This is a genomic window from Actinomadura sp. 6N118 (assembly GCF_044326415.1).
Classification (GTDB): Bacteria; Actinomycetota; Actinomycetes; order Streptosporangiales; family Streptosporangiaceae; genus Spirillospora.
Map to the genome: position 1 here is coordinate 398,818 of NZ_JBIRAZ010000005.1, position 180,949 is coordinate 579,766.

The window sequence follows — 180,949 nt, forward strand, 5'->3', positions numbered from 1 at the left end:
GCGCGACTACGCGAACCGTGGCCGGATTCGGCGACCGGAATTTTGCACGAATAACCGGTAATGATCAGCTCTGGGGTGCCTGCCTGACGAAGTCGGCGATGGCTCCGGCTACTGCGGCCGGGTCGTTCTCCATCGGAATATGCCCGGCGCCTGGGATGCGGATCAGGCTGGTGTTGGGCGTCTGGTCTGCGAATCGTTCGGCGTAGGAGATCGGCTGGAAGGTGTCTTCGGTTCCCCATACCAGCAGCTTTGGTGCCGGGGAAGTGGCCAGCGCGGGGACCGCGTCGAGGGTGTAGCGGCCGTCGGCCGCAGCCGCCAGGCACAGCCAGGAGCGTGCCACGCGGGGGTCGGTCCAGGGAGCGAGATACTCGGTGATCTCGTCCTCGCTCGCCGGGCGGCCGATCGCGGCAGTGAGCGCCTTGCGGCGGGCAGCGAGCAGTTCCTCCTGGGTGACCGCGGCGCGGACGGCGGGATCGCGGAAGCGGGCGACCGCCGGTACTGGCCAGGAGTCATAGGTCACCGAGTTCACCAAGCCGAGCCGGGCCACCTCCACCTGGTCTCCGGTCAGCAGGTGCTGGGCGACGGCACCGCCGATGTCGTGCCCCACGACGTTCAGCGGATCGGCCAGGCCGAGCACCGAGGCGAACCGGGCCACCCAAGAGGCCAGTGCGGGGACCGCCGCGGTCTCCGGCGTCAGTTCGCCTGCGGAACGGCCCAGCCCGGGCAGGTCGACGGCGATCGGGCGGAGTCCGGCGGCGGCCAGGTCGTCCAGGATCGGCAGCCAGACCCGGCTCCAGTAGGTGCCGTGCAGCAGGAGTACGGCGGTCGCCTTCGGATCACCTGCGGTCAGGTAGCTGGCGTGAAGTCCGTCGACCTCGATGCCGGCGCGGCGAGCGGAGGATTGCGAAGAAGGACGAGCAGAAGAAGTCATGGCATAACTCTTCGATCCGTGGAATCGGAGAGTCAAATGCCCGTTCTGGTATGCCAACATGGGCACGCGTGCATGCATGCCGGTGGGCGCCGGCGTGCAGAGGGAGGTGTGTGATGCGGCTCTCACAGCTGAGGGTTCTGCTGGCTGTGGCCGACAACGCGGGTTTCACGGCTGCGGCGCAGCAGATGGGGATCTCCCAGCCCACGGTCAGCCGTGCGGTCGCCGCGTTGGAGAGCGAGCTGGGCGCGGCGCTGGTCACCCGGCGCCGCGACGGCGTCGTCCTGACCGAGGCCGGACGCCTCGCGGTCATGCACGCACGCGCCGCCGTACACCACTTCGACCTGATCAAGGCAGAGGTCGCGGCGGTGACAGGTGAGGTCGCCGGGGACCTGAGGCTGGCCAGCCTTCCCACCGCCACCGGCACCCTGGTGGCCGCTCGCCTGCGCACGTTCACCGACCGCTATCCGCACGTACGGGTGCGCCTGATGGAGGGCTTTGACCGGGACGTGCGCGCCTGGCTGGAGAACGGCGCCGTCGAACTCGGCGTCGTCACCCTGCCCGCGCCCGGCTTCACCACCATGGAGCTGGGGTCGGACGAGATGGTGGCGCTGCTGCCGCCCGGCCACCCGCTCACCCACCAGACAGCGATCGAGATCGCGGCACTGTCCAAGGAGCCGTTCATCCTGTCCACCGGAGGCTGCCGCCCTCTGATTCTGCATGCCGCACAGCAGGCCGGGGTCGAACTGGAGGCGGCCTACGAGGCCGGAGGGGAGTCGGCGATCGAGGCCATGGTGGCCAGCGGCCTGGGCGTCAGCATCGTGCCGACGCTGGGACGCAAGGACGACCAGACCATCGTCACCCGCCCCTTGAATCCCCGGGTGACGCGCACGCTGGCCCTGGCGCATAGCGGTGAGACCCCCGCGTCGCCAGCTGCCCAAGCGTTCCTGGACATGCTGGCAGGCGATCCTGCACGTCAAGGAGCGTGAGGCGGGCTGTCGGTGGCAGCGAGTCGCGTGGCCCGCTGGCTACCGGTCCGACCTGGTCCAGAACTGGCGCGGTGCGAAACCCTCGCGCCGCAGCCAGTGCTCGGTATAGACGATCCGCTCGGCCTCGATCACGACAACGGGACCGGAGGGCGGTTCGTCGAGTGAACGTGAACGCTCGACATGATCGGACTGCCAGCGGATGGCCGGCCAGTAGTGCCCGAAGTCCGGATCGTCCTCCGACAACACACGAGCCTGGCCGAAGACCTGTGCGCCTCGGCTGCTGGCCTGCCCTACAAGCGGAGCGAACAGACCCACCGATACCCGGGGGTCAGCGGCAAGGTTGCGCATCTTCGGCGAACCCGACGCCGCGGTGAACATCAGCGCGAAGTCGAGATGGAAGTACCGCACCGGAGTCGCCAGCGGACCCTCAGGACCTGCCGTCGCGAGCACACACATGTTCTGCGACGACAGAAGGTTGAGTATGCGTTCTTCCAGACGTTCTCGATCGAGCCGCTTCTTCGGGGCCGGGCCGGCAAGCCACGGGTTGGTCACAGGCATGAGCGACTATCCCATGCCTCGCCCCTGAGCTCTCATCGAGCCCCTCTTCTTTCCCACTCAGCCTCGCCGAGGTGGTGATTAGGGTGTTCACTCAGAAGCGCGACGGCGGTGGCATTGCCCCCTGCCGCTACAGCAGCCGCTTCCCGCTCCTAGCGCCAGCAGCGCCAGCGCAGTGGCGTACGAATGTTCTTTCTGCAATATGCCTCTACAGCAACCCTGGCGGCGCCGATCGTGGCTATCGGGGCGGGGGCCAGCGCGGCGCACTAGTCAACTGCGGCGGCAAGTGCCGGGGGTTGTCGGTCGCTCTACGGCAGGTCACCGCAGTGATCGGCGGTCGGGGATGGCCAGATCCAGCCACCACTGAATTGCCTGATGCCGCCCTTGGATCCCGTTCGGCCGCCCGCGAACTCGCATCCGGTGCATGACGCGGCTCGCTGGCCCTGACCTCATCCGGGAGCGTTCTTCCTGGTCAGGGCGTAGGTCAGTGCCCTGGTCGGCGCAGGGAGATCAACAGACGTTCGTGGCCACCGCCCAGATCACAGCGTGGCCGGTGACGGCCTTTTGCGAGGTGAATGTAAACCAAAAAGCAGCGGGCTTTCTCGCACTGCGGCCCGCAATATGGAGTTGTTAGTGGCAACGGCCACCACCCAAGGAGTGAGATGTCAAAGAAGAGGAGCCTTGATGCCGGCGTCCGCCGTGCGGCCGGCATCGGTGCGTTAGGGGCGTCTATCGCTTTCGTCGGGCAGATGGCGCTGGCCGACGGCGCCCGAGCGGCCGAAGAGCCGAACTGGTGCCGTACTGAATACCTCAGCGCGAGCGTCCAGTTGCGAGGAGTGGTGGCCGGAACGCAATACGCCGACCTTTATCTCCGCAACAGCTCGGACAATGACTGCGAGCTCAACTGGAACGTCGGGCTGAAATTGCTCGACGCAGAAGGGAATCCCCTCCCGACCCGAGTCGTCCGCCCGTCCGGGAAGCCCAAGCTTGTGCCGGTGGAGTACCTCAGCTCCGCCAGGCTGAGGATCAGCTGGACCACTGTTCCCAAGGCCGGCGAACCCGCCCCGTGCCAGCCCGCTCCCGCAACGCTGGACGTCGACCCTCCCACCAACGAGCCCGAACCCATGGACATCCGGACCCCGTGGGACTTCGGCCCGGTCTGCAACAACGGGCAGATCCGGATCCTGTCGATCAGCTGACGATCATCGGCCCTGCCTCGGGCGGCCGGGGCTGAAAGCGCATTCAAGGAGGACGCTGCATGAATCTGCGTGGTGTGAGAAGACGGTCACGGCAATTGATTGCCCTCTCACTTATGGTGGCCATTTCGTGCATGGGTCTCAGCGCGCCGGCGGCCGCTGAAGCCCTGTCTCAGATGGACGCACAGATCTCCTACGATCCGCCCGTGCTACGGGCGCCCTCACCCGGTCGGCCAAAGCCCGTGGTCACCTACGAGGCGTCCTTCCACTATCGCGGCTGGGAAACGACGCCCGAGGCCTTTAACACGGTCGCCAAGCTGACGCTCCCGCGAGGCGTCACGGTCGAGTCGGTGTCACCGAGCCAATGCGGATTGCGCGGCCGTGTCGTCAGATGTGCGTTCGGCACGGTGCCCACCGACGAGGTCAAGACCATAAAGGTCCGCACCAGGGTCGTCCGGGCCAAGGTCGGGGATCGCCTGGGTGCCACCCTGGTCGCGTGGGCTGACAACGTCGACCGCAATCCCGGCGGTGGCTACTCCGAGAACAGGGGGCCGATCATCGTCGACAACACCGCCGATCTCGAGGTCGGCCTCGACTCCTACAGGGAGTCGGTCGCTCCCGGAGCGGAGATGAGCTACGGCGTGAGAGCGATCAACAACGGACCGTTGATCACCGCGCCGGCGGCCTTCATCATCAAGCCGGGTCCGCAGCTGGAGAACCCTTCTGTCTCCGGTACCTCGGCCGAGTCGTGCACCCGGACCAGCGAGGGTTTCCGGTGCCCCTTCGTCCAGCACTTCCAGGTGGACGTGTCCGGCACCGTGAGTGAGGGCGCCGCGGGCTCGACGCTCTCGACGTCCTTCACCGCCGAGTTCACCGGTGACGATCCACCGTCGGACCCCAACCCCGCCAACAACACCGTGACCCAGAAGACCGAGGTCGAGCATCGTGCCGACCTGGGCCTGGCCATGTCGGTCACTCCGGATTCGGTGCCGGCCTCCGACCTTCCGAATGAGCCCGTTCTGACGTACCGCGCCGTCGTCACCAACGCCGGCCCGGGCAAAGCCCGCCAGACGAAGCTGAACGTCTACAGCCTGAACAGGGACAACGGCATCGAGTCCGTCTCCGTGCCGGACGGCTGCACGTATGACCGCATCGTCGAATGTGACGCAGGTGACCTGCCCGTGGGCGGCTCCCGCGAATTCACCATCCAGGCCAAGGCGACCCCGAAGATCAGCGGTGAGGTCCTCGACGTCTGGGCCGAGGTCACCGCCGCCAACAACGACTTCGAGAGGCCCAACGACAACCAGAAGACGGTCTCTGTAAAGGTGCCGGGCAACCACGCGGATCTGGGAGTGCAGCTCGGCGCCGAGCCCAATCCGATCGTCGCGGGCAAGCCGGTGACCCTCGTGGCGAAGGCGGTCAACCACGGCCCCCTGCCGAAGGCCGACTCGCGCGTACGGATCAGGACGAGCGTGCCGCTCAGCGACGCGCGGGTCGAGGTCGAGGGCGGGACCTGCAGGGCCATCACCATCCCGAGCGACTTGTTCGAATGCACGATCCCTCAGCTGTCCGGCGAGGCCAAGGACGTCAAGGTCACAGGCGTCACGGCGCTCCAGTCAGGTGAGCGGCTGACCGTGGACGCCGACATCGACGCTGCGGAGAACACGCCAGTGGACAACAACCACGCCAACGACCGAGCCACGCTCAACGTCCCGGTCGCGGCATCGCCCGCACGGGCCGGTCGCAAGTAGCCATCAGCAACGATGCCCGCAACTTGACCACGCGGCATCGAACGGGGGCCCGCCACTGCAAGCGGCGGGCCCCAACCCCTTCGCGGTCGCACGAGGTGCCCCCGGCACGGCTGGTAGATCACCGCGGCAGATATTGGTGTCAGTCCCAGGTCCGGCCGGCGGGTTCCCGGGTTGTGGCGTTGAGCCGGTTGAACAAGTTGGTCATTGCGATGGTGAGGATGATGGCCGACAGCTGCTTCTCGTCGAAGTGGTCGGCGACCCTGTCCCACAGCTCGTCCGGTACCGCGTCACCGCTGCGGTCGGCCAGCCGCGTCATCGCCTCGGCCAGGGCCAGTGCGGCCCGTTCGGAGTCGCTGTAGAACGGTGCCTCCCGCCAGGCCGCCACGTTGCCCACTCGCTCATCGCTCTCTCCGGCCTTTTTGAGGTTCTGCACATGGCCGTACACGCACGCGCTGCATCCGTTGATCTGGCTGGCCCGTAGAGCCGTCAGCTCCAGCAGTTCCTTCGGTGCGCCACCTGAGTAGATCGCCTTGACCATCGTCTGGATCCCCGAGACGCTCTCCGACAGCACGTGCGCCGGGTTCGTCATGCGAGCTTCCATCACCGTTCTCCTTCGAAAGACGCCGGGGCACCGCACCCCGGTCACCTGACTGACCCGCCTCCCGCCCCGGATGTGACAGGCGGATCTGTCACATCGGCTCGGTTGGGCGGGTCAGTGAGATGACACGGTGCGAGGGGAGAATGGTGAACGAAGAGGAGCTTCTGGCGGCGCGGTTCGAGGAGCATCGGCCCCGTCTGCGCGCGGTGGCCTTGCGGGTGCTGGGCTCGGCGAGCGAGGCCGACGATGCCGTGCAGGAGGCGTGGCTCCGGCTCAGCCGTACTGACACCACCGACGTGGACAACCTCGCCGGCTGGCTCACCACGGTGGTGGCGCGCGTGTCGCTGAACCTTTTGCGCGCTCGGACCACGCGCCGCGAGGAACCCTGGGACAGCTACGACCAATCGGCCGATCAGGCCGACCCCGAGCACCAGGCGGAGCTGGCCGACTCGGTCGGCCTGGCGCTGCTGGTGGTTCTGGACACGTTGAACCCCGCTGAACGGCTGGCGTTCGTGCTGCACGACATGTTCGCGATGCCGTTCGAGGAGATCGCCCCGATCGTGGAGCGCACCCCGGCCGCCACCCGCCAACTCGCCAGCCGCGCCCGCCGCCGAGTGCAGGGAGCCACAGCATCCGGCGAACCCGACGCCGCTCGCCACCGCCAGATCGTCGCGGCCTTCCTGGCCGCCTCACGCTCCGGCCACTTCGACTCGCTGGTGGCGCTACTGGCACCCGACGCCGTGCTGCGCGTCGACCCCGCGGCCGCGCAATGGGGCGCCATCCCAGCCCACGGCGCACAGGCCGTTGCCCGCAGCTTCGCCGGACGCGCCAAGGCCGCCCGCCCCGTCCTCATCGACGGCGCACCCGGACTCGCCTGGGGCCCGGCCGGACGCCCCCACGTCGTTTTCGACTTCACCATCACCGACGGGAAGGTCACCGCGATCGACCTCGTAGCCGACCCCGACCACCTCAACCGGCTCGACCTCCAGCTCCTGGACGCCTAACAGACACGCGCACTCAGCGTCAGAACGGCCGGCTCGTTGGTCAAGTCCCACCCAACAGCGCCTCGCGCGCAGCCCCGCGCCGGTCGGTCTCCGGCATGGGTCGCGGCGCTAGGCAGCGCATGACCACCCGCTCTAGTCCCGAGAAGCCCCGTCTGGCCAGATCACACGTACCGGGACGCTGGCCTCCTTCGCGGCTTGAACGACGTCAGCCGTTCCCCCGTAGCCCCGCGCGAGTTTGCCGTCCCAGACTGCCCATAGTTCATCGGCAAGGGTCAGCATGAGCTCGCTTGCCGCCATGTGCGCTTCGCTGGTCGATTCTGTGAAGGGCAGGCGATGAACGTGCTGGGCGGCGGCGAACAACCGGTCATAGATGGCGTGGTGTCCTTCCGGCAGACCCTCCCGGTACTCAGAGGCAGGCACCACAGCAACGAGTTCGCCGCCTTGCTCCAACACGGCTCGAGCGAACAGCGCGTCAGCTCCGTCCGCGAGGCAGGAGACGCCGGTGGGAAGCTCTGGCAGCTCCTCGAGGGCCAGTGCCAACTCTCGCGAAACAAGAGCCTCCGTCTGAGTCGGCAGGAGGCGGTGTCCGGTGATCGCGATGCGCATGGTTCTCCTACCCCTGGTTCTACGGACGGGAAGGAAGTGGCTCCATCTCCAGCGAGTTCCGGCCCCACGTGTTGCTCTTCAGCTCCCATGGTCACCAATGCGACCTGGCCCCACCTCGTTGCTGAGGACGGCCACCGCTCACCGTCCGTCATCGTCGTGTGTCCTCTTCTGGCTCCGGGCGCTCCAGGCTGGCCTGCGACTCGACGACGGCAGGTTGGTACCGGCGAGGAAAGGCCGGGATGCCCGGTCTCACCATCCCCCCGGCCAGTCTCGGCGAGAAGCTCTGGCGGTATCGAAGATCGGCTTCCAGTGCGGGCCCCGTCGCTTCTCCCAGATCTCACGCAGCACGCGGACCTCCTTCTCGATGTCGGTCTCGCTGGCGTCCAGGTGCGGTAGGTCGATCTCCCGGCCCTGACAGTCGTAGATGACAACCCACGAGCGCCTGTTTCCACGCCTGATCTCGATGCCCTGGATTGCCTGCCATGGTGTCGCGATGGTCCGGAACAGTCCGCGCTTCACGATGCGGTCTCGCGATACGTAGGTTCGCGTCCACATGCTGGTCCCCAGGTAAAGGACGAGGATCCCGACCAGCAGTCCGGACATGAGGACCATGACCGCGGAAGTGTTCTCACCCCGCCACACGACGATGGCCACGACCAGAAAGAAGAAACCCATCAAGAAGGCCATGGCGAACGTTCCGAGGTCTGCCCGGTACTCGCGCCTGAAAGGGTCAGCAGCCATGCTCACCTCTGAGGCCATACGCACACCCCCCGAAGACCGCGGGGCAGATGATGATCCACGATCAAATCTAGCGATCGTTCGGGGGCAAGACCAGACAAAGCAAGCAAGGGATTCCGCGCCCCTCCGCGCCGGCGAGATCCCCGATGGCGAGCGCGGTCAGTGCCCAGCCGCACCGCCCCGTTCACCAGCTCCGCCGGACTCCAGCGGGTGGGGCCGGGTCTCCTATGCCGTGGCCGCGCGTCAGCCGCCACCGCCGCCGTCGCCGGGTGAAGCCCCGGTGATGGCCTGCGTCTGCTGTCCGAGGATCTCCTGCAGCGGTATGTCGTCGTAGTTGCTGAGGACGACGCCGACCCACCCGGTGTCCGGGTAGACGCTCCAGTAGGTGAAACTGCCGGGGTGGGGGCCGCCGCGCCCGAGCTCCCACTGGCCTTTGACGATGTGGGCTGTCGGCCCGTAGGTGGCGAACCCCGGGGAGCCTCGGAAGTTGGGGGCCTTGACCGAGGTGTACACGTCGGCCCAGGGCGGGTCGAGCACGGTGCCGTTGTACAACGCTTCCGCGAACCGGACCATGTCCGGTGCGGTGACGAACCCGCCGTCCGGGACGAAGTTGCGGGCATTGTTCTGGCCCGCCATGCCCGGGCTCGGGCTGTCCTTGTCCAGGTTGCGGACGGCGTCCACCCGGCTGCCGTCGGCCTGTTTCATGTACGAGTGCGCGATGTGTTTGTCGGCCAGCCACTGCGGCCTGGTGTAATACCCCGAGCCGGTCATGCCGCAGCGCTCGAAGATGTGCTTGTGCACGTAGTCCCAGAACGTCATGCCGGTCACCGCCTCGACGATCTGCACGACGACTTCCGAACCCCAGCCGGGTTTCTTCGAACCCGCACCGGGGGCCGCGTCCAGCTTCGCCTGCCGGGTGTACTGCTGGAGGTATTCGAGCTGCTCCTCCTTGCTGTGGAAGATGCGTTGGTAGTCGTGCTCCGGGAAGGACAACCCGGAGGTGCCCATGAGCAGGTGGTGGATGCGCACCTGCTCAGCGATCTCCGCGGCGAAACCGGTCAGGTAGGTGCCCACCGTGTCCCACAGCTTCACCTTGCCCTGCTGCGCCAGCTGCACGATGGACAGGCTGACGAAAGGCCCGCCGTACTGGTTGAACGCGACACCTTCGTGGTTGCCGATCCCCTTCTCCTTGTCGGCCATGCCGTAGCTGCGTGACAGCACCGTCCGGCCCCGGTGCGATAGCAGCACCACTCCGGAGAACTTGTCCTCGGCGGCCAGCTTCGCGATGTACCGGTCGTAGGCGCCGCCGGGACGGGCGTCCGGCGGGATCGGGCCGAGCTGTGCACCTCTGCCGGTTCGTGCCGTGGCCGCCTCGCCCAGCAGCGGCGTGGCCGCGGCGGCACCGGCCACCACGGCAGCGCCCCGCAACATCGAACGCCGATCCCATTCCCCGTCACTGGCACTAGCCATGGCCTTTTCCTTCTCCCACTTCGTGATCACCTTCCACCCGCGACTTTCTAGCCAACGGACGGTCACAGCACGGTGCCAACAGCTGTGACCCGGCCGTGACCCGGGCCTGCGGCCAGAATCGGGTGGTGCCGACTCCGCCATGGACTCCGAAGCCGGGGCACGAGGCCCTCGGCACGGACCGCTGTGGTCCGTGCCTCCGTGGAAGACGGGAGAGTATTGCGGTGGCGTATGCGATTTTCGATACGCCCGCGATACACCCACCCCCGGCGTCCCCGGCCTCAAGGAACTGGCGCAAGCCGTGAGAGATACCGCCGCTGGTGACCGCGGCAGCGCGGCTATTGCGGGTGCTGGACGACTCGTCGGTGACCATCGCACTGCCGAGCCTCCAGTACGAGCTCGCCGTCACGCCCGTACGCCTGTCCTGGACCGTGAACGCAGGCTGCCGCGATGACGGTGAACTCCAAGCCTTCCGGCGAGAAGTACGAGGCTGCAGTGGTCCGGATGCTTACGCCTCAACTCTGAAGTAGGCGGTGGCGGTCATCCTCCTCAGCGACGCAGATGATGTCGCTCGGCTGGTGGCCTTGCACCCAATGATCAGACGCCGATGAGTGCGGTGAGGATGTGGTCATCGAGATCAGCGACGAACGCCTCACGGCGCCACGGCCGCAGCTCAAGGCGAGCCTGCTGGAGTCGCTGCGCAGGCACGCGGGCCCGGGTGCCGGCCGTGAGGTCGACGCACTCGTGAAGCTGATGAGCTGCGGCCTCGGCCGATCCCGCACCTCCAGCTCGAATCCGGGCGAGAGCATGGTCGGTGAGAACGATCGCGCGCTGCACAGCATCGCGGGGCCTGGTCAAAGTCTTGACCGACTGGTCGAGCTGCTGCGCGGCTGCGTCAGCGTTGCCGAGGAAGATGCCGCACACGCCTTCAAAACCGCGGAGACGGCCCTTGGAGAAAACGCCGTCCATGGGGTCGTCGCTGGTATCGCTGTCGAGGTCATGCCAAGCCGAATGCAGGGCAGCGTGGGCGTGGCGGTGCTGCGATGGTTCGCCGCGGGCAGCCATCTCAGCCTGGAGGGCGTGCGCGCGGGCTCGCATGAGCATGCTCGGGCCGCGGCGGGCGTCCGTTACGGCTAGGTCTGCGATCTGCCGGGCCTGACCCAGGTCGCCGGTCGAGTAGTACACGACCATCGTCTGGCTTGACCGGATCAGTGCCCGCTGCGAAGGCGCGGCGGGGCCGGCGGCGATGACGGCATCCTCGTAGAGGCGGCGCGCGGCCTCGTCGTCGTGCGTCTCGAACGAGATCCGCGCAGCCAGGGCGTAGGCCCGGCTCGCCGCCCGCTGGAGCCCAGTGCGTACCTCGTTCCGGTGCTCGCCGCGGAGCAGGTGACGGCATGCGTCGACGATGGCGGCCTGGGCGAGATGAAGGCGGACGAACGGGACAGAGCCGATCTGAACGTTGACCGCATCACTTGCTGCACGGAGCCCGTCAACCACCGCGAGATCGAGGGACTCAGGCTTGGCGAGGGCCGCCGCAAGCCCGGTACGCAAGGGAGCGCCAAGGTACGCCAACAGCGACATGCCAGCGTCGGTGACGGCCGAGACGACCGTAGTTTCGACCTCGTCGATCCGTGCCTGATCGACCCCCATCTCCGCGAGCGCATACAGGTACTCACGGAAGTCCGAGCCGGGGCCCAGGGCGACGGCGTCGAGCGCGGTCCGGGCGTAGACATGGCCAAGCAAGAGTTGGTACTGCTCGTCCGGTGTGTTCGTCCCCGCCTCCCAGCGCGCGATCGTCCGCTTAACGCTGGAGACCTTGGCTGACGCGATCCGCGTGACCCGCAGAGCCTGAGCTTGGCCGCGGAGCCGTGTGGCGAGCTCGTCCCAGGACCAGCCACGACGAGTACGCAAACGGTGAAGCGCCTGCGCGCCGCGATGCCGCTCACCGCCCATGCAAGCAGTACACCACCGACTGTGGTTAAACGGGTACCACTAGGTGAGGCTTCCCTTGATCGGCGCCGTACCCGAGGGTGTAGAGGGTGCCACTCTGCTCAGTCCCGGCGCGTGGGAAGCCGATGACGAACTCGCTGCGGTCGACCATCCAACGGTTTCGGGCGTGGTAGCCGGGGGTGCGAGTCTCTCCGCCCAACTCGACGACCGCGTCAAGTCGGCCCAGCTCGCTGGCCGACGCCACGGCATGCCGAGCATCTCCGGGTTGATCCACGAGCATCGCCGGGACCACCACGGTCAAGCCGACCTCGGTCTCGTGGGCCAGCCAGAGAAGGCTGAGCGAGTCGATCCCGCTCGCACCACCGATGTAGAACCGGACGCCCGACAAGGCGAAAGGGCCGAGGTACTCCTCGAACAACGTCCCGTAGTCACCCAGAGGCCGATGGTCAGTTGAACGGGTGCCCGTGATCGTCACTGACTGCGGCATCAGACCCTCGTGTCATCAGATGTCATCTGTCGGCGTGGCGCCTGCGTCGGTCTACTGGGCCGCATGAGCGCCACACCCGGACTCGATCAGCTTGCCACCTGTCTCCGCGACAAGGGCCTGCGCGTGACGGTTCGTTCGTACTCGGCATCAGCAGACGTGACCAACCCCCTCACACCGAAGGTGTACGAAGAGGCGCGTTGCTTCGAGGGCCGCTACTGGACCGCTTGGGGCTATGACGTCGGCGAGATCGGCGACGAACCGAGTGCGGCTGGACGCCTCGCTTTCCTCCTCGGAGTCGTGGAATGCCGGTGAAGGAGGTCTGCCGTCATTGCCGCAAGCCCATCACCTACGGTCCCGGCTGGTGGGAACACGTCGGCGCAACGGTGGCCTGCAATCCGCACCAGGCGACGTATCCGCCCCGAGGGACCAACGCCGCTCCGCTCGTGGAGGCCATCACTCACCAGGCGCCGCAAGCACCGGCCCATGATCCCCAGCCGGCCACGCCCAACCAATGGCGCGGTCGGCCGGTTCCCCATCCCCCGACGGCCTAGGGAGGTCTTGTGTTCATCAAGTCCAGCCAGTGCGACGGACAGCAGGAGACGTGTGGCTGTGTGAACGTCGCCATCGTCCGTGACGCGGTCATCGTCACCGATGAGGCGGGCAACGTGTCCAAGTTCGATCACTTCGAGTGGCGCGACTTCATCGCCGGAGCCAAGGCGGGCGAGTTCGACCTGCCGCAAGACTCCCCGGCCCTGGCCCCCGCCCCGGTCTAGCCACTCCAATCCATGAGCAGGTCCCGCCCGGCGAGGCGGGGCCTGCCTCTTCGAAGGATGCCGTTCGATGGCCTTTCACTGCTATTCCTGGCACGGGGACACCGCCACAGCCCAAGGTCCCAAGCGCGACTCGCTGTGCGGGGACCTCAGCATGGCCACACCCCCGGTGATGACGCGCGACTGGCTGCGCAAGCCACAAAGCATGCTGCAGCGCAAGGCCAGCACACCCCAGGAGGCCGTGAACTGGCTGGAACAGGTCTATGACCAGCACGCACCGAAGATGGCTCACTCGCAGGCCACCGGCATCAGCCGACCAGACCGGTTCGGCTCCGCGCTGGCCGACCTACAGGGCGGCAACGACCTGTCGTGGGGCTTCCCCTTGGTGGGCAGCAAATACCTTGCCCTGGCCGTCATCGTCATTCACTGAATACCCCGGCTCAGGCCCTGTCGTGCGAACGGCGGGGTCCTTCGTCGGGCTTGAATCATGGCCCAACCCCCGGGGCCGGTCCCCGAGACCAACAGCCGGCACCGTGGCCCTGATCCATACCTCCGCAGACGCCAACCTTGCCACGCTAGAAGAAGCACCGGGCGGTTCCTGCGTGAGCGGTGTTGTTGGGGAGGGGGTGAGCCACTGAAGGGGTGGGGGTCTGGGGCGGAGCCCCAGCTTGGGGCTTCGGGGCGGGAGCCCCGATAGGGCTGTCCGAGCGAAGCGAGGGCGATGTCTACATTGGGCCTATGCCGCGCAGAACTCGTTGCCTTCGGGGTCCTGCATTACCCACCAGTGTCCGGCGGGGCCTTGGTCGACCTCGTTAACTCGGGTCGCGCCTAGGCCTTCGAGCCGGGCCACGAGCTTGTCGAGGCCGCCGGGCTCGCTGTGGATGTCGATGTGCAGGCGGTTCTTGCCGGACTTGCCCTCGGGCACGTCCTGGAAGAGCAGTCGCCGGCCGCGGCCGATACCGCTGGTCTGGTCGAACGGGTCCTCGGGATGGCGGATCGCGGCGTACCCGCGGAAGATCTTGCGGCCGCGATGCTCGACGACCGTCTCCTGGTCGATATGGCCGGCGGCCAGCAGCTGCTCGATGAGCGCGCTGGGGTCTTCCACCTCGTACTCCAGGGCCGCAGCCCAGAAGTCCGCGAGGGTCGCCGCGTTCGCGCTGTCGATGACGAGCTTCCAACTCAATGCCATGTAACCAGTTATATTAGTTACTCGGCCTGCTCCGCAACCAGGGCGCTGGGTGTGTCATCTGCTCTGATCGTTGGGGCGGCGAGGACGACGTCGCCCGGGCCGGTCCAAGGGACTCATGGCGAGCCGATAGGTACCGAGAGGTACCTATCGGCTCGTTAGCGTCGAGGGCGTATTCCGTCGTAAGCGACTGAGGAGACACCCACCATGCGCATCCTTGCGGCCCACCGGCCCGGCGGTCCCGACCAGCTCCAGGCGCGAGAGGTGCCAGACCCCACCCTGAACGCAGGGCAGGTCCGCGTGACCGTCGCTGCCGTGGGGATGAACTTCGCCGAGTTCGTTCAGCTCTCTGGTGACTTCCAGATACCCGTCCCTGATCTTTTCGTGCCCGGCTTCGAGCTGGCCGGCACCGTTGCCGAGGTCGCCCCTGACGTGACCATGCTTGCGGTAGGCCAACGGGTCATCGCCCTGGTCAGCTGGGGTGCGTACACCGACCAGCTCGTGGTGGACGCCGCCCACGTGCTGCCCATTCCCGACGAGATGGATGACTTGACCGCCGCCGCGTTCCCCGTCTCGTACGCCACCGCGCACGTCTCGCTGCTGCATCGAGGCAAACTCAAGCGAGGGGAGACGGTCGTGGTCACCGGAGCCACCGGCAATGTGGGGGAGGCGGCACTCCAGGTCGCCCGCGCCAGTGGTGCCCAGGTCATCGCGGTCGACCGTTCTGGCACCCTGCCGCCGACCGCAGCCGACCACATCCTGCCACCCAAAAACCTCGCCCAGGGGATTCGAGATCTGACCGACGGACGAGGCGCCGATCTCGCCCTGGACCTCGTGGGTGGCGATCTCACCGTCGAGCTCCTCGACAGCCTGGCCTGGGAGGGACGGCTCGTCACCACCGGCTTTGCGAGCGGCACCATCCCCACCGTCAGCCTTCTCGACGTTCTCGTACGAAACGTCACGATCCTCGGTGAGGACATCGCCGGATACGCGAGCCGTGACATCGCGACCGCCATGCTGGCTTTGCAGCAGTGCTTGGAGTGGTACGCCAAGGGGCTTCTCGCGCCGCGCACCCCGATCGCGCGGCCCTTCGCCGATGCCGCCGCGGCCCTCGGGACCATCGCCGATGGCACCGCCCGGCACAAGCTCGCGCTAGATCTCAGAGCCTGAAGGCCTTCCGGACGGTGCCGGCTGCGGAACCGGATGGCGGACGCTGCAGTCTGACGAAGGTGCTACGGAAACCTCCCGGCCCGATCCTGATCGCGGTTGTGGCCGTGGTCTGTCCGCTGGAACTCGTCCAAGCTTGGAGTCTGGGCGGCACTCAACGGCTGGAATTCCCTCTCTTGATATTGGTTTCCGTGGTCCTGCTGCTGATCTGCATGGTGCGGAGTGCCTTAGCACTCGACCACCCTCGAGAGGCTCGGCTGTACTGGCTGCGGATGATCGGCTGTCCGGCTCTCCTGCTCAGCAGCATGGTGTTGGCGGTGAACGAGCACCCTTTGCAGGCGAGGTTCGAATTGTCGAAGTCGAGCCTCGACGCCTACGTACGGACCCTCTCCGACCTCCGGGTCGGCGCATCCTCCTGCGCCCAGACCGGGTCCACAAGACGGCGAGTCGGGCTGTTCACCATCGGGTGCGCGCAGCGACCCGTGGCCGACGTTGTGACGATCGAGGTCGGGTCGGACGCCATGACTCCGTCCGCCCAGGTCTGGTACCTGGTCTGGGAGAGCACACCGAATTCGGGGACCCAGGGGCGTCTGAGCTCGCACTGGTCGCTCGCGCTGCACGACTGAACCACGGTGTCGAGGCTCACTGAGCTGAGGGGTCGGGCCGCGTCGCTCGGACGCGGAAGCTCACGCCGACGGTCCTGCGTTGGACGGTGTCGATATGGAAGCCCGCCTGCTCAAGCAGCGGCCTGGGGTCGCGGGTCAGGTGGTCGGCGCCGAAGCGGACGCTCAGGGGATCGAGCGCACGCATGCCTGCGCGAAGGACCACGTTGGACGAGGGCCCGTGTTCGGCCAGCAGGATCTGCCCGCCTGGCCGCAGGATCCGGAAGGCCTCTCGGACGGCGGCTGCCGGGTCGGGGATCGTGCACAGGGTGAACGTGGACAGCACCGTGTCGGCGCAGCCATCGGGCAGGTCCAGCACCTGCGCATCGCCTTGGCGCAGCTCGACCCGGTCGGCGAGCCCGGCCGACGCGGCTCGCCGGCGTGCCAACTCCAGCATCGGCTCCGACAGTTCGATGCCGATCACGGTGGCCTCGGCCGGGTACAACGGCAGGTTCAGACCGGTGCCGATCGCGATCTCGACCACCCGGCCCTGTGCCTGGCTCGCCGCCCACTGGCGGTTGCCGCGGAACAGCCAACGTTCCCAGAACGCCATCTGCCGGTCGTAGTGGTCAGCGGCCTTGTCGAACACCCGCCGCACATCCGCGTTGGTCGAGTCCACACCAGCCACGTCCCTTCACGTTCTCCTAGACACGATCAGTCATCGCCAACGACACGATCTCCTTCCTCATATTCCAGATGCCGAAGCGGTAGCGCTCAAGAGCAGCAACCACAGGCAGTGCCGCATGAACCACATCCGCTCGGCTCACCAGAGGAAACGGTGGCGCGGCGGGCAGGGCGCAGCAGGCATCACCGCGCCAGGCCTCGCGGCCTTCCTTGACCGCGACGACGGCGATGATCAGTGCGGCGATCGGATCGGCCCACGCCCATCCGAACAGCGCGTTGACCGCCAGGCCGACCAGCAGGACCGCTGAGAGGTAGGTGCACAGCAGCGTCTGCTCGGAGTCGGACACCGCGCTCGCCGAGCGCCACCGCCGGCGCCAGCCCGTCCAACGAAGTCATCCACAATCAGAATCAATCGCTACATCATGATGTTATGTGCAGATTGTGATGAACCAATTCCTTCGGTGACGGCCACCCCGGGATGGTGGCCACGCCGGGATGGCCGCCACCCCTCCGACCCCGCCACCCAAACCCCTGTCCGCGCCTTGACCGTCGACGGGGGCCCGCCTGGATGGGGAGTGGTGGCGCCGCAGCGACATCGGTGCTGGCAGTTCGTTGTTTCGTCGTGCCTGCAGTGAACGACAGTGCACACAGACTAAAGAGGTGTGCACTCACCCGTAACGACAGGCTGGGCCTGGGGCTGCACCCTCTATAGAGGAAAGTCAACCGAAGCCGTCAGCGTCGGATACTCCTTGGGTCAGCATCAACGTGAAGTCACGATTACTTGCCCTCCGGGCCGTCGTCAAAAGGGACAGCTTCCCCAGGATTCGCGACGCGTCCCGACCGCCGCCTTGTCCCTGTGGTGGACGGCGGGGAGCCTCGATCACGGATGCCGCTGACGGCATCGTCCGACGACCTGATACGAGGAAGAGAAGAACATGCGACAAGCGCATGCAAGGTCTGGCTCTCGTGACACACCATTGCCCATTTGCAAGATCAGTTCAGGCGTCTATCCCCTTTGCGCCGAGCGGCAGCGCATTCCCTTTTTCGTCCGGCGGATGGACGTCGGCGGGCGTGTCGATGGGCTGAGGGTGGGCGCGTGAACGACAGAGGACTCACCGTTGCACTGCTGGGGCCGCTGGAGGTGCAGCGGGACGGGGTTTCGATTTGCCTTTCCAGCGGCCGTGTGCGGACGCTGCTGGCTGTACTGGCGATGTCTGCGGGAGACACCGTTCCGGTGCAACGGCTGGCACCGGCCTTGTGGGGCGAGGACATGCCGGTCAATGTGAGGCGCAGCGTCCAGACCCTGGTCACCCGGCTTCGCCGGGCGCTGGGCTCGCAGGTGGTCCGGTCCCTGCCTGGAGGCCATCTCCTGGATGTCGATCCCGATCGGGTCGATGTGCTGCGGTTTCGCCGGGTGCTGGCCGAGGCGGCCCGCGCGCAGAGCGAGGCGCAGGAACGTGTGCTTCTCGGGGAGGCGTTGGCGCTGTGGAGGGGCTCGCCGTACGAAAGCATCGATTCGGATTTGCTACGCACAGCGGAGTCGTCGTACCTGATCGAGGCCTATCTCGGTGCGGTCGAGCGGCGGATCGACCTGGACCTGTCCGAGGGATGTCACCAGGAGCTGGTCCCGGAGTTGATACGGCTCACCGAACTGCATCCGCTGCGCGAATCGTTGTGGGCACGCCTGCTCGTCACGCTCGGCCGCTGTCGCCGGCCGGCGGAGGGACTGGCCAGCTATGAACGGCTGCGCCGCCTCCTCGCCATGAGCTGGGCACTGAGCCCTCGGTTGAGCTGCGCCGCCTCCACTCCCTGCTGCTCCGCCCGCAGACGCTGTGACCAAGAAGGCCTCGGCATCCAGAACCACCACGGGACGCTGGTTGCGATCATTCGCCACGTCTTCGCCCGCGGAACGGCTCGTTCCGGCTGGGGTGGACCCGCCGCTGACCTGCTAAGGGACGTCGCCTAGCATGTCCAGTTCCGAAAAAGTGTTATCGCCGGACTGCTCCATCGGTCTCCTAAACGTCCCATCCCCGTTCGGCACAGGAGCCCCTCATGTCACAGATCAGTCGCCGCCGTCTGCTCGGGATCGGCGGGGCGCTCGCCGTCGGAGGAGCGGCCGGCACGCCGCTGCTCCTCCGTGGTTCCGAGCCGGCCCGCACGGCTTCCAAGGCTGCCGGCACCGGTTTCGTGCACCCCGGGGGGCTCAATGCGTACGGGGAGCTCAACCGCGCCAGGGTCCGGGTGAGAGCCGGCTCGCAGCCATGGTTGTCTGCCTGGGAACGGCTGACCGCGAACCCCCACTCGGCGTCCACCTGGAAAGCGCGCCCACAGGCCACGGTCGTCCGCGGCGGCGTGGGACAGAACTACACGGTCCTCTACAACGACATCCACGCCGCGTACCAGAACGCGATTCGGTGGAAGGTGGGCGGTCGCACCGCCCACGCCGACTGCGCCCGCGACATCCTGAACGCGTGGTCGTCCAAGCTGACCCAGGTCACCGGGAACGCCGACCGGTTCCTTGCGGGGGGCATCTACGGATGGCAGTTCGCTGCTGCAGGGGAACTGATGCGCGGCTACCCCGGCTTCAACCTCGACGCCTTCCGCGACATGATGGTCAACGTCTTCTACCCGCTGAACAACCACTTCCTGACCATCCACAACGGCGCCTGCATCACCAACTACTGGGCCAACTGGGACCTGTGCAACATGGCGTCGATCATGGCCATCGGGATCCTCTGCGACGACACCGCCAAGTACGAGCAGGCGATCGACTACTTCAAGAACGGCAAGGGCAACGGCTCGATCACCAACGCCATCCCGTTCGTGTACAAGGGCCAGGGCCTGGCGCAGTGGCAGGAATCAGGCCGGGACCAGGGACATACCTTGATGGGCATGGGGCAGATGGGCGCGATCTGCGAAATGGCCTGGAGCCAAGGCGACGACCTGTACGGCTACGACAACAACCGCTTCATGAAGGCGGCCCAGTACGTCGCCAAGTACAACCTCGGCTATGACGTACCGTTCACCAACTACGAATGGGGGACCGGTACGAAGTGCAACTATCGCCAGCACACTGTGATCTCCGATTTCGGGCGTGGCCAGAACCGCCCGGTGTGGGACATGCTCCACTACCACTACGCACGGCGTCGCCGTCTATCCGTCCCCTACATCACGGCCATGGCTGAGAAGGGGCGGCCGGAAGGCGGCGGTGGGAACTACGGACCGAACAGCGGAGGCTACGACCAGCTCGGCTTCGGAACGCTTCTTTACGCGAAGTGAGCCATGGTTCCCGTTTACACGAAGTGAGCCATGGTTCCCGATGCTGATGTGGACTGAGCCTTGATAGATCAGCGAACGGTCGAGGCGGCCCGGGCCGGCGACCGGCAGGCGCTCGACGAGCTGGTCGAGCGCAGTCTCCCGCTGGTCTACAACATCGTCGGACGGGCGCTGAACGGCCACGGGGACACCGACGACGTCGTCCAGGAAACGATGATCCGCGTCATCGACGGCCTCGGCGGGTTGCGGGATCCGGCCCGGTTCCGGCCATGGCTGGTCGCGATCGCGGTACGGCAGGTCCGCGATCGGATGCACCGCCGGCGGCGCAATGGCGAGGAGATCGCCATGGAGCAGGCCGGCCCGGATTTCGCTGAGCTCACCGTCCTGCGGCTTCAGCTGGAGGGGGAGCGGCGCGAGGTCGCCGAGTCGGTCCGCTGGCTTGACGACGCGGACCGGCAGGTGTTCTCGCTGTGGTGCCTGGAGGTGGCGGGCGAGCTGACCCGCCGGGAGCTCGCCGCCGCGATGGGGCTGACCCGGCAGCATGCGGCCGTGCGCGTCCAGCGGATGAAGTCGCGGCTGGAGACCGCGCGCGGCATCGTCCGGGCCCTCGAAGGCGGCTGCCGCGAGCTGGCGGAGATCACCGGCACCTGGGATGGGCGGCCGGACTCGCTGTGGCGCAAACGCCTGGCCCGGCACGTGCGCTCCTGTCCGAACTGCGGCGCCCGGCGTGCGACGGTCTCGGCAGAGCGGCTGCTCACCGGGCTTGCCCTGGTGCCGCTCCCGGTCGGCTTCGGTCTCGGCGCGCTCGTCAAAGCCCCCGCCACGGCCGCTCCCGCCGGGCTCATGGCTCAGGCCGCCGCCCTGCTGGCCAAGCCGGTGACGGCGGTGACGGTGGCGGGCGGGGTGGCCCTGGCCGGGGGTGGCGCGTACGTGCTCGAAGAGCTGGCCGCCCCGCCGCCACCTCCGGCCGCCCTCCCCATCGGCCCCAGCCTTCCCACCGCACCGGCGAGCGCGGTGCCCCGTGCGGCGCCGTCCCCGCCGGTGCCCAGCCCCCGCCGCCTTTCGTTGTACGGCAGCGTGGTCGACGCGGCCGACCGGGCACCCGATCCCCGCCGCCGGCCGGGCGCACTGCCGCGCCGCCGCGAAACGGGTGTGACGCTGTCAACGGGGGACAAGGCCGACTTGAAACACCGTGGGGAGAACGTCACGTTCCGTGGCCGCGGCTATCTGATGGTCCGCTGGCAGGTCGTGAACGGGGGACAGGTGGTCATGCCGACCTGGACCGCCCTGACCGGGAAACTGTTCCACGTCGCGGCCGGCGGCGGGCGGCGGCTGGACGACCGCCAGCCCGGGTCGTCCCGGACCTGGATGGGCCTGAGAACCGGCACCGCGACCCTGCCGCCCGGGGCCCAGCAGATGTGGCAGAACGAGTACTACTACCTCAGCGGATCCGTCACCCTCAACCACACCGAGAGCAGCCATGCCGACTACAACATCTTCATGAAGCCGGTCACCCACCGCGAAATCACCGCCGACATCGGCACAGCTCCCGACGGCAACGGGATCATCCGCTACGGCCTCGTCCGCGACACCGGCGACGACTCCGCCCCCGTACCGCAATACCTGACCCGCGCCCGGAACTCGGCTGAGGTCCCCCAACAGTCCCGTGTCCGCTGACACGCGCCCGAGACCCATCGCCACAGGCTCAAGGGCGTCGAGGGAACCGGCAGCCTCCATGAGTCGTCGAAGCAAACGAAGATCACAACCCGTCCCTGGGGGCTGAGATCTGCGACGATCAATGGAGGAACGATGGCTGCACCAGAGAAGCGCATTCCCGGTCAGTCCAACTCCGAGTACGAACGACGTGACAACCCGAACGCGGACTTCATCGGCACCCAGTCAGTCCACGGGGGCGGAGACCACTCCTTCATGGTCAGGATCTCCCAGGCCTTCTTCACCTGGCGTGACCGCCGCCGAGGCAGCAAGAAGGCGTAGCCCTCGGTAAAGCTGAACGTGTGTCCGCTGTCGCTATGTGGTGGACCTGGTGGGTGCGCGAGGCATCGCTCATTAGGTCTCTGAGCAGGTGAGTGAGCGGATCACGTGGTGGATGTATTCGGTGAGCTCTGTTGAGTCCGGCATCCCAAGGTGGAGGACGAGCCGGTGGTAGATCGGGCCGTAGAAGAGACTCACCGCCACGTCGGGGTTGGCGTCAGGTGGGAGTTCGCCTCGCTGTTGTGCGGTTCGAAATCGCTCGTTGAAGCTGTCGATGCGTGGTCGGACGAAATTCCGGAGCTCGACGGCGACGTCGGGGTACTGCAGGCCGTCGGCGATCAGGGCGGATATCGGTGACCGTTCCGGCGGGGTGAGCAGATCGATGACCGCCGAGATCTGGGTGTGCATGTCCTTGGCCAGGTCGCCGGTATCGGGGTGGGCCAGGGGCGCGCCGATCACCTCGTCCAGAGCTTCCGCGACCACAGCTGCTTTGGACGGCCACCAGCGATAGATCGTCTTCTTGCTCACGCCTGCCCGCGCGGCGATTCCCTCGATCGTGAGATGCCCGTAGCCGATCTCGCCGCAGAGTTCGAGCGCGGCGTCAAGAATCGCCTGGCGGCTTCGCTGGTTTCGCCTGTCTGGGTTCGGTGAGCCTGCCATGCATCCGAGGTTACAGGAAACGGAACGTGTCGTGTTGACAGTGGCGGCTCGGGCATTGCAGACTTTCGATCACGACACGGAACGTGTCGTGTAGTGTCCGGCCTCGGACGCAGGGATCGAGCTTTGGAGCCACAAACACACACTCCGAGAGTCCCGGAGGGCCACCTGAAGAACGCCAACGGCCCCGTCGACATCCACGCCATGACCTCCTACGGCGACATCGTCGTCCGCAGACTCTGCCCCCTGAACACCAGCAAGGAGACCCCCATGAGCGACGCGATCTCGGTCGAAGGACTGGCCATCACCCTCAAGGACCAGCCGGTGCCCCCACAACCCGGCCGCCCTCCAGGGGTCGGCTTGCACGTGCCGGGCATGGCGATCACTGCTGACCACGTCCGGGCCGAGCCGGTGGACGTGCGGATCACCCGCGTCGAACCGGCGGGGGAGGAGCCCAATGGGGCGCGGGTCCGGGCTTGGCACGCGGTGGTCGCCGCGTCCATGGCCCAAGATCTCCCCGGCATGGCACCCTCGACGCCCGACCGGCTCCACGCCTACCTGACCAGCGCAACAACCTTGGTGTGGACCGCCGGCCGCGCGGGTGAGGTTGTGGGGTTGGCGGTGCTGCGCCTGCCCGCCGCCGCCGTCACCGGCCGTGCGCAGGTGCACGTCCACCCGGCCCACCGGCGCTGCGGCATCGGTGACCGGCTTGTGGCCGCGCTGATCAGCGGGGCCCGGTTCCACGGCCTGCACACAGTGACGGTGGCCGTGCCCGTCGGCGGCACCGGCGACGCCTTCTGCCTGCGGCGCGGGCTGGTGCGCCTGCGCACGCTGCACCACCTGCTGCTGTCGCTGCGCGAAATGCATCCGGGCTGGCTGGCGGAGATGGTCGCGGCCGAACATCCCGGCTACCACTTGACCGGAACGACGCAGATCACCCCACCCGGCCGCGACACCGCCGTCCCGGCGGAGGCACTGCTGACCGTCACCGCCGAGCACGGCCGCCAGATCGCAAGCTGCACCGAAGTACTGGTCCCCGGCGGCACCGGACCCCGCGCCACCGGTCCCCGCGCCACCGGTCCCCGCGCCACCCAGCACGACCACCGGCCAGCCGCCGACGGCCACCACGGCCTCGGGCTGGACCTGTGGATCAAGGCCGCGATGCTGCGCACCCTGTACGACCAGCACCCACAGCTCACCCAGGTCGTCACCGACAACCCCGAACACGCCACGACCCTGCTGGCCGTCAACCACCACCTGGGCTTCCGCCTGCACCACCGCACCAACCAATACCGCCTCGACGTCACCGGATCGTCGGCCACGAACTGACCGAGCGTGACCCGACACGAAAAGACGAGTTCGGCTGATGAGCGTTCTACTGGGCAAGGCGGCCTTGGTCACCCGACGCTCTGCGCAACACGACGCCACCGTGACCGACCTTGGGGTTGCGCGGCCAGCGGCCCCCGGTCGATCCCCGTCTCGGCGGGAGTGCCTGGGGCCCGCCAGAGCGAGGGATCATGACCGCCGACAAGCAGCGCAAGAAGGCGGCCCGCGACCTGGCCGCCGTCGTAAGGAGCGCCGCTGTAAGGAGTGCCGCTGTAAAGCGTCACCGTGAGGAGCGCGACCGGGCGTACCGTCGCTGGTCGGCCAACAGCCTCCGCCGATGACCCCACGCAAACCAAGACTCCTTGAGGTCACCGACCGCGCGGCGGGGGAGCCCTACGCACACCGCAACCCAGGAAAGATCCGTTATCGCGGGCTGCGTATCCCGAGAATGTATGCCGCAGTAAGCGCTACGGCACGGTCATCGTCATGTGACAGATCTGCGAGGGCACGTGAAGTGGTGACTCCTGGGATTTCCGCGAGCGCTTGTGTCAGCCGCCGACGTGCAGGCGATTCGACGGTGCTGTCGGCGAGGCGATCAACGAGACCCGTAGCGATCTGATCGGCCAGCGCGGGACGACTCGCCAGCGCGCTCAGTGCATCGGCTGCGTCGACGTCGTTCGCCTCCTCGACGATCATGTTGATGAGGGTCGGGATCGCGTCGGCTACTCCGCGTGTTCCGAGTGCCAGAGCTGCATACCTGCGGATCACGATGTCGGGGTCCGCGAGGGCGTCCTGCAGCAGTGTGGTCGTCTCACCATTCGGAATCTCAGCGATGGCCTGGACGGCACGTTTCCGCACTTCGGCCATTGGTGAGCCGAGGCCCTCTGCCAGCAGCGCCAATCCGCCGTCGCCCAATTGCGCCAAAGCCCATCGAAGGGCTCCGGCGACGTTCGGGTCCGTTTCGCTCAGCACAGCCTCGACCAGTGCTTCTACTGGCACCGGAACCTGTTCAATTGAGGACAAGGCAGCGCGCTGGCGCTTCCCGGCACTCGTTGACCTCAACGCCTGAAGGAGTGCAACGGTCTGGAGGACGTCCTCCCAGGCGGCGGGTTCCGCGGCACTGATCCGACTGAGTCGCGTGAGCAGTTCCGTCTCATCTGCGATGCGTTCTCGTGTCTGGTGGATGAGGTCGTCGACGAGCTCTGAGGGCGCGAAGCCGGGATCGTCGAGCGCGCGCTTGACTTCACGCAGCGACAACCCCAATGACCGCAGGCTCTCGATATGGAAGATCCGGCGGATGTCCTCGCTGGAGTACTCCCGATAGCCGGCGTCGGTACGACCCGTTGGCCGTACCAGCCCGAGCGAGTCGTAATGCCTGAGCATGCGAGCGCTGACCCCGGACCGTCGTGCCACATCACCGATCAACACTGCCTGTCACCCTTACTGGTTGGTTGTGCCGAGGGCCACGACGCGCTTCGCCTCCTCGATCGCGAACTCGAATCCGGCATCCGGGTCGCGCAGCAGCCGTTCCGTGGCGATCGCGTGCGCGCGCACGCGAGGGTCGAGATCCGACATCGCGGCGCTCAGCGTCGGCAAGATCATCTCACCGAGCGCGATCAGCGCCCGGCTGAGGCTCAGCTGCGTCTCATGTTCGCCGCGCCCGAGCTGTGTCGACAACACCGCGGCCAACTCGGGTTCTTCCCCTTCGGGTACGAGCACGACCGCTGCTCGCCAGGCGCTCCGCGCGACCTCATCGTCGGCGTCGGTCAGAAGCGCCCGTGTGATCGCCGGCCATGCTCGCCGATCCCCGATCTTGGACAGCGTGTGCAACGCCTGGCTTCGTGCCTGCGCATGCTCCGAGCGGACCTCATCGAGAAGCTTGAGGACCGTCATCGATGCTGAGTGGCGTGTGAGTGCCCATGTAAGCATGTCGCGCACATAGAAGTCGGGTTCGATCGCGCAGCGTTCAATGAGCTTGTCGATGAACCTCGGGTCCGGGGCCGTGCCGAACGCCAGCGCCGCACGCAGCCGTACCGACGAGCGGCTGTCCTCCAACCCCTCCAGAGCTCGACTCACAGCCATGTCCTGTTTCGGCATGGTCATCGGGACCACCTCCTTGGCCACAGTGAAGGCCTTGTCACTGTGTCAAGGTCAAACGGGCCACGCCGCAGTCGCCCGACCCGCGACGCGGCGGTCAGCCGTCAGGAGATCGCCATCTCGGTACGAGCGTGACCTGGTACGGAGATTTTCCGGAGACACCCCGTTGATTGGCTCGGCTGCCATCGCCTCGAGAACGAACTCCACAGCAGGCAGCGAAGGGAGCATGGCATGGGAAAAAGCTGCTCGCCATCGTCAGCGCTCCGTTCAACGCCTGGTCTCGAGCCGAAGTCAGCTCCCCCACTCAAAGGCGGTATTCAATGCGCAACGTCACAATGCTGGGCGCGGTCGGCGCTCTGGGAACGATGTTCACCGGCGGGCTTGCGGCACTACCGGCCTCGGCCACCGCTGCCACCGACACCGCCCGGCCCGCAGCCGCAAACGCCGATGCCTCCGTGCGCGCCGCCTGGCGATGCTGGGAGGCGACCAAGTCGGTGAAGGGCGCGACGATCAAGGCGAAGGTCTGCTGGAAGCCGACCAAGCGCAAGGGCTGGTACCAAGCATCCGTGGCCGGCAATGTCTGGGACACCGCCGCCGACAGCAAGCGCGCCACGCTCCAGGTCGTCCACCAGTACCGCACCCGTACCGGAGGGTCCGAGTCGTGGGGCAAGTACATCGCCACCGCGAAGAAATTCCGTCAGAAACGCGGTGGCGCTTGGAGCTCCAAGGGGAGCTTCAGCGGGGTCCGCAATGTCAACGTGAAGGCCTGCACCACCGACCGCTTCAACCTCCGCGTGAAGTGCAGTAAGTGACGTCCCTCGCCGTTCCGCGCGCTCACTCGTCCTCAACCCTCGGTGAGCGCGCGGAGCGACGCCCCGTCAGTAGACGGTGGGCTCGGCCTGGGCCGCTCAGATCCAGGTCACTCTGGTGACGACCACGCGGTGTTCATCGATCTCGTGGTGTTCGATGATGACGTAGCTGACAAGCCCGTGTCCTGCCCCGAACGGCTGCGTCCGCACGTTCGCGCCGGCGGGGTTGTCGGGGTTGTACTGAGCGCCGCTCCACGGCGCCAGTTCCAGCGTCGTCCGCAGTTCGAGGTAAGCGGTCAGGGCCTCGGTGGGGAGGACCGAGAATTCGGAGAGAACGTCCTCGGTCTCCTCGACGCGGTAGATCAACGTCCGCCCTGGAGATCGGCGATACGCCGTCTGATCATCTGCGTGGCGTCGACCGTCGGCACCCGCTCACCACCCATGAGGGCCTCGGCGGTGTCACGCGCGGCGCGCTGCTTGTCCGGGTCCATCGAGAACACCGCAATCCGCCACCAGGCTTCGATGAACTCGTGAACAGGCGCCAGATCCAGGTGATCGGCCGCAGTGTTCATCGCCCGCCGCAGCCCGGAGTCGAAATCAGCACGGTCCTCGGGCAGCAACGCAGCCCGGATTGACTTGAGGTCTTTACCCGGCGGTGCAGAAGCGGGCTCCGGCGCGCTGGCGGTCATGACCCACAGTCTATGACCTGCCCAACAGAACGGCGTCCAGTTGTTCGGCGCCGCTCAGCCCGGTCCCGGCCAGCACGGCGACCGCGGCCTCGGTCCAGCCGACCTCTCGTGGGCCACTGATCCGGTCGACGCTGAGCACGGGTTTGGGTCCGCGGCTCGGCGGTTGCCGCAGCCCCCACAGCAACTCAACGGTGCGGTCCACATCGAGCCTCCGAAAACTTCGGTCTTGTCGCCACTCTCAAACTGTGTCTAGCATAAACAGCGTCCGACAGACACTATTTACGAGGCTGTCAACAATGCAACGGAGACCACCATGGCTGAGACCACCACCATCCCCACCACAGACGCGGTCGCGCTGCACTACCGCCGCCCCTGAAAACCGCGCAAGCTGGCTCCACAAGCTGATCGCCGTTGGTGCGACCGAGGGGCCTCGGCGGCGGCCAAGGCCAGCGGTCGCGCCGGTCGGCGTCGGTGAGAGCGCTACCAACCGCAAGCAGACCGCAGGAGGAGACCAATGAACGACACCAAGCCGCAGACCGCGGACGGGAAGGTGCTCTGGCACTTCACGATGTCGCTGGACGGCTTCGTGGCAGGGCCGAACCACGAGATGGACTGGATGACCGGGACGGCCAGGCCGGGCCTGGCGGATGAATACGTTCAGACCACGGGTGCTGTCCTGGGAGGGCGGGATGGATGGGATGCCATGCCTGACGCTCGCCCCTACGGCAGCGACTGGAAAGGGCCGATCTTCGTGCTCACCCACCACCCCGAGGACGCCACGCCCGCCGACGACGTCACGTTCCTGAACTGCGGGCCGGCCGAGGCGGTGCGGATCGGGCTGGAGGCGGCCGGCGGCAAGAACCTCGAAGTGTTCTCGCCCACCATCGGCCGTCAGCTTCTCGAACTGGGACTGATCGACGAGATCGACCTGCACATCGCACCGGTTCTGCTCGGCCAGGGCATCCGGCTGTATGACAACCCCGGCAGCGAGCCGATCCGCCTCCACCGCGTCGGCGAAGACGACCCCACGTCGATCGTGAACGTGCGGTACCGTCCCAGCCTGCCTACCGGAACGGTTTCATGACGGACGAGATCACACTGCCCGACGCCGATGAGTTGTGGGCGGAGGCGGCGGCGTTGGCCGTGCTGCCGGCGCTCATCCCAGGCATGGAACCGATGGGGTTCGGGCTGGTGAGCGGTGGGCTGCGGAGCGGTGACGTCGGTAACGGCTGGTGGGGGATGTCGTGGGTTGAGGGCGGCCGGGCGGTCGTGTACGGCTACGACAACGACGGCAGTCAGACCCGTGCGCAGGTACTGCCCATCGATCTGCTCGCGGGCGGGCCCGGGTGGCTGCCGTGGGAATGGCTCCACAAGACGATCCGTCATGCCGAGATCCTGGCGTTCGTGTACTGGTGGGACGGGGAGTCATGGGCGCGGACCCCGTACCCGGAGGGCATGAACGACGGGGCCGGATGCGGGTCCGGAGGTGCCGATGATCGGTACTGGGAGCTCGCCGAGGAGTACAGCGACGCGGTCGCCGCGTACAACGCGCTGGTGAACGCGTGCCGCGCGCGTACGGTGGACCGGGCCGTGATCGAGGCGTTGATCAGCCCGCTGGACGCTGAGACCGTGGCCGAGGAGCTCGACGTCGACGACGCGGAGGGAATCTTCGACATCGACGGCGCCTTGGCGGTCGCGGAAGAGATCGGGGTGCGGCCGGGCTCCGATCGGCCCGAGCTTCCGGCGGGAAACGGCGAGCCCCCGGGGCGCCGCGTGTTCGTCATCGAGCCGGCGCAGGCCAGGAGCATCGTCGGGGCCGCCATGAGCGCCGCGCGGGAGGCGGAACGGCCGGCACCCGCCGCCGGTGATGCCCTGAACGACGTGGTCGAGTGGATGCGAGCCAACGGGCACGAGGAGATCAGGGCGGCCTTCATCGGGCACCCGCGGCACCCGTTCGCCCTGCGCCACGCCAACGACACGGAGTGGCTCGACGAGAAGTTCTCCGAGCTGCTCAACGCGTGGAGGGAGGAGGAAGGCGACGACCGGTTGGGACGCTGGCTGTACGTGCGGGTCCACGCGCCCCTTGATGCGGTGAACGTTGAGCGCGCCTACGACCATCGCCCCGCGTTCTGGAAGGGCTTCTACGTGCACGAACCGCTGGATCGGCTGCGCGAGGAGATGGCGCGGCGCGACGCGGCCTGGCGGCCCGGGTGGGCCTCCATGCTCGACGTGGACTACTTCAAGGACGGCGCGCCGCCGGACCTGTGCTGGCGGCCCGGCACCGCCAGATAAACCCACTACGCGCCCAGGGCGACGATCCCAAGCGGAGCGAGCCCCACGTTTGCCTGGCCCTGTGGTGCCCGGGGATTGCGGTGCGGCATTTCAGGACGGCCCAGGTGCCCCCAGCGCCGCCCGAACGCGTTGCGGTGGACCGGCGGGCCGTCCTTTGTGTGAGCTGGGGGCGGCCTGCCGGCACCCGGGCGATTGTCGGCCTGCTGGCCGGGTCTAGGGCTCTGTCGGCTTGCGGGTGAGGAGGCGGCCGTGCTGGAACCTCTCGTTCTCACCCGGCTCGCGGCGCAGCCGGCCTATCTCCGTGAGCCCGGCCTTGGACGCCAGGTCCGCGATGTGGTCGATGGAGAGCCGGTAGGCGAGGGAGACCTTGTGGTCGAACGGCTCGGCCGGGTGTGGCGAGTCGTCGCCGGTCGCGAAGAACCCCAGGAGCAGGTGACCGCCCGGCGCCAGCACCCGCGCGAGTTCCGCGAAGATCACCGGCAGGTCCTGCGGAGGTGTGTGGATGATGGAGTACCAGGCCAGAACGCCGCCCAGCGTGCCGTCCGCGATGTCCAGCGCGAGCATCGAACCCTCGTCGAACCGCAGGTCCGGGTACTCCTGGCGGGCCAGCTCGATCATCGCCGGCGACGCGTCGATGCCGAAGGCGGTCACACCCAGGGAGGCCAGGCGTGCGGTGACGCCGCCGGGGCCGCATCCCAGGTCGGCCACCGGCCCGGTGCCCGCGGCTTGGACGAATTCGGCGAACGCGGTGACCAGGGCGCGGTCCAGCGGATGGCCTTCGACGGAGTCACGGAACAGCTCGGCGTAAAGGGTGGCGACGGCGTCGTAGGCCGCCCGGGTGGTGTCCAGGGAGGAAGACTCGATCACGGAAGACGACCCTAGCCCGCGTGGTCCGGCACCCGTACGGCCGCGGCCGGCCTCGGGTTGGCGATACCGCAGCGAGGGCCTGACCGCCTCGGCCCGGGCCCGATCTTGTGAAGGGCCGGCCGGCCGCCATCGGTGATCGCGGCCTTCGAGGAGGCTGGCTTCAGGAGTGCGCGGTAGGGCGTTGCAGCCGCTGGCCGGGGTCGGTATCCAGAGTTCTTGGCGCTGCGGCCACGTGTGGTGAAGGAAGCGAGTGCGGACAGGTGCCAGCGACAAGATCCTTACGACAGGCCGATAAGACCGGCACGGCGTGCGGCGGCGCGCGGCCGGACAATCCGGCCGGCAGCGTGTGCACGAAGAACCGCGTCGCAGGTCAACGGCTGGTTTCGGCGACCGCAGGGGAGAGGCTGGCGGTGGTCGGGAAGAGACGCTACGTCGGGTCGGCAGTTTGGCGGTTCAGAATGGCGCCGGGTTGCGAGGCTGTGGCGATGACGTCGTCCAGGACCTCGCGGGAGGTGATGAGGTCGCCGATCATGCGGTCGATACGGTCACGTTCGGCGGTGAGCTCGGTGACCAGTTTCGCGTCGGCGATCTCGGAGGGGCCGCCGTCGGCGTCGCGCATGCACGGCAACAGCTGCGCGATCTTCTTGCTGTGCAGTCCCGCGGCGAACAACTCCTGGATGCGAATGACCCGATCGACCGCGGCGGCCGGGTAGTCGCGCTGGCCGCCCGGGGTACGGTCGGCGGCCAGCAAGCCCTGCTGCTCGTAGTACCGCAGGGACCGCTCACTCACCCCGGTCCGCCGTGCCAGCTCACCGATGCGCATTCCACTCCTCGCTTGAACCTGACATTAATGTTAGGTCCTACCGTTCCGGCATGGCACAGGACCTGGATCTCTTCGAGTACAACCCGATCACCGAGCGGCCAACGATCACCTGGCCCGGCAACGCCCGGGTCGCCGTGTACGTCGGGCTCAACGTCGAACACTTCCTGCTCGGCCGCCCGTCCACGAGCATCTGGCCCGGTACCGCGGACCTGGTGCCCGACGCGCTCAACCACGGCTGGCGTGACTACGGCGCCCGGGTTGGCATCTGGCGCATCACCGACATCCTGGACCGGCACGGCGTCCGGGCAAGCGTGCTGCTCAACTCCGATGTCGTCCATCACTACCCACAGATCGTCAAAGCCGGCGTCGAGCGGGACTGGGCGTGGCTTGCGCACGGGCAGACCAACTCGATCCTGCACACCGGCATGGACCGCGACGACGAGCGCCGCGTCCTCACCGAGATCACCGACACCATCGCCGAGGGCACCGGCCGCCGGCCGCGCGGCTGGATGGGGCCCGGGCTGACCGAGACGTTCCACACTCCGGAGCTGCTGGCCGATCTCGGCTTCCGCTACCTGTTGGACTGGACCAACGACGACCAGCCGTACCCGCTGCGGGTACCCGGGATGATCAGCGTCCCGTATTCGGTCGAGCTCAACGACCTGATGCTGTTCGGCAACGGCATGACCGGGCCGGAGTTCCTCCAGACCATCACCGACCAATACGAGCAGTTGCACGCCGACTCCGCGCACAGCGGCCGGGTGATGGCGCTGGCCCTGCACCCGTTCTCGACCGGCCAGGCGTTCCGCGCGAAGTACCTCGACCAGGCGCTGGCGTATCTGGCAGCGCAGCCGGATGTCTGGCTGACCACCAGCGACGAGATCGCCGAGCACTACCTGCGGACGGCCGACCCGCGCCGGGGCTGATCAGCGGCCACCGACGCGACGCCCTCAAAGGCCTTCCCGTCGACCGGTGACCGCCGCTCCACCCTTAAATCAACGACCCCGTTGAGCCGGGCCCGGCATAAGGTCGGCTATCTCGGGCCAACGCCGGTGAGCTGGGATGCGTCATGTTAGGTGGGACGGATTCGTGTGGTGTTGCCCCGGGTAACTTGACGCAGATCGCAATAGATGGCCGCGGCCCGGGGCGGTCCGTTTACTGGCCACCGCTCTTGCTCTGTCTCTGTTCGCGTATCCGGACCGCCGCGAACGCGGCAAGTGCCAGGGCGATTACTCCGATGACCATCTTCTGCCCGATGCCCGCGTACTCGTCCACGTCCTGCCAGTCGGCGCCTAGCTGGTAGCCGGCCACGACGAAGACCGCGTTCCAGATCAGGCTGCCGAGCGCGGTCAGCGGCAGGAACTGCCGCATGGGCATCCGTTCGACGCCCGCGGGCAGGGAGATCAGGCTGCGGAACAAGGGCACCATGCGGCCGAAGAACACCGCCTTCGTTCCGTGTTTGAGGAACCAGCGTTCGGTGCGGTCGAAGTCCGACGCCTTCATCAGCGGTGCGCGGACGATCAGGGAGCGGATGCGGTCGCGGCCGAGCCACGCGCCCAGCAAGTAGGTGAGCAGGGCGCCGGCGACGGAGCCGAGGGTGGTCCAGAACAGCGCCATGAACAGGCTCATGGTCCCCTGGCTCGCGGCGAAACCGGCCAGCGGCAGCACCAGCTCGCTCGGCATCGGCGGGAAGATGTTGTCGATGCCGACGAGCAGCGCCACGCCGGGCCCGCCCAGTTTGTCCATGATGTCGGCCGCCAGACCGGCGAGGCCCCCCGGCTGGTCGGCCGCTGCCACGTGCATGTCAGACTCCCTCGGTTGGCTGTGGATGATCGCCACGCCGCGTCTTCGAATGTGGGTGCACACGAAATCGGGTATTCAGCCCGGAATCATGTAGGGAAATTCGCGGTGAAACCTTGCGGATCACCGCACACTCAGCGCATCGCGAGTCGGTGTTTCCTGTGCTCCAGGCGGGAAGTCTCGCCGGAACTCACGGAAGGTCGTCCACACCATCGATACGACCGCGACCGCCATGAGCGCGGCGAGGATCCGGAACTCCAGGGTGGGCGCGAACTGGTTCGCCATCAGGTCCGCAATGGGATCGGGCTCTGAAAGGCCGCCGGGTGGTGGAAACCCATCCATTCCTGACGGGTCTTCCGAAGGCATCGAACCCGCACTCGGGAACAGCACGTTGAGATAGGCGAGGAACGAGGCCACCTGGACGAGGACGGGCACGTGCCAGAGGCGGCGCGGCAGGTAGAACGCGGCGATCACGGTGAGCACTTCGGCCAGGTAGAAGTAGCGCTCGTGCATCGATGGCAGGAGAAACGGCATGAGGACCGCCGAAGTCGCCGCCACCAGCACGATGTTCACCGCCGTCAGCCGCACGCGGCTGAGCCGTACGCCGAGGCACAGCCCGAGAACCACCAGCCCCGTCACCGCGACACCGATCGGACGGATCACTGCCGCGTCGGCGCTCGCCGGGAGGAACTGGTAGATCGACGGCGCCAGCAGGGACAGCTCCGAATACTCGCCCATCTGCTGCCCGTACACCGACAGCAACCGCCCCAGCGGCGCTCCGGCCAGCAACGCCGGCACGTCCAGCAGCAGCACGACCCCGGGGATGGCCAGCAGCGCCCGCCACGGCATCCACTTCGTCAGTACCAGCACCACAAGGAGCGGGAACAGGAAGACCGCCTGCAGCTTGAAGGCCAGCGACAGGCCGAAGAAGACGCCTGCCACCCACGGCCGCCGGCGAAGAACGAAGTACACGCCGCCAACGCCGAACGCGGAATAGAGGGAATCGGCCTGCCCCCACATCCCGCTGTTGGTCGCCACGGTGGGCAGGAACAACACGATGAGGGCGGCCAGTTGCGGCGACCAGCGGCCGGGATGGCGCAGCGCGACGACACGGTAGACGAAATACGCCAATGCCAGGTCGAAAACCACCGAAATGATCTTGATTCCGGCGAGTGCGGGAACCGGCAGATAGGTCAACCCCGCGATCAGGTACAAGTAGGGGACGTTGTAGTTCGCAAAGTCGTACTTGAGGGCGCTGAATCCGCCGTGCGCGGAAATGAAGTCATACCAGCTCTTGACGAAACCTTTGTAGTCGAACGACTCGTGGTCGAACATGACGACCCTGACCGCGACGGCGAGCGCGGTCATTGCGGCCATCAGTCCCACCCGGCGGAATGTTCGCTTCAGCCCCTGATCGATGTCGATGGATGTCGATGAAATTGACACGCCGTGAAACCTAGACCGGGTTTGTGTGAGTTACCTGGGAGCTGCGCGAGAAAAACGTGGGGAACCGGGGTCTGACCTCATAGCCAGGACTCAGCCCACGGAGCGGAATTCACGGACTCACACACTTCTTTAACATTCTGCCCAGGCGGCTCCCGGTTCCGCCTGGGACACCTGACGTCATGACTGGTACCCCTGCCCCAGCGAGACCGCCGGACCTCACCGGTGCGACCAGGACCATCACGGTCGACATCGTGATCCCGGTGCACAACGAGGAACGGGCGCTGCACGGCTGCGTCGATGTCCTGAGGTCCTCCTTGGACGGGCAGTTCCCGTTCGAGTGGACCATCACCATCGTCGACAACGCCAGCACCGATGCCACGTTGGCGATCGCCGATGAGCTGAGCGAAGCGACGGACCAGGTCCGCGTACTGCACCTCGACGAGAAAGGCCGTGGCCGTGCCCTGCGCACCGCATGGCAATGGAGCGACGCCGACGTGGTGGCCTATATGGACGTCGATCTGTCGACCGGGCTGAACGCTCTGCTGCCCCTGGTGGCTCCGTTGGTCAACGGCCACTCCGACGTCTCGATCGGCTCGCGGCTGGCCCCGGGAGCGAGAACCGTACGCGGCCCGAAGCGCGAGGTGATCTCCCGGTGTTACAACGCGCTCATCCGGCTCAGCCATGGCGCGAAGTTCTCCGACGCCCAGTGCGGTTTCAAGGCCGCGCGGACGGACGTGATCCGCCCGCTATTGGACCAGGTCAAGGATGACAACTGGTTCTTCGATACCGAGCTGCTGTTGTTGGCCGAGCACAATGGGCTGCGGGTGCACGAGGTGCCGGTCGACTGGGTCGAGGACATCGACACCCGGGTCAAGATCGGATCGACCGCGCTGGAGGACATTCGGGGCCTGATCCGGGTGGCGAAGTCGAAGGCCGCCGGCACAGCACGGATCGCTGACCTGCCCTCGCGCCCGGAGCCCCGAGCGGCCCACCCGGACGCGGTGTTGTCCCGACGGGACCCAGGGCTGCTCTGGCAGCTGCTGTCCTTCGGCGCGATCGGCGTTCTGTCCACAGCGGTCACCCTGCTGCTGTACGCGCTCCTCCGGTCGGTGATGCACCCGCTGACGGCCAACCTGCTGGCGCTCGTGATGACCACGGTGTTCAACACCGAGGCCAACCGGCGGTTCACCTTCCTCGGCTCCCGCGGCTCGTCCGGCAGGGCGCACCTGCAGGGTCTCATCGTCTTCGGTCTCTACTACGCCTTCACCTCGACCGCGCTGCTGGTCCTGCACTCGGCCGCGGCCAAGCCTTCGCGCGTGCTCGAGCTGGTCGTGCTGCTCGGTGCCTCCGTGCTCGGCACGGCCGGCAGGTTCGTCCTGATGCGTGGCTGGGTTTTCAAACAACGAAAGGGAAACACATGACCGCCGCCTCGACCGGCCATGCGGACTCAACCGGCCATGCGGAACAGACCAGGCACATCGACATGACACAGCGACGTGCCCGGCGCCGGCCACCGTACGCGCTCATGGCGATCTTGGCGCTGGGAGCGGTGCTGTACGGCTGGGTGCTGTGGACCGGCAGCTGGGGCAACACGTACTACACGGCCGCGGTCAAGTCGATGTCCTCGAGCTTCACGAACTTTCTGTTCGGCTCGTTCGACCCGGCGGGTGTGGTCACGATGGACAAACCACCATTGGCGTTGTGGCCGCAGGTGATCTCGAGGTGGATCTTCGGCTACCACAGCTGGTCGGTGCTGCTGCCGCAGGTGGTCGAAGGCGTCGCGGCGATCTTCCTGCTGCACCGGACGGTCCGGATGTGGGCGGGGGAGAACGCCGCGCTGATCGCCGCGCTGGTCTTCACGCTCACGCCGATCACCGTGGCGACCACCCGTACGAACAACACCGACACCATGCTCGTCCTCACGCTCATCGCAGCGGCCTACACCTTCACCCGCGCGATGAAGACGCTGGACCCACGCGCCAGAACGAAGTGGCTGCTGTTCACGGCGTCCCTGCTCGGTTTCGGCTTCCTGGCGAAGATGTTCGCCGCGTGGATGGTCGCACCCGCCTTCTTCGCCGCGTATCTGGCTGGAAGCACAGCACAGTGGCGCCGTAAGGTCCTCGACCTGGCCGGTGCGTCCGCCGTGCTGCTGGCGAGTTCGCTGTGGTGGGTCGCGGTGGTCGATCTGTGGCCGGGCAAAAAGCCCTACATCGGCGGCAGCACCGACGGCACGGCCCTGGATCTGGTGCTGGGCTACAACGGGCTCGGCCGCCTGCTCGGCAGTGAGAGCAACAACAGCGGCGGTGGCCCCGGCGGCCCCGGCGGCGCGTCGTTCGGCGGCTCGACCGGCGCGGGCCGGATGTTCGACGTGGCGGTCGGCGGGCAGATCAGCTGGCTGCTGCCGTTGGCGTTGATCGCGCTGGTGGTCGCGGCGGTACTCGGCGTCCGGCGGCTGCGCCGGGCCACCCCGGGCGAGGCCGCCCCGGTTGTGGGCGTGGTAGCCGCCGTTGTCGGGTGTGGGTGGCCTGCGGGTCATGGGGTTTGCTGCGTGATGAGGCTTGCGTTGTGTGATTTTGTCGGTGCGTACCGCTACCGTCGTGGTCGTGAAGTTGGTGGTGCAGGTGAAGCTGCTGCCGACGCCTGAGCAGGCGGCGGCACTGAGCGCGACCCTGCACGCCTGCAATCAGGCGGCGAACCGGGTGTCGGCTCAGGCGCACGAGACCAGGGTGTTCTCCCGCGCCAAGCTGCAAAAGCTGGTCTACGCCGAGGTGAAGGCGGCGGGGTTGTCGGCGCAGCCGTCGTTGCATGTGATCCGTAAGGTCGCCGACGCCTACACCACGCTGCACGCCCAGATCGACGCCGGGCTGCTGGGTGGGGAACGCTCCCGGCGGCGCCGCAAAGCCGAGTCCAAGCCGATCGCGTTCCGGGCCGACGCGGCGCACCCGTTCGATGACCGGTGCCTGTCCTGGCAGGTGGATGCGCGCACCGTGAGCATCTGGACGGTGCGCGGCCGGTTGGCGGGCATCGCGTTCACCGGCAAGCCGTCGCAGCTGAAGACCCTGGCCGAGCATCGCAAGGGCGAGTCGGATCTGGTGTTGCGGGACGGCATGTGGTTCCTGTACGCCACCTGCGAGATCGAAGAGGCGCCGCTCAACTGTGATCCGGCCGACTGGATCGGGGTGGATCGCGGGATCGTGAACCTGGCCACTACCAGCGACGGGGACAACTTCCAGGGTCAGGGTCTGAAGCGGTACCGGCGGGCGCAGGCCCGTCGCCGCGCCGAGCTGCAGGCCAAGAAGGCCGCCGGATCGAGATCGGCGGCGCGCAGGCTGGCCAAACGCCGGGAGCGTGAGGCGCGGCACGCCACCAACACCAACCACATCATCTCCAAGCAGATCGTGGCCGATGCCCAACGCACCGGACGCGGCATCGCCGTCGAACACCTCGATGGGATCCGTGACCGGGTCCGGCTCAAGCGGCACCAGCGGGCCACACTGTCGAATTGGCCGTTCCACCAGCTCGGCACCTTCCTGGAATACAAGGCCCTGCGGGCCGGGGTGCCGTTCCAGCAGGTGGATCCGGCCTACACCTCGCAGAAGTGCCCGAATCCCTGGTGCGGGCACGTCTCCCGAAAAAACCGCCCCACCCGGGGCGGGTTTCTGTGCGTCGTGTGCGGGCTCGCTGGCCTGGCCGACGACATCGCCGCCGTGAACCTCCGCAACCGGGCGCGCACGGCGTGGGCATTTGTCACCATGCCCGACCCCAACCCCCCACCACCCGGCCCACCCGGGCCAGGCACGGGACAAAGGGGTGATGCGCCCCCACCACCACAACCAGTGGCGCCCCGGGGAGCGCGACGAAGCGTGAACGGTATCACCGGGCCTCCAAGCCCGGCCGTTCACGGCCGAGAAGGTGACCCTGTTGCGGTACCTGATGGTCAACGCCGAGCGGGTGGTCAGCAAATCGCAGATTCTCGACCGGGTGTGGAGCTATGAATTTCGCGGAGACGGCCGGATCGTCGAGTCGTACATCAGCTATCTGCGCCGCAAGATCGACTCGGTGGAACCACCGCTGATCCACACCATTCGGGGCGTCGGCTACTCACTGCGGCTGCCCAGGGAGGGGCGTTGAGCGAGAACCTGTGGCGCAGACCGTGGACCCTGCAGGCGCGCCTGGTCATGGCGTTGCTCGTCCTGGCGGGCCTCAGCCTGGGTGCCATCGCGGTCACCAGCGTCGTCCTGATCCACAGATCGATGATCGCCCGGATGGACGACCAGCTCACCGACCTCGTACACCGGGTCGACGGCCGCCCAGGACGGCTGGCGCAGTCGCCGGAGGACCCTCGGCGCACCTCCGACGGCCTGCCGACGGATTTCGCGTTCCAAGTTCTCTACCCCGACGGGAAACTGCAGCTGTCCGCCCCGGGCTCCGCCGCCGGACCCCGATTGCCGGTGATCAACTCGACCACGATCGATCGCCACGTCGATCGCCCGTTCATGGTCGCCGACAAACAAGGCCGGGCGGGCTGGCGGGTCATGGTGGCGCAGCGGATGATGCCCGACGGGCCGCGGATCATCGTGGCCGCGCAGTCGGCGGAGACCACCGAGGAGACCGTGACCCGGCTGATCTGGATCGAGACCGGGGTCGGGCTCGCCTTGCTGCTCACCCTCGGTGTGGCCGGAATCGTGCTGGTACGGCTGGGACTGCAACCCTTGACCAAGATCGAGAAGGTCGCGGAGGACATCGCCGGCGGCCACCTCGATCTGCGGGTCGCCTCGGATTCACATACCGAGGTCGGCCGGCTCGGTGGCGCGCTGAACACCATGGTCGGCAGGCTCACCTCCGCACTGCGCCAACGAGAACTGTCCGAGGCGCGGCTGCGCAGGTTCGTAGCGGACGCCTCACACGAACTGTGCACCCCGCTGACGTCGATCCGCGGCTTCGCCGAGCTGAACCGCTGCGGCGGCGCGCCGGACCGTGCCGATGTGGACCGGCTGCTAGGCCGGATCGAGGACGAGGCGATCCGGATGAGCCAGCTGGTGGACGACATGCTGCTCCTGGCCCGGCTGGACCAGGAACGCGCGCTGAATCTGGCCGTGCTGGACCTCCGCACACTTGTCGAGGACGCTGTGCACGACGCCGGGGCCCGCGACCCGCAGCGGCCGTTGATCATGCAAGGCGCCGGGAAACCGATCCGGGTCACCGTGGACGAACACCGCATGCGCCAGGTGATCACGAACCTGGTCAACAACGCCATGGCCCACACCCCGCCCGGCACACCCGTGCGCGTCCGCGTAGGCATGCCCACCGAACGGACAGAACCTCCCGTGTCCGTGGCGGGCAGTCTGCAGTCAGGCGGCCGCGTCGTGCTCGAAGTGATCGACCAAGGGGCCGGCGTGCCACTGGATGCGGCGCCGAACATCTTCGACCGGTTCTACCGGGTTGATCTGGCCAGGTCCCGCACCCGCGGCGGCACCGGACTCGGCCTGGCCATCACCGCCGCGATCCTGGAAGCCCACGGCGGCCGCGTGGAACTCAGGACAGCGCCCGGCGAGGGCGCTCGCTTCACCGTGCTGCTGCCATCGTCCTGATGACCTGAAGATCACGACCGCATCCGGTACGGCTGCATCCGGTACCTGGGTACCGGTCGGGCAGGCGCAATAGGTCCCGGGGCATCGGGGTTCTGCCGGTTTCGGCTCCTAGCTTGGGCGATGGGACAGCGGAGATTCAATTCCGCGTCCGGACACCAAAGGGGAGTAGATGATCGAGGCGCGCGGACTGACGAAGAAGTACGGGGACAAGGTCGTTGTGGACGGGTTGGATTTCAGCGTCCGGCCGGGGATCGTGACCGGGTTTCTAGGTCCGAACGGTGCGGGGAAGTCCACCACGATGCGGATGATTCTCGGGCTGGACGCTCCGACGTCCGGCACGGTCACCGTTGGAGGGAAGCGGTATGCCGACCTTCGGGCGCCGCTGGTCGAGGTGGGGGCGCTGCTGGACGCCGCCGCGGTGCACCGGGGCCGCACGGCCCACGCCCACCTGATGGGTCTGGCCCTCACCCATGGAATCCCGGCCTCCCGGGTGGAGGAGGTGCTCGCGCTGACCGGTCTGTCGGATGTGGCGGGCAAGAGGGTCGGCGGATTCTCCCTCGGGATGGGACAGCGGCTCGGGATCGGCGCGGCACTGCTGGGCGACCCGGAGGTGGTGATCCTGGACGAACCGGTCAACGGCCTGGACCCCGAGGGGGTCCTGTGGATCCGCAACCTGCTGACCGGGCTCGCGGCCGAAGGCCGCACGGTGTTCCTTTCCTCGCATCTGATGAGTGAGATGTCGATGACCGCCGAACATCTGATCATCATCGGCCGGGGCAGGTTGCTGGCCGACACCAGCCTGGCCGAGTTCGTCCGGGAAGCCTCCGGTGACAAGGTCAAGGTCGTCACCCCCGAGCCCGCCCGATTGCGGGACGTCCTGCTCGGGCCCGGAGTGGAGATCACCGGGCAGGCAGGCTCGGACGAATTGTCGGTCACTGGACTGACCACCGCCCAGATCGGCACCGCGGCCGCGGCGGAGGGGATCGTCCTGTTCGAGCTGGCGCCCGTCGGGGTCTCCCTGGAGCAGGCCTTCATGGATCTCACCCACGACAGCGTCGAATATCACGCGGGCGGACCCGCCCCGGAGCAGATGAGGAGCTTGGCATGACCGTTCTCGGAGCGCCGACCGCACCTGCGACGGCCCCCGGTACCCATGGTCGGCAGGGTTGGCAGGGTCTGCGGGTCACCACGGGCCGGGTAGTGCGGTCGGAGGCGTTCAAGTTCTCCGCCCTGCGCTCGTCGTGGATCCTCACAGGGCTGTCGGCCGTGATGATGGTGCTGTTCGGCTGGCTCGGAGCGTCGTCGTACAGCCCCGGCCAGACCGAAGGAGACGGCCCAGGCGCGGCCGCCTCCGACGCGCTCGGCGCGACCTTGTCCGGGACGGAGCTCGCGCTCCTGGTCATCGGCATCCTCGGCATCCTGGTCGGGGGCTCGGAGTACACCACCGGGCTGATCAAGAACACCCTCGCCGCCGTCCCCAGACGGTGGCCCGTCGTGGTGGCCAAGGCCGCCGTCGTCGGCGGTATCTCCTTCGCCGCCGCCACCGCCGGATCGCTCGCGGCGTTCCTGATCGGCGGGACCGCGATCGACGATGCCTACCGCTTGGCCCTCGGTGACGGGGGCGTCGTGCGGGGCCTGCTCGGTGCCGGGGCCTTCCTGGGCATGGTCGGCGCGATCGGTGTCGGTCTGGGAATGTTGCTGCGCCATGTCGCCGCGAGCGTCGCGGCCCTGGTCAGCGGGTTCCTGATCATCCCGACGCTCATCGGGCTGCTGCCCGCGTCGTTCTCCGACGCGATCGGCCCGTACCTGCCCAGCAACGCCGGCTCCTCCATGATGACGATCACCACCGGTGACGGGACACTCAGCCCGGCCGCGGGGTTCGCCGTCATGGCTGCCTGGACGGCCGCCGCCCTGGGCGCCGCGTGCTACAAGCTCATCCGTCGTGACGCTTGACCAGGGGCCGGGCACACACCGGCCCCACCCCGTAGGTGACCATGGCGGGGTGGAGCCGAACGAACAGCCGGACCAGGGCCACCAGGCCCTGGCCCGGTTCTCGGCCGTCCGGGACAGGCTGCGCGCCCTCGACACCCGCCGCCCCTGGCTGCTCGACGGGGCCGTCACCGCCCTGGCCACCGCCATCATGGTCTTCCCTCCCCCCGACGAGACGTTCTCCACCGGTGCCGCGGGAAGGCCCGCCGCGCTGCCCTTGCTGGTCGCGGCCGCCCTGGTGACGCCGCTGCTGTGGCGGCGTCGGGCCCCCGAACGCTCCTTCGTCACGATCATCGCGGTGATCGCGGTGGGACTGCTGCTGGGGGTGCGCCCAGACACGTTCGTGGTTCTGCTGGTCGCCCTTTACGCCGCCACCCTCTACGGACGTCCGGCCTTCCTTCCTTGGGCGGCCGCCCTTGCCCTGGTCGGGATGCTTCTCACGGTCTTCCCGTCGCTGCCCGGCGGCTTCGCTCTCCGGATTGTCTTCGTGGGAATCGCGATCACCGCCGCGGTGGCGCTGGGCCTGGCCACCCGCTCCCGGAATGCCTACCTGCAGGCGATGGAGGAGCGGGCTGCCCGCCTGGAGGTCGAGCGCGACCAGCGGGCGCAGCTGGCGATCGCCGAGGAACGCGCCCGGATCTCCCACGAGATGCACGACGTCATCGGCCACAACCTCGCCGTCATCATCGGGCTCGCCGACGGCGCCGCCGCCCTGTCGCGGACCGTCCCCGAACGCGGCACCGAGGCCCTCACCACCATCAGCGGGATCGGCCGGCAAGCCCTCACCGAACTCCGCGGCCTCCTGGGGGTACTCCAGGACGGCACCGCCGAACTCGCGCCGCAACCGGGCCTCACCGACCTCGACCCGCTGTTCGCCCACCTCCAGGCGGCAGGGCTCCCGGTCCGGTTCCGTGCCAGCGGGCCATTGGACGCTCTGCCCATCGGCCTCCAAGTAGTCCTCCACCGGATCATCCAGGAATCCCTGACGAACACCCTCAAACACGGCGGGCCCGGCACCACCGCCACCGTCACCCTCGCCGCCGGCGCAGACCGCATCCATCTGGCGATCAACGACACCGGATCCGGCGGCCCCGCGAGCCCCGCCGACGACGGACGCGGCCTGCCCGGCATCAGGGAACGGGCCGCTCTCTACGGCGGTATGGCCACTGCGGGGCCGCGCCCTGGCGGTGGCTGGACCGTCACCGCCGAGTTTCCGGCACCCGCCCTTCCGGCATCGAAGGACCGGCCGTGACGACCGTGCTGCTCGTGGACGACCAGTCGCTGCAGCGCATGGGCTTCCGCATGCTGCTGGAAAGCCGCCCCGACGTCGCCACCGTCATCGGCGAGGCCGCCAACGGCATCGAAGCCGTGCGTCGGGCCGCCGACCTGCGGCCAGACGTCGTCCTCATGGACATCCGGATGCCCGGCATGGACGGCATCGAAGCCACCCGCCGCATCATCGCCGACGGCGGCCCCTCCCGCGTCCTGGTCCTGACCACCTTCGACCTCGACGACTACGCCTACGCCGCCCTACGCGCCGGCGCCAGCGGCTTCCTCCTCAAAGACGCCCAACCCGACGAACTCCTCAACGGCATCCGCGCCGTCGCCGCCGGAGACGCCGTCACCGCCCCCGCCCTCACCCGCCGCCTCATCGCCTCGCACTCCCTGCACCCCGCGGACGCCACCCCGGTCGACGCCCGATACGACGAACTCACCACCCGCGAACGCGAAGTCCTCCACGCCATCGCCGACGGCCTCAACAACACCGAGATCTCCCAACGGCTCGTCCTCGCCGAATCCACCGTCAAGACCCACGTCGGCAATGTCCTGGCCAAGATCGGGGCCCGCGATCGGGTCCAGGCCGTCATCTACGCCTACGACATCGGCCTGGTCCGGCCCACCGGAGGCACCTGACGCGTGCCGGGCCGTCCTCCCCGCTGTGGCACCGGCTGATCAGCTTCAGGCCCGTGGAGAGGCGCGTGGCTCGCTGGTGCCGACTACTGCAATTGCATGACTTCGGTTGGGTGCATGGGTGCGGATTCAGTAGTCGAGTGACCGCAGCTGCACGATTACATGGCTGGTCAGGGCGGGGATCGTGGAGTCTTCCGATGATTTGAAAGGAGACGCCAGTGGCAAGGATGTTGGCCCGGCTCGGCCGGTTCGCGTTCATGCGCCGCGGTCCTGTGATCTTGGTCTGGCTGATGGTTCTGGCCGGGACGATCTTCGCCGGGCTGACGGCGGCTTCGGTGCCCGATGACGACTTCAAGGTGCCAGGCGTCGAGTCACAGCGGGCTTTCGACCTGCTGCAAGAGCGGTTCCCCGGGATGGCGGCCGATGCCGGCGGCGCGACGATGGTGTTCGTGGCCCCCCAAGGCCAGAAGGTGACCGCGGGACCGTACAAGACGGCCATCGAATCGGCGGTCAAGAAGCTTTCCGGTGGCGGGCAGGTCGCGGGCGCGGACAACCCGTTCACCTCCGACGCGGTCAGCCGCGACGGATCGGCGGCGTACGCGAATGTGAACTACAAGGTGCCGGCCAGCGGCGTCACGGCCGACAGCCGCGCGGAGATCGCGGCTGCGGCCGATACCGCCAGGAAAGCCGGGCTGACGGTCGAGGCCGGCGGGTCGGCGATGGAGGCCGGGGGAGGCGGGGGCACCGCAGAGCTCATAGCGATCGGGTTGGCCGCGGTGATCCTGCTCATCACCTTCGGTTCGCTGGTCGCGGCGGGGCTACCGCTGGTGACCGCGCTGCTGGGCGTCGCGGTGAGCATGTTGGGGATCCTCGCGGTCAGCGCCACGTTCGGCCTGTCGGCGACCACCGGCACCATGGCGTTGATGCTGGGGCTCGCGGTGGGGATCGACTACGCCCTGTTCGTGGTCTCGCGGTACCGCGAGGAACGGACCCGCGGCCTGAGCGCCGTCGAAGCGGTCTCCCTGGCGATGGGCACGGCAGGTTCCGCGGTGGCCTTCGCGGGCTTGACCGTGGTGATCGCGCTCGCCGGCCTGGCAGTGGTCGGCATCCCGATGCTGACCAAGATGGGGCTGGCGGCCGTCGCGGCGGTGGTGGTGGCCGTCCTGGTCACCCTCACCCTCGTCCCGGCGGTCCTCGGGTTCGTGCCCAACAAGGTGCTGCCCCGCTCAGCCCGCCGCAAAGCCGGGAAGAGGACCGCAGAGGCAGAGGCCGCCGAGGCCGCCGAGGCCGCCGTGGCCGCCGCGGAAACGGCACCCGGTCGCGGTGGGACACGCTGGGCAAGGTTGGTGCTCCGCAACCCGGTCGCGGTCCTGCTTCTGGGTGTGATCTCGCTCGGCGCGCTTGCTCTTCCCGCCCTCAGCCTCCAGCTGGGCATGCCGGGGGATGAGTCCATGCCGACCTCGGCCACCCAGCGCCGCGCCTACGACCACCTGGCCAAGGCGTTCGGTCCGGGATTCAACGGCCCGCTGATGATCGTGGTCGATACCAAGGACGCGGCGGAGCCGAAGAAGGCGGTCGCCACGATCACCGGCAAGATGGAGCGGATCAAGGGGGTGGAGTCGGTCTCGCCCGCGCAGTTCGACGAGGCCGGGGACACCGCGATCTTCTCCGCCGTGCCGACCACCAGCCCCACCGATGCGGCGACCAAGAAGCTGGTGCGCGAACTGCGTGCCGCGCGTCCCGGGCTCGTCGAGGGCACCGGCGCCAAGTACGTGGTCAGCGGCACCACCGCGGTCAACATCGACATGGCTGAGAAGGTCCAGGGCGCACTGGTGCCCTACCTGGCCACCGTGGTCGGGCTCGCCGTGCTGCTGCTGGCGGCGGTGTTCCGCTCGGTCCTGATCCCGATCAAGGCGGCGCTGGGGTTCCTGCTGTCGGTGGTGGCCGCTCTGGGCGCCATGGTCCTGGTCTTCCAGAAGGGCTTCGCCGCGGACCTGCTGGGAGTCGCCCAGACCGGTCCGATCATGAGCGCGATTCCGATCTTCATGATCGGGATCAGTTTCGGTCTGGCCATGGACTACCAGGTGTTCCTGGTCTCACGGATGCGGGAGGCATACGTCCACGGCGAGGAACCTCGCCAGGCGATCGAAACCGGGTTCCGGCACAGCGCCCGCGTCGTGGTCTCCGCCGCGCTGATCATGATGGCGGTCTTCGCCGGATTCATCTTCGAGCATGACCCGATCATCAAGATGATCGGGTTCAGTCTCGCGGCGGCGGTCCTGCTCGATGCGTTCGTCGTCCGCATGGCGATCGTCCCGGCCGTTCTCACGCTGTTCGGCGACCGTGCCTGGTGGCTGCCGCGCCGGCTCGACAAGATCCTCCCGCGGGTCGACGTCGAGGGCGAGAGCCTGAACCGGGATGCGCAGGCCGAGCAACCGCGCGTGCCCGCGCGTGCGGGGTGACAGCTTGCCGATGAGCAGCCACTGATCACGATGTCGGTCCGGGCTCGCCCGGACCTGGGCGAGCCCGGACCGACGGCACGCACCGCGGGCTCCCAGGGGAGCCCGCAGATATAATCAACGCAATGTGAACATACGTTCACATTATGCAGTGGAGGAGAAGAAGCGCCATGGTCAGCTTGGAGGAGCATGCCGACCGGCACCCGCGGCTGACGGACGCGCTCATCGCGGTCGCTCTTTTCGGTGGCGCGGCGCTCGGGGCGAACCTGACCGGCCCGGACGGTGGCCGCCCGCAGGATGTCTGGGTCGCCGTGGTGGTGGCGGGGATCGCCTGCCTGGCACTGTTGAAGGCGCGCGAGCACCCACGGATCACGGTCCTGGTGACCACCGTCTGCGCCGTCGCCCTGGGAGGCCTCGGCTTCCTGCTCACCCCGCTCCTGCTGGCCCCGGTGATGGTCGCGCTGTACTGGCTGACCGCCAGCACCACGCCCAGGACGGCCTGGCCCTACGGCGGCATCTCCGCAGTGCTGATCGTCAGCACCGCCATCGGGCCGGATCTCGACGCCATGGTCGTGGTACGCGCCTTCGGTCCTGCCCTCTGGCTGCTCCTGCCCCTGGTCATGGGGAGCAGCTCCCGGCTGCGCCACGCCTACCTGGGATCCGTCCAGGCCCGGGCCGAGCACGCCGAACGGACCCGCGAAGAAGAGGCCCGGCTTCGGGTCACAGAGGAACGCATGCGCATCGCTCGCGATCTGCACGACGTCGTGGCCCACCACATGGCCGTGGCCAACGCCCAGGCCGGCACCGCGGCCCATCTCCTGGAACGCGACCCGGCCCTCACCAAGAAGATCCTCACCGACCTCCAGGCCACCACCTCCTCGGTCATGCTCGAGTTGCGCAACACCGTCGGCGTCCTGCGCCAAACCGGCCCCGACGCCGACCTCCTCGAACCCACGCCCGGCCTGGACCGACTTGCGGACCTGCTCGAGTCCTGCGGGTCCGCGGGCTTGGCGGTCAACCTCGAGATCGAGGGCGAACGCCGGGACCTTCCGCCCGGGGTCGACCTGACCGCCTACCGCATCATCCAAGAGGCCCTGACCAACGCCACCAAATACGCCGCGTCGGCGACCGCTTCCCTGCTCCTGCGCTACAGCAGCACCACGCTCACCATCACCGTGACCAACGAAAAGCGGACCGGCGAGGAACCAAGACGCGGCCATCGCGGCTTTGGAATCATCGGGATGCGTGAGCGGGCCCATGCGGTCGGCGGCGACCTGCGGGTGAGCGATGGTGGTGACGCCGGCTTCCAGGTCGTGACGGCCCTGCCCCTGCATCCTCATGCGACGTCCCAACGGGCGGCGACGTGACGATCCATGTTCTGCTCGCCGACGACCAGGCGCTCCTGCGCGGCACCTTCCGGATGCTGATCGACTCCTGCGAGGACCTCGAGGTCGTCGCCGAGGCCGCCGACGGCGCCCAGGCCATCGAGCTCACCCGGGCACACCGTCCCGACGTCGTCGTGATGGACGTGCGGATGCCCGGCACCGACGGCCTGACCGCCACTGAGACCATCTGCGCCGACCCCGCACTGACCGGCACCCGGGTCCTCATCCTCACCACCTTCGAGAACGACGAGCACGTCGCCCGCGCCCTGCGCGCCGGCGCCAGCGGCTTCCTCGGCAAGTACGTCAGCACCGACGCCTTGCTCGAAGCCATCCGGACCGTCGCCGCCGGCGAGAGTCTGCTGTCCCCGGGCGCGACCAAAGCCCTCATCACCCAGTTCCTCGCCACCCAGCCACCGAGCCGAGCCGCCTGGCCGCCCACCGCCCACGGGATCGAAGACCTGACCAACCGCGAATGCGAGGTCATGAAGCTGGCGGCCGAAGGCAGCTCCAACGACGAGATCGCCGACGAACTCCACCTCAGCGTCCTCACCGTCCGCACCCACATCCAGCGGGCCATGACCAAACTCGGTGCCCGTGACCGCGCCCAACTCGTCGTCATCGCCTACCAGACCGGCCTCGTCCACCCCCCGCCGCCCCGGTAAGGGATCGGCTCGGGGCGCGGCAACGGCGAAGAGAGCTGCAGCATGCAAACCCACCGCACCGGTCCCACTAGGCCCCCATCCCGCTTCGACAGCAGACACGCCATGAAGCCCGCCAGCAAGCGTGCGCCACGCCTGCGGCGCACGCTCACGACGGTGACGGCAGTCGGCCTGATCGCGGCCGGATGCCTCCTGGCCCCGGTCGCGGTGATCGCCGCATGGGCGCACCAGCTGAGCGACACCGGCCGCTACGTCCAGACCGTCGCACCGCTGGCCTCCCATCCGTCCGTGCAGAACGCGGTGGCCGACCGGCTCGCTGCGGCGGCGATGGCACAGATCGATGTCCCTGCGCTGCTGGACCGCACCGCAAAGGACCTACCCGGGCCACTGGCCGACGGCACCGACGCAATCGCCGGGCCCCTCGCCGAACGGCTCCACGACCTCATCCACGACACCGCAACGGACGTCGTCGCCGACCCGCGATTCCGTACCTTCTGGACCGAGGCCAACCAAGCCCTGCACTCCCAGGTCACTGCAGTCCTGTCAGGCCGCGGCAGCACGGTTCTCACCGTGCAACGCGACTCCATCGCGCTGAATCTCGGGCCGCTCCTCGACCAGGTGAAACAGCGGCTGACCGAGGCCGGGCTGACCGCCGCCGGAGCCCTGCCGCACACCGACCTGCGGATCCACCTGCTCACCACCTCCGACCTGATCACGGCGCAGCGTGGCTACCAAGCGCTCCACGCATGGTGGTGGCTTCCGGCCGTCGTGTCACCCGTCCTCACCGCTATCGGAATCCGCGCCGCCACCAGGAGAGGACGCGCCCTCACCGCATCCGCGCTCGGCCTGACCACCGCGATGCTCGCACTGCAGGCCGCCCTGCTGGCCGGCCGCTCGAGCCTGCTTCACGACCGTGTCTTGGACACAGCCGCCGACACCGAGATCGTCGAGGCGCTGACCGTCTTCCCTCACACGGCACTGCGCGGGGTCGCCGTAGTCGGAGTGCTGGTAGCCGCAGGATCGCTGGCAGCCTCCCGCATCGGCAATCTCCGCGACCGCAGAGACGGCGACGAACGCCCCAAGCGCTCCAACCCCACCAATTCACCCGACATGGCCCACCACTCGCCCGGGAAATTCCGCTGCCCCTGAAAAGACGGAAACCGCCGAACCGGCGGCACCCGCTCGAACCGAACACCACCCGCCGCCACCAAGCCGATCCAGATCGTCGATACCAAACAGAATTCACCTTCTGTCTGGTCTGATGCTGCGGCCTGTTCCGGCCGATCTGACCGAGCTGTTGCGTCCCAGCTGACTTGACGCAGTCTCGGCCTTCCTGACGTGTTCGTCGATTGTCACGCCTACTTGACGCCTGATCGCTCACGGCCTGATCAATCCGCTCGCTGAGGAGGAACTACTCCCTCTGAAATCGTCGTGTTGTCCCAGTGGCGTACGGCGATCGGCAGTGGTTGCTGCGCGGGGCGTAGCGAGGCTTGCGCCGAGGGAGGGACGACGGGTTGGTGATCGCACCTCAACGATGGCTCGGTACCCGTTTGAAAAGGAGCCGTCGATGTTGCGCAGACTCACCCTTCTCACGGCCATGGTGCCCGCGTTGGCCGTGCCCGTCACGACCGGCGCGGCACTGGCTGACGTGCGCATGCCGGGGACGTACCGGCTGTCTGGACCGAGCCCGTTCGCGAACTGCGCGCCAGGGTCCGGTGACGCCGGCAAGGCCGCCGGCGCGATCGAGCCGGTCCTGGCCGCCGATCCGTCCGATCCGCGCCGCATCGCCGCGGTGTGGCCGCAGGACCACCAGCGCGGCGCGGTCATCGCCGTGACCCGCGACCGCGGCGGGACGTGGAAACGCTCGGTCGTACCGGGCATGACCAGATGCTCTGGAGGTGTCGGCGAGTACGTGGACGAGACGACCGTGACCTACACCCGTGACGGCGCGCTCGTGGTGACGGGCGCTGTACAGATGGCCGACGGCGCGAGTGCGGGCCTGTCGGTACGGTCTACCGACGGCGGCCGGACCTGGTCCCGGCCCACAGTCATCGTCCAGGAGACCAACCCCGACAACGGCGGCGTCCTCACCACCTCGGTTGCGGCCCACCCACGTGATCAGCGGGTGCTGTACGCCGTCACCCTGCGGTTCCCGCGGGATGAGCGGACTACCAACCAGGTTCTGCTCAGCCGCAGCATCGACGGCGGGCGCAGCTGGCAGCCGCCACGCCTGCTCCTGGATGCCGGGGAGCGCCGCCTGGCGTCCGGACACCGGCTGAGCGTGCTGGATGACGGCACGTTGCTGAACCTCTACACGCTCGTCCACCTCCGCGACGGCGCCCGCCATCTCACCGTGCAGGCCGTGCGGTCCACCGACGGCGGCGCGACCTGGTCCCCGCCGCACCAGGTGGCCGAGCAACGTACCAAGTGGTTCATCCAGGATCCCGAGACCGGGGACCATGTCTCGCATACCACGAGCCTGCTGTCCGACACCGCCATCGACCGCCGTGGCCGCGGGCCGGACCGCGTGTACGCGGTGTGGCAGGACGCGCGGTTCACCGCGGGCGCCGCCGACGGGGTGGCCATGGCCTCCTCCGACGACGGCGGCCGTACCTGGACCGAGCCGGTCAAGGTGAACCGGACACCCGCCACGATTCCCACCCCCAACCAGCAGACGTTCACCGTCTCCGTCGAGACCGGTCGCGACGGCACGGTGGCCGTGGCCTACTCCGACTTCCGGCACAACGACACCGGCACACCGCTGCTCACCGACCGCTGGCTGGCACTCTGCTCCCCACAGCCGAGGTCCTGCGCCGAGCCTGCGGCCAAATGGCGTGAAACCCGCCTGACCCCGGCCTCATTCGACATGCGGCAGGCGCCACGGATCCCCGACGCGACCAGCGAACGCGGGTTCTTCCTCGGCGAGCAGATGGGCCTTGTCGCCAACGGACGTGGATTCACCACCACCTGGGCCACCCCGGACGTCCCAGGACGAGCCGCCGCCTACGCCACCAACCGCAGGTAACAAAACATCCACCCGCACACGAACGCCTGCACAGCCTCGATGGCCGTGCAGGCGTTCAGCTGGTCGTACGACAACGAGGAGCCACCGTCCAACCCGACCATTCGTCGATCTGCGTCATGTCAGGTGGGACAGCACCCTCCGCCTCCGTCCCGCCTAACCTGACGCATCCCAGCTCACCTGCGTCACGTTAAGCGGGACGCAACACGAGCTACCTGACGGTCGGCAGCGTCAGAGTCTTTACAACCTTGCCCATGGCAATCCACGCTGGCGGCCGATGGTCGCTGCCTGGCCCACCTCAGCCCCGAGGAGCTGAAAAGGGTTACTGAACGGCCTGCGGCTGCAGGCGATGCCGCTGACATCGCCAGCGACTCCTCCCCGGAAGCGTTCGGCATGGTGGGGAGATAGATCCCCGCCGACCGGATGCTCGCACCACTGACGAGGCACGGGTGCGGCCCGGCGACCGGGGCGGTTAGCGTGAGGAGAGCCGGATCACCGGGTATTCCCGGTCCGATTTGCTCTGGTACTTGGCGATGCGGGGTTGGGCGGCGGCGATGCGCTGCCAGGCCCGCTCACGGTCAGCGCCCTCAAGGAGGTGCGGCGTCACCGGCGCGGGATCGCGGCCGGGCAGTTCGATCGAGGCCTGATCGGGATGCGCCATCAGATTGACGTACCAGTCGGGATGCCGGCTTCCGCCGCCCGACGCCACGACCAGCCGGGCGTCCTCACTGTCGGCAAACCATGCCACAGGCGTTTCCCGCGGCCGGCCGCTTCGGCGGCCCACGGTGTTGAGGATCAACACGTCCATGCCCATGAACGTGCCACGGCCACGCCGGACCTTGCGGTTCATCCGGGCGTTCATCTTCTGCTGCATCCACCGCGAGAACGCCCCCGGCGTACCAGACTTACGCGCACCGCGACCATCCGCCCGCTGCTTCGCCGCCATCGTCTACCTCCAGTCGGCTGACTTGATGTCCACGACCGTCACGCTAGGTGCGGCTCGTTCATGGACGCTTCTCGAATCCTGATCGATCTCGGTGAGAACGAGCTGGATCCGGCGCCGACACCCCAACTGTCGTCGAGTACGGGCTCGGCCAGCTTGGAGCTGGCGGTCCCTATTGCCCGTCGAGCAAGGGGCGGCAACGGCGGGCGCGCCCGACAGCGCCTCCAGCACGACGCGGTTGGCGAGCGGGGAGGTGATATCGGCGTGGTCGTAGGGCGGCGACACCTCGGCCAGGTCGATGCCCACGACCGGCAGCTCGTAGGCGACGCGGGCCAAGGAATCGAGCAGCTGCCAGGCGCTCAGGCTGCCCGGCTCGGGCGTGTCAGTGCCGGGCGCAACCCACCCTCGTCGCGCGGCACATCGCCGACCACTGACAGGAACGCCGACGGGCGACGGTGCCTGCTGTCTTCATGTGCCCGGCTCTCCAGGACGTACAAGTCCTGGATGTCGAGGACCACGGCGACGTCGTACGGATCCCGGCGTGCACCTCGACGTTCGAGGCCTCGTGCCCGGAGTGTGGGGCCACGCAATGAGACCTGATGGGCCGCTTCCCCGTGCTGCCCGGCCAGCCGCAGCCACTGAACGTGGCCTCTGACCAGTCGGATGCCGTGTCTACCGGCGCGGTCCTAACTTGATCAGCAACGGCCCATAGACGAAAGGGGTATCTGATGCCCGGCACCCCGATCGAGTGGATCGCCAAGGCGGCGCACCCGCTGGCCACGGCGGACCCGTCGGCGCCGCTGGACGACCTGCGACCATTGCTCGGCATGCTGGGCCAGGCGTCGGCCGTCGGCTACGGGGCCGGGACGCGTGGTGCGCACGAGCTGGTGACCCTGCAGACGCGCATTGCGCGGCCGTTGGTGCAGGAGGGCGGGTTCCGCGCCGTTGCCTTCGATCAGGATTGGACATTGGGCGTCCGGTTGGATGGGTTCGTCGGTACGGGCAAGGGAGATCCGCGGGCGCTGCTGAAAGACGCCGAGCCGTTCGCCAATACCGAGGAGGTACTCGGTCTGCTGGAGTGGATGCGCGACTTCAACCAAGGTCGGCCCGACCAGCCCGTGCGCCTGGTCTGCGTGAGCCCACACGCGGTGGGGCAGTCGGCATACAACCAGGTCATCGACCACGTGCGCAGGACGGCGCCCGAACGCACGCAAGAGCTGGAGGGGTTGTACGCCGAGCTTGGCCCCGGAAGCGATATCGCCGCACACCTCGCCCGTTTCCGGAGCCTTCCCGACCGCACGGCCTGGGTCGGCCGCGCCCGCGCCGCCCACGACCTGGTGGCGAGCCTCACCGATGACGCATGGACAATTCAGACCGCGCGGGTGATCGTCCAGTTCTACGAGCTCCACGACCACGACGCCCTCTCCGAAGACCCGCTCAACATGGCCTACTTCGAGCGGTCCTTCGCCGAAAACCTCGCCTGGTGGCACCAGCACACCGGGCACAAGGTCCTGTGGTGGACCTCCAGCTCGCATGCCTCCGACGGCCCAGGAAGAGCGATGAGCTTTCCACCCGCACCACCAAGCGCGCTGCCCAACGCCGGCAGCTTCCTGCGAAAAAGCCTCGGACCCGGCTACGCCTCGATCGGGCTCACCTTCCACCAAGGCGGGCTGGCTACCTACTCAGAACCTAAGACCTTCCAAGTACCGGGCGCCGCACCCGAGCTCTTCGAATCGACGCTCGGCGCAGACGATCTCGGCGACTACCTGCTCGATCTGCATGCGGAACAACCACCCGAAGTCGCCGAATGGCTCGGCCACACGGCCAGGTTCCGGGCCATCGGCCCCGCCTACGACCCCGACAACGATGCAGCGCACCACATGACCGGCGGCTCACCCGCCGAATGGTTCCAGGTCAGCGCTCGCCGGTCGGTCGGGCTTGTAGTGTCGAAGGGTATGGGCATCAGCGTTGCCGTCGGCTCGCAGGGCGGGCCTGCTTCACTGGTCAATCAGGACGCCGTCTACGCGGGACCATGGCTACAGGTCATCGCTACCGGGCACGGCCGCGGCGGTGACATCGCTGCGGCAGAGGTCGTTGAGACGATGGCCCGTCTCGACGTCCAGCCGCCCGAGGAGATACTGGACGAGACCGGGCCGAGCTGGAAATCGCCGCTCCTGGAGAGCGTGGAGTCGGCAATGGTTCAGGCAAACGAACGATTGGGGCGGCTCAAGCGGCACGACCGGCGATACACCAACGCGAGGGTCTGGGTCACGGCAATCCGCTGGTCAGGACCTGAGCTCGCCCTTGGTTACGTCGGTCGCTGCCGGGGCTACCTGATCCGTGATGGGGAGTTCTACCAGATAACGCACGATTACACCCTGAACCAGCCGCTCCCCGGACCCACCATCCCCGACGAACCCATCTTCCTCGACGGCATGGCCGCTCCCGACCCGAATCTGTCGCTACGCCGAGGCCGTCCAGGAGAGCGGTACATCCTGAGCACTCGCGGCTTCGCGCACGTGATCCCCTCCAGCACAGGCCTTCGGATCATCAAGGAAGAAACCAGCCCGGCCGACGTCGTACACGGTCTCATACAGGCTCTTCAGGCCGAACCCACACCAGACGACGCCAGCTGCATCGTCATCGACGTCACACCCAGCGAGACCAACGTCAAACCACTCGCCGCCGGCGCACTGGCTCGGCAGGCTCAGGGCGAGCCTGAACCATCACCCGCCGCAGCATCGAGCAAGTCCAACGAAACACAGCATCAGCCCGATGCGATCGCCCGTGACATCGAAGCAAGAGGCTGAGCAGCATAAACCGCGCCTCATGGTGATCGTCCCGCAGATAACATCGATTATGTCAACCTAGGTTGACATTTGACCCTCGGCTCTGGCTGCCACGACGGTGAATGTGGCTGTCAGGTGAGAGAACAGGTCGTGCCACAGAGCGGGCAAAATGCTCTCTTGGCCGTGGAAGCTACTTTCAGACCGCACTCTGTACAACTGCCCTGTTCCCACAGCGCTGGCTCGGGCCCGAAGCCTCCCTGGTAGTGGTCACGATCGGGCCAGGCAACCGCCTCAACCAACGGCGGGGTGGCGGCCTGGTCCTCGCCGGGTGACCAGGAAATCTCAGCAAGAGTGAGGACTGTCGGCGTGGGGTCGTCCTGGTCCGCATGCGCGGGGAGCACCCGACGGAGCACATCCACAAGCTCGGGCAGGCTAAGCCGCAGCAGCTCATGCGCCAAGGCCTCACGCTCGTCATCGCTGGTCATGAGAGCCCACGCTACTCAGACCCTCGAAGGCGCGCTGGAGGGCAGGACCGGCACCTGCCGACCGCGACCATCGCCGGTGGCCGCCGGGTCCTGTGGTTCCACCAGCGTCAACCGGGATCTGGCTCACATTTCATTTCGTGACGGTCTCGCACGGGTAGGCAATAAGGAATTGGAGGCCACGCTCAGCGATCAGCTGCCGGCGGTCCGCTGGGTCGGCGAGGGCGGGATACTTGCGTACGTGATCATCGCTGATGTCGTCCTGGAGACCTATTTCGACGCGGCCCAGTTCACCGGCTGGCCGATCGCTCAGCCTTCCAGCGATCACATACTGGTGCTGTCCGGCCAGATGTCCCGGGCCGAGGTCGGCACCGCGATGGCCGTTCTCTTCGATTACACCGGCGTTCCCGCCGAACCGCTCGCCGAATTGCACCACCTGATGGACCGGCACCTGGTCGAGGCCGAGACCCTGGGGCTGCCGGGTGGGCTGCGTCTTCGCGATACCGTCACCCGGGCTCAGATCGTGCCGGGTTGCTGCTGCGGTGTAGAGGAATGGCGGGACTGGCGGGAGATCCTGTATGGGGACGACGAGATCTGGCTCGGCCACGGTCTCGGCACCACCGTGCAGATCGAAAACGGGGTCGTCCGACTCCACCAGATCCCATTGCCGGAGTATCCGTTGCACACCCTTGAGATTGAGCTCGGTGAACTGGCCGTCCTGCTGGCCTCGGTCCACCGGCGGCTTCAGGGGTTCCTGGGCTTGGTCGGCGAGTGGGCCGGCCAGGTCTCTCCAGAGGCCGCCGACCGCCTGGTGGAGATCCTCGACGAGAACCTCCAGATCACCGACCCGCTCCTGCTCGGCTGAACATGCCGGGCAAGACCTGGTTCTACGGGCATGATCTGGGATCTGGCCCACTGGTGACGAATACTGACCCGTAGCTCCATGGTTACCGACGATCATGTTTCGGTGCGGAGATCATGATCTGAGTGTGCTGCTGCCTCATCTGGCCCGGGGTGAGGTCTTGTCTCACGCCGGGTTTCGGCTCATGTGGGTCGTTTCTTCAGCTCTGCTGGGGCGGGCACGATGCGCCAGAAGAACGCAGGTCCGGGGTCGGCCCACATGCGCTGGATGACGAAGCCGCTACAGGTCGAACCGGAGTCTGCCGACCTCGGTGAGGCTGCTGCCGGCGCGGCGCCATGCGGGGCGTTCGGCGCCGACGTCCAGCCGGAGTGCGAGCTGCAGGGTCCAGGTGCCGGCGCCGAAGGCGTGCGCGCCGGGACGGACGAGGACCGCTCGGGTACCGTCGTCGCTCCAGGCGAGGACGAGGTCGGCGAGGGGCTCGTCGTCGGCCATACCGGGAGGGGTCAGAGACCAGGTCAGGCGTTCCCAGGGTAGGGGCTCGGGCAGGTCGAGCAGAAGCGCGAGGACGCCGCCCCGCGTGACCGTCGAGAGTTCGACGATCGGCGGCGTCGGCCGCCACGGCGTGCCGAGCGCGGTCGTCAGAAGGTCATGGACGTCGCCTGACTCCGCGTGTGCGTGGGAGACGGCCGTGCGCGCGGCCTCGGCGAGCTGCGGGAGCTCGACGGCATCGCCCGAGGTCACGGCTGCCGTGAGCGCGGCGCGCGCGGCGTCGACGGCGTCCCGGGCGGCGGTCAGGCGGGTCGCGCCCGCGGCGGCCTGATCACTCAGGTCCGCGCGGTCCAGGGCCTCGCTGGGCTGCGGCCATGACTGTCCGGCGAACGTGTCGAGGAGGTCGGGCAGGCCGAGGTGGCGCGACGTGGTGAAGCTCCAGGAATGCGTCGCGGTCCGTGGCGCGGAGCGCACGATCAGGTCGGTGAACGCGCATCCCGGAGCGGCAATGCCGGAGAGCATCCCGAAGCGGCCATCGACCAGCGACGTGGTGGCGGTGAACTCGACACCGTCGATCGTCGCGGTCACGCTCGTGCCCTCGCAGCGCAGCCCGAGGGCGTACGTGGTGCCGGCGTCAACCTCGCCATCGTCGTGCCAGAGCACTCTGATCAGCCCGGTCCGGCCCGATCCGGGGTTGTGCTCGACGAGGGAGCGCACGCCGCCGGTCGTGAGCTGCAGCGCGAGATAGGCATCGGGTCCCGTGTGCCGGGCGACGAGGCCGAACGTGCCGGATCCGTCGGGCCGGGCGGTGCATTCGACCCCGTAGTCGGTTGCGTCTCCGTCTCCGGCCAGCGCGGCCACCGGCAGGCTGTCCCGCCGGGGCCGCGCGATCGTAGCGGTGCCGCCGGAGGCCGAACTCGTCGTCGCGGCGCCGCCCGTGGACAGCACCACCTGCTCGAACGCCGCGAGGTCGTCGAAGGCGTCGGTGAACAGCGGCCTGGTCGCCTGGAGTTCGGCCGTGTACAGGCACTCGGGAGCGAGCGCGGTGCCGGGCCACGCACGGGCGCGCAGTTCGTCGAATGCGGCGCTGTCGCTGCTCCAGGTGTAGAGCCCCACACCGCCCGATGCCGCGCCGCCGGGGTCGTCCTCCACGACGTCGCAGACGAGACGCTCGTCCATCTGGCAGCGGATGCGCGCGCCCTCCGCCTGAACGGCGAGGCGCGTGGCGGCCCCCGGCTCGTACGAGCCCGGCGACGACCACAGGTCGCGGGCGATGCCGCCCCGGACGCGGGTCAGGCGCAGGCGCTGCGCCCCGACGCTGAAGCGGTAGTAGTCGCCGGTGCCCTGCCAGCGGAACACCAGGCCGAACGCGCCGTTGGCGGCCCAGGCCAGCGTCTCGACGGCGAGGTCCGCGACATCGACGTCGACGCAGATGTACGCCGTGCCCGGCTTGTCAGGCGACACGGCGGCGCGGTCGCCGCCGGCCACGTCGACGTCCTGGAGCAGGACGCCGTTCTCCAGGTGCCAGTTCGCCGCCCGTGTCTCGGCCTGATCGAGGACGTGCGGCGTCCAGACCGTCTCCAGCGTCCCGGAGAAGTCGTCGTACAGCAGGCCGGGCAGCGCGGCGCGCACGTGGTCGTCGCCCGCCAGGCCGAGCCATTCGACCGCCCCGGTACACCCGTCGAGACGGGAGAGCCAGCTCGCCGTGCTCGTCGTGAGCGTCGTCGTCGGCGCCTCCTCCCAGGCGTTGGCGAACACGAGCTCGTTCCCGGCCTGGTCGAGCGCCGGGTGCCCGTCGTGGTCGTGGACGCCGATGCGCAGATCGGCCCCGTACATCTGCTGGACATGGGTGGCGTCGAACTCGCAGCCCAGGTCGTAGGCGCGGAAGGCCGGGACGGCGCCCGGGCTGGGAATGCTCCATTGGACGTAGGGCGCGGTGTCGCGCAGCACGCCGCCGTGGGGGAACCGGTCCGCGCCGTCCGCCTGCGGGCCGGGCAGCCAGCCGGGGACGATGCCGGGCGGGCCGCCCGTCTGGAACTGCGCGACGTGGAGTTCCTCGATCCGCTCCACCTCGTTGCCGTTCTTCGTCAGGAGGGCGCGTGTGGTCACTTCGAGCAGGTAGTGGCTGTCGGGCTCCAGGATCGGCTCATCGCTGGACCAGCGTTCGGCCGAGGCCTCCAGCAGCTCATGGCCGCTGTTCCAGCTGTCCTGCCCGTCGGCGATGGTCTGCGGTACCCAGCAGACGCTCACGAGCGCGGGCTCGACGTTGAAGCCCCAGCCCAGGGTGACGGCGTCGATGCCGGTGGCCGCGACCCGCAGTGTGATCGTCCCAGGGAGCCCCCAGTCGACGGCGACCTGCTCGCCGCCCGTCCATCCGCGCAGCACTACCCAGTCGCCGATCGGAACCTCGACGGTCATGGTGACCACGGCGGCGGGCTCAGGGAGCCCGATCCACAGCAGTCCGGGTTGCGGCGTGCCGTCCGGCGCGGTCCCCCAACGCAGGGCGATCGCCCGCCGCTCGCCCAGTGTGCGTATCCGGAGGTCGGCCTCACTGCTCAGCGTGGCCCCCTCCTGCACCCAGAGCTGGGGGAGGCCGTCGCCGACCTTGTAGTCGCTCCAGTCGATGCAGGTCAGGCCCGAGGGCGGTTGTGGCGCGCAGGGCCAGGACGGGAGGCCGTCCAGGAACGAGTCGGTCCAGCGACGTGACGTGGAGCGGGTGAAGGCGAAGGGCGAGCGGGCGAAGAGCTGGAGGCGCGAGCCCGCCGCTCCGGCGTCGGGTGTCCAGGTCGCGAAGACCGAGCCGGTCACGTCCTGCCAGTCCTCATCGGGATGGCTGCGCCGCCGCCGATGCAGGCGCAGCCCCGCCAGGGCATAGGCGGCGTCATGGTCGCCGATGGCCGTCGTGGGCGGGCTGCCCGGCGGGTTGTCGGCCACGGGCGTGTCGTCGCCCATCGGCTTGGCGAAGGTGAGCAGCACGCGGGCGTCGAGCGGCACCACCGGCGCGGCGTCGTCGGGGTCGTCCGCCGTGCCGCCGCCCGCGGTCGGCGACCATGACTCGGTGCAGCGCTCGTGCTCGACCAGTGCCGCCGTCCACGGGTCCTCGATCACCGGCGTCTCCGGCTGGCTCCATTCGAGCTCTATGTCGACGTCGAGGTCCTTGAGCGGTGCCGGCAGCGCCACGGTCACCGACAGCGTCCCGCTCACCAGGTACGGCGCGAACGACGCGCCGTGGAGCCCGGCCCCGACGCTCAGGCCGATCCCGAACGGCCCGACGGCGATCGCCGTCTCGCCGCCGAGGTCGAGCCCTCCTTCGAGCTGGGCCGGGCGGACGGACAGGGACGCCGTCGCGGCGATCCAGGCGGACAGCGTCAGCCGGACCGGGCCGAACCGCCAGGAGTCGCCGAAACTCACGCCGAGCCCGGTGCCGACGCCCCGGGCGTCGAGCATCAGCCAGGCGTCGGCGTGGAAGAGCGAGAGGATCTCGGCGCGGATGCGCATGCTCTCCGGCTCGTCGCGGCCCAGCCACAGGTGCCAGGCGTCGAGGCGGTCGAAGTCGAAGAAGGCCTCGATCCCGGCCGAGATGTCGATGACCTTCGGGGCGCTCCACGCCGCGTCGATCCCGAGCTGGAGCGTGCCGGCGCGGCCGTCGAGGGCCGCCAGCACGCTGAGGGTGCCCTCCTCCGCCGAGCCGCCGCCGAGGCCCGCCGGGGGCTTGAAGAGGTCGGCGGTCCCCTGGAGCAGGATCACCGGTCCCGGCAGCAGCACGACCAGCAGGGCCTTGGCGTTGACCGAGTAGCCCGCGTCGGGCAGCGTGCCGAGGCTGAGACCGACGCCGAACGCCCAAGCGCCCTTGTCGGCCGACCACTTGAACGGATCGGTGACCGAGAAGGGATCGGGGACGTGCTTGTACCACCCGTACCAGTCGCCCCGGTCGACGGTGGTGGACGCGTCCACCACGACGTCGGCGTTGGTCACCAGCGGCGACATGTTCATCCCGAACAGGCCCTCGAGCCCGTACAGGGCGGTGCCGGTGGCGGCGATCGGGATCGGGACGTCGACGCCGAGGTGGACGAACACGTAGGTCGTGGTGGCGTCGCGGCCGATCGTGACGCCGGCGTCGATGCCGATGTCGAGCGCGTCGAGGCCGAGCGACATCGCGCCGGTGAACAGCTTCGCGCCGGTGGCGGGATCCTCGGCCAGAGCGACCTCGCCCTCGAACCCGAAGGCGTCCGGGATCCCGAAGAACACGCCGATGCCTTCGAGCGCGAGCGCCGGCAGCGCTCCAGGCCGCGCGGGATCCCAGATCACGCGGAGTCCTCGCGCCGAGGCACCGGCGGGGAGCAGCTCGGTGAGCCTGATGGCTCCGTCGACCCCGAACCAGCGGCGCCCGTCCGGTTCGGAGCCGAATCCGACGCGGGTGAGTTCCATCCCGAAGCCGTACAGGTTGAGGGCGAGCGGTTCCTGGAGGTCCAGCCAGGCGCCCGCGATGGTGATGTTGCCGTCGGAGCCGATGCCCAGCTCCTGGATCGTGACGGCCGGCCATTGCAGCCCCGGCGATCCGACGGTGAGCTGGAGCACGCCGCTGAGCAGCAGGCTCGCGCCCGCGTCGTCGATGCTCAGGCCCAGGCCGGCCAGCTCGAACGTGCCGAGGCCCGGGACGGTGAGGTCGACCAGGGCCTCCGGTCCGGCCTGCGCGAGGCTCACCTGCACGCCGCCGTCGCCGGACAGGCTCAGCGCGACGTCCACCGGCTGGTCGAAGAACGGGACCTGGAGGGTGCCGCCGATCGCGCAGCCGGTCAGCCCGTTCTGCACGAGGGTGATGCCGAGCGTCTGGAGGGTGAAGCCGAATCCGGTGAGCGATCCGTCGAGGCCGAGCTGTTCGAGCGCCGCCGCGGCCGTGACGCCGCCGCGGCCCAGGAACGCGTAGTCGAGCCGCAGCACCGCGCCGTCCGCCGACTCGACCGAGGCCAGCTCGGTGGTGACGTCCTCCAGGTACAGGCCGGTGAAGTCCGCCGGGGTGCCGGCGGGGAGCTCCTCGCTGCCGGGCGTGAGCCAGCGCAGGCCGCCCGCGCTGATGATGACGCCGGTCTCACCGATCATGCAGCGCGGCAGCGCGGGGGTCCCGCCGAACTCGACCTCGACGGGCTGCTCGGTCGCGAACCGCAGCGTCGCGGTGCCGAGCGCGACATCGATGGTGGCCACGTCCGGATCGGGCTCCGCCGAGCCGGGCAGCAGCGGCCGGAGGATCGTCTCGTCGACGCGGAGGACGACGGCCACGTCCAGCAGGCTGAGACTGACGGCGAAGCCGCCCGCCCGGGTCTCCAGGCTGAGCTCGACCGCGCAGACGGTGAGGTCGCCAGCCGGGGCCAGGACCAGCGTGGCCGCGTCGCCGAAGGGCGCGAGGGCGACCTCGTGGTCCAGGACGAGGACGATCCCGCCCAGGTAGCCGTTCTCGACCGGCTGGACGGCGGCGTCGGTGAAGAACGCCTGATCGAGCAGAGCACCGAGGTCGCCGTCGAGGTCGACGAGGTCGCCGGGGACGTCGGCGGCGGTGAGCAGCCCGGACAGCGGCGTGAGCGATCGTCCTTCGATCTCGTTGACGGTCAGCATGGCATCGTCTCCCAAGCCGCGGCTAGCGGTAGAACCCGGCGGCCTCGTGCCACTGCGTCACCGCGATGCGTTGAATGGTGTTGAACCGGGCGTTCAGGTTGTTCGGCGGCTGGGCGCCGACCCATTTCTTCAGCCGGGTGTCCATGTGGTCGGCGTTGTCGCAGGCCGTCGCGAAAGTGGCGTTGAAGCGGATGTAGGCCAGGAAGCGCCGCTGGAGCTCGTCGGCCACCGGCACGGGCGGCACCTTGCCCGCCAGGTAGGCCTCCATGTCGTCCAGCCGCACGTGCAGCTCGGCGGCTATCAGCTCGATCGCGGCGGCCCAGCCCGCGACGCTCGCGACCTGGATCAGACGTGTCCCGCCGGCCTCAGCCCGCGGGATCTCCCCGACCCACCTGACCGCCGCGGCGGTCACGGGGTCGACGTAGCCGGCCGTGACGAGGTTGAAGTTGTACTCGGCCAGCTCGTCCGGCCTGGCGTTCGTCGGGATCGGGGGCGCGCTGCCGTCCAGCATCTTCCCGCCGGTCCGGTAGAGGACCAGGTCGAGCCCGAGAGTGCCGAACGCGGAGATCACCTCGTCCGGATCGAAGTCGAGCTGAGCGTTGATATTGGCCGTCAGCGTGTCGCCGACGCCCTCGCCGAAGACCACGGTCTGGAGGAACTCCGGCGCCATGCCGTGCCTCCCCGCCGATTCGCGGATGAACCCGTACACCGGGGCGTAGCTTGCGCTCTCCGGCCGGTTGGTCGGCAGGATGTACCACCTGAGGACCTTGGCGTTCCAGGCCGCCTCGGCCTGGGCCATCAGACGGCTGCGGACCGCCTCCACGCCCGCGTATCCGTGCCACACGTAGAGCGTGTCGTACGGCCGGAGATGCGCGTAGACCGTCGTGCTCTCGACGCCGGTGACATCGATCGTCACCGTGGTCGCGGGCAGGCCGACGACCTCCGGCGGGGGCGGCGGCCGCACGCTCAGCGTCAGCAGGTCGCTGGGCGGTGTCGCCGACGGGTCCTCGGAGCGCGGTATCGCCCACAGGGTGTACGACCCGTCGGCCAGCGGCAGGTACACCTGCCCGGCCAGGGGAATGCGTAGCGACTCCGCCGGCCCACCGCCGGCCGGCGCCCAGCACAGCCGGTACTGCGGGTAGGGCCGCTGCGGGGCCGAGCCGACCGGCTTGCCCGGGATCGCCGGCCGGACCAGGTCGATCCGCCGGTAGGTCAGGCCGCCCGGCAGGGGCGCTATGAGCGCGGCCCGCACGGGCACGCCGATGGCGTGGTCGGGAGCGTACGCGGTCAGCTTCGCCCCCTGGAACAGGCCCCAGGCCGAGATCACCGAATGGCTCGGATGGGCGGGGTTGTAGAGCACGTCCTCCTCGGTCTTCAGCGCCGGTTCGACGAGGAGTTCGCCGGAGAGGTCGTCGTACTCCGGCCGCTGGTCGAACCAGGCCGGGTCGCGTACCTGCTCGGAGAGGCTCGCCACCGTGACGCGCAGGACGGTCCGGGTGCCGCTCGGCGCCAGGACGACCGCCGGCATCGGCTTGAGGGCCGTGTCCCGTCCCGAGTCGTCGGGGTCCTGAAGGCACGGCATGCCCGCGGTGCCGTTGAGGAAGCAGATCACCACCTTCTCGTGAAACTGCGGATCGTCGGCGCCCACGATCTTCCCGTCGAACACGAGCGAGCCGGGCGCCGCCTCGTCCAGGGTCGTGAACAGGAAGTCCCTCGTCAGCCGGACCCGGGAATAGCGCACCGTCGCCGGTACGCGGCCGATCAACGGGATGTGGAAACCGAAGGCGTCGTCGAAGTCGGCGCTGCCGGCGTTCGTCCGCAGGATCAGGTCCCCTTCGACCGGCCAGTTCGGGTAGGCGGCGGGAGTGACGTCGGCCGGGTCGGCCGGACCGCCCACCGTGGAGTCGGGAAGAAAGAACAGCGTCCCTTCCCAGAGCGGCGCGATCTGCACGTCGGGCCCCGCCGTCCCCGGTTCGAACGAGATCTCAAGGGTCTGCGGATACACGTCGGCGGGCCGCGGATCGCCCTGCAGCGGCGCCTCGCCCACCTGGACGTCGACCAGGCCGAACTGCTGGTCACCGCGGATCGGCGTGCGGAGAAAGTGAAAGTCGCGCATGTGACCCCCGCTACGGCCGGACCGGTTGAATGGTGAAGTCGACGGTGGCGTTGCCCGCGGCGTCTTTGGCGAGCACCCGATAGTCGTACGCGACGCCCACCTCGGCCGTGCGATCGACGAACGTGAAGTCGTAGGCGGACGCGGTCGCGCCGATCTCCGGTGACACCGACCGCCACACGCCCCCACCCAGCGGTCGGCGCTGGAGCTCGCAGGTCAGCGCCTTCTCGTCGGCCCGCCAGGACAGCCGCACCGCCTGCCGGCCTCGGTCGGTGACCCATGCCGCGGCGACCCAGGCTGGTGGGTTCGGCGGCAGCGTGTCGACCACCCGGGCGGCGGCGGCCGGGGTGGGCCGCGACACGTTGCCCCAGGTGTCGACCGCGGCGACGCGGTAGAAGTACGTGCGCAGGCCGGGCAGGTCCTCGTCGGAGTAGCTCAGCAGGCCGGCCACGTCGGCCGTGTCGGCCCGCACGACCGTCAGCGGCTCCGCGCGCCGGACGTCGGCGAGCGGCTCCGGTGACCCGGCGCGCCAGATCCGGTATTCGGCCAGGTCCGGCTCAGGGCCACGCAGCCACCGGGCGGTCACCTTGTTCTCACCGGCGAGGAGTGAGACGAGCACCGGCATCGCCGGCGGGGTCACGTCGCGCACCTCGACGAGCGGAAAGGCCGCGCTCCACGCTCCCGAGTTGCCCGAGGCGTCGACGGAGCGGACGCGGTACGCGAAGCGCCCCAGACCGCGGCCGTCGAGGGTATCGGCGAACGGGGACGCGGCGATCGTGCCCGCGTGCGCCGGGCGGAACGCCTCCTCGTTGCAGGGCAGTTCGGCGAGTGCCATGACCGCGCGGTTGAGCTTCCGCGGGTAGTACCAGGCGCTCCAGCCGCGCCAGGCGGCGAGCACCGCCAGGGCGTCGGGGTGCGTCTCCAGGTCGGAGGTCAGGTCGGCCACGCTGATCGCAGGATGGTGCTCGGCCAGCCACTCCTCCGACGCGCCGAGATCGTCGAACGGGCCGCCGGTGTACGGCTCGACGCCTGCCTGGCGCGCGCCGCGGTCGTTCTCGAACAGCGCCGCGACGCTCGCACGCAGTACCCGGTAGCCGACCGCTCCGGATACGGGCGCGAACTCCAGGCCGTAGGCGGCCCGCCCGTACCAGTCGGCCGGCTCGGCCAGGTCTGCGGGGATGTCGCCGCCCTGTTCGGGCGGCAGTTCGACACGTACGGCGGACGGCGTACCGCGGTGCGGAACGCTGACGCGGGCCACCCGCGAGAGAGGCCCTTCAAGCCCGGTCCGTGAATCGCGGGCTTCGTGTCCGGTCCGCGAATCGCGGGCTTCGTGCCCGGTCCGGGACTCCTGAGCTTCGTGCCCAGGCGACCGAGTCCGGGCGGGAAGGTTCGGCGGCACCGGGTCGTGCAGGATCACCGCGTCGACGTCGCAGGTACTGACCGCGACCAGCGTCAGCGCCAGCCGCTCGGCCGCCGCCGGCCCGGCGTCGATGCCCGGGAGCCACACCTGGTACCGCGCCCCGGGCCACACCGTGCACAACTCGTTCGCCACCGGCCAGGCCGTGACGCCGTCCGGCTGCACCACGCCCTTCACCTCCAAGCTCGCCGATGCCGGAGACTGGCTGAGGACCCGGAACGCGATGCCGCCGGAGACCAGCCGGCCGGGCGTCCCGGGTGATGCCGGTAGCGCGTGATCGAGCATGACCGTCGCGGAGCCGCCGGTCTCCACGACCGAAAGGATCCGGGCGGTCACGCGTGGGAGCGACCCGACCGGCTCGGTGTGGACGTCGGCGCCGAACGTGCGCGGGACGGCCAGGTCGGTGCGCAGGCCGCTGGTCTCGGACAGGTGGACCGTGAACGGCCCCGTCGCCGGCCGCGCCGTGGGGGCGGTGAGGTGGGCGACCTCGATCGAGGCGTTCGCACCGGCCGTGTTGGCCACCACCGCGAAGCTCGTCCCGCCGACCCGCAGCCGCTCTCCGGCCAGCCCGTCCGCGCCGCCCGGCATCATGAGGCCGGTCTCCAGCCGGCTGCGGTCGCCGAGGTCGACGACCGCGAGCACGGTGCCGTCGAGCACGTTCGGGTCGCCGCGGCGCGCGTACACGTACACGCGGAACTCGCCGTTCGGCTCGACGCCCGGCGCGGAGATGCGGCGGTCGGCGGGCCATGTCCACCACACGAGCAGCCCCGGGCCGTCACGGTCCACGAACGTGCGCTGCTCGTCCGGCAGATAGGGATCGGCCGGGTCGAGGTAGGCGGCCCCGACCGCGTCGGGCGGCGGCGGGACGGTCCCGATCGGCACCGCGACCACGCGCCGCTCGCTCCACTCGCTGAGACGCCCGAACGCATCGATGCCGCGCACGCTCCAGGCGTACGAGGAGGGCGGCAGGCCGCGCTCGATCCAGCGGTGCGGCACGTCCGGTCCAGGCCGGCGCCGCGCGGCCGCGGGCGAGTCCGTGAACGCGGGCGCGGGCCGCTCGGCGTTGCGGATCTCCATCACCGGAGGCGTGCCGTGCCCGTCCGCCGCCCGCGCGCGGCCGACGTGCACCCGTACGGGACGACCGGCGTCCCGGACCGGACTCGACTCGCCCCAGTCCAGCCCGACCAGCCCCGTCGCCCCATCGGTCGCGCCGTCGGGGTCCAGGCGCGTGGGTTCGGCGGCGGCCCCCGCCTCCGTCAGCACCAGCTCCTGCACGGTCTCGGGTACGGCCGGCGAAAGCCGCCAGGCGTAGGCGGCGAGGTCGCCGACGACGCCCGCCCGCTCGTACAGCTCGACCTCCACCAGATCGAGCGGGCCCGTCGACCACGTCACCGCGTCGATGCCGTCGGCGTCCTCCAAGGTCGCCGCACCGAACAGCGCGAACGCCGTGGCGACCCGCTGCGCGCCGCGCCAGGCCGCGAACTGCACGGCCGGGTTCCCGTCGAGGCGCAACGTCACCGCCGGCATCGGCGGGTCGAGCCGGAGACCGGCGGCCGTGCCGATGCGCGGGGCGGTCACGCGCAGCGCCCGGCCACTGTTCGTCGCGACTGTCTCCAGTCCGGCGGTTCCTGTGAACGTGACGCCCTTGAGGGCGAGGGTCGGCGAACCGACGTCGCCCTCCGCCAGCCCGTCGAACGTCACCGTCCGGCCCGGATAGCGGACGTCACCGTGGTGAGCGACCACCTTGTAGTCCCATGAGCCCTGATTGACCGGGTCGTGCCAGTAGAGGCCCAGCATGCGGGACACGTCCGGATCGACGGCCATCAGCGCCAGGAGCTGCGCGGTCCGCATCCCGAGCCGCGGTGGCGTCGCAGCGACGGCCGTGTCCGTCGCGTCGGCCGGCAGCACGGCGCCCCGCCCATCGCGCAGGAGCGCTTCGACGAGCGGACCGAGACCGTTGGCGAACGCGCCGGCGAGGTCGGCCCGGTCAGGCAGGGTCGCCGAGAGCCGGCGGTTCGCCTCGGCTCGCGTCGCCCCGGTGCCGTGGAGGTTCGCCGGGTCGTTCTCGGTGCCCGGGGTCACCACCGGGACCAGGATGGGCCTCTCGTGCAGCGGCTGCCAACCGCCGACCTCGTCGGCGTCGCCGAAGCAGACCCCGCAGATGCGCATGTCGTCTCCGATGAGACGGCAGACCACGGCGTCCTCGGCCCACACAGCGGCCTCCCAGCCGCCGTTCCCGCGCCTGGCCGCGCGCCGACGGGCGATCATGCGGGCGGCGGCACCGGCACCGTCCAGCACCTCCATCAGCGGCGGCGGGCCAACGCCGACCGCCCGAACGGCGGCCTTCCGGCGTGGCGCGCGCACCGTGAGGCTCCGCAACCCCGGCAGCCGGAGAGCACCGTTCGGTGGGCACGCATTGAGATCGACGAGGACGGCACCCGGGTCGACCTCGAACTCGTAGTCCAGCCACTTCCAGCTGGTGAGCCCGTCCCGCGGTGGCAGCAGGCCGTTCGCGGGATCGCTGCAGACCCATTCGGGCTCGCGGTGGGCGCGGCGTGACACGTGATAGCCCTGGCCGGGAAACGAGAGATCCGGCCGCAGCGCCCAGAGCAAGTGGACGCCTCGGGCGAGTACGTCACCGTCGGCGAGCCCCTGTCCACCGTCGGTGCCGAGGCCAACTACAGCGTGCCAGCTCTCCAGGCCCACAACATTCATCTCCAGCCGTTACGGCCAGGGTTCGGGGACCCAGCGACAGCGTCACGTCAGTTGCGGTGAACGTACAGCGCGGCCATGAACCCGTCCAGGTAAAGGCCAATGGCGGCCGAGGTGCGCCTCGCCCGCGCGGTCGCGGCAGCCTCTTGGAGAAGTAGAGGTGCGATCGACGGCGATGCGGCGGAATTCATCGGCGTGACGATGACACTGGACAGCCTCCAGCACAACAAAGGAACCGCCCGGACGCATGGCGTCCGGGTGGTTCGTCGACTCGGGTCAGGCGAGGTCAGCGGCTGGAGTGGCGGTAGGCGGCGAGGAAGGCGGAGTTGATCGGCCCTGGGCAGTTCTTGTAGCTCTTGTACTGCCTGCCGTAGTTCGGACTGTGAGAGCAGGTCCAGGCGCTACCCGTGCCCGTCTTGTAGTAGTCGTCGTGCTCCACCTTTTCGGAGCTCGGGTAGGTGATCTTGTGCTGGGCGTGGAAGGCCGTTGCCTGGTAGACGGTGACGGCGTCGTCGGCGTACGAACTCATCACCGTCCAGTTCGTGCCGCCGGTCGCTTGGAAGTTGCTGTTGGGAAGGCCGTTGAGCCACTTGAGGTGGGCGCTGGTGGGTCTCAGTTGCTTGCACTGATTGGTGCCGCACAAATACGCCGCGTCTGAGCCACGGTGCGGCGTGCCCAGGGTGACGACGTCCTCGACGTACAAACTCGATGGGAAGCCCGCGTGCCCCCGCTTGACGCGCGCGATGGCGTTCCGGATGACGAGCCCACCCATCGAGAAGGCCACGACGTCGACCGTCTTTCCCTTTCTTGTGTAGTTGTTGTAGATATTCCAGGCGAGCGACTTGGACACGTTCTTCAGGTCGGTGTCCTTGTCGCCGCCGTACTCGACGGTGCAGTTCTTGTCGGCTTTGTAGAAGCCCCAGGTGATCAGGTTCCCGGTCCACTTCTTGTTCTTGAAGTGGTCTTTGGTCTTGTTCCACATCTTGCAGTCCACCCCGCCGGACCTCTGGTAGCCGTGAACGAAATAGACCGCGCGGTCCATCTTGTCCGCACGGGCGGGGGCGGCCGCTGCGGCCAGTGGGGTCGTCCGAGTCGCCGGTGTGGGGGCGCTGAGCGCCGGTGCGGCCTGGAGCGTGGCGGCCATTGCGATTGCCGTCGCCGCGACGATTCTGGCCGCCCAACGGGGTCTGCCTGGGGCTTTGATCTCCATCCGGGGGTCTCCTCCTTCTGGCGCCGACATCGGCATCAGAAGGCTCGGAGAACGTGGTTGGAGCGAGGTTGAGAACGGGATGGAAAAGGAGGCGGTGGAAGACGAGGGAAACGTTGCTCAACGGCGATCGCCGAGGTTCAGGAGCAGCCGCTCGGCAGCCCTCGTTCTCGCTGACACCATCAACTCTCGGGTTGGCACTCGTAGCGGGCGGCGATCGTGGCGGCGCGGTTGCGCAGGGCGGTGCGCAACCACTGCGGGGCCAGGGCTTCCGCGCTCGTGGAGAGCTGCCACAGCGCCCATTCGGCGTGCCGTGAGTCTTGGAATGTCACCTCCAGCCGCAGCCAGCCGTCTGCGTCGGCTTCTTCGGCGAGGACGGCCAGCGCGGTGCTCACCAGGTCCTCCCGCCGCGTCGGGTACACCCGTAGCAGCACGGTGACTTGGTCGCCTCCGGTTCGAAACCGCGTGCTGCGTTCCTGCCAGGCCCGGTCCAGATCGACCCGGTCTGGTCGCTGTGCGGGTTCGGGGAGTTCCTCGGCGGCCACGATCCGGGACAGCCGGTAGGTGCGGTCCGCGCCGGACCTCGTAGCCAACAGGTAGCCCTGGTCGCGTACGGTGACCAGGCCAATCGGGTCGACCGTGCGCCACTTGGGGGTCTGGCCCGTGGCCGCGTAGTGGATGCGCAGCTTGTGTCCGGCGAAGACCGCGCGCCGGACCTCGGCCACGATGGTGTCGGGCACCTCCTCAGTGTCCAGCCGGCGCGACAGCAGGTCGGTCTCAGGGTCGATGAGCAATCGCTGGACCGCGTCGGCCGCGGTGTCCCGGTGGCCTTCGGGTAGCGCGTCGACGACCTTGAGCATGGCCGAAGCGAGTGCCGAGCCGAGGCCGAATGCCTGCGCGCCGCGCCGCGATCCGGCGATCAGCAGGGCGAGTGCCTCGTCGTGGTTCAGTCCGGTGAGCTCGGTCTGGAAACCGGGCAGCAACTCAAAGCCGCCGTGCCGGCCGCGTTCGGCGTAGACCGGGACGCCGGCCGCGGACAGCGCCTCGATGTCGCGCAGCACGGTGCGCGTGGACACTTCTAGCTCGCGGGCCAATGTGGCCGCAGACAACCGACCGCGCTGGCGCAGCAGCAGCACCAGCGAGACCAACCGGTCGGCGCGCATACGACAAACTTTAGACGGAATATGCGACACAGAATGTCGTGTTTGTCTGTGACCACCCTGCGCGGTCACTCCGTACGTTCTGGGCGCGCAAGCAGTTCCCCGCGGGGCCCAACCTCGGCGGTCGAGCGCTCAGGCGCATCATCCCCGTGGCCCTGGCAGGATGCGCGGGTGGCCCGTCTGGTTGAGGATTCCTGGGATCGGATCGTCGTTTGGCTGCGTCGTCACGCGCCCGCTTCGGCCGCGGAGCTCGGTCCGCCGGCGACGGATGACGACCTCGCGATCGTGGAGGCGCTACTGGGCCGGACACCGCCCGCCGACCTCCGGGCGTGGTGGCGCCGATCCTGCGGAACGTCCGGATCTCATCGGCTGCTGCTGATGCCGCGCTACACGCCGTACACGATCGACGAGGCAGTGGACAGCCGGGAAGTGATGCTGGAAGTCGCCTCTGCCTTCTCCAACGATGACACCTCACTCATCGCAGAACCCGCCGGCTCGCCGTGCACCCTGTGGTTGCCGGTGTGGTTGCCCATCGCCGATGACGGGGGCGGCAGTTACCTCTTCGCCGACCTGCGCCAGGGTCCGCTGCACGGATGCATCATGAAGTGGGACAAGTACGAAGGCGCCGTGGGCAAGCCGCTCTGGCAGGGCATCGCCGAGATGCTTGCCGGGATCGCCGACGCGCTCGAGCATGGCATGGACGTCCAGGGTGACCGGCCCGAGGTGTGCGATGACGACACCCTCGACTGGGTCTAGGCCCCGCATCACCGGAAGATCACCGCACTGCCGCCAGGCCTTGAGGAAGCCGTCGAGATCGTCCTTGCCTCCGCCAGCCCTTTGCCTGATTCAGCGCATCGACCAGCACGTTCGCAGGCGGGATGGGACGCTCAGGAACGTGGCCGTGACACCCCGTAACCTTGCGCATGTTCCGGGAACCACTGAGTTCCTTAAGGCGCGCATGCCGTGCGGTCATGCCTTGCGTGCCGGGGCCGTTCGGCCGACTGGGCTTGGATCACTCCATGCCTGTACCAGCGTCGGCGCCCAGTACCGGCTGGGCAGGATCATCGTGCTGTCCAGCTCAGGATGGACGATGAGTGGGAACAGCCCGCCGCGCAACACTCCGTCTGGTAGATGGCGGCGCGACACCAAGACCGTGGTGGTGAACAGCGGTAGGCTGCCCGCCATGCTGCGCGGCATGCTGCGCGGCACCGGCGCATGGGGCGCGTCTTCCAACTCGTTGGCCAGCGTGTCGGAGATCGTCTGCAACTCAGCGTCGGCCTGCCGGGAGCCCTTGAGCGCGAACAGACGCTGCGCCACCTCGGCAAGAAGATCAGGCCGGTCATCCAACATCGGATCTGGACTGTAAAGGATCTCTGCCGGAGAGTCGTGGCGCCCCTTGCCGAACAAAAGGGTGTTGGCCTGAACGAGGCCGCCCCACACCACGCGCCCCTGTTCAAGCAGCCGATCCTGTTCAGCCATGACGGCTTGCAAGGGAGCATGAGTGTCTTTCCACACCCATCGCGGCGGAACCAGTCTCAGGTATTTCTTGCGGTCTCGACGATCAAAAGTTCGCGGAGCCGCCCCGAACAAGGACCGGCACTGCTCCAGAGTCTCCCCGGCGTACATGGTCATGATCCCGGGACAATAGCGGCCCCTCGTTGACGCGGCCTCACGCTGGCTGGAGGCGATCCTTCAGGTCTTCCGTAGCTGTGCGGTCGGCAGCGTCAGAGTCTTAGAACCGTGCCATGGCAACCAACGCGCCAGACACGTGCCCGCGCCGAAGACAACGCCGGCTGGGCCCGGAGGTCTCCCGGCAGGGCCGTCGACACGGCCGCTGCCACGAAACGACCACTGAGGGGTTTCCGCAGGTGGATGCAGTGAAGTCAGCCCCGTAGTCGGGTGAGTGCCTGCGGGGTCAGGTGTCGCGCGAGTTCGTCCAGGAGGGCAGCGATCTCGGCGACCCGCTGTGGGTCGTCGGTGTCCAGGGCCGCCGCCAGTGCGGTGTCGATGGAGGTCGACCTGATCGCCTCCACCCGGCTGGAGGCCTCGGGTGCGGGTTGGATGAGGAGCCGACGGCGGTCGCGGGGGTCGGGTTCGGTGGTGATGGCGCCCGCTTCGCGGAGCCGGGCGACCGCTCCCGACACGGCGCTTTGCGGAAGGCCAGTCCGGGCGGCGATCTCCCCGACGGCGCTGCCGGGGTGGGCGCGCACGTCGCTGACCACGATCAGGACTGTCCGGACGCTGGTGGAGTGCCGACCAATGCCCTCGGTGGGCAGGGCCTCCTCGCCGATCTTCATCAGGGTCCGTCCCAGCAGGAACAGCTCGACTCCGTTCATGCCACCAAGGTACATCAACTTTGATGCATCAAAGTTGATGCATCAACTTTGATGCATTATGGTGGATCACGAAGCGGGCCGAGCCGGGCCCCTCGACCGAGAGGAATCCTGATGGGCACCACCACCATGACGACGGGCAGGCTGCGCCTGCCGGGCGCAACGCTCTACTACGAGGTCCGCGGCACCGGCCCGATACTGCTGATCTCTCAAAGCGGCGAGGGCGACGCCAGACGCAGTACGGACCTGGTCGACCAACTGGTCACCGACTACACCGTGGTGACCTACGACCGCCGCGGCCTGTCCCGCAGCACCATGGACGACTCCGCCCGGGGGGTGACCTTGACCGAGCACGCCGACGATGTGCACCGCCTGCTGGCCGAACTGACCGACAAGCCGGCGCTCATGCTCGGCTGCAGCCTCGGCGCTTCCATCGGGTTTCATCTGGCCATCGACCACCCCGGCCAGATCAGCATGCTCATCGCTCACGAGCCCGTCACACCGCGGCTGCTGCCCGCCGACCAGCGCACCCACCACGAGCGGGAACTGGAGCACATCCAGCGGATCCACCGCCGCGACGGCCTGACCGCAACCTTCAAGATGATCGCCGAGGTACTCGGCATCGACACGGCCAACCCTGACGTGGAGCCCGGCCTCACCCCGCAGCCGCTGACCCCTCAACGGGTGAAGAACTTCAACTTCTTCATCGAGCACGACTTCACCGCGGTCATCCGCGACAGCCTCGACACCGCCGCTCTGACCGACACCCCGACCCGCATCATCCCGGCCGCCGGCCGCACCACTCCGCGCACCGTCTTTGACCACAAGTGCGCCGCAGCACTAGCGGACCTGCTCGGCGCGGACCTGCACCAGTTCCCCGGCGGCCACAACGGCAACACCACCCATCCCAAGGCCTACGCCACCGCCGTGCGCACCATCCTCAACAATGTCGCCTGACCACCACCCCATAAGGCGATGCGGTATCCCGGTAACCCGCGAGACGCCGATTCCAGAGTGCCGCCTCCGGCTCACTCCTCAGACAGCACGTCCCGCCTCGTCCGGAAGGCCACGTTCGGGAGAAGCTCCCCGGCAAGCACCGATCGCCTGACCGGGCTCTGCCGGTGAGACCAGCGCGCCCCAAGCAGAGCGCGCTGGTCGGTGCCGATCGCTCTACTTGTTCACGCAGTAGTTCCCGAAGGTGGGGTTCAGTAGCCCGACCACGTTGATGGTGTTCCCGCAGGCGTTGACCGGTACGTGCACCGGGACCTGGACGACGTTGCCCGAGGCGACACCCGGCGAGTTCACCGCCGCGCCTTGGGTGCCGGGAGCGCGCCGCGCGGGCAGGCCGGGGGCGCGCTTGCGCTCGTCGCTGCTGGTGGAGTCGAAGGTGGGATTGAGCGCCCCGATGACGTTGGCGCTGTTTCCGGTGGCGTTGACCGGTATATGCACTGGGGCTTGGACCAGGTTGCCCGAACCGATTCCGGGCGACTTGACCGCTTTGCCGTTGCCGTCGGCACCGTGGGCGCGGGAGTCGATTCTGTGATCGTCCTGGGCGTTGGCTGCAGTGGTGTGCATGCCGAGGACGGCGGTGATTGCCCCAGTGAGGAGGGTGGTGGTCAGGAGCGCCCGCATACCTGCCTGCTCTCTGCTATCGGTTCGGCCAACTGGTGACCATGTGCAATTAAACTACTACCGATAGTCATCTAGCCGTCCGTGGTTGTGTGGGATCGAGAGCAATGCCAGGGCCCCAGGTAGGTGACTGGCGCTTGGGTGGCGGATCGAGCCAACCACCGAGAGAGGCGGCCTCATCGTCGCCGAGCCAAATTGCCCTGCACCACTAAACGATATATCGCCGATTGGTCGATAAGTATCGTTATGTCAACTTAAGCCGAGGGTGTCTGGTCTATGACGTTCTGGAATCTGGCGATGATGTGGGCGCTGCCTTTGCTGGCGCCAGCGGAAAAGTTGGAGACGTCCACGACAGCGACGGTGGAGTTCCAGCGGCCGAGTTTGACTCGGCCGTCGACGTCCGTGTCCGATAGCGCCGACCAGGACCCCTCGACCCGGGCCCGGACCTGGACGAGTTCATCGACGAGGGCCTTTACCTCGTGCGTCGCGTTCCCGCGGTCTTCGCTGACCTGGGGTGGCGCCGACTGGACCATCACGCCTCGGCTGGAACGACTACTACCGCTCCACCGAGGTATTCGAGCACTCTGCGCTATAGACTCGGCACGCTACGTGAACATACGGTGACGTTCTCCGCAGTCATGGAGAAGGAGAGTCACATGAGCGACGGCGTGGCGCCCTGGTACGGGCGCAGCTTCGACCTGCTCGACACCGACCGCAACGGAGTGATCGAGGCGAACGATCTGGCGGCGCTGGCCAATGGGCTGCTTCACGCGGGCGATATTCCCGTCGACTCGGCGAAGGGTCAGGCGCTCCGTGCCGCGTACCAGCGCTTCTGGGAGATCATCAGCGAATACGCCGACGCCGACTCGGATCGGCGGATCACGCGCGAGGAGTTCATCAACGCGATGGACGGCGGGATGAGCAGGGGCTCGATGTTCACCGAGGGCGTCACCGACGCGGTCGCCGCGGAGTTCGCGGTGGTCGACGCCAACGACGACGGACAGGTCGACCTGGCGGAGTTGCAGAGGTTCCTCCAGAGCGCCGGCCTCCCGGAGGACGAGGCACGCCAGACCGCGGCCGACATCGACCTCAACGGCGACGGCATCGTCTCCCTGGAGGAGTACGAGCAGGCCTGGCGCAGGTACTACCTCGGCGGAGACCCACAGACCCAGTCGTAGCGCAGCGGCTCCGTCCGAGTACTGACATATCGGCGATTGGTCGATAAAAGTCAAGTCGGTCGGGCCGCTAGCGCACGGCATTGTCTTGCATCCACACGTCGTGGCGCAGCGGTCGCACAGGTCGTGTGTGGCATCCCCCGCTCAAACGGTGGCGGTTGTCGCATCAGCCTTACGCCGCCGCCAGTAGTGAACGGTGACGGCGGCTAGCAACGGCGGCCAGGCGAGCATCGGGGCGTAGCAGGCGTTCATCAGCCACAACGCTGCCCCCTTGGGCTGGTCGGCGCCGGCAAAGAACGCGGTGTAGATGTAGCCGACGTTGTAGAGCATCACCGCCGCCACTCCGAGGGCAGCGGGAACGACCACCGCCAGCGGCCTTATGCGCCTACCACCCACGAACGGCACCCAGCGCGGCCACGTCTCACCCCACGGTTGGACCAGGCCCAGGGTGAGGAACGCGAACACCTCGGTCAGCACACCCAGAACGATCACATAGACCGAACCCCATCCCGGTGCCTGCAGTGCGTCCATGAAGTCCTGATCGAAGCCCATCGAAGTACCCCACGCCATCGGCAACCGCCACAGCCCCGAAGGGATGGCTGCCAGCGCCGCCGCGTGCGCCGCCCACACCGCCCACCGGGGCACGCCCGGCAACGTACGGAACGGCGACCTCCGCTTTGAACGGGCCGACAATGCCTGCAGGGCCGGAGGCTGACGGTCGTGCTCATTGATCGCTCCTTGAGGGGTCCTTCATCTGGCCCTCACATGTTTGCGATCACTCGTACCGCACACCTCCCCCGCACCGGTGAACCCCGTCCCGCTCGCTCCCCCGCCGGTACTAGGCGGCATTCCAGCCCTTGACCAGGGATGAAGCCGATCTGAATCCATCATGACGCCGCTGACTGCTTGGCTTCTGAATCACATCTCTGTGATCGGATCTGACGGAAGGGGCACGATGAAGTTCCTGAGAAGGTTGGCGGTGCTGGCCTTGCTAGCGGTCGCCGCGCTTCCCCTGAGCGTTCCCGCGAACGCCGCGCCGACCACGGCTTCGGCCCAAACGGCATATGCCCCCAGTTGCCCGTCAAACAGACTGTGCGTGTGGTCGGGCTCCTACTTCTCGGGGAATCGCGGGTCTTACCTAATACCCGACAACAGTTGCGTCAACTTCATCACGCCTCCCAAGTACTCCGCTTACAACAGACAATCTCAAAGCATCACCCTGTCGGAGGGAACCTGCGCGAACCCAGGACGGTCCTTCTACATCGATCCCGGCGAGGAGGTACGAGCAATCCTCCCGAACGGAATCAGATCTGCCTCGCGGTGTAGCTTGTGTCGCACCGCAGATGGCAAGTAAATACCGGCCAGTGTCGGCCTCGTCGGGCAGGAACGAGACTGCCGGGCCAGGCCGACACAGGCGATTCAAGGCAGGCGCTGACCAATCAGGGAGCGCTGCCGGCAATGATTAATGTCAGTTATGCGGGCGGCTGCTTCGGCGCGAGGCCTGTGCTGTGTACGAGAATGGCTACCTGGACCCGGTTTTCCAGGTTGAGTCTGTTGAGAAGCCGGTTGACGCTGCTTTTGACGCTTGCCTCGGACAGGTTGAGCCGGCGGGCGATCTGCGCGTTGGACAGTCCCACGGCGACGAGCAGCGCAACCGACCGTTCGCGTTCGGTCAATACGCCGAGCGGATCGGCCGCGCCGGGACGGTCCGGGTCGCGGTCGGACTCGGAGGCGGCGCGCGCCTGGCCGCTGACCAGGGTGGGCGGCAGGGTGGCGAAGGCGTTGATCAGTCGCCGGGTGACGGCGGGGGCGAGCATCGCCTCGCCGGTGGCGATGACGCGGATCGCCTCGATGAGCTGATCGGGCGAGTTGTTCTTGAGGATGAATCCGCTGGCACCGGCGCGCAGCGCGGCATGCACGTACTCATCGAGGTCGAACGTGGTCAACACCAGAACGCGTGGGCGCGGACCAGGATGAGGCCAGTCGCCGAGGATCCGGCGGGTCGCCTCGACTCCGGTCATGCCGGGCATGCGCACGTCCATGAGGATCACGTCGGGTCGCAGCGCGGAGGCCGCCGCCACCGCCTGCTGTCCGTCACTGACTTCGCCCACGACCTGGATGTCTGCGCGCCGGCCGAGCATCGTGCGCAGCGCGGCCCGTACCAGCTCGTGGTCGTCGGCGATCAGCACACTGATCGGGGGTTGTTCGCTCATGACGGCTCGGTGAGCTGGAACGTGGCCACCACGCGCCAGCCGCCATTGCCGCTGGGGCCGGCCCGCAGTTCGCCGTCGAACAGCGCTGTGCGTTCCCGCATTCCGATCAGGCCGAGCCCCGATCCTGGCATGGGCGTGTGGCCGGGTGCGGGAGGACCGTTCTCGATCGTGACCGTCAACCGCCCGGCGTCCTGCCGCAGACTGATCCGTACCTGCGTCGGACCAGTGTGTTTACCGATATTGGTCAGCGCTTCCTGGATGACACGGTAGGCCGACACCTGCACGCCGCGCGGCACGGCATCGACCGCGTCCTCGATCGATGCGTCCATCGTGACCTCGATCCGGCTGCCGACGGCGGTGGCCTCCTGGACGAGCTGATCGAGATGGCGCAGCGACGGCTCGGGGCGCGGCCCGGAGGCCTCCTGATCATCAGCCAGCAGCCGCAGCAGGCCACGCATCTCCACCAGCGCGGTATCGGCCGCCTTGCCGATTCCCGCCACTCCCGCACCGGCCAGACCAGGGTCATCGGGCAGGATCGCGGTGGTGGCACGCGCCTGCAGGGCGATCGCGCTGACGTGATGGGCGACCAGGTCGTGCATGTCCCGCGCGATCCGGGCCCGCTCGGCCGCCACGGCCCGCCGGGCACTGACCTCCTGCTCGGCGCTGAGCCGGCCGGCCAGGCTGCGCAGCCGTGCCGCGTCGGCGTGGATACGGCGCTGGTACGCGCCCAGCAGCCAGGTCGCCGCTGAGAGGACGACGGCCGGCACTGCCTCCTCGATAGCGATGGGCTCGGGGACCGGTTGGGACCGCAGCCACGGCCCCACCGCATCCGGGGTCAGAACCGTCAACGCCATGCCGGCGATGGCCCCGGCACTCTTGGGCGCCTCCGAGTAGCGCGCCACGGCATAGCAGGCCAGCAACACCGACAACGCGTCATTGGAGGGATCGATCAGCTCACACGTCATGTACGCGAGACCGATCGCGACCATGACCGTCCACGGCCGCGACCGCCGCCACACCAGCGGCACGCTCTGGGCGAGCACCAGCCCGAACACCAGCGCGGTCGTTCCCACACCGGCGGGCAACGGCTCGCCAAGCCACATCAGCAGCATGAACACCGTAGCCCCGAAGGCGATCGCGATGTCCACGGCGCGTGGATGGGTGGCAATGAAGCGGTACGCCGCCAGTGCCTTAGCCGATTCCTTCATCGCCCCGAAATCGTCGTGATCGTCAACCGTCCACGTAAGCGTAAACGCGCAGGCCACGGGACTCGGCCAGACGCATCGAAAGGTGCGCGGATCCCCTCCCCCAGCGCGATGTAGCAGACCATCCCCTCTTCCTACGGTCATGTCATAGCTGCCGGAGACACTCCGGCGCCAACTCGACCGGGAGGACCAATGCGCGAACCCCGTACAACACGACCGAACGCCACAGGACCGGAACGAGGCAGACGGGCCCCTCGCTCAACCATCGTTCAGCCGACCAGGCGACAGCTGGCGCCGCTCGCCGTCATCGTGGCGGCAGCCCTGGCCGCCGGCTGCGCGACATCGACGACAACACGACCCGCAGCCGGGGCCGAGCCGGCCGTACGAACGGTCTATGGAAAAGCCGAGCTGCAGCGGGACGCCGACGCCATCCGCGCGCTCGGCGTGACCGGCGTGCAAGCGCGCGTGACCGCTCAAGGCCGGCCGGACATCGTGGCCACCAGCGGTGTCGGTGACCGCAGAACCGGCCGGCCGGTGCCGCCGAACGGCTACTTCCGCATCGGCAGCAGCACCAAGACCTTCGTGGCCACAGTGGTCCTGCAGCTCGTCGGCGAAGGCAGGCTTTCGCTTGACGACACGGTCGAACGCCGGCTGCCCGGCGTGGTGCACGGCAAGAACGACGGCAACAAAATCACAGTCCGGCACCTGCTCCAGCACACGAGCGGGATCCACGACGACATGCCGTCTTTCAGCTCAGCGGCGGACTACTACCGGCATCGCTATGACGTCTACTCCCCCGAACAGCTCGTTGCCCGGGCGATGCGCCACCCCCCGGACTTCGAACCCGGCAAGAAAGGAGCCTGGAACTACTCCGGCACCGGCTACCTGCTCCTCGGCATGATCATCGAACGAGTCACCGGCCGGCCCTGGCACAAGGCGGTAGAGCAGCGAATCATCAACAAACTCGGTCTGACCGGCATGGTGTGGCCGTACACCTCGCCAGCGGTCCCCCGCCCGCACGCCCGCGCCTACGAGCGGTTCAAGGCGGGAGAACCGCTGGTGGACGTCACCAGCGTGATCGACGCGAACTCCGCACACGGCTACATCGGCAAGACCGCCGATCTCGACCGGTTCTTCCGCGCTCTGCTCAGCGGAAGGCTGCTGAACTCCGCCGGGCTGGCGCAGATGCGAGACCAACCCGTGCCCGTGCAAGGTCCCGTCAAGGAACTCTGGCCCGACGCCCGGTCGGGGCTTGGGCTCTTCTCACGTACGTTGCCGTGCGGCGGGGAGTATTGGGGTCACAGCGGGGACCTCGGCGGCTACATGACCAGGAACGGCTTCACCGCCGATGGACGGCGCGGAGTTGTGATCTCGATGTCCACCGAGCAGACGGACTCCCCGGACAACTTCATGCGACAGGACAAGGCCGCCAGCACGTTGATCGAAAACGCCCTCTGCGCGAAACAGCGATGACGGTCTTCCATGGTCATGTGCGTACGGGCGGAAGGTGCGTACGGGCGGAAGGTGCGTACGGGCGGAAGGTGCGTACGGGCGGAGGGTGCGTTCGAGCCGGGGCATCGCATCTTCAGCGGTCGACGGAGGTGAGGGTGTCCCAGGCGGCCATCGCGCAGGTGATGACCGTTTCCAGGTCGGCGCGGGTGGCGCCGTCGCGGGCTTGTATGGAGAGGCCTTGCACGACGGTGGTGTAGTAGCGGGCGATGGCGTCGATGCCGGCGGGCGGTGCGCTGAGGTCGCCGTCGGTGACGCCGCGGGCGAGCCGGTCTTTGATGGTGGTGAGCTGGTCGCGTCGGCGGTCGGCCAGGAACTCGCGGACCGCGTGGTTTTCCATGGTGCCGGTGGGCGCGGCCAGGATGAGCATGCAGTAGTGCGGTGTGTCGGGGCGGGTGATCTCATCAGCGGTGGCGCGCAGCATGGCCTCGATTGCGGCGCGCGCGGTCGGCTGTTCGCGCAGCGCGCGCCTGGGCGGCTCGCCTGAGGTCGTGCCGTAGAGCGCCATGACCTTGCGGAACAGGTCCTGCTTGCTGCCGAAGCAGGCGTAGATGCTGGCCGAGGCGATGCCCATGGCCTGGGCCAGGTCGTTGAGCGAGGTGCCCTCGTAGCCCCGTTCCCAGAACAGGTCCAGCGCCTGGCGCAGGGCGGTGTCCGGGTCGAATGTGCGCGGCCTGCCGCGAGCAGCCATCCGCGTCCCTCCTGATTTGTTTATCGTTCGATCAACTATAGCTTGACCTGCGCTATGGTGGCTGTCACGCTTTGTTGGTCGTTCGATAAACAAATAGGAAGGCGGTTGCCATGAGCATCCCCTCCACCATGCGCGCCCTGCAGCAGAGGTCACTGAACGGCCCGCAGGACCTGCGCCTGATCACCGACGCGCCGGTACCGAGCCCAGGCCCGGGCGAGGTCCTGATCCGGGTCACCGCCGCCGGCGTGAACTTCGTCGACATCTCACAGGCTCGCGGCACGTTCGCGGGCGGTCCGCAGCCGCCGTATCTGGCGGGCATCGAGGGCGCCGGTGAAGTCACCGCCGTCGGCGAGGGGGTGACCGGCCTGGAGCCCGGCACCCACGTCATCGGCGTCGGCATCGGAGGCGGCGCCTTCGCCGAGTACATGGTGCTGCCCGCGGCTGCGGCGGTCCCGGTGCCGGCGGGCTGGGCCGACGAGCAGGCGCTGGGCCTGGTCGTGAACTGGCCAACGGCGCTGGCGGCGCTCAAGCCACTGGGCGGCCTCACCGCGGGGCAGACCGTGCTGATCCACGCCGCGGCCGGCGGGACCGGCCAAGCCGCGGTGACGATGGCCAAGCACTACGGCGCGAGAGTGATCGCCACGGCCTCGCCAGGCAAGCACGAGGTGGTACGGGCGCTGGGCGCCGACCACGTCCTCGATTCGCGCGGCGGCGACCTCGCCGCAAAGGTCCTGCGCCTGACCGGCGGCGCGGGCGCCGACCTGGTGCTGGAGTCGGTCGGCGGCGCCACCCTGCAGGCCAGCCTGGCCGCGACCAAACGCGTCACCGGCCGGGTCGTGGTCTACGGCGTGGCCGGCGGCGAAGCCGCGATCACCAACTGGGACCTGGTCTACCAGCACCAGATCCACCTCATCGGCCTGAACATCGGCACCCTGATCCAGGCCGCACCGCAAATCTTCGGCGAAGTCATGGGCCAGCTGTTCGGGCTCCTCGCAGCCGGAGTGCTCGGCCCCGGCCAGCCCACCATCTACGAACTGGCCGACGGCCCCAAAGCACTCGCGGAACTGGAAGCGCGGGCCACCATCGGCAAGCTGGCACTGCTGCCCTGAGCAGACCCGCCGAACGGGTCACTGACCGACCCACCGACAAGTCGAGGCATGCAGCTGCCTTCGGACCGAGGAGCAGCGGACGTTCGAACCTCGTAAGGACTTCACTCGAATAATGCGCAACTTCAGGGGGTTGAATTCAGGTAGATCCGTTCCCCCGAAGGAGGTGCCATGGCCGGGCGCGCGCAAAGTCAGCAGGGTGACCCTGACAAGTGGCCGGCCCTGGCAACAGCGGTGCACCGGATACTGCTCACGCTACGCGCGCCGCGCTTCATGGCCGACTACTCGGCCGCACTCCTGGCCGCCCACCTCATGGAACGTCAACGCACACCGCCCCCCGCCTCCCGCCCGGCCGCGCCGGGCGGGGAAGAGGGTTAGGCGCGGCTCCACTGTTGGTCGGACCGGGCGGGGTCGGAGCAGAGCGCCTTTGCCGCAAGCCCGCCGGTCTTGAGAGGGGCCGAGGGGAGATTGTCCGGATTCGGTCTTCTTCGCCTGCGGCGGGTGGCGGCACGCTTAGGGTGATCTTGAGCTTTGTTTCACAAGTGGAAGATGGTGCTCATGCGTTTATCTCTCGGGCTTGCCTTTGGGCTGGCGGTGGCTGCGGTCCTGGTGCCCGCGCCCTCGTACGCCGACGAGCCGTCGGCGCAGGCGATTGAGGCCGCGACAGGAGTCAAGGGGCTCGTCCGGCCCTCCGGCGGTGACGCAAACGAGGTCGGGGCGGCGACGACCCGCGACAAGGTGTGGGCCTCGACGACGACAGTACGGATCGCGCGGGACGCCCGCCGTGGCGTGTCCATCGTCGACAGCGGCTCGGGCTCGGTGGTGCTGGGGCTGCCGGGCGGAGGCCGTCCCGTCGTCAGCGCGAAGGGGACGGTCGTCTATCCCGGGACCGGGTTCCGGTCAGCGGTGCAGACCACGGTCGACGGGACCGTTCGGGGCCTGGTCGAGGCCGGGAAGGTGGGTCCGCGGACGTTCCGGTTCCCGCTGACGGTTCCGCAAGGTGCCCGGATCGCGCGGAACGCGGACGGCAGCCTCGACGTCATGCGGGGCGCGACGCCCGTCGGGCACCTCGACGCCCCCTGGGCCAAGTACACCAAGGGCGGAACGGTCCCCGCCTCGTTCGGCGTCGACGGCACCACGGTCGTGCTGCGCCTCGGGCAGGGAAACGCGTCCCGGCTCGTCGCGGGCCTGTCGTACCACGCGGCCCCCGGCAAGGGCGGCTACCGGGGCGCGGCGACCATCGACGCCACGAAGAGGTCCAGGATCTGGACCACGGAGGAGATGCGGCAGGCCAAGCCGCTCGACGCACCCGAGGTCGCCCCCAAGGGAACGCGCCGTTCCGAGCCGGCCCGGACAGCACGGGCCGCCGCCGCCACGGACCCCGCTGCGGGTGCGATGTTCTTCAGCTTCCTGGGCGTGAAGAAGCGCTGCACGGCCACGGTCGTCCACCGCAACCTGATCGCGACGGCCGCCCACTGCATCCAGCAGGGCGGCATCATCTTCAACCGGTGGACCTTCGTCCCGCAGTACGACAAGGGCGCCACCCCCTACGGCTCATGGAAGATCAAGACGATCTACTACGACCAGCGGTGGGGCAAGCTGAACAACAACCCCGACTTCGACTACGCGTTCATCTCCCTGCAGCCGCAGAACGGCAAGTACGTCGGGGACGTGGTGCCATGGGGCCGGGCGAAGCTCACCGACCTGTCGTGGCGCGGCGCCTGCTCCGGCGACGGCTGCCCGGAGATCCCCACCCACGTCACCGGCTACCCCAAGACCCTCGACAGCCCTCTGGAGTGCTTCACCCAGAGCCGTCTGGTCTACATCTCGGAGAACGGCGGGAAGGGAAGCTACCACTACACCTTCCCGTGCAAGGGCTACGCCGAGGGTGTCAGCGGGACCGCTCTGGTGGGCCAGTTCCCTGCGCAGGGCCACCCCGGCTACGAGGTCATCTTCGGCGTGCTGGGCGGCTACCAGGGAGGCGGCGACACCGACGACATCTCCTACGCCTCGTACTGGGTCGACGGCAAGAGCCTCTTCGACGACGCCGCGAGCAAGGCCATCTAGAAACTGAAGGTCTCGCGAGACTCTCGCTCATCGGCGCGGACCTCCCGGCCGCCACCACTTCTCCTGCTGGGCCCTGTCCTTCCGGACAGGGCCCAGCTCCATGTCTTACGGGGATTCAACAGGGTCGCCCGCCCCTGCGCTGCGAGGGAGGCCATCGGCATGCCGTCGGACGGACGAGCGGTGTCGGGATCATGAACGGCCTCCACCGCTGAGCGCCGGGCAGTTCGGCGGCCCGGGCTGACACCCGGTTGGTCGAGACGGGACACTGGCGCTCGGTCCTGCGAGTGCCTGGGGTGAGTGTGTTATATTGCGAACGCGGACCCGCCCCACACTCGTGGACCAGCGGGTCTAGCTTCTTTTCTGGCCCTTTGAGGCCATGGGCCGGGTTGGGCGGGGCGGCATGTCGTCAGCAGCTCACGGGGCCGCCGTTGATGTCGGAGGCCCTCAGATGGGCGTCGTACCAGTCCCAGGCGTACCTCTTGCCAGGGTGGCGCAACAGTGCCTGATAGGAGGTCCACGCCACCAAGTCGGCCATCTGGACCAGCTGTGAGCGGCCAGAGCACTGGAACAACGGGTCTTCCACGATGCTGCGATAAGCGAGTTTCATGCCGCGGTGCGCGTTGTAGTAGCCGCCTGCGGTGCCGTCACCGTCCATGAAGATCATGCCGAGTTCACCGGCCGCGCCCAGCCGGGTGTCAAGGTGGTCCACAAGCCGCCTGTACACCTCGTCGCGTTCCCGGGCGTAGCCGCGGCCGGTGGCGGTGGTGACCCGGTAGATGGTGCCGACCCGCAGCCCTGGCGTGGAGCCGATGGTCTGCAGGGCCACCTGGACCACCCGCCGGCGCTCCCACTTGGAGGCGTTGACCCTGGGGTCGGTGGACGGCTCGCCGCGGCCGCCGACCAGCTTGGTGGCGTGCAACTCGGCGGCCGGGGGGATCTTGTAGTTGGCGTACATCTGCTTGCGCATGTCCAGCCAGTGCCGCAGCACCCCGCGCCAGTGCTGGATGCCCAGCTCGATCCAGGCATAGACGACGTACCCCGTGTCGTGGGCGCCGGAGTCGTCAACGTAATACAAGCGCACTGCTGCCGGGCCGGCCACGGCCGGTGCGGCCGCGGGCGTCTTGGGCATGTCTGGTGTGCTTGAGGTTGATGTCATCGGGGCTCAGCTCATCGGTCGCGGTGGCCTGGGGCGACGGTGCCGGCTGGGCGAGGGCCCTGGGGAAGAGTACTGTCCTGTGCACCGCGTGTAGCGGAAGCGGAGCGGAACGGGCCGTGGTGTCGCGACCGGCGACCGGCGCGATCTCGCGACGGTCGGTGATGTCGTTGGGCAGGTGCTCGTGCCGGGTGCCGGCCCCTCTGGAAATCAGGTGTGGGAACGTCGATATGCGGCCACCCGTTCGCGGGTCGCGCAGCGGCGGGAGCAGTAACGGCGGGGAGGGCCGCTGCCCACCGTGAGATAGACGTTCTGGCAGTTCGGCGATGCGCACACCCCACCGGGCGGGCGCTGGTGATCCCAGATGAGGACGGCGAGAGCCAGGCAGGACGAAGCCAGGAACCACTCCCCCCACGGTGCATCGTCATGGCTGTCCAGATGCGGATGCCATGGGCTGCGGTCATCGTGGGAGGTGAGTCGCAGCGCGCCGACATTGCGCCGCAGGAGGCCGTTCAGCGCCGATGCCGCCTCGTCGACGTCGCGGGCGGCGAAGATCTGGCCGAGCATGGTGGCGGCCGTGCGCATCTCGGCGACGTCGTGTGGCGACACCTCGATGAGCCCGGTTTCGCCGTGTGCGCGCAACACTTCGGCGACCGCGTCCGGTGTGGTGGCTTCGAGGCTCACGACGTTGATGAGCGCGGCCGTCCGCTGGGCGACCGCGCGTACCGAGTGGCTGTGTGACACCACTCCAATGTAACGCATCTTGTGAAAGTTTGAGTTACATCCGTAACGTGTTATGGATGAGAACGCGTTACCACAGATGGGGATACGCCGCCGGCGCGGCCGCAGCACGGACCGGCGACGAGATGTCAGGCCCGGCCCTGCTGCTGGCCGGAATGGCGGTCACCGGATCGGCATTGACGGGATCGTCGTTGCTGGCCGCCATCACGATCCCGGCTGCGGTGGGCGGGCCGCTCGTCGGCGTGCTGCTCGACAGGACGTCCAGGCCAGGCCGGCTGCTGGCCGGGACGCTCATCTTCTACGCCTCGGCGCTCGTGGTGATCCAGGCGATCCTGGGACGCGTCCCCCTCGCGGTCGCGGTCCTGATCGCCGTGGGAGCGGGGCTGCTGGGACCCGCTCTGACCGGCGGCTGGACGGCACAACTCCCCCGCGTGGTCCACCCCGACGATCTGCCACGCGCCAGCGCACTCGACGCCATGACGTTCAACCTCGCCGGCTTGACCGGCCCTGCGCTCGCGGGACTGGCCGGAGCCCACGCCGGCGTCATCGTCTCCGCCGCCCTGATCCTCCTCGCCCTCCCCGCCGCGCGCCTGTTGCCCGCCGCGCGACCGGCGTCAGCGGCGCCCGGCATGCCGGTGATCGATGGGATCCGAGTCATCGTGCGTGGACGGGCACTGCTCCGGGCCACGACGACCTCGGTGATCTCGTGTGCGGGTCAGGGCATGTTGATCGCCTGCAGTCCGCTACTGGGCGCGCGGGCGTTCGGATCGCCGGGCCACGGGGCGATTCTGATTTCGGGCATCGCCGCCTCGGCCCTGGCGGCCAACATGGCGCTCTCCCGGCGCACACGGCCAATCGTCCCCGACACGATCCTGTGGTGCAGCACACTCGTGATCGCCGTCGCCCTGCTGCTGGCGGCGACGGTCCATCCGGTGCTGGTCCTCGTCGCCGCCGTGGTCGCGGGGCTGGCCGAGGGCCCACAGTTGACGGCTCTGTTCGCAGTGCGGCATCGAGAGGCGCCCGAAGGGCTGCGCGCCCAGATCTTCATCACCGGGGCAAGCTTGAAGATCACCGGCTTCGCCCTGGGAGCCGCCATCGCCGGGCCGATCGCCGTCTGGTCACTGCCGGCAACGCTGCTGACCGCCGCCGCAGTCCAACTCCTCGCCGTACTGAGTTATGCCTGGTGCACCCGGCGGATGCAAGACGCCGTGGTCGTTTCGCATGGTGACGTCCGCGTCTGAGGCTCGACCGGCCCGCCCGGCGGCGCACTCTCCGGCTCAACCGGATTGCTCGCCGCCGGTCCGCGGGAAGTCCCGCGACCATTCCTCGTTGGGCGGCTGACGAGTCTCAGCCGCCCACCGCGTACGCGCGGCTACGCGGCGGGTCCGCGCGGTCACAGCACCAGCGGGCACAGGCAGGACATCGACCGGGCGGGAGACCGGGCATGGGCAGCGCGGACGCGGCGGCGAGAGTGTGCGTGTCCTGCTGCGAGACGTGGCTGTCGCGCTACAACTCTGAGCCGCTGTGCGCAGCGTGCCAGCAGGCAGCCCGCGACGCCTCGGGCATCACGCCGCGGTGGCTCTGGGATTCGTCAGCGATGCGCGCTGCGCTGGCCCGCGCCGACATCGCTGCGGTGCTCGCGCTGTTGCGTGCAGCCGCGGGGCTGTCGCAGGATGACCTTGGCCTGCTGGTCGGAAAGAGCCAGGCGACGATCTCACTCGCCGAACGCGGGCAGCGCGCGACGTTCTTCGATATCCGCGAACTACTCGCCCTGGTAGACGCGGTGGGCATGCCTCGCGAGGCACTGACACCGCTCATAGCGGGTAAAGCGGATGCGAGACTGAACGTTGGCGACGATGTCGGCGGCAGTGTCGTGGACGTAACAGGAGAGCAGGACGTGCAGCGGCGAGAGTTCCATGGACTCGCCATCGGCGTGCTCGCTGGGCTGGCCCTGCCAACTTCGGCACCGCCACCGCAAATCGGGCGCGCGCACCTGCAGGTGCTGCGCGCCAGCATCGACCAGCTACGCCGCCGCGGCCGTACCGTCGGCGGACGCGCCATCCTCGGTGAGGCGGTCGGCTGGGTCAGCGGGGCCCGCGCGATGCTGGACGGCAGCGACTACAACGCGGAGCACGGCCGTGAGCTGCTCGCGCTGACGGCCGATCTGGGCCTTGTGGCGGGCTGGCATGCCTACGACTCGGGCGATCAACGCCTCGCCCGCTGGCTGTACGGCGAGGCCGCGCTACTCGCTGGCAGCGTGGGCGATGACCAGCTCGCCGCGCATGTGTTCGCCAACATGGCGCAGCAATCCATCCACCTGGCGAGCGTGACGCAGCATCGCGGAACCGCGCGGGAAGCACTACGGCTGGCCGAGCGGGCCGGTAGCCATGCCCGGCATGACCCGTCGCCGAAGCTGCACGCGGTGGTTGAGCTCCGCAAGGCGCATGCCCAGCTCGGCGACGCGACCGGCTTCCGGGCTGCGATCTGTGCAGCGCGCCGCGAGCTGGACCGCGGTGAGCACAGCAGTGATCCGGCCTGGGGCCGGTTCATCACCGCTTCGGAGATCACCGGGTACGAGGCGATGGGCCTGCAGCGTCTGGGCGGCGGCAAGGTCGCAGACCTGTTCCGCGATGTCGTCGGCGATGCCGAACGCTCGCCGCGGGACCGCGCGTTCTATCGGGCCGCGCTCGCGGGTGCACTGCTGGACGGGGGTGACCGCGCCGCCGCCATCGATGAGGGCCTGCAGCTGCTGCCGGACCTGGACGGGGGCACGATGACCTCAACGCGGGTCTTGAACAAACTCCGGCCGGTCCGGGCAGCGGTTGGCGCCGGGCCGTCGAGCGAAGAGTTCCGCATCCGCTTTGACGGCGCCGCCCAGACGCTGTCAGCCTGACCGACTTGGAGACGCTCGTGGCCAAGGTGACGTTCGAACACTTCGACGGGCCCGCCGCCCACCGGCTGCGGGACCTGGTGGGCGAGATCGACCAGGACGCCCGCGCCGACAAGGTCGAGGCGGGCAGCGTGTTCGACTCCCTGGACGAGTTCCTGAGAAGGTTTGACGCCTACGTTCAGCGGACCGGGTTCGACCTCGTCCTCGCTCACCTGGACGGTCAGCCGGTCGGGCAGGCGTGGGGCTGGCCACTCGGCGCCGACACCGGGTGGTGGCGCGGTCTGGACCCCGAGCCCGAACCCGGCTTCACGCGTGAGGACGGGCACCGCACGTTCGCGTTCTCCGAGCTCATGGTCCGGCAGGGCGCCGCCGGGCAGGGCATCGGGCACGCCTTGCACGACGAACTTCTCGCCGGCCGCACCGAGCAACGCGCGACGCTGCTGGTACGGCCGGAGAACACCACGGCGTACCAGGCCTACCGGCGGTGGGGATGGCGGAAGGCCGCCGAACTACGGCCAGCGGTCGCGCACGCGCCGCTCATGGACGTGCTGATCCTGCCGCTCCCGCTGGGGTCGGCCTGACCCGTACGTCAAGTGCCCGACCTGCTCGTTGTCGGCGCCTCAAGCCCGCCCGCCGACAGCCGCCAAGAAATCATGATCAAGGACGCTTGTCCCTCATCCTGGCGATCGCAGCCAGACCGCGAGGTTCGTCCCTAAGCTTGATCATCATGACTACGCCTCCGCCCTGGGTCGACGACCTGTTCCCCTTCCCCACGCCGCCAGCGCTCGCCAAGCTGATCGACATCGCCTGGGAACACGCCTTCACCGACGAGGACCAGTACGACGACGGCGTCGTCATCACCCACTACGACTTCATGTTCGACCTGGCTTGCGCTCCCCTTGCACCCAAGGGCTGGGAACACACCTATCCAGGCCCCTCGCGAGGCGGGGATTTCGTGCCTCTGTGGGCCACACCCGAGCTGATTCAGTTCGGCCACCTCGGCACCGGCATCTGCGTCGGCTGGGTGATACCCGCGCCCGAATTGCAGGGCAGCGACCACCCGGTCGCCCTCTTCGGCCACCGACCCGCAGCACGCGTCATCGCCGGGGACACCCGCGCCGGCCTGGAATGGATGCTTTCGCTAGGCCTCCGCAAAGATGGCCTTCGCGACGACGACCGTTCCCTCATCGCGCGCCTCGCCGCCGAACTCGACATAAACCCGGCCCCCGAACACGGCGTTACCCCCGACGGCCGCGACGTCGTCGTCCCCTTGGAACTCGCAGTCCCATCCGGCTGGCGACACGTGCCCAGCACCTTCGGTGTCGGATTCGATAACGGGATCGGGGTCCTGGCCCCGGCCGACGCCTTCGCCGAATACAGCCTCTTGCTGCGCTCCTCCAAACTGGACGAGATCCTCACAGAAGCCGCCAGACTGCTGGACGCGGGCTACCCGGCCACCGCCCTGCTGGAACTGACCGACGCCTTCCACGAAGACCCCGATCGGCTCCCCGACCTTCACCCCCTCTGGTCCCGCGCCTACCACGACCTGGGGCGTCCCCAATACGCAAACCGCCTAGACCTCATGCTTGCCACGTACGGCCCCGAACGCTGAACCTCCCCCCAGCCACGGCCGACCCGGGGCGGGGCAGCGCGCCGGGTGGTCTTGTGGTCGGGCGGGATCCCGGTGGTTTTAGGTCAGCAGCCAGCCTCCGTCGATGTTGAGGTTCACGCCGTTGACGGAGCGGTTCCGCAGGAGGAAGGCGACGGCGTCGACCACGTCCGCCATCGTGGCGAGGCGGCCGAGCGGGGTTCGGGAAACGACGGCGTCCAAGGGCTTGTCGCGCCAGAAGGGGCTGTCGCCCACGATGCCGGGGTGAACGGCGTTGACGCGGATCGGCGCCAGTTCCACGGCGAGGGTGTGGACGAGTCCCATCACCGCGCCGTTCACGGTGGAGACCGTGGTGGAGCCCGGGTAGGGGCGGTCCTTGGCCAGGCCTCCGAAGATGACGATCGACGCGTCGCGGCTCATGCGGGGAAGGAGCGCGTGGACCACTTCGGTGTAGCCGACCAGTTTCAGGGTCGCCAGGCGCTGCGCGCCGTCGAGGCGGTAGTCGGCGGCGGTGTTGTGGTCGCGGTCGATCGCGGTGAGCACGAGGTGGTCGACGTGCTCGACGCCGGTGAGCGCGGGTGCGATCTCGTGGGGCCGGGTCAGGTCGAACGCGACGCCGCGGGCGCCGTCGAACTCCTTCGCGGAGGTGGCGGCGCGCGAGGCGTCCCGCCCGGTGATGACGACGTCGGCGCCCTCCGCGGCGTAGTGGCGGGCGAGTTCGTGGCCGATGCCGGAGGTGCCTCCGACGATCACGATGGTGGTCATTGGCCTGTCCCTTCGGTGCGCAGCGGCTCCCAGTCGCGGACGAATCTGTAGGAGTGGCGGGACGGGGGTTGCGGTGCCTGCGTCTCCAGCCAGCGCACGCGTCCGGGTCCCGCGTTGGTGAAGGAGTGGACGCATCCGGCGCCCGCCCAGGCGATGTCGCCGGGGCCGAGGAGGTGGCGTTCGCCGTCGAAGACCGCTTCGGTGCTGCCCTCGAGGATGAGGTAGGTCTCCTCGAACGGGTGGTCGTGCGGGCCCGCCACCCCCTCGGGGTCGTACTGGACCATGAACATCGTCGACAGCCGGGCGCCGAGGTCGCCGTCGACCATCATCTTGACCGTGATGCCGCTGTAGACGAGCAGGGCGGTGCGCATGCTCGCCGAGACGGCCAGGACGTCCTGGGTCTGCTTGTCCGGGTCCATGTTGGCGGGTTCGATGTGCCCGTAACGGCGCGTCCGAGGGTCGCGGACGTCCACTGGGACTGGGGCCGACATCGCAGGCGAGGGCACGGGGAACGTGTCGTCGTCGTAGCGCGATCGGGGCTGCGGCGCCTGCATCTCCGCCCAGCGGCACGGTGCGTCGTCGTCGTTCTGCCAGGTGTGGGGCACGCCGACAGGGACGATGCCGTAGTCGCCCGGAGTCAGCCGGACGGAGCCCTCCGGTGTGGTGAGGACCGCCGAGCCTTCCAGCATGAAGAAGGACTCCTCGAACGAGTGCATGTGCGCGGCCAACGCCCCGCCTGGCGACAGTTCGCAGATTTCGAAGCCGGTATGCACGGCGCCGGTCTGCTCCCCGACGGCGGCCCACACGCGACAGCCGGGGGCACGGGCGGCGAAGTCGGCCTCCGCAGCCCGGCTCACGAGGTGTCGTGCTGTCATGGCTTGCTCTCCACGGCGGCGACCACACGATCGCGGGACGACTCGACGAGGCCGCGCGCCCGGTCGACGTCGGCCAGCAGGCGGCCGTCGCGCTTGCGGACGGTCCCGCCCACGATGACGGTCTCCACGTTGGAGACGTCGGCGCACAGGGTGACGGCGGCGACCGGGTCATGGACGGGCGCCATGTTCAGCGACGAGGCGTCCAGGACCACGATGTCGGCCTGCTTGCCGGGCGTCAGGGAGCCGGTGCGGTCTTCGAGCCCGGCGACGTGCGCGCCGTGGACGGTGGCCATCTCCAGCATCTGGCGGGCGGTGAGCATGGATTCCGGGACGGGTGTGTCGGCCTCCCAGCAGGCCGCGTTGACCCGTGCGCGTTCCGCGCCGAACGCCGCGCGCATCTGGGTGAACATGTCGCCGGGGACGGTGGTGACCACGTCGATGGACAGGCTGGGCCGCAGCCCGTTCTCGATGGCCTTCATGACGGGCGGCCAGCCGTGGCCCATCTGTAGCTCGACCTGGGGTGCGATGGAGATGGTGCCGCCGCTGTCGGCGACCAGCCGCCATTCCTCGTCGGAGAAGTAGCAGCAGTGGATGAAGGTCGTGTCGGCGCCGAGGAGGCCGAGTGCGTCCAGCTGCTTGACCATGCCGAAGCGCCCCGCCAGCCGGCCCATTCCGACGTGGACGGTGATGGGGATGTCCAGCTCGCGGGCGAGGGCCCATTCGGCGCGTACGACGTCGTCGACGCAGAAGCCGGGGCCGCGCGTGGCGAGCGCCATGGTGAGCAGGCCGCCGTCGGAGGAGAAGTACGTGCTGCGGACCCGCTCCACGTCCTCCTTCGGGATGACCAGCTTGCTCTCGAACCAGTAGTCCGCCAGCGAGGTGTTGGCGGACCCGTACGCGTACTGCGCCCGTATCCCGGCCTCCTGCAGGCCACGGATCGCGGCGTCGGGATGGTCCGGTGTGTTGTTGATGTGGGACCAGTCGACGAGCGTGGTGATGCCGGCGTTCAGGCATTCGAGGGCCCCGGCGAGGTTGCTCGCGTAGACGTCCTCCGGCGCGTAGACGGGCGCGAACGTGTCGAGCACCTCGACGAAATAGTCGTCCAGGGTGGCGTTGGGCGCGCAGCCGCGGATGGCCGCCTCCCACGTGTGCCGGTGGGTGTCGACGAAACCGGGGATGACGATGCGTCCGCCGACGTCGATCACCTCGGCGTCGACGTCGGCGTCGATCCGCCGGTCCACGGCCGCGATCGTGTCGTCCTCGATCAGGACGTCCCCGACGGGCAGGTCGCCCAGGGCCGGGTCCATGGTGAGCACGTGGCCGCCTCGGAGAAGCATGCGATGAGTCATGGCCGCCTCCAGAAATGGGATGGGATCAGTAGCGGATGAGGGCCTGTGCGGCCTCGGTGACCTTGTCGACGGTCGGGATCACCTCGTTCTCCAGGGCGTCCGCGAACGGCAGCGGAACGCAGGCGGCGGCGACCCGGCGGACGGGCGCGTCGAGCAGCTCGAAGCCCTCGTCGGCGACGATCGAGGCGACGGTGGCGCCCCAGCCGCCCTGGTACGGGTTCTCCTCGACGATCAGAAGGCGGGAGGTGCGTTCGACCGACCGCAGCACGGCGGCCATGTCGAGCGGCACGAGACAGCGCAGGTCGACGACCTCGGCGTGGACGCCGTCCTGCGCCGCGAGCCGGTCGGCGGCGGCCAGGGCGGTGGGCACGGTGGAGGCGAGCGCGACGATCGTGAGGTCGTCGCCGGGACGCAGAACGTTCGCCTGGCCGAGTTCGACAACGTGGTCGTCCGGAGGCAGCGGTCCCTCGCTCGCCAGGAGGCCCTTGTGCTCGAAGAACACCACCGGGTCGTCACTGCGGATCGCGGCGGCCATCATGCCGATGACGTCGGCGGCGGTGGACGGCGCGGCGATCTTCAGTCCGGGCACGGTGAGCGCCCAGTTCTCCACGGCCTGCGAGTGCTGGGCGCCGAAGCCGAGCCCGCCGCCGTTGGCGGTCCGCACCACCAGCGGGACGGTGACCTGCCCGCCGGTCATGTACCTGACCTTGGGGATCTCGTTGGCGAGGTAGTCCCAGCAGCACGCCAGGAAGTCGCTGAACATGATCTCGGCGACGGGACGCAGCCCGGTCATGGCCGCGCCCATGGCGGCGCCGGCGATCGCCTGCTCGGAGATCGGGGTGTCCCAGACGCGGCCCGGCCCGAATTCCTTGTAGAGGCCTGCGGTGGTCTTGAAGACGCCCTCGGCCTCGCCGATGTCCTCGCCGAGGCACACCACGGCCGGGTCGCGGCGCATCTCGCGGGCGATCCCCTCCGCGACCGCCGCCCGATAAGTGATCACGTCCGCCATGCCGCGCCTCCGTCGGCCCATACGTCCGTGAACGCCTCGGCGGGATCCGCGCCCGGTGCCTCCTTGGCGGCCGTGACCGCCGCCTCGACCGTCTCCCGGGCACGTGAGTCGGCCTCCGCGACCGCGCCGGCCGGGACGCCGAGGGCCTCGAGCCGCGACCGGGCGATGTCGAGCGGGTCGTGCTTGAGCCACCGCTCGACCTCCTCCCCCGGCCGGTACTTGGCCGGATCGGTGCGGCTGTGCCCGTAGTGCCGGTAGGTGTGCGCCTCGATCAGCGACGGGCCGCCGCCGTCGCGGGCGCGGCCCGCCGCGCGCGACACGGCCTCGGCGACCACGGTCACGTCGTTGCCGTCGATCACCTCGCCCTGCAGCCCGTACGCGGGCGCGCGGTCGGCCGCCGGGTTGGCCACCGCCGTCACCCGCCCGATCGGCGTGTACTCCATGTAGAAGTTGTTCTCGCAGACGAACACCACGGGCAGCGACCACACCGCCGCCAGGTTGAGCGCCTCGTGGAACGCCCCGATGTTGGTGGCGCCGTCGCCGAAGAACGCCACCGCGATCTGCCCGGTGCCGCGCAGCTTCGCCGACCAGGCCGCGCCCGCCGCCATCGGCAGATGCGAGCCCACGATGGCGTACGAGCCGAGCATCCCGGCCGACGCCTTGGTCAGATGCATCGAGCCGCCCTTGGCCCGGCATAGCCCGGTGGCCTTGCTCATCAGCTCGGCCAGGCATTCTTCGGCGCTCGCGCCCCGGGCCATGGCGTGGTGGTGGCCGCGGTACGTAGCGAACACGTAGTCGTCGGGCCGGAGGGCGGCGGACGCGCCGACCGCCACCGCCTCCTGCCCGGCCGCCAGGTGCGTCGTGCCCTTGACGAGCCCCGCCATGAAAAGGTCGTGCACGGCCTTCTCGGTACGGCGGATGAGCGCCATCTGCTCGTACAGGCCCAGCAGCTCCTCGGCCCGGATCACTGCGGGCCTCCCCCGTTCGGCCGGTTGAGGTGCGAGTCCTCGTCCTGCCGGTCGAGGTGCGAGCCATCGTTCGGACGGTTGAGGTGCGACTCGGCCTCGCGCAGCGTGTCGAGAGGGCCGGACGCGGTCCAGTAGCGGCGCCCGGCCACCAGCAGATCCTCGGCGGGGAACTTGGTGATGACCTCGCAGCCGTCCACCGTGACGACGACCTCCTCCTCGATCCTGGCCGCCGACCAGCCGTCGGACGCGGGCCAGTACGTCTCCAGCGCGAACACCATCCCCGGCTCCAGCACCTCGGGATGGTCCAGCGAGACGAGACGGCTGAAGATCGGCTTCTCCCAGATCGACAGGCCGACGCCATGGCCGTACTGCAGCGCGAACGCGGCGGTCTCGTCGGCGAACCCGAACTCCTGCGCGCGCGGCCAGACCGACACGATGTCGGCCGTGGTCGCGCCGGGCTTGACCAGCGAGATCGCCTCGTCCATGTACTCGCGGCAGCGCGTGTACGCGTCGCGCATCGCCCGCGACGCGCTGCCGACCGCGAACGTGCGGTAGTAGCAGGTGCGGTAGCCCAGATGGCTGTGCAGGATGTCGAAGAACGCCGGGTCGCCGGGACGGATGAGCCGGTCGCTGTAGACGTGCGGGTGCGGGGAGCAGCGCTCGCCCGAGATCGCGTTGACGCCCTCGACGTACTCGCTGCCCAGGTCGTAGAGCACCTTGCTGACCAGACCGACGCACTCGTTCTCGCGGACGCCGGGGCGCAGGAACCCGTACAGCTCCTCGTAGGCCGCGTCCACCATCGAGCACGCCTGGGTGAGCAGCGCGATCTCGTCACGGGTCTTGACGCGGCGGGCCTCCAGGAACACCTGCTGCCCGTCGACGACCTCGATGCCCTCGTCCTGCAGCGCGAACAGCACCGGCGGCTCGACGACGTCGACGCCCAGCGGCGCGTCGGCCAGGCCGTGCTCCCGCAGCACGGTGGCGACCTTGCGTGCCACGTCGGCGGCGATGCCCGCCTCCGGGTGGAACGCGCCGCGCAGCGTGGAGATCCCCGCGCGCGCCCCGTCGCCCAGCCACGGGTTGTACATCTGGTGATGGCGCGCGGCCGACCCGAAGTCCCAGATGACCGGGTCGCCCTCCCGGGTGAGCAGCGCGAAGCGGATCAGCTTGTCCATGGCCCACGTGCCGATGTGCGTGGCCGTCATGTAGCGGATGTTGGCGAAGTCGAACGAGAGCACCGAGCCGAGGTCGGAGCGGGCGAGTTCGGCGCGCAGCCTGGTCAGCCGGTCGCGGCGGAGCCGATCGAGGTCCACGCGTTCTTCCCAGTCGACGGCGTTCGGCCCGAAGGTCTTGATCGCCATGGTGGGTCACCTCCCAGCGTGATTTCGAGTGAAGTATCACTGAACACTGCTGTCAATAGCGTTGGACATTCCTTGGTAGTGTTCATCACTGCTGTACGCTCGGGGATGGAAGGAGGCCGCCGATGAACGTCCCGCCCGTCGGCGCGCGCATCCGGGAGGAGCGGCTCAAACGCGGCCTGTCCCTGCGTGCCCTGGCGCGCGCCGTCGGCGTGTCCGCGAGCCTGATCTCGCAGATCGAGACGGGCAAGAGCCAGCCGTCCGTGAGCACGCTCTACGCGATCACCCAGGCGCTGGAGATCTCCGTCGAGGACGTCTTCGACGCGGCCGAGGCCGAAACCGCCGAAACCGCCGAGGCCGCCCACGCCCCCGCCGCAGCCACCCCCGCCGCAGCCGCCCCTGTCGCGGCCGCCGTCGTCGTGCCCGCACCACATGCGGGAGCGCTGGCCGAGGCACTCCGCCCGACGACGCCGGGCACTGGACCAGGCATGGGACCGCGCATCGGACCGCGCATGGGACCGGGCACAGGGCCAGGCATGGGACCGGGCACGGGGCCGCTCGTACGGCCCGGGGAGCGCGAGGTGCTGGAGCTGGAGTCAGGCGTCACATGGGAGCGGCTCGGCCACGTGCCCGGCACGGACGTGGACTTCCTGCTCGTCACCTACGCGCCGGGCGGATCGTCCTCAAGCAGCGGAAAGCTCATGCGGCACGGGGGCGTCGAACACGGCTACCTGATCGAAGGCGAGCTGACGCTGACGCTTGGCTTCGACACCCACCGCCTGGAGCCTGGCGACGCGGTCTCCTTTCCCTCGGCCACACCGCATCGTTACCGCAACGAGGGGGACGTCCCGGCTGTGGGCGTCTGGTTCGTCCACGAGACCGAGACTCCCTGGCCCGCAACGCGTTAAGGAGGACGCGCATGCACGTCGGCTGGATCGGCACCGGACGCATGGGCACGGCCATGGCCGAGCGGCTGGCCGACGCCGAGGTGGACCTGACCGCCTGGAACCGTACGTCCGCCAAGGCCGAGCCCCTGCGCGAACACGGCGCCGCAGTGGCACGAACGCTCGGCGACCTGCGCGGCAAGGACGTCGTGTTCACCATGGTCTCCGACGACACCGCACTCCAGCAGATACTCCTAGGCGAAGACGGCCTCCTCGCCGACACATCCCGCGTGCCACGCGTGATCGTCGACTGCTCGACGGTGTCCCCGGAGGCGTCGGCCTCGGTCCGCCGGGGATGCGCCGAACGCGGGACCGAGTTCCTCGCCGCCCCCGTCAGCGGGAACCCCGTGGCCGTCCGGGCGGGGCGGCTGGCTCTCGTCGTATCCGGACGGCGGGACGCCTACGACAAGGTGGCGCCTCTGCTCGCCCACCTGGGCAGATCGGTGTCGTACGCGGGCGAAGGCGACGTCGCCCGCCTCGTGAAGATCGCTCATAACCTCCTGCTGGGCGCGCTGACCCAGACGCTGGCGGAGATCACCGTGCTGGCCGAAAAGGGCGGCGTCCCCCGGCACGCTCTCCTGGAATTCATCAACAACAGCGTCCTGGGCTCCGTGTTCACCCGCTACAAGACCAACGCGTTCGTCAACCTGGACTACACACCCACGTTCACCCCGCCGCTCCTGCAGAAGGACTTCGACCTCGGTCTGTCCGCCGCACGCGATCTCGACGTACCCATGCCCGTGGTGGAGCTGACGGCAGGGATCGTCCAGGCCATGGTCGACTCCGGCCGTGTCAACGAGGACTTCGCGATCCTCCTCGACCTGCAGGCGACCGCAGCCGGCCTGGAACTCACGCCGGAGAACGTGACATCTGACGACGACCTCAGCACCTGATCAAGTTCAGGAGCCGATTCCGGTCAGGGCGACCATGAGGGGCAGGCCGAGGATGATCAAGATGGCGCCGAGGATGTCGAAGACGAAGCCGGTGCGGACCATGGTGGTGATCGGGACGACACCGGAGCCGTAGGCGATGGCGTTCTGCGGGGTGGAGACCGGCAGCATGAAGCCGAAGGAGGCGGCGAACGTGGCCGCCAGGGCGGGGACGAAGGGATCGACGCCGGCCGCCACGGCGATGGGGATGATGATGGGGACGACCACGGCGGCCGAGGCGGTGTTGCTGGTCGTCTCCGAGATCACGATGGCGAGCACGGCGGCGAAGGCCGTGATGGCGAACAGGCTGCCCAGGCCGAGGGCGTCGGAGGCCTCGCTGCCGATGGTCTTGGCCAGGCCGGTGTCCTCCAGGAGGGCGCCGAAGATGATGCCGGTGCCGAACAGCAGGATCGTCCCCCAGTCGATGCGTGCGGCGTCGCTCCAGTTGAGGGTGGCCTCGCGGCGGCCCCAGTTGGTGGGGAGCAGGAAGAGCAGGGAGGCGCCGAGCACGGCGACGATCCCCTCGTTGAGCCGTCCACTGATCGTGTCGTAGATCGAGGCGTCGGTGCCGGCGACGAGCGCGACGATGCCCGGCAGGATCCACAGGGAGACGGTGACGCCGAACGCGATCAGGGTGTTGATCTCGGCGCGGGACAGCGGGCCGAGTGCGGCGCGTTCCTCCCGCACATACTCTTCGACGCCCTCGATGCGGCGGATCTCGGGCTTGTTGAGGAGCAGCAGGACGGCCGCCAGGACGACGAACATCGCCGCGCACAGGGGCAGGGCGGTGGCGGTCCACTGGGCGAACGAGATCTTCTCACCGGTGGCCTTCTCGATCAGTCCGCGGCCGATGAGGTTGGGCGGGCTGCCGACCGGGGTGAGCAGGCCGCCGACACTGGCGCCGTAGGCGAGCATCAGGATGAGGGCGGCACCGACGCGCAGCCGTGCCGGGTCGAAGTCCTCGGCGACGAGGCCGCGGTCCTGGAGCATCTTGGCGATGACCGTGAGCATGCCGAGCGCGGTGGGCAGCAACATCGCGACCGTGGCGGTGTTGGACACGAACGCCGAGAGCAAACACGTGACCAGGCCGAAGGCGACGATCAGCCGGAAGGTGGAACGGCCGACGCCGGGCAGCGACAACATGAAGAAGGCGAACCGCCGGGCGACGCCGTGCTTGAGCATCGCCTGGGCGAGGATGAACGCCCCGATGAACGTGAAGATCGTGGTGGAGCCGAACGGTTCGAGCGCGTCCGCCGCCGGGACCACCCCGAAGAGTACGATCGCGGAGACGCCGATGAGGCCGCCGACCGGGATCGGCACGGGCTCGGTGACCCACAGGACGATCACGCCGAGGAGGATCCCGGCGAGTGTCTGCTGCGAGGGCGCCATGTCGAGCGGCAGAGCGAGGAAGACGGCCGACACCAGGGGAGCCAGCCACAGGCCGGTGGTCCTGCGTCCCCGTTCGAAACGTTCCTCTGCCGGGGAGAGCCGTTGCTCGCCGAGGCTGCGGTAGGTGGCGTGCGACAGCAGGGCCTTTTCCACGTCGGTTCTGGTGCGTGGGGCGGTCTCGTCGGAGGTCATCGGCCACTCCTCGACAGGTAGGGCTCATTCGTTCATTTCTGTAATGTCCGTCACACGTGGGCTTTATGTCAGCCCCAACCTTGAGACGGCTTATCTACTTGAGTTATAGGCTGTGCCTATAAGCCTGGCCGCACAGAATGGGCCGCCTATGGACGTCCGCCAACTGGAGTACTTCCTCGCCGTCGTCGACCACGGGGGCTTCAACCGGGCCGCCTCCGCGCTGTACATCGCGCAGCCGTCCCTGTCACAGGCGATCCGCCTGTTGGAGAAGGACCTCGGCAGTCCGCTGTTCCACCGCATCGGACGACGCGTCGTGCTGACCGAGGCGGGGAAGTCGCTGATCGGTCCCGCCCGGCAGGCCGTCCGCAGTCTCGAAGTGGCCAGAGAGAGCGTGACCACCGCGCTGGGAAGCCGCACCGGCCGCCTCACCATCGCGTCGATGCCCTCACCGGCGGTCGAGCCTCTCAGCAGCATGATTCATGGCTTCACCAGCGCGCATCCCGGCGTTCAGGTGATCCTGCGCGAGGCTCCGGTCTCGCAGGCCGTCATCGACCTCACCCGCAACGGGGTCACCGAACTGGGCCTGTTGTCGGCGTGGAGCCCGCCCGCGACCGCGGACGTCGACCTCCACCCTGTCGAGGAGCAGCGGCTCGTTCTGGTCTCGGCGCCGGACGGACCGTTCGCCCCCGGGCCTCCCCTACCCCGCGAAAGGCTCGCCGGGCAACGGGTGATCGCCGGAGAACGGGGCACGGCCATGCGCCGGCTGGTCGATGAGATCCGCGCGTCGGGCATCGATCTGTGCATCGCGGTGGAGACCGAACACCGGGCGGCGATCCTGCCTCTCGTTCTCAAGGGGGTGGGGGTCGGCATTCTCGCCGAGGCATGGCGCCCCCTGGCCCTGCGCGCGGGCGCGGTGGTGCTCGATCTCGACCCGCCGGCGTCTCTCCATCTGTTCCTGGTGAGCCGGAAGGGATGGTTGAGCCCGGCCGCCAAGGACTTCCTGACCATGGCCCTGGAAACCGCCCCGGATCAGTAGGCGCTGCCTATAAGGCGGATCGCGAACGTGTCTTGGACGTGCTTGGGACGTTGTTGTTCCAATCGGCCTTATGACGAAGACACATCACCGGATCGCCTTGATCCCTGGCGACGGCATTGGCACCGAGGTCGTTCCAGCCGCCCGTCAGGTGTTGGACGTGGTGGGCGAACGGCACGGCATCGCACTCACCTACACCGAGTTCGACTGGTCGTGCGAGCGCTATCTGCGCGAGGGCACGATGATGCCGGACAACGGGATGGAGCAGCTGCGCGAGCACGACGCCATCCTGCTCGGGGCGGTCGGATACCCGGGCGTGCCCGACCACGTCTCCCTGTGGGGCTTGCTGATCCCCATCCGCAGAAGCTTCCGCCAGTACGTGAACCTGCGTCCCATCCGTGTCTTCGAGGGTGTGCCCAGCCCGCTGCGCACCGCGGCGGCCGGCGAGGTCGACTTCGTGATCGTCCGGGAGAACGTCGAGGGCGAGTACAGCCAGGTCGGTGGCCGGCTGTATCAGGGCTTCCCCGAGGAGGTGGCGGTCCAGGAGGCGCTCTTCACCCGTGCCGGCGTGACCCGCATCCTGGACTATGCCTTCGATCTCGCCGCACGGCGTGGCGGCCGTCTCACCTCCGCCACCAAGTCGAACGGCATCGTTCACACGATGCCGTTCTGGGACGAGATGGTCGCCGAACGCGCTCCCCACCATCCCAGCGTCACGTGGGATCAGGAACACATCGACGCCTTGGCCGCGAAGTTCGTCCTCCAGCCCGGACGCTTCGACGTGGTCGTCGGCTCCAACCTCTTCGGCGACATCCTCAGTGACCTGGCCGCCGCGGTCGCGGGAAGCATCGGCATCGCCCCCTCGGCCAATCTCAATCCCGAACGCGAGTTCCCTTCGATGTTCGAGCCCGTCCACGGATCGGCCCCCGACATCGCCGGCCGCGGCATCGCCAACCCCCTCGGCACCATCTGGTCCGCCGCGCTCATGCTCGACCATCTCGGTCACGAGGGCGCCGCATCCGACATCACCGACGCGATCGTCTCCGTCCTCGCCAAGAGCACCACCCGTACCCCCGACTTGGGCGGCTCCGCCACCACCGCCGAATTCACCGACGCACTCGTTCAGGCCCTGTAAAGCCAGCCCAGAGATCGATGTAACTCGAACTGGCCCGGATCAACCGCACGCTGCTGTGAGGCGGGGTTCACGGGCGGAGTTCACGAGCGGGGGTGCAGGCGCGCGAGGATCTTGCCGAGGACGTAGCGGTTGACCCGGTCGTCCTCGTTCTCGTGGGCGGCCTCCAGGACGGGGAGGCAGCCGTCGTCGCAGGTCTGTTCGAGGCTTCGCGCCGCGTTGCCGCGGACCTCGCGAACTTGGTCGTTCAGGAGGTCGTGCAGGGTCTGGTGCAGCGGACCTGCGGGAGGCTGATGGACGTGCCCGGCCAGGTACGCGGCGCGCCGGCGCAGGTCGGGGTCGGGGTCGGTGAGAAGGGACGGCCACTCACGCTCGGGCGGTGGCGCCCCGGCATTCACTAGCGCGGCCAGGGCCATGCGGCGGACGCTGGGGTCGCTCTCGGCCAGCCGGGCGTGGGCGAGCCCGGTCCACAGCAGGGGCGAGGCGGAACGGTGCGAGGCCAGAAGACCCAGCGTCTGGTAGCGGATCGCGATGTCGTCGTCTTCAAGCAGCACGCCGAGGACAGCAGCCAGCAGGCCGGTGTCCGCGAAGTGCAACACGCGGAAGGCGGCCTCGCGGCGCACGCGGACGTCCGGGTCGGTGACCGCGGCGGCGACCATGGCCCGTGACCACGGCGCACCGAGCGAGCCGAACGCGCCCACGGCGGCGGCCCGTACGGCGGGATCATCATCGCCGAGCAGCGGGCGGGCAGCGGCCAGCAGCGGACGCATTCGTTCGTCGGACAGGTGGTAGGGCAGGGAGGGCAGGACACCGGCCGCCGCGATCCGGACACGGGCCTGGCCATGGCGGATCAGCTCCTCCAGGACACCGGCCGTCCACTCCCCGTGGGTGGCCAAGTGGTAGATGGCCTTCACCCGCACGACGGGATCCGGGTCGCTGAGCATCGGACGCAGCGCGTCGCGGACGCGCTCGGCTCCCAGGTCCTCCGCACTGCCGGTGACCGCCTTCATGGCCAGCAGCCGTACGCCGGGCTCGGGATCCCGCAGCATCGGCATCACGAACGCGCCGATGTTTCGGCGCGCGCGGCACAGCGCCCACAGCGCGGCGGCCCTCACACGCGGCGACGGCGACCCGGCCGCGGCTTCGGCGAGTTCCGCGCAGTGCGGCTCGCTCAGCTCAGGCCAGCCCCAGCGGTTGTAGCGGGCCCGGATCATGCGGGCCGCCCAGACCGCCTCCTCCACCTCGGGGTGGTCGCGGACCGCCCGGCTGTCCCAGCCGGGCCGATCGAAGTCAGTCTCCCAGAACCGCGTCCGGCCCTCGGCCCGACCCTCGGGGCGGCGATCGGCGAGGCGATCGAGCCACTCCTCGTACCAAGCGAGGAAGTCGGGAGCCGGGTGGTAGATGGGGCGGAAGTACTCGCGTTCCCAGTCGACCATCACCATCCGGCCGCGGCCAGGTCCGCTCACCACCAGCAGCGTGCGGGGATCGACGTCCTCGTGGTAGTCCCACTCAATGCGGTCTTGCCGGTTGAGCATGAGCGTGCCGCGATAAGCGTTCCAGTAAGTCGCCTCGTACGACTCGTCCAGGCGCTCGGGATGATAGGGAAACTCCCCCGACAACTGGTGGCTGGTGACGCCGGTGTCCAGTGGCTCCAGACCTTGGTACGGGCCCGGGCCACCGTTCCCCAGCGTGGTGATGAACGCGCGATAGCCATCGGGCAACCGGATGCCATTGCGCTCCTCGAACGCCACGACCGCGGACAACGGCACCGGATCGTTCAGCCGCAGGCCTGCCGCCTCGATCTTCGCCGCAACCCGCGAAAGCCGCTCTTCGATGACCGACCACCTCTCCCCTACCGCCCCACGGCCGCCGCGATCACTTTGACTCGGGCACGTGGTAAGCGGCGAGAAAGACCCGGACGGCGGCGTCGGCGTAGTGATCGAGCTCGCCTGGCGGGAAGGTGATGTCGTCGCCGCAGAACATGACCTTGTTGACCGGGATCGACGTGACGAGCCAGGTGAAGTGATTGGCGGCAAGGACGGGTTCGTCGACCCTCAGCAGGCCGCGGTCGGTCAGCTGCCTGAAGGAGGACGCCAGCGCGGCGTGCACCCGTTCAGGGCCCGCTTGGAAATAGGCGTGGCCGAGTTGCGGGAAGCGGCCGGCTTCGGCGATGACGAGGCGGCGCATGCGCAGGTGTGCGGGCCGCGTGAGGGCATGGACGAACTTGCGCGCAAGCGCCCGCAGGGTCGGTGCGACGTCCTCGGTGGCCGCCAGTTCCTCCATGGCGTCCTGGAACAGCTGGTCGATGCCGACGAGCTGTTCGAGCACGATCTGCTCGAACAGCTTCTCCTTCCGTCCGAAGTGCTTGTAGATCGTCTGCTTCGACGCTCCCGCCGCGGACGCGATCTCGTCGGTCTTGGCGCCGACGTAGCCGTCGCGGACGAACACCTCCAAGGCCGCGTCCATGATGCGGCGCCGGGCCTGCGCGGCGGGGCCCTCCTCGAGTCTCGGCATCGTTGTTCTCCTGAAGGCCGTTGACGTTCCTCGAAGTGTACCGTACTGTTCAGTTCACCCAGTACAGTACCGTACTGTACACCCTTGAAGGGAAGCCGATATGCGCAAGGTCGTCGGAGCGTTGTTCATCAGCCTGGACGGTGTCGTCGAGTCGCCCGACCAGTGGTCGTTCGACCTGTTCGACGAGGACGCGGGTGCCCATATGGCCGAGTCGTTCGCCGCGACCGACACGCTGCTGCTGGGCCGCCAGACCTACCAGGAGTGGGTGCAGTACTGGCCCACCTCGACCGACGAGCCCGCCGCCACCCACATCAACAACATCCGCAAGTACGTTGTGTCCGACACCCTCGACAGCGTCGGCTGGACCAACGCGTCGCTGGTCAGCGGCAACGAGCTCGCCGGCACGCTCGCCGATCTGAAGCGTCAGCCGGGCGGCAACATCGGCACCGCCGGCAGCGTGACGCTGGTCCGTTCGCTGCTCGAGGCCGGACTGCTCGACGAGCTCGAGCTGAGCATCTACCCGGTCATCGCGGGCAAGGGCAGCCGGCTGTTCAACGACAGCGGATCGCTCCAGCGCCTCGACATGGTCAGTTCCAAGCGCACCGGCAGCGGCATCACGATCAACACCTACCGGCCCCGCAAGGAGTCTTGACCACCCCGATCGCGCGGGCCCTGTGAATCATCCCGGTCCAGGGCCCGCACCGCAGAGCGCTCAGCTTCCTTGCCGCTCAGTTGATGTACTTCACACACATACGGAGCAGGTACCCGGGCACTTTCTGTTCTCGGGAAGCGCCAGGGCACCGGCTGCCCGGTTCGATCAGTGCCGTGATCTTGACGGCGAGGTATTTGTCGTCGCACCTGCGGCGCCCTCTCACCCCGGCGTAGAGCGTGCTGCCGTCGACGCAGTCGCCGACCGCGGGCATCCAGCCCCCGTTCTTGGCAATGCACAGGACGCGAGGCTTACCGGTGCGCGTTGTCATGGTGTAGATCGCCGACCGCGGGCAGTTGCGGGCGGTGTCCGCCCGCCGGACGACCTGCCCGAACCACTTCTTGCCGAAGCTGGTCCCTTTGACGACCCAGTTCTCGTTCGTGCAGCTCACCTCGCCGAGGTTGTCGCCGTAGCGGGCGTACACCTGGATGCAGTCCCCGGCCCTCACCAGGCCGCCGCCCTGCCCCGGGTCACCTGGATGCGGAGCCTTGAGCCTGCGCATGCAGGCCATCTTGCCCGGCAGGGACATGTACTGCAGCTGGGCGAAATCGTCGGTGTCGACAGGGCAGCCGAGTTTCTCCAGAGCCTGCGCACCCAAGAGTTGGGGAACGCTGGTGCCCTCCCCCATCTTGGTGATCCGCGCATAGGCCGCCGGATCGTCGCACTGCGCCGGCACGTACTCGGCACGGGTGTACATGACTTGGCCTTGCGGAGTGGTGTGCATCGGTGACGGCTGCACTCGCAGCCGTACGCAACCACCCGTGGTGAATTTGGCGGGCTGCTTGACCGAAGGAGTCTTGGACTCGTCCTCCGTCAGGACCGAGCGCACGAGACCCACCGCTGCGAGCCCCCCGACGACCAGCATGACGGCCAGGACGGCACCCAGCACGCGGGGACCACACCCCGCTGGCGCTGGGCCGCGAGGGGGTGGCGGGCCAGGCGGAAATGGAGGGCCAGGAAAGGGCGGCGTGCCCGGAGGAGGAGGCGGCTGCGTCATGGCTCTGCTCGCTTCCGCTCAAATCAGAATGCCGCAAGCGTCCCGTCAAGTCTGGCCAGGACGCAACCACTGACGGGCGTCTCACGCGCAGATGGCCAATCTGGGACAAAGCATCGGTGGCCCATGCCTGCGGCTTGGCCCCTTCCCCGGGACCGACCCCGTCGCCGACGCCCACGGCACGCCCATCAAGCCGCAGCACCACCGAACGCCCGCCCTCGTACACTCCCCTCCGCTACATAACGTGACTATTTGACTACGTACTGCTATCTTGAGTGTCCATCCCGGCCCAACCTGGGCATCGGGACACACCACAACGGAGGCCCCCCACTCATGACAAAGACGCTCGCCCGCACCGCTGTGCTGGGCATCACCACTCTGGCTTTCGCAGCTGTCGCCGCCGGAACCGCTGCCGCCGAGACCGCCGCCGTCGCTCCCACCATCGCCCCTTCTCCCGAGGTCGACCCCGAGGTCGCCCCGCACGTCGCCCCCCATGTCGCCCCGCACGTCGCCCCCGAAGTGGCCCCCAACGTCGCAAATGAACGGGTCGGCAGCTGATCCTGCGTCCTGACCCTCGACGGCACGGATGCGGATCAACGGCAGGAATCGGGCGGGAAATGCACCACCCAGTTGGGGCGTGCTGACCTTCCCTGTTGGTCCAGGAGCGGTGCCCGGCACCTGAGATATCCCTCAGGGGCCGGGCACCGCAATGGACATCGCGCATAAGGCGCGGCGGGGACGCGAGCGTTCGCGGAGACAGTCGCGGACGGAGGCGGGCGCTTAGGGCACGCGGCCCGGGAGCTCGGGCTCGGGCTCGGGCTCGGGCTCGGGCTCGGCAAGCTTGCCAGGCGTTAGACGCTGCGGAGCACTGAGACGACCACGCCCAGGATGACGGCGTTGTCGCCGTCGATGACGTCGTAGGCCGGGTTGCGGGGTTCGAGATGAACGTGGCCGTTGCGGCGTTGGTACACCTTCACGGTGGCCTCGTCATCGATCAGCGCGGCGACGATCTGCCCCGAATGGGCCTCGGGTTGCTGCCGGACCACGACGATGTCGCCGTCGCAGATCGCGGCGTCGACCATCGAATCGCCGCGGACGCGCAGGCCGAAGACGGTGCCGCGCCCGGTGAGCTCGCGGGGAAGCGAAAGCATGTCATCGACGTGCTCTTCGGCGGAGATGGGGGTGCCTGCGGCGATATGGCCGACCACGGGCACGGTCACCGAGGCGTCGGCGGGCTCGGGCGTCTGATGCTCGCGCAGGAACATCCGTACGTCGATCGGCCGGGTCATCGAGGCTCCCCGGCGCAGGAATCCCTGCTCTTCCAAGCTCGTCAGATGCCGGGACACCGACGACGTCGACCGCAGGCCGACGGCGTCGCCGATCTGGCGCGTGCTCGGGGGATATCCGTACTTGACCACCCAGTCCCGGATCGTGACCAAGATCTGCTGCTGGCGCGGGGACAGGGCCCCGGTGTCCAGGCCCTCGAACGCATCACGATCTTCGTAGGGGATCACCCACGGAATTGTAGGGCTCCTGCGCGACCGGACGGGTGTGAGCCCAGGCCAGATCAGCCGCAGGACCCTCCCCAGACCGGTACCCAAATCGCAGCCGCCCACGGTGTGAGCTCTTTAAGCCTCAGCCCTGGTGCGGGGCGTCGGCGTGCTCACGCTGACACCGTGGGCTGCCGCGCGTCCGGCGTGGAATCGACGAGCCTTGTTCGTTCAGCTTTTCTTCAAGCTGGCGAGGCCCTTCTGCAGGTCTTCTGGGTTCATCACGGGATGGATTTCGACCTTTGCGCCGAGTTCCTGGAAAAGAGGCTCCGCGAGTGTCGGCATCGATGAACTGTCCTGCATGTCGAAGACGAAGGTGCATTCGCGTACGCCCTCGCTGGGGCCGAAGTAGGCCGCCTCGGGCTTGAGCCGGTCCATCATCGACTCCACGACCTCCTGCAGTTTGCCGCTCTTGAGCGCTTTGTTCGAGATCTCGGTGTCCAGTTGCGCTCTCAGCATGACTCTCATCGCACTTGCCCCCCGTACAAACCGGGCCGGCGCGTCCCCCGCGCTCCCGAGACCCGGTGCTGTCCCGATTCATGACCCCCGGGTGCGCTGGGCAAACATCAGGCGGGACGCAGCGCATGCCCGGCGCCGTGACCTGTCCACGCGATGTCGTCCACCGCCAACCACGGGTCCTCGGTCATCGTCGCCGGAGTGCCTCCGGCGAACGCCACAACCTCCCGATGGAGATGAGACTGGTCGACGTAGCCGCGCCGCCACGTGGGCTGCGCGTTCGCCGGCGGCGAGACGATGGACGGCGTGGTCGAAGCGGACCAGCTTCGCGGCGCGCTTGGGAGGCAGTCCGATCTGTGATCGGAACCGGGACCACAGGCGCTTGCGGCTCCAACCGATCTCGGCCGCCAGCTCGTCGATCCTGATCCAGCCGCGGCTGGCGACGGTCCGGTCCCAGGCCCAGGCCACCTCCGGATCCACCGGCCGCGCCGTCTCGCATCGACGGGCGAGCGAGGCGTCCATCAACGCGAAGCGCTCCTCCCACGACCGGGCGTCGTTCAGCTGCTCCCGGATCCGCGGCGCGTCCCGTCCCCACAGAGCGTCGAGGCCGACCACGGCGTGCTCCAGCTCCATCGGGGAGACACCCAGCACGGCATGCGCGACCACCGGAGACATGCGTACCTGCACGCAATCGGTGTTCTTGCCGCTCGCCCGGACCGCACCGGGCGCGAGCCCTGCGACGAGATTTCCCCGTTGCCGCCGGCCTGCCGCGTCGTCAACGGTGAGCGGACCGTCGCCGAACTCGACGACCAGCGTGATGGCCGGATGCGGGACCATCCGCACATCGAACGGCCCCGAGCCCCGATCGTGGAACCCGGCCATGATGACGCCTGGCACCCGGCTGGGTCGCGGCGGTCACGCGACATCCCACCCAGCCGCGGCGGCGCGCCTGTGCACGGAGGGGCGCATCGCCTCATGGTAAGAGTTCCGGCCGGTCGCGACCGGCTCACCTTTGGCGGCGACGGCGGCTTGGTTCAGAGGCGTGTGCGTGAACCTTCCTGGGGCCGGTTGGCAAAAGAGGGGTGTTGATGCCAACGATCAAGGAGGGCCGGTATGTGAAGAGCCACGCAATGGCCGATGTCGCGGAGGCCTCACCCAGCAGCGACGCCGAGGAGATCGAGCGATCCCGGCAGGAGCCGGAGCGGTTCGCCGTCCTGTTCGACCGGTACGGCGCGCGCTTGCATCGGTACGCGGCGCGCAGGCTCGGGGACGGCGAGGCCGACGACATCGTCGCCGAGACGTTCCTGGTGGCCTTCCGGCAGCGGGATGGATACGACCTCGGTCGTTCTGAGGCGCTGCCATGGCTGTACGGGATCGCCTCCAATCTCATCCGCAGGCATCGGCGCGCCGAGGTGAGCCGCTATCGGACGTTCGTGCGTACCGGAGTGCTTCTGGACGCGGCCGACGGCGTCGCCGAGCAGGCGGTCGAGCGGGCGAGCGCCCAGATGAGCGGGCGCCGGCTTGCCCAGGCGATTGCGGGATTGCCGGCCCGGGACCGGGACGTGTTGCTGCTGGTGGCTTGGGCCGACCTGTCCTATGAGCAGGTCGCCGACGCCCTGGGGCTCCCGGTAGGGACGGTGCGGTCCCGGCTGAATCGAGCCCGGACAAAGGTGAAGCGGGCGCTCGGCGGAGTGAATCCGACCGACGTCCATGACCAGAAGGGGGACAACGGTGATGAATGACCTGTGTGAGGTGCGGGAGTTGTGGAGCCAGACCGCCGAGCCCAGCGCCGCTCGGCTGGGCGCGATCCGGCAGCGGCTGCTGGAGGAGACGTGGTCCCGGGAACAGCTGGGCGGTGTCGGTGTGCGCAGGTCGCAGCGGGTGTGGGCCGTCCGGACGGCGGTGGCGGGCGGGCTGGCCGCGGCGGCGAGCGTAGGCGTCGTCGTGTTGCCGGGCGGGGACGGTCCCGGTCCGGCGCCGGCCGACGCCGCCGAGCTGCTCACCCGGGCCGCCGCGGCGGCAGGCGACGGGCGGGACATCGATCCGCGTCCCGGCCAGTTCGTATATCAAGAGTCGACCGCGCTGCAGCTGACGACGGGCAGTGGCGGGGACTCCTGGTTCCGTAAGGTGCGTTACCAGGAGTGGCAGCGCGCAGATGGCGCGGTCCCGATCTATCGCCGGACCACGTTGCTCGGGCTCGTGCCGCTGCTGGGTAGGAAGGTGCCCCCCCGGGCATTGGAACTCGCGCGCATCGATACGGGCGGGCGGTTCCTGCCGTGCACCTCTCAGCCCGCCGAGCCGAACGCACCGTACGCCGTGCACAGGAAACTGCCCACCGACACCGCGCGGCTGCGCAGCGCCCTGGCCGCCAGGGTGGACGCCGGGCAGCGGGCGGAACTCACCCATGACCAGGCCGTGTGGATCAACCTCACGGGGCTGGCCTCCGCGCCGACGCCGCCCAAGGTCCAAGCAGCGCTGTTCACGGTCGCCCGCCAGACCAAGGGAGCTCGCCTGTCCGGCCGCACAACCGACGCCGCCGGGCGCCCGGGACTTGCGGTGACATTCGACGCCCGGCCCGGCGAGCGCGAGGACCTGATCTTCGACGCGAAGACCTACCGCTTCCTCGGCCACCGCGGCGTGTGGACGGGCACCGGCAACACCCCGCCCCGCGGGACCACGACCGGTGACGTCGCCGTGACCAAGACAGCGGTCGTCGACGATCTCCCGGCGGGGGTGTCCACGTCCGGATACTCCTGCCCGGCCGCGTCCGGCGGCTGACCGGCCGGTTGGAGAGGGACGCGTGGGCTTCTTGGCGCCACGCGGCCCTCAGCAGGACCCGGCCCGCCGCGCCACGCTCAGGAACGGGCGCGGCGGGACTCGGGGAACACAAGGCGAAGGGTGCAGCTCGAACGTAGTGAGCCTGTGAGCTGGCCTGTTGTGGGCTGGGCTGTTTGGTCGCGAGACCGGTTTCTTGGTGCTCACCCCGGACACGTTCGACGAACGCGACTGTGGCGTCGGTGATCAGCCTCATCTCTAGGGCCCGACGGGGCAGTGTCACCAGTTGAGGCGGGGTGTGGCTCCTTCTGCGGGGTGACACCCCCGTCACCTGCGCGGACGTGCGTCTTCGCGGTCGGCGGTTGACCCTTCCGGCCTGTCGGCGAGCCCGACTCTGGGGTCAACGGGGACGCGGTAGATGATCTTGTTCCCGGGCCCGGGCGTCACCTGCTGCTTTCGCGGTGACGGCATACCCGCGCACGCATGATCGATCAGGCATATTCCCAGCACATCCCGCAGAAGGAGTTGAACCTATGGGGATTGGGGTAATGATTCCGTTTGACGCGTTGGTTGTGCGACGCGAAGATCGCCCGACATGGGATGGAATACATCGGCGCTGTTCGTGCGCGGCAGGTCAATCGACGAGGTTGAGGCCAGCTTGCCGGACGTGGTCGACTATGTGCCGACCGAGGAGCAGGTGAGCGCCGATCACGCGTGGTCTCAGTCTCCTGGTCAGCGCCTGTACCTCGCCGAAACAGATGGCTGGTGCCAGCTTTGGGATCCAGACCAGCGGCTCCCACCCAATGTTGACCGCTGGCTGACGCTCGACGCCCTGGGGGCGCTCAAGGGCACTCAAGCCCTGGCAGTCCTGCTCTCCAGCGTGATGAGCACTTATGCGCTGTGGCTCTACGACGACTGTGAGCTAGTCCGCCACGTCAGTTTCGTGAACGGTGAGCCCACCACGGAAATCGGTGCGTCGCTCCAAGTGGAGTCCGGGATCGATGTCCCTTCGTGGGGTCCCGACGAGGACTTCGTGTGGGCAGTGATCAAGGACGTGACCGGGCTGTCTTCCGACATGGATCAACTCTTCGCCGTCTACGAGCTCGACGAGTTCTAGGCATGGCCGCCCAAGAGCACACGCATGCCCGGGCGACCTCCTCCAACCGCGTCCACACCCCGGCAAGTCACCGGCGAAGCTCGGCGATCCGCTGCCGGGACTCGGCCTGCCGCCGCGCGGGTTGTTTGTGTGCGCTCGTCCGCGCCGCTTGGGCAGGACAGGCCCCGCCTGGCCGTGCGAACCACGGCGCACCCGGCACCTTCCAGCCCAAGGTGTGACAGAGCCCAGCCAGCACCGGAAGGGTGCTTTACCTGCTCGGCAGAGCAGGCCAGGCCCAGCGGCACCCGTTGCCCGGTCAGTCGTCAGAGCGTAGCCGGTGGCGCAGCCGTACGCGGGTGCCGGTGAACCCGCTGTGGATCTCGATGGTGTCGACGAGCATCCGGGCGGCCCACAGCCCGCTGGGCGGGTGCCCGGGGCGAGGCGGGAGATAGCCGGCGAACGGGCCCGGTTGCCACTGCCCGTTGTCGGCGATCTCGCACACGATCTCTCCGGCCGCGGCCCAGAGCCGGGCCTGCATGGGTGGGGCACCGTGCCGTACGGCGTTGTCGGCGATCGCGCACGCTGCGGTGACCAGCTGGTGCACGGTGCGAGGGGCCATGCCGTGCTGTGCGACATGGGCGGCGAGGAACGCGCGCAGCGGGTGGAGGTCGTCTCCGGTCAGTGCGAGTCGGGCTGCGCGTGGGGCAGGTGGTAGCGGACGGCGGTCGTATTCGGCGGCGAGCCGTTCGGGGCTGGTGTAGGCGGTGCTGGTCGAGGCCTTTTCACCGCGTAGCAGCAGCGGGTGCGTGCGCTGCACGTCGGCCACGGCGGCAGGTTCGGCGGTGTGGGTGTCGTAGGCACAAATCACCTGTGCCTTGGCACGCGCTGGTGCCAGCGGTCCTGTAGGCGGTGCTCCCGCATGCGCGGGGGACTGGAGACATGGGGTGGCTGGTGCCATACGCCTCGTCGATGGCGGCGCTGGAGTGATGCGGACGGTCTGCCTTTCCGGGGCGGAGCCTCAGCCTTTGATGGCGGAATTGGCCACGCCTTGGACGAACCAGCGCTGGAAGAAGGCGAAGACCACGAGCACGGGCAGGATCAGGAGGACGCCGAAGGCGAGGATCTGGCCCCAGTCAGGGGGCTGCTGCCCTTGGAAGACGCTCATCTCCAGCGGCAGTGGCCGCACTGCGGGGTCGGAGACCATGAGCACCGGCCACAGGAAGGAACCCCACTGGATCAGGAAGGTGAGGATGGCCACCGACGCGAACGCGGGCCTGCTCAGGGGCACGAAGATCGCGAAGAAGATGCGCCAGGGGCCGGCGCCGTCGAGTCGGGCGGCCTCCTCGATGCTGGGCGGGATGGCGCGGAAGAAGGTGTGGAACTGGTAGATGGAGAAGGCGTTGGCGATGAACGGCAGGGCCTGGATATAGATGGTGTTGCGCTGGCCGTTGAGCATGTAGAACAACGGCACGGCGACCGATTCGAACGGCACCAGCATCAACAGCAGGACGAGGGTGAGGACGGCGTCTCGCCCACGCCACTGCAGCCGGGAAAGCCCGTAGGCGGCCATGGAGTTGACGAACAGGCCGCCGGTCACCACGACGGTCGCCACCAGCAACGACACGCCCATGAACTGCCAGAAGTAGCCGGTGCTATCGGAGTTCAGGCTGTCCAGGACGGCGGCGTAGTTGTCCAGTGACAGGTTGGTCGGCAGGAAGCCGGACAGGCCGTTCAATACCTCGCCGGAGGGCTTGAGGCTGCCCAGGAACAGGTAGATCACCGGAAGCACGAAGATGAACGACAGCACGCTCAGGACGGCGTAGTCGAAGAAGCGGCGAAGCGGCTTGCGGGTCATGCTCAGCCCCCGTTCTCGGGCCGGACCAAGCGGCGCTGGACCAGCGTCAGGACGACGACGATCAGGAAGAAGACCACCGTGATGGCGGATGCCTGGCCGACGTTGTTCTCGTCGAAGGCGGTGGTGACCGCCTGGTACATCACCGTGCGGGTGGCGTCCTCGTTGAGCCCGCCGCCTCGGATCAGGACGTAGACCTGGTCGAAGACCCGGAAGGACAGCACCGAGGTCAGCAGTGCGACGAAGACGAGCGTGCCTCGGATGCCGGGCAGGGTGACGTTGCGGAACTGCTGCCAGCGGGTGGCCCCGTCAAGCTGGGCCGCCTCGTACAGATCCCCGGATATCTGCTGCAGTCCGGCGAGCAGGATGACCATCTGGAAGCCGACACCCTGCCAGATGGACAGCACGATGATCGAGGCCATGGCGGTGAGGCCGTTGCCGAGCCAGTCGAAGGCGCCCCAGTTGCCGAAACTCACGGCGGACAGCACGGAGTTGAGCATTCCCTGGTCGCTGCGGGTGAGGATCAGGCGCCAGATGACGGCGACCAGGGCCATGGGGAAGACGACCGGCATGAAGAAGAAGGACCGGAACAAGCCGATGGCCTTGAGCTTGCGGTTCAGCAGGATCGCCAGGGCCAGGGCGAGGCCGGTCTGCAGCGGTACGACGACGGCGGCGAAGGTGAGGTTGTTCAGTAGTGCCCGCAGGAAGGGGCCGGACATGTCGGGGTCGGTGAACAGCCGCCGGTACTGCTCCAGGCCGAAGAACGTGGGCGGTTGCCGGGAGCCAAGCCGCACGTTGTAGAACGAGAGCACCACGGCATAGCCGAACGGCACGCCGACGAAGGCGATCAGCCCGATGACCGCAGGGCCGGACATCAGCAGTCCGTGCACCCACTCGCGGCTCTTTCGCGCGGACTGCCTGGGCCGCGCGGGCTTCACGGACTGGGCGGACTGCGTGGGCTTCACGGACTGGGCGGACTGCGTGGGCTTCACGGACTGGGCGGACTGCGTGGGCTTCACGGACTGGGCGGACTGCGTGGGCTTCACGGACTGCGCGGGCTTCACGGATTTCACGGGAAGGGTCCTGTTCCCAGCCGGAGATGGGCACGGCCTGCGCGTGCCCATCCCGGCCGATGCGTCTGCGAGGTGCGTCTGCGAAGTGCGCGCACTAAATGCGTCTGCGAGGTGCGTGCGCTAAGTGCGTCTGCGAGGTGCGTGCGCTAGGGAAGCTTGTAGCCGCTGTTGTCAGCGAAGTCGCGGTCGATGGCGCGGGCGGCCTTGGCGAGAGCGCTCTGCGGGTCAGCGCCGCCGTAGATGGCGTTCAGGGCCTGGTTGAACTGCGCAGTGATAACGGGGTACCCGGCGGTCAGCGGGCGGGTGACGGCGACGCACTGCTGGGTGATGTCCGTGTCGCCGCAGGGCTTGGCAAGCTGGTCGGCGTAGAGCCGGAGCGGGCCGCCGGGCTTGTACAGCGGGCTCTTGGCGAGCACGGTCTTGGTGGCCGGCGGGGCGCCGTTGGCCTTCGTCAGCGCCGTGACATTGGCGTCGTTGAGCAGGGCGTCCAGGAACGCGCCTGCCGCCTTGCCGTTCTTGGAGGCGCCGCCCATGCCCCAGCCCCACGAGCCCTGGCCGGTCTTGGAGCCACCTCCGAAGTTCGGGAGCGGCAGAACGACCAGGTCGGAGCCGAGAGCCTTGCTGTAGTCGGGGTACATCCAGTGGCCGGTCCAGCTGAGGGCGACCCGGCCCTTGCCGAACGCGTTGGCGTCGGTGTTGGGGTCCACGTAGGCCTTCCATGACTGGAAGGTCTTCAGAGCCGAGACTGCGGCGGGCGAGTCGATGGCGCCGGCCGCCTTGCCGTTCTTGACCAGGGAGCCGCCGGCCGACCAGATGATCGGTGAGAAGCCGTAGGTGCCCCACTCGGTGGCCAGACCCCCTTGCTCCTGGATGTCGAGCGTCTTGCCGTCGGGGTCCTTGGCCTTCAGCTTCTCCAGCGCCGCGGTGAACTCCTGTGCGGTCCAGGCGTCGTCCAGGCCGGTGGGGTATTTGATCCCGGCGGCATCGAGCAGCTTCTTGTTGCCGTAGATCCCCAGCCCGGAGTCGAACATGCCCAGGCCGTAGAGCTTGCCGCCGACGGTTCCCTGAGCCTTGATGGCGTCGGTGGCGTTGCCGACGGTCGTGCTGGAGACGTGGGAGGTGATCGGGGCGAGCTTGTTGTTGTAGACGAAGTTCGCCAGCGTCGGGCCGTCGAACTCCATGACGTCGGGGAGGGCGGAGGCGTCGGTGGTGGTGATGGTCTTGGTGTAGTCGTTTTCGGGGATGAACCTCAGGTCGACCTTCACATTGCCCTGCGAGGAGTTGAACGACTTGACCGCGTTCTGCAGCGCGGCGTTCTCGTTCTTCTGCCCCTGGTGGGCCCAGACGCTGATGGTGCCCTTGCCGCTGCCGGCCTCGGCCGAGCCGGTGCTGTCCGCGCCGCCTCCGCCGCAGGCGGTCAGTGCGAGCAAGGGCAGTGAGAGGGCCAGGCCCGCGCGGGCCGTGTGACGGTGCTTTCTGCTTCTGAGGATCATGTCTGTGCCTCCGTACATCAGTGCCGTTGTGCGAGGCCGAAGCCGCTGAGGTGCCTTCCGGGCTTCCGGGCTTCCGGGGGGCCTACGGGACTTGGGGGATGTCGGGAATCGGGGTTATTGCGGTTCGCGTGGGCGCGGGGGTGCAGTGGTTTCGCGCAGTACGAGGCGGATGGGCATCAGCACGTGCTCTGACGACGCTGCTTCCGGCTCCTGCAGTTGCCGCAACAGCAGCCGGGCTGCCTCGGCGCCCTGGGCCGCGACCGGCTGGGCGACGGTGGTCAGTCCGACCACCTCGGACAGTTCGTGATCGTCGAAGCCGACGATGGACACATCGTCCGGTGTCTTGAGCCGGTGCCGCCGCAGGGCGCGCAGTGCGCCCATCGCCATCTCGTCGGATTGGGCGAACACGGCGGTCGGTGGACGACGCGTCGCCAGCAGTTCGGACATGGCGCGTTCGCCGCCCTCGACCGTGTAGCCGCCGTCCGCCTCCAGGGCCGGGTCGTGGGAAATCCCGGCGTCGGCCAGGACGTCCAGGTAGCCCTGCCGCCGGTCCACCGGAGTGGTCCAGTGCAGTGGCCCGCTGGCTCCGCCGATCAGGCCGATCCTGCGGTGGCCGAGGTTCACCAGATGCCGTGCGGCGCTTTGTGCCCCTGCCCGGTCGTCGATGCCCACCACCGTGAAGCCGGGGACGGCCCGGCCGACGGTGGTGGCGAGCGGCACCCCGAGCGAGCGCAGTGCCGCGATCTCCTCCTCCTCGGGGATCAGCAGCGACAGCACCGCGTCCACCCGTTTGCGGACCGGCATCTTGGTGAAGAAACGCTTGCGCGATTCCGCAGAGCCGAGAGTGTGCAGCAGAACGTCGTACCCGGCGGCGCTGAACACCTGCTCGGCGGCATCCAGCACCGTCCCGAAGAACCAGCGGCCCACGTACGGGACGACGACCGCGATGGTGAACGTTTGCCCGCTGGCCAGGCTCGACGCCGAACGCGACGCGGTGTAACCCAGCGATGCGGCAACGGCCGCGATCCGCGCCCGCACCTCCTCGGAGACCCCCGGTCGGCCGCGCAGTGCGCGAGACACCGTGGACGCCGAGACGCCGCAGGCACGAGCAACATCGTTGATGCTGGCCGTCACCACACATCCCTCCAGCCGGATTTCGCCGGTGTGAATCAGGTCACCAGACCGTAAACCCAGCCTCTTGGTTGCGCAAGCGTTTGCGTTCATATTGACTTGGGCAAATTCTCCAGCTCGACCACAATGATCAAGCCAAGAGCGCACACGCTTGCGTTCCCAGGAACGAGGAAGAGTGGTCCATGCGCTACGCCCCACCCGGTTTCTGCGTGAACGACTTCGCCGTGCTGACGGACGAGGAGGGCACGCACACGGTGCTGCACCTCCAGGGCCCCTGGACACGCGAGTTCGACCACCTGCGGATGGAGACCTCCTACGGCCGGGCCACCTCCACCGACCTGGTGCACTGGGAGCCGCAGGGCGCCGCCTTCGGGGTCGGCCTGCCCGGCCGCTTCGACCAGCAGGCGGTGTGGACCATGCACCCCTTCCGGCACGGCACCGGAATGGCGATGTTCTACACCGGGGTCTCCGGCCTCACCGCGGGAGGCTGGCCCTTGCAGGCCGTCGGGCTGGCCTACTCCGACCGCGTCGACGGCACAGGCTGGCGGCGGCACGGCACCGGGCCAGTCGTCCAGGCGGACTCGCGCTGGTACCGCACCGGCGAGCGCATGGGCTGGCGCGACCCGTTCGTCGTACGCAACGACGATGACGGTGCCCCCGCCCGCTGGGCCATGGTCGTCTGCGCCAGTGACGCCTCCCGGCCCGTCGAGGTCAGCGGCTGTGTCGGCCTTGCCACCTCCGACGACCTAGAACACTGGACCGTCCACCCCCCGCTCATCTCACCCGGCGACATCGACGAACTGGAATGCCCGATCCTGGAACGCCTCGACGACGGCTGGCTACTGATCGGCTGCGTCAACGCCACCAACAACTTCGAGGCCTGGACCGCGCCACAGATCGAGGGCCCCTGGACCCGCCGCGGCCCCCTCGGGCCGACCGGTGCCTACGCCCCCCGCGTCACCACCGCGCCCGACGGCACCCGCGTCATCCTGCACACCACCCCCCGCCGCGTCGGCCTCACCGATTCCGGCGATCGCTGCCGCGGCATGCTGGCCCAGCCAAAACTCCTGGTCACGCCCGCCGATGCGGCACCCCGCCTCGAATGGTGGCCCGGCCTTGACGCCTGGCTAGGCGAGGAGACCGACCAGGCCACTCTCCACGCGGTCGCCGACATCGACGTGTCCGAGCCAGTCGAGATCACCCTGCGCACCGACCGCCCGGATGGCGACCACCCGGACGGCAACCACCCGCACGGCGACCGGCCGGCCCTCGCCGTCGGCTGCGACGGCAAGAACCTCTGGGCCACCGGCCCCGAGGGATTCCGGCTCAGCGAGACCGTCCTGGCCGAACCTGCGGCCACGCTGCGCATCCTCACCATCGGCGAATACCTTGAGGTCTACGCCGACGGCGTCTTCGTTCTGTCCACCATGTGCTACTCCGGTCACCCCGCCCCGTGGAAGGCTGTCGCGGAGGGACGCACCCGTACCGTCCCGGTCCGTCCGATCCGGCTGCCCAACCCTCACCGCGACGACGCCTCGGCGATCTGGCCCGGCCCCTCACCTCACCTCACTGAACACTGACGCCTCCGCGCTTCCACTACCGCCCTGCAGGACCCGTTTCCGGAAGGCTTCTCCTCGTGAACGTCGCGTCCAACGGTCTTCGCATCCCCGACGGCTTCCTGTGGGGAGCCTCCACCGCCGCACACCAGATCGAGGGCAACAACCTCAACAGCGACTGGTGGCAGATGGAGCACAGCGACGGCCCTATCGCCGAGCCCAGCGGCGACGCGGCCGACAGCTACCACCGGTGGCGTGAGGACATGGACCTGCTCGCCGGGCTCGGCTTCACCGACTACCGCTTCAGCATCGAATGGGCCCGCATCGAGCCGGCCCCCGGCGCGTTCTCCCGGGCCGAGATCGCCCACTATCGGCGCATGGTCGAAGGGGCGGTCGAACGCGGACTGCGGCCCATGATCACGCTGCACCACTTCACCGTGCCACGGTGGTTCGCCGAACGTGGCGGCTGGACCGTGGACGGCGCCGTCGACCTGTTCGAACGGTATGTGCGAGCGACCGCGCCGATCATCGGCACCGACGTACGGCACGTGTGCACCCTCAACGAGCCCAACATGGTCGCGGTCGCAGGCGCCGTCCGCGAACTGGGCGCCGAGGCGCCCCCCACGGCAGGGCTTCCGCTGCCCGACAAGGCCACCACCGACGCCCTGATCGAGGCCCACCGCCGCGCAAGGGCCGCTGTAAGGACGATCTCCGCCGACATTCAAGTCGGCTGGTCGGTCGCCAACCAGGTGTACCAGGCGCTGCCCGGCGCCGAGGCCATGGCCGCGGCCTACCGATGGCCCCGCGAAGATGTGTTCTTGGAGGCGGCGCGGGACGACGACTGGATCGGCGTGCAGTCCTACACCCGCACCAGGATCGCGCCGGACGGCCCCCTCCCCCCGCCCGACGACGCCGAACGCACCCTCACCGGCTGGGAGTACTACCCGCAGGCCCTGGGACACGCGCTGCGGCACACCGCACAGGTCGTCGGTGACGTGCCTCTGATCGTCACCGAGAACGGCATCGCCACCGACGACGACAGCCGCCGCATCGACTACACCACCGGGGCACTCCAGCAACTCGCCGCCGCGATCGAGGACGGCCTCGACGTGCGCGGCTACCTGCACTGGAGCGCACTGGACAACTACGAATGGGGCTCCTACCGGCCCACCTTCGGGCTCATCTCGGTCGTGCCGGACACCTTCGAGCGCATCCCCAAACCGTCCGCCGTCTGGCTCGGCGGGCTCAGCCGCTCCCGCATGCTGCCACGAGCCAGCTCCTGACCAACCCGCAGATCCGTCGGAGTCGGCCCGGCCTGTCCGCCGTGGCTGACAGTCATTGCGGTTGACGTAGTCCTGCGATGAGGAGCTCGACCAGTCGGCGTGCGTCGTAGTTGGGATCGCTGTCCGCGCCTATGCAGAGGTTTCCGACGCCGCGCATGAGCTCGTAGGCCCTCAAGTCCGATCGAATCTCGCCGGCGGCGGCTGCGGCGTCGAGCAGCTGGGTGCACACGGGCACGAGGCGGTCGAGGAAGTAGGCGTGCAGGGTGTCGAAGTTGTCGGACTGCAGCACGGCGGCGAGTCCGTGCTTGGTGACCAGGAAATCAACGAAGAGGTTGATCCATTGCCCGAGTGCGGCGTGCGGCGTCGCGCTGGTCGCCAGCAAAGCGGGACCGGCCTCGGCGCAGGCCTCGACCTGGTGCCGGTAGACGGCGATGATGAGATCCGCTCGAGTCGGGAAGTGGCGATAGATCGTGCCCATCCCGACCCCGGCCTTGGCCGCGATGTCGCGTACCGGCGCTTCCACGCCCGACTCGACGAAGACCGCGGCGGCCGCGTCGAGCAGGGTCTTCTCGTTACGCCGGGCGTCCGCCCGCTTGGACCGGGCTGCCTGCCCTGCCTCGCCGTCGTTCACGCGCGCCGCTCCCTCCGTTCCCGGGCTTGCCAAAGCGGAGCAACGTTCCGTATCGTAACCGGAGCAATGTTCCGCTTGCTCATGATGTCAGAGCGGCGGCCCGTCAACCAGCCTCAAACGGAGGAACGGTCATGCAATACCGCACCTTGGGCCGCACCGGTGTGCAGGTCAGCTCCCTCGCGCTCGGCGCGATGAACTTCGGCAAGATCGGACGCACCACCCAGGACGAGGCCACCGCCATCGTCGATGCCGCCCTTGAGGGCGGGATCAACGTCATCGACACCGCCGACATGTACAGCGACGGCGAATCGGAAGAGATGGTCGGCAAGGCCATCGCCGGCCGCCGCGACGACATCGTGCTGGCCACGAAGGCGAACATGCCCATGGGCGACGAGCGCAACCACCAGGGCAGTTCGCGCCGCTGGCTGGTCACCGAGCTGGACAACAGCCTGCGCCGTCTCGGTGTCGACCACGTTGATCTCTACCAGATCCACCGGTGGGACCCGACCACCAGCGACGAGGAGACCCTGTCGGCGCTGACCGACCTGCAGCGCGCCGGAAAGATCCGCTACTTCGGCTCCTCGACCTTCCCGGCGTACCGCATCGTGCAAGCCCAGTGGGCCGCCCGCGAGCATAACCTGAGCCGTTACGTCACCGAACAGCCCAGCTACTCGATCCTGCAACGCGGCATCGAAGCCCACGTGCTGCCCGTGGCCGAGGAGTACGGGCTCGGCGTGCTGGCCTGGAGTCCCCTGGCCTCGGGCTGGCTGTCGGGCGCGATCCGCGAAGGCAAGGAAACCACCACCAGCCGTTCAAAGATCATGCCGGAACGCTTCGACACCACCATCCCTTCCAACCGGGCCCGTCTCGACGCGGTCGAGCAGCTGGCCAAGGTCGCCGACGACGCCGGCCTGACCATGATCCAGCTCGCCCTCGGATTCGTGACCGCACATCCCGCCGTGACCAGCGCGATCATCGGCCCCCGCACGCTGGACCACCTGCACTCACAACTCGCCGCCGCTGACACCGTGCTCCCCGCCGACGTCCTCGACGCGATCGATGCGATCGTCGCGCCAGGTGCCGACATGGCCGCGCACGAGAAGTACGACACTCCCCCATCGCTGCTCAACCCATCCCTGCGCCGCCGCTGACCGACAGCCGCCACACCCTCCGCCCGCAGAAATCGCGCCGGTGTCCGCGGGATTCGTGCTGATGCCCAGTCAGAAGCCGTCCTCCAGCTTGCCCGGTGCGCGCCTCGGAGCGTTCCTGCTGCGCGGCACGCTCGCCGTCGGCGACCGCGACCTGCGCCGGTTCGCCACCCGGCTCGGCCACGCCGCCGACATCTGGTCGAGCCCGGCTGGGCCGCAGGTGATCCACCATGCGCTGCAGCGCGCCCGCGCCGTCGCCGACCTCGACACGATCCTCACCAGCACACGGTACTGACGACTGTCCCGGCGTGCCGTCCCAGGAAATGTCCGCCCACCCCAATAGGCTCAGCGAATCCCACATGTAGTGGCTCGATGTTGAACCGATCCCACAGGTTGTGGATCAGGTACAGGAGGCGGACTTCGTGCACATGGCCACCCAGCAGCACATGCCCCGGCGGCGCACCGGCATGACCACCTCGGTGACCATCGGCGGCGAGCGCTTCTACCTGACCACCAACGCCCGCGAAGACGGCACCCTCGGCGAGGTATTCGTCTCCTGGGGCAAGCAAGGCCAGACCAGCGCCGGGCTCATGGACATCTACGCCGTCGCCATATCCGTCGGACTCCAGCACGGCGTCCCACTCCTAGACCTGATCCACCAGGGCCTGGATATGTACTTCGTCCCCAACGGCCGCACCGACGACCCCGACCTGCCCCGCGTCCGCTCCGTCGTCGACTGGGTCGCCCGCCGCCTGGCCATCGACTGGCTCTCCTACCAGGCCCGCGCCGCTGAGGGCATCTTCACCATGCATGAACGCGAAACCGCCGCCCGTGACTGGCTCGCCGCGGAGGCCGCCAAGCTCCCCGCGCTTCAATCCCAGGTCGCTTCCGCTGACCCGGCCGCCGACACCGACGCCATGATGGAGGCCTTCCGCGCAGACCTGGCCACCGGCATCGGCACTACGGTCGTGCGGCGGCCGTGAGCTTCAGCGAGAGCAGGTTCGTCCGGACTCCTCAATTGATCAATCCTCCTCACCGGCCAAGAAAACGCCACAGCCGCCGCTCCTGGCCCGCATGAAGTGCGAGCCCGGGGCGACGACTGCGTATGACCTAGCCGGCGGCGCAGGCGTTGGGGCCGTCCACGCGGTCGGCCGTCAACTCACGCCATCCTGGCAGCCACTCCAGCGCAACTGGCCCGACCCGACCTGCCACCGCAATGGCGGGGCACACGGCGGTGGCTGGCCCACGGCGGGATGCCTACCACCTTGGGCAGGACGCTCTGGTCGCGGTTCCGGGTGTCCTCGCTCACGTCTTCACCTCCTCCGCACCGCGGCCATCCGCGACAAGGCCATCCGAGGCGCCGGCGGTTGCGCCGTTGGCGTTCGGAGGGCGGGCGTTCGAGGCGCGGGCCAGACCGAGGACGGGGTCGGTGGTGACGTAGACGCCGTCCAGGTCGGCGGAGAGCCGGCTGGGGTCGGACGGGTCGGCCCACAGGTCCCGCAGTGGCTGCATGTCGACGCCGAGGGTGCCGGACACGCGGTGCTCCCCGGCGGTTCGCTGGGCGTGGTCGGCTTCGACGATCAGCGTGTCGGTCATGATCCGAGTGTTGACGTCGGCGACCTCTCGCATGTCGGTGGTGCCGGCGGTGATCTCCATGAACGAGTGGATCGGCGGGCGGTCGTCGTGCTCGGCCAGGTGCAGCCGCTGCGCCTGCCAGAAGTAGGAGTCCTTGCCGTCGTACCGCTGGTAGAGATGGGAGACCAGCGTGATGAGGCGTGCGTAGGCGCGGCGGTAGGCGTACTCGAAGAAGGCCATTGCCTCCTGTTCGGACAGCTCGCCGTTCAGCGTCGAGTTGATGGCCGCCGCGCCGGTGAGCGCGCTGTAGAGGGCGAGGTGCACGCCGGTGGACAGCAGCGGGTCCAGGAAGCACGCGGCGTCGCCGATCGCGACGTACCCCGGGCCGCTGAACGAGTCGGCCACGTAGGAGTAGTCCTGCTCGGCGCGGACATCGCCGATCTGGGAGGCGCCCTGGACCACTGGGTTGAGCGTCTCGCAGGACTTGACCTGGTGCAGGTAGTACTCCTGCAGTGAGGCGAACTTGGCGCGCTCCTCGGCGAAGATGTCCTTGTGCGTGACGTGGCCGAGGCTGAGCTGGCCGCCCGCAAGCGGGATGGCCCAGAACCAGCCGCCGTGAGTGGAGATCGAGTTGACCGAGCCCTCCGGCGATCCGGGCAAGATCTCGGCATCCTTCCAGTACGCCCAGGTGGCGACGTTCTGGAAGACGTCGTGCTGCTGCCGGTTGTCGAAGTGCCCCTTGGTCAGAACGCCGGTGCGGCCGGAGGCGTCCACCAGGAAATCGAACTCGGCGACGCGGACGTTCTCCGGGTCGTCGCGATGCACCCATTCGACGGCGACGGGCCGTTCGCCCTCGAAGATGACCCTCTTCACGGTGGCGCCCTCGACGATCTTCGCGCCCTGGTCGGCCGCGTTCCGCAGCAGCTCGTGGTCGAACTCGGCACGGTGCACCTGCCAGGAGTGTGCGTCCGGGTGCACCATCGCGGGCCAGTCGATCACCCATGCGTCGGTACCCCAGCGGAAGACGCTGCCCCGCTTGACCTGGAATCCGTGCCGGGCCACACGGTCGTAGGCGCCGGACGCGTGGAGCACCGGCACGCAGGACAGCAGCAGGGACTCCCCGATGTGGTAGCGAGGGAAGACGGCGCGCTCCAGGAGCAGCACGTCGCGTCCGGCACGGGCGAGCAGGGCCGCGGCTGTGCTGCCGGCGGGCCCGCCGCCGATGACAAGGATTCGCTCAGACATGGGTGGACCTTTCTTCGAGGAGATTGGCGACCGGTCGGTTGACGATGTCGAGCAGAGCGGGTGAGGTGATCAGTTCGGTGGCGGCGGCGATGTCGGGGGCCAGATGCCGGTCCGGACCGGGCCCGGGAACGGCGGTGCGCAGCAGGTCGATCGCGTCCTGACATGCGGGTGCGGGCCGGTCGGGCGCCCGCAGGTCGACGGCGCGCGCGGCGGTGAGGAACTCGATCCCGAGTACGGCCCGGAGCAGTTCCAGAGACCGGCGTAGTTTGCGGCCTGCGGACCAGCCCAGCGAGACGTGGTCTTCTTGTCCCGCGGACGTGGGCGTCGAATCGACCGAGGCCGGGACGGCCAGGCGCTTGAGGTCGGCGACCAGCGAGACCTGCGTGTAGTGCGCGATCATGTAGCCGGAGTCCACACCGGGCCGGAACGCCAGGAAGGGCGGCAGGCCCTGGGATCGCGTCCGGTCCAGCATCCGGTCGGTGCGGCGTTCGGCCATGACGGCGAGGTCCGCGACGACGATCGCCAGGAAGTCCATGGCGTGGGCGAGCGGCGCACCGTGGAAGTTGCCGTTGGACTCCAGACGCCCTTCCGGCAGCAGCACCGGGTTGTCTATGCAGGACGCCAGTTCGCGATCGGCCACCCCGGACGCGTACGCCAGGGCGTCCCGCGCGGCGCCGTGCACCTGGGGCACGCAGCGCAGGCAGTACGGATCCTGTGATCCGTCGTTATGAACGCGCAGCAGCTCCGACCCGGCCAGAAGGTCGCGCAGATGGGCCGCGGCACGGCTCTGCCCGGGATGCGGGCGCAACTCCTGCAGCTCAGCGGCGAACGGCCGATCGGTACCACGCAGGGCCTGCAGGCTGAGCGCGGCGGTCAGGTCCGCGACGTCCAGCAGCGCCTGCAAGTCGGCCGTGGACAGCACGAGCATGCCGAGCATCCCCTCGGTCCCGTTCATCAACGCCAGCGCCTCCTTGTGCGCCAGCCGAACCGGCGTCAGCCCCGCCTCACGCAGCGCTTGGTCGGCTGGCTGCACACACCCGGCCATCGCCGCGGACGCGTCGGGCCCCTCACGCCCTGCCAGCGCAGCGGGCGCGAGGCGCGGCTCACGTTGGACCAGTACACGGCCGCGCCCGGTGAGCGCCGCGGCCACGGCCGCCAACGGGGCCAGGTCGCCCGAGCAGCCCAGCGAGCCGTATTCGTTGACGATCGGGACCAGGCCCGAATTGAGCAGCCCCGCCAGCGCGCGGGCGACGACCGGGCGGACTCCGGTACGTCCAGTGGCCAGCGTGCGGAGCCTGAGCACCGCCATGGCCCGCACGGTCTCGGCCTCGACCGCCGCGCCGATCCCCGCCGCGTGAGAATCGACCAGAGCCTGCTGGATCTCAGCCATCTGATGCCGGTCGACACGCTCACTCATCAGCGCCCCCACGCCAGTGGTCAGCCCATAGGCGGGCAACCCTGTGGCGGCGAGGGCTTCCAGTTGCATCCGGCCCATCCCCAGGGCGCGCAGCGCGGCTTCGGACAGGTGGACTTGGGCGTTGTCGCGGGCGACCGCGATGATCTGCTCACGGGTCAGGGGTCGTGATCCGATCTCGACCACAGGCGTGGACATGGTTCTCCTCAACGCGGCGGTTTCGGTGACGTCCGTTGTTGACGTGGATGGAGTGGCCGATCACGTAACCGGCGTCATCGCCGGCCAAGAAGGCGATCACCGCCGCGATGTCCGCTGACTGGGCGACCCTGCCCAGCGGGATCTGCGGACCGAGGCGGTCGTCGTGGAGGCGAATCCCGGCGCCACCGCGCTGTCGGTGATGCCGAACCAGCCAAGCTCAAGGACGAGCTTCGCCGTCAGGGCCTCGATGCCCCGCCTTTGCCGCCACGTAGTTCACTTATCCCCTGCCAGCCGAGATGCTGGCCAGGCTCACAATCCGCCCGCACCGCGGACGCACGACCTGCCCGTTCGCTCAGGCGCAATCCACCCGCACCGCACAGGCCACGACCCGCTCGTAACGCGCGGGCGCGGCCTGGGTGACCAGGAAGGCGGCCATTCAGGCACAGCGCGAGCCCGGTGCGGCATGGCGGCACCGATGTCATGTCCTGCGCCCGTCATCAGCGCCACCCTGGACCTGTCCATCACTCTCCTGAGAGCACAAGTTCGGCACGAACAACATTGGTATGGGTCAGAGGGCGAGCTGGTGGATGAGATCTGCGACACAGGGGTTTTGAATGGCCATATATCTCGATGGCGACGCGGTCCACGGTACGAACTGAATGCACAAAGGGGGTGACCGACAGCAATTGGCAGCCTGCCCGCACCCTTGGCTCCATGCCGGGTGCAAGCGCTCCACTCCGTAATTGAATGTGTACGCGGCATGGTCTAGGCGATACATCTTCTCTAGAAGAACGGGCCGGAGCGCCAGAGCAAGGAACCCGTTGGCGACCGTCGCGCCGAACTAGTTCTCGCGAGCACGTTCGAGGTCGACGTGACTCCACTGGTAGTCGCCGGTAGCCGTGGGTGAGCCTGTCGACACTCTCATGATCGCCGACACGGTATTTGCCGTGTCCGAAATGCTCTCCCGCCGCTTGGCGTAGTTCGGCGAAATCGCGAAAGTGTTTCATCCGGGCTCCCAAGCACCAGTTCTGGCAATCAGTTGCACACGCTAGATCGACACATCACGATGCGATACCTATTCAAATGGATACAAAACTGTAACTCAACTGATCTTCCCTCACTCTCTCGTTCCGTCCTAGCATGCACGCAGCTGTCTCCATTTCTCGTGTTTGTGTTCACGGGTTGAAATAGTCAGATAATGAAGTGCCGGCGCCAAGCCATTGATGGCGCGGGCAGATTCAGGTTTTTCCGCCGCAGCTCGGCCAGCGAGACGACATCGGCCACGCCCCCCTTGCGCAACCCACCGCGCCGTACTCAGGCCGCGAGGGGCCTAGCCAATTGAGACCGGCCGCGGCCTGCTGGCCGCCTGTCAGCGCAACCTCGACATCCGGCTACGACGAGCCGCGCCATCCTGCTTCGTGTGGAAGGCGCCATCAAGATCGAGGTCGCCAGGCTCTTGCTGAGCCCCGAGGTCACCAGGCTCTTGCTGAGCCCCGAGAAGGCTGAGCCCGGACAGGCCGAGAATCCGGCTGCGGCTCCATGTGATCACAGGCTTCAATCCGCCTGTGCAGCGCCGGTTTGAGGGTGTTTGACTGCGCCCGCGTCTGGTGCTCGGTGGCCTGTGGCGCGCCACCTCACCGCGAACTTCTTCGCATCCTGGGGGCTCTAACCAGGACATACCACAGAACGTGTACAAGAGAGGTCACATCGTGAACGTTAAGCGCCTTGCAGTCATCGGCCTCACCGCGGGGGCCCTCGTCGCCGGCGGCGCAACGCTGGCCAGTGGCCCGAGCGAAGACCCCGCGAACTTCACCGCATTCGTCAGTCTCTAACCCTGGACACGCAACAGAACGTGAAGGAGAACGATCACATCGTGAACGTTAAACGCTTTGCAGTCATCGGCCTCACCGCAGGCGCCGTGGTCGCCGGCGGCGCAGTACTGGCCGGCCCGGCCTCGGCAGACACCGCCACTCATACCAGCCCGAACGGTCCTGACTGGCCTGTCCTGCAGCGCGGCCAGGCCAACGAGCACGTACGGACCGTACAGTGGCTGCTCAACTGCAAGAACATCAAGGTGGACGTCCCCTCGCACTTCGGTCCCAAGACCCAGGCGGCCGTGAAGACCTACCAGAGCAGGTACGGCCTCAGCCCTGACGGCAAGGTCGGTGCCTACACCTGGTCCGAGATGGCCAGAGGGGCCCAGATCAAGTACAAGGACCGCAACGACTGCGTAAGGGCCCTGCAGGTCGCGCTGAACGTCTACCGGCATTCGACCGGCGCCAAGGACCTGCCGATCACCGGCTACTTCGGCCCGAAGACGCGGACGAGCCTGCACAAGTTCCAGACCACCTATGGCCTGCACGTCCAGGACGTCCTCACCGTCACGACGTGGAACCGCCTGACCGGCCCGGAGTCACCCGGCGAATGACCACCACCAAGGCTCCTCGCTGGTAACCACCGCGACAGATCCCAGGTCGGACGATGGCGTCCTCCTGGGATTCTTTGTGTGCGGACGCGCCGCGTCGTACTCCGCCGTCACTGACCTCATCTGCCGCCGCGTGGGACGCCTAGATCGTCCAGCAGCGTGGTCGCTGAGCACAGTCGACGAGCATGGTCCCGCAGGGCTGCGAGGCATTCGTCCAGATCGGTGGTCTGAACGGTCGGAAGGGTGATGAGGTCCCGCACGTTGGCCTCCCCTCCCACTTCCAGCGGCTCGTCGATCTCGGCCGCTCCGCTAATGACGAAGCCGGAGGCCCCTACCGTGACGTCCACCACGAGCGTGACCTCACGTTGCACGCCTTCTGGATCGTTCCGCATCAAGAACGAGCAGCCCACGCGGGCCATCGGCTTGGTACTGCCGTACCGGAAAGCGAGCAGTTCCCAGTGAACTGAGGGATGCTTCAGAAACTGGTCGTACCCGAATGCACCGAAGCGCTTCGTCACCTCGTGCAGCGCGACGAGGAGGTCCACGGCCCCCTGGTGTGGGCCGTCACGTAATTCCCCTGGGCTGGGGTCAGGTATTTCCCCAGGTCCTGGCCGTGATGGTTTTACCCAGCTGCCTCCTTGTTGATGTCGGTGTTTGAGGTGCGTCCGGGGCGTTTGTTGGGGCGGTAGCTGGGTCCGTTCATGAAGACTTGGTGGCTGGTGTTGATGAGCCGGTCGAGCAGCGACTCGGCGACCACGGGGTTGGGGAACAGCGGATACCAGTCGACCGGGCCTCTGTTGGAGGTCAAGATCAGTGACCGGCCGGTCCGTTCGGTGATCAGTTCGTAGAGGTCGTCGGCCTGGGGTGCGGTGAGCTCGCGCATTCCGAAGTCGTCCAGGATCAGGACCGCGGGCCGGGCGAGTTCGCGGATGCGTTTCTGCCAGGTATGGTCGGCGCGGCCGCCGGCCAGGTCGGCCAGGGCACGGCTGGTCTTGATGAAGCGGACGTCGGCGCCTTGCCGGATGGCCAGGTGCCCTAGGGCTTGGGCGATGTGGGTTTTGCCGACTCCGACCGGGCCGTAGAGGATCACCGACTCGCCGGCGTGCAGCCAGCGCAGCGCGGCCAGGTCGCGGATCTGGGCGGCGGGCAGTTTCGGGGACGCGGCGAAGTCGAATCCCTCCAGGGTGACCTGTTCGTCGAAGTGGGCGCGGCGGATGCGGCGTTGCATGGACATGGTCTGGCGGCGGGAGATCTCGTCCTGGCAGAGCACGGTGAGGAAGTCCAGGTGGCCGAGCTGTCCGGCGCGGGCCTGGGCGAGGCGGGCGTCCAGGGTCTGGAGCATCCCCGACAGCTTCAGTTCGCGCAGCGCGCCGGTCAGCCCGTTGAGGTCGGTCAGCGTCGGAGTGGACATGTCCATGGCGGCGTCGGTGGTCGCGTCGGGGATGGGGACGGCGGAGTCGCTGGTCACGATGCCTCCCCGGCGGTGGTGTCGGTGGTCGTGATGGTGGTGGGGATCGCGGTGTCGTCGTCGGTGATGGGCAGGGGGATGACGTCGGCGAACAGCTGCGCAGGTCCGTGCAGGAACGCCGCGGCTCCGCCGTCGCCGGTGGGTGGTGGTGCGGGCTCGGTCTCCAGCCCGGCGGCCAGGATGCCCTTGATGGTGCGATAGGAGGGATCGCCGGCGGTGATGGCCTTGGCGCAGGCGGCCTCGAGCCGGCCGGGCTGGTGTTTGTCGACCAGGCCGATCACGCCCTGAGCCGAGCGGAGCCGATAGAGCGCGTTGTCGGCCAGCAGTTCGTTGATCACCTGGGTGCACGCCGGGCCGATCTCGGTGGCCTTGCGGCGGCACCAGGCCGGGGTGCGCATATGGAAGGCGATCTTCTCGGGCGGGTAGTCGTTGAGGTCGGTCTGCTTGCCGCGGATCTTGCGGGGATGGGTCTTGATCAGTTCTCCGTTATGGAAGAACTGGACCATCAACGCGGTCGAGCGGGCATCGACGTGCTTGCCGATGTATCGCCACGGGATGGAGTACCAGGAGTTGTCCACGTGAACGTGGATGTCGGTGCCGACCTTGACCCGGGCCCAGGTTGCCAGCACGAACGACGAGGACGGCAGCGGCTGCAACGTCGGAGCCTCAACCGTTTCGAACACCGCCAGCGGGGCCGCGCCGTCCAACGGACGGCACTGGCGCATCCCGGCGACCTCGCGGCACCATCGGACTGCATCGGCCTGCATCTGCTCCAGCGATTCCCACTCCCGGCCCCGCCAGAACGAGTCGCGGACAAAGGGGATCGGCCGCTCGACCCGGGCCTTGTCCTTGGGACGGCGGGCCCGGGCCGGGTCGACCAGGCAGCCGTAGTGCGCAGCCAACTCGGCATACGACCGGTTGATCTTCGGGTCATACAGGTCCGGGCGCTCGACGCCGGTCTTGAGGTTGTCGGGCACCAACCTGCGCGGAGTCCCGCCCAAGAACGCGAACGCCTCGACATGGCACTGGGTCCACGAATGCTGGTCCATGGACAGCATCGGCCGCACGAACATATGCCGTGAGCAGCACAGCACCATCACGAACGCCTGGACAGTGTGCTTGCGGCCGGTCGCCGGGTTCACCCACGACCCCAGCCGTCCCCAATCGATCTGCGCCTCCTCGCCCGGCGCTGCCGGGACAAAAGCCCGCACTGTCACCTGCGACCGGCGTGCCTCCTCCGACAGGTTGGCGTGCACATACCGGCGGACCGAGGACAGGCTGACCGCCAGCCCACGCTCGTCGGCCAGCCGCTGATGGATCGTGCTCACCGTGACGCCCGCGGCCAGTTGCTCGGCGATGTAATCGTGGTGCTTGGCGATCTCTGGCCAGGTGATCTGCCGCAACTTGGTATCGACCAACTGCGGGAACCACTCGCGGACCTTCGCCGCCCACTGAGCCTCGGTCACCGGCGGGCCGCCCGGCCGCAGCCCCTCCACCTCGGCCGGAGCGACGTACTTGCGGATCGTTTTGCGGTCCACGCCCAGACTGGCCGCCATCTCGTTCTGGGACCGGCCCGCATACCAGTGGACCAGGATCTCGGTAATGTCGATCACGTCGAACGATCTCCTCGCCATCGGCCCCCCGACCCTGTTGAGGACAGGGGGAGACTGCTTGGTTCCGATGACCAGGTCCACCCCGACACGCACCGTCATCCCCATGGGGAATTACGTGACCGGGTGGGGAATTACCTGACGCTCAACCCGCCTGTGTTGGGGAGATCGCTGACCGTCCACACCCTGGCCCCGCATATCCATGAGAACGACTGTGCCCGTACGGCCCCGCCAATGCCAGCGTTGCCACCGATCCCTGGCTGGTCGCCTCCGTGATCCTGGGGGTCGAGCTGCAGCAGGACTGGACGTCCACGGTTGGCAAATCAGGAGGAAATGCCAGCCGACAAGCCGGTACATTTCAGAGCGACAAAGGGGGATGTCGTGATCGAGGACGAGCAGGAACGACCTGGCTGGACACAGAAAGCGTTGTCGCAGCTGACGGCGGAAGAGATCAGCGAGGCGCTCACCTATCTGAGCCAGCACAGCGACGCTGACGATGTCCTGGCCCGCGCTTTGGTACGCCAGCTGACCGAAAACGCCTGCCCTGACCTGGTGCGGTGACCACGGGGATCCATCGGGTCCTGTGAGGTGCCAGCCAGTTCATCTGTGAGGGGTCGGCCACGTCATCTGTGTGCCGGCCAGGTCACAACGGCGGGCGCTGGAGCCCGCTATCACCGTTCCGTAGGGGTGCTTCCCAGGCAAAAAAACGTGGCCCCCGACCGCGAGGGGTCGGGGGCCACGTATGTGGGCACGAACGGCCGTGGTTAGCGCCTGACAGCGTTGAACGCGTCGACGATGCCCTTGCCGTAGAACCCGTTGTAGCTCTTCGAGCCCTCACAGGCGTGGGTCGTCACGACTTTCTGGAACGAGCCGTCGGCCTGCTTGACGTACCGGGTGTAGGTGTACGAGCCGGTCGGCGGGCACGGGGTCGCGGTCGCGGTGCCGGCCAGGATCGACCGGACGGCCGCCGGGGCCAGGGTGAGTCCGCCGTTGGCCCTGTCGCGCTTGCCGTACCTGCTGACGATCAGCGCCGCGACGCCCGCCGCATGCGGTGAGGCCATCGAGGTGCCCTGGATCGACTGGTAGTACGCGCAGACGCCGGCCTTGCAGCTGCGCACCACGCGCGGTGTGTTGGGCGTGCCGTCGGCGTTCAGCTCGCCCCGCTCGCGGGCGATCGACTCAGGATAGGCGGCCCAGATGCCGGCCTTGTCGTTGAGCTTCTGGTCAGCGGTGTCGTACTTGTCGCCACCGGGCGCCGCGACCGCGATGTAGCCCTTTCCGTAGCTGGAGTAGTAGGACTTGCGCTTGCTGATGCCGGTCGAGGAGACCGGGATGACGTGCTTGCCTTCCCCGGGCAGGGACAGGCAGCTCGTCGGGATGGTGCGCGAGTAGGGCTTCTCGCCGGGCTCGGAGGCGAAGTCCGGGCTGGTCTCGTCGATGTTGGTCTTGGTGTAGTCGATCGCCTCGTTGCCCGCGGCGCCGACCAGGGTGACGCCGTGCCGGTGCGCGAAGTCCAGCGCCCGGTTCGTCGCCTTGATGATGGTCTGCTGTTCGGCTTGGTCGGCTGCGGAGTCGGCGGGGTTGTTCGTGCAGTTGAACAGCCACGGGTCGATGTAGTAGCTCATGTTGACCACGTCGATGCCGCGCTTGCCCGCGTAGGTGAGCGCGTCCACCGAGGGCTGCAGGAAGAAGTAGCCAGAGTCCTGGCCCGCGCGCAGGTTGACCAGCGACACGTTGGGGGCGACGCCGGCCATGCCGAGGCGGTTGCGGGGCGAGCCGATCGTTGAGGCGACGTGGGTGCCGTGCTCGTTCTCGTCCACGTCCGCCGGGTCGTTGCAGGACTTGTCCGGCTCGTCGGCGCAGGGACCGTCGATCTCCCCGCCGTTGGCGTCGGCCGGGATGTCGGTGGTGAAGTTGCGGCTCAAGGCCCGGTTGAAGTTGGGCTTGATGTCCGGGTGGGAGCCGTCGATGCCGGTGTCGATGACGCCGACGAGGACACGCTTGTCACCGGGCTCGACCTTGTACGAACCCTTGGCCGTGGCGTGGATCTGCTTCATGTCCCACTGCAGGTCGGCGAGAGGCTCCTCGGCCTTCTTGCTCGTCCTGGCAGTCGTGGTGCCGGTGGTCTGGCCCCGGCCCTCCTTCTCCACGGCGAACTGCTTGGTGACCTTCGCGGTCTTGGGAGCCCGGCCGATCACGCGGTTGGCGGCCGCGCCGTCCAGAGCGCCCTGCTGCCGGGCCTGCACCGCGAATCCGGTGCTGGTGGAACGAACGGTCGCCACACCCACGTCGGTGTTCTCGTGGACGATCGTGCCTCCGGCCGCCTTCACAGCGGCACGGGCCTTGGCGAGCGATACGCCGTCCTTGTAGAGGACGACGTACTCCGAGGCTTGGCCGGAAGTCTGGTTCGGCAAGGCCGAGGCGGGGACCGCCAGCACGGTCGTCGCAGTGACGACGGCGCAGGCAGCACTAATCAAAGTACGCCGCAACGCACAACCTCCTGGCTAAAGATGAGGGGATACGCCCGAAATGTGGGGCGAGCCAGGCGACGTTACGGCAATGACGGTTGAGGCTTGCGTACGAATTTGTAACGAAATGGGGCAGTTTCCGTTCGGGCTCACCACAGTGAGTCCGTCGGACGTCGTCGTGGGGTCGTTCAGACCAGAACCGCATCCCGGTTGGTCAGCGGGCGTTGCGGGTCAGGGTTGTCCAGAGCGGATCGAGATGGCCCAGCCACGCGTCTTGGTCGTCTGCCAGCGGACGTTCCAGCGGCAGTGGCACGAAACGGCAGGCGAACGTCAGCCCTGCGTCGCCTCCATCGCCGCGAACGGTGTGGTGCCACGCATCGGCCGCGGACACAGGTGCCTCAAGGTGGAAGTACGTGGTCCTGCGCGGCTGCCCGGTGTCAGGGTGGGGTTTGTCCTCAACGAGGATCCGCCGGACCGCGGACGGGATGAGCAAGCCGGTTTCCTCGGCGACCTCCCGCAGGACGGCTTGCTCCAGTTCTTCGCCGGGATGGGCACCACCCGCGGGGATCTGGGTGCCTGCCTCCGGCATGCCGACGTGGTCGAAGACCAAGAGCTCAGCGGAAGCACGATGCCTGATCACGTAGGCGGCGACGCGGATTCTGTACGGGCTCGTCACCCAGCGGACTCTGCCAGAGCAATGATCGCCGCAGGAAACCCAACCCGTCCCGGCAGACGTGCTTCACGTAACGTCGGTGACACCGTCCCGCGCTGCGACGGGTAGTGGATGGATCAGGACGTCGAACAGAGGCGCATCACGCACCCAGGCGCATCACGCACCCAGGCGCATCACGCACCGTGGCGCAGGCCGCCGTGGACGAAGGTCGGGCTGGTCCCAGGGCTGAGCACCGGCCGGGCGGTCAGCTCGCTGGTGGGGAAGAACTGCACAAACCGGCTGTCACGCTGGGAGCGGTCGACCAGGGTCTTCTCCACCACGCAGGAGTTGTACTGCATCGCGGTGGTCTCCAGCACGTTGGCGTTGATGATCACCTCTTGGCCCCACGTGCGGGCCCAGCCCTTCACGCCGGGGATCTTGCTGTGCTCCGGCGTGAGGCACTCGGTGGCGATCATGTTCTCCGACAGCGCCCACACCCCGGTGCCCGTGTTGAGGACCAGGGTTTGGTTGCCGGTGGCGTGCCCAGGTGTGCGGATGATGGCCACCCCGGGGGCCAGCAGCCGGTCGCCGTCAATGGGCAGGATCCGCTCGGGGTCCAGATCGACGTAGGTGTCCGGCTGATACCACGGCCGCTGCAGCGGGTGCAGGTCCCGCATGGCCTCCAGCTCGGTGCGCTGCACCACCAGCTTGGCCTTCGGCAGCCAGGCCGGCACCGGCGCGTTCGGCGAGATGTCGGCCTGCGGCTTGGTGGTGCCGATCAGCTGGCGCACGTCCTGGGTGTGCAGGTGGTCGAAGGCCACATAGTCCACCTCGGCCGTTTCGATGCCCACCTCTGCGAGGCGCTCGAGCACCGTGGCCTTGTAGTGGACCATGGTGCCCAGCAGCGGCTTGGGGGTGCGGGCCTCCAGGGCGGCGAAGTAAGGGGTGTTGCCACCCAGCCCGGTGTCGCTGGGCTCCCACAGCAGGGTCCGGCGTCTGCCGTCGGAGTCGGTCCAGCGCACGATCACCAACCGGTTGGTGATGAACAAGAACGGCGAGGGGGAGGCCGGGGCGCGCCACAGCCCGAACTTGGTCGGGTACGGCAGCGTGACCAGATCGTGGGTGGACACGTGCGCGGGGGTGCCGGTGGCGGTGAACTCACGTTTGAAGTCGGTGGCGGCGGTGCGGGCGATCCGCAGGGCCGCACCGGGGCCGCCCTCGGCGTGGTGGATGCGTTCCAAGGTGGTGATCGGCGCGCCCAGCTCGACGACCTCCGGGACGGGGATGGCCAGCGGGTGGGCCTGGGCCGGAGGGGCGACGGGGGGTGCGGAGGGCAGGGGGTTGAGCCGCTTGAGCACGGCGGTGGGGGTCGGGGCCATCGGGGGTCTCCTGATCGGGATATTGCTCGGTCTTCGGGGGCGGATGCGGGTCAGCGGGAGAGTCTGTTGAAAATCTCGCGGGTCACCCAGGAGGGGACCAGCCGGTTGAGCACGGCGGTGGCCTGGGTTTGGCGGCCGATGATGCGATGGGGGTGAGGCAGTCGGGGCCGATGCTCGGCCGCGGTGAACACGGCCTTGGCCACCTGCTCGGCTGTCAGGCTGCCCGAGAGCCGTTTGATGCGGGTGCCGGGCATGGACGCCGCACCCATGTCGGTGGCCACGAAGGTCGGCAGCACATCGCACACCCGGATGCCCTGACGTGACCATTCCAGGTCTAGGGCCTCGGTCAGGGAGCGGACCGCAGCTTTGGTCGCCGAATAGGTGGCCAGGCCCGGGACGCCGTACATGGCGCTGGCCGAGCACAGGTTGACCACGGCCGAGCCTGGGGAGCGCTTCAAGTACGGGAAGGCGGTGTGGCAGCCGTTGAGCATGCCTTTGAAGTTGACCTCCACGATGGCGGCATGCCGGGCCAGGGGCACCTCGGCGAAGGCGCCGGTGGTGAGGATGCCGGCGTTGTTGACCAGCACGTCCAGCCGCCCACCGGCTGCGGACCAGAACTGCTCCAAGCAGGCCCGCCAGGCGGCGGGATCGGCAACGTCCAGTGCGCCGGAGGTGGTGTTGTCCTCGCCGGTGGTGGTGCCCTCGCCGGTGGTGGCGGCGATTTCCTTGGCGGTGCGGGCGGCGCCGTGGGCGTCGATGTCATACAGGCCGACGAAATAGCCGGCGCAGGCGAAGTGCTCGGCGGTGGCGCGGCCGATGCCGCGGGCGGCTCCGGTGATGAAGACGGCCTTACGGCTCATGGCTTCTCCTGGGATGTGCAGGGCGTGGTACGTCGGCCGGTCAGGGGTTGGGCTCGGCTGGTCAGGGGTTGGGCTCGGCTGGTCAGGGGTTGGGCTCGGCCGGTTCGGGGTTGGGCTCGGCCGGTTCAGGGGCTGGCTCGGCCGGTGGGCCGTAGACGGCCTGGGCCGCCGGTGAGCGCGCCAGATACGCCTGGGCCTGGGCGGTTGAGCCGTGCTCGATCGGGTGGTACTTGGGGTTGAGGAACTCCGGGATGGCCCCGAAGAGCAACTTCGGACGCGGCAGCAGCCCTTGTTTGGCGGCCCGGCGCCACTCGCGCAGCACCTGCACGGCCCGCTGCCTGCCGCGGTAGCGGCGCTTGGTCGGCTCGTCCACGGTGGGATCGGCCAGCATCAAGAACGCCCCGCCGTCGATCAGCAGCTTCATGAGACTCGGGAAGACCAGCGTCATCATGACGGTCTGACGCAGCGGGTAGTTGCCGGAGATGTGGCGGTACGTGTCGAAGGCCACCGCACGGTGTTCGACTTCTTCCGCGCCGTGCCAGCGCAGCAGGTCCAGCATGACCGGATCGGCCCCGACCGCATCCAGCTCCTTGGCGTCCAGGAGCCACTGGCCCAGCACCGCGGTGAAGTGCTCGAGACCTGCGATGGCGGCGATCCGGGCCTCCAGCCACCGGTTGCGCAAGGCCCGCGGAGCGGTGTCGTCGCTGAGGATCTGGCTGAAGACGTGCTCGGCGCGCTGCATGTAGGCGGTGCAGTCCACCCCTTGGGCCTGCAGGTGATCCAAGGCGGTGGTGTGGGCCACGGCATGCACGCCTTCTTGGCCCATGAAGGCCCGGACCTGCTCGCGCAGCAGCTCGTCGGTGATCCGGGGCAGGATCTGCCGGTAGTCGTGGATGAACCAGCGCTCCAGCGGGGGCAGCAGCATGTGGAACACGTTGATCAGGTGGCCGGGGAACGGATCGTCGGCCTTGACCCAGTGCAGCGGGGTGTTCGACCAGTCGAAGCTCACCCGGCGCACGGTGGGGACCACGGCGTGGTCCTCAGCCGGCGAGGTGGGGACCGGGGTGGACGGGTTCATGGGGGTGTCTCCAGGGGTCGGGCCAGGGTTCGATGCGGGAATGCCATTCGATGCGGGAATGTCACAGGTCGTAGTTCACGACGACGGTGGGACTGGTCGGCCGCGCTTGGCAGGTCAGCACGTAGCCTTCGGCGAGTTCGTCGTCGTCCAGGGCGTAGTTGGCCGCCATCTCCACGCTGCCGGTGCAGATCTTGGCTCGGCAGGTGGCGCATGCTGCGGCCAGGCAGGAATAGGGCATGTCGCCGCGGACGCGCATCGCCGCATCCAGGACCGTCTCGGTGCCGGGCACCAGCGGGAATGAGGTCTCCTCCTCGTCGAGGATCACGGTGACCTCGCTGGGCGTCACCCCTGCGAGGACCGCGGGTTCTTCCACCCCGGGCTGGCGGGTGGACCCGGCGACGAACAGCTCTAGGTGCACGTGCTTGGAATCGGCCCCGTGAGCCAGCAGGGTGTCGCGGGCGGCCAGGGCCATCGGCTGCGGCCCGCACAGGAACCACTCGTCGGCGTCCTTCGGCGGCACGAACTCCTCGAAGAGGCCGGTCAGACGCTCGGGGGTCAGCTGCCCGGCAGCCACTTCACCGTCGGCGAGGAACTGCCCGGCGGCCACTTCACCCTCGGCGAGGAACGGGCTGTCGGCCACTTCACCCTCGCCGAGGATCGGGCTGTCGGCCGGCTCGTCGCTGAGGAAGTGCCGGATACGCAGCCGGTCAGGATAGCGCCGCTGGAGTGCGGCCAGCTCGTCCCGGAACATGATCGAATCCCAGGTCCGGTTGCCGTACAGCAGCGTGCACCGGCTCTTTTCCTCCCCCTCGAGCACCGTGGCCAGGATGGACAGGATCGGGGTGATGCCCGAGCCGCCGGCGATGCCCACGTAGTGCTTGGAGTTGGCCGGATCCAGTTCGGTGAAGAACCGCCCGGTGGGCGTCATGATCTCCAGTACGTCCCCGACCTGAAGCTGCTCCATCGCATAGGTGGAGAACGTTCCGCCGGGCAGGAGCTTGATACCGATGCGCAGTCGACCAGAGCTCACCGGTGCGCAGATCGAGTAGTTGCGGCGCACGCCCTCGCCCCCCAGGTCGGTCTGGATGGTGATGTGCTGGCCCTGGGTGAACCGGTAGGCCTCACGCAGTTCCTCGGGCACGGCGAAGGTGACCGCCACACTGTCGGCGGTCAGCCGCTCGATCTCCGCGACGCGCAGCGGGTGGAACGTGCCGTGCCGCGGCTTCTTCGCCGGTGCCTGGGCCTGCTCGCGCTGGGCGCGGTCCTCGGTGACCTCGACCAGCTCGGTGATCCAGGCGGCCAGCCGCTCGGGGTGGGTCAGCTGGATCCAGTGCCCGGCCTCGGGCAGGTCCCGCCGCCACAGGTTGGGCACCCGGGAGGCGGTCTCCTCGTACAGCCCCGGGGCCACGCACAGGTCATGGCCGCCGATGACCATCTGCACCGGGACCTCGGTGCGCCCCTCGCCGGGGTGCAGCAGCTTGTGGGTGAAGTTGGCCCGGTACATCCACATGCCGCGCTTGGCGTCTACGGCGTTCGGGCCGGCGTACTCGGCGCTGGCACGGATGCCCTCGCGGCGGCGCATCAGGCCGAACCAGGCCCGTCCGGCCCCGGACAGCCACGCCAGCGGCGGGGCGATGCCGGGCAGGTGGAAGGTGTAGATGTACCAGGAGCGGGTCGCCTGGTCGGCCAGGGTGGCCAGCCGGCGCGGGCCGGGATGGCTCAGGCTGTTGCGGATCCACCGGGAGGCATGATCCAGGCAGGGGGCCCCGAAGGCGGTGTAGGAAGCGAATCGGCGGGCGATGCGGGTGCCGGTGACGGCCTCCCAGCCCTGGATGGCTCCCCAGTCGTGGCCGACCAGGTGCACCTTCTTGCCGGGGGCGGTGATGTCCAGCACGGCCTTGAGATCGCCGACCAGCCGGTCGAGTTCATAGCCGCCGTAGGACCAGCCCGGCTCGGAGCGGCCGGCCCCCCGCACGTCGTAGGCCACCACGTGGTGGCGGTCGGTCAGGTACGGCAGCAGCGGGTTCCAGACCTCGCAGGTGTCGGGGTAGCCGTGGACGAGCACCACGGTGGGCGCATCCGGCTCGCCCCATTCGCGGGCGTAGAGCGTGACCCCACCGCTGCCGGAGATCCGGTGTTCCTTCATTGCTGTATCCCTTGGATCCACGAGGCCGTCGGCTACTGCCAGGACCAGTCATCGGAGGCCACAGCCGCACCTGGCTGGGAGGGGGTGGCATTGCCTCGACGCTAAAGACCGTTGGCGGTCCCCGGGAGCCGCTCTGTGGCCAAGGATTTACTATTTCCGGACAGGCTCACAGGAGGCTTGATGACCGATTGGGATCTGCCTCGCCCCCCGGCCAGTGCCCTGGTGCTGACCGGACTGGGCATGGAACACGGAGTGCCGCAGGAAGTCAGCTTGCGTGGGACCCGCCTGGCCCCGGAAGCACTCGGTGACCTTCAGACCACCGTGACCGCCCACCAGGAGCTACAGATCATCCGCAACCTGCTCACCGCCCTCGGCGAGGATCTGCCGTTGGGCATCGAGGCCGGGATGCGCTACCACCTGACCACCCACGGCATCTGGGGCTTCGCCCTGTCCAGCAGCCCCACCCTGCGCACCGCGGTCGCCGTCGGCCTGCGGTATGTGAACCTGACTTTCGCCTTCACCCGGATGTCCGCGATCGAGCAGGACAACGGGATACAACTGGTGCTCGACAGCTCACAGCTGCCCTCCGATGTCCGCCGCTTCCTGGTCGAACGCGAACTGGCCTCGACCGTCCACCTGGCCCGTCAGCTCTTGTCGGACCCGAGCGCCGTCATCGGCGTGCACTTCCGCCACTCAGCGCCCGCTGCGACCGCACCGTATGAAAAGGCATTCGGCGTGCGGCCGACCTTCGACGCCGCCGCCAACGCCGCCATTGTCCCCGCCGAGCTGCTCAACCGTGCCTTGCCGCAGGCCGATGCCCACACCGCAGCGGTCACCGAAGCCCAGTGCCGCCGGCTGCTGGCAGACAGGCGGGCCCGGGCCGGCATCGCCGGCACAGTGCGCGATCGCCTGGTGGCCCGGCCCGGGGCCATGCCCGACATCGAGACAGTGGCCGCCGAGCTCCACATGAGCTCACGCTCCTTGCGCCGGCGCCTGACCGCCGAGGGCACCTCCTACCGCGCGCTGGCCGATGAAGTCCGCGAACACCTGGCCGAGGAACTGCTGGCCACCAAAGCGCTGAGTATCGAAGAGATCGGCCGCCGCCTCGGCTATGCCGCCACGCCGGCCTTCACCACCGCGTTCAAACGCTGGAAAGGCATACCACCCCGGGCCTATGTGCCCCGCTGAACCATTTCGGTAGCCGGCTCGCCTGGCTGAGCATCGTGGCGACGTCACGCCCTGTGGCCACACGACCTTCGCCCCGCAGCGGCAGGGCATGGCTTCCCGGAGCCTCATCCAGCTGGCCCGGACGTCGCCGATCTGGTCATCCCCCCACGTGTCGGTGGCTGTCGCGACGGCGTATCCCTGCCTCTGCATCTGGAGCGTTTCGGGGGGTGTCGAGATCAGCCGCGTGTAAGCGATCGCCATTGGGCTGCCCATCGTGTGGGAGGACCCGCTCGATCGCAGCGCGGGGATGACGCTCTCGCGCGTTTCTCCTGCCTGCTCATCCGGCCCGTGCCGCCATGCTGGCGGGCGCTGGCAGTCCAACCTGAAGACAGCGGGTTGACGCGGCCCGGGATCAGTTCCCTGCGTGAGCTTGTGCATGGAAACCGATCGGTTTACAGTGAGCCAAGATGAAACCGATCGGTTTCCCAACTGAGAATCGCGCCGCTGATACCCGGGAGAGACCCATGTCCAAGACCCTGCACTCCGCCGCCGCTACCGTCGCGAGCTGGCGCGCCGCCGCGGAAGGCGGTGACGTCGACGCCGCGGTCGCGTGCCTGAGCCGGGACGTCGTGCTCAGCTCACCGCTCACCGAGCAGTTCCGCCTCGAGGGAACTGACCAGCTGCGCGACTTCCTGACCTCGGCGTTCACGGCGGTCGAGGACATCCGCTTCCACACTCAGACCGGCGAGGGCGACGCGTACGCGCTGTTCTACCGGGCGCGGGTGGGATCCCAGCCGTTCGAGGAGGCGCAACTGCTGCGGCTCGACGACGAAGCACGCATCAAGGAGATCACGCTCTTCGGACGTCCGATGCCGGCCCTGACCGCCCTGATGATCACCCTGGGCCCCGAACTCGCCCGTCGCCAAGGCCGCCGCGGCATCGCAGCGCTCATGCGCGCCAGCGCCACACCCATACACGCGATGGTCACCTCCGGGGACCGCCGCGTGGTCCCACTGACCCGGCCGGCAGCCCAGCGGACCTGAGAGAACCAGGTCCACTGGGCGTTTGACCCCGTTCCCCTTCCAGGAGTTGGCGAGGGTGCGCGGCTCGGGAGGCGGAAGCGGGCGTGAGATCCTGCACCCGTGACGACCGCCGAACCGACTCCGCCTCGCCGTCGCGGCCGTCCCGGCTACGACCAGGCGACGATCCTGCATACCGCGGTGGAGCTGTTCAACCGCAGGGGGTACGACGCCACGAGCATGGGTGACCTGGCCAAGGTGCTCGGCGTGACCAAGCCGGCCATCTACCACCACTTCACCAGCAAGGAGGAGCTGCTCAAGGCGGCTCTGGACGACGCCCTCGACGAGCTCACGGCCGTGGTGGACGAGGCCGCGCGGCGGCAGGCCGGGACGGCGTACGAACGGCTGCGCGAAGTGGTGCGGCGCAGCGTCGAGGTGCTGGTGGCTCACCAGCCCTCGGTGACGCTCCTCCTGCGGGTGCGCGGCAACAGCGCGGTGGAACGGGCGGCCCTGGAACGCCGTCGGTGGCTGGACGAGCGGCTCGCCGAGCTCGTCGCGGACGCGGTCGCGGAGGGCGCCCTGCGCGATGACGTGACGCCGACGCTGGTGAGCCGGCTGCTCTTCGGCATGGTCAACTCGCTGGTCGAGTGGTACCGCCCGGACGGGGCGTTCACGCCCACGACGGTCGCCGACGCGATCGCCACCGTCGCCTTCGACGGCCTGGCCAGGTGAAGAAACCCCGGATTGTCCTGCGCCCGAGGCGCCCGGCGGCGACGAGTCGCGCCCATCCGCTCGACGCGGACGGGCGGCGGATTAGGCGTCGTAGTCGACGGTGACCTGGTCGCCGGTCGGGAACGATTGGCAGGTGAGGACGAATCCACCGTCGACTTCGTCCTGCTCGAGCGCGTAGTTGCGGCGCATGTCAGCCTCGCCCTCGCGGACGATGGCGCGGCATGTCCCGCAGACGCCACCCTTGCACGCGAACGGCATGTCGGAACGCGACGCCAGGGCGCCGTCGAGGATCGTCGTCTCGCGGGACACCGTCGAGGTCACGCGCCGGCCGTCGAGCACCGTGGTCAGCTCAGTGGTCGCCCCAGGCGGGGGCGCGTCCGCGGCCCGGCGCGGCTGAGGCGGCGGCGCGTCGACGTAGAACAGCTCGACATGAACGCGGTCAGCAGGGACGCCGAGGTCGGTGAGCACCGTCCGTGCGTCCTGGACCATCTGGAACGGGCCGCACAACCAGACGTGATCGAAGACCTCCGCGGGGACGAGGCCCGTGAGCAGCCGCCTCAGCTTGTCCCCGTCGAGCCGCCCGGAGAACAGCTCGACGTCGCGCGGCTCGCGGGAGAGCACATGGACCACCTGGAGCCGGGGCCCGTACCGGTTCTTGAGGTCGCCGAGCTCCTCGGTGAACATCACCGTCCGGCCGGTCCGGTTGCCGTACAGCAGCGACACCTGAGCCTGCGGGTGGGCCAGGACCGTGGACGCGACCGACAACATCGGCGTGATGCCCGATCCTGCGGCGATGCACAGGTGGCGTTCTCCGAGTTCGGGTGCGGCCTGCCAGGCGCCGGTCGGTGGCTGCACCTCGATCCGTATGCCTGGCACGACCTCGTTCACGAGCCAAGACGAGAAGAGTCCGTCCGGGATCTCGCGGACGCCGATGCGCAGAGCATCACCGGCAGGTGCGCAGATCGAGTAGGACCGGCGGTGCTCCCGGCCGTCCAGGACGCGGCGCAGGGTGAGCGACTGGCCGGCGCGGAACGCGTAGGTCTCCCGCAGTTCGGCGGGCACGGCGAAGGTGATCGCGGCGGCGTCCTCACACAACCGGTCCACCGCCGTGACGGTCAGCGGGTGGAACACGGCCGACCTGGACTGCGTGGGCGCGGGAGCGGACGTAGTCGTGGTCATGTCAGATCTCCTTGACGTGCTCGAACGGCTCAAGGCACTCGGTGCAGGCGTAGAGGGCCTTGCACGCGGTGGCGCCGAACTCCGACGTGAGACGAGTCGCCGCCGAGCCGCAGCGCGGGCAGGCGGGGGCGGCGCGCCGGGTCTGCCCGAGCATGAGCGCCACGGGCCCGGACGGGCGGGAAGCCGGTCCCGGCGGTGACATGCCTGCCTCGCGCAGCGCGGCCCGGCCGCGCTCGGAGATCCAGTCGGTGGACCAGGGCGGGGTGAGGACGATGCGTACCTCGGCGCGCGTGAATCCAGCGTCGTTCAGGCGGCTGACCAGGTCGTCGCGCATGGTCGCCAGGGCCGGGCAGCCTGTGTAGGTGGGCGTGATCGACACGATGACGCCCTCCTCGCCGTCCGGGCCCGGCCGGACGGCGACGTCCCGCAGGACGCCAAGGTCGGCAAGCGTGAGCATCGGCATCTCGGGGTCGCGAACCTGCGCGGCAACTTTGGCAGCCCGCTCCTGGACGCTCATCCAAGTCTGTTCTTGGGTGCTCACCGCGGCCTGTTCTTGGACGTCCACCGCGGCCTGCTGTTGGACGTCCGCGGTGGCCTGTTCTTGGGCGTTCATTGCGCCCTCTCCTGGGCGTTCACCAGCGGCCGCTTGGGTGGGCGCGGGCGACTACCTGCATCTCGGCGAGCAACCGGCTGAGCGATTCGCTGTGCAGGCCGTCGCGGCCGGTTCGGCCTCTGACTCCGGCCAGCGGCGCGCCCTCCGGGCGGTCGACGCCGCTGACGGCGAAGACCTGCTCGAGAACGGCGTCCATCTCGTCGCGGTACGAGGCCGAGTCGACGCCGGCACCGCTCGTGGCAAGTGCCTGCTCGACCGGATGCGTCCTGGCCAACTCGGGATAGAGCGGCCACAGTGCCTCCAACGCACCCAGGAGCCTGCGGCGCGATTCCTCTGTGCCCTGCGCCAGAGTGAGGAACCAGCGTCCAGCCCAGTCACGGTGGTAGGCGACCTCCTTAACGCCTTTGGCCGCCACCGCCGCCAGCACCGCGTCGGTGCTCCCCTGCAGCCGTTCCAGCAGCGCAAGCCGCGCCACCGAAAACAGCAGCAGGCGAACGACGACATGCGCGAAGTCGCCGTTCGGCACCTCGACGAGGCGCACGTTGCGAAACTCCCCCGCCTCGCGAAAGAAGGCAAGCGCGTCCTCCGCGGGTACGGGTGAGCCCTCGGGGAGGACGGGGACCATGCCCGGGTCCGCAGCCGCAGCCCGGGTCAGCAGCAGGCGGGCCTGTCCCAGCAGGTCGAGGGCCATGTTCGCCAGCGCGATGTCCTCTTCGAGGTCCGGTGCCCGGCTGCACCACTCCGACAAGCGCTGGGACATGATCAAGGCGTCGTCGCCGAGCATCAGGCAGTATTCGGCGAGCAGGGCGGCGTCGGTTCCGTCGGGCACCGTCGTGTCGACGCCGGCCAGCGGGTCCTCGAAGTCGGTGCCGAACGCCCACTGGGAGGAATCGCCGCCGAGCAGGCCGTCGTAGACGCTGCCGTGGTCGTCGCTCATGGTGGTACTGGTCTCCGATCGTGCGGTGGTGTGGGCGGCGCGGCGGTCACATGTGCGGCACGTTCTCGGGGATCTCGTAGAACGTCGGGTGCCGGTAGACCTTGTCGCCGTTCGGCGCGAACAGCGGATCCTTCTCGTCCGGGCTGGACGCCGTGATGGCGTCGGCCCGCACGACCCAGATGCTCACGCCCTCGTTGCGGCGCGTGTAGACGTCACGCGCGTGCCGCAGCGCCATCGCGTCGTCCGGAGCGTGGAGCGATCCGACGTGGACGTGGTTGAGCCCCCGCTTGCTGCGTACGAACACCTCGTACAACGGCCATTCCCTGCGGTCAGCATTGGTCATCGAGCCTCCTCCTCGGTGGAACGGGTCGTGAGCTCCTCGGTAGAACGGGCCACAGATTCCCCGGCCGAACGGGCCGCGAATGCCGATGCCGCTTCGCGTACCCAGGCGCCGTCCTCGTGCGCGGCTCGCCGGTGGGCCATTCGCTGGGCGTTGCAGGGGCCGTCGCCGCGGATGACCTCGGCGAACTCCTCCCAGTCCGGCTCGCCGAAGTCGTAGTGACCGCGCTCCTCGTTCCAGCGCAGCTCGGGATCCGGCAGCGTCACCCCGAGCGCCTCGGCCTGCGGGACGCTCATGTCGACGAACCGCTGGCGCAGTTCGTCGTTGGAGTTGCGCTTGATCCCCCATGCCATCGACTGACCGCTGTTGGGGGAACGTTCGTCCGGCGGGCCGAACATCATGAGCGACGGCCACCAGAACCGGTCGACCGACTCCTGGACCATGGCGCGCTGGGCGTCGGTGCCGCGCATCATCGTCATCAGCAGCTCGAAGCCCTGCCGCTGATGGAACGACTCCTCCTTGCAGATGCGGATCATGGCGCGGCCGTACGGTCCGTAGGAGGTGCGGCACAGCGGCACCTGGTTGCAGATCGCGGCGCCGTCCACGAGCCAGCCGATCGTCCCGACGTCGGCGTAGGACAGCGTCGGGTAGTTGAAGATCGATGAGTACTTCTGCCTGCCCGCGAGCAGCAGGTCGGTCAGTTCGGCGCGGGAGACGCCGAGGGTCTCGCACGCGGAGTACAGATACAGCCCGTGCCCGGCCTCGTCCTGCACCTTGGCCAGCAGGATCGCCTTGCGCCGCAGTGAGGGCGCCCGGCTGATCCAGTTGCCCTCGGGCTGCATGCCGATGATCTCGGAGTGGCCGTGCTGGGCGATCTGGCGTACCAGCGTGCGGCGGTAGGCCTCCGGCATCCAGTCCCGGGGCTCGATGCGGTCGTGGCGCGCGATCGTCGCGTCGAACGCGGCCTGGAGCCGTTCCTGCAGCTCCGGCTCCACCGGCGTCGTCGTCACTGGTCCCTCCGCACATCGACGTATTTACTTACCGATCGATCAGTAATAACGTGGCACGAGCCGGCACCTCCGCGCAAGTGGTGCCGGCGACGAACGTCGGAGCACGTCCATCGGGATCGCGACCACAGGCGGGCCCGCAGGCCCCCTCGGAGAGGAGAAAGCGTGAGCTCCATGCTGGAGAGCTATGCCGCCGGACGATGGTTCCGCGCCGCGGGCGACGGTGAGCCCCTGCTCGACGCCGCGACGGGCGAGGAGGTCGCGCGCCTCTCAAGCCATGGCCTGGACGTCGCGTCCATGGTCGCCCACGCACGGCAGATCGGCGGCCCCGCGCTGCGGGCCCTGACCTTCCACGAACGGGCGGCGCTGCTCAAAGCACTGGCCAAGCACCTGATGGCGCGCAAGGACGAGCTCTACGCGCTGTCCGTCCGGACCGGCGCCACGTCCCGGGACACGATGGTCGACGTCGACGGCGGCATCGGCACCCTGTTCAGCTATGCGAGCAAGGGCACACGCGAGCTTCCGAACGACACGATCGTCCTCGACGGCAGCCTGGAACGCCTAGGCAAGGGCGGCACGTTCGTCGGCCAGCACATCTACGCCTCACGCCCAGGCGTCGCGGTCCAGATCAACGCCTTCAACTTCCCCGTATGGGGGATGCTCGAAAAGCTGGCCCCGGCGTTCCTCGCCGGTCTGCCGACGATCGTCAAGCCCGCGAGCCAGACCGCCTACCTCACCGAGCTGGCCGTCCGGCAGATCATCGAGTCGCAGATCCTGCCGGAGGGCACCCTCCAGTTGCTCGCCGGCAGCGCGTCCGGCCTGCTCGACGCCCTCACGATCCAGGACAGCGTCGCCTTCACCGGCTCGGCGCACACCGCGGGCATCCTGCGCCGCCACCCGAACGTGCTGGACGGAGGCGTCGTCCTCGGCGTCGAGGCCGACTCGCTCAACTGCTCCATCCTCGGACCCGACGTACAGCCGGACGACCCGGAATTCGACCTGTTCATCAAGGGCGTCGCCACCGAGATGACGGTCAAGGCCGGGCAGAAGTGCACGGCCATCCGCCGGGTGCTCGTGCCCGAGACGATGGCGGAGCCCGTCATCGAGGCGCTCTCCGCACGCCTTGCCAAGGTGACCGTCGGCGACCCCCGCAACCCCGACGTGCGGATGGGCGCACTGGCGAGCCTCGGCCAGCGCGACGAAGTCACCAAAGCCGTCGAAGCACTCCGCGCCAGCGCAGAGATCGTCTTCGGAGATCCACAAGGCACGTCCCTCCTCGATGGCGACCCCGAACGCGGCGCGTTCATGACCCCCCTGGTCCTACGTGCACGTCCCGGTGCCACCGAACCGCACGACGTGGAGCCGTTCGGCCCCGTCAGCACCGTGATCACCTACGACGGCCTCGACTCCGCGATCACCCTCGCGGCCCGCGGCAAGGGCAGCCTGGCCGCCTCCGTCGCCACTCACGACCCCGACGTCGCCCGCACGATCGTGCTCGGCCTGGCCCCCTGGCACGGCCGCGTCCTCGTACTCGACCGCGACGACGCCCAGGAGTCCACTGGCCACGGCTCCCCACTGCCCGTCCTCGTCCACGGCGGCCCTGGCCGCGCCGGTGGCGGCGAGGAGCTCGGCGGCGTACGCGGCGTCCTCCACCACATGCAGCGCACCGCCGTCCAGGCGTCCCCGGACCAGCTCACCGCCGTCACGGGCCGATGGACGACAGGATCCAAACGCCTCACATCCGACGTCCACCCGTTCCGCAAGTCCCTGGCAGACCTGCGCATCGGCGACACGATCACCTCCGCGACCCGCACGGTGACGCTGGACGACATCGAGCACTTCGCCGAGTTCACCGGAGACACCTTCTACGCGCACACCGATGCCGAAGCCGCCGCGCGCAACCCCCTGTTCGGCGGGATCGTGGCCCACGGATACCTGGTCGTGTCCCTAGCCGCCGGGCTCTTCGTCGACCCGCCGCCCGGCCCGGTCCTCGCCAACTTCGGCGTTGACGGCCTGCGCTTCGTCACCCCGGTCAAGGCGGGCGACACCATCCAGGTCGCCCTGACGGTCAAGGAGATCACTCCCCGCACCGCCGCCGACTACGGCGAGGTTCGCTGGGACGCCGTAGTGACCAACCAGGAAGGCCAGCCGGTAGCCACCTACGACGTGCTGACCCTCGTAGCCAAGACCTGGCCAACCCCAGAGTCCTGACATCGCGGATCGTCACCCGCCAACGTCCGCGACCAGCCGCCCCTCCAGAGGGGCGGCTGGCGGGATGCGACGGGCGGGATGCGGCGGGATGATGCCCCCCTCGGCATAGGCCGACAGGGGGCGGAGGCGACGTAAGAGAGTGGTTAGATCTTGCGGCTGTGATCGGTTTTAGAGTCGCGGTGTTGCGTGATATCCCCTCCCCCGCACCGAGGACGTTCTCATGCGTCGATCTCGTACGGTCTCCTGCTCCACCACGATCCTGGCCGCCCTCATCACGATCACCGCCCTGGCTCCTGCACAGTCGGCCTTCGCGGACAGCGGCACCACCGCCCCGCGCGAACTGGTCGATCTCGGCACGCTCGGCGGGTACTGGAGCATCGCGAACGCCATCAACAACCGTGGTCAGGTCGTCGGCACCAGCCCCGTCGCATCCGGGCTGAACCACGCCTTCCTCTGGAAGGACGGGAAGATGACCGACCTCGGGACCCTCGGCGGAGACACCAGCACCGCCACCGGAATCGACGACGACGGCCGCGTGGTGGGCTGCAGCGACACCCGGTCCGGCGAGTCGCACGCGTTCGTGTGGCAGCACGGCATCATGCGCGACATCGGCGACGGCGGCCCTGGGTACTGCGGCGCCGAGGTCAGCCGAGGTCACATCGTTCGCCAGTACCAGTCCGACCCGGCCCAGGGCTTGGCCGGCTCCCGCGCGCAGTTGATCCGCACACCGTCGATCTTCCAGGCCACCTGGGTCAAGACCGAGATCGCGCTCCGGCCCGGCGTGACGGCCGGGGACGTCAACGATTCCGGTCAGGTCGTCGGCGCGGACAACTGGACGGTCAACGACAGCGGATTCCCGCAGAACACCTGGCGCGCCTACCTGTGGAAGAACGGAGTCGGGCAGGATCTGGGCACCCTGGGCGGCATGAGCGTGGCCAACGCCGTCAACGAAGCCGGTCATGTGGCCGGCACCTCCGACACCAGCGATGACACCCGGATGCCGTTCTATTGGGACGGCACGACGATGCGACAACTGACCGTTCCCCAGGGGCAGCGATACGCCGGGGCAAACGACATCAACGACAGCAACCAGATCGTCGGCAGCTACAGTGCCTCCGGCAAGTCCGAGGCCCTGGTGTGGAACACGCCCGGCCAAGCCCCCGAGACGCTCCCGACGCCCCAGGACGTCCAAGGTGCGGACGCCAGAGGCATCAACTCTCAGGGCTGGGTGACCGGGTACGTGCAGTACTCCCCGACCAACCCGCTCGGTACCCGCGCCGTCATCTGGAAGTAGCGGCCAGCGAGGGGACCGCCACATCGCGGCCATCCCGGCGAGAGTAGGCGCCGCGGCCACCGTCTCACCTTCGAGTCTCAACAACCCGAAGGTGAGACGGTCGCCGGCCGGGTCTGCACCACCGGCGTACGGCTGGTCCCGCGGGTGACCGAGATGATCGTGGCCTACGACGACGCCGCCCGCACCCTGACCTACCAGGCCACCGGAACACCGTCGTTCGTCACCCTCGCCCGCAACCGCTGGCACATCACCCCGATCGACAACGACACCTCACGCGCTACCTACCAAGGGCAGTTCGAAACCCGCGGCGTGCTCGGCCTCCTTGCCCGCTGGTGGATCCTCGCCCAGATCAACCGCACCGCACGCCGCCTCCTCGACGACCTCAAGCACTACGTCGAACACGGCACGCCATCACCACGCAAACAGCGCCAGCTCGACAGGAAAAGCGGACGGACGCACGATTGATCACCGATGTCCGCCAGGCCGGACGCCACCCGGCTACTTGGCTGACGCGAGCGATCGGAATCAGCTCGCGTAGAACTCCGCATAGTCCCTGTAGATCCAGCCGTTCGTGCTAGGCCAGTCCGTGTGGTACCACAGGTTTCCGAAATTGTTTATACAGAGCCTGTCGATATGGATGAGCTTGCCGTAGTCGAACCTCGCGACAATGCGAGCTGACCCATAGTAGTTCGAATGCACCGGAGCGTTGTCGACGACGACTATCGCAATAAAGTTGCGATCCGAACATGAAACCGCCTCTGCGCTGGGTGTAACGGCCAGGACAGGCGCCGAAACCATTGCTGCAATCATCACGGACAGGAATCGCTTGCGCATCGTTCCTCCTCGGTCGAGGTTGCCGGAATGAGCCCGCGACGCAGAGCATTCTTGCCGCGGCCAGAAGATCTTTCGAGTGACTTGCGATCATGGTGATCTCTCCCTTATTCGGTGTCAAGAGTTGACAGTCCCCTTTTCTCAGCGTCGGACGGCGACCCCTTTGGCGTGGATTGCTCGGCGCATGGTCGACCGTGGAGATCGACGGTTTCAGGCCGTTTTGGGCTGCCCGAAATCTGCGAATAGCACCGCCTCGACAAAGGTCTCCATCGCCGCCGTGAACGTCCGTCAAAGGGTGCACGGCGTGGGTATTCGTCGGTGTGCACCAAACCGCTTCCCGCAAGTCGACCACGGTGGCGGATCCGTCGGCCAAGGCCAGTCGTCCTGAACCTGCTCGGCCCTGTGGGCGCAGCCGTACGCGGGTGCCCTCGAATCCGCCGCGGATCTCGATCTGGTCGACGAGCATCCGTGCCGCCCAGAGGCCGCGAGCCCGTTGTCCGGCACGTGGTGGCACGTAGCCCGCGAGCGGGCCTGGTCGCCAATGGCCATGGTCGGCGATCTCGCAGACCAACCGCCCGGCCTGGGCCCAGAGCCTGGCCTGCGCGGGTGGAGCGCCGGGCCGGTTCGGGTTCGATCTCGCTGAGCTGGAACTCCACCTCGTCGAAGCGGCCCTGCTCGCGGGCAATCACGGGGACGCTCGCCTGCACGCGGGAACGTCCCTCGACCACATCCCACATGGCCGCCCTGGATGGGGCGCGGCTCAGCTGGTGCTGGCGCGCGGCGAGGCGGCCCGTGGACGCGACGACGACGCGGCGGCGCTCGCCGGGCAGGTTCTCGACACGATCACGCCGGACGGGCTGCGTTCCAACAGCCGTGAGCGGCTCGCCGCCCTCGCCGATGACCTGGCCGGCGTAGATACCGCTACGGCGCTCAATCTGCGGGACCGGATCAATGCACTGCCAGCGCTTGAGCCGGTCGGGCGGTCGAGCGCGGAGCCGAACGGCTCCTGACGGGGCCTTTTGGCCTACCGTGAATCTTGGTGAGCAAGCTCAGGCGGAGCGGCGACCACTCTGCGCCAGCCGGGAACGCAACCAGTCGGCCCTGGCACGGTTTTGTTCTGGGGTGTCGCGCAACGCATCGAGGTCAACAGCGCTCTGGCGAAGCCGTTCATAGTCGGGGTGATCAGGCGGGATGACTTTTGCGCCGTCACCGATGAGGGGGGACAGCAGGAGCTTGCCGTCTTTCCAGACCGCCTGCATGTCACACCTCCAGCCCGTAGTGCCTGACATAGTACCTGGCGACGATTTCGGTCACGGGCTCCCACAAGGGCGACAAGATCCGTAGCTGGGCAAAGAAGAACCGCGTCGAGCTGTGCTTCACCCCGACCTACGCGTCCTGGGCCAACCCGATCGAAACCCACTTCGGACCGCTGCGACAGTTCACCGTCGCCAACTCCCACCACCCCAACCACACCGCGCAGACCCGCGCCCTGCACGCCTACCTGCGCTGGCGCAACACCAACGCCCGCCACCCCGACGTTCTCGCCGCCCAACGACGCGAACGCGCCCGCATCCGCAGCGAAAAGGGCATCCGCTGGGGCGGACGCCCACTCGCCGCGGCCTGACCGCCCGTCTCGGGTGCTGGTCGGCCTCTCCACGGCGCCGGACCTTACCGAGACATCGGCTTGAGGGCTTCGGCAATCTCTGGCACCAGGGCCTCGTAGGCCGCGCGCGACAGGTGCATGCCGTCGGGGTCGAACGCGGCGGGGCCCAGCCGGTCTGTCACCGCGCGCACCCTGATCGCAGTGCCGCCGGCCGTCGTGACCAGCTCGGCCAGCACCTCGGCATAATCCCTGATCAGGTCGTTGACCTCGGCGGTGTCGAACGGCTCGGGAGCACGAGCAAGGCCCGGGGGCACGAGCGCGACCCACCGACCACCGCGCTCCAGCTCGCGAGCCACGTTCTTGCGGAAGAGGCCCAGGGAGCTCGAGAAGGCCGGATGGTTGTCGCTGCTCCCGATCGACAGCACGACCGCGTCATACGACGCCGGATCCCGATCGCCGACCTGGCCTCGCAGGGACCCCGACCAGGCACCGCCGACCGCGCAGGACTCGACGTCGCCGCCGACCGCGAGCGGCACGAGGTCCGGGTACTGGTCCTGAAGCACCGCGAGGTTGCTGTCACCGAGCAAAAGAACGGTCATATGAACATCCTGCACCAGGACACTGACACGGCCCGCAGACCAGGCACGACATCGAGGACTCCACCCGTTGCCGCGGCCGCCATGGCACGCAGCTCATGAAGCAATCCGGCGAACCTATGCGGTCACAGCACTAGCGTGTCCGCGTGAATGATCATCTGCGTGCCGCGATGCGCGACGCCCGCGTGACCCGCCTGGACGATCGCGGGCTGATGTCCCTTGAGGAGGCTCGCGCGCTGCTGGCTCGAACGCAGACGTTCCGGCGCGGTGAAGGAGAGTTGGTCGACGGCACGTTCGTCCTGGAGCTCGATCGCGTCTGGGCAGCTCTGCTGAGCCTGGCGGACGCGGCGGAGTTCACGGCGATCGCGACCGGTCTGACCTGGGAGGCCGACCCACGGGGCATGGAAAACCTCGCGCTGTACGAGCGGTATGGCGACGGCGTCCTGCCTTGGATCGCCACCCGTGTGGACGATAAGGGCGTTCTGCACAACAAGCCCTGGTGCGTGCTGCCGTGCCTGCTGGCGTCCGGCTCCGACGAGGCGTTCGGCATCGCGGCCTCGCTTCGGGACCAGGAGGTTCTGTGCCAGTGGGTGATCCGGCATCCCGACAGCGGATTCCGGTTGCTGGCCGGGCGTTCGCAGGAGAAGACCGTGGCGGCGGCGATCCGTGCGCTGCACCAGATCGACCCGCGTGGTACGGCGCACCGCCTGCCGGGCTTGGGGCTGGACACGCCCCCGATGCCGGACAGGATCAGGGCGGCGCTTGACGCCGCGCCCCGGATCGAGTCGGCACCGAGCATGCCGCTGGCCATGGCCGAGCTGGAGGAGTGCTTCCAAGACTGGGAGTACCCGATGTGGGACAACGCCAATTACTTTTGCGCAGCGATGCGGATGACGGGCTTCATCACCCCGGGCGGCACCGACGGCCTGGTGTTCCAGTCCCTGGTCACGGGCCTGGGCCAGGGCGACATCAGGGTCGAGTTCCACCGGTTCGGCTTCGGCCTGCCGTTCGGCTGGATCAACGGGACCGCACACCAGGTGGCGGACGAGGAGACCGCCGACACGATCGAACAGACGCACAGCGTCGGCGGCCGGGCGCTTGATCCACACCCTGAGTTCGGGGACGCCCTCGGCCGGCTGGAGGTCCACATGCTGGCGCTGGATCCCGACGAGGCGTTCCTGAACGGGGAACCGCTCAAGCAGGTGCTCGATCTGCCCGCAACTGCCGTGCCGCTGTTCACCCTGGACGAGTGGACGATGCCGGAGGCAGAAGAGTCTGCCAGCCGCACCGACGATCTCGTTCTGGCCGTCGAGGCCCTGCGCGAGCGCCGTGCGATCACCTCGGCACTGCACCCGCGGTCGCGCGAACTTTACCTGCGTGAACGCGTCGCCCTGCTCGGCGGCCACGGTGGGCCCTGGTAGCCGGCTGTCCGGCACGAAGCCTGACATCGCTGATCGGCACCCGTTGACGTCACCGGCCACCGGCACGGCCCGGCCCGGCACGGCCGCACCGGCGGCTCCGCGGCCCAGCTGTTTCCCGGCGCCGACGGTCAGGGCGCGGAGGTCTTCCCCGTGGAGTTTTGCTCCGGCGTCGATCCGGGTTCGGCGGTCATTCGTCGGTGGTGAGTCGTTCGATGGCTTGCTGGCGGTCTTGGTGGGTTGGCCGGCTGTAGCGGCGGGCGGTTTCGACGGAGTGGCCGAGGAGTTCGGCGACGATGACGATGTCGGTGCCCTGGAGGGTCATGGTGGTTCCGGCGGTGTGTCGCAGGACGTGCGGGGTGAAGACACCGTCGCGGCCCAGTGGCAGGCCTGCGGTGTCGGCGATGGCGCGTAGCGCGGTGTAGGCCGAGCGGGCCGACAGGCGGCCGCCGCGGCGGTTGAGGAACAGCGCAGGGCTGGTGTCGGCGCCCTTCCGGCCGGTCCGCTCATCCAGCCATTCCTCCAGCACCGTGCGGAGCTTGGGGTGCAGGGGAACCTCGCGGTATTTACCGTTCTTGCCGTGCCGGACGATCAGTCGGCCCTTGGGGGCTGACAAATGGACGTCGCCGGTGTCCAGGCTGGTGGTCTCGCTGATGCGGGTGCCGGCGTAGAAGGCGGTGTAGACGATCGCCTTGTCGCGCAGCGGGGCGCGGTCGGCTGCGCGCAGCAGCCGGAGCTGGTCGCGTTTGTCCAGGGCCCGGGGGGTGGTCGGGGGGCGGTCGGCGCGTTCGGCTGCAGCCGGGCCCAGCCCCCGGCGGCGGTAGAAGTCATCGACGGCGGTCAGATGCGCGTTGATGGTGGCGGGCTTGCGTTCGGCCACGGTCTGAAGGTGGGTGCGATAGTCCCGGGCGGCCCGGTCGCGGGCGTCGGGGTCGGTGAGCGGGTCGCCCTCGACCGTTCCATCGGCGGCCAGCCAGGACAGGTATTGGCGGACCCGGGAGGCGTAGACGCGGACGGTGCCGGCGTCCAGCGGTCCGCCCGGCCGAGCGAGACTGTGTTGATATTCGGCGAATACCGCCTGCAGGCTCTCGGGAAGCGGGGTCGGGCGGGCACCCCGCCGCCGCTCGCCGTGCGATGCCGCGTCACCGGTTGGGCGCGAAGTATCAGAGACCACTCCCTCAGGCTACTTCAGATATTTCTGAATATCGGAAGTTTCTAGGGTAGAATGAAGACATCCGGCGACGACGACATCCCATCCTGAGGCTGACCCGCCACACCGGCTCACCCCGACAAGGGGGATGTTCATGCCGATGCCCGATCGTGCTCATCGGCCCGACTGGCCCGGGGCGACCCCGGGCAGGCGCGCTTCCCGGATGAACCAGGTCTGGCCAGCCGTGATCGCGCTGGCCACGGTGATCGTTTTCATCGTGTTCCTGGTCCAGGTCGGCCTGCTGATGGCAGTGGTCATGGCGCTGTCGATCCTGGTGGCCGCCACGATCCTGGTCACGCTCGTGACCGGAACCGCGTGGCTCACCGGGCTTCGCCGCCTCGCCCCGCAGCTGCGGGGACACCACTGACCCCATCCCGGGGCCGGCCCATCCCGATCACAACCTCCCGAGCCGCCACCCGGCGGCCCGGGGGGAAGGGACATAGACCCATGTGGACGACCACTGAACGACGCACAACGATCAGCCTCTCGCCACCCTCGACACCCCGGCTGCGGATGCGGCCGCCGCGTCCTGCGGGCTCGGCTCGCTCATCGCTGGACGGTGCCTGGTGGCCCCGCTCGGCCGACCCGGCCGCCGAACTGCCCGGACTGATCCTGGCCCTGCAAGCCCTCGGCCGACCCGACGATCGCCGTCCCATCACCCACATCATGCTGCGTGTAGCCGACTGGGACAGCCGGCCACGCCGACTGCGCGTCGACGGCCCGGCCGACACCCGGGTGGTGCGGCTGAGCTGGTTCGACACCCTGCCCGCCGGGTTGCTCACCGCGATCTACGCCGATGGTCGGCGCGTCGACCTGCTCACCGTCCCGGCGTCCACCGGCCACGCGGCAGCCAGCGCGGCCATGGAACTGGCCGCCCACACCACCAACCACCTGCGCACCCCCGAGCTGCTGGCCGCGCTGACCACACCTGCCAGGCAAGACCCGGCCGGGACCGAGACGGCATCCCAGAGCGCCTGGGAATCGGAGGGTGGACGGCTGCGCGAAGACCTTGTAGCGCGTTGACCCCGCGCCCGCCATCCCGGCCCGGCACGGCCGGGTCCGCCCACCAGCGATCGGAGATCGCCATGACCATCATCGCCACCCCACCGACCGCGTCCACCGCGTCCACCTGGTACGCCGGGTACACCGGGTTCACCGCCGTCCGCCGCTCCCAGACCGCGGCCAAGGCGGGCATGCCCACCCACGGGCGCCCCGGCCACACCATCGTCGCCCTGCACGGCGACCTCGACATCGCCTCCACTCCAGCACTGCGCCAGCACCTGATCGGCACACTGCACCACAGCGCCCGGCTGCTGACCCTGGACCTGGGCGAGGTGACCTTCTGCGACGCCGCCGGACTGGCCGTGCTGATCGGCACCCAACGCCGCGCCACCGGGCTCGGCATCACCCTGCAACTGGCCAACGCCCGGCCACAAGTCGCCAAGCTGCTGCGCATCACCGGACTGGACCGCGTCCTCACCGTCCGACGCAGCCTGCAACCCCAGCCTGCGGCTCTGGCACAAGTCAGCGGCATGCGCAGCTGAACGCAGGGCACAAGACCAGCAACACGACCAGTCGGCGCCCGGTCCGGCGCCGCCAACCGAGCGGGAACTCGGCCCGGGCTTGCTTGTGATAGGAGAATCCCGTGAGCACTGTGTCCCCTCACGACGCCGACGAGGCCGCATCACCGACACCGCACACTGGACGATGGCGACTACCCAGCGGGCGGTCGGCGACCGCCCACGTCCGTCGAACAATCCACGCCGCGCTGCAACGCTGGGGACTGGGCTCGGCCGCAGACACCCTCACCAATCAGATGACGGCGCTGATCCAGGAACTCTCCACCCGCTTCGCCGCGAGTGGAAGCGGTCCGCTGGACCTGCGGCTGGAACTACGCACAGCCGACCGCTTGCTGCTGGGCGAGATCCACGACACCACCCGTGACCGGTCCGAGCCCGATGACCGGACACTCGCCCGCCACCCGGAGCCCCGTCGCGGCATCATCGCCCTCACCTACGGTCGTCGGCCTGCCCGGAACGGCACCGCCACCTGGTACACCCACACCTTCACCTGGTTCCAGCCGGACGAGCTCACCACCGACCGCTAGGCCCAATGCGGGGTGGTCAAGGTGCCGGCAGGTCGTCCGATGTCTCAAAGTAGTCCTGCAGAAGATCGGACTTCACGAGGACTCTCGCTGTTTCCGGGTGGTCACGCCGGATTCTTTGGGCGTATCTCGCGCAGAGTTCCCTTCTCCTCATCGGGTTGTTGTGAAGGAGTGTCTTGGCGTTCCACAGGTGAGTGAATGCCGTGTTCTTTCGTCCGGATCGCAACTCGGCTCCCCTGTAGTCGCGCAGGAACGAACCTATGTGCACGCCACTCGCGTGCGCGCACATGGGTAGTAGTCGCTGCTCCACGAAGATCGGGTGTGCGGGCAAGGCCCCGCCGGGCTCCGACAAGATCGGGTTGCCCTCCATGAACGACAGCGCCCGGTCGGCGTATTCGTCCTTGAATCCGTCTTCGGTGAAGAGCAGCAGTGCGGCGCTGCACGGGGTGACCGACCAGTCCAGGTTGCTCCAGCTAAAGCCGGGGGGCGCGACGAGGCTGTCCTGGCCGACGTAGGAGGCGAAGCCGAGTGGCTCCTCATGCAGGCTCATGACCTCCGCGGTGACCAGCTTCCGGATGCTTTTCCAGACGATGAGGTCGGTGTCCATGACACAGCACGGGGCCTTCTCCCGCCGCAGGGCAACGATCTTTCCGAACGACCAGAAGACGCCGCAGTTGATCGTCTGAGACGCCGGATCCAGATGTTCGGAATCGACGCCGCCGTCCCAGAGGTCCAGGAGCCCCAGCCGATCGTAGAACTCCCGGCCCACGGGATCGGTGTAGAGCCGGATCGTTCCATTGTGCCGACGCCATTCGAGGGCCGACAGGACCGTGGTGAGGACCTCGAAGTCCTCCTGCCGGTACGGGGCGTTTTCGGAGCGCGAGACATAGTAGTTCGTGGTCGGCCGGGTGGACACGACGTGAATCGCCCTCACGATCGACCTCTTCCACGGCATCCCGGCTGACGGCTCCGCTCACCGCCGCGGCCCGCAGATGATGGCCCTCTCACGACAGGTAGCGCTGGATGCTGGGCATGTGGCGCAGCATTCCCACGAGGCCGGGGTAGTCGGTGCGGATCCGGGCCACACATTGCCGGCAGAAGGCCTCCCGGTGGTCCGGATCGCCCTTGAGCGCATCCTTGTAGGCCCAGACATGGGTGACCAGTTCGTTCCTTCCACCGCCGGCCATGGTCTCGCTGTTGCGCCCCGGCCGGGGCCAGTCGAGGAAGTACGTCGGCCGCACCCCCAGTCTCAGCGCGCACATCGGCAGCAGCCGCTGGGCCACGAACACGTCGTAGACCGGCAGGCGGTCCACTGCCTCCCGCTGGACCGGGTTTCCCACGATGAACTCCATCGCCTTGGCGTGGAACATCTCGGTGAGCCGGTCGTCCGCGAAGTACGTCAATGCGGCGTTACACGGGGTGGCCTCCCAGTCCCACTCCTCCCAGACATAACCGGTGGGCGTACTCAGCTCGCACCGAGGCTTGTAGATCATGTGGTGCAAGGGCTCCGGGTGCAGCGCCATGAACTCCGAGGTGATCAGGTCGTCGAGCGCCCCCCAGACGATGAGGTCGGTGTCCAGTGAGACGAAAGGCGCCGTCTCCGCCCGGAGGGCCGCGACGCGACCGGCGGTCCAGAACACGTTGTGGTGGATCAGGGGAGGCAGCGACTCCAGCACGTCGGTGTCGATTCCGCCGTCCCACAGTTCCGTCATGCCCAGCCGGCGGTAGTAGGCCTCCCCGACGTGGTCGGTGTACAGCTTGACCGGACCGTTGAACCGGCGCCAGGCGGCGGCCGAGAGAATGGTCGTGAGCAGTTCGAAGTCCTCCACCTGGTAGCCGTCAGGCCCCTTCAGGCGCCCCAGGTACGGCACGGACGGCAGGGTGGAGTTGACGTGAATGGCTTTCATTCGGCGACCAGCTACCGGCGGTCCGCTACGAGCCGGTTGACGACCGTCGCCAGCTGTTCGAGCGCCGGGCGGACGCTCGGGGGCGCCTCCGAGGCGCGAAGCACGAACGGGACCTGCCCCGGCTGGATCCTCATCGCCACCTCTTCATCCGCGGGGGGATCCACAGCGTCGACGGCGAACAGGAGTGTGATCCGGGCGTTGCCCGCCGTCATGGCGATCGAGCAGGTGATCGAGTCCGGCACGTACCGCTCGTCGGCGTTGGGCGCCAGCTCCATCAGGGTCCCGACGTCCAGATGCTGCGCCAGGACCGTGAGTTCCTCGGCGCGGACCTCCGCCGAGAACCGCTCGCTGACGCTCCGCCGCTCGTCCTCATAGGACACCTCGGCCGCGTTCTGCGCCGGGATCGTCGCCCGGAACTCCAGCCGTTGCCCTGGGCAGCCACCCGCGATGAACAGGTCGATCGTCACATCGTCTGCGGCGTCCGCAGCCCCGCCGGCCAGCCGCGAGACCGCGGCCTGCATGCGTTCGACGTCGGGCCGGGTGAATGATTCGATGATTGTCCGCATGTCGTCCCTCGTTGTGAAGAAGCAGGGCCTAGATGAGGTCCAGGCCGATCGAGAAGTGCTCGGCCGCAAGCGGCGCCGAAGTACAGACCCGGTTGACGTGGCGCTGCACCGCCGGCCCGGCGACGACGTGCATGACCGTCCCGGTGTTGACAGGCGTCCGGTTCGGGCAGCGGCTGTCGGTGTACTCGTCCTGGTTGCCGATCATGTGACCGAACTCGTGTGCGGCGACGTCGCCGCTGTCGGTCGTGTGCCAAAGCGTCATGTTGGTCTGGCCGGGGCCCCTGCTCACCCGGACCGTGTGGTGGGCGTTGGAGGTCACGAACTGCGCGTTGAAAGTGATGGTCGAGTCACCGTAGGGTCCCGTGCAAACGAACTGGCCGCTCCATTTGCCCTCGATGCCGGTCTCCCATCTCGTTCGCAGCGTCGTCATCTCTTGGGCTGTGATCCCCGCGTCCGGCACGAGCCGGATCCGCACCGTGACTGCCGTGCAGCTCTGCTGGAACGCCGCGGTCCAGCCGAAGATGCATTCGGACCGTGAGAACCGGCGCTCGCCGACGTACGGGCAGGGACCTGCGGCGGCGTCGGAATCCTCGGTCAACTGGAGAGCGTTGTCGGGCACGACGGCTCCTTTCTCCGCTCCCACCTCGGGAGCGTCGGGCTGGGATGAGACGTGCGAAAGGGCAGGCACCGGGGCATTTCCCGTGAGGTAAGTGCTGTACTCCGGCAGTGACTCGACGCGGTAGAAGGCGTCCGTCTTCCGGGTCAGATCAAGGAATCGGGTGAACAGGCGCGGGTTGTAAGGGACCGAGTCGATCCGGCGGAGGACGTTCCGCGCGTACGCGCGTGCTCGGGCCGCCTTGACACCGAACGCGCCCGAGCCGCCCGGGTCGCCCAGTACGCGCAGGAAGTCCTCGATACGGTCGCGCGCCAGCCGCCGGAGATCGGGAGGGAGGGTGGAGACGCGGTGGACGTCCGGCACCGTGGCGACGTAGCTGGAGATCGAGTCGGCGTCGGCGAACTCCCCCGAGAGCACCATGGTGTAGTAGGCGGGCAGATCGAACACGTTGAGGTTGGTGATCGTGTTGTGCAGGTTGACGGTCACGTTGGGCAGGGCCCTGACCTCGGTGAAGTGGCGGAGCACGTCGTCGAACCTGCTGTGCATGCGCACGTACTCCGTCGTCCTCCGCGTGCCGTCCAGGCTGATGTTGAAACGGACCTCACGAAACCGCGTCAGGTGCGGTCGGATGTCGACGTTCCCGGAGGTCAGGGTGGAACCGTTCGAGATGATCTCCACGGACGCGTCGCTCGCCAGCACGGTCAGCACGTCCAGGAACCGGGGCTCGTTGATGGGATTGCCCCCGTGGAACGTGACGGCACGAACCGGGTTCGCCCGGATGAAGCCGATGACCTTGTCGATGTCGTTGCGCTGGTAACCGACCGGCTCCACACCCAGCATCCGGTGACGATCCGAGTTCAGCCGCGTGCTGAGCTTGTCGAAGCACATCCGGCAGCCGTAGGTGCAGAGATTGCTGAGGGCGATCAGCAGATAACGCGTTCGGCCGACCGTGCCGGTCGCCTCGTCGTAGTCCTCCGCGACGTCCTCCCAGCGGAAGTTGTCCCGGTAATAGTGGAAAACGGTCGGCTGGCGCGTCGCCTCGTCCAGGCACGCCCGGCAGCCCCCGGGGATCTTGCCGCCCATGAACTGCTTGCGGGCACTGCGCATCGTCTCGCTGTTGACCAGCTCGGACACGTCGTCGACCGAGCCAAGGTGACCGGCCGCCGGTCCTTTGTCCTCACAGCAGATGACCGACTCGCCGTCGGCCCACACGGCCAGCGAGACGAAGGGGGCGACGCAGAGCGGTGCTCTCTTCCCAGTCTCGTGAGTCATCGCTTCGCGCATTTTTCGGCTTCGTGGATCGACACTGACCTGTCTCCCCCTTCGCAGTCGCCTGGCCGTCGCCTATGAGGTCCCTCGGGGCCGGGCCGACTCTGATCAGTGGACCCCGTGCATCGCCGCGTGGCTATGCGATAGGCCCATCTCGGCCAAACGATGACCGGGAACGGCCTGTCCGACCATGGCGGTGCGGCGGCCACGGCCTGTCCGGCCATGGCGGTGCGGCGGGCACGGCCGCGTCGGCCCGGTTCGCGCGCCATGACAGCGTTGGTGGCGCCATGACAGCGCTGGTGACATTCGGGTTCTACGCTTCGGCCCGCCGTTACGCCCCGGCTTCAGTCCTCGCTTGCTCCCCAGTTGGCGCCGCGGCCGCGTGCCTCGTCGAAGACCAGCCATGTGCGGGTGCCGCGGACTCCGGGGATGTCCTGGATGCGTTCCAGCACCACGTGCCTGAGCGCCGCGTTGTCCGGAGCCCTGACCAGGACCAGCACGTCATAGTCGCCGCCGACCATCGCGAAGTGCTCGATGTAGGGGATGTCCCGGAGCCGGGCTGTTACCGCGCGCCAGGTGTTCTGCTCGATGGTGACCGAGACGTACGCGGTGGTGCCGAGGCCCGCCTTCTGCGGGGCGAGCTCGGCGGTGAAGCCGGTGATCACTCCGTCGTCCATCAGCCGGGTGAGGCGCGCGTAGGCGTTGGCGCGGGAGATGTGGACCCGTTCGGCGAGGGCCCGGACCGAGATCCGGCCGTCGCGCAGCAACTCGGCGATGATCGCGCGGTCCACCTCGTCCAGCCGGGCAGAATGTCCCAGCCGTCCCGCTGATACGTCCTCGTCCCCCGACATTTGGCCTCCTCAGGGCGTGGAACCGAGCTATTTGTCGCCTATTGTGCCCGGTGTCTTGAACGGATGGTCGCGTCTGAGGACCCTTTGGGTGTCAAGCGTCCAGAGAAAGCGAGCGCCGCCATGCCCGTGGGGACAAAGGTCGATCATCTTCTTCCTTCAGTCGTTCCGGTGCGCTTCGTCGCCGAGGACGGCACGGCCGTCGAGGCGCCCGAGGGTTACCCGGCACCGGCGGACGAGCAGTTGGTGGGGGCGTACCGCCGGATGGTCCTGGGCCGCCGCTTCGACCGCCAGGCGACCGCGCTGACCAAGCAGGGCAGGCTCGCGGTCTACCCGTCGAGCCGCGGGCAGGAGGCCTGCCAGATCGCCGGCGTGCTCACGCTCCGCGAGGACGACTGGCTGTTCCCGACCTACCGGGACTCGGTGGCCCTGGTCGCCCGCGGCGTCGATCCGGTCGAGGTGCTCACCCTGCTGCGCGGCGGCTGGCACTGCGGGTACGACCCCGCCGCCACGCACGTCGCGCCCCAGTGCACGCCGCTGGCCACCCAGACCATCCACGCGGTGGGCATGGCCGAAGCCCTGCGCCGCAAGGGCGAGGACTCCGTCGTGATGGCCTTCATCGGCGACGGCGGCACCAGCGAGGGTGACTTCCACGAGGCGCTCAATTACGCCGCGGTCCTGCGCGCCCCAGTCGTGTTCTTCGTGCAGAACAACAAGTACGCGATCTCGGTGCCGCTGGCGAAGCAGACTGCGGCTCCCGCGCTGGCCTACAAGGGGATCGGTTACGGCGTCCGTTCCGAGCAGGTGGACGGCAACGACCTTGTCGCGGTCCTGTCCGTTCTCACCGAGGCCGTGCGGCATGCGCGGACGGGAGGCGGCCCGTTCCTGGTGGAGGCGCACACCTACCGCATGGACGCCCACACCAACGCCGACGACGCCTCGCGGTACCGGGAGGACGAAGAGGTCGAACGCTGGGAATCGGCCGACCCCCTCCCCCGCCTGGAGACCTATCTCCGCACCCGGGGCCTGCTCGGCACGGAGGACATCACCGCAGCGCACGAGGCCGCCGAAGCGTTCGCTTCCCGTCTGCGCGACGAGATGAACGTCGATCCGGAGACCGACCCGCTTGAGCTGTTCGACCACGTCTTCGCCGATCCCACGCCGCAGTTGCGCGAGCAGCGGGCACAGCTGGCGTCCGAGCTGGAGGGCTGACATGACCGCGATGACGATGGCGCAGGCACTGAACGCGGCGCTGCGGGACGCGTTGCGCGAGGACGAGCGGGTGCTGGTCTTCGGCGAGGACGTGGGCCCGCTGGGTGGGGTCTTCCGGATCACCGACGGGCTGACCAAGGAGTTCGGCGAGGATCGGTGCTTCGATACTCCGCTGGCCGAGGCGGGGATCGTCGGACTCGCCGTGGGCATGGCGATGGGCGGCTTCCGCCCGGTGGTCGAGATGCAGTTCGACGCGTTCGCCTATCCGGCGTTCGAGCAGATCGCCTCGCACGTGGCCAAGATGCGCAACCGCACCCGCGGCCAGGTGCCGCTGCCGCTGGTGATCCGTATCCCGTACGCGGGCGGCATCGGCGGCGTTGAGCACCACTGCGACTCCAGCGAGGCCTACTACGCCCACACGCCGGGCCTGAAGGTCGTCACCCCGGCGACCGTGGACGACGCGTACTGGCTGCTGCGCGACGCCATCGACGACCCCGACCCTGTGATCTTCATGGAGCCCAAGCGGCTGTACTGGTCCAAGGAGGAGGCCACTCCCGGCGAACGGCGCGCTTCGAGCTTTGGTCGAGCGGCGGTACGACGCGAGGGAAGCGACGCGACGTTGGTGGCCTACGGGCCCAGCCTCCCGGTGGCCCTCCAGGCGGCCGAGGCGGCGGCAGAGGACGGCATCTCCTTGGAAGTCGTCGACCTGCGCACGATCGTCCCGTTCGACGATGAGACCGTCGTGGCATCGGTGCGCAAGACGAGCCGCTGCGTGGTGGTGCAGGAGGCGCAGGGGTTCGCCGGAGTGGGCGCGGAGATCGCGGCGCGCGTCCAGGAACGCTGCTTCCATTCGCTGGCCGCTCCCGTACTGCGCGTCACGGGGTTCGACATCCCCTACCCGCCCCCGAAGCTCGAGCACTCGCACCTGCCGGACGTCGACCGGATCCTCGACGCGGTCGACCGTCTCCAGTTCGACGACGAGCCCGACGTCCTCCACCTGGCCCGGGAGGCATCATGACGATCGCTCCCGCACGCCAGGTATTCCGCCTCCCCGACCTCGGCGAGGGCCTGACCGAAGCCGAGATCATCGAGTGGAAGGTGGCCGTCGGCGACACGGTCGAGATCGACCAGATCGTCGTGGACGTCGAGACCGCCAAGGCGGTGGTGGAGGTCCCTGTCCCCTACGCCGGAACGGTCGTGAGGCTGCACGCGGAGACGGGCGCCGTACTGGCGGTGGGCGAACCCCTCATCGAAGTGGGCCCGGCCGCCGCGAACGCGCCGACGCCCGCCGCGGCTCCGGACATCGACCCCGCCGCGGCCCGGTACCGCGAGGAGGAACAGGCAGGCTCCGGCAACGTCCTGATCGGCTACGGCACCGGTCACACGTCCGGCCGGCGCAGGCGGCGGCGCGGCCCCTCCCGGCCCGCCGAACGAAACGCCGCCGACGACCGGAACGTTGCCAGCGACCAGACCGCCGCCGATCGGCAGGCCTCCGGCCAGACCGCCGCTGACCTGCAGGCCGCCGTGCCCAAGGCGGCCGATTTGCAGGCCTCCAGTCGGAACGCCGCAGGCCGGAACGCTGCCGTGCCCGCACCGCAGTCGTTCTCACCCGCTGTTGAAGGCAAACCGAGCCACCCGCCTCGCGTGATCTCTCCGCTCGTTCGCAGGATCGCCCGGGAGCACGGGGTGGACCTCGCCGCCGTCAGCCCCACCGGACCGCGCGGCGTGATCCTGCGCCGCGACGTCGAGCAGGCCATCGCCGACAGCCGCAAGCCGCCTGAAGCCCCCGCGACACCGCATGGCCCTCAGACAACCGAGCGCATCCCGCTGCGCGGGCTTCGCCGTGCGGTGGCCGACAAGCTGAGCCGTAGCCGCCGTGAGATTCCCGACGCCACGACCTGGGTGGACGTCGATGCCACCCGTCTACTCGAAGCAAAGAACGCGCTCCAGCAGGCTCGCCCCGACCTCGGCATCGGGCTGCTCGCCATGCTGGCCCGCATATGCGTGGACGGCCTCCGGCGCTTCCCCGAACTCAACTCCTCCGTCGACACCGACCGCTCCGAGATCGTTCGGTACGGGCACGTCAACCTCGGCTTCGCCGCGCAGACCGACCGCGGCCTGGTCGTGCCCGTGGTCCGGGACGCGCACCTGATGACGACCGCGCAGCTTGCCGCCGAACTGACCCGGCTCACGGGCCTGGCACGCTCGGGCGGGCTGTCACCCCAGGCGCTGACCGGGGGAACGTTCACGCTCAACAACTACGGCGTCTTCGGCGTGGACGGATCCACCCCGATCATCAACCATCCTGAGGCCGCACTCCTCGGTGTGGGCCGCATCATCGACCGCCCCTGGGTGGTCGAAGGCACGGTAACGGCGCGCAAGATCACGCAGCTGTCCCTCACGTTCGACCACCGGGTCTGCGACGGCGGCACCGCCGGCGGCTTCCTGCGCTACGTGGCCGACTGCGTCGAGAACCCCGCGATCCTTCTCGCCGACGCCTGACGCGCGCTGAGCATGGAGCCGATCACGTGGCGGGCTCGCGTGGCACGCCTTCGGTCTCTTGGGGGAAACCGGGCTGCGGACGGAACCTCCTCACCGGCTCAGGCGGCCTCGACCGGGGTGACGAACGCGGCGTGCACGGTTGCGGTGCGGTCGCGGTCCTTGCCGGTCTTGACCTGGTAGGCGACGGTCACCTTCGACCGGCCGATCTTGGTGACCGTGGCTTCGTAGGTGTAACGACGGTTCTTGTACATCACCTTCTGACCCACACGCAGCCCGGCGATGATCCGCTTCGACGCCTCGACCCGGGCGCGGCGCTCGGCGCGCTCCTGCTCCTTCTCGATCTCGTACGAAGCCACCATGGCCGCGATCTCTTCGTCCTTGTCGTGGCGGCGCTTGATCTGCCGCTGGCACTCCTCGGCAAGACATGGGTAGCGCTTGGCAATGGCCTCACACGCTGCGCGGTGGCGCTCGGAGGTCTGGTCCTCGTCGTAGTCGGTGCACTCATGCCGCAGATAGTTGACGATCAACCGGTCGGTCGGCACGTTGTTCGAGGCGCCGATCCGGTCGTAGGCGAAGTCGACATCTAGGGCGTGCAGCTCTGCTAGACGCTTGAGCTGGTCGTAACTGGCGTTCGTCGGAAACCAGGTAGCTATCAAAGTCGCTGACCTTTGCGGTTGCGGCGGACATAGCGAGTTCGGCGCGGCGCTTTGCGGAGCGGTGCCCGTACAGGCGGGCGCCCGATAGCGATCACGGAAGGTGTGCGCGGCGTCGGCTCGGAAGGCGACCGGTTTGGAGGTGGCCTTGCGGCGGCATTGGGAGGGCGGCCGCTTGATTGACCGCGTGCAGGGTCTGCTGCGGTGCCGCCGCCCGCTCGGGCGTCAGCAGCAGTTTCACCCGGATGCACGATTTTCACATCCGCGAAGGTAGCAATCCGCTACGACAGTTTCGCTCAACGTCACCACACTGTGGGCTGCATCACGCTCGGTGACACCGTGCGAGGCGAACGCGCTGATGGTCGTGCTGGACGCGACGGCGCTCGCGCGCCGTTTCAACTGTGGCGAAGACGAACCGATCCGTATCGTCGCCCGCGACGAGGAAAAAGGCGCAGTGACGCGCGATTCAAACGGGGAAGCGGTCCACACGGAGCACGACGACCTCGCCTTGCGGGTCGATTAGGACTCCGCGCCGAGCCAGCACCTCGGCCAGCGTCGGGCCTGTCGTGCGCACACCGGATTGCAGCTGCTCGGCCTCGTCGTGCATGCGCTGCCAGTCGGCCGGATCGGTGGCAGCATGCGTAGCGATGCGCCACCACGCGGAAAGGAAGTCATCCAGCGCCGCCAGGTTGACGACGGGCGCGTGGGTGATCGCTTCGAGCTCGGCGTCGAACGCGGCGACGTTGGCCGCAGGCAAGGCCGCGCGCACGGCGGTGAAGGTCCGCTCGATCAGCGGTCGGGGACTGTCGTGTCGCTGGACGGTCATGACGACGCCTCACCTCCTGCTGGTCACGCTCGTGCCATTCCACCTCATCGAGCAGGCGCGACAGAAGCGCGGCGTCGGCTCGGAAGGGGAGCGGGCCACACCGGGCCGGCTCGTGCGTCTCATGTGCCGGGTGGCGGCGCCGCCGACCGGGTTTCTGATTGGCCCGCCTTAAGCCGCCCACACGATGTTAAAGATGATCAACAGCTCGGCGTCGTCGTACACCCGGAACGAGAGCAGCCCGTTCTCGCCGAACTGCGTCTCGCGGAACTCCGGCTCACCGTCCGGGTAGACCGGCCAGGCATCCCAGGGAGCGTCCACCAGCCGCAGCAGACGCTCCATCAGCGCGTGATAGGCGTCCGGATCGTCCTTGAGGCCGTCGAACTGCTCCAGGGCCCGGCCGATGAGCATCGGCCGGTAGCTCACCGGGTGGCCCAGCCCGGCAGCGGTGTCAGGTCCTCGGGCCGCGCGTGCCGTGCCTGTTCGGCCGCTGTGTCGAACTCCGGGTCGCTGTAGGCGGCGGCCCGCAGCGACCACCGGTGCAGCACCTCCCGCAGCTGTTGCCACTGCCACACCTCGTGTGCCGCGTCGAGCGCGGCGCGGTACTCGGCCAGAAACTGGCCGTGCCAGCGCTCCGGCAGCAGCCGCAGGATCTCTCGCGGGTCGGCCGGGCCCGCCGGGTCCGGCTCGTGCAATGGCTGCGCGCTCATAGAAGGGAGTCTACGAGGCTGCCTCGTCCCCGTCCGCAGAACGGGCGGTCAGTGCTGGCGTCGAGCTCCCCGCATACCGAGTAGCGGTATGCGGGGAGCTCAGATGGTCACAGGTTGTGCGATCAGCTGCTGAACGTGACGGTTCCGCGGCTGACCGTGGTGCCCCGCTCACCCCAGTACGACCAGATCTGGGCGCGGTACTGGGTGTCCTCGTAGGCGGTGGCCAGGCTCCGGCACGTGGCACCGGAGGTGCCGCCGCTGCTGTAGTTGACGTTCTTGTCCGTCCAGTGGTGGGTCGGGCCGGACCCGCTGACCGGAGTCAGCTTCACCGTCACAGAACGCAGACCTTCGGTGTTGAAAGCGTGCGCGCAGAACTGGTCCGAATCGTCCTTGTAGCTGACGGTGCCGTCGCCGACGTTCTTCGAGAACGAGTTGGCCAACGCGGGCTGCGCGAGAGCAAGGCACGCCGTCGCAACGCCGGTGCCCACCACGGCGGTCCTGAGCAGCTTCTTCATGGGTCTCCTTCTACTGGAGTGGATCATTGTCCGTCCGTTGCCGATCTTGAACCACTGGGCCATTCCGGCAAAAGATCTTGAACGCACTGTTCGTCGGCTGGTCATGCGGGCGTAGGCGTTCGGCCGTTTGGGTGAACGCTCGGTGCGGGAGGTGCGACCAAAACGGTCACGCAAGATCAAGGATCTTGGTGTGATGGTGGGGTCGTTGCGCAGGAGGGACGAATCTCGATGCCGCCGTGGACTCCGCTGGGCTCGCCTCACCCATCACCGTCGGCGAGCCACACGTCGGCGATCACGGCCACGCCGAGCGGGCCGGTGATGGTGCAGTTCGGCGGCCATGAGCTGCTGGTCTGGCGGTGGGACGGATCGGCTTGGAGGCCCGAAGCGCCGGTCCTCCCGCGCGAGGACGGCTATGCCTGGCGCAACGGCTATCCGAGCTGGCATGCGTTCGCCTACTTCGACGAGGAGGCCCGCGTTCCGGTGGCCGGGTACGTCGACGGCGAGGGAACGGCCAGGTTGCAAGCCCTGGACGGCTCCGAACCCCTCGTCATCGCAGGCTCCAGGATCACCGGTGAGGTCACCGCGGTGTTCGACCCCTCGACCCGCAAGCCGATGCTCCACGGCTCGCACACCACCGTCCTGCTCGACGGCGGAGGGATCGCGTCCACCGTCGATGGGCCGACCTTCGCCACACTCGCCGCGGACCCGGTGAGCTCCCGAGTGATCGCCGTCGACTTCGACCGCGTCACCCATGAGTGGACCGGCGAGACCTGGCGCGAACTGCCGTCTCCGCTGGCAGAGGGCTACACCGACATCTCCACGCTCGCCTACTGCCCGTTCCGGCGACGAGCCGTCTGCGCGGTCGCCGATGACGAGACCGGGACGATGGACGTCAAGGTCCTGGAGGGAGACCGCTGGGTCGGCGCGCTTCGCATCCCCGCCGTTCGCTCGGGTGCCCTGCTGGCCGCCGGTGCCGGTGACGGTGCCTTCGTGCTGTTCGGCGGGCACGATTCGAGCGGCATGGCGGTGGCGGAGACGTGGTGCTCGGACGGCGGGGAGTTCCGGCGCGTCGAGGCGCCGCTCGAACTCCCGTCCGCTGACATGGCGTCGCCGGTGGTGCTGGACGGCCGCCTCGGCATCGTTCACCGGCGTGACCTCTCGGTGCGCTTCGTTGAGGCAGGACGCTGGGGCGCGTGGGCACGTCCGGCGAGCCCCGAAGTGTCGACAATGCTGGGTCTCGACACGAACTTCGCCACCGACGGCTCCGACCTGTGGCTCCTGGACGGGATGGGTGTCCTGTGGCGCAGCGGCGGTGACGAGGCGTTCCGCCGCCTGGCAGAGGACGGGCCTGGCTCGCGTCCCTCGGGGCAAGCCGCGATGACCTATGACCAGCTCCACGATCGTCTCGTTCTCGTGGGCGGGGACCGGCGGGTCGAGGGCGTCCGAGCGGCATCACGCCGGAACGACACGTGGGCGTTCACGGACGGAGGCTGGCGTCGGCTGGAGACCCAGGGCATCTCGCCGGAGGGCCCGGGAGCGGCAGCCGGAACGCCCGCCGGCGTCTACCTCTTCGTTAACGACGAGCTGTGGCGCCTGGAGGGTTCCCGGTGGACCTGCGTGGCCCGAGGTCCGGAGCGGCTCTGCGGTGACCGCGTCCTCTGGTACGAGCCGCACCGCGGGATCCTGCTGGCCGGCGCCGACAATGCGATCTGGACGGTGGTGGGAGACCAGATCGTCCACGTGACCGAACCCCCCGCCGAAGGCGTGGTGGCGCTCGACCCGTCCGCCGACCGTCTGGTCACCCTGACCGCCGGTCGACAGCCCTTCGAGCTCGCCCTGGCCGACCTTGACCTGGCCAAAGCGTCGCTCCCCGTCTCCCCCATCGAGCCGCAGACCCGCCACCAGGAACGGCCGATCACACCCCCGGCCCTCGTTCCTCCGATCGACCTCCGCGATTGGACGGAGCTGCGCCGTGACCAACAAGAGCAGAGCCTGCGGTACCTCGGACCCGAGTACGCCGACCAACTCGTGCGTTCCGAAGTGCGGCTGTCGCACGGCCCGAGCACCGGCGGACGCACCCGCATGGGTGGAGCCCCTCTCCTCGATCGAGGCACCTCGTGGCCGACCCGGAACGGCCGCCCGCTGAGCCTGCTCGCCGTCATCGACTGCGCCGAGGTGACCGCCCTGGGCGCGGTGGACCTGCCTCGCACTGGTTACCTCAACTTCTTCTACGACTTCCTCAACTTCCGTGACGAAGTCGTGAACGCGGAGCCGGGCTTCGATGGTTTCGACGGCCTGGCGCACACCCGAACCGACGGCTGGCGCGTCATCCACTCCACCTCCGCCGCCATGGAGACCGAGACCCCCGACGAGGCCCTGCTCTTCCTCGAACGCACCATGACCTGCTCCCACACCGCCTTCACCATCGGCGACGAGGAGAACGCAGGCTACTTCCCCGCCGACGACTACCCGGACGAGGACGACGACCCGGACGAGGACGACGACCCGGACGAGGACGACGACTACCCGGATGAGGGACCCAAGAGGCCCGTCCTCGAACTTCCCGCCAGCACAAGTAGCCGCCTCTACTCGCTGAGCGACGCCTGGGAGTCCCTCCCTCCTGTTGGCCGTCGCCCCGCTGGCGAGCCCCTCCACAAGATCGGCGGCTTCCCCGACTGGATCCAGGGCCCGATGTGGCACCACATCCAGATGTCCTCGAACGGCATCCCCCTGGACGGCGACGAGCCGGACCCCCGCGAGGCCGCGCTCCTCCCGTCCACACCTGAGTGGCGACTCCTCTTGCAACTCGACACCGACGACGACCTCGGGTGGCTATGGGGAGACGGAGGCCGCCTCTACTTCACCATCAGGGAGAACGACCTCAAGAAGGGCGACTTCAGCCGGACCTGGCTGTCAGCCGACTGCTACTAATGCCTGTCCGAAAAGACCGTCCAGGTGTGGACTCGGTCGGGTCGGACGATCGGGCGGCTACCCGTTCACCTTTATCACCAGTGTCTTGGCAACCTTGTCATGCAGGCATTGCTTGCGCCCGTCCCACAGGCACCAGAGCGCGTCGATGAGGCCGACACATCCGATGACCCCGCCGAGAACCTGATAGAAGGCTGACCGTCCTGCGGCCTGGCCTGAAGTTATCGGCCCCCCGTCCTCGGCACGAACGACGCGAATTCCAAGCGCCTTCTTTCCGAGAGTCTGCCCCCATTTAGCGTGCATGAGCCAGAAGTAGAAGAAGGCGATGCCGATGATGGCGAAGTTTCCCGCTCCCGGGCCTATGGAGACGAAGACGGACACATTTTCGGCGTCGGAATCCGCCTTCCCGAAGAGTCCGTCGGCGCCTACGAACGGGAGAACCGCCAGCAGGCCTACCGTGACCAGGAGAATCATGTCGATGATCGAAGCGAGGAGCCGTGCCCCTCGGCCGGCCAGTACGGCAGGAACTTCCTGGGCCACGGGCGAACCCGGCGGACCTTCGTACCCTTGATATTGGGGTGGTCGCTGGCCAATGTACGAGTCCGACGTCGGCTCATTTCCGCCCGGGTTCGACCAAGGCTGGTCTTCGGAAGCGTGATTCTGCGGCGGTTGTGTCATAGGACTTCCTTCCTTGGGGTGCGTTCGGCCGTTCAGCTGTTCAGTGCGTGGCGGCGAGAGTATGAATGGCGCCGTACGAACACCGTTATGCCGAGCGCTGCCGCAACGGCGAAGGTGCTCAAGGAAATGAGAGCCGGAGTGGTGATGGCGCTTGGCTTGGGCGGGGTGCCGATGCCGTATCGCGCGCTCGCGTTCGATCCGGTCTTTGGGCAAGTCAACTGGTAATTGCCATCGGCCTGTAGCCGCAGGAAGGAGAGGACATACCAGGTGGTGCCGTTGACGCTGAGGGAAGTCGTACCCGATGCGGGCTCAGCGGCGACCTGCTGCCCACCAGAATCGAGCGCGTGACATCGGTCGGCCGGCGAACCTTGGCTGGTGACGTAGAAGCCGGGCTGCGAATTCTGCTGCAGGCGCACGGTCACCGTCTCGCCCGCACTGAACGTGCGCTGCGGCAAGCCATCCTTCATGAGGAGGACGAGGTTAACCATGCTGTTGGCGATCCCGGCTAAGACGAGAACCACCACCACCGCGTACCAAAGCCGCCGTGGACGAAGCGAGGATAACGGGATGAGCCCGGCAGGCACCATGATCCTTAGACGCGTCACACCCGTCCTGGTTCACCTGCTACGGGCTTTTGTTCGCGAGAACGAGAGCCAGCGTGCGGCTCAGTGGGAGGACGCGGCGATCTGGACGTGGTGGCTGTCGTTGTCGGAGAGGAATGACGCCAGCTCTCGTCCCTGCTCGGCGACGGCGGTGCGGTCGGCTCGGGAGAAGCGGCGCAGCGGGGTGACGACCACGGTGCCATCCTTGACGTCCCACGTCGCGCTGACCCGGCCGTCGACCAGGACGACGCGCGCGCCGGTGACCGACAGGCCGCGGTGGGCGTCGTCGATGATCCGGCTGCGGTCGTGGTAGCCGAGGATCGCGTTGTCGAACGCCGGCAGGAACCGTACCGGGGCCGGTGTATCAGGGTCGGGACGCGGCGCGTCCGGGAGGTCCAGCAGTTCCCGGCCGCGCTCGTCGCGGAAGGCGATGAGTTCCTCGCGTACCGCGGCCACCGCGTTCGGCAGTCCGGCCAGGCCACACCAGGCTCGCAGGTCGGCTGAGGCAGCGGGGCCGAACGCGGCCAGGTAGCGCCGCACCAGCGCTTCGCCGACCGGATCGGAGCCCTCCGGGGCCGGTGGGTCGATCTCGCGTCCCAGCCAGGAGGACAGCAGGACGTTGCGTACCCCCGCTTTCGTGCGCCACAGGCCGCGCGGTGGCATCTGTACGACCGGGATGAGGCTGATCAGCATCTCACCCAGCGCCCGCGGCCCCGGCGCAGGCCAGCGCACAGCCAGCGCCCGCCCGAGCTCGCCCATCGAACGGGGCTCGTCGTCGGCCGTGATCGCCCGGCCCGCCGCCGCGAGCTCGTCGAGGTCTATCCCGGCGAGCTCACGGCGGTAGACCCCGAGCACTCGCTGGCGCAGCATGGCGTCGTGGCGGGCCCGCCAAGCCAGCGCGTCCTCAGCAGTGACGAGGTGAACGGTGCGGCGCATGAGATGCATCCGCACCACGCTTCGTTCGATCAGCAGGTCCGACAGCACCGCCGGGTTGAACGCGCGCAGCCGGGACCAAAGCCCGACGAACGGCTCCTGCGGCTCCTGCGCCTGCAAGCCGCACAGGTGCGCGACGGCATCGAGTACCGGCACGTCGGCGTGATCGAGCAGCAACTGCCGGGCGAGCGTCGCGCGGTTGAGCGAACGGGTGTCGAGAACGTTCCTCGGGGTCATGCCGCAACAGTCGCAGGGGAATAGGACAGGGAGTGTCCGCTTCCTCAGGGCAATATCGACGTCATAAGGAGTGTCCGCTTCCCCGAGGCAATATCGGCGTCATGCCGAAGACCTCAGCGCGCTGCGGCGGCGAAATGCGCGCGGTCCTGCTCGGCGGCGCTTTTCCTGATCGCGCCCGGCGAAACGCCGATGACGCGTTTGAAGGCGCGGCTGAACGCGGCCTCGGATCGGTAGCCGAGCCGGTCGGCGAGCTGGCTGACCGTTGCGCCCTCTTCCTTCAGCGCAGCCACTGCGACGTGCATTCGCCAGCGTGCGACGTAGCTCATCACCGGCTCGCCGACGAGCTCGGTGAACCGGGCGGCGAACGCCGAGCGTGACATCGCCAGCTCCTGAGCTAGTGAGGCGACGGTCCAGGGTCGCGCGGGGTCGCGATGAATGTTGGAGATGGCACGCCCGATCTGGGGATCGTGGAGGGCCCCCAGCCAGCCCCGCTGCGCGGCCGGATCACTCTGTATCCAGGCCCGGATCGCCTGGATCACGAGAATGTCCCCGAGCCGCGTGATCACGGCCTCGCCGCCGGGTCGGAGTTCGCCGGCTTCGGAGGCCATCAGCCGCAGGATGCTCTGCATCCACTCAAGCCGGGACGAGCGGGACGCCTCGATATGGATCGTGCTCGGCAGGATCTCGATGAGGTTGCCGGCGGCGGGGTGCTCGAAGCGCACGGCCCCGCAGATAAGGCTGGTGGGCGCGCCGCCCCCGCCGTGGCGAAGGATCTCGTAGCGGTCGCTGACTGGCTCACGTTCGAGGTCGAGAATATGCGGCGCGGGAGCACCCGGTTCGCTGCGCAGGGAGTGACCTTCCCCGTGCGGAACGAGCGCGAGGTCTCCGAGCTGAATCCATCCCTGCTCTCGTTCCTCGGTCTCGAGCCAGAACCGGCCCGAGGTGACCACGTGGAACCAGAGGTAGCCCGGCATCGGCGGCAGCGTCAGCCCCCAGGGCGCGGTGAGCTCGGAGCGGCAGTAATAGGCGCCGTTCATTCGCAGGAAGTGCAGTGCCTCGCCAAGGGGATCGGCCGGTGGGAACGGGTCGGGCGCTTCCATGACGACAAGCATGCATGGTCATCGTCCGATCGTCCAGAACGCTGGACGATTAATCAAGTATTCGCTCGTTCTGGTCATAGACGGTCCTAGGCCAGCCGCGTGAGTCTGGACGTATTGCATCAACCAGCGATCAACAACCAGCGATCAACGACTGGAGGACCCATGAACGACAACACCCACCACGAACCCATCCTGGTGCTCAATGGCACCGGCAAGATCGGCCGCCGGGTGGTGGAGCGCCTCACCGCACGTGGCCTGCCCGTTCGCATCGGCTCGCGCTCCGGCGAGCCCCGTTTCGACTGGGATGACCGTTCGACCTGGGAGCCGGCTCTGGACGGGGTCGGATCGGCTTACGTCTCGCACTATTGGGACGCGATTCCAGGCGCCGCGGAGATCCTGGGCCTGTTCGCCCAACTGGCCGTGGAGAACGGCGTTTCGCGTCTGGTCCTGTTGTCCGGGCGTGGTGAAGAAGAGAGCGATCGTGCAGAACGGACCGTGCGCGACTCCGGCGCCGAGCTGACGGTCTTGCGCTCGACCTGGTTCGCCCAGAACTTCAGTGAGGAGCACTGGCGGGAACAGGTCCAGAGCAACGAAGTCGCACTTCCGGCCGGAGACACGCCTGAACCGTTCGTCGATGCGGGCGACGTCGCCGATGTCGCGGTCGCGGCGCTGACCGACGATCGGCATGTCGGCGGGGTCTACGAGCTCACCGGGCCCCGGCTTCTCACGTTCGCCGATGCGGTCCTGGAAATCTCCCGGGCGGTGGGCCGCGAGATCCGCTATGTACCGGTCTCGATCGAGGACTTCGCCGCCGCCGCTGCGAAGCAGGGCGTTCCGAGCCAGGTCGTCGAATTGCTGGGCGTTCTCTTCGGTGAGGTCCTCGACGGTCGCAACGCCCACCTGGCCGACGGCGTTCAGCGCGCCCTCGGTCGCGAGCCGCGGGACTTCAGCGACTACGCACGCGACGTGGCCGCCACCGGCATCTGGGCCCCGAACGACATCCCAGCCACTTGACCACATCCCGATCGGAACGCCTACAACGGCCCACACGGGGCCGAAGGAGACCGACATGGCCAGCAGCAACACACCCCGTAGGCCCGCCAACAGAAACCAACAACGGACGGATCGCAACGCGGACATCGTGCTGTGCGCTGCTGTGATCGCCATGGGGCTGTCCGCAGGCCTCCTCTGCGCCTTCACGATCGCCGTCATGCCGGGCCTGACCGCGGCCGACGACCGGACACTCGTCGATGCGATGCAACAGATGATCGTGAAGATCGAGAATCCGGCGTTCTTCTTGATTTTCCTCGGTGCTCCGGTGCTCGCCGCAGTCGCCCTCGTTCAGACACGCCGTTCCCAGGCACGCGGTTCCCAGGCACGCGGTTCCCAGGCACGCCGCTCCGACTCGACCAGGACCGCAGGCTGGATCGTCGCCGGCCTCGCCTTCTACACGTTGACGCTCGTCGTCACCTTCACCGTCCACGTCCCGCTCAACTACGACCTGAAGGAGGCGGGTGACCCCGCTCTCATCAAGGACCTGGCCGCTGTACGCGACGACTTCGTGACCCCCTGGGTCGCCTGGGACATCGTCCGGACGCTGGCATCGATAGTGGCCTTTGGCTCCCTTACCTGGGCGCTCGTCTTGCGCGGACGCACTGGGCATGCGGAGCGGCCACAACAGACCGAGGGTCATGTGCGCAGCTAATGGCCCGGGCGTCTCGCCCGCTGCAGGCAGGGGACAGCTGTACCGCGACCGCCGCCCGTCCGCCACATCACGCCCGTGTGGGATATGCCGCTACTTGCGCGGTGTGTCCCACACGGGCGTGCTGTGGCGAGGGCATGTCGTCACGCGGGGCGCGCAATGCTCGGGAGTGTCTGAAAGATCGTGTGGGTGGGGTGGTGATCCGGAAGGCTGGGAGGTCCCAGCCGGGAAGGATCATCTGTGACCACGCACGAAGACGAGGTAGAGCAGGTCGGGGGCCTGGAGGTGCAGC

Annotated in this window: 171 protein-coding genes and 8 pseudogenes; 83 read left to right on the plus strand and 96 right to left on the minus strand. The window is 68.4% G+C overall.

Annotated elements, in window-relative coordinates; translation table 11 throughout:
- Positions 1-64 precede the first annotated feature (64 nt).
- Positions 65-931 carry an alpha/beta fold hydrolase gene (locus ACH34W_RS15450; protein WP_395961551.1) on the minus strand — a complete coding sequence of 289 codons (867 nt, stop codon included), beginning with the start codon at positions 929-931 and terminating at the stop codon, positions 65-67.
- A gap of 113 nt (positions 932-1,044) precedes the next feature.
- On the opposite strand from ACH34W_RS15450, the gene ACH34W_RS15455 reads away from it, so the two are divergent.
- Positions 1,045-1,917, plus strand: a complete 873-nt coding sequence (locus tag ACH34W_RS15455; RefSeq protein ID WP_395961552.1) for a LysR family transcriptional regulator — start codon at positions 1,045-1,047, stop codon at positions 1,915-1,917.
- Positions 1,918-1,956: 39 nt separating this feature from the next.
- On the opposite strand, the gene ACH34W_RS15460 is transcribed toward ACH34W_RS15455, so the two are convergent.
- A complete protein-coding gene (locus tag ACH34W_RS15460) occupies positions 1,957-2,475 on the minus strand; it encodes a pyridoxamine 5'-phosphate oxidase family protein (protein ID WP_395961553.1) in 519 nt (172 codons plus the stop codon).
- 659 nt (positions 2,476-3,134) lie between these two features.
- Between ACH34W_RS15460 and ACH34W_RS15465 the strand changes: the two genes are divergently transcribed.
- Together ACH34W_RS15465 and ACH34W_RS15470 are read left to right on the plus strand one after the other, a co-directional pair.
- On the plus strand, positions 3,135-3,671 hold the full coding sequence (locus tag ACH34W_RS15465; protein WP_395961554.1) for a DUF4232 domain-containing protein: 537 nt from the start codon (positions 3,135-3,137) through the stop codon (positions 3,669-3,671).
- A gap of 173 nt (positions 3,672-3,844) precedes the next feature.
- Positions 3,845-5,419: a hypothetical protein gene (locus ACH34W_RS15470; RefSeq protein WP_395961555.1), complete on the plus strand. Its 1,575-nt coding sequence runs from the start codon at positions 3,845-3,847 to the stop codon at positions 5,417-5,419.
- Between the two features lie 139 nt (positions 5,420-5,558).
- Here ACH34W_RS15470 and ACH34W_RS15475 read toward each other — a convergent pair whose 3' ends face one another.
- Entirely contained in the window at positions 5,559-6,020 is a 462-nt protein-coding gene (locus ACH34W_RS15475) for a carboxymuconolactone decarboxylase family protein (RefSeq protein ID WP_395961556.1), read from the minus strand.
- Positions 6,021-6,163: 143 nt separating this feature from the next.
- Here ACH34W_RS15475 and ACH34W_RS15480 point away from each other — a divergent pair, with 143 nt between their 5' ends.
- Positions 6,164-7,021: a sigma-70 family RNA polymerase sigma factor gene (locus tag ACH34W_RS15480; RefSeq protein ID WP_395961722.1), complete on the plus strand. Its 858-nt coding sequence runs from the start codon at positions 6,164-6,166 to the stop codon at positions 7,019-7,021.
- Positions 7,022-7,153: 132 nt separating this feature from the next.
- Here the strand turns inward: ACH34W_RS15480 and ACH34W_RS15485 are convergent, their stop codons facing one another.
- The 3 genes from ACH34W_RS15485 to ACH34W_RS15495 all read right to left on the minus strand — a co-directional run bounded on the left by ACH34W_RS15485 (position 7,154) and on the right by ACH34W_RS15495 (position 9,835).
- Positions 7,154-7,627, minus strand: a complete 474-nt coding sequence (locus ACH34W_RS15485) for a hypothetical protein (RefSeq protein ID WP_395961557.1) — start codon at positions 7,625-7,627, stop codon at positions 7,154-7,156.
- A gap of 249 nt (positions 7,628-7,876) precedes the next feature.
- A complete protein-coding gene (locus tag ACH34W_RS15490; RefSeq protein WP_395961558.1) occupies positions 7,877-8,368 on the minus strand; it encodes a PH domain-containing protein in 492 nt (163 codons plus the stop codon).
- A gap of 240 nt (positions 8,369-8,608) precedes the next feature.
- Positions 8,609-9,835, minus strand: a complete 1,227-nt coding sequence (locus tag ACH34W_RS15495; protein ID WP_395961559.1) for a serine hydrolase domain-containing protein — start codon at positions 9,833-9,835, stop codon at positions 8,609-8,611.
- Positions 9,836-10,152: 317 nt separating this feature from the next.
- Here ACH34W_RS15495 and ACH34W_RS15500 point away from each other — a divergent pair, with 317 nt between their 5' ends.
- Positions 10,153-10,362: a hypothetical protein gene (locus tag ACH34W_RS15500; protein ID WP_395961560.1), complete on the plus strand. Its 210-nt coding sequence runs from the start codon at positions 10,153-10,155 to the stop codon at positions 10,360-10,362.
- Between the two features lie 67 nt (positions 10,363-10,429).
- On the opposite strand, the gene ACH34W_RS15505 is transcribed toward ACH34W_RS15500, so the two are convergent.
- Together ACH34W_RS15505 and ACH34W_RS15510 are read right to left on the minus strand one after the other, a co-directional pair.
- Positions 10,430-11,743: a hypothetical protein gene (locus tag ACH34W_RS15505; protein WP_395961561.1), complete on the minus strand. Its 1,314-nt coding sequence runs from the start codon at positions 11,741-11,743 to the stop codon at positions 10,430-10,432.
- Between the two features lie 67 nt (positions 11,744-11,810).
- Positions 11,811-12,269, minus strand: a complete 459-nt coding sequence (locus tag ACH34W_RS15510) for a hypothetical protein (RefSeq protein ID WP_395961562.1) — start codon at positions 12,267-12,269, stop codon at positions 11,811-11,813.
- A gap of 63 nt (positions 12,270-12,332) precedes the next feature.
- Here ACH34W_RS15510 and ACH34W_RS15515 point away from each other — a divergent pair, with 63 nt between their 5' ends.
- The 3 genes from ACH34W_RS15515 (at position 12,333) to ACH34W_RS15525 (ending at position 13,469) form a co-directional block, all read left to right on the plus strand.
- The gene (locus ACH34W_RS15515; protein ID WP_395961563.1) at positions 12,333-12,581 is read left to right on the plus strand and encodes a hypothetical protein; all 249 of its coding nucleotides are present in this window, start codon (positions 12,333-12,335) and stop codon (positions 12,579-12,581) included.
- Between the two features lie 248 nt (positions 12,582-12,829).
- On the plus strand, positions 12,830-13,042 hold the full coding sequence (locus tag ACH34W_RS15520; protein ID WP_395961564.1) for a DUF397 domain-containing protein: 213 nt from the start codon (positions 12,830-12,832) through the stop codon (positions 13,040-13,042).
- 151 nt (positions 13,043-13,193) lie between these two features.
- Positions 13,194-13,469 (plus strand): hypothetical protein, encoded by a 276-nt coding sequence (locus ACH34W_RS15525; protein WP_395961565.1) that lies wholly within the window; start codon positions 13,194-13,196, stop codon positions 13,467-13,469.
- 306 nt (positions 13,470-13,775) lie between these two features.
- Here the strand turns inward: ACH34W_RS15525 and ACH34W_RS15530 are convergent, their stop codons facing one another.
- Positions 13,776-14,228, minus strand: coding sequence for a VOC family protein (locus tag ACH34W_RS15530; protein WP_395961566.1), 453 nt, complete (start codon positions 14,226-14,228; stop codon positions 13,776-13,778).
- A gap of 204 nt (positions 14,229-14,432) precedes the next feature.
- Here ACH34W_RS15530 and ACH34W_RS15535 point away from each other — a divergent pair, with 204 nt between their 5' ends.
- Positions 14,433-15,395 (plus strand): NADPH:quinone oxidoreductase family protein, encoded by a 963-nt coding sequence (locus ACH34W_RS15535; protein ID WP_395961567.1) that lies wholly within the window; start codon positions 14,433-14,435, stop codon positions 15,393-15,395.
- Between the two features lie 188 nt (positions 15,396-15,583).
- On the plus strand, positions 15,584-16,018 hold the full coding sequence (locus ACH34W_RS15540) for a hypothetical protein (protein WP_395961568.1): 435 nt from the start codon (positions 15,584-15,586) through the stop codon (positions 16,016-16,018).
- A gap of 16 nt (positions 16,019-16,034) precedes the next feature.
- Here ACH34W_RS15540 and ACH34W_RS15545 read toward each other — a convergent pair whose 3' ends face one another.
- The gene (locus ACH34W_RS15545) at positions 16,035-16,673 is read right to left on the minus strand and encodes a class I SAM-dependent methyltransferase (RefSeq protein WP_395961569.1); all 639 of its coding nucleotides are present in this window, start codon (positions 16,671-16,673) and stop codon (positions 16,035-16,037) included.
- Positions 16,674-16,698: 25 nt separating this feature from the next.
- Entirely contained in the window at positions 16,699-17,025 is a 327-nt protein-coding gene (locus tag ACH34W_RS15550) for a hypothetical protein (protein ID WP_395961570.1), read from the minus strand.
- A gap of 749 nt (positions 17,026-17,774) precedes the next feature.
- Between ACH34W_RS15550 and ACH34W_RS15555 the strand changes: the two genes are divergently transcribed.
- From ACH34W_RS15555 to ACH34W_RS15570, 4 genes are all read left to right on the plus strand, one after another.
- On the plus strand, positions 17,775-18,644 hold the full coding sequence (locus ACH34W_RS15555; protein ID WP_395961571.1) for a BTAD domain-containing putative transcriptional regulator: 870 nt from the start codon (positions 17,775-17,777) through the stop codon (positions 18,642-18,644).
- Positions 18,645-18,730: 86 nt separating this feature from the next.
- Positions 18,731-19,957 (plus strand): alginate lyase family protein, encoded by a 1,227-nt coding sequence (locus tag ACH34W_RS15560; RefSeq protein ID WP_395961572.1) that lies wholly within the window; start codon positions 18,731-18,733, stop codon positions 19,955-19,957.
- A gap of 60 nt (positions 19,958-20,017) precedes the next feature.
- Positions 20,018-21,631, plus strand: coding sequence for an RNA polymerase sigma factor (locus tag ACH34W_RS15565; protein WP_395961573.1), 1,614 nt, complete (start codon positions 20,018-20,020; stop codon positions 21,629-21,631).
- A 132-nt stretch (positions 21,632-21,763) separates the two neighbouring features.
- Positions 21,764-21,949, plus strand: coding sequence for a hypothetical protein (locus ACH34W_RS15570; protein WP_395961574.1), 186 nt, complete (start codon positions 21,764-21,766; stop codon positions 21,947-21,949).
- A gap of 72 nt (positions 21,950-22,021) precedes the next feature.
- Here ACH34W_RS15570 and ACH34W_RS15575 read toward each other — a convergent pair whose 3' ends face one another.
- Positions 22,022-22,606, minus strand: coding sequence for a TetR/AcrR family transcriptional regulator (locus ACH34W_RS15575; protein ID WP_395961575.1), 585 nt, complete (start codon positions 22,604-22,606; stop codon positions 22,022-22,024).
- A 123-nt stretch (positions 22,607-22,729) separates the two neighbouring features.
- Between ACH34W_RS15575 and ACH34W_RS15580 the strand changes: the two genes are divergently transcribed.
- Together ACH34W_RS15580 and ACH34W_RS15585 are read left to right on the plus strand one after the other, a co-directional pair.
- Complete coding sequence (locus ACH34W_RS15580; RefSeq protein WP_395961576.1) at positions 22,730-23,932, plus strand: GNAT family N-acetyltransferase; 1,203 nt, start codon at positions 22,730-22,732, stop codon at positions 23,930-23,932.
- Between the two features lie 188 nt (positions 23,933-24,120).
- A complete protein-coding gene (locus tag ACH34W_RS15585; protein WP_395961577.1) occupies positions 24,121-24,270 on the plus strand; it encodes a hypothetical protein in 150 nt (49 codons plus the stop codon).
- 82 nt (positions 24,271-24,352) lie between these two features.
- Here the strand turns inward: ACH34W_RS15585 and ACH34W_RS15590 are convergent, their stop codons facing one another.
- Positions 24,353-25,357 (minus strand): HEAT repeat domain-containing protein, encoded by a 1,005-nt coding sequence (locus ACH34W_RS15590; RefSeq protein ID WP_395961578.1) that lies wholly within the window; start codon positions 25,355-25,357, stop codon positions 24,353-24,355.
- Positions 25,358-25,369: 12 nt separating this feature from the next.
- Entirely contained in the window at positions 25,370-26,032 is a 663-nt protein-coding gene (locus ACH34W_RS15595; RefSeq protein WP_395961579.1) for a HEAT repeat domain-containing protein, read from the minus strand.
- 314 nt (positions 26,033-26,346) lie between these two features.
- Between ACH34W_RS15595 and ACH34W_RS15600 the strand changes: the two genes are divergently transcribed.
- Entirely contained in the window at positions 26,347-26,838 is a 492-nt protein-coding gene (locus ACH34W_RS15600) for a hypothetical protein (protein WP_395961580.1), read from the plus strand.
- A gap of 96 nt (positions 26,839-26,934) precedes the next feature.
- Here ACH34W_RS15600 and ACH34W_RS15605 read toward each other — a convergent pair whose 3' ends face one another.
- The 3 genes from ACH34W_RS15605 to ACH34W_RS15615 are packed head-to-tail and all read right to left on the minus strand — an operon-like array spanning position 26,935 to position 27,726.
- Positions 26,935-27,201 carry a hypothetical protein gene (locus tag ACH34W_RS15605; RefSeq protein ID WP_395961581.1) on the minus strand — a complete coding sequence of 89 codons (267 nt, stop codon included), beginning with the start codon at positions 27,199-27,201 and terminating at the stop codon, positions 26,935-26,937.
- Positions 27,198-27,524, minus strand: a complete 327-nt coding sequence (locus ACH34W_RS15610; RefSeq protein WP_395961582.1) for a DUF6247 family protein — start codon at positions 27,522-27,524, stop codon at positions 27,198-27,200. Before ACH34W_RS15610 ends, ACH34W_RS15605 begins: the two co-directional genes overlap by 4 nt.
- Positions 27,525-27,534: 10 nt before the next feature.
- Positions 27,535-27,726, minus strand: coding sequence for a hypothetical protein (locus tag ACH34W_RS15615; RefSeq protein WP_395961583.1), 192 nt, complete (start codon positions 27,724-27,726; stop codon positions 27,535-27,537).
- A gap of 312 nt (positions 27,727-28,038) precedes the next feature.
- Between ACH34W_RS15615 and ACH34W_RS15620 the strand changes: the two genes are divergently transcribed.
- Together ACH34W_RS15620 and ACH34W_RS15625 are read left to right on the plus strand one after the other, a co-directional pair.
- Positions 28,039-28,608, plus strand: coding sequence for a dihydrofolate reductase family protein (locus ACH34W_RS15620; protein ID WP_395961584.1), 570 nt, complete (start codon positions 28,039-28,041; stop codon positions 28,606-28,608).
- On the plus strand, positions 28,605-29,816 hold the full coding sequence (locus ACH34W_RS15625; protein ID WP_395961585.1) for a hypothetical protein: 1,212 nt from the start codon (positions 28,605-28,607) through the stop codon (positions 29,814-29,816). Before ACH34W_RS15620 ends, ACH34W_RS15625 begins: the two co-directional genes overlap by 4 nt.
- A 213-nt stretch (positions 29,817-30,029) precedes the next feature.
- On the opposite strand, the gene ACH34W_RS15630 is transcribed toward ACH34W_RS15625, so the two are convergent.
- Positions 30,030-30,683 carry a class I SAM-dependent methyltransferase gene (locus ACH34W_RS15630; RefSeq protein ID WP_395961586.1) on the minus strand — a complete coding sequence of 218 codons (654 nt, stop codon included), beginning with the start codon at positions 30,681-30,683 and terminating at the stop codon, positions 30,030-30,032.
- A gap of 427 nt (positions 30,684-31,110) precedes the next feature.
- The gene (locus tag ACH34W_RS15635) at positions 31,111-31,506 is read right to left on the minus strand and encodes a MerR family transcriptional regulator (RefSeq protein WP_395961587.1); all 396 of its coding nucleotides are present in this window, start codon (positions 31,504-31,506) and stop codon (positions 31,111-31,113) included.
- A gap of 50 nt (positions 31,507-31,556) precedes the next feature.
- On the opposite strand from ACH34W_RS15635, the gene ACH34W_RS15640 reads away from it, so the two are divergent.
- Positions 31,557-32,432, plus strand: coding sequence for a polysaccharide deacetylase family protein (locus ACH34W_RS15640; RefSeq protein WP_395961588.1), 876 nt, complete (start codon positions 31,557-31,559; stop codon positions 32,430-32,432).
- A gap of 229 nt (positions 32,433-32,661) precedes the next feature.
- Here ACH34W_RS15640 and ACH34W_RS15645 read toward each other — a convergent pair whose 3' ends face one another.
- Positions 32,662-33,309: a DedA family protein gene (locus ACH34W_RS15645; protein WP_395961589.1), complete on the minus strand. Its 648-nt coding sequence runs from the start codon at positions 33,307-33,309 to the stop codon at positions 32,662-32,664.
- Positions 33,310-33,429: 120 nt separating this feature from the next.
- Positions 33,430-34,683, minus strand: a complete 1,254-nt coding sequence (locus tag ACH34W_RS15650; RefSeq protein WP_395961590.1) for a hypothetical protein — start codon at positions 34,681-34,683, stop codon at positions 33,430-33,432.
- Between the two features lie 248 nt (positions 34,684-34,931).
- On the opposite strand from ACH34W_RS15650, the gene ACH34W_RS15655 reads away from it, so the two are divergent.
- From ACH34W_RS15655 to ACH34W_RS15720, 14 genes and pseudogenes are all read left to right on the plus strand, one after another.
- Positions 34,932-36,173, plus strand: coding sequence for a glycosyltransferase (locus tag ACH34W_RS15655; protein WP_395961591.1), 1,242 nt, complete (start codon positions 34,932-34,934; stop codon positions 36,171-36,173).
- A 62-nt stretch (positions 36,174-36,235) separates the two neighbouring features.
- Complete coding sequence (locus ACH34W_RS15660) at positions 36,236-37,396, plus strand: ArnT family glycosyltransferase (protein WP_395961592.1); 1,161 nt, start codon at positions 36,236-36,238, stop codon at positions 37,394-37,396.
- Positions 37,374-38,747, plus strand: coding sequence for an RNA-guided endonuclease InsQ/TnpB family protein (locus ACH34W_RS15665; protein WP_395961723.1), 1,374 nt, complete (start codon positions 37,374-37,376; stop codon positions 38,745-38,747). The genes ACH34W_RS15660 and ACH34W_RS15665 overlap by 23 nt, the downstream gene beginning before the upstream one ends.
- Positions 38,671-38,883, plus strand: a pseudogene (locus tag ACH34W_RS15670) (helix-turn-helix domain-containing protein); the annotation flags it as partial. The gene ACH34W_RS15665 and the pseudogene ACH34W_RS15670, both read left to right, overlap by 77 nt.
- On the plus strand, positions 38,880-40,343 hold the full coding sequence (locus ACH34W_RS15675; protein WP_395961593.1) for a sensor histidine kinase: 1,464 nt from the start codon (positions 38,880-38,882) through the stop codon (positions 40,341-40,343). The pseudogene ACH34W_RS15670 and the gene ACH34W_RS15675, both read left to right, overlap by 4 nt.
- A gap of 169 nt (positions 40,344-40,512) precedes the next feature.
- The gene (locus tag ACH34W_RS15680) at positions 40,513-41,451 is read left to right on the plus strand and encodes an ABC transporter ATP-binding protein (protein ID WP_395961594.1); all 939 of its coding nucleotides are present in this window, start codon (positions 40,513-40,515) and stop codon (positions 41,449-41,451) included.
- A complete protein-coding gene (locus ACH34W_RS15685) occupies positions 41,448-42,296 on the plus strand; it encodes a hypothetical protein (protein ID WP_395961595.1) in 849 nt (282 codons plus the stop codon). Before ACH34W_RS15680 ends, ACH34W_RS15685 begins: the two co-directional genes overlap by 4 nt.
- Before the next feature lie 49 nt (positions 42,297-42,345).
- The gene (locus ACH34W_RS15690; protein WP_395961596.1) at positions 42,346-43,584 is read left to right on the plus strand and encodes a sensor histidine kinase; all 1,239 of its coding nucleotides are present in this window, start codon (positions 42,346-42,348) and stop codon (positions 43,582-43,584) included.
- Entirely contained in the window at positions 43,581-44,246 is a 666-nt protein-coding gene (locus ACH34W_RS15695; RefSeq protein WP_395961597.1) for a response regulator, read from the plus strand. The genes ACH34W_RS15690 and ACH34W_RS15695 overlap by 4 nt, the downstream gene beginning before the upstream one ends.
- A gap of 224 nt (positions 44,247-44,470) precedes the next feature.
- Positions 44,471-46,705, plus strand: a complete 2,235-nt coding sequence (locus ACH34W_RS15700) for an MMPL family transporter (RefSeq protein WP_395961724.1) — start codon at positions 44,471-44,473, stop codon at positions 46,703-46,705.
- Positions 46,706-46,872: 167 nt separating this feature from the next.
- The gene (locus ACH34W_RS15705; protein ID WP_395961598.1) at positions 46,873-48,069 is read left to right on the plus strand and encodes a sensor histidine kinase; all 1,197 of its coding nucleotides are present in this window, start codon (positions 46,873-46,875) and stop codon (positions 48,067-48,069) included.
- The gene (locus ACH34W_RS15710; protein ID WP_395961599.1) at positions 48,066-48,749 is read left to right on the plus strand and encodes a response regulator; all 684 of its coding nucleotides are present in this window, start codon (positions 48,066-48,068) and stop codon (positions 48,747-48,749) included. Before ACH34W_RS15705 ends, ACH34W_RS15710 begins: the two co-directional genes overlap by 4 nt.
- A 102-nt stretch (positions 48,750-48,851) precedes the next feature.
- A complete protein-coding gene (locus tag ACH34W_RS15715) occupies positions 48,852-49,895 on the plus strand; it encodes a hypothetical protein (protein WP_395961600.1) in 1,044 nt (347 codons plus the stop codon).
- Between the two features lie 418 nt (positions 49,896-50,313).
- Positions 50,314-51,771, plus strand: coding sequence for a sialidase family protein (locus tag ACH34W_RS15720; RefSeq protein WP_395961601.1), 1,458 nt, complete (start codon positions 50,314-50,316; stop codon positions 51,769-51,771).
- A 469-nt stretch (positions 51,772-52,240) separates the two neighbouring features.
- Here the strand turns inward: ACH34W_RS15720 and ACH34W_RS15725 are convergent, their stop codons facing one another.
- Both ACH34W_RS15725 and ACH34W_RS15730 read right to left on the minus strand, forming a co-directional pair.
- Positions 52,241-52,714, minus strand: a complete 474-nt coding sequence (locus ACH34W_RS15725; protein ID WP_395961602.1) for a nitroreductase family deazaflavin-dependent oxidoreductase — start codon at positions 52,712-52,714, stop codon at positions 52,241-52,243.
- Between the two features lie 3 nt (positions 52,715-52,717).
- Positions 52,718-53,098: pseudogene (locus ACH34W_RS15730) on the minus strand (arginase family protein); the annotation flags it as partial.
- Positions 53,099-53,439: 341 nt separating this feature from the next.
- Here ACH34W_RS15730 and ACH34W_RS15735 point away from each other — a divergent pair.
- Positions 53,440-55,521, plus strand: a complete 2,082-nt coding sequence (locus tag ACH34W_RS15735) for an erythromycin esterase family protein (protein WP_395961603.1) — start codon at positions 53,440-53,442, stop codon at positions 55,519-55,521.
- Between the two features lie 110 nt (positions 55,522-55,631).
- Here ACH34W_RS15735 and ACH34W_RS15740 read toward each other — a convergent pair whose 3' ends face one another.
- Entirely contained in the window at positions 55,632-55,985 is a 354-nt protein-coding gene (locus tag ACH34W_RS15740) for a hypothetical protein (protein WP_395961604.1), read from the minus strand.
- 169 nt (positions 55,986-56,154) lie between these two features.
- Between ACH34W_RS15740 and ACH34W_RS15745 the strand changes: the two genes are divergently transcribed.
- The gene (locus ACH34W_RS15745; RefSeq protein ID WP_395961605.1) at positions 56,155-56,847 is read left to right on the plus strand and encodes a hypothetical protein; all 693 of its coding nucleotides are present in this window, start codon (positions 56,155-56,157) and stop codon (positions 56,845-56,847) included.
- Between the two features lie 276 nt (positions 56,848-57,123).
- Here ACH34W_RS15745 and ACH34W_RS15750 read toward each other — a convergent pair whose 3' ends face one another.
- From ACH34W_RS15750 to ACH34W_RS15775, 6 genes are all read right to left on the minus strand, one after another.
- Positions 57,124-62,943 (minus strand): hypothetical protein, encoded by a 5,820-nt coding sequence (locus ACH34W_RS15750; protein WP_395961606.1) that lies wholly within the window; start codon positions 62,941-62,943, stop codon positions 57,124-57,126.
- 22 nt (positions 62,944-62,965) lie between these two features.
- A complete protein-coding gene (locus ACH34W_RS15755) occupies positions 62,966-65,059 on the minus strand; it encodes a hypothetical protein (protein ID WP_395961607.1) in 2,094 nt (697 codons plus the stop codon).
- Positions 65,060-65,069: 10 nt separating this feature from the next.
- Positions 65,070-69,188 carry a hypothetical protein gene (locus ACH34W_RS15760; protein WP_395961608.1) on the minus strand — a complete coding sequence of 1,373 codons (4,119 nt, stop codon included), beginning with the start codon at positions 69,186-69,188 and terminating at the stop codon, positions 65,070-65,072.
- Between the two features lie 47 nt (positions 69,189-69,235).
- The gene (locus tag ACH34W_RS15765) at positions 69,236-69,376 is read right to left on the minus strand and encodes a hypothetical protein (protein WP_395961609.1); all 141 of its coding nucleotides are present in this window, start codon (positions 69,374-69,376) and stop codon (positions 69,236-69,238) included.
- Between the two features lie 95 nt (positions 69,377-69,471).
- The gene (locus tag ACH34W_RS15770) at positions 69,472-70,395 is read right to left on the minus strand and encodes an esterase/lipase family protein (RefSeq protein WP_395961610.1); all 924 of its coding nucleotides are present in this window, start codon (positions 70,393-70,395) and stop codon (positions 69,472-69,474) included.
- Between the two features lie 179 nt (positions 70,396-70,574).
- Positions 70,575-71,555 carry a helix-turn-helix transcriptional regulator gene (locus ACH34W_RS15775; RefSeq protein ID WP_395961611.1) on the minus strand — a complete coding sequence of 327 codons (981 nt, stop codon included), beginning with the start codon at positions 71,553-71,555 and terminating at the stop codon, positions 70,575-70,577.
- A gap of 168 nt (positions 71,556-71,723) precedes the next feature.
- Here ACH34W_RS15775 and ACH34W_RS15780 point away from each other — a divergent pair, with 168 nt between their 5' ends.
- Positions 71,724-72,308 carry an SMI1/KNR4 family protein gene (locus tag ACH34W_RS15780; RefSeq protein ID WP_395961612.1) on the plus strand — a complete coding sequence of 195 codons (585 nt, stop codon included), beginning with the start codon at positions 71,724-71,726 and terminating at the stop codon, positions 72,306-72,308.
- Positions 72,309-72,521: 213 nt separating this feature from the next.
- Here the strand turns inward: ACH34W_RS15780 and ACH34W_RS15785 are convergent, their stop codons facing one another.
- Both ACH34W_RS15785 and ACH34W_RS15790 read right to left on the minus strand, forming a co-directional pair.
- Positions 72,522-73,031 (minus strand): hypothetical protein, encoded by a 510-nt coding sequence (locus ACH34W_RS15785; RefSeq protein ID WP_395961613.1) that lies wholly within the window; start codon positions 73,029-73,031, stop codon positions 72,522-72,524.
- Positions 73,032-73,435: 404 nt separating this feature from the next.
- The gene (locus tag ACH34W_RS15790; protein WP_395961614.1) at positions 73,436-73,888 is read right to left on the minus strand and encodes a MarR family winged helix-turn-helix transcriptional regulator; all 453 of its coding nucleotides are present in this window, start codon (positions 73,886-73,888) and stop codon (positions 73,436-73,438) included.
- Positions 73,889-73,999: 111 nt separating this feature from the next.
- Between ACH34W_RS15790 and ACH34W_RS15795 the strand changes: the two genes are divergently transcribed.
- Positions 74,000-74,842 (plus strand): alpha/beta fold hydrolase, encoded by an 843-nt coding sequence (locus ACH34W_RS15795; protein WP_395961615.1) that lies wholly within the window; start codon positions 74,000-74,002, stop codon positions 74,840-74,842.
- Positions 74,843-75,055: 213 nt separating this feature from the next.
- Here ACH34W_RS15795 and ACH34W_RS15800 read toward each other — a convergent pair.
- From ACH34W_RS15800 to ACH34W_RS15810, 3 genes and pseudogenes are all read right to left on the minus strand, one after another.
- Positions 75,056-75,208 (minus strand): annotated as a pseudogene (locus tag ACH34W_RS15800) (chaplin); the annotation flags it as partial.
- A 60-nt stretch (positions 75,209-75,268) separates the two neighbouring features.
- Positions 75,269-75,517: pseudogene (locus tag ACH34W_RS15805) on the minus strand (chaplin); the annotation flags it as partial.
- A 251-nt stretch (positions 75,518-75,768) separates the two neighbouring features.
- Positions 75,769-76,050 (minus strand): hypothetical protein, encoded by a 282-nt coding sequence (locus ACH34W_RS15810; RefSeq protein WP_395961616.1) that lies wholly within the window; start codon positions 76,048-76,050, stop codon positions 75,769-75,771.
- Positions 76,051-76,170: 120 nt separating this feature from the next.
- Here ACH34W_RS15810 and ACH34W_RS15815 point away from each other — a divergent pair, with 120 nt between their 5' ends.
- Positions 76,171-76,692: an EF-hand domain-containing protein gene (locus ACH34W_RS15815; protein ID WP_192809802.1), complete on the plus strand. Its 522-nt coding sequence runs from the start codon at positions 76,171-76,173 to the stop codon at positions 76,690-76,692.
- A gap of 141 nt (positions 76,693-76,833) precedes the next feature.
- Here the strand turns inward: ACH34W_RS15815 and ACH34W_RS15820 are convergent, their stop codons facing one another.
- Positions 76,834-77,334 carry a hypothetical protein gene (locus ACH34W_RS15820; RefSeq protein ID WP_395961617.1) on the minus strand — a complete coding sequence of 167 codons (501 nt, stop codon included), beginning with the start codon at positions 77,332-77,334 and terminating at the stop codon, positions 76,834-76,836.
- A gap of 310 nt (positions 77,335-77,644) precedes the next feature.
- On the opposite strand from ACH34W_RS15820, the gene ACH34W_RS15825 reads away from it, so the two are divergent.
- On the plus strand, positions 77,645-78,043 hold the full coding sequence (locus ACH34W_RS15825; RefSeq protein WP_395961618.1) for a peptidase inhibitor family I36 protein: 399 nt from the start codon (positions 77,645-77,647) through the stop codon (positions 78,041-78,043).
- Positions 78,044-78,161: 118 nt separating this feature from the next.
- On the opposite strand, the gene ACH34W_RS15830 is transcribed toward ACH34W_RS15825, so the two are convergent.
- Positions 78,162-78,902 carry a response regulator gene (locus tag ACH34W_RS15830; RefSeq protein ID WP_395961619.1) on the minus strand — a complete coding sequence of 247 codons (741 nt, stop codon included), beginning with the start codon at positions 78,900-78,902 and terminating at the stop codon, positions 78,162-78,164.
- A complete protein-coding gene (locus ACH34W_RS15835) occupies positions 78,899-80,110 on the minus strand; it encodes a sensor histidine kinase (RefSeq protein ID WP_395961620.1) in 1,212 nt (403 codons plus the stop codon). Before ACH34W_RS15835 ends, ACH34W_RS15830 begins: the two co-directional genes overlap by 4 nt.
- 189 nt (positions 80,111-80,299) lie before the next feature.
- Between ACH34W_RS15835 and ACH34W_RS15840 the strand changes: the two genes are divergently transcribed.
- Entirely contained in the window at positions 80,300-81,580 is a 1,281-nt protein-coding gene (locus ACH34W_RS15840; protein WP_395961621.1) for a serine hydrolase domain-containing protein, read from the plus strand.
- A gap of 112 nt (positions 81,581-81,692) precedes the next feature.
- Here the strand turns inward: ACH34W_RS15840 and ACH34W_RS15845 are convergent, their stop codons facing one another.
- The gene (locus tag ACH34W_RS15845) at positions 81,693-82,307 is read right to left on the minus strand and encodes a TetR/AcrR family transcriptional regulator (protein ID WP_395961622.1); all 615 of its coding nucleotides are present in this window, start codon (positions 82,305-82,307) and stop codon (positions 81,693-81,695) included.
- Between the two features lie 110 nt (positions 82,308-82,417).
- On the opposite strand from ACH34W_RS15845, the gene ACH34W_RS15850 reads away from it, so the two are divergent.
- The 3 genes from ACH34W_RS15850 (at position 82,418) to ACH34W_RS15860 (ending at position 85,480) form a co-directional block, all read left to right on the plus strand.
- A complete protein-coding gene (locus ACH34W_RS15850) occupies positions 82,418-83,416 on the plus strand; it encodes a zinc-binding dehydrogenase (protein ID WP_395961623.1) in 999 nt (332 codons plus the stop codon).
- Positions 83,417-83,584: 168 nt separating this feature from the next.
- The gene (locus ACH34W_RS15855; RefSeq protein ID WP_395961624.1) at positions 83,585-83,791 is read left to right on the plus strand and encodes a hypothetical protein; all 207 of its coding nucleotides are present in this window, start codon (positions 83,585-83,587) and stop codon (positions 83,789-83,791) included.
- A gap of 180 nt (positions 83,792-83,971) precedes the next feature.
- Positions 83,972-85,480 (plus strand): trypsin-like serine peptidase, encoded by a 1,509-nt coding sequence (locus tag ACH34W_RS15860; RefSeq protein WP_395961625.1) that lies wholly within the window; start codon positions 83,972-83,974, stop codon positions 85,478-85,480.
- Between the two features lie 406 nt (positions 85,481-85,886).
- Here the strand turns inward: ACH34W_RS15860 and ACH34W_RS15865 are convergent, their stop codons facing one another.
- Both ACH34W_RS15865 and ACH34W_RS15870 read right to left on the minus strand, forming a co-directional pair.
- Positions 85,887-86,609, minus strand: a complete 723-nt coding sequence (locus ACH34W_RS15865) for a DUF3800 domain-containing protein (RefSeq protein ID WP_395961626.1) — start codon at positions 86,607-86,609, stop codon at positions 85,887-85,889.
- A gap of 234 nt (positions 86,610-86,843) precedes the next feature.
- Positions 86,844-87,377, minus strand: coding sequence for a CGNR zinc finger domain-containing protein (locus tag ACH34W_RS15870; protein ID WP_395961627.1), 534 nt, complete (start codon positions 87,375-87,377; stop codon positions 86,844-86,846).
- 56 nt (positions 87,378-87,433) lie between these two features.
- On the opposite strand from ACH34W_RS15870, the gene ACH34W_RS15875 reads away from it, so the two are divergent.
- The 4 genes from ACH34W_RS15875 to ACH34W_RS15890 all read left to right on the plus strand — a co-directional run bounded on the left by ACH34W_RS15875 (position 87,434) and on the right by ACH34W_RS15890 (position 91,876).
- Positions 87,434-88,615 carry an MFS transporter gene (locus tag ACH34W_RS15875; protein ID WP_395961628.1) on the plus strand — a complete coding sequence of 394 codons (1,182 nt, stop codon included), beginning with the start codon at positions 87,434-87,436 and terminating at the stop codon, positions 88,613-88,615.
- A gap of 203 nt (positions 88,616-88,818) precedes the next feature.
- Positions 88,819-90,267: a helix-turn-helix domain-containing protein gene (locus ACH34W_RS15880; protein WP_395961629.1), complete on the plus strand. Its 1,449-nt coding sequence runs from the start codon at positions 88,819-88,821 to the stop codon at positions 90,265-90,267.
- Between the two features lie 5 nt (positions 90,268-90,272).
- The gene (locus ACH34W_RS15885; RefSeq protein WP_395961630.1) at positions 90,273-90,845 is read left to right on the plus strand and encodes a GNAT family N-acetyltransferase; all 573 of its coding nucleotides are present in this window, start codon (positions 90,273-90,275) and stop codon (positions 90,843-90,845) included.
- A gap of 146 nt (positions 90,846-90,991) precedes the next feature.
- On the plus strand, positions 90,992-91,876 hold the full coding sequence (locus ACH34W_RS15890; RefSeq protein WP_395961631.1) for a hypothetical protein: 885 nt from the start codon (positions 90,992-90,994) through the stop codon (positions 91,874-91,876).
- A 78-nt stretch (positions 91,877-91,954) separates the two neighbouring features.
- Here ACH34W_RS15890 and ACH34W_RS15895 read toward each other — a convergent pair whose 3' ends face one another.
- The 6 genes from ACH34W_RS15895 to ACH34W_RS15920 are packed head-to-tail and all read right to left on the minus strand — an operon-like array spanning position 91,955 to position 98,200.
- Positions 91,955-92,638 carry an SDR family NAD(P)-dependent oxidoreductase gene (locus tag ACH34W_RS15895; RefSeq protein ID WP_395961632.1) on the minus strand — a complete coding sequence of 228 codons (684 nt, stop codon included), beginning with the start codon at positions 92,636-92,638 and terminating at the stop codon, positions 91,955-91,957.
- Positions 92,635-93,513, minus strand: a complete 879-nt coding sequence (locus ACH34W_RS15900) for a cupin domain-containing protein (RefSeq protein WP_395961633.1) — start codon at positions 93,511-93,513, stop codon at positions 92,635-92,637. The genes ACH34W_RS15895 and ACH34W_RS15900 overlap by 4 nt, the downstream gene beginning before the upstream one ends.
- Positions 93,510-94,862, minus strand: a complete 1,353-nt coding sequence (locus ACH34W_RS15905) for an amidohydrolase family protein (RefSeq protein ID WP_395961634.1) — start codon at positions 94,860-94,862, stop codon at positions 93,510-93,512. The genes ACH34W_RS15900 and ACH34W_RS15905 overlap by 4 nt, the downstream gene beginning before the upstream one ends.
- Positions 94,863-94,887: 25 nt before the next feature.
- Positions 94,888-95,871 (minus strand): alpha-ketoacid dehydrogenase subunit beta, encoded by a 984-nt coding sequence (locus ACH34W_RS15910; RefSeq protein WP_395961635.1) that lies wholly within the window; start codon positions 95,869-95,871, stop codon positions 94,888-94,890.
- Positions 95,859-96,839: a thiamine pyrophosphate-dependent dehydrogenase E1 component subunit alpha gene (locus ACH34W_RS15915; RefSeq protein WP_395961636.1), complete on the minus strand. Its 981-nt coding sequence runs from the start codon at positions 96,837-96,839 to the stop codon at positions 95,859-95,861. Before ACH34W_RS15915 ends, ACH34W_RS15910 begins: the two co-directional genes overlap by 13 nt.
- Complete coding sequence (locus tag ACH34W_RS15920; protein ID WP_395961637.1) at positions 96,836-98,200, minus strand: M24 family metallopeptidase; 1,365 nt, start codon at positions 98,198-98,200, stop codon at positions 96,836-96,838. The genes ACH34W_RS15915 and ACH34W_RS15920 overlap by 4 nt, the downstream gene beginning before the upstream one ends.
- Before the next feature lie 122 nt (positions 98,201-98,322).
- On the opposite strand from ACH34W_RS15920, the gene ACH34W_RS15925 reads away from it, so the two are divergent.
- Positions 98,323-99,105: a helix-turn-helix domain-containing protein gene (locus ACH34W_RS15925; RefSeq protein WP_395961638.1), complete on the plus strand. Its 783-nt coding sequence runs from the start codon at positions 98,323-98,325 to the stop codon at positions 99,103-99,105.
- Positions 99,106-99,116: 11 nt separating this feature from the next.
- The gene (locus tag ACH34W_RS15930; protein WP_395961639.1) at positions 99,117-100,034 is read left to right on the plus strand and encodes an NAD(P)-dependent oxidoreductase; all 918 of its coding nucleotides are present in this window, start codon (positions 99,117-99,119) and stop codon (positions 100,032-100,034) included.
- Positions 100,035-100,040: 6 nt separating this feature from the next.
- Here ACH34W_RS15930 and ACH34W_RS15935 read toward each other — a convergent pair whose 3' ends face one another.
- A complete protein-coding gene (locus ACH34W_RS15935; protein ID WP_395961640.1) occupies positions 100,041-101,651 on the minus strand; it encodes an SLC13 family permease in 1,611 nt (536 codons plus the stop codon).
- A gap of 148 nt (positions 101,652-101,799) precedes the next feature.
- On the opposite strand from ACH34W_RS15935, the gene ACH34W_RS15940 reads away from it, so the two are divergent.
- Both ACH34W_RS15940 and ACH34W_RS15945 read left to right on the plus strand, forming a co-directional pair.
- Positions 101,800-102,687: a LysR family transcriptional regulator gene (locus ACH34W_RS15940; RefSeq protein WP_395961641.1), complete on the plus strand. Its 888-nt coding sequence runs from the start codon at positions 101,800-101,802 to the stop codon at positions 102,685-102,687.
- Positions 102,688-102,757: 70 nt separating this feature from the next.
- On the plus strand, positions 102,758-103,819 hold the full coding sequence (locus ACH34W_RS15945) for a tartrate dehydrogenase (RefSeq protein WP_395961642.1): 1,062 nt from the start codon (positions 102,758-102,760) through the stop codon (positions 103,817-103,819).
- A gap of 80 nt (positions 103,820-103,899) precedes the next feature.
- On the opposite strand, the gene ACH34W_RS15950 is transcribed toward ACH34W_RS15945, so the two are convergent.
- Positions 103,900-105,579, minus strand: coding sequence for a HEAT repeat domain-containing protein (locus ACH34W_RS15950; RefSeq protein ID WP_395961643.1), 1,680 nt, complete (start codon positions 105,577-105,579; stop codon positions 103,900-103,902).
- Between the two features lie 112 nt (positions 105,580-105,691).
- Positions 105,692-106,330: a TetR/AcrR family transcriptional regulator gene (locus tag ACH34W_RS15955; protein WP_395961644.1), complete on the minus strand. Its 639-nt coding sequence runs from the start codon at positions 106,328-106,330 to the stop codon at positions 105,692-105,694.
- A gap of 100 nt (positions 106,331-106,430) precedes the next feature.
- Here ACH34W_RS15955 and ACH34W_RS15960 point away from each other — a divergent pair, with 100 nt between their 5' ends.
- A complete protein-coding gene (locus ACH34W_RS15960) occupies positions 106,431-106,982 on the plus strand; it encodes a dihydrofolate reductase family protein (protein ID WP_395961645.1) in 552 nt (183 codons plus the stop codon).
- 76 nt (positions 106,983-107,058) lie between these two features.
- Here ACH34W_RS15960 and ACH34W_RS15965 read toward each other — a convergent pair whose 3' ends face one another.
- Positions 107,059-107,928, minus strand: a complete 870-nt coding sequence (locus ACH34W_RS15965; RefSeq protein ID WP_395961646.1) for a hypothetical protein — start codon at positions 107,926-107,928, stop codon at positions 107,059-107,061.
- 438 nt (positions 107,929-108,366) lie between these two features.
- On the opposite strand from ACH34W_RS15965, the gene ACH34W_RS15970 reads away from it, so the two are divergent.
- Positions 108,367-108,591 (plus strand): hypothetical protein, encoded by a 225-nt coding sequence (locus ACH34W_RS15970; RefSeq protein ID WP_395961647.1) that lies wholly within the window; start codon positions 108,367-108,369, stop codon positions 108,589-108,591.
- Between the two features lie 293 nt (positions 108,592-108,884).
- Here ACH34W_RS15970 and lexA read toward each other — a convergent pair whose 3' ends face one another.
- From lexA to ACH34W_RS15985, 3 genes are all read right to left on the minus strand, one after another.
- Positions 108,885-109,547: a transcriptional repressor LexA gene (gene lexA, locus ACH34W_RS15975; protein WP_395961648.1), complete on the minus strand. Its 663-nt coding sequence runs from the start codon at positions 109,545-109,547 to the stop codon at positions 108,885-108,887.
- A 207-nt stretch (positions 109,548-109,754) separates the two neighbouring features.
- Positions 109,755-110,042: a hypothetical protein gene (locus tag ACH34W_RS15980; protein ID WP_395961649.1), complete on the minus strand. Its 288-nt coding sequence runs from the start codon at positions 110,040-110,042 to the stop codon at positions 109,755-109,757.
- A gap of 78 nt (positions 110,043-110,120) precedes the next feature.
- Positions 110,121-110,921: a helix-turn-helix domain-containing protein gene (locus tag ACH34W_RS15985; RefSeq protein WP_395961650.1), complete on the minus strand. Its 801-nt coding sequence runs from the start codon at positions 110,919-110,921 to the stop codon at positions 110,121-110,123.
- 206 nt (positions 110,922-111,127) lie between these two features.
- Here ACH34W_RS15985 and ACH34W_RS15990 point away from each other — a divergent pair, with 206 nt between their 5' ends.
- The 3 genes from ACH34W_RS15990 (at position 111,128) to ACH34W_RS16000 (ending at position 113,931) form a co-directional block, all read left to right on the plus strand.
- Positions 111,128-111,781 (plus strand): RNA polymerase sigma factor, encoded by a 654-nt coding sequence (locus tag ACH34W_RS15990; protein WP_395961651.1) that lies wholly within the window; start codon positions 111,128-111,130, stop codon positions 111,779-111,781.
- Complete coding sequence (locus ACH34W_RS15995) at positions 111,774-112,817, plus strand: CU044_5270 family protein (RefSeq protein ID WP_395961652.1); 1,044 nt, start codon at positions 111,774-111,776, stop codon at positions 112,815-112,817. Before ACH34W_RS15990 ends, ACH34W_RS15995 begins: the two co-directional genes overlap by 8 nt.
- Positions 112,818-113,409: 592 nt before the next feature.
- A complete protein-coding gene (locus tag ACH34W_RS16000; protein WP_395961653.1) occupies positions 113,410-113,931 on the plus strand; it encodes a hypothetical protein in 522 nt (173 codons plus the stop codon).
- Between the two features lie 295 nt (positions 113,932-114,226).
- Here the strand turns inward: ACH34W_RS16000 and ACH34W_RS16005 are convergent, their stop codons facing one another.
- The 5 genes from ACH34W_RS16005 to ACH34W_RS16025 form a co-directional block, all read right to left on the minus strand.
- Positions 114,227-114,736 carry an ATP-binding protein gene (locus ACH34W_RS16005; protein WP_395961654.1) on the minus strand — a complete coding sequence of 170 codons (510 nt, stop codon included), beginning with the start codon at positions 114,734-114,736 and terminating at the stop codon, positions 114,227-114,229.
- Positions 114,737-114,928: 192 nt separating this feature from the next.
- Entirely contained in the window at positions 114,929-115,765 is an 837-nt protein-coding gene (locus tag ACH34W_RS16010; protein WP_395961655.1) for a carbohydrate ABC transporter permease, read from the minus strand.
- A gap of 2 nt (positions 115,766-115,767) precedes the next feature.
- Positions 115,768-116,835, minus strand: coding sequence for a carbohydrate ABC transporter permease (locus ACH34W_RS16015; RefSeq protein ID WP_395961656.1), 1,068 nt, complete (start codon positions 116,833-116,835; stop codon positions 115,768-115,770).
- A 146-nt stretch (positions 116,836-116,981) separates the two neighbouring features.
- On the minus strand, positions 116,982-118,328 hold the full coding sequence (locus tag ACH34W_RS16020; RefSeq protein ID WP_395961657.1) for an ABC transporter substrate-binding protein: 1,347 nt from the start codon (positions 118,326-118,328) through the stop codon (positions 116,982-116,984).
- A gap of 114 nt (positions 118,329-118,442) precedes the next feature.
- Positions 118,443-119,462 carry a LacI family DNA-binding transcriptional regulator gene (locus ACH34W_RS16025; RefSeq protein WP_395961658.1) on the minus strand — a complete coding sequence of 340 codons (1,020 nt, stop codon included), beginning with the start codon at positions 119,460-119,462 and terminating at the stop codon, positions 118,443-118,445.
- Positions 119,463-119,641: 179 nt separating this feature from the next.
- Here ACH34W_RS16025 and ACH34W_RS16030 point away from each other — a divergent pair, with 179 nt between their 5' ends.
- A complete protein-coding gene (locus tag ACH34W_RS16030; protein ID WP_395961659.1) occupies positions 119,642-121,039 on the plus strand; it encodes a hypothetical protein in 1,398 nt (465 codons plus the stop codon).
- A gap of 56 nt (positions 121,040-121,095) precedes the next feature.
- On the plus strand, positions 121,096-122,298 hold the full coding sequence (locus tag ACH34W_RS16035) for a glycoside hydrolase family 1 protein (RefSeq protein ID WP_395961660.1): 1,203 nt from the start codon (positions 121,096-121,098) through the stop codon (positions 122,296-122,298).
- A 52-nt stretch (positions 122,299-122,350) separates the two neighbouring features.
- On the opposite strand, the gene ACH34W_RS16040 is transcribed toward ACH34W_RS16035, so the two are convergent.
- Entirely contained in the window at positions 122,351-122,929 is a 579-nt protein-coding gene (locus ACH34W_RS16040; RefSeq protein WP_395961661.1) for a TetR/AcrR family transcriptional regulator, read from the minus strand.
- Positions 122,930-123,060: 131 nt separating this feature from the next.
- Between ACH34W_RS16040 and ACH34W_RS16045 the strand changes: the two genes are divergently transcribed.
- The 3 genes from ACH34W_RS16045 (at position 123,061) to ACH34W_RS16055 (ending at position 125,060) form a co-directional block, all read left to right on the plus strand.
- Positions 123,061-124,080 (plus strand): aldo/keto reductase, encoded by a 1,020-nt coding sequence (locus ACH34W_RS16045; protein ID WP_395961662.1) that lies wholly within the window; start codon positions 123,061-123,063, stop codon positions 124,078-124,080.
- Positions 124,081-124,141: 61 nt separating this feature from the next.
- Positions 124,142-124,372 carry a hypothetical protein gene (locus ACH34W_RS16050; protein WP_395961663.1) on the plus strand — a complete coding sequence of 77 codons (231 nt, stop codon included), beginning with the start codon at positions 124,142-124,144 and terminating at the stop codon, positions 124,370-124,372.
- 100 nt (positions 124,373-124,472) lie between these two features.
- Positions 124,473-125,060 (plus strand): hypothetical protein, encoded by a 588-nt coding sequence (locus ACH34W_RS16055; protein ID WP_395961664.1) that lies wholly within the window; start codon positions 124,473-124,475, stop codon positions 125,058-125,060.
- 322 nt (positions 125,061-125,382) lie between these two features.
- Here ACH34W_RS16055 and ACH34W_RS16060 read toward each other — a convergent pair whose 3' ends face one another.
- The 3 genes from ACH34W_RS16060 to ACH34W_RS16070 are packed head-to-tail and all read right to left on the minus strand — an operon-like array spanning position 125,383 to position 128,609.
- A complete protein-coding gene (locus ACH34W_RS16060) occupies positions 125,383-126,897 on the minus strand; it encodes an NAD(P)/FAD-dependent oxidoreductase (protein WP_395961665.1) in 1,515 nt (504 codons plus the stop codon).
- Entirely contained in the window at positions 126,890-128,509 is a 1,620-nt protein-coding gene (locus ACH34W_RS16065) for a histidine ammonia-lyase (RefSeq protein ID WP_395961666.1), read from the minus strand. The genes ACH34W_RS16060 and ACH34W_RS16065 overlap by 8 nt, the downstream gene beginning before the upstream one ends.
- Complete coding sequence (locus tag ACH34W_RS16070; protein ID WP_395961667.1) at positions 128,463-128,609, minus strand: hypothetical protein; 147 nt, start codon at positions 128,607-128,609, stop codon at positions 128,463-128,465. Before ACH34W_RS16070 ends, ACH34W_RS16065 begins: the two co-directional genes overlap by 47 nt.
- 1,773 nt (positions 128,610-130,382) lie before the next feature.
- Here ACH34W_RS16070 and ACH34W_RS16075 point away from each other — a divergent pair.
- Complete coding sequence (locus tag ACH34W_RS16075; protein ID WP_395961668.1) at positions 130,383-130,937, plus strand: peptidoglycan-binding protein; 555 nt, start codon at positions 130,383-130,385, stop codon at positions 130,935-130,937.
- Positions 130,938-131,053: 116 nt separating this feature from the next.
- On the opposite strand, the gene ACH34W_RS16080 is transcribed toward ACH34W_RS16075, so the two are convergent.
- The 3 genes and pseudogenes from ACH34W_RS16080 to istA form a co-directional block, all read right to left on the minus strand.
- Complete coding sequence (locus tag ACH34W_RS16080; RefSeq protein ID WP_395961669.1) at positions 131,054-131,479, minus strand: hypothetical protein; 426 nt, start codon at positions 131,477-131,479, stop codon at positions 131,054-131,056.
- A gap of 77 nt (positions 131,480-131,556) precedes the next feature.
- Positions 131,557-132,402: an IS21-like element helper ATPase IstB gene (gene istB, locus ACH34W_RS16085; protein ID WP_395961670.1), complete on the minus strand. Its 846-nt coding sequence runs from the start codon at positions 132,400-132,402 to the stop codon at positions 131,557-131,559.
- An 83-nt stretch (positions 132,403-132,485) separates the two neighbouring features.
- Positions 132,486-134,015: pseudogene (gene istA / locus ACH34W_RS16090) on the minus strand (IS21 family transposase); the annotation flags it as partial.
- A gap of 378 nt (positions 134,016-134,393) precedes the next feature.
- On the opposite strand from istA, the gene ACH34W_RS16095 reads away from it, so the two are divergent.
- Complete coding sequence (locus ACH34W_RS16095) at positions 134,394-134,573, plus strand: hypothetical protein (RefSeq protein ID WP_395961671.1); 180 nt, start codon at positions 134,394-134,396, stop codon at positions 134,571-134,573.
- Between the two features lie 203 nt (positions 134,574-134,776).
- On the opposite strand, the gene ACH34W_RS16100 is transcribed toward ACH34W_RS16095, so the two are convergent.
- The 6 genes from ACH34W_RS16100 to ACH34W_RS16125 all read right to left on the minus strand — a co-directional run bounded on the left by ACH34W_RS16100 (position 134,777) and on the right by ACH34W_RS16125 (position 142,595).
- Positions 134,777-136,501 (minus strand): S8 family peptidase, encoded by a 1,725-nt coding sequence (locus ACH34W_RS16100; RefSeq protein WP_395961672.1) that lies wholly within the window; start codon positions 136,499-136,501, stop codon positions 134,777-134,779.
- 193 nt (positions 136,502-136,694) lie between these two features.
- On the minus strand, positions 136,695-137,156 hold the full coding sequence (locus tag ACH34W_RS16105) for an NUDIX domain-containing protein (RefSeq protein WP_395961673.1): 462 nt from the start codon (positions 137,154-137,156) through the stop codon (positions 136,695-136,697).
- A 170-nt stretch (positions 137,157-137,326) separates the two neighbouring features.
- A complete protein-coding gene (locus ACH34W_RS16110) occupies positions 137,327-138,511 on the minus strand; it encodes a hypothetical protein (protein ID WP_395961674.1) in 1,185 nt (394 codons plus the stop codon).
- 50 nt (positions 138,512-138,561) lie between these two features.
- Positions 138,562-139,371, minus strand: a complete 810-nt coding sequence (locus ACH34W_RS16115; RefSeq protein WP_395961675.1) for an SDR family oxidoreductase — start codon at positions 139,369-139,371, stop codon at positions 138,562-138,564.
- 82 nt (positions 139,372-139,453) lie between these two features.
- Positions 139,454-140,449: a metal-dependent hydrolase gene (locus ACH34W_RS16120; RefSeq protein WP_395961676.1), complete on the minus strand. Its 996-nt coding sequence runs from the start codon at positions 140,447-140,449 to the stop codon at positions 139,454-139,456.
- 61 nt (positions 140,450-140,510) lie between these two features.
- Complete coding sequence (locus ACH34W_RS16125) at positions 140,511-142,595, minus strand: alpha/beta fold hydrolase (RefSeq protein WP_395961677.1); 2,085 nt, start codon at positions 142,593-142,595, stop codon at positions 140,511-140,513.
- 180 nt (positions 142,596-142,775) lie between these two features.
- Between ACH34W_RS16125 and ACH34W_RS16130 the strand changes: the two genes are divergently transcribed.
- From ACH34W_RS16130 to ACH34W_RS16140, 3 genes are all read left to right on the plus strand, one after another.
- On the plus strand, positions 142,776-143,783 hold the full coding sequence (locus ACH34W_RS16130) for an AraC family transcriptional regulator (RefSeq protein ID WP_395961678.1): 1,008 nt from the start codon (positions 142,776-142,778) through the stop codon (positions 143,781-143,783).
- A 503-nt stretch (positions 143,784-144,286) separates the two neighbouring features.
- The gene (locus ACH34W_RS16135) at positions 144,287-144,805 is read left to right on the plus strand and encodes a nuclear transport factor 2 family protein (RefSeq protein ID WP_395961679.1); all 519 of its coding nucleotides are present in this window, start codon (positions 144,287-144,289) and stop codon (positions 144,803-144,805) included.
- A 99-nt stretch (positions 144,806-144,904) separates the two neighbouring features.
- Positions 144,905-145,513, plus strand: coding sequence for a TetR/AcrR family transcriptional regulator (locus ACH34W_RS16140; RefSeq protein WP_395961680.1), 609 nt, complete (start codon positions 144,905-144,907; stop codon positions 145,511-145,513).
- Positions 145,514-145,594: 81 nt separating this feature from the next.
- Here ACH34W_RS16140 and paaE read toward each other — a convergent pair whose 3' ends face one another.
- The 5 genes from paaE to paaA all read right to left on the minus strand — a co-directional run bounded on the left by paaE (position 145,595) and on the right by paaA (position 149,592).
- Entirely contained in the window at positions 145,595-146,692 is a 1,098-nt protein-coding gene (gene paaE, locus ACH34W_RS16145) for a 1,2-phenylacetyl-CoA epoxidase subunit PaaE (RefSeq protein ID WP_395961681.1), read from the minus strand.
- Between the two features lies 1 nt (position 146,693).
- Entirely contained in the window at positions 146,694-147,209 is a 516-nt protein-coding gene (gene paaD, locus ACH34W_RS16150) for a 1,2-phenylacetyl-CoA epoxidase subunit PaaD (protein ID WP_395961725.1), read from the minus strand.
- A 115-nt stretch (positions 147,210-147,324) separates the two neighbouring features.
- Positions 147,325-148,242: a 1,2-phenylacetyl-CoA epoxidase subunit PaaC gene (gene paaC / locus ACH34W_RS16155; protein ID WP_395961682.1), complete on the minus strand. Its 918-nt coding sequence runs from the start codon at positions 148,240-148,242 to the stop codon at positions 147,325-147,327.
- Between the two features lie 46 nt (positions 148,243-148,288).
- On the minus strand, positions 148,289-148,585 hold the full coding sequence (paaB, locus tag ACH34W_RS16160) for a 1,2-phenylacetyl-CoA epoxidase subunit PaaB (protein ID WP_395961683.1): 297 nt from the start codon (positions 148,583-148,585) through the stop codon (positions 148,289-148,291).
- A complete protein-coding gene (paaA, locus tag ACH34W_RS16165) occupies positions 148,582-149,592 on the minus strand; it encodes a 1,2-phenylacetyl-CoA epoxidase subunit PaaA (protein ID WP_395961684.1) in 1,011 nt (336 codons plus the stop codon). The genes paaB and paaA overlap by 4 nt, the downstream gene beginning before the upstream one ends.
- Positions 149,593-149,754: 162 nt before the next feature.
- Here paaA and paaZ point away from each other — a divergent pair, with 162 nt between their 5' ends.
- From paaZ to ACH34W_RS16180, 3 genes and pseudogenes are all read left to right on the plus strand, one after another.
- Entirely contained in the window at positions 149,755-151,800 is a 2,046-nt protein-coding gene (gene paaZ / locus ACH34W_RS16170; protein ID WP_395961685.1) for a phenylacetic acid degradation bifunctional protein PaaZ, read from the plus strand.
- A 220-nt stretch (positions 151,801-152,020) separates the two neighbouring features.
- Positions 152,021-153,094: a hypothetical protein gene (locus ACH34W_RS16175; RefSeq protein WP_395961686.1), complete on the plus strand. Its 1,074-nt coding sequence runs from the start codon at positions 152,021-152,023 to the stop codon at positions 153,092-153,094.
- Positions 153,095-153,190: 96 nt separating this feature from the next.
- Positions 153,191-153,559: pseudogene (locus ACH34W_RS16180) on the plus strand (SRPBCC family protein); the annotation flags it as partial.
- 60 nt (positions 153,560-153,619) lie between these two features.
- On the opposite strand, the gene ACH34W_RS16185 reads toward ACH34W_RS16180, so the two are convergent.
- Positions 153,620-153,928, minus strand: a complete 309-nt coding sequence (locus tag ACH34W_RS16185) for a hypothetical protein (protein WP_395961727.1) — start codon at positions 153,926-153,928, stop codon at positions 153,620-153,622.
- Positions 153,929-154,343: 415 nt separating this feature from the next.
- Positions 154,344-154,610 (minus strand): annotated as a pseudogene (locus tag ACH34W_RS16190) (sensor histidine kinase); the annotation flags it as partial.
- A gap of 82 nt (positions 154,611-154,692) precedes the next feature.
- Between ACH34W_RS16190 and ACH34W_RS16195 the strand changes: the two are divergent.
- Positions 154,693-154,935, plus strand: a complete 243-nt coding sequence (locus ACH34W_RS16195) for a hypothetical protein (protein ID WP_395961687.1) — start codon at positions 154,693-154,695, stop codon at positions 154,933-154,935.
- Positions 154,936-154,974: 39 nt separating this feature from the next.
- Here ACH34W_RS16195 and ACH34W_RS16200 read toward each other — a convergent pair whose 3' ends face one another.
- The gene (locus ACH34W_RS16200) at positions 154,975-155,184 is read right to left on the minus strand and encodes a hypothetical protein (protein WP_395961688.1); all 210 of its coding nucleotides are present in this window, start codon (positions 155,182-155,184) and stop codon (positions 154,975-154,977) included.
- Between the two features lie 59 nt (positions 155,185-155,243).
- On the opposite strand from ACH34W_RS16200, the pseudogene ACH34W_RS16205 reads away from it, so the two are divergent.
- Positions 155,244-155,549 (plus strand): annotated as a pseudogene (locus ACH34W_RS16205) (IS630 family transposase); the annotation flags it as partial.
- A gap of 44 nt (positions 155,550-155,593) precedes the next feature.
- On the opposite strand, the gene ACH34W_RS16210 reads toward ACH34W_RS16205, so the two are convergent.
- A complete protein-coding gene (locus ACH34W_RS16210; protein WP_395961689.1) occupies positions 155,594-156,127 on the minus strand; it encodes an SGNH/GDSL hydrolase family protein in 534 nt (177 codons plus the stop codon).
- Positions 156,128-156,270: 143 nt separating this feature from the next.
- On the opposite strand from ACH34W_RS16210, the gene ACH34W_RS16215 reads away from it, so the two are divergent.
- Positions 156,271-157,545 carry a hypothetical protein gene (locus ACH34W_RS16215; protein WP_395961690.1) on the plus strand — a complete coding sequence of 425 codons (1,275 nt, stop codon included), beginning with the start codon at positions 156,271-156,273 and terminating at the stop codon, positions 157,543-157,545.
- Between the two features lie 187 nt (positions 157,546-157,732).
- Here ACH34W_RS16215 and ACH34W_RS16220 read toward each other — a convergent pair whose 3' ends face one another.
- Positions 157,733-158,716, minus strand: coding sequence for a tyrosine-type recombinase/integrase (locus ACH34W_RS16220; RefSeq protein WP_395961691.1), 984 nt, complete (start codon positions 158,714-158,716; stop codon positions 157,733-157,735).
- Positions 158,717-158,846: 130 nt separating this feature from the next.
- Here ACH34W_RS16220 and ACH34W_RS16225 point away from each other — a divergent pair, with 130 nt between their 5' ends.
- From ACH34W_RS16225 to ACH34W_RS16240, 4 genes are all read left to right on the plus strand, one after another.
- A complete protein-coding gene (locus ACH34W_RS16225) occupies positions 158,847-159,119 on the plus strand; it encodes a hypothetical protein (protein ID WP_395961692.1) in 273 nt (90 codons plus the stop codon).
- Positions 159,120-159,199: 80 nt separating this feature from the next.
- Positions 159,200-159,775: a DUF5994 family protein gene (locus ACH34W_RS16230; RefSeq protein ID WP_395961693.1), complete on the plus strand. Its 576-nt coding sequence runs from the start codon at positions 159,200-159,202 to the stop codon at positions 159,773-159,775.
- A gap of 62 nt (positions 159,776-159,837) precedes the next feature.
- Positions 159,838-160,296, plus strand: coding sequence for an STAS domain-containing protein (locus ACH34W_RS16235; RefSeq protein WP_395961694.1), 459 nt, complete (start codon positions 159,838-159,840; stop codon positions 160,294-160,296).
- A 101-nt stretch (positions 160,297-160,397) separates the two neighbouring features.
- On the plus strand, positions 160,398-160,859 hold the full coding sequence (locus tag ACH34W_RS16240) for a hypothetical protein (RefSeq protein WP_395961695.1): 462 nt from the start codon (positions 160,398-160,400) through the stop codon (positions 160,857-160,859).
- 16 nt (positions 160,860-160,875) lie between these two features.
- Here the strand turns inward: ACH34W_RS16240 and ACH34W_RS16245 are convergent, their stop codons facing one another.
- From ACH34W_RS16245 to ACH34W_RS16265, 5 genes are all read right to left on the minus strand, one after another.
- On the minus strand, positions 160,876-161,790 hold the full coding sequence (locus ACH34W_RS16245; RefSeq protein ID WP_395961696.1) for a DUF6734 family protein: 915 nt from the start codon (positions 161,788-161,790) through the stop codon (positions 160,876-160,878).
- Between the two features lie 70 nt (positions 161,791-161,860).
- Positions 161,861-162,763: a DUF6734 family protein gene (locus ACH34W_RS16250; protein WP_395961697.1), complete on the minus strand. Its 903-nt coding sequence runs from the start codon at positions 162,761-162,763 to the stop codon at positions 161,861-161,863.
- An 11-nt stretch (positions 162,764-162,774) separates the two neighbouring features.
- Positions 162,775-163,329 (minus strand): hypothetical protein, encoded by a 555-nt coding sequence (locus ACH34W_RS16255; RefSeq protein ID WP_395961698.1) that lies wholly within the window; start codon positions 163,327-163,329, stop codon positions 162,775-162,777.
- Positions 163,330-163,357: 28 nt separating this feature from the next.
- The gene (locus ACH34W_RS16260) at positions 163,358-165,217 is read right to left on the minus strand and encodes a twitch domain-containing radical SAM protein (RefSeq protein WP_395961699.1); all 1,860 of its coding nucleotides are present in this window, start codon (positions 165,215-165,217) and stop codon (positions 163,358-163,360) included.
- A gap of 341 nt (positions 165,218-165,558) precedes the next feature.
- Entirely contained in the window at positions 165,559-166,065 is a 507-nt protein-coding gene (locus tag ACH34W_RS16265) for an Lrp/AsnC family transcriptional regulator (RefSeq protein ID WP_395961700.1), read from the minus strand.
- Between the two features lie 120 nt (positions 166,066-166,185).
- Between ACH34W_RS16265 and pdhA the strand changes: the two genes are divergently transcribed.
- From pdhA to ACH34W_RS16280, 3 genes are read left to right on the plus strand one after another with little or no spacing between them, the layout of a single operon-like run.
- Entirely contained in the window at positions 166,186-167,274 is a 1,089-nt protein-coding gene (gene pdhA / locus ACH34W_RS16270) for a pyruvate dehydrogenase (acetyl-transferring) E1 component subunit alpha (RefSeq protein WP_395961701.1), read from the plus strand.
- A 1-nt stretch (position 167,275) separates the two neighbouring features.
- Positions 167,276-168,292 (plus strand): alpha-ketoacid dehydrogenase subunit beta, encoded by a 1,017-nt coding sequence (locus ACH34W_RS16275; protein ID WP_395961702.1) that lies wholly within the window; start codon positions 167,276-167,278, stop codon positions 168,290-168,292.
- Positions 168,289-169,776, plus strand: coding sequence for a dihydrolipoamide acetyltransferase family protein (locus ACH34W_RS16280; protein ID WP_395961703.1), 1,488 nt, complete (start codon positions 168,289-168,291; stop codon positions 169,774-169,776). Before ACH34W_RS16275 ends, ACH34W_RS16280 begins: the two co-directional genes overlap by 4 nt.
- A gap of 98 nt (positions 169,777-169,874) precedes the next feature.
- Here ACH34W_RS16280 and ACH34W_RS16285 read toward each other — a convergent pair whose 3' ends face one another.
- The 5 genes from ACH34W_RS16285 to ACH34W_RS16305 form a co-directional block, all read right to left on the minus strand.
- Positions 169,875-170,432 (minus strand): hypothetical protein, encoded by a 558-nt coding sequence (locus ACH34W_RS16285; protein WP_395961704.1) that lies wholly within the window; start codon positions 170,430-170,432, stop codon positions 169,875-169,877.
- Positions 170,433-170,895: 463 nt separating this feature from the next.
- On the minus strand, positions 170,896-171,255 hold the full coding sequence (locus ACH34W_RS16290) for a DUF6247 family protein (RefSeq protein WP_395961705.1): 360 nt from the start codon (positions 171,253-171,255) through the stop codon (positions 170,896-170,898).
- A gap of 168 nt (positions 171,256-171,423) precedes the next feature.
- Positions 171,424-171,678, minus strand: a complete 255-nt coding sequence (locus ACH34W_RS16295; RefSeq protein ID WP_395961706.1) for a hypothetical protein — start codon at positions 171,676-171,678, stop codon at positions 171,424-171,426.
- Positions 171,675-171,962: a DUF6247 family protein gene (locus ACH34W_RS16300; RefSeq protein WP_395961707.1), complete on the minus strand. Its 288-nt coding sequence runs from the start codon at positions 171,960-171,962 to the stop codon at positions 171,675-171,677. Before ACH34W_RS16300 ends, ACH34W_RS16295 begins: the two co-directional genes overlap by 4 nt.
- 122 nt (positions 171,963-172,084) lie before the next feature.
- Positions 172,085-172,477, minus strand: a complete 393-nt coding sequence (locus tag ACH34W_RS16305) for a hypothetical protein (protein WP_395961708.1) — start codon at positions 172,475-172,477, stop codon at positions 172,085-172,087.
- 228 nt (positions 172,478-172,705) lie between these two features.
- Between ACH34W_RS16305 and ACH34W_RS16310 the strand changes: the two genes are divergently transcribed.
- Positions 172,706-175,408 (plus strand): DUF1963 domain-containing protein, encoded by a 2,703-nt coding sequence (locus ACH34W_RS16310; protein ID WP_395961709.1) that lies wholly within the window; start codon positions 172,706-172,708, stop codon positions 175,406-175,408.
- A gap of 57 nt (positions 175,409-175,465) precedes the next feature.
- Here the strand turns inward: ACH34W_RS16310 and ACH34W_RS16315 are convergent, their stop codons facing one another.
- The 4 genes from ACH34W_RS16315 to ACH34W_RS16330 form a co-directional block, all read right to left on the minus strand.
- Entirely contained in the window at positions 175,466-176,083 is a 618-nt protein-coding gene (locus ACH34W_RS16315; protein ID WP_395961710.1) for an RDD family protein, read from the minus strand.
- Between the two features lie 32 nt (positions 176,084-176,115).
- Entirely contained in the window at positions 176,116-176,670 is a 555-nt protein-coding gene (locus ACH34W_RS16320) for a hypothetical protein (protein WP_395961711.1), read from the minus strand.
- A 78-nt stretch (positions 176,671-176,748) separates the two neighbouring features.
- A complete protein-coding gene (locus ACH34W_RS16325; protein ID WP_395961712.1) occupies positions 176,749-177,855 on the minus strand; it encodes a winged helix DNA-binding domain-containing protein in 1,107 nt (368 codons plus the stop codon).
- A 113-nt stretch (positions 177,856-177,968) separates the two neighbouring features.
- Entirely contained in the window at positions 177,969-178,955 is a 987-nt protein-coding gene (locus ACH34W_RS16330; RefSeq protein ID WP_395961713.1) for an AraC family transcriptional regulator, read from the minus strand.
- Between the two features lie 162 nt (positions 178,956-179,117).
- On the opposite strand from ACH34W_RS16330, the gene ACH34W_RS16335 reads away from it, so the two are divergent.
- Positions 179,118-179,969, plus strand: a complete 852-nt coding sequence (locus ACH34W_RS16335; protein WP_395961714.1) for an NmrA family NAD(P)-binding protein — start codon at positions 179,118-179,120, stop codon at positions 179,967-179,969.
- A gap of 55 nt (positions 179,970-180,024) precedes the next feature.
- Complete coding sequence (locus ACH34W_RS16340; RefSeq protein ID WP_395961715.1) at positions 180,025-180,660, plus strand: DUF1772 domain-containing protein; 636 nt, start codon at positions 180,025-180,027, stop codon at positions 180,658-180,660.
- Positions 180,661-180,949: the final 289 nt, after the last annotated feature.

What these genes read in the sequence shown, in the direction of transcription:
- ACH34W_RS15450 (WP_395961551.1), bottom strand. Translation starts at nt 931, where the DNA reads ATGACTTCTTCTGCTCGTCCTTCTTCGCAATCCTCCGCTCGCCGCGCC.
- ACH34W_RS15455 (WP_395961552.1), top strand. Translation starts at nt 1,045, where the DNA reads ATGCGGCTCTCACAGCTGAGGGTTCTGCTGGCTGTGGCCGACAACGCG.
- ACH34W_RS15460 (WP_395961553.1), bottom strand. Translation starts at nt 2,475, where the DNA reads ATGCCTGTGACCAACCCGTGGCTTGCCGGCCCGGCCCCGAAGAAGCGG.
- ACH34W_RS15465 (WP_395961554.1), top strand. Translation starts at nt 3,135, where the DNA reads ATGTCAAAGAAGAGGAGCCTTGATGCCGGCGTCCGCCGTGCGGCCGGC.
- ACH34W_RS15470 (WP_395961555.1), top strand. Translation starts at nt 3,845, where the DNA reads ATGGACGCACAGATCTCCTACGATCCGCCCGTGCTACGGGCGCCCTCA.
- ACH34W_RS15475 (WP_395961556.1), bottom strand. Translation starts at nt 6,020, where the DNA reads ATGGAAGCTCGCATGACGAACCCGGCGCACGTGCTGTCGGAGAGCGTC.
- ACH34W_RS15485 (WP_395961557.1), bottom strand. Translation starts at nt 7,627, where the DNA reads ATGCGCATCGCGATCACCGGACACCGCCTCCTGCCGACTCAGACGGAG.
- ACH34W_RS15490 (WP_395961558.1), bottom strand. Translation starts at nt 8,368, where the DNA reads ATGGCTGCTGACCCTTTCAGGCGCGAGTACCGGGCAGACCTCGGAACG.
- ACH34W_RS15495 (WP_395961559.1), bottom strand. Translation starts at nt 9,835, where the DNA reads ATGGCTAGTGCCAGTGACGGGGAATGGGATCGGCGTTCGATGTTGCGG.
- ACH34W_RS15510 (WP_395961562.1), bottom strand. Translation starts at nt 12,269, where the DNA reads ATGCCGCAGTCAGTGACGATCACGGGCACCCGTTCAACTGACCATCGG.
- ACH34W_RS15515 (WP_395961563.1), top strand. Translation starts at nt 12,333, where the DNA reads ATGAGCGCCACACCCGGACTCGATCAGCTTGCCACCTGTCTCCGCGAC.
- ACH34W_RS15525 (WP_395961565.1), top strand. Translation starts at nt 13,194, where the DNA reads ATGGCCACACCCCCGGTGATGACGCGCGACTGGCTGCGCAAGCCACAA.
- ACH34W_RS15530 (WP_395961566.1), bottom strand. Translation starts at nt 14,228, where the DNA reads ATGGCATTGAGTTGGAAGCTCGTCATCGACAGCGCGAACGCGGCGACC.
- ACH34W_RS15535 (WP_395961567.1), top strand. Translation starts at nt 14,433, where the DNA reads ATGCGCATCCTTGCGGCCCACCGGCCCGGCGGTCCCGACCAGCTCCAG.
- ACH34W_RS15560 (WP_395961572.1), top strand. Translation starts at nt 18,731, where the DNA reads ATGTCACAGATCAGTCGCCGCCGTCTGCTCGGGATCGGCGGGGCGCTC.
- ACH34W_RS15570 (WP_395961574.1), top strand. Translation starts at nt 21,764, where the DNA reads ATGGCTGCACCAGAGAAGCGCATTCCCGGTCAGTCCAACTCCGAGTAC.
- ACH34W_RS15575 (WP_395961575.1), bottom strand. Translation starts at nt 22,606, where the DNA reads ATGGCAGGCTCACCGAACCCAGACAGGCGAAACCAGCGAAGCCGCCAG.
- ACH34W_RS15585 (WP_395961577.1), top strand. Translation starts at nt 24,121, where the DNA reads ATGACCGCCGACAAGCAGCGCAAGAAGGCGGCCCGCGACCTGGCCGCC.
- ACH34W_RS15595 (WP_395961579.1), bottom strand. Translation starts at nt 26,032, where the DNA reads ATGACCATGCCGAAACAGGACATGGCTGTGAGTCGAGCTCTGGAGGGG.
- ACH34W_RS15600 (WP_395961580.1), top strand. Translation starts at nt 26,347, where the DNA reads ATGCGCAACGTCACAATGCTGGGCGCGGTCGGCGCTCTGGGAACGATG.
- ACH34W_RS15610 (WP_395961582.1), bottom strand. Translation starts at nt 27,524, where the DNA reads ATGACCGCCAGCGCGCCGGAGCCCGCTTCTGCACCGCCGGGTAAAGAC.
- ACH34W_RS15620 (WP_395961584.1), top strand. Translation starts at nt 28,039, where the DNA reads ATGAACGACACCAAGCCGCAGACCGCGGACGGGAAGGTGCTCTGGCAC.
- ACH34W_RS15625 (WP_395961585.1), top strand. Translation starts at nt 28,605, where the DNA reads ATGACGGACGAGATCACACTGCCCGACGCCGATGAGTTGTGGGCGGAG.
- ACH34W_RS15635 (WP_395961587.1), bottom strand. Translation starts at nt 31,506, where the DNA reads ATGCGCATCGGTGAGCTGGCACGGCGGACCGGGGTGAGTGAGCGGTCC.
- ACH34W_RS15640 (WP_395961588.1), top strand. Translation starts at nt 31,557, where the DNA reads ATGGCACAGGACCTGGATCTCTTCGAGTACAACCCGATCACCGAGCGG.
- ACH34W_RS15645 (WP_395961589.1), bottom strand. Translation starts at nt 33,309, where the DNA reads ATGCACGTGGCAGCGGCCGACCAGCCGGGGGGCCTCGCCGGTCTGGCG.
- ACH34W_RS15650 (WP_395961590.1), bottom strand. Translation starts at nt 34,683, where the DNA reads ATGGCCGCAATGACCGCGCTCGCCGTCGCGGTCAGGGTCGTCATGTTC.
- ACH34W_RS15655 (WP_395961591.1), top strand. Translation starts at nt 34,932, where the DNA reads ATGACTGGTACCCCTGCCCCAGCGAGACCGCCGGACCTCACCGGTGCG.
- ACH34W_RS15660 (WP_395961592.1), top strand. Translation starts at nt 36,236, where the DNA reads ATGACACAGCGACGTGCCCGGCGCCGGCCACCGTACGCGCTCATGGCG.
- ACH34W_RS15680 (WP_395961594.1), top strand. Translation starts at nt 40,513, where the DNA reads ATGATCGAGGCGCGCGGACTGACGAAGAAGTACGGGGACAAGGTCGTT.
- ACH34W_RS15685 (WP_395961595.1), top strand. Translation starts at nt 41,448, where the DNA reads ATGACCGTTCTCGGAGCGCCGACCGCACCTGCGACGGCCCCCGGTACC.
- ACH34W_RS15700 (WP_395961724.1), top strand. Translation starts at nt 44,471, where the DNA reads ATGTTGGCCCGGCTCGGCCGGTTCGCGTTCATGCGCCGCGGTCCTGTG.
- ACH34W_RS15705 (WP_395961598.1), top strand. Translation starts at nt 46,873, where the DNA reads ATGGTCAGCTTGGAGGAGCATGCCGACCGGCACCCGCGGCTGACGGAC.
- ACH34W_RS15715 (WP_395961600.1), top strand. Translation starts at nt 48,852, where the DNA reads ATGAAGCCCGCCAGCAAGCGTGCGCCACGCCTGCGGCGCACGCTCACG.
- ACH34W_RS15720 (WP_395961601.1), top strand. Translation starts at nt 50,314, where the DNA reads ATGTTGCGCAGACTCACCCTTCTCACGGCCATGGTGCCCGCGTTGGCC.
- ACH34W_RS15725 (WP_395961602.1), bottom strand. Translation starts at nt 52,714, where the DNA reads ATGGCGGCGAAGCAGCGGGCGGATGGTCGCGGTGCGCGTAAGTCTGGT.
- ACH34W_RS15735 (WP_395961603.1), top strand. Translation starts at nt 53,440, where the DNA reads ATGCCCGGCACCCCGATCGAGTGGATCGCCAAGGCGGCGCACCCGCTG.
- ACH34W_RS15740 (WP_395961604.1), bottom strand. Translation starts at nt 55,985, where the DNA reads ATGACCAGCGATGACGAGCGTGAGGCCTTGGCGCATGAGCTGCTGCGG.
- ACH34W_RS15750 (WP_395961606.1), bottom strand. Translation starts at nt 62,943, where the DNA reads ATGCTGACCGTCAACGAGATCGAAGGACGATCGCTCACGCCGCTGTCC.
- ACH34W_RS15755 (WP_395961607.1), bottom strand. Translation starts at nt 65,059, where the DNA reads ATGCGCGACTTTCACTTTCTCCGCACGCCGATCCGCGGTGACCAGCAG.
- ACH34W_RS15760 (WP_395961608.1), bottom strand. Translation starts at nt 69,188, where the DNA reads ATGAATGTTGTGGGCCTGGAGAGCTGGCACGCTGTAGTTGGCCTCGGC.
- ACH34W_RS15765 (WP_395961609.1), bottom strand. Translation starts at nt 69,376, where the DNA reads ATGAATTCCGCCGCATCGCCGTCGATCGCACCTCTACTTCTCCAAGAG.
- ACH34W_RS15770 (WP_395961610.1), bottom strand. Translation starts at nt 70,395, where the DNA reads ATGGAGATCAAAGCCCCAGGCAGACCCCGTTGGGCGGCCAGAATCGTC.
- ACH34W_RS15775 (WP_395961611.1), bottom strand. Translation starts at nt 71,555, where the DNA reads ATGCGCGCCGACCGGTTGGTCTCGCTGGTGCTGCTGCTGCGCCAGCGC.
- ACH34W_RS15785 (WP_395961613.1), bottom strand. Translation starts at nt 73,031, where the DNA reads ATGGCTGAACAGGATCGGCTGCTTGAACAGGGGCGCGTGGTGTGGGGC.
- ACH34W_RS15790 (WP_395961614.1), bottom strand. Translation starts at nt 73,888, where the DNA reads ATGAACGGAGTCGAGCTGTTCCTGCTGGGACGGACCCTGATGAAGATC.
- ACH34W_RS15795 (WP_395961615.1), top strand. Translation starts at nt 74,000, where the DNA reads ATGGGCACCACCACCATGACGACGGGCAGGCTGCGCCTGCCGGGCGCA.
- ACH34W_RS15815 (WP_192809802.1), top strand. Translation starts at nt 76,171, where the DNA reads ATGAGCGACGGCGTGGCGCCCTGGTACGGGCGCAGCTTCGACCTGCTC.
- ACH34W_RS15825 (WP_395961618.1), top strand. Translation starts at nt 77,645, where the DNA reads ATGAAGTTCCTGAGAAGGTTGGCGGTGCTGGCCTTGCTAGCGGTCGCC.
- ACH34W_RS15830 (WP_395961619.1), bottom strand. Translation starts at nt 78,902, where the DNA reads ATGAGCGAACAACCCCCGATCAGTGTGCTGATCGCCGACGACCACGAG.
- ACH34W_RS15835 (WP_395961620.1), bottom strand. Translation starts at nt 80,110, where the DNA reads ATGAAGGAATCGGCTAAGGCACTGGCGGCGTACCGCTTCATTGCCACC.
- ACH34W_RS15840 (WP_395961621.1), top strand. Translation starts at nt 80,300, where the DNA reads ATGCGCGAACCCCGTACAACACGACCGAACGCCACAGGACCGGAACGA.
- ACH34W_RS15845 (WP_395961622.1), bottom strand. Translation starts at nt 82,307, where the DNA reads ATGGCTGCTCGCGGCAGGCCGCGCACATTCGACCCGGACACCGCCCTG.
- ACH34W_RS15850 (WP_395961623.1), top strand. Translation starts at nt 82,418, where the DNA reads ATGAGCATCCCCTCCACCATGCGCGCCCTGCAGCAGAGGTCACTGAAC.
- ACH34W_RS15855 (WP_395961624.1), top strand. Translation starts at nt 83,585, where the DNA reads ATGGCCGGGCGCGCGCAAAGTCAGCAGGGTGACCCTGACAAGTGGCCG.
- ACH34W_RS15860 (WP_395961625.1), top strand. Translation starts at nt 83,972, where the DNA reads ATGCGTTTATCTCTCGGGCTTGCCTTTGGGCTGGCGGTGGCTGCGGTC.
- ACH34W_RS15865 (WP_395961626.1), bottom strand. Translation starts at nt 86,609, where the DNA reads ATGCCCAAGACGCCCGCGGCCGCACCGGCCGTGGCCGGCCCGGCAGCA.
- ACH34W_RS15875 (WP_395961628.1), top strand. Translation starts at nt 87,434, where the DNA reads ATGAGAACGCGTTACCACAGATGGGGATACGCCGCCGGCGCGGCCGCA.
- ACH34W_RS15880 (WP_395961629.1), top strand. Translation starts at nt 88,819, where the DNA reads ATGGGCAGCGCGGACGCGGCGGCGAGAGTGTGCGTGTCCTGCTGCGAG.
- ACH34W_RS15890 (WP_395961631.1), top strand. Translation starts at nt 90,992, where the DNA reads ATGACTACGCCTCCGCCCTGGGTCGACGACCTGTTCCCCTTCCCCACG.
- ACH34W_RS15895 (WP_395961632.1), bottom strand. Translation starts at nt 92,638, where the DNA reads ATGACCACCATCGTGATCGTCGGAGGCACCTCCGGCATCGGCCACGAA.
- ACH34W_RS15900 (WP_395961633.1), bottom strand. Translation starts at nt 93,513, where the DNA reads ATGACAGCACGACACCTCGTGAGCCGGGCTGCGGAGGCCGACTTCGCC.
- ACH34W_RS15905 (WP_395961634.1), bottom strand. Translation starts at nt 94,862, where the DNA reads ATGACTCATCGCATGCTTCTCCGAGGCGGCCACGTGCTCACCATGGAC.
- ACH34W_RS15910 (WP_395961635.1), bottom strand. Translation starts at nt 95,871, where the DNA reads ATGGCGGACGTGATCACTTATCGGGCGGCGGTCGCGGAGGGGATCGCC.
- ACH34W_RS15920 (WP_395961637.1), bottom strand. Translation starts at nt 98,200, where the DNA reads ATGGCGATCAAGACCTTCGGGCCGAACGCCGTCGACTGGGAAGAACGC.
- ACH34W_RS15925 (WP_395961638.1), top strand. Translation starts at nt 98,323, where the DNA reads ATGAACGTCCCGCCCGTCGGCGCGCGCATCCGGGAGGAGCGGCTCAAA.
- ACH34W_RS15930 (WP_395961639.1), top strand. Translation starts at nt 99,117, where the DNA reads ATGCACGTCGGCTGGATCGGCACCGGACGCATGGGCACGGCCATGGCC.
- ACH34W_RS15935 (WP_395961640.1), bottom strand. Translation starts at nt 101,651, where the DNA reads ATGACCTCCGACGAGACCGCCCCACGCACCAGAACCGACGTGGAAAAG.
- ACH34W_RS15940 (WP_395961641.1), top strand. Translation starts at nt 101,800, where the DNA reads ATGGACGTCCGCCAACTGGAGTACTTCCTCGCCGTCGTCGACCACGGG.
- ACH34W_RS15945 (WP_395961642.1), top strand. Translation starts at nt 102,758, where the DNA reads ATGACGAAGACACATCACCGGATCGCCTTGATCCCTGGCGACGGCATT.
- ACH34W_RS15955 (WP_395961644.1), bottom strand. Translation starts at nt 106,330, where the DNA reads ATGCCGAGACTCGAGGAGGGCCCCGCCGCGCAGGCCCGGCGCCGCATC.
- ACH34W_RS15960 (WP_395961645.1), top strand. Translation starts at nt 106,431, where the DNA reads ATGCGCAAGGTCGTCGGAGCGTTGTTCATCAGCCTGGACGGTGTCGTC.
- ACH34W_RS15970 (WP_395961647.1), top strand. Translation starts at nt 108,367, where the DNA reads ATGACAAAGACGCTCGCCCGCACCGCTGTGCTGGGCATCACCACTCTG.
- ACH34W_RS15980 (WP_395961649.1), bottom strand. Translation starts at nt 110,042, where the DNA reads ATGCTGAGAGCGCAACTGGACACCGAGATCTCGAACAAAGCGCTCAAG.
- ACH34W_RS15985 (WP_395961650.1), bottom strand. Translation starts at nt 110,921, where the DNA reads ATGGCCGGGTTCCACGATCGGGGCTCGGGGCCGTTCGATGTGCGGATG.
- ACH34W_RS15990 (WP_395961651.1), top strand. Translation starts at nt 111,128, where the DNA reads ATGCCAACGATCAAGGAGGGCCGGTATGTGAAGAGCCACGCAATGGCC.
- ACH34W_RS15995 (WP_395961652.1), top strand. Translation starts at nt 111,774, where the DNA reads ATGAATGACCTGTGTGAGGTGCGGGAGTTGTGGAGCCAGACCGCCGAG.
- ACH34W_RS16000 (WP_395961653.1), top strand. Translation starts at nt 113,410, where the DNA reads ATGGGATGGAATACATCGGCGCTGTTCGTGCGCGGCAGGTCAATCGAC.
- ACH34W_RS16010 (WP_395961655.1), bottom strand. Translation starts at nt 115,765, where the DNA reads ATGACCCGCAAGCCGCTTCGCCGCTTCTTCGACTACGCCGTCCTGAGC.
- ACH34W_RS16020 (WP_395961657.1), bottom strand. Translation starts at nt 118,328, where the DNA reads ATGATCCTCAGAAGCAGAAAGCACCGTCACACGGCCCGCGCGGGCCTG.
- ACH34W_RS16030 (WP_395961659.1), top strand. Translation starts at nt 119,642, where the DNA reads ATGCGCTACGCCCCACCCGGTTTCTGCGTGAACGACTTCGCCGTGCTG.
- ACH34W_RS16045 (WP_395961662.1), top strand. Translation starts at nt 123,061, where the DNA reads ATGCAATACCGCACCTTGGGCCGCACCGGTGTGCAGGTCAGCTCCCTC.
- ACH34W_RS16050 (WP_395961663.1), top strand. Translation starts at nt 124,142, where the DNA reads ATGCCCAGTCAGAAGCCGTCCTCCAGCTTGCCCGGTGCGCGCCTCGGA.
- ACH34W_RS16060 (WP_395961665.1), bottom strand. Translation starts at nt 126,897, where the DNA reads ATGTCTGAGCGAATCCTTGTCATCGGCGGCGGGCCCGCCGGCAGCACA.
- ACH34W_RS16065 (WP_395961666.1), bottom strand. Translation starts at nt 128,509, where the DNA reads ATGTCCACGCCTGTGGTCGAGATCGGATCACGACCCCTGACCCGTGAG.
- ACH34W_RS16110 (WP_395961674.1), bottom strand. Translation starts at nt 138,511, where the DNA reads ATGGCCCCGACCCCCACCGCCGTGCTCAAGCGGCTCAACCCCCTGCCC.
- ACH34W_RS16115 (WP_395961675.1), bottom strand. Translation starts at nt 139,371, where the DNA reads ATGAGCCGTAAGGCCGTCTTCATCACCGGAGCCGCCCGCGGCATCGGC.
- ACH34W_RS16120 (WP_395961676.1), bottom strand. Translation starts at nt 140,449, where the DNA reads ATGAACCCGTCCACCCCGGTCCCCACCTCGCCGGCTGAGGACCACGCC.
- ACH34W_RS16125 (WP_395961677.1), bottom strand. Translation starts at nt 142,595, where the DNA reads ATGAAGGAACACCGGATCTCCGGCAGCGGTGGGGTCACGCTCTACGCC.
- ACH34W_RS16130 (WP_395961678.1), top strand. Translation starts at nt 142,776, where the DNA reads ATGACCGATTGGGATCTGCCTCGCCCCCCGGCCAGTGCCCTGGTGCTG.
- ACH34W_RS16135 (WP_395961679.1), top strand. Translation starts at nt 144,287, where the DNA reads ATGTCCAAGACCCTGCACTCCGCCGCCGCTACCGTCGCGAGCTGGCGC.
- paaE (WP_395961681.1), bottom strand. Translation starts at nt 146,692, where the DNA reads ATGACCACGACTACGTCCGCTCCCGCGCCCACGCAGTCCAGGTCGGCC.
- paaD (WP_395961725.1), bottom strand. Translation starts at nt 147,209, where the DNA reads ATGAGCGTCCAGGAGCGGGCTGCCAAAGTTGCCGCGCAGGTTCGCGAC.
- paaC (WP_395961682.1), bottom strand. Translation starts at nt 148,242, where the DNA reads ATGAGCGACGACCACGGCAGCGTCTACGACGGCCTGCTCGGCGGCGAT.
- paaB (WP_395961683.1), bottom strand. Translation starts at nt 148,585, where the DNA reads ATGACCAATGCTGACCGCAGGGAATGGCCGTTGTACGAGGTGTTCGTA.
- ACH34W_RS16175 (WP_395961686.1), top strand. Translation starts at nt 152,021, where the DNA reads ATGCGTCGATCTCGTACGGTCTCCTGCTCCACCACGATCCTGGCCGCC.
- ACH34W_RS16185 (WP_395961727.1), bottom strand. Translation starts at nt 153,928, where the DNA reads ATGCGCAAGCGATTCCTGTCCGTGATGATTGCAGCAATGGTTTCGGCG.
- ACH34W_RS16200 (WP_395961688.1), bottom strand. Translation starts at nt 155,184, where the DNA reads ATGCAGGCGGTCTGGAAAGACGGCAAGCTCCTGCTGTCCCCCCTCATC.
- ACH34W_RS16210 (WP_395961689.1), bottom strand. Translation starts at nt 156,127, where the DNA reads ATGACCGTTCTTTTGCTCGGTGACAGCAACCTCGCGGTGCTTCAGGAC.
- ACH34W_RS16225 (WP_395961692.1), top strand. Translation starts at nt 158,847, where the DNA reads ATGCCGATGCCCGATCGTGCTCATCGGCCCGACTGGCCCGGGGCGACC.
- ACH34W_RS16230 (WP_395961693.1), top strand. Translation starts at nt 159,200, where the DNA reads ATGTGGACGACCACTGAACGACGCACAACGATCAGCCTCTCGCCACCC.
- ACH34W_RS16235 (WP_395961694.1), top strand. Translation starts at nt 159,838, where the DNA reads ATGACCATCATCGCCACCCCACCGACCGCGTCCACCGCGTCCACCTGG.
- ACH34W_RS16250 (WP_395961697.1), bottom strand. Translation starts at nt 162,763, where the DNA reads ATGAAAGCCATTCACGTCAACTCCACCCTGCCGTCCGTGCCGTACCTG.
- ACH34W_RS16255 (WP_395961698.1), bottom strand. Translation starts at nt 163,329, where the DNA reads ATGCGGACAATCATCGAATCATTCACCCGGCCCGACGTCGAACGCATG.
- ACH34W_RS16260 (WP_395961699.1), bottom strand. Translation starts at nt 165,217, where the DNA reads ATGACTCACGAGACTGGGAAGAGAGCACCGCTCTGCGTCGCCCCCTTC.
- ACH34W_RS16265 (WP_395961700.1), bottom strand. Translation starts at nt 166,065, where the DNA reads ATGTCGGGGGACGAGGACGTATCAGCGGGACGGCTGGGACATTCTGCC.
- pdhA (WP_395961701.1), top strand. Translation starts at nt 166,186, where the DNA reads ATGCCCGTGGGGACAAAGGTCGATCATCTTCTTCCTTCAGTCGTTCCG.
- ACH34W_RS16275 (WP_395961702.1), top strand. Translation starts at nt 167,276, where the DNA reads ATGACCGCGATGACGATGGCGCAGGCACTGAACGCGGCGCTGCGGGAC.
- ACH34W_RS16280 (WP_395961703.1), top strand. Translation starts at nt 168,289, where the DNA reads ATGACGATCGCTCCCGCACGCCAGGTATTCCGCCTCCCCGACCTCGGC.
- ACH34W_RS16290 (WP_395961705.1), bottom strand. Translation starts at nt 171,255, where the DNA reads ATGACCGTCCAGCGACACGACAGTCCCCGACCGCTGATCGAGCGGACC.
- ACH34W_RS16300 (WP_395961707.1), bottom strand. Translation starts at nt 171,962, where the DNA reads ATGAGCGCGCAGCCATTGCACGAGCCGGACCCGGCGGGCCCGGCCGAC.
- ACH34W_RS16305 (WP_395961708.1), bottom strand. Translation starts at nt 172,477, where the DNA reads ATGAAGAAGCTGCTCAGGACCGCCGTGGTGGGCACCGGCGTTGCGACG.
- ACH34W_RS16310 (WP_395961709.1), top strand. Translation starts at nt 172,706, where the DNA reads ATGCCGCCGTGGACTCCGCTGGGCTCGCCTCACCCATCACCGTCGGCG.
- ACH34W_RS16315 (WP_395961710.1), bottom strand. Translation starts at nt 176,083, where the DNA reads ATGACACAACCGCCGCAGAATCACGCTTCCGAAGACCAGCCTTGGTCG.
- ACH34W_RS16320 (WP_395961711.1), bottom strand. Translation starts at nt 176,670, where the DNA reads ATGGTGCCTGCCGGGCTCATCCCGTTATCCTCGCTTCGTCCACGGCGG.
- ACH34W_RS16325 (WP_395961712.1), bottom strand. Translation starts at nt 177,855, where the DNA reads ATGACCCCGAGGAACGTTCTCGACACCCGTTCGCTCAACCGCGCGACG.
- ACH34W_RS16330 (WP_395961713.1), bottom strand. Translation starts at nt 178,955, where the DNA reads ATGGAAGCGCCCGACCCGTTCCCACCGGCCGATCCCCTTGGCGAGGCA.
- ACH34W_RS16335 (WP_395961714.1), top strand. Translation starts at nt 179,118, where the DNA reads ATGAACGACAACACCCACCACGAACCCATCCTGGTGCTCAATGGCACC.
- ACH34W_RS16340 (WP_395961715.1), top strand. Translation starts at nt 180,025, where the DNA reads ATGGCCAGCAGCAACACACCCCGTAGGCCCGCCAACAGAAACCAACAA.